Consider the following 226380-nt stretch of genomic DNA (forward strand, 5'->3'; position numbering starts at 1 on the left):
ATTGGATGTCCGACTGAGCTACCGGTGGCAGCGACTGCGGCGGATTCGGGGCCAGTATGGGAGGCGCTCGGCAGACTGAAAATGCACCTTCCACAGACAAAATTGTACTTTCCATGGCGCACACCGGACGGACACACCGTCGGCTGGCAGACCCGGTCATGTACCCCTGGCAGGCACAGTCAAGTCACCCGCGCGAGGCTGCGCTAGGGTGCGGCTTTGCCTCTTTGCACAGGTACATCCGACATGAGCATTTCCCTTCTGCCCGCCGTCCAGGCCTTCCTCCAGCGTGATCACGGCCAGTTCATCGACGGCCAGGCGCGGGTCGCCGGCAGCGGCCGCCACCTGGACGTGATCGACCCGGCCAGCGGCGAAGTCATCAGCCGCGTCGGCGAAGCCAGCCAGGCCGATATCGACGCCGCCGTGGCCTCGTCGCGCCAAGGCTTCGCTGCCTGGTCCAAGGCCGCCCCGGCGGTGCGCGGTGGCGTACTGCTGAAGCTGGCCGACCTGCTGGAACGCAACCGCGAGGAACTGGCGCAGATCGAGACCCTGCAGTCGGGCAAGCTGATTCAGATCGCGCGCAACTTCGAGGTCGATCAGGCCGCGCACTTCCTGCGCTACTACGCCGGCTGGGCAACCAAGATCAGCGGTGAAACCATCACCCCGTCGCTGCCCTCGTTCAATGGCGAGAAATACACCGCCTTCACCCTGCGCGAGCCGATCGGCGTGGTGGTGGGCATCGTGCCGTGGAACTTCTCCACCATGATCGCCATCTGGAAACTGGCCTCGGCGCTGGTCACCGGCTGCAGCGTGATCATCAAGCCGAGCGAATTCACCCCGCTGACCATCCTGCGCATTGCCGAACTGGCGGTGGAAGCCGGCCTGCCGGCGGGCGCGCTGAACGTGGTGACCGGTGCTGGTGGCGTCGGCAAGGCGCTGATCGAGCATCCGCACACCGACAAGGTGTCGTTCACCGGTTCGGTGCCCACTGGCCTGGCCGTGGGCCAGACCGCCATGGCCGCCAACCTGACCCGCGCCACCCTGGAACTGGGTGGCAAGAACGCCGCCGGCTTCCTGCCGGATGTGGACGTGGACAAGGCGGTGGCCGGAATCATCGAAGCAGGCTTCCTGCACTCCGGGCAGATCTGTGCCGCCGCCGAGCGGTTCTATGTGCACCGTTCACAGATCGAGGCGATCACCCAGCGCCTGTGCGAACGCCTGGCGCAACTGAAGATCGGCTCGCCGCTGGATGAAAGCGCCGAGTTCGGTCCGGTGACCAACAAGCAGCACCAGGCCAAGCTGGGCCAGCTGTTCGCCAAGGCCCGTGCCGAAAACTGCACCATCCTGCATGGCGGCCAGTTGATCGATGGTCCGGGCTGCTATGTCGAGCCGACGGTGATCCTCGCCAACTCGGCCAAGGACAGCCTGATGACCGAGGAAACCTTCGGCCCGGTGGCGACCTTCCTGCCGTATGACACCGAGGAAGAGCTGATCGAGCTGATGAACGACAGCCCGTACGGCCTCAGCGCCAGCCTGTGGACCAACGACCTGGGCAAGGCCATGCGCCTGATCCCGCAGATCCAGGCGGGGACCTTGTGGGTCAACATGCACACCCTGCTGGACCCGGCGGTGCCGTTTGGCGGGATCAAGGCCTCGGGCGTGGGCCGGGAGTTCGGAGGGGCGTTCATCGAGGACTACACCGAGCTGAAGTCGGTGATGATCCGCTACTGATTTGATGTTGTCAGGGAACTTGTGAGAGCGGGTTTACCCTCTCCCACAAGTTCCACGCCCACCTGAGATAGCTTTCGAGGCCCCCACAGGCCCGCGACAAAACCTCTAGAATGGCCCGCTCTCCCCTCCTCCAGGTTGCCCCATGGACATCGAGCTGGCCCGGACCTTCCTTGAAATCGTGCGCTGCGGCAGCCTGGTCGGTGCCGCCGAACGCCTGCACCTCACCCAGACCGCCATCAGCGCCCGCGTCCACAAGCTCGAACAGCAACTGGACAGCACCCTGTTCATCCGCAGCCGCGCCGGCGCCAGCCTGACGCCCAACGGCGAAGCCTTCATCCCCTACGCCACGCAACTGCTGCACACCTGGGAAGCCGCCCGCCGCGACCTGCCGCTGCCCGACGGGCGCAGCCAGGTGCTGCGCATCGGCGGCGAGGTCAGCCTGTGCAACCCGCTGATGCTGGACTGGGCACGAGTGCTCCACGAGCACCTGCCCGACCACGCCATCCGCAGCGAGGTCAGCGACAGCGAAACGCTGCTGCGCAAGCTGGAAGCCGGCACCCTCGACGCGGCACTGGTCTACCAGCCGATCTACAGCCCCGGCCTGCAGGTGGAACAGTTGCTGGAAGAAAAGCTGATCCGCATCGAACTGACGCGCCAGCCCGAACCCTACGTGTACATCGACTGGGGCGACGCCTTCCGCCGCCTGCACGACGAAGCCCTGCCGGAATGCGCGCGTCCGGCGCTGAGCTTCAATCTCGGCCCTTTGGCGCTGCAATACATCCTCGAACACGGCGGCAGTGGCTACTTCCGCACCCGGGTGGTGCAGAGCTACCTGGAGCGCGGAGTCCTGCAGCGGGTGCCGCAGGCACCAGAATTCCCCTACCCGACCTGGCTGGTCTATGCCCGCGAGCGGGATTCGCAGGTGCTGCGCCAGGCCTTCGACCTGCTGCGCCAGGTAGTGGCGCGCGACGCGGACTGGTCGCAACGCTGGGATCCGCTGATCTAAGCCGCCTTCGCCAGTCGATCCTGGGCCAGCAGATGCTGGCTCAGGGCGGCGATCAGGTCGGTCTGGGTGACCACACCGACCACCTTGCCCGCCTCCAGCACCGGCAGACAGTGCAGGCCGCGGTCGCACAGCAGCGGGATGAGTTCCACCGCCTGGCGATCGCTGTCCACGGTGATCACCGGCTCGCTCATGATCTGTTCCAGCGTCACTTTTTTCGCCCGGCCAAACAGGCTTCGCCAGCTGAAACGCGCCTGGTCCATGGCCGGGCCGACCAGGTCGCTGAGGCTGACGATACCCACCAGCTTGCCGCTGTCATCCAGCACCGGCAGGTTCTTCAGGTGATGGCTGGCGAGTTGTTTCCACGCTTGCGCCAGCGTGGTTTGCGGGGTGGCGAATTGTACGTCCCGGGACATCACCCTGGCCGCAGTGATACCGCCCAGGCTGCGCTGCACGGCATGGCGCTCGGTGGCGAGGATGATCCGCTCCAGCTCAGCACGGGTGACGTCAACGAAGCCGCCCAGTTCATCCAGGGCCTGGTCCAGGTCGTCGGCACTGACCCCTACCCGCTCGCTGGCGGGCTGGTCGACGGTACCGTGAGCGGCCTTGCGTGGCACGCCGATCTTCGGATAGAGCACGCCGGTCAGGCGGTTGTAGCCGATGGCGATAGCCAGCACGATCAGCGCGTTGAGTAGCACCGGTTCGATCACCCGCACGCCCATGACCGCCAGCGACGGATCGGCCAGGGCCAGGCTCACCGCCAGCGCCGCACCCGGCGGGTGCAGGCAACGCAGCAGGCACATGAGCAGGATCACCAGCAGCAGCGCCGCACTGGCCACCAGCAGGCCGGGACCAAACCAGTGGTGCAGAGTGATACCCACCGCAGCGGCGCAGACGTAGCTGGCGACGAACGGCCAAGGCTGCGACAAGGCCCCGGAATGCACGGCGAACAGCAGCACCGTCGAAGCCGCCAGTGGCGCCATCAGGTGCAGCGCGGCAGCGCTGCCGAACAGCCAGGTGCAGGCGCTGCCGGCAGCGACCAATGCGAGCACGGCACCGATGGCGGCGCGGAACCATTCATGAGGGGGGATATGCAGCGCGGCGGGGATGAAGCGATCGAACCAGTGACTCAAACCACGGCTAGACATGTGACGACCAGGCACCTGTTTTGAAGAAAAGAAGCCCGCTCGACAGCGAGCGGACTTGTATCGCGAGGGCAATACGCAAAGGGCTCCTTCCGTGGAGATGGAAAGACAGGACGGCAGTCTGAGGAAAACCGGCCCTTTGCTCAAACGCAAAAAAGTGCTGTTTTAGTGCAATTATTTTGCAGTGTCACAAATGAGGGCACGGCTACAGCACTTTGACCGCCCGCCCGATGAACTGCACCGGACCGGTCGGCTTGCCAGTCTGCGAACCGCCCGGACCTTCGAGGGTCAGTTCGAAAAGCTGGTTGTCCTGCAGCGGCGGTAGCGTATCCAGCGACACTTCGGCGGAGCTGCCGGGCTTGACCAGGCCAAGGGATACCGGCCCTTTCCAGTCGTCGGCCTTGGTCCAGAACTGCAAGACCTTGTCAGCCGGCACCTCGGCCACGGCCAAGGGCATCAGGCGCACATTGTGCGGATCGCTGGCCTGTACCACCCATCCCGGTGCCTTGTCCTGCGGGGCGACCAGCACCACCAGCCAGGTCGGCGCGACGGGTTCGGGCTGGCGCAGCAGCAGGATCGCCAGGAACAGGCTCGCCGCTACCCCGGCCAGCGTCGCCCAGCGCCAGGGTGCCGGGCGCTGCCAGAAGCGCGGATGCACCGGCAGCAAGCTATCGAGGCTGCGGTCGATACGCTGCCAGAGATGGGGCGACGGTGACTGAGGCGGTACCAGCGCCTGCATCGATTGCAGACGACGTTCCCAGGCATCGACGGCGGCGCGCAGTGCCGCGTCGTGGGGCAAACGCCGGGCCACGACCTGGCGTTCGTCGTGGGCCAAGGTGCCGAGCACGTACTCTGCGGCCAGGGCGTCGAGATCTTCGGCTTCGCTGCTCATCCCATGCACTCGCGCAAGGCAGCCAGGCTGCGTTTGATCCAGGCCTTCACCGTGCCCAGCGGCGTGTCCAGGCGCCGAGCGATCTGCGCATGCGACAGGCCGTCGACATAGGCGTGCAGCACACAGGCGCGCCGCTCGGGAGCCAGTTGTTCGAGGCAGGCATCCATGCGGCCGCTGTGCAAGGGGCCATCGCTGGTCACCTCGGGTTCGGCGGCCACGTCTTCATCGTCAAAGGGCAGGTCGCGCTCGCGGCGGCGCAGGAAATCCAGGGCCAGGTGCCGGGTGATGCTGAACATCCAGCCCCGTGCGCTGCCGCGTTGCGGATCGAAGGTCGCGGCGCGGGTCCAGATACGCACGAAGGCGTCGTGCACCACGTCTTCGGCCAGAGCATTGTCCTTGAGCAGTTGCCGGGCCACGCCCAGCAATTGCGCACCCTCCTCTTCGTACAAGCGCTGCAGGGCCTGGCGCTCGCCGCGAACGCAGGCGGCGAGGTGGGCTTCATGGTCGAAGGTCGCAGCGGATCTGATCACAGGCACGGCCGATGGCGGGTAGTGGCGGACCAATGGCAGCGTAGACCACCCCACCCGCAGCCGCGCTGCTTCAGCGGGCGGTCCAGAAAATATAATCGGCCTGGTACCCGACCACTTCGCGCTTGCCCTTGTCTGCCGTGGTGCAGGCCGTGGCCGGCGCCACGCCGCCCTTGAGCGCCACACGCTGGATGTAGGTCACGCCGCTCATGGCGCCCTTGCCTTCGGCGGGATTGGCCTTGACCAACTGATAAGGAAGGTTGCCCGGGCTGGACGGCGCCACCGCCACCTGGGTGCCGGTGACCTTGGAACCGTCCTTGGCCTGCCAGGTGGCGGGCGGACCGAAGTAGTCGCCGACGGCCTTGCCGCTACGGTCATTGAGCACGGCCTTGGGTCCGACGAAGACCCACTCGGTCTGGCCGGCCATGTCAGCCTTGTCGCGGCATTCGTAGGTGATCTCGCCGACGCCAGTGGTTTCCAGCGCCATCTTGTGCCCCTCAGGCACCTTGATGCTATCGGGGATGGCGCTGTTGGCCTGGGCCAGGCTGCCGAACAGCAGGCCAGAAGCGATCAGGGCGAAGCGGACGGAACGGTTCATGGGCAAGACTCCAGTCAGGAAGATCGGATAGGCAGCACGAGGCTGCTATCCGAACTACGCGGGGCGGACGCGACTGGATGCAGGCAGGTGAAAAAATTACAGGCCCAGTTCTTCCGGGGTCAGCATGTCCGACTCGAACGCGATCCAGCCGTATTCCAGCTCGGCGTGACCGTTGACGATCTCGCCGTAGTAGGTCAGGCCGTTTTCCAGGGTGACGCAGATATGAGTGGGCTTGTCCGGGGCCGCCAGGGTGCCGTTGAAGTGGACCTTCTTCAGGGTTTCCGACACCGCTTCCAGGGAGACCTGCACGCCGGTGTTCTCGATAGCCTCGACGTCGTCGCGCTGCTCGGCGCTGATGGTTACGGTGGCAGTGTACTTCTGCATGCTGGGGGCTCCGGGATGGGCAGGTTCAAAGGGGCGCTAGGATAAGCCAGATATGAGGCAAAAGCCCGCGTCAGCGAGCGGCAAGCTCGCGCTCGGCGATCATGCCCGCGGCCAGCATCCGCAGGATGAACGGGAGGTTATCGAGGCTGGTCTGCATGGCCTCGTCATTCCTGACCATTTCCTGCAGCTCGCTCAGGGTAACCTCCTCTCTCCCACGCAGGTCCGCACGCTTGAGCACGAAGAACGTCCAGTTGCCGATCTCCAGTACCGAGCGCACCACGGCGTCCTGGGCCGCCTTGTAGCGCTGTTTGTCGGCCTCCGTCGCCAGGTGCGGCGCCGGGTTCCATTGCTTGTGCAGCTTATCGAGCAGGTCACCGTGTGCCTTGTCCAGGGTCAGGTAGGCGAAGACGTAGAAGTCGGACCAGTGATCGACTTCCCTGATGATGCGGTTGGCCGCGGTATCGTAGCCCTGGGTCAGCGAGGTCTTGTAGATCTCGCTGGCGGTCAAGGAGTCCTTGGACTTGACCTGGATGGTGAACTTCTCGTCGTTGAGGAAGAACACCAGGTCATGCATGTCACCTTCCATCTTGGTGGAGAAATGCGACTCCGGAACCAGGAAAGTCCCGTCCTGTGCTTGCAGCAACTGCCGGTAGATCAGGTATTCGGCGAAGTAGCCCCGGAGAAAGGTGTTGTGCAGCGCCGAGAATCCCCAGCGCCAGAAATCCCTGACGAAAGCCGGCTGCTCCGGCACGCCGTTGCGTGTCAGTGCTTCGAGACCGGTCAACGGGTCCAGCAGGTTCATGATTGCCCCCTCGGTGCATGGCCAAACGCCGCACCCTAGCAGCCAGCCATCACGAAACCAAGCAAGGCGGAGCCCGCGCTGGTATCGTGCCGGGCTGAATCCGCACTAGCCGCAAAGGAGATGACCTTGAGTGCCGAAGCCAAACTGACCGGTGACCTGTTCGAAGTCGACAAGCGCCTGAGCCTGAAGCCCGTGGTGGACTTCAACACCTACCTGAGCAATGCCTTCGGTGATGGCCGTTGTGTTTGCGCGCGCTGCAAGGAAAGCGCGAACGACGAAAGCGCCTACGCCTTTGCCCACAGCTTCGAATTCAACGGAATTCCGCTGCACCGGCGCTTTGCCAGCACGACTGCCGGGGATGTGCTGACCAACCTGAAGAAGGCCTGGCTGTCGTACAACAAGGAAGAGATGCCGGGCAATGGTTCGCTGGACCTGGAGGCGATCAAGGCCTTTGTCGAGCCGAGCCTGCAGGTGCGGGTGAAGCCGCTGTTGCTGGCCAGCGGGCTGGTCAAGGAGCAGGACGATGGCAGCCTGCAACTGATGGCTGTTGGTGATTTCGTCTAAGGCTTGAGGGCCCTATCGCGGGTGAACCCGCTCCCACAGCGTCCGTGTGGGAGCAGGATCACCCGCGATGAGGCCCTCAAGGCCTACGCAACTACCCGATAACAGGGCACATAGGCCGCCCCACCCGGCAACTTCATCCGGTGCTGCTCGACGAACGCCTGCAGCAGCTTGTCCAGCGGCCCCATGATCTCGGCATCACCATGGATCTCGTACGGTCCGTGCTCCTCGATCAACCTGATCCCCTTGTCCTTCACGTTCCCCGCCACGATCCCGGAAAACGCCCGGCGCAAGTTCGCCGCCAGTTCATGGGGCGGCAACGACTTGCTCAGTTGCAGGCTGGCCATGTTGGCGTGGGTCGGGTCGAACGGCCGCTGGAAGCTTTCCTCGATCTTCAGCAGCCAGTTGAAATGGAAGGCGTCGTTGCGCTCGCGACGGAATTGCTTGACCTCCTTCAGCGCCTCGGTCATCACCCGCGCCACCTGCACCGGGTCGTCGACGATGATCTGGTACAGGCCCTGCGCCGCCTCGCCCAGGGTCGCGCCGATAAAGGCGTGCAACTGCTCGAAGTAAGGCTCGGCACTGCGTGGACCACTAAGGACAACCGGGAACTTGAGTTCGCGATTGTCCGGATGCATGAGGATGCCCAGCAGGTAGAGGAACTCCTCGGCGGTGCCGGCGCCGCCGGGGAAGATGATGATGCCGTGGCCGACACGGACGAAGGCTTCCAGGCGCTTCTCGATGTCCGGCAGGATCACCAGTTCGTTGACGATCGGGTTCGGCGCCTCGGCGGCGATGATCCCCGGTTCGGTGAGGCCCAGGTAGCGGCCGCTGCTCATGCGCTGCTTGGCATGGGCGATGGTGGCGCCCTTCATCGGCCCCTTCATCACGCCGGGGCCGCAGCCGGTGCAGATGTCCAGCTTGCGCAGGCCCAGCTCGTGGCCGACCTTCTTGGTGTACTGGTATTCCTCGCTGCTGATCGAGTGCCCGCCCCAGCACACCACCAGCTTCGGATCGACGCCGGAGCGCAGGGTGCGCGCGTTGCGCAGCAACTGGAAAACGTAGTCGGTGATGCCCTGGGAGCTGTCCAGGTCGATGTTCAGGCGGTCCAGTTCGCTTTCGGTGTAGACGATGTCACGCAGGGCGCTGAAGAGCATTTCCCGGGTGCTGGCGATCATTTCGCCGTCGACGAAGGCGTCGGCCGGGGCATTCAGCAGTTCCAGGCGCACGCCGCGATCCTGCTGGTGGAAACGGACCTCGAAGTCCTTGTAGGCGTCGAGGATGGTCTTGGCATTGTCGACATGGGCGCCGGTGTTGAGGATGGCCAGGGCGCACTGGCGGAAAAGGCTGTACATACTGCCCGAGCCAGCCTGGCTCAATTGCTGGACTTCACGTTGGGAAAGCGTCTCCAGGCTACCTTTGGGGGCGACCGAAGCATTGATTACCTGTCTTTGGGTCATTCTGGATTCCATGCTGTTCGGTGCCTGCGAACGTCTGTGGCACCGCTGTTGTGAACGCCGCACGCGCGGGTGTCGCATCTTTTGTAGTCGCACCTGTTTGTAACAGGTGCCCGGGCGTCAGGCAAACAGCCCGGGGCTCACTGAGTATGGACGCTGACAAAGACAAGCGATGGCGAATCAGACTGTCTGGCGGACGGACTGCAGGCGACTGCGCCGGGCGATCAGGCTGTAGCACAGCAGGCACCCCAAACCGGCGACCGCCAGGGTCAGGCACATCGGCCGCGGCGTGCCGTCGGCCAGAGCGCCGACGGCGGCGGAAAAACCAGCGCCAAGGGCGAACTGACAGGCTACCGCCAGCCCTGCGGCCGCCCCCGCCTGACGCGGGTAAAGCGCCAGCAGGCTGGCCACGCAGTTGGCGCCGAGCAGCCCGGTGACGCTGACATAAACCATCACCCAGACGACGATCAGCGCCAGCCCGCCCCACCCACTCGCCCCGACCGCCAGCAGACCGACGGCGGCGATCCCGGCCAGTCCGGCGCCCACCGCGAGCATGCGCAACGGCCCGACGCGGCTGACCAGGCGCGCGTTGACCAGGGTCATGACGATGATCCCGGCGATATTCAGGCCGAACAGCCAGGCGTAGCCACGGGCCGACACGCCGAAGTACTCCATGTAGACGAACGGCGAGGCGGTGATGAAGGCGAACATGCCGCCGAAGGCCAGGCCCATGCAGAGGATGTAGCCCAGCGCCAGCGGCTGTCGGGCGATCTGCCAATAGGCGAGGAAGACCTTGCTCAGGGAGTCGCCGCGTTGGTCCGGGGCGTGGGTCTCGCCGATCTTCCAGGCCGAAGCCAGCAGGCACAGCGCACAGAACACGAACAGGGCGAAGAACACCGTGCGCCAGCCGTTGAGGTCCATCAGCACGCTGCCCAGCAGCGGCGCCACCAGGGTCGCGAGCATGGTCACCAGGTGCATCAGCGACAGCACCTTCGCCGCCTCGCCGAGGGGAAACAGGTCCCGCACGATAGCCCGCGCCAGCACCGACGCCGCTGCCCCGCCAAGGGCCTGGAAGAAGCGCCAGGCCACCAGTTGCTCCACCGAACCGGACAGCATGCAGCCCACCGTCGCCACCAGGTACAGGCCCATGCCACCCAGCAGTAGCGGGCGACGGCCGTAGCGGTCGGACAGTGGCCCGTAGACCAGCATGCCCAGGCACAGCCCGGCGAGGAACAGGCTGATGGTCAGTTGCACATGGGCGGCGTCCGCACCGAGGTCGCTGGCAATGGCTGGCAGGCTGGGCAGGTAGGTGTCGATGGAGAGCGGCGCAAAGGCCACCAGTGCAGCGAGCAGGACGATCAGCCGCCCCGGGTTGGAAGAATGCGTCATCGGGGCTCCGTGAGCAAAGAAGAACAAGGCATAACGTTAATATCTTAAATTTATCCGCGCGCTTAGCAAAAGAGCTTCACGGAACAAAAGATAACATGTTAACTATAAGTCATGCTCGCGAGATGCGGGCTGGCCCTCAGTACGCCAGAACAAAAACAAAAGGTATGCCATCGATGTCTCTTTCTCCCCGTTATCGCGCGGCCGGTGTTGGCCTGTGCGTCACCCTCGCACCGCTGTTCGCCCAGGCCGACTTCATCAAGGACAGCAAGGGCAGCCTGGAAGCCCGCAACTTCTACTTCAGCCGTGATTTCCGCCAGGATAACGCGCCGCAGAGCCAGGCGCGGGAATGGGCCCAGGGCTTCATCCTGCGCCTGGAATCAGGGTTCACCGAAGGCACCGTCGGCTTCGGCGTCGATGCCCTCGGCGAGCTCGGGGTCAAGCTCGATTCCAGCCGTGATCGTCGCGGCACCGGTCTGCTACCCTTCGGCGCCAGCCACGAGCCGGTGGACGATTTCAGCGAGCTGGGCCTGACCGCCAAGGCGCGCATCAGCAAGACCACCCTCAAGCTCGGCACCCTGCAACCGGCCCTGCCGGTGGCGGCGATCAACGACGTGCGCCTGTTGCCTTCGACCTACAGCGGCGGCCTGCTCACCTCCCAGGACATCGACGGCCTGACCCTCAACATCGGGCGCCTGGACAAGCAGAACCTGCGCGACTCCTCGAGCAACGACGAGATGAGCTACGCCGGGGTGCAAAGCAGCCATCTCGACCTGGCCGGCGGCACCTACGCCCTGACCCCGCGCCTGGCCGTGAGCTACTACTACGCCGAGATGCAGGATATCTACCGCCAGCACTACGCCGGCCTGGTGCACGACCTGCCACTGGCCGACGGGGTCAGCCTGCGCAGCGACCTGCGCTACTTCGACACCCGCGAAACCGGCCACGACGCCCTGCGTTCGGCAGCGCGCGTCGATGGCGGCAAGATCGACAACCGCTTTTTCAACGGCATGCTGACCCTCGGTGTCGGCGCCCACAAGTTCGGCCTGGGCTACCAGAACCTCTCCGGCGATGGCGATTTTGCCTATCCGGGGCTGGACCCGTACTCGGTCAACCTGGTGACGGTGAACGTGTTTACCAAGGCCGAGACTGACGCCTGGCAAGCGCGCTACGACTACAACTTCGCCGGCTTCGGCCTGCCTGGCTTGAACTTCATGACCCGCTACGTCAACGGCAAGAACATCGAGACCGCGACGGTCAGCGGCGGCAAGGAGTGGGAACGGGACACCGATATCGCCTACGTGGTGCAAAGCGGGCCGTTGAAGAATTTCAGCGTGCGGCTGCGTAATGCGACGTTCCGGTCGAGTGGCGGGTTGACCACGGACATCGATGAAAACAGGCTGATTCTCGGGTACACCGTGGCGCTGTGGTGAGCGAAATAAAAACGTAAATACCGGTTTTATCTTCAAGGTTCGGGTCAGGCCGGGGCACAATGGTCGGCCGTCCTGGCCTCATCGCGGGCAACGCCCGCTCCCACAAGGTTCTGGGTTGTCCTCGATATCAAGGATCGACACAAGACCCTGTTGGAGCGGGCGTTGCCCGCGATGAGGCCAGGACGGCCACCACAAAAACCAACCCCGGACCGCCCCATGACCACTGCCCAGGTGCCTCCACCACAGACCACCTTCGACATCCGCCCCCTGCTCTTCGCCCACATGGCCTGCACCATCGCCATGATGGCCTTCGTCTCGCTGATCGGCCCCATCGCCCATGTCCTGCAGCTTGCCCCCTGGCAGGCCGGCGCGGCGATGACCGTGTCCGGAGTGATCTGGATGCTCCTCGCCCGCCCCTGGGGTCGCGCCAGTGATCGCTATGGCCGGCGTCGCATCCTCCTGCTCGGCGCCAGCGGCTTCACCGTCGCTTACTGGGCCCTGTGCCTGTTCATCGACGGCGCCCTGCGCTGGCTGCCTCCGGCCTCCATCGCCTTCGCCGGGATGATGCTCGGTCGCGGCGCCATCGGCGCCTTCTACGCCGCCCTGCCGGTGGGCAGCAACGCGCTGATCGCCGACAACGTCGAACCGCAGCACCGCGCCAAGGCCATGGCCTCGCTGGGTGCGGCCAACGCCGTCGGTCTGGTCCTCGGCCCGGCCCTGGCCGCGCTGCTGGCCCGCTTCAGCCTGAGCCTGCCGATGTACGCCCTGGCAATCCTGCCGCTGCTGGCGGTGCTGGTGTTGCGCAGCAAGCTGGAACGCCAGGAACTGCACCTGGCTCAGCCACCGCGCCCGGTGCGCCTGAATGACCCGCGCCTGCGCAGGCCGCTGATAGTGGCCTTCGTTGCCATGCTCTGCGTGTCCCTGGCGCAGATCACCGTGGGTTTCTTCGCACTCGACCGCCTCGCCCTGGAGCCGGGCGCGGCCGCCCAGGCCGCCGGCATGGCACTGACCATGGTCGGCGTGGCGCTGATCTGCTCCCAGTTGCTGGTGCGCAAGCTCAACTGGCCGCCGCTGCGGATGATCCGCGTCGGTGCCAGCGTGGGCGCACTGGGCTTCGTGGTCAGTGCACTTGCCGTGGACAGCGTGACGCTCTGCGCTGGTTTCTTCATCTGCGCCGGCGGCATGGGCTGGATATTCCCGGCCTTCACGGCACTGGCAGCGAACGCGGTCGACGCTTCGGAACAGGGGGCTACCGCTGGCTCGATCGGGGCGATGCAGGGGCTCGGGGTAGTGATCGGGCCGCTGGCGGGAACCCTGGTCTACAGCCTCGACCCCCGGCTGCCATGGCTGGTGGCGGCGGGCCTCTTGCTGCTGGTAGGGCTGTGGTCAACGGCCAGAACATAACCCTGTGGGAGCGAGCCTGCTCGCGAAGGGCCGCAAAGCGGCCCAATCCCACATACAGCCCGCCACGAGTGTGTTTTAATGCGTCGCCCATTATTTCTGACACACCAAGGCGGCTATGGACACGGGGACACGACTCAGACTGGTGCGTGAACGCAACAAGCTCTCCCAACGGGAACTGGCCCGACGCAGCGGCCTGACCAACTCGACGATCTCGCAGATCGAACAGAACCGCGTCAGCCCCTCGGTCAGTTCCCTGAAAAAGCTGCTCGAAGGCATTCCCATGTCCCTGGCGGAGTTCTTCAGCTTCGACGAACCCACCCGGGAAGAGCGCTTCGTCTTCCGCGCCGCCGAACAACCCGACCTCGGTCGCAGCGGTATGCGCATGCTGCTGGTCGGCGCCAGCGTCGAAGGCCGGCAGATGCGCATGCTTCGCGAACTCTACGCCCCCGGTGCCGACTCCGGCGAAGAGCCGATCGTCCACGCCGAAGGCGAGGAATGCGGCCTGGTCACCCGTGGCACCATCGAGCTGCGGGTCGATGGCCAGGTGAGCATCCTCAACTCGGGCGACGGCTACTACTTCCCCACCACCCTGCCCCACAGCTTCAAGAACATCGGCCAGGACGAGGCCGAGATCATCAGCGCCAACACCCCGGCGAACTTCTGATTCCCCTGGCGGCCCGCTCCCGCGAGGCCGCTGCCCCTCTCTCTCGATTCCCTGCCCCCGTCCGCCGACGCGGCATGCGGCTGCGCATCGACCGAAGGGTCATCCGAATGACCCGTAAGTCACTGAATAACCCGGAGAGCCTGTAGGAAAAGAATTTTGTAGTGATGATAAAAAATCACTACAAAACCTGTTGACGCCATTCGTCGCCCTCTTGCATGATGAGGCCGTCTCCCTGATCGGGAGCGCTGGCAAGGGTGTTCCAGACGGTTCGAGTGGTTTTCGGATCGTCCGTGGAGTGGGACTGTCCAAAAGGCAGAGTGAAGAAAGCCCCTGTTGCGATGCTGCTGTAGCAGCCTTGGTAGTGCGCTACACGTCGTAGCGCCGGAAGAGAAATCAATACTGAAGCGTCATGGGGGCTTTAATGATGAACCTGAACGAAAAACCGACCATCCAAGAACTGGCCAAACTGTTCGCTGCACGCAAGGACAGCCTCGACAGCCACATTCTATGGATCTGCGACGCGGGTGAAGTGCATATCGAAGGCATGGGTGCCTGCACCGCGGAAAGCGAGTTCGAACAACGCAAGCCGAACATGCGTGCCCGCCTGAAGATGTACCGCCGTGGCCAGGGCTACGTTGGCAAGAAGGCCGCCGCCGACACCCAATACATCGGCCGCGTGCTGGCGACCCTCGAGCAGGAGTGGCCAACGCTGCGTGAAGGCCGGGGCATCCAGGTCATCGAGCGTCTCTGCTGAGTCAAACTTATCCTTGAGCCCGGACCTATGGCCGGGCTTTTTCATGTCCGGGATCACGCTTCGTCAACGCCTTGCCGCTAAGATGCGGTTTTTCCCCGGAGCCCCTTCGCCATGACCCAACCCACCTACGGCACCGCCGATGCGTCCTATCAAGCCGCCGGGGGACTCGACGGGCTGCGGCGCCTGGTGGACGACTTCTACGCGATCATGGATCAGGACCCCGCCGCCGAACCGGTGCGCCGCATGCACGCCGCCGACCTGGCGCTGTCACGGGACAAGCTGACCTGCTTCCTCAGTGGCTGGCTTGGCGGACCGGCGTTGTTCGCCGAGCGCTACGGTCCGATCGGTATCCCGTCGTTCCACGCACAATGGCCGATGAGCGAGGAACACGCACGCCTCTGGCTCGACTGCATGGCACGCGCCATCGCTCGGCAGAACTACACAGCGGGCTTCGCCGAATACCTGCTGACCCAACTGCGCGTCCCGGCCCAGCGTATCGTTCAGGCCAGCCGCGCCCGTCACGGACACTGATCGACAGGCAAAGAAAAAGCCGGTGGGGCATTCATTGCCCCACCGGCCTTGTCGTCAGCGATTCGGTTATGCCCGCAGCGCCATCGGCTCCTCCGGCTGCAGCCCGGCCACCAGCGCCCTGGCCCGATCGACACCCCAGACCAGCGCCCGGCTCATGCTTTCGCTGGGACGCGTCGGGTAGTACTCCTCCAGCAGCGCCTTGCCCTGGCGGGCATAGACACCTAGGAACAACTGAGTCGCGCCGGTGCGCGAGAGCCTGACCTGAACATCGATGCTGGTCCCGTCACTCAGGACTTCATCATGGCTGCGGCTGTGCAACATGGCATCCGCCCATTCCCAGTATTTCTCTTCCCTGATACGCATTGCTGTCCTCCACTGGAATTTGCGCGTTGGCGGGGCGTAGTAAGGCACAGAATGCCGACTCTCTCCAGCACCGCCGGGCGGTGCAATGAGCGAGGTCAAGCAAAACGGCATCAATTGGCGCAAATAGCGTACCCGTCGACGCTTTGGGCAAACACCCGCGAATGTCCCGAAAGGGCATCGAATTCAGCGTTTCGGCAGGGCGGCGGGGAGGAAGCGGCGGTTTTCGGCGCGAGCCGGCATCCGAGGTTTGAAGGTGCCCTGGGCATCGTCCAGGGTCATATGGATGAAACCGAGGCGGACGGCGGACTGACCGCACCGCACCACGGAGTTGATCGGGAATTCATCGCCGAGGTCTTCGAGAAATTGATCCTTCATGTTCCTGCTCCCCTCTGAAAGCGACCGCTACCAATCCTCCAGCGGAGAACCTGAAAATAGCGATCTCGATATCTCAGAGACTAGCCGGACATTTGCAGACCGACCGGTCATCGGCAGAATCCCCGACCAATGGCACGTCGCTCACGCTTGCGCAGGTCGCAAGGCATCGCGCAAGCGCGGGCCGAAGACATTGATCAGCAACCCGACCATCACCAGCAAGCCGCCCCAGCACTGGATCGCGCTCAGGCGTTCGTCCAGCAACCAGGCCGATGAGGTCAGCCCCACCACCGGAACCAGAAGCGAAAAAGGTGCCACCTTGCCAGCCGGATAACGCGACAGCAGGCGACTCCACAGCCCGTAGCCGAGCATGGTGGCGATCGCCGCCAGGTAGATCAGCGAAAGGATCGAGTTCAAGCCGATATTGCGCAGCGAGGATTCGATCAGCGCCGGACCTTCCAGGTACCACGACAACGCCAGGAAAGGCAGCGGCGGAATCAGCGCCCCCCAGATCACCAGGGCAACCAGGTCGATCTTGCCGAAGCGTCGGGTGATGATGTTGCCCATGGCCCAGCAGGCGCCACCGCAGAGGGTCAGGAGCAGCGCCACCAAAGGCACGTGACTGCCGTTCTCACTGCCGATCAATGCCAGCCCGCCAGCCGCCACCAGCAGGCCCAGGACACTGGCCGCCCGCAGGCGCTCGCCGAGAAACACTGCGGCAAAGATCATGGTGAAGAACGCCTGGGACTGCAGCACCAGCGAGGCCAGGCCAGGCGGCATGCCGTTGTGCATGGCCTCGAAAAGGAAGGCGAACTGGCCAAGGGAGATGGTCGAGCCATAAGCGAGCAGCCAGCGCCACGGCAGTTGCGGGCGGCGTATGAAGAACACTGCGGGAATCGCCACCAGGATGAAGCGCAGGGCCCCCAGCAACATCGGCGGCAGACCGTCGAGACCGACCTTGATCACCACGAAGTTCAGGCCCCAGGCAACGATCACCACCAGCGCCAGCAACAGATCCTTGAGCGGCATTTTTCCCCCATCGCACGCGTAATAATTTGAAACATCATATCTTCATTGGCGTTGTGGCTGCCATGGCGGGTGCGTCTGGGTGGCGGATCGGGCTATGAGCAGGTCCTCGGAGTGCACCGAGATACATCGCCCGGCTCCGGAAGGGTGCACGAATCGGCGGCCAGCACGAAACACTGTGGGAGCGAGCTTGCTCCCCAGGATTCATGTCGCCTGTCGTCAGGCATGCACACTCCACTGCACCACGTCGGCTTCGATCCGGGAGTCATCCACGCTCTGGATCAACCCGCAGCGAATCGCCTCCTCCGGCGTCACGATGCGCGGATACGCCATCAGATACCGCGGGATATCCAGTACCTCCTCCGCCCCTCGCGTGCGTTCGGCAACGATCTGCGCATACAACTGCAAGTCATAGTCCAGGCTCATCGCATACTCGGCCATCCGTGCATGGTCCACCGAGCCGTGCAGGGTCCAGTGGAACGGGTGGAACAGGAACTTGCTCAAGGCACAGGCGGTGCGGTGCTCGCCGGCAAGGAAGATGATGTTGCCCATCGATTCCACCGTACCGAGGTTGTGGGTATCCACCCGCACCGGCAACGACCGCAGGAAGTTGTACAGACTGAAGCCGTAGCTGCACTCCCCGCCCATGGTCGCAAGATTGACCTGCAGGCGCTCGGCACCCTGTTGCAGGGCCTTGGAGCAGGTACTGATGAGATTGCCGCAGGTGGATGCGTTGATCGGTCCGGTGAAATGAATGATATGACTGGCCATGGTCACCTCGTGCGGTCAGGTCGGTTGCCGGTGGCGTCATGCACGCCGGCGTCTTTCCGTGAAGTCAGGCGTTGCCGTCTTTGCGTGGGGTGTTGTCCGCGCCCTTGTCGTCGGCGAGTTCGCCCAGGTGCTGGTAGCGCTTGCGCAACTCATGGAGCTGCTTCTCGTCCAGGTCGTCCAGACCGAGCAAGGCGTTGTGGGCCCGGCGCGTGGCCCGCAGCAGCTCGTCGACCTTGATGTGCAGCTCGTCGGTGTCGCGGTTCTGGGTGTTCTGGATGAGGAAGACCATGAGGAAGGTCACGATGGTGGTCGAGGTATTGATCACCAGTTGCCAGGTATCGCTGAAGTGGAACAGCGGCCCGCTGATCCCCCACGCCAGCACCAGCCCGAAGGCGATGGCGAAGGTCATGGGGCGACCGGTCCAGTTGGCCAGCTTCTGGGCGAAACGCGAGAACTTCATGGTGGCGACTTCCTTCCGCATGCCAGGAACACGGGACGGGCCGAGGGTGTCTGGCCCGACATTCGGTGGAGGCTGCGGGGCGGGCAAAGTTCAACTGCAACGAGCAGGATCGCCATTCGTCCGTCGCCCTGAACCGGCCATCCGCCCTTTCAGTCGCAGCCAATAAGACACTCGACAAAGGACAACGCGGTGAGCGATATCCGCATCGGCATTTCCGGCTGGCGCTACGCCCCGTGGCGCAAGGTGTTCTACCCCGAAGGCCTGGCGCAGAAGCATGAGCTGGCCTTTGCCTCGCGGGCGGTGAACAGCATCGAGATCAACGGTTCGTTCTACGCCCTGCAAACCCCGCAACGCTATGCGCAATGGCGCGACGACACGCCGGATGGCTTCGTCTTCGCGGTCAAGGCGCCGCGCTACATCACCCATGTCCGGCGGCTCAAGGACATCGACGAACCGCTGGCGAACTTCTTCGCGTCCGGACCACTGCAACTGGGCGACAAGCTGGGGCCGATCCTCTGGCAGTTTCCGCCGAGCCTGAAGTTCGACCCGCAGCGCTTCAGCGACTTCCTCGAACGCCTGCCCCATGACCGCCACGCCGCCAGCCTGTGTGCTCGTCAGTGTGCCGAACGCCTGAAGAAGGACGGCGCCTTCAAGGACAACGGCAAGGGTGCATTGCACCACGCCGTGGAAATCCGCAACGACAGTTTCAAGGACCCGGCCTTCATCGAGCTGCTGCGCAAGCACGAAGTGGCGCTGGTAGTGGCCGACACCGCAGGCAAATGGCCCTGCCTGGAAGACCTCACCGCCGACTTCGTCTACCTGCGCCTGCATGGCGACGCCGAACTCTATGCCAGTGGCTACACCGACGCGGCACTGCAGCATTGGGCCCGGCGCATCCGCACCTGGGGCCGTGGCCAGCAACCTGGCGATGCGCATCTGGTCGATTCGCGGGACGCGGCGACCAAGGGCAGCAAGGCGGTGTACTGCTACTTCGACAACGACCTGAAAGTCCGCGCGCCCTTTGATGCCCGCGAGCTGTTGCATCGCCTCAGGCTCGACGCCCACCTGCAAACCGAACCGGGCAAGGCCCCGGCCATACCCTTGTGACACCGCCACCGGAGGCGACCATGCGAACCCCTGCCCTGCTGTTGATCCTCGCCAGCCTTGCCAGCGGCCCTGTCCTGGCGGATGCCTGCCAGGTCAGCACGCGCTCGTCCAGCGAGGCGGTGCCGCCCGTGGAAGTGCAGACCTGCTACAGGCTCACCGGCATGCCCGACGACGCCATCGACTGGTCGTGCAGCAACGAGAACAAGGAAATGCTCAACACCGAAAAACGCCGGGTGGCGCGCTGCCCGGACAAGGAGACCGGGCAATGCAGCGCGCCCTTGACCCAGGAGAGCCTGGCCAATCCCAAGGCCACCAGCAATGACCCGGACGGCGCACGACCAACGATTCCCAAGGAGGCGCGTGTGGTCACCTACTACTACGACACACGCAACCAGGGCCAGTCGCGGATCGACTGCGAGAAGGCCGGGGGGACCTGGCGGCAGCCCTGATTGGCGCCTGGCTCGCGGGCCAATCGCCGGCACACACACCACCGGAGGACCTTCCCATGCCACGTGGAAGCAAAGACAAATACACCGAGGCACAGAAACGCAAGGCCGAACATATCGAGGACAGCTACGAAGCCAAGGGCGTGCCCAAGGACGAAGCCGAAGCCCGCGCCTGGGCCACGGTCAACAAGCAGTCCGGAGGCGGCGAGAAGGCGGGTGGTTCCGGGCAGAAGAAAAGCGCGGGCGCCAAGCACGAGTCGCGGCAGTCCTCGGCGCGACGCGCGGTAAAGACCAGGCATGGTGTGCCAAGGCCGGATCAACCCATGGAAGACCTGACCAAGGCCGAGCTGATGGACAAGGCACGCAAGCAGAACATCGCGGGACGCTCGACGATGCGCAAGGCCGAGTTGATCAAGGCACTGAGCCGGTAACCAACTCAGTAGTCGATGGACACGCAGCCATCGCTCCCCGGGCGGCCATCGGTGTGCGATGCGACACCCCCATCGCCGCCCATGCCGGCGCCCTTGCACAAGGTCGCGCGAGCGACATCTGCGGCACTGGCCGTCGCCTGCTCGCTGCGCTGGACCTTGAGCCCGCGCAGGATGGCGACGCGTCTTGCCGCCTCGTCGGGATTGGCTGCGGCGCCCTTGCCCGGGGTGTCGGCGCTGGCATCACGGCCGGCTAAGCCCTCGACCAGCACGCAATCCGGCGTGATCGAGCCCTTACCGCCGCGGCCAGCGTGCCCAGGCGAGCTGGACAGCCAGCGACTACGCCCATGGCCCCCGCCTTCGCCTCCGTAGGCGAAAAAGGTGAACGCCGAGATTGCGCCGCCCGGCTCACGAATGCGAATGCCACTCGCCCCACCCGCCGAGGCCACGCCTCCTGTACCGACGGTGACCAGCAGCGCAGAACCAGGCAACACCACCAGGGTGCAGATCAGCGTCGCCCCACCCCCGCCACCACCGCCTGCGGCAGGGCTGCCGTTGAAAAACGGCAGGTCACGGGCCACGGCGCCATGCCCGCCTCCGCCCCCGGCGCCGATCAGGGTGAAGGTGACCTTGCGGACCGAGGCTGGCAGTTCGAGAAGGTAGGTATCGGCGGGCCGGGTCCAGGTCTGGTTCCCAGCGTGGGTGAGCGGAATCGACGCCATGCCGAACAACAGTGCTGCGGCGATGTTCCGTCCTGACATGGCAAAACCTCGGGGCGCGGTTCATCCAGACCATAGCGCTGGAACGCGCGGCGCTCACCTGACAGAAATGCCAGTTGGCAAGAACGCTTGGCGATAGAGGTTATTGCGGACAGGAATTGCACACGAACCTTTTGGCCGTATTTTGGCCGTATGCAATCGCCGTATGTGCAATCCCGGTATACGCGATCGCGGCATACGCAGTCGCGGAACAGAGCATCAAGGCGAAATCGGATCACTCGCCGGGAACGTCTCCTCCAGCGCGTTATCCACATTCGACTCATCGGGCTGCTTGCCCTTGTCATCGCCGCAATGACAGTCGCTCATGCGGCACGGCTCGCCGTTCTCATGCCCGCTGGCGCAGGCTTCGCAGCAGTAGGCCTCACCGTTCTGCTTCAACGCGCTGGCATCCACTTCACAGGTACAGCCGGGACAGGCGCAGTGATCGGTCATGGTCGTCTCCTTCATGCTCAAGGTTCCTCGTCGCCTTCAGGCGGCGAGACACGGTCGGTCCAGGGTTTGCCATCAAGGGGCGCGGAGCGGGCCAGTTCGGCCTCGTCGAGGCCGATGCCGCCGCCGATCTCGTCCCCGTCGACCCGGCGCAACTGCCTGTCCGCCGGGCCGTCACCGCCCTGCTCGGACGGATCGCGGGCACCGCTCTGGTCAAACAGGGTGTCGGGGCTGAGGTCGTCGTAGGTAACGTTGTCTTCGTGCAGGCTTTCAGTGAGCGCTTCACCGCCGCTCATGCCACCGCGCTCCACCCGCTCCGGCGGAAACTCGCGGTTCACTTCCTGCTCCGGCCGGGCATCGCCGGCACGGCCCTGGCGCTCGTCGTGGCGCTCGCTGAAATCCAGTTCACGGACCTCGCCCATGCGGTCCTGGATATCGTCGATTTCCTGGGGAACATAGGGCGCGTTGGCCCCGGGCTTGTCGGTCTTGTCGATCATGGCTGCCTCGCTTTCGGGTGGGCTCTTCCTGAGTCGACTCCCCGTCGCGCGGAATGATTCAGTCTTTTCGCCCCCCGGTCGCGCCGCCCGGCACCACGCCAATGGAACTCCTGTCCCGCGCACCCTCTCCCACTTATCAAGACGCCGAAAACAGAGCATCCGCCATGGCCAAGCCCCTGCAGGAATACCAGCGCAAGCGCGACTTCGCCGCCACCCCGGAACCCAGCGGCAAACGCAACCGTGGCAAGGCCCATGCCCTGCAGTTCTGCATCCAGAAACACGACGCCAGCCACCTGCACTACGACTTCCGCCTGGAGCTGGACGGCACCCTGAAAAGCTGGGCGATTCCCAAGGGCCCGTCGCTGGACCCGAAGGTGAAACGCCTCGCGGTTCACGTCGAGGACCACCCGCTGGACTACGCCAGCTTCGAAGGGCATATCCCCGAAGGGCACTACGGCGCGGGCGATGTGATCGTCTGGGACCGTGGCGTGTGGATTCCCGAAGGCGACGCCGACCACGGCTACGCCAAGGGCCACCTGCGCTTCGAACTTCAGGGCGAAAAGCTCAACGGTCGCTGGAACCTGTTCCGCACCCGCCTGACCGGCAAGAAGGAACAGTGGATGCTGGTGAAGTCGAGCGACACCCACGCCCGCGAAGAAGGCGACTACGACATCCTCGAAGCCGAGCCGCACAGCGTGCTCAGCGAACGCAGCCTGCCAGGAACGAAGAAAGAAACCACCCGCGCCCGCACGCCGAAAAAAGCCGCGAAAGGCACCCTGCCGGACAGCCTCAAGCCGCAACTGGCGACCCTGGTGGACGCTGCGCCGGAAGGCGACTGGTGCTACGAGATCAAGTTCGACGGCTACCGCATCCTCGCCCGCATCGAAGGTAGCGACGTGCGCCTGTTCACCCGCAATGGCCATGACTGGACAGCGAAGCTGCCGCACCAGGTCGCGGCGCTGAAAAAGCTCAAGCTGAAATCCGCCTGGCTCGACGGCGAGATGGTGGTGGCCGACGACAATGGCGTGGCGGACTTCCAGGCCCTGCAGAACGCCTTCGATACCGAGCACGACGAACGGATCGTCTATTACCTGTTCGACCTGCCCTGGCTCGATGGCCACGACCTGCGCCAACTGCCCCTGGACGAACGCCGCGCCACCCTGGAAAAGATCCTCGCCGACCCGCCGCCGGCCCTGCGCTATTCCGCCAGCTTCGCCGAGCCGGTGCAGTCGCTGCTGGCCAGCGCCTGCCAGCTCAACCTGGAAGGCCTGATCGGCAAGCGCCGGGACAGTGTCTACGTGGAGCGGCGCAGCAGTGACTGGATCAAGCTCAAGTGCCAGCAGCGCCAGGAATTCGTGATCGTCGGCTACACCGATCCCAAGGGCAGCCGCAGCGCCTTCGGTGCCCTGCTGCTGGGCCTGCATGACGGCGAACAGCTGCGCTACGCGGGGAAGGTCGGGACCGGTTTCAGCACCGATACCCTGACCACCCTGCTCAGGCAGCTCAAGCCCCTGGAAATCCGCCGCCCGGCCCTGGACAAGCCCCCCACCGGTGCCGAAGCCCGCGGCGTGCACTGGCTCGAACCGCGCCTGCTGGCGGAGGTCAGCTTCGCCCAGATGACCCGCGACGGCATCGTCCGCCATGCGGTGTTCCACGGCCTGCGCCGCGACAAGCCGGCCCGCGCCATCCACCTGGAGCGTCCCATGCCCGCCAGCCTGCGCCTGACCCATCCCGAGCGGATCATCGATGCCAGCAGCGGTACCACCAAGCTGGCCATCGCCGAGTACTACGCCAAGGTCGGCACCCTGATCCTCCCCCACCTCAAGGACCGCCCGGTGGCCCTGGTGCGCGCGCCGGACGGCCTGGGCGGCGAGCTGTTCTTCCAGAAGAACGCCGCGCACCTCGACCTGCCCAAGGTGAAGACCTACGACAAGGACCAGGCTGGCCAGGCGGCGATGGTCATCAACCGCGAAGACACCCTGCTCGGCGCGGTGCAGATGAACATGCTCGAACTGCACACCTGGAACGCCACCGACAAGCAGTTCGAACGCCCCGACCGCTTCGTCCTCGACCTCGACCCGGATCCGGCGCTGCCGTGGAAGGCGATGGTCGAGGCGACCACCCTGACCCTGGCCCTGCTCGATGAAATCGGCCTGCGCTATTTCCTCAAGACCAGCGGCGGCAAAGGCATCCACGTGGTGGTGCCGTTGCAGCGCAGGGCCGGCTGGGACGAGGTGAAGGACTTCAGCCACGCCATCGTCAGCCACCTGGCCGGGCTGTTTCCCGATCGCCTGTCGGCAGTGTCCGGGCCGAAGAACCGGGTCGGGCGGATCTTCATCGACTACCTGCGCAACGGCAAGGGCGCCACCACCGTGTGCGCCTGGTCGCTGCGGGCCCGTGAGGGGCTGCCGGTATCGGTGCCGATCTGGCCACAGGAACTGGCCGAACTGAAAGGCGCCAACCAGTGGACCCTGGCCAACATCGACGAACGCCTGGCCGAGGGCAACGATCCGTGGCAGGACTACGCCGGCACCCGCCAGTCGATCAGCGCCACCATGCGCAAGCGCCTTGGCTTGCGCTGAGCGAGCCGCACAAGGAGACATCATGAGCATCATCCAGGACTTCGACCTCGGCAGCCTCGACACCCTGTTACGCAGCTTCACCCAGCGCCCCCAGGCGCTGCACCTGGACACCCAGTTGCCGCTGATCCTGCAGTCGCTGCAACAGGACCACCTCGACCTGCTGCCCCTGCCCGGCCAGGGCCACACCCTGCAACGCTGGCAGACCCTGGCCCGGGTGGCCGGCTGCGACCTGAGCCTGGCCAAGCTGTACGAAGGGCACACCGATGCGTTGGCGATCCTCTCCGAGTGCGCTGCCAGCCACCGCGTCGGCCAGGGCCTGTGGGGCGTGTGGGCGGCCGAGCCGCCGGATGCGCGCACGCGGATCGTCGAGCGTGACGGCGACCAGGTGATCCTCGAAGGACGCAAGGCCTGGTGCTCGGGAGCCCTGCAGATCGACAACGCACTGGTCACGGCCTGGGAACATGACGAGCCGCAACTGGTGGCCATCGAGCTGTCCCATCCGAGCCAGCGGATCCTGGCCGAGGACTGGCAGGCGGTGGGCATGGCCACCACCACCAGCGTGGTGATCGAGTTCGACCGCTCGCCGGCCCAGGCCATCGGGGCGCCGGGGCAGTACCTGGCGCGGCCGGGGTTCTGGCACGGCGGTGGCGGAATCGCCGCGTGCTGGTATGGCGCTGCGGAGGCGCTGGCGGATTATCTGCGCGAGCACTGCCGCAAGCCGCGTCCCGATCCCCATGCCGAAGCCCATCTCGGCGCCGTGGACGCCGCGCTGTGCGGCGCACGCACGACCCTGCGCGAATGCGCCGCGTGGATCGACGCCAACCCCGGCGGCGATGCCGAACTGCTGGTGCGAAGAACCCGGGCTCAGGTGGAACAGGCGGTGAACCAGGTGATGGCGCATGTCGGCCGCGCGCTCGGCGCCACGCCCTACTGTCACAACAGCCACTTCGCCCGCCTCGCCGCCGACCTGCCGGTGTACCTGCGCCAGAGCCATGCGGAACGGGACCTGGCCGTCCTTGGACAACAGCTGGCGCACGTGCCGGCGGGAGCCTGGCAACTATGAGCGAGGAACTGTTCGCAGGCCCGGCAACCCGCCCGGAACACTGGCAACAATCCGCCCACCTGGCCCGCGCGACCTGGATCGAGCCGCTGCAGCTGTGTCCGCCGGGCAGGCGCCTGGTGGTAGTGGCGCCGCACCCGGACGACGAGGTGCTCATGTGCGGTGGCCTGCTCGCCAGCCTGCGCGGGCGCGAGCAGGACCTTTTGCTGATCTCGGTCACCGATGGCGAGGCCAGCCATCCCGGCTCGACGCACTGGAGCGAGCATCGCCTGCGCCGCCAGCGTCCGCTGGAAAGCCGCCGTGCCCTGCACCACCTCGGCCTCGATGTGCAGGCCCTTGAATGGCAGCGCCTGTCGCTCAAGGACACGGCGGTGGCCCGTGACGAAGCGTTCCTGGTCAATCATCTGGGCCAGTTGCTGCAGCCGGACGACCTGTTGCTCTGTACTTGGCGCGGCGATGGCCATGCCGATCACGAAGCGGTCGGCCGCGCCTGCGCCCAGGCGGCGCAGGCCAGGAGCGTCGACCTGCTGGAGGTGCCGGTATGGGCCTGGTACTGGGCAGAACCCGAGGACCCGCGCCTGCCCTGGCAGCGCGCCTGCAAGGTGGCGCTGGACGCCGACGCGCTGCAACGCAAGCAGCAGGCCATCGCCGAGCATGTCAGCCAGATCGAAGCGGACGGCGAGCGCCCGCCGGTACTGCCGGCGGCGACGCTGGAATGCCTGCTGCAACCTTTCGAACTGGTGTTCCGATGAGCGTCGACGCGGGCTACTTCGCCGACCTGTTCGCCGCCAGCGACGACCCCTGGGCCTTCCGCACGCGCTGGTACGAGAAGCGCAAGCGCGAGCTGATCCTGGCCAGCCTGCCGCGGCAATTCCATGAGCGGGTGTTCGAGCCGGCCTGCGCCAATGGCGAACTGAGCGCGGCCCTGGCCGAGCGCTGCAGCGAACTGCTCTGCCACGACCTCGACGCCACGGCGGTGGCCCTGGCCCGGCAACGGCTGGCACATCTGCCCGGGGTGCGGGTCGAGCAGGGGCGCTTGCCGGGGGACTGGCCGGGCGGGGTCTTCGACCTGATCGTGCTTGGCGAAATCGGCTACTACCTCGATCCCGAGGCCTGGTTGCAGGTGATCGAACAGTCCGTGGCCAGCCTGGCCGGGGACGGCGGCCTGCTCGCCTGCCATTGGCTGCACCCCATCGAGGGCTGCCCGCAGGACGGGCGCCAGGTGCATGCCCTGCTGGAACAGCGCCTGCCGCTGTACCGGGTGCTGCGCCATGAGGAAGCGGATTTCCTGCTGGAATACTGGAGCTGCCAGCCCCGCGTGATCGACCTGGACGAGACCTGCCCATGATTGCCGTGATCATCCCTGCGCACGACGAAGCCGAGGCCCTGCCACGCTGCCTGACGGCCATGGGCGCGGCCGCCCGTGCAGCCGAGGCGGCCGGGTACCGGGTGGAAATCCTCGTGGTGCTGGACCGCTGTAGCGACGGCAGCGCCGGGATTGCCCGGCGCTTTGCCGTGGACATCCTGGAGGTGGATGTACGCAACGTCGGCCAGGCCCGTCGCGCCGGGGCCGCGCTGATGCTGGAGCGAGGCGCGCAGTGGCTGGCCTGCACCGACGCGGACAGCTGCGTGCCGGTGGACTGGCTGTTGTGCCAGCTGGCATTCGCCGCGGACGCGGTATGCGGCACGGTGCATGTGGAGCAGTGGTTGCCGGAGCAGGACGGGGCTTTGCAGGCGCGGTATCTGAGTCGCTACGAAATGCGCGAGGGGCACCGGCATATCCACGGGGCCAACCTGGGGATCTGTGCGCGGGCGTACCAGCGGGTCGGCGGATTCCAGCCACTGGCGTTGAACGAGGATGTGCGGCTGATCGAGGACCTGCAGGCGTGCGGGGCGACTATCGTGTGGACGGCGCGCAACAGCGTGTCCACCAGCCCGCGCCTGGATCCTCGGGCGCGGGGTGGGTTTGGGGATTATCTGAAGTCGTTGGCTTCAGCCTGACGCCGTCCATGTGGGAGTCCACCCAGACCGCAAGTGCGCCGCGATCGGCGTGGGAGCGGATTCACCGGAACGCCGGACCGCCGCGATCGGCGGCAAAGCCGTCGTAAAACCTGAGTCCCGAGTTCTCCTGACACAACGCGGACTCAGATTCTATGGCCGCTTCGCGCCCAATCGCGGATAAATCCGCTCCCACGCCGTCCCTGCTAAATCAATGAGTTATGTGTTGTCCTAGTCGCTCAGGAAGCCTTGCGCGGCGTCTTCTTCGCCGGCGCGGCCTTTTTCTTCGGCGCAGGCTTCGCGCCCTTGCCCCCCAGGCTGCGCTTGAGCAACTCGGTCAGGTCGATGATATCGGCCCCCTTGCCACCCGCCTCCTCGGCCTGCTCCACCACACTGATCTTGCCCTTGCTGGCCTTCTCCTCCACCAGGTCCATGATGGTGTGGCGAAACACGTTCTGGTACTCGTCCGGCGTCCACTTGCCACTCATGTCCTCGACCAGGCGCCGGGCCATCTCCTTCTCGCCCTTGGCGACCTTGGCCTGGGTCACGCTGCTGTCCAGTTCCAGGCTGTCGATCCCGCGCACTTCATCCGGCCAGCGCAGGGTGATCAGCACCAGCGCATCCTCCAGCGGCCGCAACAGCGCCAGGTGCTGCTGGGTATGCAACACCACCGTGGCCAGGGCCACCTTGCCGGTGCTTTCCAGGGTCTCGCGCAGCAAGGCGTACACCTTGCCGCCGCGCTTGTCGGGCGCCAGGTAATAGGGCGTGTCGAAGTGCTGGAGCGGAATCTCGTCGGCCGCGACGAAGGAAAAGATATCGATGGTCTGGGTCGCCTCGGGCCGTGCCTTGCGGATCTCTTCTTCGCTGATCACCACGTAGCGGCCCTTCTCGTACTCCACGCCCTTGACGATGTTTTCCTTGGTGACTTCCTTGCCGGTGACCTTGTTGATCCGCTTGTAGCCCACCGGGTCCATGCTGCGCTGGTCCAGCCAGTCGAAGTCGATGCGCTGGCTGCGCACCGCCGAGGCCAGGGCCACGGGGATATGCACCAGGCCGAAGCTGATGGCGCCTTTCCAGATTGCTCGTGCCATGGAGGACTCCGCTTGTCAGGAAAGGTGGTAGCGCAGGGCACCACAACGTTCACAACACTGACACGCCACGCCTTCGGACTCGCCGAATGACAGCGACCGCCACTGACATCCACGGAGCAGACAGTAAAAGGTCATTGGCCACCTCCTGGTACCCGTTGATCGGGCTCATGTAGTAGTGACCAACGGGAAGCACAGAAGGTTTGTTCGAGATGCGGGCAAGGCCGATCAGTTGTCGCTGTCCTTGCTCGGCGCCAGTTGCGAGGCAGGGTTTTCCGACTGAGGTTGCTGCATCTGCAGCGAAGGCTTGCTCGGATCGCTGTCCTTGCCGGGATGGTTGGAGTTGTCGAAACAGCCGCCCAAGACCAGCAGGCCGGACAGCAGGAACAGGGTTGCGCCGTTGTTCATGGCGATGTCCTCCACAAAAGCAAACGGCGCATCGAGGACATGCCGCGATGCGCCAGGCGGACGGAGCATCGATCATGCCCCGCCAGTTACAGCGTTACTGCGTGTCAGGAGCGACCACCTTTGCGGCCGGTGTCCTGGGTTTTCTGCCGGTCCTGATTCATGCCACCCGAATGTTGCCCGCCCTTGCGACCGGCTTCGGAGGCTTTTTCCCGATCATTGGCGAAGTTGCCCGGGTTGCCCCCTTGCTTGGAGCCAGTGCGGTTTTCATTGTTAGCCATGATCTTTCACCTCATAGAAAACGAAGAGTGCACGACGTTATGCCGTACATGACTTCGGAGTACATGCGGCTTGAAGGATTCGCTTTGATTGAGGGCGGCCGGACGGGTGGCGGGAAATGTTGGTGCGCAAACGGAAGGAAGGGGGATATCAACGCTGAACCTGCGGGAGCGAGCTTGCTCGCTCCCGCAAGGGATAGCAGTGCTTACTTGTGGCCCTGGCCGTGATGCATTTCATGCCCGCCGCTGGTCAGCGAGCGCACCGGGGCCTGGATCTCGAGGTTTTCCTTGTTGCCCTTGGCATCCTCGATCACCAGGGTCAGGGGCACCTGCTGGCCTTCCTTGAGCTGCTGGTTCAGGCCCATCAGCATCACGTGATAGCCATTGGCATCGAGAACCACCGGTTTGCCGGCCGGCAGGTCGAGACTCTGTACCGGGCCCATCTTCATCACGTCGCCGTTCATGCTCATCTCGTGGATCTGCACGTCCTTGGCCACTGGCGATTGCACGGCGACCAGCTTGCTGTCGCTGTCGGCAGTCAGGGTCATGAAGGCCCCGGAGGCCTGTTGGTTGGCAACGGTGGCGCGGACCCAGGGCTCGCCCACGGTGGTTTGCGCCAGGGCCGGCAGGGCCGCGCCGCACAGGGCCAGGATGGCCAGGGATTTGCGCAGGATTGGCATCAGCAGATCTCCATGAGGGTCAACAGGTCTTCGGCGCATTCTTTCGCCGTAAGCGAGTGGGACAGGCCCAGGTGCAGGCGGCCGCGGGAATCGAAGACGAAACTGGTGGACGAGTGCGAAACAGTGTAGCTGTCACCCAACGGCACCTTTTCGTAGAACACGCCGAACTCCTTGGCGGTGGCGGCGATCTGTTCGGGGGTGCCGGACAGCGCGGTGAAGGTCGGGTCGAAGGCCTTCACGTAGTCCTCCAGCACCTGGGGAGTGTCGCGCTCGGGATCGAGGGTGATGAACACCACTTTCAGGAAGTCGCCGTCGCGGCCCATGAGCTTCTTGATCTGCACCGCCCGCGCCAGGGTGGTCGGGCAAATGGCCGGGCACTGGGTGAAGCCGAAGAACACCATGGGCATGGAGCCGTAGAAGCTCGACAGCGCATAGGTGTCGCCGTGGACATCCTGGAGCTTGAAGGAGCGGCCGAGGATCTTGTTGCTCAGGTCCTTGCCGTACTTGAAATCGAGTTTCGGGGAACTGTCGCAGCCCGCCAGGGCACCGAGGCCCAGCACGCCGAGCCCGGCGAGAACGGAGCGCCGGGTCAGTAGATCGTTCATGTAACCATCCTTTCGGGAAGGTGCACGCTTCGCGTTGAAGCTGTTCATTTCTAGGTTTTTTGTGGGGCGGCATTTTGTCATGGGGGGGGACAGGGGTGCCAGCGCAGGGCGCCGTAAGGGTGCGGCGTGGTGTCGCAGAGCAGCGCAGTAAAGCGTAACAAGCCGTGAACAGCCCCCATCCTCGGCAAAAACCATTCCTTTTGAATAAAGATGAAATCTAATGAAACAATGAATTGAAACGATTTTGAAACATTGGCGATGGAACTGCCAATAGCCCGAGCCATACCGGACAAATCCGGCAATCCTGTCACAAATCGGCCCATTTCCTGCTGTCGACTCGCCGACGCATCGCCAAGATGCCCCGCCTACCGACACATAAGGACAAGTGCCGTGCTCAAACCCCTCGCCATCGCTGTAGCCCTCGGATCGTCCCTGTTGTCCGCCGAGGCTGATGCCTATGACTACGGCGGCTATGCCACAGAAACCCTTGACCGCCTGATCCACGACTACCCCGGACGCTACCGCGGCACCACCAACTTCGCCGGTGCTGCCGACTGGATGCAGTCGCGCCTGGACTTCGGCTACCAGACCCGCCGCCAGGACTTCACCTGGGCCGGCAACCGCAGCTCGCAGAACGTCATCGCCTCCGCCGCCGGAACCAGCAGCAACTACGTGGTGCTCGGCGCCCACTTCGATACCTACTTCGGACGTCCGACCCTGCAGGGCCTTGACGACAACGCCTCCGGCGCCGCGGTACTTACCGAGATCGCCCGCAACCTCGGTGGCGTGCAACTGGAGAACGGCCTGGAGGTGGTCGGTTTCGGTGCAGAGGAAGAAGGCTTGCGCGGCTCGCGGGCCTATGTAGCCGCCCTCAGCGATAGCCAGCGCGCCAACCTGCTGGGCATGATCAACCTCGACAGCCTGATCACCGGCGACAAGATGTACGCCCATGCCGGCAGCAACGCCGTGGCCAACCCGGCCCTCGGCGCCTACCGCGACCAGTTGCTGCGCATCGCCAGCGAACTGAAGATCGACCTGTTCACCAACCCCGGGCTCAACGCCGACTATCCTGCCGGTACCGGTTGCTGCAGCGATGGCGAAAGCTTCAATGCGCTGGGCGTGCCGGTGCTGTTCATTGAGGCCACCAACTGGGAACTGGGCGATCTTGATGGCTACGAGCAGACCGACAATCCGGCGATTCCCGGTGGTTCCACCTGGCACGATCCGGCGGAAGACAACGAGACCGTACTGACCAATGCCTTCGGCCAGGAACGTATCGACCAACGCCTGCGGGACTTCTCCCGGCTGCTGACGCGCCTGGTGCTGGAGCTGACCAATGCCGACCTGCTCGCCTCCACCGCCTCAGGTGGCGCCCTGGCGCGGCAGATGGAAGACCAGTTGCAACGCCAGCACCAGGCCATGACCCGCTTGCACGACCGGCGCTGGCTGACCCTGCTCGGCAGCGAGCGGGCGGTGGGCAGCTTCGACGGTGAAGTGGGGGTCGAGGGCGAGGTGTCGCCCGACAGTGGCTTCGATGCACCGGGCAATCCGGAGTCCAAGCGCATCGGCGTGCATCTGCTCGGTGACTATCGCCTGAATGAGATGGCCAGCATCGGCGCCAGCCTCAGCTTCGAGCGCAGCCGCGACAAGCTCGACCACGGTGGCCGGGTCGAAGGCGATACCTGGCAGGTCGGGGTCTTCGGGCTGTTGAACGATGGCGGTCCGACCTGGCTGGCCGGCGAACTGAGTGCCGGACATACCCGCTTCGATACCCACCGCTCGGTGTTCATCCAGGCCAATGGCGGACCGGTGCTGCTGGACCAGCGCCTGAGTGGCGACACCTCGGCGCTGTTCTGGGGGGCGCGGGTCGACGGCGGTCATGACTTCGAATTCGGCGAGCTGAAGACCGGTCCTGTGGCGGGGCTGGACTACGTCCACTACCGCATCGACGACTTCAGCGAGGACCAAGACCTGCGCACCGCCCTCGGCGTCGAGAAGCAGGACTATGACGCGCTGGAGGCCAGCCTTGGCTGGCGCCTGCATGGCCTGTTCGCTCTGGGCGGCGGTATGGCGGTCAAGCCCTATGCGAGTGTGCGCTGGGTGCGCGAGTTGGCGGACGGACGCCTGGACGACATTGACCTGACCAGCCGTGCCGATGGCCGGGTGCGGGTGGCAGAGCTGGGTGAGGCGGACAAGAGTTTCGGGCGTGCACAGTTGGGTGCGCAATGGATGGTCACCGAGCAGTTGGGAGTGTTCGCCGAGGCCAACAGCCGGTTTGCCCATGACGAGGGCAATCAGGCGGGGTATTCGCTTGGGGTGCAGTGGATGTTCTGAGCGCTGTCCTTCAGGGCCTCATCGCGGGCAACGCCCGCTCCCACTGTTTTTGCGGTGCCCGCCGTCCTTGTGGGAGCGGGCGTTGCCCGCGATGAGGCCCGAATGACCGACACAAATCCCAACTATCCTGAGACAACCACTCAAGCAGACCGCCCATCATGCACCGCCTCCTCTTCCTGGCCCTGGCCTTCTGTCTAGGCACCACCCAGGCCGCCGAGCCCTGGCACCTGGCCCATGAAGAGGCCGGCATCCAGGTCTACCTGCGCGACGTCCCCGGCTCCAAATACCAGAGCTTCCGCGGCGTCACCACGATCATGGCCGACGTGCGCACCCTGAGCGACCTCCAGGAAAACCTCCGGGTCGCTTGCAAGTGGCTGTACGCCTGCGCCGACATGCGCCTGCTCAAGGTCGAGGGCGACGATACCTGGGTCTACCTCACCACCGCCCTGCCCTGGCCCGCCGGTACCCGCGACATGGTGCTCAAGGTACACACCGAGCGCGCCGAGGATGGCAGCCTGGTCCGCCAACTGACCGCCGTGCCCGGCATGGTCCCGCGAGAACCGGACCAGATCCGCGTCACCCGGTTGCAGGGCCTGTGGCGGATGATCCCCAAGAGCGAACAGGAAACCGAAGTGATCTACGAAATGCAGGCCGACCCCGCCGGCGACATCCCTGGCTGGCTGGCCAACCAGTTCGTGATCGACGCACCGATGATCACCCTGAAGACCTTGCGGGCCGTGGCCGAGCGCCAAGGTATTCGCACCGGGGAACCCATTCAGTAATCGAATACCACGAATTCCAACATTTAATTTGTGGATGCACCACGATGCTCATACTGTAGAGCTGCAAGCCCCGGTAGCACCCTTACAGGCGGTCCCGGGGACACAACAACAAACACCTTTCGAGACTGTCCATGTCGAAATCCTACTTCGCCCCTCACGGCGGGCACCCGGCTCAGACCGAGCTGCTGACAGACCGTGCGATGTTCACCGAAGCCTATGCCGTCATCCCGAAAGGCGTGATGCGCGACATCGTCACCAGCCACCTGCCCTTCTGGGACAAGATGCGCATGTGGGTCATCGCCCGCCCGCTGTCCGGTTTCGCCGAAACCTTCTCCCAGTACATCGTCGAAGTGGCGCCGGAAGGCGGCAGCGAGCGTCCTGAGCTGGACAAGAACGCCGAAGCGGTGCTGTTCGTCGTCGAAGGTGAAGTCGACATCACCCTGCAGGGCAAGAACCACACCCTCAAGCCGGGTGGCTACGCCTTCATCCCGCCGGCTGCCGAGTGGAGCCTGCGCAACAACAGCAACGCCAACGTCACCTTCCACTGGATCCGCAAGCACTACGAAGCCGTCGAAGGCCTGCCGCATCCGGAAGCGTTCGTCACCAACGAACAGGACATCACCCCGATCCCGATGCCGGGCACCGATGGCGCCTGGGTCACCACCCGCTTCGTCGACATGGCCGACATGCGCCACGACATGCACGTCAACATCGTGACCTTCCAGCCGGGCGGCGTGATTCCGTTCGCCGAAACCCACGTCATGGAACACGGCCTGTACGTGCTGGAAGGCAAGGCGGTGTATCGCCTGAACCAGGACTGGGTCGAAGTGGAAGCCGGCGATTTCATGTGGCTGCGCGCCTTCTGCCCACAGGCCTGCTACTCCGGTGGCCCAGGCCCGTTCCGCTACCTGCTGTACAAGGATGTGAACCGCAACGTGCACCTGACGCTGAATCCGAAGCGTTGATGCCGACTGCGCCAGCAGCCTGAATGAAAAGCCCGCCTGTCGAAGGCGGGCTTTTTGTTTCCTGATGGTGGTTGCTTGTCTGGTAGAGGAAGACCAGAGTAACGACCAAATCTGAGGGCTTATCTATGCAAAACATTCTTGCCGACGTCGCGGTCAGCGTTTCTGAACTGAAGAAGAACCCTTCCGGGGTTCTGGCGGGCGCAGAAGGAATGCCGGTTGCGGTACTCGATCACAACCGGGTGATGGGCTATATGGTTCCCGCAGAATTGTACGAGGCCATTATGGAGCGTCTGGAAGACATGGAACTGGTCGAAACTGCAAAGTCTCGTGCCAATGAGGTATCCATCCCGGTGGGGCTGGATGACCTGTAAGCTCGCGATATCAGCGGGCAAGCGCTGACCGCAGCTTTATTGCTGATCCAGCACCTTCGCCAGCACCGCCCCCAGCTCCTTCACCATCGGTTCCGCCGTCCCCCGGTGCACCACCACGATCTCGTAGCTGTCCACCACCGGCAATCCATCCCCCTCCCCCAACACCCGATGCTCCCCGGTCACCGCCCGCGGCGGCAGCAGGCTGATGCCCATGCCATCGGCCACCGCCGCCTGGATCCCGCTCAGGCTGGAACTGGTGAACGCGATCCGCCAGCGTCGCCCCAGCGCCTCTACAGCATTGATGATCTCGTCGCGGTACAACCCACGGGGTGGAAAGGTCACGAGCGGGATCGGGTCCTGCTCCAGCGCCGGATGCTTCGCACTGTCGATCCAGGCCAGTTCCTCCGACCAGTTGGCCACCCCTTCCCGGCCGTTGCGCCGCTGCTTGAGCAGGACCAGGTCCAGCTCGCCGTTGTCGTAGCTCTGGGCGATATCGCGGCACAGGCCGCTGGTGACCTCCAGCTTGACCTGCGGGTGCTTGCGGTTGAACGCCGACAGCGCATTGGTGGTGCGACCACCGACGAAATCCTCCGGCACCCCCAGGCGCACGGTCATCCCCACCGTCGCCCCGGCCAGCGCTTCGAGCATCTGGTCGTTCAGCGCCAGCATGTGGCGGGCGTAGCCCAGCAGGGTCTGCCCGGCGTCGGTAGGCAGCACCTCGCGGTTGCCGCGCTCCAGCAGGCGATGACCGACCATGTCCTCCAGGCGGCGAACCTTCTGGCTGATGGTGGATTGGGTGGAATGCAGGCGGGAGGCGGCAGTGGTGAAGCTGCCGCAATCGGCGACCACGACGATGGCACGGAGCAGGTCGAGGTCGAACAGGGTTCTAGTGGGTTTCGGAATGGAAGTCATGGGCGGATTTGCGAATCGAATGCGGTACCGCGCTTGTAGCACGGCGATCCACCCAACGACAACAGCGCCTCAGGCCGGGACCTGGCCCGAGAGAAACACCTGCCGGTCGATATCCCGCCGCCGCATCATCGTCGCATTCGGCCGCCCGCCCAGCTGGTTCCACTTCGGAAACTCCGTGGCGGCCCGCTCGAAGTCACCGTTGTTGACATGACGCAGCAGCATCGAGCTACGGAAGCGCGCAAAGCCGAAGTCGAACACCAGCATGACCAGGGCATCCCACTGCCCCGGGTTCACCTGGACCTTGAGCAGGCCGGCCAGCAGCGGTTCGATACGATCGATTTCCTGTTCGAGCTTGGCCTGCGCCTCTTCCTCGGTAATCTCCATGCCATCATGCACATCGCCGTAATGCTGGTAACCGATGAACCAGGTGCCCTGGGGATCCTGGTGGGCCTTGAGGGTCAGTCCGGTACGGCGTTTGATCAGGTCCAGCGAAGACGGGGACAAGCGCATGATCCAGCTCCTTGCATGAAAAAGAGGAACAACGGTGACTCAGGCTAACCCAGACACCATGACGCGCGATAGCACAATGCCCCTGCTCAGAAGCGGATCTTCATCCCGACGTAGCCGGTGCGGCCAGGGGCGGGTTCGTAGTAACGGCCGCCGTTGTCGTTGATGCGCAGGTTGTCGTAGTAGCGACGGTCCGTCAGGTTATCCAGCCCCACGTAGGGCTCCACGTTCTCGGCCCAGCCCTTGAGCTGCATCCCCAGGCGCAGGTTGACCAGCGCGTAGCCGCCGACCCGCGCGGTATTGCCACTGTCGGCGTACTGGCGGTCGAATACCGAGGTGTTGAGCCGTGCGTACCAGTTGTCGCGGCTGTAGCTCAGCTCGCCGAACAGGCTCTGTACCGGGATTCCGGGCAGGCGATTACCGTCGGCATTGTCGAAGCTGCGGTAGCTGTAGTCGTTGAGGCTGTAGGCCGTGGTCAGTTGCCAATGTTCGTCGGGCTGCCAGCGAGCGCTGAGTTCCAGCCCGTCGCGGCGGGTGGAGCCGGCATTGCGGTAGAAGGTCCGGCCATCGACATAAGGCACCAGCTCGTCGCGGGTGTCGATGCGATAAACAACGGCTTCGTAACGCCAGTGGGCCGTCTCGCCCTTGAAGCCGATTTCCTGGTTGAGCGCTTCCGCCGGCTCCAGGCTGCTGTTGAAACCACCACCATTAGGGTTGGCCAGCTCGCTGACCGTGGGAGTCTCGAAGGAGGTCGCGACGCGGGCGTAGACGGTGTGGTACGGGTCCAGGCGATAGCTGAGGCCGACGCTGTAGTTGAGGTCGCGCAGGTTGCGTTTGCCGGAGTCGTCGCCGTCACGCAGGAAATGATCGTCGACACTCAGGCGCACCGTGTCGTGGCGCAGGCCGAGGCTGAGCAGCCAGTTCTCGGTCAGCTCGGTCTGGTTTTCGATGAACAGACCCAGGCTGCGGGCTTCCTCGCGCTGGCGGGACGTCAATGCACCCTTCTCGCCACCGATGACGTTGTTGTTGCGATCACGGTCGTCGCGCAGGGATTCGAGGTCGCCGCCGAAGGTGAGCTTGTGCTTGAGGCCGAACCAGTCGGCGACATGGGTGTAGTTGGCACCGACGCCGCCGAACAGGCGCTCGTAGCTGGTCTGGCCGTTGGCGGCCAGGGGCAGGCGGTTTTCGAAATCCCGTTGCCCGACATAGCTGCGGATCTGGTAGGTGTCTTCGCCCTGCGGCTGGCCATCCCACACCAGCGACAGGCGTTGCTGGGTGATGCGCTCATCCGAGTCGAACGACAGGCTTTGCGGCCGTGCCTGATCGCGATCGGCACGTGCCTGGCCAAGGGTCAATCCGCCCGGGTCTTCCGAGCGGTTGTCCAGCGCATGCATCGTCAGCGCCAGGCGCCCCGTCTCGCCCCACCAGCGCACCTTGCCGGTAAGGTTGTTGGCCTCACTGGTGGCGTGCTGGCGATAGCCCTCCGACTGGGTCGAACTCAGCGCCAGCAGCGCGCCGACATTGCCTTGCGTGCCACTGGCTTCGACGCTCTGCCGGCGAAAGCCGTAGCTGCCGAAGCTGACATCGCCGCCGACGCTCGGCTGCTCGCTCGGCTCCCGGGTATTGATCGCCAATACGCCACCCGCGCCGTTGCCATAGAGCACGGCCGCCGGACCGCGCAGCACTTCGATGCGCTCCACCAGGCCGAGGTCGAAGCCGTCCAGTTCGGTCTGGCCGTCGGGCATGGTCAGTGGCACGCCGTCCACCAGCACGCGAATACCGCGCACACCGAAGCTGGAACGCGAACCGAAGCCGCGAATCGCCGGGCGCAGGCCCTGGGCGGCGTTGTAGCGGCTCTGCACCACCACGCCCGGCACGCTGGATAGCAGGTTGCCGAGGGTCAGCGCCTGTTCGCCTCGGCTGTCGGCGGCGTCGACGACACTGGCGGACAGTGCGGCTTGGGCCCACTCATCACCGGTACGGGTGGCACTGACCACCACCGGCTCGACTTCGACGGGGCTGTCGGCCAGGGCGCCGGTGGAGGTCAGCAGCAATGCGCCGAGGGCTGCGCGGCGCTGTGCGGCGCGTTGCCGTTGGTTGTTTTTCATCAGGGGTGTTCCATCAGGTCCCGGGGGATTGGTCGGACCATACGCAAGAGGTGGGCACAAGGCTAGTAAGCGGGAGTAAGAAGCACGGGGTACTTAGGTGGGTCACTCTTTAGTAGGAACTCGGGGACCGCAAGGCGGCCCCGACAGTACCGACTCAATAGAAATACGCCACCCTGAATTGCAGCGAATTGTCGATCTTCACCCCCTCGCGCACCGAGGTGTCATGCATCACCTGCCCCAGCACCTGCAACTGCTTGCTGACCATGGTCGCCACGGTGAAACCGACGGTGCCGTTGTCGTGGCTGGTCGCCAGGGTCACGCCATCGAGGGTCTCGCGGGCACCCCAGTTGTGGCGATAGCTGATCGCCGCATAGGTCTCGGGGGTGAAGTTGTAGCGCAAGTGGTTGTGCAACTGGAACAGCGTGTCCTTCTTGGCATCAGTAGAGCGCTGCTTTTCATAGAACTCAGCCTCGGCGATCACATCCCAGGTGATCTTGTCGGTCAGGCCCTTGATGTAGCCGGCCTGAAGGTCCACCGCCCAGCGGTTGTTGCTGAGGGCGAAGCCTTCGTTCTTGTCGCTGCCGGTGGGTGCGGTGAAGAACACCGACCAGCCCAGGTGTTCGTTGCGCTCAAGGTCGGCGATGGTCCACAGGGTGCCGCCGAAGGTGATGTCGCCCAGCCCGGAATTCTTCGTGTGCGTGGCACCGATGTCCTGCTGGCCGAAGGGAATGACGATCTGCGGGTCCCAGGTGTACCCGGTGCCGAAGAAATCGGTGAAGTGAATCAGGCGCAGCACGCCGACGGTCATGTCCAGATCGAGATCATCGGCGACCTTCTTGCCGCCCGAGTAGACCTTGTCGCCCCGCGGGTTCTGTTGATAGAGCACGACCACGTCGGTGCCCTTGGGCAGCGCGGTGTAGTCGCCGGGATCAGGCTTGACGTCGGCCAGGGCTGCGAGGGAAACACCGAACAGGGCCAGGCCGGTGGCGAGGGTCGAAGGACGGATGATCTTCATGAGTGAGCTCTCGTTGTTGTTTTTGTTGGCATGCAGAGCCCCGGACGACCCCATTTTCAGGGGTCGCCTGGGTGATTTCGGACAAGTCGGTCTTAGTTGGCGGTGCTGGTCTTCAGTTCGGCCTGAAGGTCATGGGTGCGCTTGACCAGGTACTGGCGGATCAACTCCATGTCCTCGGGCTTGAGGATGTCGGAGAAGTTCGGCATACCGCGGTAGATCAGCGCGCCGCTGACGAAGGCCGGGAAGGCTTCGTGCTTTTCCTTGGTCAGGTAGCGCAGGTCCGGCACCACGCCGCCAGCCACCGCATTCAGGCCATGGCAGCCGGCGCAGAGGCCGTTGAACATGTTTCTCGCCTGCTTCAGTTGATCCGTGCTCGCTGTCAGCGGCAGGTCGACATTGGGGAATACCGGCGCCTGGCGCGGCGGCGGCAATTCACCCTTGGCGCCGAGCTTGAAGGCGATGATCCGCGACTCTGACTGGACCTTGGCCTTGTTGGTCAGAGAGCCCGTGAGCAATGGAAGAATCCCACCCCAGCCTACGGAAAACGCCACGTACTGGTCGTTACCCACGGTGTAGGTGATCGGCCCGGCCATCACGCCGGAGTTGGCGCGGTGCTCCCAGAGTTTCTCGCCCTTGTCGGCGCTGTAGGCCACCACACGGCCATCCGCAGTCCCCTGGAACACCAGGTTGCCCGCAGTGGCCAGGGTCCCGCCGTTGCCAGCGCTGGCATATTCCTGCTTCCAGGCCGGAGCCTGCTTGACCGGGTCCCAGGCGATCAGCTCACCCGTCCAGGCATCGCGGATCTGCTTGAAGGCCTTCGGATCTTCCGGCAGATCCGGTACGTCCAGGCCGAAGTTGAGGACCGATTTGTTGGGGAAGAACATCGGCTCTTTCGCAGCCTTCAGCTCGGCCAGGGTGTGCTGGGCAGGGATGTACACGTAACCCGTGTTCGGGCTGTAGGACATCGGGTGCCAGTTATGGCCACCGAGGAAGCTCGGCTGTACGACCTTGGGCTCCTTGGAGTAGTCCGCAGCACCGGTCAGCACCGGACGGCCAGTCTTCAGGTCGATCTCGCTGGCCCAGTTAACCGGCACGTAGTTCTTCGCTGACAGCAGCTTGCCGTTGGTGCGGTCGAGCACGTAGAAGAAGCCGTTCTTCGGCGCCTGCATCAGCACCTTGCGCACCTGGCCGTCGACCTTGATGTCGGCGAGGATGATGTGCTGGGTCGCGGTGTAGTCCCAGCGGTCCTGCGGCGTGACCTGGTAGTGCCAGACGTACTCGCCGGTGTCCGGGCGCAGGGCCAGGATCGACGAGACGAACAGGTTGTCACCCTTGCCCTGGCTGCGGAACTGGTAGTTCCACGGCGAACCGTTGCCGGTGCCGATGTACAGCAGGTCCAGGTCCGAGTCGTAGGCCATGGAGTCCCAGGCCGTGCCGCCACCGCCCCACTTCACCCAGCCGTCGCCGGTCCAGGTCTTCAGGGCCATGGCCATCGCCGGGTTTTCCGGCGGCAGCTTCGGGTCGCCCGGCACGGTGTAGAAGCGCCAGGCCTGCTTGCCGGTTTCGGCATCGTAGGCGGTGACATAGCCACGCACGCCGAACTCGGCGCCGCCGTTGCCGATCAGCACCTTGCCCTTGACGATGCGTGGCGCGCCGGTGATGGAGTAGCTCTTCTTGCGGTCGATGACCGTGTCCACCGACCAGACTTCCTTGCCGGTGGCCGCGTCGAGGGCGATCAGGCGCCCGTCGAAGCTGCCGACGTAGACCTTGCCCTCCCACACCGCGACACCGCGGTTGACCGGGCCGCAGCAACCCTGGCTGAGGTTTTCCGGCGGAACATGGGGATCGTACTTCCACAGCATCTCGCCGGTCGCCGCGTTCATCGCGTAGACGATGCTGAACGCGCCGGTGGTGTACATCACCCCGTCGACCACGATGGGCGTGGCTTCGGTGCCGCTGTCGATGTCCAGCCGGGTGGTCCAGGCCATGCCGAGCTGGCTGACGTTCTTGTCGTTCACGGCGTCCAGCGGGCTGTAGCGCTGTTCGTCGTAGGTACGACCGTGGCTCATCCAGTTGCCGGGTTCGAGGTTGGCGTTGGTCAGGCGTTTCGCATCGACCTGGGCAGGGTGGCTGCCGTCTGCCGCCGCAGCAGGCAGGGATGACAGCAACAACGGGAGACCCGCCAGCAGAAAGAGGGTTTTCATGTGTTTCGGACTCCAGCGACACATTATTGTTGTTATGCGCCCACGGCACAGGCTGAGGCCGTGGGTCTCGCACTAGGCTTTGTAGGGGTATTAGAAAATCTGCCGCAGGACTGCGCTTGACTGTGACCGCCAACGCAGTTGGCATTTTTCGCCAAGGCTCACACCTGGAAGGCGTGAGCCCGGTAATCGCGGGGGGAAACCTCGAACTGGCGCTTGAACGCCCGGCTGAAATGGGCGACATCGACAAAGCCCCACTTGAAGGCGATCTGGGTGATCGACTGGCTGCGCAGGGTGTGGCTGCACAGGTCGTGGGCCACTTTGGTCAGGCGAGTGCGCAGGATGTAACGCGAGACGCTTTCGCCCTGCTCCTCGAACAGCCGGTAAAGACTGCGCACCGAGGTGTGCAACTGGTCCGCCAGGTACGCCGGCCCCAGATCGATATCCTGCAGGGATTCCTCGATCAGCCGCAGCGCGGTGGCGAACAGGTTGTTGCTTTCCAGCAGATGCCCCTCCCCCTGCGTTTGCCCGGACATCGCCGGCAGCACCAGGGACACCAGCGCGCTCTGGATCGCCTGGCCGTCGTCACCATTGGCCGCGCCGTCGCCGAGCATGCCGATGGATTGCACCAGCGAGCGCACCATGCGGCTGGACACGTTGTTGCGTGACAGCTTGCCGAACAGGTTATCGCCCTTGAACTGGCGGGTGACGATGTCTCGCGAGAGGTGCACGGACACGTTTTCCACCAGGCCCAGGGGCTCGATCTCGAACAGTCGCGCCGAGTCCACCAAAGCTATGTCTTCAGGACCCAGCTCCACCTCCATACCGGCCTGGCGAATACGCTGGCGGCCGCTGCGCTGGTAGATGAGGAAGCAATGGCTGTCGTCGCTGTCGACGCCGATCAGTTCGCGGCTGATCAACCGCGCGTTGGTGCGAATATGGGCGGTGTCCAGGGCACCGATGGTCTGGCTGTGGATCTCGCCGATGAAGTGACGGGTCAGGCTGGAAGGCAGGGTGCTGAAATTGCCGCAGATGCTGCGCAAGGACTGGCACCAGCGTTCGAATCCGACCTGCTCGTTCGCTGACAGGAACATGGCGCCTCCGGGATTATTGTTTTAATTAACATATTATCTAATTTCGGGGAGAGCAAGCCGTTTAACGATACATAAAAATCGTCAAGTGTGAAATTAAAGTATCGGAAACCCCATTGCGGAGTGACGAGAAGCTGCGGGTCTATGTGGGAGTTCACCCAGCCCTGCGGGGCTGGGCGGACTCCCACAGGAATGCTGTGGTCAGCGGATATAGCTACCGCCATTGACGTCCAGCGTCGCACCGTTCAGGGAAACCTGGGACGGACGCAGGGCAAAGGCCACCAACTCGGCGATTTCCGCCGGGCTGGCCATACGCCCGACCGGAATATCGGCAACCGCCGCCGCCTCGCCGTGCTGGGCAACGAACTGCTCGGCCATGTCCGTGCGCACCCAGCCCGGGGCGATGGCGACCGACACGATGCCCTCCCCGGCAACGCTGCGCGCCAAGGACTTGCTCAGGTTGATCAGGGCCGCCTTGCTGGTGCCGTAGGGCAAGGCGTCTGCGGCATAGCCGCGCTGGGCCGCGCGACTGGCCATGGTGATGATGCGACCACCACCCTGGCTGCGGAAATGCAGGACCGCCTCGCGACTCAGGTCGGCGGCGGCGAAGAAGTTGACCTGGAACTCGCGGCGCCAGGCTGCACGCCATTCAGCGGCCGGCGCCTCCAGGGGGATCTCGGTGCGAATGCCGGCATTGTTGATCAACCCATGGATCCGTCCGCCCGACAGCGTCAAGGCGGCCTGCCACAGACGCTCCGGCCCGGCCTCGTCCGCCAGGTCGCCCTGCACGACCCACCCTGCTCCACCGACGCGATCGAGCAGGCGCTGTGCGCCCTGCTCATCCCGGCTGTAATGGATCAGCACCCGTGCGCCCTCGGCGACCAGTTGCTCGACGATCGCGGCACCGATACCACCGGAGGCGCCGGTTACCAGGACTGTCTGCCCATCGAGGGGACGCTTGGAATCAGCCATCTGTACTCACCTTTCTTTCCTGGAAATAGAGAAATGCCGCGTGCCGGATCCAGCACGCGGCATTGCGCAATGCAGCCTTACTTCACTTCGGCGTTGGCTTCGGTCGAGGCCTTGTCGACGAGTTTCTGGATCTCGCCCGTCTCGCGGCGCTGGCTCAGGTAGATATTGAGCACCTGGAGATCGGCGGGCGAAATGTCGCGGCGCACGCCGAACGATACCCCCTGCTTGGCCAGGGCCGGCTTGGGCAGGATCTCCCGGGTCCAGCCCGGGTTGGCCAGGGCGAACAGGTGGTTGGTGTCGCTGGCATCCACCAGCACGTCGGCGCGCTTGGACATCACCGCCAGGCGGGCTTCATCCATGCCTGGCAGGCGCATGATCCTGCCCTTGCTGATCACGGAGGAAATCGCCTTGTCCTGGGCGGTCCCCGACATCACCGCAAAGGTGAGCTCGGGCTTGTCCAGCGCAGAGATATCATCCTTGACGTCGGCCAGCTTGGGGTTGTCCTTGTTCACCAGGAGGGAGACCTGGTAGTCGGTCGCCGGCACGCTGAAGGCCACCGCCAGTGCCCGCTCGGGCGTCTGGTTGAGGGCCATGGCCAGGTCCCATTTGCTGCTTTGCAGCCCGGCCACCAGGTTGTCCCAGTTGGTGTCGACGAACTCCACCTTGACCTTCAGCACGCGCTCGCCGAAGTCCCGGCACAGGTCGACGAAATAGCCGCTGTAGGCACTGGTCTTGGCATCACGCATCACATAAGGCGCCGCGACGGCGGCACCGCAGCGCAGTACCCCGGCGCTCTGCACGTCCTTCCATAACGAGGTGTCGGCTGCCTGCGCAACGGACTGCCCAAGCAGGCCGGCAGAAAGACCGGCACAGACGACGAAAGCCTTCAGGGCTGAAGAGATTGAACGAACCATAGTGGACCTCACTGATATTGATTGTTTTTGGCAGGAAGGTACGGCGCATAGATGCATGCTATTTTGTGTGCATGACTGCACTCAAAATAAAAACTAAGATACGGCCTGTCAACAGGGTTTATTTGGCATTCCGATCGGCAGATATACGAAAGAAAAACAGCATATAAGCGCAAGAAGAAATGGATTTAACTCACCAAAGTTTTCCCATCACACTGGTCGGATCAGTGGGCCGGGCGCGGAATCACCTCCCACAACCATGACCTTCCCGGCCTTGCGAGCCCTGCTTGCCTGCGCCAACGGATCAGAACGCTCCAATAACAATCAACGAGTCTATCCATGTCCAATTCTTCACTCGCACCCGGGCTCAAGCAGCGCCACGTCACCATGTTGTCGATCGCCGGCGTGATCGGCGCCGGCCTGTTCGTCTTCTCCGGGCATGCCATCGCCAAGGCCGGCCCCGCCGTACTCCTGGCCTATGTCTTCACCGGTGCGCTGGTCGTGCTGGTGATGCGCATGCTGGGTGAGATGGCGGTGGCCTCGCCGGACACCGGGTCGTTTTCCACCTACGCCGACCGAGCCATCGGTCCCTGGGCCGGCTTCAGCATCGGCTGGCTGTACTGGTGGTTCTGGGTCCTGGCGATTCCCCTGGAAGCCATCGCCGCCGCAAACATCATCAACGCCTGGGTGCCGGCCGTGGACACCTGGGTCATCGCTTCGTCCCTGATCCTGCTGCTGACCTGCTCGAACTTCTTCAGCGTCGCCCGCTACGGTGAGTTCGAGTTCTGGTTCGGGCTGTTGAAGATCATCGCCATCATTGCCTTCATCGCACTCGCCACCGCCGCGCTCATGGGCCTGCTGCCCGAACGCGAAGTCAGCGGCCTGGGCCGGCTGCTCGCCGAGCATGGCGGCTTTGCGCCGAACGGTGCGGGGGCGATCGTCGGGGCGATGCTCACCACCATGTTCAGTTTCATCGGCGCCGAGGTGGTCACCATCGCCGCGGCCGAATCGAAGAATCCGGCCCGGCAGATCACCCGTGCGACCAACTCGGTGGTGTGGCGCATCTGCGTGTTCTACCTGCTGTCCATCGTGTTGATCCTGTCCATCGTGCCGTGGGACGACCCTCGCCTGCCGCAGGTCGGCTCCTTCCAGCGCGCGCTGGAGCTGATGCAGATCCCCAATGCCAAGCTGATCATCGATGTCGTGGTCCTGCTGGCGGTTGCCAGCTGCATGAACTCGCAGGTCTACACCGGTTCGCGGATGCTCTTTTCCCTGGCCCGTCGCGGCGACGCCCCGCGCTTCCTGCAGCGCGTCAACCGGGCCAAGGTGCCCTTTGCCGCCGTGGCCTGCACCACCGTGCTGGGTGTGGTGGCGACTTTCATCAACTATTTCGCCCCCGAGAACGTGTTCAAGTTCCTGCTCTCGACCTCGGGCGCGGTGGCGTTGCTGGTCTACCTGGTGATCGCGGTTTCCCAGCTCTGCCTGCGCAAGAAGATGCTGGCCGCCGGCGCCACCCTGGAGTTCCGCATGTGGCTGTTCCCGTGGCTGACCTGGATGGTGATCCTGTTCATCGGCGGGGCACTGGTGAGCATGTTCTTCATCCCGGCCTACCGCTCGGAAATCATCGCCACCGGGCTGCTGGCAACCCTGATCATCTGCCTGGGACTGCTGAATTCGCGCAAGGCGCCGCACCCTGCGCTGCACCCGTCCAAGGCGCTGCCGGAATGACCGGCAGGATGCACCTGTACCCGCAACACCTACCGGAGAGTCAAACGTGGTTGAGTATGTAGTGTCCCTCGATAAGCTCGGCGTCCATGATGTGGAGCATGTGGGGGGCAAGAACGCATCCCTGGGCGAGATGATCAGTAACCTCGCGGGCGCCGGCGTATCGGTCCCCGGCGGCTTTGCCACTACGGCTCAGGCGTACCGTGACTTCCTCGAACAGAGCGGCCTGAACGACAAGATCCACGCGGCCCTCGACGCCCTGGACGTGGACGACGTCAACGCCCTGGCCAAGACCGGCGCGCAGATCCGCCAGTGGGTCATGGAAGCCGAATTCCCGGCTCGCCTGGACGCCGAAATCCGCACCGCCTTCGCCGAAATGGCCAACGGCAACGACAACATGGCCGTGGCCGTGCGTTCCTCCGCCACCGCCGAAGACCTGCCGGACGCGTCCTTCGCCGGCCAGCAGGAAACCTTCCTCAATATCCGCGGCGTGGACAACGTGATCCGCGCTGCCAAGGAAGTCTTCGCCTCCCTCTTCAACGACCGCGCCATTTCCTACCGCGTGCACCAGGGCTTCGACCACAAGCTGGTGGCCCTGTCCGCCGGCGTGCAGCGCATGGTGCGTTCGGAAACCGGAACGGCGGGCGTGATGTTCACCCTCGATACCGAATCCGGCTTCCGCGACGTGGTCTTCATCACCGGTGCCTACGGCCTGGGTGAAACCGTCGTACAAGGCGCCGTGAACCCGGACGAGTTCTACGTCCACAAGAACACCCTCGAAGCCGGCCGCCCGGCCATCCTGCGCCGCAACCTGGGCAGCAAGGCGATCAAGATGGTCTACGGCGACGAAGCCAAGGCCGGTCGTTCGGTCAAGACCGTCGATGTCGACCGCGCCGACCGCGCACGCTTCTGCCTGTCCGACGCCGAAGTCAGCGAGCTGGCCAAGCAGGCGATGATCATCGAGAAGCACTACCAGCGTCCGATGGACATCGAGTGGGCAAAAGACGGCGACGACGGCCAGCTGTATATCGTCCAGGCCCGTCCCGAGACCGTGAAGAGCCGTTCCAGCGCCAACGTGATGGAACGCTACCTGCTGAAAGAGAAGGGCACCGTCCTCGTCGAAGGCCGCGCCATCGGCCAGCGCATCGGCGCCGGCAAGGTCCGCGTGATCCACGACGTTTCGGAAATGGACAAGGTCCAGCCAGGCGACGTGCTGGTCTCCGACATGACCGACCCGGACTGGGAACCGGTGATGAAGCGTGCCAGCGCCATCGTCACCAACCGCGGCGGCCGTACCTGCCACGCGGCGATCATCGCCCGTGAGCTGGGTATTCCGGCAGTCGTGGGTTGCGGCAACGCCACCCAGGTCCTGAAAGACGGCCAGGGCGTCACCGTGTCCTGCGCCGAAGGCGACACCGGCTTCATCTTCGAAGGCGAACTGGGCTTCGACGTGCGTCAGAACTCGGTCGACGCCATGCCCGACCTGCCATTCAAGATCATGATGAACGTCGGCAACCCGGACCGCGCCTTCGACTTCGCCCAGCTGCCGAACGCCGGCGTGGGCCTGGCCCGCCTGGAATTCATCATCAACCGCATGATCGGCGTGCACCCGAAGGCACTGCTGAACTACGCGGGCCTGCCGCAAGACCTGAAGGACAGCGTCGACAAGCGTATCGCCGGCTACAACGATCCGGTCGACTTCTATGTCGAGAAGCTGGTCGAGGGCATCAGCACCCTGGCCGCGGCCTTCTGGCCGAAAAAGGTCATCGTGCGTCTGTCGGACTTCAAGTCCAACGAATACGCCAACCTGATCGGCGGCAAGCTGTACGAGCCGGAAGAAGAGAACCCGATGCTGGGCTTCCGCGGTGCGTCGCGCTACATCAGCGAGTCGTTCCGTGACTGCTTCGAGCTGGAATGCCGCGCGCTGAAGCGTGTGCGCAACGAGATGGGCCTGACCAACGTCGAGATCATGGTGCCGTTCGTGCGTACCCTGGGCGAAGCCAGCCAGGTGGTCGACCTGCTGGCCGAGAACGGCCTGGGCCGTGGCGTCAACGGTCTGCGCGTGATCATGATGTGCGAACTGCCGTCCAACGCCATCCTGGCGGACGAGTTCCTGGAGTACTTCGACGGCTTCTCCATCGGCTCCAACGACCTGACCCAGCTGACCCTGGGCTTGGACCGCGACTCGGGGATCATCGCGCACTTGTTCGACGAGCGTAATCCTGCGGTGAAGAAGCTGCTGGCCAACGCCATCCAGGCGTGCAACAAGGCGGGCAAGTACATTGGTATCTGCGGCCAGGGTCCTTCGGACCATCCGGACCTGGCCAGGTGGCTGATGGAGCAAGGGATCGACAGTGTGTCGCTGAATCCGGACTCGGTGATCGAGACCTGGTTGTTCCTGGCTGAAGGACTCTAATCGAAAGAGCGTCGCAATTTGCCTGCGAAGGACCGCACAGCGGTCCTTCGCAGTGGTTCGTCACACGACAAGCCTCCTAAGTCCGGAACCGCCGCACCAACAGATCCAGCTCCCCCGACAGCACCGCCAGGCTCCGCGAATCCTCCTGCGCCGACGCCGCCAACCCCGCCACCAACTGCGCATCCCCATGAATCTGCCCGATATGCCGATGAATCTCCTCGGCCACCTGGTGCTGCTCTTCCGCAGCCGTGGCGATCTGCGTATTCATGTCGCGGATTACGTCGACCGACTCACGGATCTGCCCGAAACGCTCGCTCGCCTTGCCGATACGCCCCACCGACTCGCTGGAAACCTCAAGGCTGGCATGCATCTGCCCGGCCACCTGTGCCGTGCGGCTGGCCAGGTTGCCCAGCAAACCGTCGATTTCCGCCGTGGAATCGGCCGTGCGCTTGGCCAGCGCCCGCACTTCATCGGCCACCACCGCAAACCCGCGCCCCTGCTCACCCGCCCTCGCCGCCTCGATCGCCGCATTCAACGCCAGCAGATTGGTCTGCTCGGCAATCGAGCGGATGGTGCCGAGGATGGACTGGATGTCGTTGCTGTCGCGCTCCAGTTGCTGGATCGCCTGCGCCGACTGCTCGATCTCCTGGCTCAGGCGCAGGACGCTGTGCACCGCGGCATCGATCTCCTCCTGGCCCTCCCGTGCCTGTTGCTGGCCACTGTCCGCCGACTGCGCCGCCTGGCTGCAGGAGCGCGCTACCTCGTTGGCGGTGGCGACCATCTCGTGGAACGCGGTGGAGACCATGTCCACCGCTTCCCGCTGGCGGTTGGCGGCATCGGCCATGTCACCGGAAACCCGGGTACTGCTGGCCGAGGTGGTGAGGATTCGCCCGGCAGCACCAGCGATGCCCTGGATCAGGCTGCGGATCGCCTCAAGGAACTGGTTGAACCAGCTCGCCAGCTGCGCGGTTTCGTCACGGCCGCGGATACTCAGGCTGCGGGTCAGGTCGCCCTGCCCCTGGGCGATGTCTTCCAGGCCGCTGGAAACGCTGTTGATGGGCCGCACGATCAGCGTCGCAAAGGCAGCGCCTGCCACCGCGAAAATACCCGCGAGAACCAGCGCGATACCAACGATCAGCCAGGTCAGGCGGGTCGTCGCCTGCATCACCTCGTCTTGCGCAACCAGCCCGATGAAGGTCCAGCCCAGCCGCGGGTCGGGCTGCACGTTGGCCATGAACGGCTTGCCGTCGAGCATCACCTCGACCAGCCCCTCCCCGGCACTGGCCAGCTCGGCATAGCCCTGGCCGAACCCCTGCAACGGCTTGAAGTTATGCTCGGGATTGCGAGGGTCGACCATCACGTTGCCGCTTTTCTCCACCAACATCAGGTACCCGCTTTCGCCCAGGGTGATCTGCTTGATGATGCTGGTCAGCCCCTTGAGCGAGACGTCGATATTGATGACCCCGCCCATGCTGCCCAACTGGTTGCTGACCGTACGCACGGTGCTGACCAGCACGGCGTCGTCACCTGCCCAGTAATAAGGCGCCGTGCGCACCGTCTTGCCGGGATTGGCCATGGCCAGCTGGTACCAGGGGCGCTGGCGCGGATCGTAGTTGGACAGCACCTGCCCGGGTGGCCAGCTCACATGCCCGCCATCAGCGACACCATAGGACACGTAGGCATAGTCGGGATGGGAGCGGCCCAGGCGGTCGACCATGTCCATCACACGCTGGTCCTGCTCGCCCAGGGGGACACTTTCGGTATGGGCCGCCTGGTACTTGTTGAGGTTGGTCCCGGTCGTCGTCACCTCGGGCTGCAAGGCCAGCCCTTCGACGTTTTGCGTGATGCCCTGGAAAAACAGGTTCATCGCATTGCCGACCTGCTGGATCTCCCGGCTGCTGCTGTCAAGGAAGTGCTCCCTGGCCTCGTCCCGCAAGCTGAGGATGACCAGGACGCTGACCAGGGCGATGGGTAAGCCTGCAATCACAGCAAAGGCACACGTGAGTTTATGCTTGATATTCATCGATGCTCTCTGGGTTCTTGTTGTGGCCGGCAGAAAAGAAAAAGGCCGCCAGTGTGTGAGCGGCCAGGTCTGGAGCCGGAGCTTTCGACAAAGAGGAGGAGCCCGCCGCCCGAGGCGACAGCGGGCCGGGGTGAATCGATCAGCCCAGTACCGAGCCGATCACTTCATCGAGGATGGCGATGCCCGCCTCGACCTGCGCCGCCGAGACCACGCATGGCGGCACCACGTGGATGCGGTTCTCGGCGATGAAAGGCAGCAGGCCGCGTTCCATCAGCTTCGCCTTGATCTGCTGCATCTTGTCCGCAGCCAGCGGTGCGCGGGTGACCTGGTCGCTGACCAGCTCCAGTGCCCAGAACACGCCAGCACCGCGGACTTCGCCGATCGCCGGATGGCGCTGCTGCAACTCGCGCAGGCGCGGGCCGATCTGGGTGTTGCCGATATCCAGGGCGTTCTCGACCACGCCTTCCTTGCGCATCGCGTCGATGGCCGCGACGATCGACGCCATCGCCAGCGGATGCCCGGAATAGGTCAGGCCGCCGGGGAAGTAGCGGGTGTCGAAGTACGCGCAGATCTGCTCGGAAATGATCACGCCACCGACCGGTACATACCCGGAGTTGACGCCCTTGGCGAAGGTGATCAGGTCGGGCACCACACCGTAGTGCTCCAGGGCGAACCACTTGCCGGTACGACCGAAGCCGGACATCACTTCGTCGAGGATCAGCAGGATGCCGAACTCGGTGGCCAGCTCGCGCACGCCCTGCATGTAGGCGGCCGACGGCATCAGGATGCCGGCAGTACCCGGCAGGCTTTCCAGGAGGATGGCGGCGATGGAGGCCGAACCTTCGGCCTCGATGACGCGACGCAGGTGGCGCAGCGCGCGCTCGGTTTCCTCGGCCTCGGTCTGCGCACTGAACTCGCTGCGGTACAGGTAAGGAGTGAAGAAATGCACGTGACCACGGGCATATTCGTTCGGCACGCGACGCGGATCGCCGGTGGCGACGATCGCCGCGCCGGTGTTGCCGTGGTAGGAGCGGTAGGCCGACAGCACCTTGTCGCGACCGGTGAACAGACGGGCCATGCGGATGGCGTTTTCGTTGGCGTCAGCGCCGCCGTTGGTGAAGAAGACCTTCCTGAAGCCCGCGGGTGCCTGCTCGATGATGCGCTTGGCGGCTTCGCCACGCATCAGGTTGGCGGTGGCCGGGGCCACGGTGGCCAGGGTGGCGGCCTGTTCCTGGATGGCCGCGATCACGGCGGGATGCTGGTGCCCCAGGTTGGTGTTGACCAGTTGGCTGGAGAAGTCCAGGTAGCGCTTGCCTTCGTAGTCCCAGACCTCGCAGCCCTCCCCGCCAGCGATCACCAGGGGATTGAGCGCGCCTTGGACGGACCACGAGTGGAACACGTAGTCGCGATCAAGGCCTTTAACGTATTCGTTGCTGATTGGCATGGTGTAACGACCTCTTCGGTTGAATCGGATGAACAGGGACAAAGAAATGCCGCCAGCGTGGTGGCGGCGAGGTCTCCAGCCTGAGCCTTTGACAAAGTCGGTGAGAGTGAACCCGGCAGGTCCCGGGTTTTCCGTAGAAGCTCTACGGGTGCGGGCAACAGCGCCATCGGCGTTTCTCCGTCAGAACAGTCGACGGCGCTATTGCCCGAACAGGGTTTCCTTAGCTGTTGCTAGGGAATGCGAACTGCGCAGCCTCATGGCTGGTGCGTTTCGGCCAGCGTTGGGTGATGGCCTTCTTGCGGGTGTAGAAGCGCACGCCATCCGGGCCGTAGGCGTGCAGGTCGCCGAACAGCGAACGCTTCCAGCCGCCGAAGCTGTGGTAGCTCACCGGCACCGGCAGCGGTACGTTGACGCCGACCATGCCCACTTCGATCTCGTCGCAGAACAGGCGCGCCGACTCACCGTCACGGGTGAAGATGCAGGTGCCGTTGCCGTACTCGTGGTCGTTGATCAGTTGGATCGCCGCTTCCAGGCTGTCGACACGGACGATGCACAGCACCGGGCCGAAGATCTCTTCCTTGTAGATGCGCATTTGCGGGGAAACGCGATCGAACAGGGTGCCGCCGACGAAGAAGCCGTCTTCGTTGCCGGCGACCTTGAAGCCACGGCCATCGACCACCACCTCGGCGCCCGCCGCGACACCGTCGTCGATGTAGCCCAGGACCTTGTCACGGGCAGCGGCAGTGACCAGCGGGCCCATGTCCAGGCCGCACTGGGTGCCGGCACCGATCTTCAGGGCCTTGATCTGTGGAACCAGCTTGGCCACCAGCGCATCGGCCACCTGATCGCCGACGCACACGGCAACGGAGATGGCCATGCAGCGCTCGCCACAGGAACCGTAGGCCGCGCCCATCAGTGCGCTGACGGCGTTGTCCAGGTCGGCATCAGGCATCAGCACTGCGTGGTTCTTCGCGCCGCCCAGGGCCTGGACGCGCTTGCCGCGCCTGGTGCCTTCGGCATAGATGTATTCGGCGATCGGGGTCGAGCCGACGAAGCTCAACGCCTTCACTTCCGGCGCCTCGATCAGCGCGTCCACTGCTTCCTTGTCACCGTGCACCACGTTCAGCACGCCTTTCGGCAGGCCGGCTTCGTGCAGCAGCTCGGCGATCAGCAGGGTCGAGCTCGGGTCGCGCTCGGAGGGCTTGAGGATGAAGCAGTTGCCGCAGGCGATGGCCAGCGGGTACATCCACAGTGGGACCATGGCCGGGAAGTTGAACGGGGTGATGCCGGCGACCACGCCGATGGGCTGCAGGTCGCTCCAGGCATCGATGTTCGGGCCGACATTGCGGCTGTACTCGCCCTTGAGGATTTCCGGCGCGGCGGAGGCGAACTCGACGTTCTCGATACCACGCTTGAGCTCGCCGACGGCGTCTTCGAGGGTCTTGCCGTGCTCTTCGCTGATGAGTTGGGCGATGCGCTGCTCATTGGCTTCCAGCAACTGCTTGAAACGGAACATCACCTGGGCACGCTTGGCCGGCGGGGTGTTGCGCCAGGCCGGGAACGCCGCCTGGGCAGAGTCGATGGCCTTCTGCACGGTGGCACGGCTGGCCAGGCCGAGGGTGTGGATGGCCTGGCCGGTGGACGGGTTGAAGACCTCGGTGCTGCGAGCGGCGTCTGCGACGTACTCGCCGTGGATCAGGTGCTTGATGGTGCTCATCTTGGTTCCTCGGGGCTTGCTGGCAAGCGGGCTGTATAAAGGAAGGATCGGTCAGTCGACGCCGTGCAGGGCCTCGCCCACGGCATCGAACAGGCGATCCAGTTCCTGGGTTGTTGTGTTGAAGGTCGGACCGAACTGCAGGGTGTCGCCGCCAAAGCGCACGTAGAACCCGGCTTTCCACAAGGCCATGCCCGCCTCGAAAGGACGCACGATGGCGTCGCCATCACGCGGCGCGATCTGCAGGGCGCCAGCCAGGCCGCAATTGCGGATATCGACGACATGCTTCGCGCCTTTCAGGCCATGAAGGGCCTTCTCGAAATACGGCGCCAGTTCGGCGGATTGCTGGACCAGGTTGTCCTTCTCCAGCAGGTCCAGGGTGGCGAGCGCAGCGGCGCAGGCGACCGGGTGGGCGGAATAGGTGTAGCCATGGGCGAACTCCACGGCGTACTCGGGCGAGGCCTGGTACATGAAGGTTTCGTGGATCTTGCGGCTGGCGATCACCGCACCCATGGGGATGGCGCCGTTGGTGATCTGCTTGGCGACGTTCATCAGGTCCGGGGTCACGCCGAAATACTCGGCGCCGGTCATGCGGCCCATGCGCCCGAATGCGGTGATGACCTCGTCGAAGATCAGCAGGATGTCGTGCTGGTCGCAGATCTCGCGCAGCCGCTGCAAATAGCCTTGGGGAGGCACAAGGACACCGGCCGAGCCAGACATCGGCTCGACGATGACCGCAGCGATGTTCGAGGCGTCGTGCAACTCGATCAGCTTCAACAATTCGTTGGCCAGCGCCACGCCGCCGGTTTCAGCCGCGCCCTTGGTGAAGGCCAGCTCTGGCTGCAGGGTATGAGGCAAGTGATCGACATCCATCAGTTGCCCGAACATCTTGCGGTTGCCGCCGATTCCGCCCAAGGACGTGCCGGCAACGTTCACCCCGTGATAGCCACGGGCACGGCCGATCAGCTTGGTCTTTTGCGGCTGGCCTTGCAGACGCCAGTAGGCGCGGGCCATTTTTACCGCAGTATCGGCGCACTCGGAGCCGGAACCGGTGAAGAACACATGATTCAGGTCGCCCGGCGTCAGGCTGGCGATCTTTTCCGACAGCTTGAACGACAGCGGGTGGCCATACTGGAAAGCCGGGGAGTAGTCCAGGGTCACCAACTGCTTGGCCACCGCATCGGCAATCTCCTTGCGCGAGTGGCCTGCGCCGCAGGTCCACAGCCCCGACAGGCTGTCGAACACCTGCCGGCCCTGCTCGTCGACCAGCCAATTGCCCTGGGCACCGACGATAAAGCGTGGGTCCTTGTGGAAATTGCGGTTCGACGAGAACGGCATCCAGTGGGAGTCCAACTGAAGTCCGCTGGCCAGGGGAATTGTTGTTTGCAAGGCCTGATTCATGGCGGTAGCCCTAGGGTGGGTGGATGCCAGCTAGCTTGAATCGAAGCGTCATGTAAGTTAAATCTGTATTTTCTTTCACTCGGTTATTGGATTACTCACCCATGACAAAAAAAACGCCACTGCATCAGGTCAGCGATTTCGACCTGAGGTTGCTGCGGGTATTCAAGACCGTGGCCGAATGCGGGAGCTTCTCCGGGGCGGAGAGCGTGCTGGGCATCACCCGCTCGGCAATCAGCCTGCACATGGGCGACCTGGAGAAACGCCTGGGCATGCGCCTGTGCCAACGCGGCCGGGCCGGCTTCGCCCTGACCGACGAAGGCCGCGAGGTACTGCGCGCCAGCGAGACTGTGCTGGTGGCCATCGAGGGTTTTCGCAGTGAAGTGAACCAGATGCACCAGCAGTTGCGCGGCGACCTCAACGTGGCCATCGTCAACAACCTGGTGACCCAGCCGAAGATGCGCATCACCCACGCGCTCAAGGCCGTACGCGCCGAGGGCAGTGGCGTGCGCATCAACCTGAGCATGAGCACCCCGGGAGAAATCGAGCGCGGCCTGATCGACGGGCGCCTGCACGTCGGCGCAGTGCCGTTGATCACCCCCCTGTCCGGCCTGGACTACAGCCTGCTCTACGAGGAGCGTTCGTACCTGTACTGCAGCCACGAACACCCGCTGTTCGCCGAGGCCGCCACCGTCAGCGACGCGCAGCTGGCCCAGGCCGACGCGGTGATTCCCGCCTACCGCATGACTGCCGAGGCGATCGGCCTGCACCAGTTGCTCAGCTTCGCCGCCTCGGCCACCGACCGCGAAGGCATCGCCTTTCTGATCCTGACAGGCGCCTACATCGGCTTCCTGCCGGACCACTACGCCGCGACCTGGGTGGAGAAAGGACTGATGACTGCCCTGGATCCGCAGCGGCTGCATTTCGACTCGAAGATCGCCATCGCCATGCGCAAGGGACGCCGGCAGAACCTGATCCTTGAGCGGTTCCTCAGCGAGCTGGAGCTGACTGACACGCCCGCCTGAAAACCCTGTAACCCGCTTCATGGAACAACACATGACTCATTGATTTAGCGGGGACGGTGTGGGAGCGGATTCATCCGCGATTGGCCGCGAAGCGGCCATAAAACCTGAGTCCGCGGTGTGTCAGGAGAACCTGGGACTCAGGTTTTACGACGGCTGCGCCGCCGATCGCGGATGAATCCGCTCCCACACCGACCGCGCAGCCCCGCAGGGCTACGTGGACTCCCACGGGGTCACATATCGCCCTTCACATCAAGACGCCCTCATTCACCGACCACGGTGAGCGAGGGCGTTTTTGCTTCCAAAAATTCTTTCAGCCGTGTTGACAGCCTGAACAGATTCGAAATAACTTGAATGCATCGCTGCACACAACGCAGCACTCAAATAAGAACACAGCTTTTGCTCCTCCCTTGATCGTCTGTCTACAAGAACAACTCACCAGAGAGACTCGAAAACATGGCACGGTTCCTTTCTCGCAAACTCGGCGGCCGCGTGGCCTGCTTCACGGCGGCAGTGCTGCTGATGCACACCTCGGCCCAGGCCGAGACCCAAACCTGGCAAAACGTGCAGAAGGCCGGCGTGCTCCGTTGCGGCGCCGCGATCGCCGCGCCCTACGTGATGCGCGATCCGGCCAGCGGGCAGTACAGCGGCTACTTCGTCGACCTGTGTCGCGACTTCGCCGAGCACGTGCTGAAGGTCAAGGCCGAGTTCGTCGATACCAGCTGGGACAACCAGGTCGCCGGCATCCAGAGTGGCAAGTGGGACATGGCGATGGCCCTCAACAGCACTCCGGAGCGCGCCAAGGCCGTAGCGTTCTCGGTGCCCGCCACCGACTACCAGATCTCCCTGCTGGTCAACGGCAAGAACCCGAAGTTCGCTAGCGCCGGCTCCGACCTGGCCGACTATGACAAGCCCGGCGTCACCATCGCCGTGATCTCCGGCACCGCCGCCGACAAGGCCGTGTCCGGTGCGATCAAGCAGGCAAAACTGATGCGCCTGCCCGGCTCCGATGAAACCCGCATGGCGCTGATGTCCAAGCGCGCCGACATCCTCGCCGACGCCAACGACACCAACCACCTGTTCGCCATGGCCAACAGCTGGACGAAAGAAGTGCTGCCAGTGCCAGCCCTGGCCAAGCAGGGCGTGTCCTTCGCCCTCTCGCGCGAAACCCCCGCCGCCGACCTTGCCCAACTTGACGATTACATCACCGAGCGCCGCGCCTCGGGAGAGATCGACAAGCTGGTGGACAAGGCTTCCGCCGAGATCCTCGCGGGCCAGAAAGCCCAGTAACTCCCGCTGACCTATCGAGGGCCCCGGCCAGGAGCGCCCTCGTGGAGATAACTGTAATGACCACACCTCATTTGGTGGCTTCCCAGCCACAGGCTTCGCTCAACCCGAATTCAGGCCTGGGCGGCAATTTCATCCAGCTTCAGGGCGTGCGCAAAGCCTATTCCGAACAGCTGGTCGTGATGGACGGGATGAACCTGGACATGCGCGCCGACGACCGCCTGGTGATCATCGGGCCATCCGGCAGCGGCAAGAGTTCGCTGCTGCGGGTACTGATGGGCCTGGAAGGCATCCAGGGCGGCACCATCCGGTTCCAGGGCAAACCGTACATCGATGGCAGCCGCAAACAGGGCAAGCCACTGGACGAAGTCCTGCACAAGCAGATCGGCATGGTGTTCCAGCACTACACCCTGTTCCCGCACCTGTCGGTGCTGGGCAACCTGATCCTGGCGCCAGTCAAGGTGCATGGCCTGAGCAAGGCCGAGGCCACCGAGAAGGCCCGCGCCTACCTGGCCCGCCTGGGCCTGGAGAGCAAGCTCAACGCCTACCCCAGCCAGCTCTCCGGCGGCCAGAAGCAGCGCGTGGCGATCGCCCGCGCCCTGATGCTCGAACCGCGCCTGATGCTGTTCGATGAAGTCACCTCGGCCCTGGACCCGGAAATGGTCATCGAAGTGCAGAACGTGATGATGCAACTGGCCGAACAGAAGATGGCGATGATCATCGTCACCCACGACATGCACTTCGCCCGCCACATCGCCACCCGGGTGGTGTTCTGCGCCAACGGCAAGGTGGTCGAGCAAGGTCACCCCGAACAGATCTTCACCCAGCCTCGGGAAGCCCGCACCCGCGAGTTCCTCGAAAAGGTCGTGCAGTTCGACTGAGGGCAATGCCATGAACTACCAATTCGACTTCCACTTTCTCAACGGCAGCCTGCCGGCATTGCTCGACGGCCTCAAGGTGACGCTGGAACTGGCCCTGGTCTCGAACCTGATCGGCCTGACCTGCGGCTTCCTGCTGTGCCTGATGACCCTGAGCCGCTGGTTTTTCATCCGCTGGCCGGCGCAGCTGTTCATCGAGTTCTTCCGCTGCACCCCGGCGCTGCTGCAGATCGTCTGGTTCTTCTACTGCGTGCCGATGCTCTTCGACGTGTTCATCGACCCGATCGCCATGGGCTTCCTGGCCCTGGGCCTGAACCTGACCGCGTTCAACGCCGAGGCCTACCGCGCCGGCGTGCAGGCGGTACCACGGGAACACCTGGATGCGTGCATTGCCCTGGGCCTGCGTTCCTGGCAGCGAACCCTCTACGTGATCCTGCCGCAGTCGCTGCGCAGCGCCCTGCCGGTGCTGATCACCAACGGCATCGGCACCCTGCAGCAGAGCGCACTGGTGGCGATCGTCGCAGTCGCCGACCTGATGTACGTGGGCAAGAGCCTGGCCACCGAAGCCTACCGTCCGCTGGAAACCTACACCCTGATCGCCCTCGTCTACTTCGCCTTGTCGCTGCCGGTCGCGCAGTTGGTGCAGTGGTTCGAACGGCGCCAGGAACTGGCCGGCCAGCGCTGAGGAGAAATAACCATGCCACTCGATTTCTCGGTTGTTCTGCACTACTGGCCGGTCCTGCTCAAGGGCCTGGGCCTGACCCTGGCCTTCACCGCTGCCTGCGCGATCCTGGGCAGCCTGCTGGGCTTCACCGTCAGCCTGCTGCGCCAGTTGAAGACCCCACTGGTGCGCCTGCCACTGACCCTGTACGTGGAGTTCTTCCGCGGCACGCCGCTGCTGATCCAGCTGTTCTGGGTGTTCTTCTGCTTCCCGGTGGTGTTCGGCCTGGACATCCCGCCCTACGTGTCGGTGCTGATCGCCCTGACCCTGTTCATGGGCGCGATCACCAGCGAGACCTTCCGCGGCGCGCTGAAATCCATCGCCAGCGAACAGCACGACGCCTGCACCGCCCTGGGCCTGGGCCCGAAGGTCAAGGTGCTCTACGTGATCTTCCCGCAGGCATTGCTGCGGGCCGTGCCGCCGCTGCTGTCGAACGTGGTCAGCCTGTTCAAGGAGAGCGCGCTGATCTCCTCGGTGGGCGTCGCCGACCTGATGTTCGTCGGCCAGAACATTTCCAACAGCACCGCGCGCCCGGTCGAGTTCCTCTCGGCCGTGGCCGTCATCTACTTCCTCGTGGCCTTCCCGCTGACCCGTCTGGTCGGCGTGGTCGAAGGGCGCCTGCTGCGCCGCTACGCCTACTGACCTGACCCTAACCAACCCGGAGACTCACTGATGAAACTGAAAGGCATCCTGCCCGCACTGGTCACCCCGTTCGACGCCGCTGGCAAGGTCGATCACGACACGCTGGCCTCGATCATCGAGCACCAACTGGCCGCTGGCGTCAGCGGCTTCGTACCCCTGGGCTCGACCGGCGAGTACTACGCCCTGGCCAATGACGAACGTCGTCAGATCCTGGCTACCGTCAAGGAGGTGGTCGGCGACCGCGGCCTGCTGATTGCCGGCGCCAACGGCTCCTGCACCCGTGAAGTGCTGGAGCAGATCAAGCAGACCGTCGACGCCGGCTACACCAACCTGCTGATCGCACCGCCGTACTACGCGCTGCCATCCCAGGAAGAACTGCTGGCCCACTACAACACCATTCTCGAGACCTTCCCCGAAATCAACGTGGTGCTCTACAACTACCCGGTGCGTACCAACGTCGAAGTCGGCCTGGACGTGATCGCCGCGCTGCACCAGCACCCACGCGTGATCGGCATCAAGGAAAGCAGCGGCAACCTGCTGCGTGCCATCGAGATCGGCGAGAAGTACAAGGGCATCCAGCTGTCCTGCGGTTCCGACGACCAGGCCCTGGACTTCTACCTGTGGGGCGCCGACAGCTGGATCTGCGGCCCGGCCAACATCTTCCCGGAGAAGGTCGTGGCCTTCCACAAGGCCTTCACCGCCGGCGACATCCATGGCGCCCAGGAAGTCATGCGCAGCCTGTTCCCGGCCATGGCCAACCTGGAAAGCGGCAAGTTCGTGCAGAAGGTCAAGTACGGCACCGAGCTGGCCGGCTTCAAGGTCGGCCCGGCCCGCGCCCCGCTGCTGCCGCTGACCGATGAAGAAAAAACCGAGTTCCGCAAGGTATTCGAAGCGTCCCAGGCGTAACAGGCGCTACCGTGTGAAAACCTGCAGGAGCGAGCTTGCTCGCTCCTGCAATCCTCACTCCGTCTCTCTCTTTGAGCATTGCACTCATGAACAACCCGCAAACGTCATCGCAACAGGCAGTGGTCATCGGTGGCGGTATCGTCGGCGTGTGCTGCGCGCTGTACCTGCAGCGCGACGGCCACCGGGTGACCCTGATCGACCCCGCCGCCCCGGGCGACAGCACCGCCAAATGGAGCTGTGGCCAGATGGCGGTGAGTGAAGTCATCCCGCTGTCCAAGCCCGGCATCCTTATGAAGATCCCCGGCTGGCTGCTGGATCAGAAAGGCCCGCTGGCCCTGCGTCCGAGCGCACTGCCGGGGATCCTGCCGTGGTTCATGCGCTTTCTGGCCTGTGCCCGCCCCTCGAAAATCAACGAGATCGCGCAGGATATGGCCCGCCTGACCCAGCATGTCTACGAAGACTATGCCCCGCTGCTCGACGCGTGCCCGGACAAGACCCTGCTGGGCGACCGTCCGATCCTCGAAGTATTCGATTCCCCCGCCGGCCTCGCCCACGAGCGCCCGCACCTGGAGCTGCGCAAGCAACTGGGCTTCCGCTCCCGGGAACTGAACGGCGCGGAGATTTCCGACCTGGAGCCGGCACTGGCCGGCAAGTTCCAGCACGGCCTGATGTTCCCGGACTGGCGCGCGGTCAGCGACACCGAGGGCTTCATCGCCGCCCTCACCGAGAGCTTCATCGCCCAGGGCGGCGTACGCATCCGCCAGCGCGTGGTGAAGATCGACGAGCAGCACGACAAGGCCAGCGGCGTCACCCTGGATGACGGCATCCGCGTGCCGGCCGACCTGCTGGTGGTGGCTGCAGGTACCGGGGCCCGTCCGTTCTTCGACAGCCTGGGGGTCAATATTCCCCTTGCCGGCATCGCCGGCTACCAGGCCGTGCTGCCACAGCCCGGCGTGGAGATTCGCCACTCGGTGATCTACGCCGACGGCGGCTTCTGCTTCGCCCCGATGACCCGCGGCCTGCAGATCGGCGGCACCATCGAGTTCGCCGGCCCCAACGCCGAGCCCAATTTCAAGCGTGCCGAAATCATCATGGAAAAGGCCCGCCGCGTACTGCCGCAACTGAACACCCAGGGCATGGAATTCGGCGTCGGTTATCGCCCGTTCCTGCCCGACACCAAACCGGTGATCGATCGCTCGCCCCGCCTGAAGAACGCCATCCTGGCCTTCGGTCACGGCCAGCTCGGCCTCACTCTTGGCGCTACAACCGGCCGCCTGGTCAGCGACCTCGCTGCCGGACGCGCGCCCGCCCAGAATCTTTCCGCATTCAGTTCCCGACGCTTTGCCGTCCTTGGAGGAAACGCATGAACCGCTACGACCAGTTCTATATCAATGGCCAGTGGGTCAGCCCGATCAACGGTGGCAGCTTCGATTCGTTTGACCCGAGCGACGAAAGCCTGATCGCCAGCGTCGCTTCCGGTTGCGCCGCCGACGTCGACGTGGCGGTCAAGGCCGCCCGCGCCGCCTTCGACGAAGGCCCGTGGCCGCGCATGAGCGGCGCCGAGCGTGGCGAATACCTGCGCAAGATCGCCGATGGCATTCGCGCCCGCCAGGAAGAACTCGCCACCCTCGAAGTCCGTGACAACGGCAAGCCCTTCCCGGAAGCCATGTGGGACATCGGCGACACCGCCGGCTGCTTCGACTTCTATGCCAACCTGGCCGAAGAGCTCGATCGCAATCGCGAGAAAGACGTGAGCCTGTCCGACGACCGCTTCAGCGCGATCGCCCGCAAGGAGCCGATCGGCGTGGCCGGCGCCATCGTGCCGTGGAACTTCCCGATGCTGATGGCTTCGTGGAAGATCGCCCCGGCCCTGGCCGCCGGCTGCAGCATCATCCTCAAGCCCGCCGAGCAGACCTCGCTGACCGCCCTGGAGCTGGCCCGCATCGCCGATGAAGCCGGCCTGCCGGCGGGCGTGCTGAACATCGTCACCGGTCCCGGCTCCACCGTCGGCGCGGCCATCACCGCCCACCCCGGCGTCGACAAGCTGGCATTCACCGGCAGCGTGCCGGTGGGCAGCCGGATCATGCAGGCGGCTGCACAGGACATCAAGAACGTGACCCTTGAGCTGGGGGGCAAGTCGCCGTTCGTGATCTTCGCCGACAGCGATCTCGAACAGGCGGTAGAGTGGATCATGTTCGGCATCTTCTGGAACAAGGGCGAAGTCTGCTCCGCCACCTCCCGCGTGCTGGTTGAGCGCGCCGCCTACGAGCCACTGCTGGCGCGCCTGGCCGAGGAAACCCGCAAGATCAAGATCGGCAATGGCCTGGAAGAAGGCGTGCTGCTCGGCCCGCTGGTCAACCGCAACCAGTACGACAACACCCTCAAGGCCATCGCCAGCGGCCTGGAAGCCGGTGCTCGCCTGGTCTGTGGCGGCGAACGCCCGGCGCACCTGGACAAGGGCTTCTACCTGCAGCCCACGGTGTTCGCCGACGTACCGGAAGACAGCTGGATCTGGAACGAGGAGATCTTCGGCCCGGTGGTGTGCATCCGTCCCTTCGACAGCGAGGAAGAGGCGGTGAAATCGGCCAACAATTCGCGCTTCGGCCTTGGCGCTGCGGTGATGTCGAAGGACCTGGAGCGCTGCGAGCGCGTCGCCCGCAAGTTCCGCGCCGGTATCGTCTGGATCAACTGCTCCCAGCCGACCTTCACCGAAGCGCCGTGGGGCGGCTACAAGCAGAGCGGCATCGGCCGCGAGCTGGGCGAGTGGGGCCTGAACAACTACCTGGAAACCAAGCAGATCACCTCTTACAACACCGACCAGCCGTGGGGCTGGTACATCAAGTGAGGTAACACCCATGCGTTGGAAACAGACGCTTCAGCTCGCTGAAGTGCACTGCGAAGGCGAGATCGGCAAAGTCATCACCGGCGGCGTCCTGGGCATTCCGGGCGCCACCATGCTGGACAAGATGAACCACATCAACGAGGTCGACGACAGCCTGCGCCGCCTGGTGACCCTGGAGCCGCGGGGCTGCCTGCAGATGTCGGTGAACCTGCTGCTGCCGCCGACCCGCCCCGAAGCCCATGCCGGCTTCATCGTGCTGCAGGCGGACAAGGCCCACCCGATGTCGGGCAGCAACTGCATCTGCGTGGTCACCGCCCTGCTCGAACTGGGCATGGTGCCCATGCAGGAACCCGAGACCACGGTGGTGCTCGACACCCCCGCCGGCCTGGTGACCGCCCGCGCCCTGTGCGCGGACGGGCGCTGCGTCAGCGTGTCGCTGGACATGGTGCCGGCGTTCGTCGAGCACCTGGACCTGATGATCGAGACCGAGGCGTTCGGCACGCTCAAGATCGACGTGGCGTTCGGCGGGGTCTACTACGCGCTGATCGATGTGGAGCAGACCGGCCTGTCCATCGCCCCGGAAAATGCCCGGGCGCTGGCCGATGCCGGTGTCGCGTTGAAAGACGTGATCAACCGCCAGTTGAACATCCAGCACCCGTTGCTGCCGTCGGTCAACGAAGTGGCCTACGTGATGTTCCGCAACCGCCTGGACGAGCGTACCTACCAGACCTGCACCACCCTGCCGCCCGGCCGGGTCGACCGCTCGCCCTGCGGTACCGGCAGCTCGGCCAACCTCGCCACCCTGGCCGCCCGCGGCCTGGTGCAGGCGGGCGACCAGCTGGTGTCGCGCTCGACCATCGGTGGCCAGTTCCAGGTCACCCTGCTCGGGCACACCGAGGTCGCCGGACGGCCGGCGGTGCTGCCACGGGTGACCGGGCGCGCCTGGCTGTACGGCCTGCAACAGCTGGGGGTGGATCCGGACGATCCGCTCGCGGCAGGGTTCATGCTCAGCGATACCTGGGGAGTCGGCCCCGGCCAATAGTCCCCTCGGCATGGGCGAGGATTGACGCAGGAAGCGTCTTCCTCCCATGCTGCGGGACTGACAAGACAAGAAGGCTGGCCTGTATGATGCGGACCAGACCAACCGAGACCTGATGATGGCAAAAGATAATGACACCGAGAGCGGCCCTCGTCGCCATAGCGGGCGCTACATCTATGAAGAGCTGCGCAAGCAGATCCTCACCCTCAAGCTGAAGCCCGGGGTGCAGCTCGACGAGGTATCACTGGCGGCACAGTTCGGCTTGTCCCGCTCGCCGGTGCGTGATGCCCTGGCACGCCTGATCACCGAAGGCCTGGTGGTCATCCTGCCGAACCGCACCACCCTGGTCACGCCCTTCGAGATCGAAGAATTCCCCAACTACATTTCCGCCCTGGACCTGATCCAGCGGGCCGTGACGCGCCTGGCTGCCATCCAGCACCGCGCGGAAGACCTGGAGGCGATCCGCAACGCGGACGAGGCCTACCTCAACGCCGTCACCAGTGGCGACTTCCAGGCCATGTCCGAGCTCAACAAGGCCTTCCACATGGCCATTGCCCACGCCGGGCGCAACCCCTATTTCATCAACTACTACGAGCGGCTGCTGGGTGAAGGGCAGCGTTTGCTGCACCTGCACTTCGATCATGTGGTCAGTTCCGCCAGCGCCCATCGCCTGGGCCGTGACCATGATGAAATCATCGAAGCCATCGCCGCGCGGGACGCCGATGCCGCCGAAGCCGCTGCCCATGAACACACCATGCTGTTCCAGCGCCGCTTCCTCGACTACATGCAGCAGAACCTGACGGCGCGCATGTCGGTCGCCTGAGCCGACGCTCCTTTTTCAAATCCAGCACGGCCCCTGTGGGAGCAGGTTTACCCGCGATTGCGATAGTGAATTCACTGACGCAATCGCGGGTAAACCCGCTCCCACAGGGGCCGTTTCGTTGCCGCTGGCGAATCGATATTGACATCCCGACGAGCCCCCGATAGCTTGCATGCAGAGCTGCACACATAAATGAAAGTGACCTGCCATTCCCTCTTACAAGCAGAAAATCACGGGAGTCAACGATGCAAAGATTCGACAACAAGGTAGCGATCGTCACCGGCGCCGCCGGCGGTATCGGCTCGGCTATCGCGGCAAGGCTGGCGCGTGAAGGTGCTGCGGTGGTAGTCAGCGATGTCAACCTGGAAGCCGCCCAGGCGGTCGCCGAGGCGATCCGTGCCGAAGGTGGCAAGGCACAGGCGATCGCCGCCGACATCGCCCAGGGCGACGCCTGCCGGACATTGGTCCAGCAGACCGTCGAGCAACTCGGCAGCATCGATATCCTGGTGAACAACGCCGGCATCAACCGCCGCGGCAACCTGCTCGCCCTCAGCGAAGACGACTGGCACGCCAGCTTCACCGTCAACCTCGATTCAATGTTCCACCTGTGCCGGGCCGTATTGCCGCTGATGATCGAAGCCGGCGGCGGTGCCATCGTCAACACCGCCTCGCAGTGGGGCCTGTACCCCGCGCCCGGGCACATCGCCTACAACGTCACCAAGGCCGCCGTCGCCTCCTTCACCCAGAACCTGGCCCGGGACTATGCGCCGCACAAGGTGCGGGTGAACGGCGTATGCCCAGGGGAAATCCATACGCCGATGCTGGAAGCCGGGGTCAAGCGCTCCGGCCGGACCATCGCCGACCTGGACCGGATGGTGCCGTTCGGGCGTATCGGCAAGCCCGAGGAAGTGGCCGCGCTGGTGGCCTTCCTGGCCTCTGAAGAGGCCGCCTTCATGTGCGGTTCGCTGGTGGAGATCACCGGGGCACAGGCCGTCGCCTGACGTCGCCTCCAGGGTCGAGCGCTGCCAGGGCGGGGCTCACCTGAACGGGTAGCCCGGCGCCGGCTCACAGTAGATACGACCTCAACTTCGCTGCACCCGGTGTGGGCAAAGGCCGTCACCGGCTGTTCCGTTGCATCAGCCCTTGGACTGGCGCCCCTGCTGTTCGAGGGCCGACACGCCCGGACCCTGATCATCCGGTCGGCGCGCATAACGTTGTGCCAACGAGGCACAGACCATGAGCTGGATCTGGTGGAACAGCATCAGTGGAAGAATCAGCACACCGATAGTGCTTCCGGCGAACAGCACCTGCGCCATGGGCACGCCGGTCGCCAGGCTTTTCTTCGAGCCGCAGAACAGGATGGTGATGCGGTCTTCGAGACTGAAACCCAGCCATTTGCCAAGCACCGCAGTGATACCCAGTGCCAGGGCCAGCAGCAGGCAGCAACCCAGCACGATACCGAGCAGCACCAGGGGTGGCACTTGCTGCCACAAGCCACCGACCACGGCCGCACTGAACGCCGAGAACACCACCAGCAGAATGGAGCCCTGGTCAACGAACTTGAGCCATGCCTTGTTACGCCCTACCCATTCGCCAATCCAGCGCCGCGCAAGCTGACCGGCCACGAACGGCAGGAGCAGCTGGACACTGATCTTGCCGATCGCGTCGAGCGTCGAGCCGCCGTCGCCATGCACGCCCATCAACAAGGCCACCAGCACTGGCGTGATGAAGATACCAATCAGGCTTGAGGCAGCAGCGCTGCAGATCGCTGCAGGAATATTGCCCCTGGCCAGCGAGGTGAAGGCGATGGCCGATTGAACCGTTGCCGGCAAGGCGCACAGGTACAGGAAGCCCTTGTACAACTCGTTGCCCACCAGCGGCAACAGCAGCGGCTTCAGGGCAAGACCGAGCAACGGGAACAGTACGAAGGTGCAGAGGAACACCAATGAGTGAAGCCGCCAGTGACCGGCGCCCGCAACAATGGCTTGCCGGGACAGCTTGGCGCCATGAAGGAAGAACAACAGGGCGATGGCGAGGTCGGTGATCCAGTCGAATGCGACCGCGACCTGGCCCTGTGCCGGAAGGAAGGTTGCGGTAAGCACCACCGCAACCAGGGTAAGTGTGAAGTTATCGGGTAACAGCCGGGAACGAGCCATGACGAAGATCCTGACGCCAACATGTAGTTGCGGATCTTAAGGCTGCGGTCCCCATCCGGCTAACGCAACAAGGGCATAAGATAGCGATGAACGGACAACGGCTCCGCTTGCAGGCCTTTTCAGCCGGCCGGTCGCCAGATACTGCCGGTTTCCGGTGGTTCCCACTGGAACGAAAAAAGGGCCCTAAGGCCCTTTTTTCAACGACTTACAAAATTCCATGGAACTCTGCAGATCTACAACTGGAGCGGGAAACGAGACTCGAACTCGCGACCCCGACCTTGGCAAGGTCGTGCTCTACCAACTGAGCTATTCCCGCAAAACTGTTTCCGGTTGACTGCCTTCCAATGAAGGAAAGCCGCTCCCGGATAAAAAAATCCAGTCAGCAGACTGGATTTCCAGGGATTTTTGGTCGGGACGGAGTGATTCGAACACTCGACCCCTTGCACCCCATGCAAGTGCGCTACCGGGCTGCGCTACGCCCCGAACTCTATTCTCGATATTGCTGAGAACGTTGAAGAATCTACCTTAAGCTTTTGAATTTTGGAAGGATTATTTTCATAACCCTATCAAAACCCAGCGTGGGTCATTTCTTCAGGACCACCAACACATCTTCCAGCTCGGCAATCATCTGCCGGATCAGTTGCTTGTATTGGGTGGTGTCGTCCTTGGCCTCATCACTGGACAGGCGCAGACGCGCACCACCGATGGTGAAGCCTTGGTCGTACAGCAAGGCGCGGATCTGACGGATCATCAGCACGTCCTGGCGCTGATAATACCGACGGTTTCCGCGGCGCTTGACCGGGTTGAGCTGGGGAAACTCCTGCTCCCAGTAACGCAGCACGTGCGGTTTCACCGCACAGAGCTCACTCACTTCACCAATGGTGAAGTAGCGTTTTCCCGGGATAGGCGGGAGTTCATCGTTATGGCTTGGTTCCAGCATAAGCCTCAACCCGGGCCTTCAGTTTCTGCCCTGGACGAAAGGTGACGACGCGGCGTGCCGTGATCGGGATCTCTTCCCCGGTTTTCGGGTTACGCCCCGGACGCTGGCGTTTGTCGCGCAGGTCGAAATTGCCGAAACCGGACAATTTGACCTGCTCGTTGTCTTCAAGAGCGTGCCTGATTTCCTCAAAGAACAGTTCGACCAATTCCTTGGCCTCACGCTTGTTCAGGCCCAGCTCCTCGTACAGCCGTTCTGCCATCTCAGCTTTCGTCAGAGCACCCATACGCTATTTCCTTAACGTGGTGTTCAACCTTTGTTCGAGCGAGGTGAGGATGTTCTGGGTCGCGGCATTCACCTCATCGTCGTTAAGAGTGCGCGATGGATGCTGCCAGGTCAAGCCGACCGCCAGGCTTTTTCTATCAGGATCAATACCTTTACCCTGGTAGACGTCAAACAGCCTGAGGTCCGTGAGCCACTCGCCCGCATTCTCACGAATCACCTCAAGCACCGCGCTCGAAGCAACATCACGACCTGCAACCAAGGCCAGGTCACGACGCACTTCCGGGAACTTCGACAGTTCGTGGAACTTCGGCAGGCGCCCTTCGACCACTTCGCCCAATACCAGCTCGAAGAGGAATACGGTACGGTCCAGACCCAGTGTCTTGGCCAGTTCCGGGTGCAGTGCGCCGAGGAAACCGACTTCGCGACCGTCGCGTTCGATACGCGCGGTCTGACCCGGATGCAGCGCAGGGTGCTTGCCGGCCGCGAAGGTGAATTCGCCCAGCGAGCCGGACGCGTTCAGTACGGCCTCGACATCCGCTTTCACGTCGAAGAAGTCGATACCGTCACGGCCGTTCGCCCAGCCTTCGGGCAGGCGGCTGCCGCAGACCACGCCGGCGAGCATCGGCTGTTGTTGCAGGCCTTCGAGCTGACCGACGAAGCGCAGGCCGCTTTCGAACATGCGCACGCGGTCCTGCTGGCGGTTGAGGTTGTGCTGCAGCGCCTTGACCAGGCCCGGCCACAGGGAAGCACGCATCGCGGCCATGTCGCTGGAGATCGGGTTGGCCAGCAGCAGCGGCTCGACGCCGGGCGTGAACAGCTCGAACAGTTTCGGATCGATGAAGCTGTAGGTGATCGCTTCCTGGTAGCCACGGGCAACCAGCAGGCGACGCAGGGCTGGCAGCTCGCCACGAGCTTCGGCGCGGGCTTGTGGAGCCAGGCGCGCTTGCGGGTAACGGACCGGCAGGCGGTTGTAGCCATACAGGCGACCCAGCTCTTCGATCAGGTCGACTTCCAGGCTGATATCGAAGCGATGGCTTGGTACTTCGACCTGCCACTGCCCTTCCCCGGCGGTGGTTTTCAGGCCCAGGGCGTTGAGCAGTTGCTCGACGTCGGCACCGGCCATTTCCATGCCCAGCATCTGGCTGATGCGCTCGGCACGCAGGGTGATCGGTGCAACCTGCGGCAGGTGCTCTGCGCTCAGGGCCTCGATGACCGGACCGGCTTCGCCGCCGACGATCTCGAGGATCAGGCCGGTGGCCCGCTCCATGGCTTCACGGGCCAGTTGCGAGTCGACGCCACGCTCGTAGCGATGCGAGGCATCGGTGTGCAGGCCGTAGGAACGGGCCTTGCCGGCAACGGAAATCGGCTCGAAGAACGCGCTTTCCAGGAAGATGTCCTTGGTGGTCGCGGATACGCCACTGTGCTCGCCACCCATCACGCCAGCGATGGCCAGGGCGCGGCTGTGGTCGGCGATGACCAGGGTGTCGGCACGCAGGGTGACTTCCTGGCCGTCCAACAGGACCAGCTTCTCGCCCTCCTCGGCCATGCGCACACGAACGCCGCCGTTGATCTCGGCGAGGTCGAAGGCATGCAGCGGCTGGCCCAGTTCGAGCATCACGTAGTTGGTGATGTCGACCGCAGCGTCGATGCTGCGCACGTCAGCGCGACGCAGGCGCTCGACCATCCACAGCGGGGTCGGACGCGAAAGGTCGACATTGCGAATCACTCGGCCCAGGTAACGTGGGCAGGCAGCCGGGGCCAGCACTTCGACCGGACGCACTTCGTCGTGGGCCGGCGCAACGGCAGGCACCACCGGACGGATGACCGGGGCGGCGTACAGGGCGCCGACTTCGCGCGCCAGGCCGGCGAGGGACAGGCAGTCACCGCGGTTCGGGGTCAGGTCGACCTCGATGCTGGCGTCATCCAGGTCCAGATACTCACGGATATCCTGGCCAACCGGGGCATCGGCAGCCAGTTCCAGCAGGCCGTCGTTGTCGTCGCTGATCTGCAGCTCGGAGGCCGAGCACAGCATGCCGTTGGATTCAACACCGCGCAGCTTGGCCTTCTTGATCTTGAAGTCGCCTGGTAGCTCGGCGCCAATCATGGCGAAGGGGATTTTCAGGCGCGGGCGCACGTTCGGCGCACCGCAGACAACCTGGAAGGTCTCGCTGCCGTTGCTCACCTGGCACACGCGCAGCTTGTCGGCGTCGGGGTGCTGCTCGGTGCTCAGCACCTCGCCCACCACGATACCGCTGAATTGGCCGGCAGCCGGGGTCACGCTGTCGACTTCAAGACCTGCCATCGACAGACGGGCCACCAACTCGTCACGGGAAACCTGCGGGTTGACCCAACCGCGCAGCCACTTTTCACTGAATTTCATCCTGCTCTCCTGAAAGATTCGTTACGGGTGCGCGACCTAGCGAAATTGCGCAAGGAACCGCAAGTCGTTGTCGAAGAACAGACGCAAATCGTTGACGCCGTAGCGGAGCATGGCCAGGCGCTCCGCGCCCATGCCAAAGGCGAAGCCCGAGAATTCTTCGGGGTCGATGCCAGACATGCGCAGCACGTTCGGGTGCACCATGCCGCAGCCCATGACTTCCAGCCAGCCAGTCTGCTTGCACACGCGGCAGCCTTTGCCGCTGCACATCACGCATTGGATATCGACTTCAGCCGAAGGCTCGGTGAAGGGGAAGAACGAGGGACGGAAGCGTACCGCCAGCTCTTTCTCGAAGAACACCCGCAGGAACTCTTCGATGGTGCCCTTGAGGTCTGCGAAATTGATGTCGCGATCGACCAGCAGGCCTTCGACCTGGTGGAACATCGGCGAGTGGGTCAGGTCCGAGTCGCAGCGGTATACGCGCCCCGGGCAGACGATGCGGATGGGCGGCTGCGAGGACTCCATGGTCCGTACCTGCACCGGCGAGGTATGGGTACGCAGCAGCATGTTCGCATTGAAATAGAAGGTGTCGTGCATTGCCCGGGCCGGGTGATGGCCGGGAATGTTGAGCGCTTCGAAGTTGTGATAGTCGTCTTCGACCTCGGGGCCTTCGGCGATGCCATAGCCGATATGGGTGAAGAACTGCTCGATGCGCTCGAGGGTACGGGTGATTGGGTGCAAACCACCGGAAGTCTGGCCACGGCCCGGCAAGGTCACGTCAATGCATTCGGCCGCCAGGCGAGCGCTGAGCTCGGCTTCTTCGAAGGCGGTCTTGCGTGCATTGAGCACTTCGGTGACGCGTTCCTTGGCGTCGTTGATCAGCGCGCCGACTTTCGGGCGCTCGTCGGCAGGCAGGTTGCCCAGGGTCTTCATCACCTGGGTCAACTCGCCTTTCTTGCCAAGGAATTGAACCCGGATCTGCTCCAGGGCATTGATGTCTTCAGCGCGTTCCACAGCCTCCAGGGCTTGGGCTACCAGCGCATCCAGGTTTTCCATGTACAGACTCCAGATACGAAATAGGGGAAGAGCTTACAGGCTCTTCCCCTATTTATGACGTTTAACATTCGCCGCCGGAATCGACGGCGAATGATTGTCGTGGGTACTTAAGCCAGGACGGCTTTAGCTTTCTCGACAATCGCAGCAAACGCCGCTTTTTCGTTCACTGCCAGATCAGCCAGAACCTTACGGTCGATCTCGATGGACGCCTTTTTCAGACCGGCGATCAGACGGCTGTAGGACAGACCGTTGTTGCGAGCACCAGCGTTGATACGAGCGATCCACAGAGCGCGGAACTGACGTTTTTTCTGGCGACGGTCGCGGTAGGCGTATTGGCCTGCCTTGATGACCGCTTGCTTGGCAACACGGAATACGCGGGAACGCGCGCCGTAGTAGCCTTTAGCCAGTTTCAGAATTTTCTTGTGACGCTTACGAGCGATGACGCCACGCTTTACACGAGCCATGAGTTATATCCTCTATCTTTGACCGAAATTAACGTACGCGCAGCATGCGCTCGACTTTTGCAACGTCAGACGGGTGCAGCAGGCTGCTACCACGCAGTTGACGCTTACGCTTGGTCGACATTTTGGTCAGGATGTGGCTCTTGAAAGCGTGCTTGTGCTTGAAGCCGGAAGCAGTTTTCAGGAAACGCTTCGCTGCACCGCTCTTGGTTTTCATTTTTGGCATGTTCGGATACTCCGCATTCAGTGGATAAACATAACCGCAAGGCCTGCCGTGCCCTGGTGGTTATTTCTTTTTCTTGGGGGCGATGACCATCATAAGCTGGCGTCCTTCCATCTTCGGATGCTGCTCAACGGTGCCGTATTCGGCGAGGTCGGCTTCGACCCGCTTCAACAGCTCCATGCCCAGCTCCTGGTGAGCCATCTCACGACCACGGAATCTCAGAGAGATCTTGGCCTTGTCCCCATCACTAAGGAAACGTACCAGGTTGCGTAGTTTTACCTGGTAATCCCCTTCCTCCGTCCCTGGACGAAACTTGATTTCTTTGATCTGGATCTGCTTCTGGTTCTTCTTCGCCGCAGCCTGCTGCTTCTTCTTCTCGAAGAGGCTCTTGCCGTAGTCCATGACCCGGCACACAGGGGGTACAGCGTCAGCAGAAATTTCTACCAGGTCCAGCTTCGCTTCATCAGCGATACGAAGCGCTTCATCAATCGAGACGATGCCAATCTGCTCGCCGTCAGCGCCAATTAACCGAACCTCGCGTGCCGAGATATTCTCGTTGATCGGGGCCTTCGGTGCAGTTCGTTTATCCTGTCTCATATCACGCTTAATGGTAATTACTCCGAATCTTGGCGACCACGCCGGGAAACCGCTTGCGCAAGCAAGTCCGCGAACTGGGCGACGGGCATCGAGCCCAGGTCGGCACCTTCACGGGTACGCACAGCGACAGTTTGCGTTTCGACTTCCCGATCTCCAATAACCAAGAGATAGGGAACCTTGAGCAAGGTATGCTCGCGGATTTTAAAGCCGATCTTTTCATTTCTCAAGTCGGACTTGGCACGGAATCCGCTATTGGTCAGGGTTTTTTCTACCTGCTGGGCGAATTCGGCCTGTTTGTCGGTGATATTCATGATCACCGCCTGGGTCGGCGCCAGCCAGGCGGGGAACGCGCCTTCGTAGTGCTCGATCAGGATTCCGACGAAACGCTCAAACGAACCGAGGATCGCCCGGTGCAGCATTACCGGGTGCTTGCGGCCGTTGTCTTCGGAAACGTATTCGGCGCCGAGGCGGATCGGCAGGTTGAAGTCCAGCTGCAGAGTACCGCACTGCCAGACGCGACCCAGGCAGTCCTTGAGCGAGAACTCGATCTTCGGACCGTAGAAGGCGCCTTCACCCGGCTGCAGGTCATACGGCAGGCCGGCGTTGTCGAGGGCAGCGGCCAGCGCGGCCTCGGCACGATCCCACAACTCATCCGAGCCGACACGTTTTTCCGGACGAGTGGACAGCTTGAGCTGGATGTCCTGGAAGCCGAAGTCGGAGTAGACGTCCATGGTCAGCTTGATAAAGGCCGCCGATTCCGATTGCATCTGCTCTTCGGTGCAGAAGATGTGCGCGTCGTCCTGGGTGAAGCCACGCACGCGCATGATGCCGTGCAGCGCACCGGACGCCTCGTTGCGGTGGCAGGCACCGAACTCAGCCAGGCGCAGCGGCAGCTCGCGGTAGCTCTTCAGACCCTGGTTGAACACCTGAACGTGGCACGGGCAGTTCATCGGCTTGACCGCGTAGTCGCGGTTTTCCGACTGAGTAGTGAACATGTTGTCAGCGTAGTTGGCCCAGTGACCGGACTTTTCCCAAAGGGTACGGTCGACCACTTGCGGGGTCTTGATCTCCAGGTAGCCGTTCTCGCGCTGGATCTGGCGCATGTACTGCTCCAGGACCTGATACAGGGTCCAGCCGTTCGGGTGCCAGAACACCATGCCCGGAGCTTCTTCCTGGAGGTGAAACAGGCCCAGGCGCTTGCCGATCTTGCGGTGGTCGCGCTTCTCGGCTTCCTCGATGCGCTGGATGTAGGCAGCCAGCTGCTTCTTGTCGGCCCAGGCAGTGCCGTAGACACGCTGCAGTTGCTCGTTCTTGGCATCGCCACGCCAGTAGGCACCGGACAGCTTGGTCAGCTTGAACGACTTGAGGAAACGGGTATTCGGCACGTGCGGACCACGGCACATGTCGACATATTCTTCGTGGTAATACAGGCCCATGGCCTGTTCATCCGGCATGTCCTCGACCAGACGCAGCTTGTAGTCCTCGCCGCGGGCCTGGAACACCTCGATCACCTCGGCGCGCGGGGTGACCTTCTTGATGACGTCGTAATCCTTGTCGATCAGCTGCTGCATGCGCTGCTCGATCGCCGCCATGTCTTCCGGCGTGAAGGGACGCTCGTAGGCGATGTCGTAGTAGAAGCCTTCGTCGATGACCGGACCGATGACCATCTTCGCGGTCGGGTACAGCTGCTTGACCGCGTGACCGACCAGGTGCGCGCAGGAGTGACGAATGATTTCCAGCCCCTCTTCGTCCTTGGGTGTAATGATTTGCAGACGGGCGTCGTGTTCGATCAGGTCGCAGGCGTCGACCAGCTTGCCATCGACCTTGCCGGCCAGGGTGGCCTTGGCCAGGCCTGCGCCAATGGATGCGGCGACCTCGGCGACGGTAACCGCCTGGTCGAACGTGCGTTGACTGCCATCGGGAAGAGTAATTACGGGCATGGCGCCTCCTCTCCTAGTGGTGACCCCTACCAAAGGTCACGTGGGTTGGGATGAGCCAGTACGCGATTCGCCCCTGTCCCTCCTTGCGGAAGGCCTGCCTCACAGTGGCAGAAGTCGGATGCCTGCCAGGGAACGAACCAGAGTGACTGGAACAGAAATGGTACGAAAACGCGCGAAACAGAGGTTCGCCGAATCCGGGCCGAGCATGCTAGCACACGGATCGGCGCCTGCGAGGGGCTAGAGTACCGACAAATGGAAATATTTGGAAAAAGACCACGCCGGTGAACTCCTGCGGATTTTTTCCGCTCAGAGTTTCTGAAGCGTCCTACTCTTCCATGAGACCGACTACCAAGGAGTGCCTGGTTATGCGACTTCATTCCCTTCTCGCTCTGGCCGCCGCTGGAGCGCTGCTGATGCCTCTGGGCGCCAACGCTGGAAAGTTTCCTCCCGGCAAAGAGGGCACCTATATGGATCAATGCATTCAGGCCGCGACGAGCCAAGGCCTGGACGTCAAGACCGCCAACGGCCATTGCAAATGTGGCAAGGAGGCCATTGAGAAGAATTTTACCGATAAGGAAATTGCAGCCCTGGACAGCACCACTGGCGTTGACGCTGCGCTGATGCAACGCGCCCAGACTGCGGTCAAGACTGCATGCCCGCCCAAAAAATGAAGGTGATCAGGCACACCCTTGCGCCAGATCAGCATTCGCTGAAGCGAAAAGCCACCACGCGCGAATAATTCGACTATGATGTCCGAGTGCATCCTGTTGGCTCTCGGCGACACCGCACTACCGAAAATCAAGTTTTCCTGGAGATACACCCCATGTCCAATCGCCAAACCGGCACCGTCAAATGGTTCAACGATGAGAAAGGCTACGGCTTCATCACTCCTCAAGGTGGCGGCGACGACTTGTTCGTACACTTCAAGGCCATCGAATCGGACGGCTTCAAATCCCTGAAGGAAGGCCAGTCCGTTTCCTTCGTGGCCGAAAAAGGCCAAAAGGGCATGCAGGCTGCACAGGTTCGTCCAGAGTAACTTCTCTGCCGAATAAAAAACCCGTCGCTCGCGACGGGTTTTTTATTTCAGGATGACTCCAGCACCGCATTTCGCTGAACTACGCCACAGCCCGCTACAGCAGGTTTATCAAGGACTTAGGCGAGTTCAACATATGCCGGTGCTTTCTGAAACTTGACCCGGCTTCCCTTCTACTGGCTCCTACAAGGCTCCTGGGAAACGGGTCTTTCCGAGGAGTCATCATGGCTAAGATCAAGCTCACCAAGTCCGCAGTAGATGCGGCACGACCTCAGGCGCAAGCCATCGAGTTGCGCGACACCCTCGTTCCCGGCTTCCTCTGCAAGATTACGCCGGCAGGTCGCAAGGTGTTCATGCTCCAGTACCGAACGAACGCCGGCGAGCGCCGCAAGCCGGCCTTGGGGCTGTTCGGCGAGCTGACCGTCGAACAGGCCCGCTCGCTGGCGCAGGAATGGCTGGCCCAGGTTCGCCGAGGCGGCGATCCGGCAGCGGACAAGGCCGAGGCGCGCCAGGCGCCCAGCGTTGAGGAGTTGTGCAAGAAGTTCATGGAGGACTACTCCAAAAAGCGCAACAAACCCAGCACCCGAGTCGGCTATCAAGGCGTCATCGACCGCTGCATCATCCCGCTGCTGGGCCGCAAGAAAGTTCACGACGTGAAGCGGCCGGACGTTGCCGGGCTGATGGAGAAGCTTTCATACAAGCAGACCGAAGCGAACAAGGCGTTCAGCATCCTTCGTAAGATGTTCAACATGGCGGAGGTGTGGGGCTATCGGCCAGACGGCACCAATCCTTGCCGCCACGTCCCGATGTTTCCTGCCGGCAAGTCCACCCACCTCATCAGCGACGAGGACATGGGCAAGTTGTTCCGGCAGCTCGACATGATCGAAGCCGAAGGGCTTGAAAACTACGTCATCCCGCTGGCGATTCGCCTGCAATTCGAGTTCGCCGCACGCCGCTCCGAAATCGTCACGCTCGAATGGGAATGGGTCGATCTGGAGCATCGGCGCGTCGTCTGGCCAGACAGCAAGACCGGTGGCATGTCAAAGCCCATGAGCGAGGAAGCCTATCGGCTGCTTTCAACGGCACCGAGGCGGGAAGGCAATCCCTATGTGCTGCCGTCGCCACGCCATCCGGGGCAGCACCTAACCACGGGCGAGTATTACGGTGGCTGGTGCCGCGCTCTCAAGGCAGCGGGAGCGACGCACGTAGGGACGCATGGCATCCGCCATCGCTCTGCGACCGACATTGCCAATTCAGGTATCCCGGTCAAGGTCGGTATGGCGCTGACGGCGCACAAGACCGTCGTGATGTTCATGCGCTATGTCCATACCGAGGACGATCCAGTGCGCGAGGCTGCCGAACTGGTGGCGAAACGGCGCAAGACGATCACCTGTGGCAAGCAACCTCTAGTCGAGGCGACAGCATGACCAGCCGCAAGGTATCCGTACCTTCGCCCGCAGCCCCGGTGGTGCTGTTGGGCGACATTCGCGTGCTCATCAATGCGGCGCGGCAGCGCGCCGCATCGGCAGTGAATAGCGAACTGACGATGCTCTATTGGCGCATCGGTCAGCGTATCCACACGCAGGTCTTGGAGGGCCGGCGGGCCGATTACGGTGAGGAGGTTGTGTTGACGTTGGCGGCGCAGTTGGTGAAGGAGTATGGCAGCAGCTTTGCGGTCAAGAACCTGCGCCGCATGATGCAGTTCGCCACCACCTTCCCGGACGAGCAGATTGTCGTATCACTGAAACGACAATTGAGCTGGACGCACTTCATTGCCTTGATCCCACTGAAAGATCCGCTCCAGCGGGACTACTACACGCAGATGGCGAGTGCCGAACACTGGAGCGTGCGCACATTGCGCGAGCGCATCGACTCGATGCTGTACGAGCGCACGGCGCTGTCGCAAAAGCCGGGCGAGACGATCGCGCAGGAACTGGCGACGATGCGCGAGGAGCAGCGAATGTCGCCCGCCCTAGTCATGCGTGACCCGTACATCCTCGACTTCCTGGGCCTGCGGGACACTTGGCAGGAAGGCGACTTGGAGGCAGCGATCATCCGCGAAATGGAGTCGTTCTTGTTGGAGCTTGGCGCGGGTTTCAGCTTCGTAGCCCGCCAGAAGCGCATCCAAATTGACGGCGACGACTTCCACCTCGACCTGCTGTTTTACAACCGCAAGCTGCGGCGGTTGGTGGCGGTAGAGCTGAAGGTCGGCGAGTTCAAGGCGGCCTATAAAGGACAGATGGAGCTTTATCTTCGGTGGCTCGATAAGCACGAACGGGAGCCGGAGGAAGCCTCGCCGTTGGGGATCATCCTTTGCACTGGCAAGAAGCGCGAACAGATCGAATTGCTGGAACTGGACAAATCCGGCATCCACGTCGCCGAGTACCTGACCGCCTTGCCGCCGAGGGGCTTGCTGGTAGAGCGATTGCAACAGGCAACGCAGCGGGCGCAGTCGAAGATCGAGCAGCGCAAAGCGGACAAGGAGTAGTCCTGTCCCAATCAGTCGGGTGTCCCGGCGGCCGCCGTCGCGATATCGTGCTGCGCACTGAGCCTCGCTGCGCGAGTCTCGCCCCATGCGGGCTTCCATCGCTGACGCCTCCGGCCCGGCTCGCCGCCCCGTGCCTGCGCGCTTCGCTTGCCCAAAGGCGGGCTGTGTGTTGGGCGGATGTGGGCGGTCTTGCTGTTCCCTTCACCGTATCACGACGTTCTCGCCGTCAATGACTTCGCGTGCTCGCACGCTTGCGGCCTATCGGCCGTCTTCGATCTGTGACTGCTTGCGCTGCGCCGTGCTGGCCACGGTTCCGGGCAATTCCGCCCGAGCAACCGGAGCACGATCATGTCGCAACTGTCCTTTTCCTCGTTCGATTCCTCGCTGCTGGCGCACGACGCGCACGGGCGCTATCTGCCGGCATTAGCCGATGACGCTCTGGAAGCTGCGCGCCAGGTCATCGACCAGAAGATGCAGCGCGGGGCCGAGTTCACATCGCTGGCGGCGGTCAAGGCGTACATGCACGCCAAGCCGGCCGGCTTCGAGAGGAGGTATTCGCGGTGCTGTTCATGGACACGCGCCATCGGCTGATCGAATACCGGGAGATGTTCCACGGCACCATCGACGGTGCTTCGGTGTATTCGCGCGAAGTGGTCAAGGAGGCGCTGCGGCTCAATGCGGCGGCGGTCATCATTTCGCACAACCATCCGAGCGGGAACCCCGAGCCGAGCGCGGCTGACCGGGCGATGACTCAGCGGCTCAGGGAGGCGCTGGGGCTTGTGGTCGTGCGCGTGGTTGATCACATCATCGTTGCCGGCAACGAACCGGCATCGTTCGCCGAGCGTGGGCTGATCTAGCCTAAGGGGCTTCGACTCCGTTTTGCTTCGACAAATGGAGGTGAAGGAAGGGGCCCCACTGAGTGTGTGGATGCACAAGCCACCGAAGTGACTTGTGCACCGCTCAAGCACCGTCCCATATTTCCTGTCATTGCTGACCATACGCACGAGTCGATACTGAATGGCCCTCTTGCGAGCACCGGCTTCAGCCACTGGCGAACCAGCAGAAGATGAGGGGACACCCTTCCTTCGCAGGCGATTGTAACCTAATACGCCTGCTTCAGCTCCTTCTTCTCTAAAGAGTTGAGGAGATCAATATCCTTCCAATCCACCTGCGCATGGCTTGTATTAATGCTCGTTAAAAAATTCTGCAAATCCACTCTGCTGGGCTGTGCAAATTGAAGCATTCTAAAGAGATTTTTTATCCAAGCGATCTTTTGCTTATCGGGTACATAGGGACACGAAAGTAGGTCGAGTAAGAGATGAGCCTTTTCACTATTCATCAAGACATCAGAGAGATCAGATAATTTCCCTACCGCCGCACCCAAAAGCCTAGCCCTCAACTCTTGATACACTACAGCATCTCGCACATAGAACAGAGAGGCAACAATGGTGAAGTAGGTTAACTTTCCCGCACTGACAAAGAGCTCATCAATAATCTCTGGCGGCAACAAATGATTATCACCCAGCTCGCGCGTTGCTAATGCGATATTGAAAGACTCAAGGTGAACAAATCCATCAATATCGCCGGCGTGTTTCATGCCACACTGGTCATGCAGCAATGAACAGGTCAGATCAAAAATCTTTTGATGTACGCTTGGATATCCAGCAGGCAAATGCTTCTTGCTGAATCGTGCGGCCAAAATTAAGGATGTACTAAGTTTGTACGACGCACCAACAGAGGGTGCGACACTGTAAAGAAAGAACAATACGTCGAGCAACACAATAAATGCATCAACATATTCGCTATCTCGTATGATGCTCGAAGAGTCCTCGTGATTAACCAGTCTCTTGACTCGCTCAGTAATCACTGAAATTAAGAAGGACGCAATCTCATCATAGGTCGATTCGTTTGAATGACATAAAGCCTTCACTGAGTCAATGTAGCTCTTGGTTAATTTCCATTTGCTATGAATACATTTGGGGCTGAGCACGCCCGTTCCAGTTTGCTCAAGGAATTTGTCAAAAAATGAATTGGCTTGTTGTCCCGCCTCATAGACAAGTCTTGCCTTGGATGAGGAAAATGGCCTTCCTATGCATGTGGACTTCGCTGTGTTTGTGTGAAGATTGAAGTCAATTAGAACGTCTGCATACTTGTCATGAACTCTATTGGCAATATAGTCATTTCGAGCAAATATAAAAACATCATCTACGTAACGTCGAAACTCGTAGTCTTGATGATATTTCAAGTCTGCTAATTCTTGTATTACCCGTCGATCAATTTCTTGAAATATTATTTCGGCAAATATCCGGCTTACCTCCGGGCCTATCGGGATCCCGTTAGTCTCATTATGATTGCCGTGGCGGATGACGGAATCAAACTCCTGAGCGAAGGTCGAGGAGACAGCAACATGCGATTTTGTAAAGGGCTTATCCTTAACTGCCCAGGAAAGACAGTGTGTATAGATGCTGTCAAAGCATTTCGTAACATCAAGCGTCTTTAGAAAAGAGAACCTTTTTTCCAGTGCAAGATAATCCCTTGAATTGAAAAATTTATACAGGCGATCATATCCTCTATACGAAAAAAAAGAGGGTGCATGCTTGACATACCTGTCGAGCCCATCGAGAGCAATGGATCCGGTCTTATACTTGTTAATGTTCTCCCAAGAGCTTTTTGAATAAAAGCTACTTGCGACTGTTTTGGGTGCGCGGATAGATGCTGGGCTTATCGAGCAATAATGAATTATTAGCTGTTCATATTTTTCATAGAAAACCCTTGTTTTCCATTGAGAGGCCGGGTGCAATAGAGCAAGACGTCGAAAACTTTTTGAATCTTTCTTGATTTTGTAGGTATATGGTATGGTCGAGTTCGGTGGCTTGCTTATTCCGATATGCAAGACCAGAGATTTGATTACGGTACTTTGCACATGACCAGCACTATCTAGGGCAGCAATCTGATCATATAGCCCATCATTCGAGAAGATAATTGGGGTTTCGAACGGAGTGGTCTCTGTAATGAGAACTCTATTGTAGTCGCTGCGGCGAATCCGGTTTTTCTTCATTTTATCGCCCTAGTAAATCCAGCAACTCTGGATCTCAGATATTCGTTTTGCAGAGAAGTGGATAAAGCTACGGTTGCCGTGCCCTCTCACAAAGCTGTACGCGAGTAATTGGCGCTTCTGATGGGCAGAAATTATTGTGTTTGTTACCGAAAAAACCCGGCCTTTTTTCGATAGCACAGCATTTCTAAGAAATCTATCCAACTCCTTTAGGCCGGTAGCGCCTTCTGAAAGTAATGGGTAGCTATGATATATACCGGCGACTTTCTTACCGCCTGCTTTCGGGTTATACACACTGAAGTTTTGCGTCAAGAATGCGATGCGATCACGGAGTAATCCCCAGTCATTCGACTTGGTGTAGCTCAGGAATGATCGAGCAATTCTTGTTTTCATTCGCTTGATTTTTTTTCTTGCAATATCCACCTGGACTTTCCGGTATAACTCTCCGTCCTTGGTTTGTCTTGCCTCCAGCTTTGTAGGGTTTTTGACTAAAAATTGATAGCCAAGATAGTCAAACTGAAGCAGGTTTGGTGCAACTGTAGAGCCTTCTTTTGCCACCCTACTGTTCGCTGCGACAATGTTTTTCTTGTCAGGGTTTAATTCAAGTCCAGGAGGAAGGACAGAGCATAATTCACGGAGAAAATCTTTTTCATCTTCTCTTGCCGACGAGATAATAATGATGTCATCGACATACCGAGAATAGTAAAATATATCGCTCCCCCAACGCATCTTCTGATCGAAGTCCTGCATTAGAATTTCTGATAGCGTAGCACTAATGGACAGCCCCCTTGGTACGCCGCTACCTCCAATTGCAGCATGGGCATCAAGCAGTGCCTCGATTAACTTCCTGCTATGCGGACTCAAGTTTTTGATGCTGGAAACGATATCAAAAATATGATTTCTCTGGAAAGACTCGAAAAATGATCGAATATCCAAACGATAAATTCGATAAGGCACTCCTTCTTCTAGTAGGAGCTTGAGATTTTTTACGATCTGAGATCGCCCATCTGCCGACAGTGAAGTGCACCTTTTTAAGTTTAGTCGAAGTTTTCGCTCCACCAGCTCGTCTTGATGTCTAGCCAAACGGTAAACAGTTTTTCCCTTAAGAGGGAATCCTACTAGGGGTATGGATGGAGGGTCGAAATGGGAAATGGCTGATGCAAGAGCTTGACTGAGGAGTTGCTCTCGCAGGGCCGCTTGACCAGCAGCAGGGACTCTGAGGAAATCTCTCTTCCATAGCACGCGCTCAAGAGTCTTTGCACAAAAAGACTGATCGAATGAAGATGCCTGCGACATTAGTTCCCTCTCTTGCCTTAAATTGCCCACTCAGAGAATTTAGAAAACTTCGTGTGCATGCGTCCCATAAGCTGGCATCACTTCTTCGTGAAATCCAAATAGCACATACACGTAGATAATAATCGAAACATCTGCTTGCGTCTCCGCTTCGCGGACCACGCTGCTTCAGGTTCGCTATTCGCTCATCCCTGACGGGACTGGCATTCGCCAGCCTTCCACATCCCTGACGCCTACGGCCCGGCTTCCAGCTTCGGGCCTGCGCGCTTCGCTTGCGTGCGGTCGGCACATCGCGGCGGCTGTTGCCATGTCCAGCCGTCTCTCCTGACTTCATCACCTTGCTCGCGACTGTAGCCCGTGGCCGCGTGCCATCAAGGCGCGCCAGGCCGTGTCCTCGGCTGCGCCTGCGGGCCGCACCTACCTGACGCTTCTCTCCTTGACGGCCCACGTCCGTGGGCTCCTGGCCGTCGCGGGCGATGAACTCAGGAAAGACGGTGGCAACAGGGCCAACCGGGTTCTTCGTGCCAACCGCACCGAATAGCCGAAAGGCTGGGCTCCGAATCTAGGAATCCGGTGTGCGGTTTGAACAGCAAACCCTTTTCGTCAGGAGAAAGACCATGCTTGCATCCCGCTTCGCTTCCCGTTCTCCGGTACTTCGCAGCGATTCCCCGCTGTCCGATGACCAGATTCACCGCGTGGCCCCGTCCATCTTTGCGGAAGCACCCCACGAGAGCCGCTCCCAGCGTTACGCCTATATCCCCACTGCCACGGTGCTGACAGAACTGCGCAAGGAAGGGTTTCAGCCCTTCATGGTGACGCAGACCCGCACCCGCCACGAAGACCGGCGCGACTACACCAAGCACATGATCCGGCTGCGCCATGCCAGTCAGATCAACGCCCGAGGCGAAGCCAACGAAATCATCCTGCTGAACTCACACGACGGCACCAGTAGCTACCAGATGCTGGCCGGGATGTTCCGTTTCGTGTGCAGCAACGGCCTTGTTTGCGGCGACACCGTGGCCGATGTGCGCGTGCCGCATAAGGGCGACGTGGCCGGGCAAGTGATCGAAGGTGCCTATCAGGTGCTGCACGGCTTCGACCGTGCGCTGGAATCCCGCGAATCCATGCAGGCCATCACGCTGGACGAAGCCGAGGCCGAAGTGTTCGCCCGCGCCGCGCTGTCGCTCAAGTACGACGACCCGGATAAGCCCGCCCCCATCACCGAATCGCAAATCCTGATGCCGCGCAGGTTCGACGACCGCCGCCCGGACTTGTGGAGCGTGTTCAACCGCACCCAAGAGAACCTAACCAAAGGCGGATTGCATGGGCGCAGCGCCAACGGACGCCGCCAGCAGACCCGCCCGGTGCAGGGCATTGATTCCGATATTCGCCTAAATCGTGCCCTGTGGCTGCTGGCCGACGGCCTGCGCCAATTGAAAGCCTGATTCCCCTGCGCGGCAGGGGCAGGCAGCAACCCTTGCCGCGTCATTCGCTGCTGCATTCCATCATCGCAAGGAGTTTTCACCATGAACGCCATCAACCACACCGAAGCCCAAGCCATCCACGCTGAAGCCTGCGCCGCGCCTGCCGTGCTGCTGGAAGCCGCCGACCCGAGCAAGAACCTGATTCTTGTGCCGCTGTCACGGCTGGTGTCGCGCCCCACGGGTCGCAACGTGCGCAAGACCCCACGCATGTCGATTCCTGAACTCGCCGCCAGCATCCAGCGTGTCGGTCTGTTGCAAAACCTGATCGTCACCGCGACCGCTGACGGCGAGCATTACGAAGTCGTGGCCGGTGGCCGTCGCTTTGCCGCCCTCAAGTTGCTGGCGAAGAAGCGCCGCATCGACAAGGAATGGGAGGTACCTTGCCTGATGGTGGCCGATGGCACCGCCCGCACCGCCAGCCTGACCGAGAACGTGCAGCGCGAAGCCATGCATCCCGCTGACCAGTTCGAGGCATTTACCGCGCTGGTGGCCGAGGGCCGCCCCATCGAGGACATTGCCGCAGATTTCAGCGTCACGCCGCTGGTGGTGCAGCGTCGTCTGAAACTCGCCAACGTGTCGCCCCGCCTGCTGGCCGACTATCGGGCCGAGGCCGTGAGCCTTGACCAGTTGATGGCCCTTGCCATCACCGACGACCACGCCGCGCAGGAAGCCGCGTTCTACGATGCGCCGACATGGCAGCGCAGCTCGCATAACCTGCGCGACCGCCTGACCGAGCGCGAGATTGATGCCCACCGGCATCCGCTGGTGCGCTTCGTTGGGCTGGATGCTTACGAGGCCGCAGGCGGTGGCGCCCGCCGCGATCTGTTCGCTGAGGCCGATAGCGGCGTGTATCTGACCGATGCCACGCTGCTGGAACGATTGGCGCAGGACAAGTTGGCCAGCCTTGCCGCCGAGGTGAAGGCCGAAGGCTGGGCATGGGTGGATGCCACCCCCGGCACGACCCATGCCGACCTGCAAGCCTTCCAGCGCGCCCCGAGGCAGCGCCGTAAACCGAAGAACCGCGAAGCCCAACGCATCGAGAAGCTGCAAACCAAGATGCAAGCGCTGGCCGAGGCCGTGGATGCCGCCCTGGACGCCAACGATGAAGGAAAGGCCGACGCCTTGCAGAAGGAAGGCGAACACCTGGGCGAACAGTTGCAGGCGCTGGAAGATGGCTTGCAGGACTACGGGGAAGCCGTCAAAGCTGCCGCCGGTGCCATCGTTACCATCGACCGCAATGGCGAGGCCGTTATTCATCGTGGCCTGCTGCGCGAAGCCGAGGCCAAGGCACTGCGCACGCTTGAACGGCTGCGGCAAGGTTTCGGCAGCGAGGTCGACGCCGGGAACGATGACACCGGCGAGGAGGCCGACGACGCCCCGAAGCCCGCCGCCATGTCCGACCGGCTGGCGCAACGCTTGAGTGTCCACCGTACCGCCGCGCTGCAAATCGAAGTGGCCCGGCATCCGCAGGTGGCGCTGGCCGCACTGGTGCATGGCATGGTGCAGACCATCTTGCATGGCAGCCACTACGGCCACGATCTGCCGCTGGATGTGAAACTGACCCAGCAAGATCGGCTGGAAAGCATGGCCCCGGACTGGCCGGAATCGCCCGCCGCCGTGGCGTTGGGCGAGTTGCAGCAGATGGCAGGCGAATCCTTACCGCAGGACAGCTCCGCACTGTTCGCCACATTGTTGGCGAAGTCGCAGGATGAACTGGTGCGGCTGCTGGCAATGTGCGTGGCGTCTACGGTGGATGTGGTGACGCCCCGCACCACGCAGCACCAGCCCGGTGCCGAACTGGCGCAGGCCGTGGGGCTGGATATGGCGGTGTGGTGGCAGCCGACCGCAGACAGCTATTTCCAGCATGTCCCGAAGGCCGCGATTCTGGAAGCCGTGCGCGCGTTCGCACCGGAGCACGTCACCCGGCTGGCGAAACTCAAGAAGACCGACATTGCCAGCGAAGCCGAACGGCTGGCCGATGGTACCGGCTGGATGCCTGCGGTATTGATAGCCGAAGCCCCACTGGACGTGGCAAAGGAAACGGAAGCCAACACTCCGGACACCGCCGCCGTGACCGATGAACCGGCCGAGACACTGGCCGCGTGACCCTGCGCCAATAAGCGCCCCGGCTCCGACCGGGGCGCTTCGCTGTTCTATCATCATCAGCACCAAGCCGTACCGCCTTGGTGCTGATGGTCAAAAATCCGGGCGCGGCGGTGGCCGCGCCCGGTTGCAATGCCACAACGCCGCCTTCGCGGTCGGCGGAGTGGGCACACGCGCACGGCATAAAGGACTCCCAACTCAAGCATTTCGGTCGTAAGATTTTGCATCTTTCCTGGAATGCTATGGCGTATGAGATATTCAAAACCGTTTCCCCTATACAACTTCGATCATGGTTTCGACAAGCCCGCAACCATTCGATTAAACCCATTTGAGATAAAAATATCGCAGGCGAATATCAATGCAGTCACCAAGTTGTCGCGGCGGGCCATCACTAACTTTACGTGGAGCCCACAAGGCAAGCCCGTTGTTTCAAAAACTCCAGCGAAAGTTGGAAGGGTATTAAAAACGGCAACTGTTCGTCGCATCTACTCGAAGTCCGAGAATATTGACGCTCCGGGCAATCCTCTTGTTGCCGACGAGCTTAGCGATCTTTGTCTTTTATTGTCGTTTCTAACGGGGCGTCGAGTCTTTCAGAAAGCGGAGATAAGTGGTCTTGAAGGAGGGCACTATGGTGAAGCTGTTGTCGGCAGGAACTACTTTCTCACCATTGGCCCCAATTGGCCTGATGTGAGTTCACTCCATCGAGAAGGCATGTTTTCCGTGTTATGGGCGATGGTTAATTCCAATTCAACAAACGACATGATTGGAAAAATATGCTATGCCAGTGCTTCGCTGGATACTATCTCTACGAAATGGTTTAAGAGCGAGGGGCAGGCCTACAGAGAGGATGAGCAAGTTGCGATACGTGAAACCCGGAAGAAAATCGAAGCCGTTATTCGTGATGGCCTTAAAGATTCTTCTATTGCAAATGATGTTTTGCCGCGGATATCAGGAGTTTTTGCTCCATCAGCATTGATGAAGCTTCGCTCTTTCCTAATTTCTCAAGGCTTGCTTTCGCAAGAGCCGGACAAAGGAGAAATGGATAGGCTGAAGCTATTGAACTCCATAAGAAATCGCGTCGTTCACTCTGCTGACATTCCTTCCGAACTACATGAAAACTTCAATCGCCGAGGCGAAATTGCGGCAAGCGTGCTCGCAATCACATACGATGTGTGCGCTATATACATATCCAAAGTCGCTGGGATAAACGACTTTCAGATAGAAAGGTCACAGAAGGATGTTGTGAAATTTTTTAAATCAGGGATCTTTAGAGGTCACAAGGTTTTTGATGAGAACTATGAGGAATTCTCAGCCAGGCTAGAAGAGGATTGGCTTAACAGCTAAGTTTAATCTAGTACTTACCTAATTTTCCAACTGCTAATGCGTGTCGGCGTGTCGCCGCCGGGCTTTCGGGCTACGCCCCATGCCGCCAATGGCGTCATGTCCATCCGGCTTCAATCCCTCACGCCTTCGCACCTACGGCGCTGCGCGCTCCGCTTGCTTCCGCAGGAGCAGCTGCGTTATGGCGCTGCCCTTTTAATTGTTGATTCGATGTATGGCCTGAGATTCTGCATGAATAGGCGAATCCATTCGTCTTTCAAATCAGGGGGCACTTCTTCCGCCGACGGGGCCAAACCTAGTGCTTTCAACGCACCCTCATTGGCCCTCGATATCGCCAGCTTTCTGACTCGATCATTGTTAAGAGCCTGAACAACATTGCCAGTATTCTGAAAAGCCTCAAGGTACATCTTTGGTGGCTCGCTCGCTATTTTTGGCAAGTCACTCAAGCGACCCACAACGCTGAAATCAACAGACAAATCCAACGTTTTCCCCTCGACGGGATCAATGGCATAAGTCTTTTGAAAATCCGGGCCGTTGTATTCATCAGCGATAAGGATGAGGAGCCTTGCAAAATTGAATAGCTCTACATATCCGAGGATTCGGCCCTCTTGCTGCTGACCAACCACTGAGACACAGTGGAAAAGGTGATTCTGCGGTCGGTTCTCGACCAGATCGGCATCAAAGAAGAAGTAAAAGGGGCTTGGGGCATCCAGGCTCGGATCTAATAGGTAAGCCAGTGCCCGAGCGCAGTTGCTCGTTTCAATATGGTCAACCTCTGACAAGAGGGCCAGGCACGACTTGACCATAGACCTTCCGGCTGCTGGGCCACCGTAGCAGAATTTCATGCAGAGCGGTTCGTCCAAGTAGCTATCTACTTGTTCAGAGCGGGTAGTGGCGTTTATGAAATCGAATTCCGGGTGATCGACAGCAATCTTTTTGAGTAAATTCTTTATAGTTCTTGGATCATTTGCGCGAATGGAAACTTCTATCTTGCTGCCTGACTCTTCGGCAGATATATCGTGCCCATCAGGCACCAATACAGAGTCAGCCCTAAGCCTTAGCTTTTCTCCCGATGCTGTTTCCACTTTGAAGTCTGGATGTGTGCCGCCTCGCCCGCGTTTGACTCCGGCTGCACTCGAGAACCACAGAAACTGCCTTGCGAGTTCAGCCTCCCATGCGTCGCCCCGTGAGCTATTGCAAATCCTACAGATGAAGTCGTGAACTTCCTTGCGCCCACCTATTGCACTAGGAATGATGTGCTCACCCGTTCGGTGTTTTCCCTCCAATGGATTGGGGCAAAGCCAACATTTTTTCATGAACACTCCCGATCAAAAAGCAGCGCTTCGGCGACTACGCCCTGACAACTCCCAGTAACTCTTCTGTCGTACTCATCAGCACGGCCGAGCTGCATTCAAGCGCACCGGCGATCTTGAAGATGAGCGACAGAGTGGGCTGGTGCTCGCCACGCTCGACCTTACCCATATGCGAGCGCTCAATGCCGGCCAGGTTGGCCAGCGTTTCCTGGGCGATGCCGCGTTCCATGCGCAGCGCACGCACCGCCGCGCCGAAGGCCTGGGCCAGCTCGGCGTCGAAGGTAGTGGAGCCGGCCGGTCGGCCGCGCTGGACGGTTCGCTTCTGCATATGAAGAAGCGTCGACTCGCAGCACAATTAAAACCACGTTATATTTAACTCATTTATCCAATTTCATCTGTTTTTGTGCTTTTACTGAAAGCCGCATCGGCGGCTTTCAGTAAAAGCGGAGAGCCTGATCCGTGTCCTTCCTCACTTCCGTACATATGCCTTCGTGCTTCTACGCTTCTGCGGATACATGGGCTTGCTCATTTGTGCTTCTAAGGGAAGGCGTGAAAGCGCCTCTGCTGCTCTGCAAGTCCGTGGACGTACAGTCATGACCTCGCATCACCGCCGACGAGCGCACGCGCCTGCTGTCCAACGGCCAGGCCCGCGCTGCCGGGCAGGACACCGATCCGCTGCCCGTGGTGCGCCTGTTCACCCCGGATGCGCATGCCACTTGGCTGCTGGCTTCGCTTGACCCAGCCGATGGCGATACTGCCCACGGCCTGATCGACTTAGGGATTGGCATGCCTGCACTGGGAACGGTGAAGCTGTCCGACCTGGCCGCCATTGTCGGGCCGCGCCAGCAGCCCGTGATGCGGGATCGCTACTTCAAGCCGGTGCGGCGGCTGTCGGAATACTTGCGACTGGCCGAAGACAACGGCGCGATCACCGATTGAGCGCCACCGCCAAGCGAGTCGCTCTAAGTCTATTTCGGTCTGATCTGTGACCCGTTCGGTCTGAATCGGCAGTGTTGCACCGAAGCGGTGCGTGCCAGATCCAAACGGTCATGATGCCTGGCGCGGGCTGCGGCAAGCTGACCGACGCGGCATGCCATTGGAGTGCGTTGCCGCCGTCGCAATCGGACGATTTCAGCAACGCATCGGAGCTTATCGGTCTTGACACTGCCAGTTTACGCTTCACCCATGACGTTTTGACGATGGCCTCGTAGCACGCCGTTTCGCCGTGGCGACGCATCCCCAGCACAGGGAGGTTGTCGCATGGCTGATCGCAGTGCCGAGCCGTGGTATGCCACGGCGGCCTATCTCTACGTTCTGCACCTGGATGGCCCGGCGCTAGCCTGGGAGTACCTGCGTCGCCATCCCGACTACCGGCGCGACTGGTTGCGCCGTCGTCGCCAACCGGATGCTGCCGAAAGTTGGGGGCTGCGCCTGCTGGAAGATCCCGCCCTGGATGCGCGGGACGCGCACCCGGCCTGGTTCCCCGATCACGATGCAGTGGTGCAGCTCTACCCGGATGCCGATCCGCCGCCTGATGCCCTGCGCTTTGAGTTCTGGAAGCTGCCGGGCCACAAACACCTGACCCATGACGGCAAGCGCTTGGTGTTGGTGGCGCGCTGGCCCGGCTGCTGCCTGCGCTTCGTGCTCGCGCCAGGCTTGGCCGATGGCATGGCTTACGCCTATGCCATCCGGGCCTGCGCCGGGCCTTTCGAACGCTATGCAACCTTGGCGAGCGAATTGAACAAGATCGCTGTAGCCGCCGGTGCCGCACCTGCGACGTTCGTCAGGCCACGTCCGCCGCTGTCCGCATTGCAGGAACTGCACACGCTTCAGGCGCTGGACGCGACCCTGGCGGGTGCGTCCTTGCGGGAGGTGGCCGAAGGGTTGTTTGGTGTGGATGTCGTTGCCGCCGACTGGCACGCCGACAGCGCTTTGCGCGCCCGCGTGCGGCGACTGGTACGCAGAGGCGATGGACTGATGCGCGGCGGTTATCGCCGTCTGGCACATCTTCCGGCTGTCACTTCGCATGAGGGGGGACGTTTCGCATCGGCAACAGAACGTCCCTGAGCAAGAGCCCCAAGTTTCTTGAGACTGCCTCCATCCGGCTGCGCTGTGTGGCCGGGCTTGATGGAGGTACATCCCATGCGACCCGCTCCCTTGCGGCCTGCCGCTGCTCCCGTTGCCACAGCCGCACAACCCCAGCGCTATCTCACCAACGATGAGGCTGCTGACTATCTGCGCCTGTCACCGCGCACGCTGGAGAAACAGCGCGTCATCGGTGGTGGCCCGAAGTTTCGCAAGTTCGGTCGCCGAGTCATGTACGCCGTGGTCGACCTCGATGCCTGGGCGGAAACGCGCAGCTTCGAGAGCACTTCCGATCCTGAATATGCCGAGCACCACTCGGCTGACAGCCGTGCGCGCTGATCGGCGCATCGCCGGTGGCCATCGCCATGTCCCGCCCATCAGGGCACGCCTTGCAGCAGCGCGAACAGCTCGACCTGTTCCGCGCTCTGCCGGGCGAGGACATGGCACCGCGCGATGCCCAGGACTTGATGGCCTATCCGTTTTTCTCGCTGGCGAAGTCGCGGCGCACCGCGCCGATCGACTTTCGCAGCGGCAACATCACCATCCGCGTGGAAGGCACGCAAGAGCATGGCATCGCCACCATCTGGGACGCCGACATCCTGATCTGGGCCGCCAGCCAGATCGTCGAAGCCAAGGACGCGGGCATCCAGCCGTCCCGGCGGATGCAGGCCACGCCCTACGAGATCCTGCGCTTCATCGGGCGCGGCAAGTCGCTGCGCGACTACCAGCGCCTCAAGGCCGCGCTCGACCGACTGCAATCGACCACGGTGGCCACGTCCATCCGCGAAACGACGGGAAGGCGCTTGCACCGCTTTTCGTGGATCAACGAATGGAAGGAACTGGCCGATGCCAACGGCACGCCGCTGGGCATCGAGCTGATCCTGCCGGACTGGTTCTATGCGGGCGTGCTGGACGCCGCCCTGGTGCTGACCATCGACCCGACGTACTTCCGACTTACGGGCGGCATCGAGCGCTGGCTGTACCGCCTGGTGCGCAAACATGGCGGCAGGCAGGAATACGGCTGGCAGTTCGACTTCCGGCATCTGCACCGCAAGTCGGGCAGCAGCACGCGGTTTTCGGATTTCGCCTACGACCTGCGGGCGCTGGTCGCCCGGCAATCGCTGCCGGGATACGAGCTGGGCATCGTGCGGATTCCCGAGGACGACATGGAATTGCTGACATTCCGGCCCGTGCCGCAGACGGCACGGGGATAACAGCGGGACAAGCTGTGGATGGGGTCGTGCTATCAGGAGTAATAGATGTCGTGCTATCAGGAGTACGCCTATCGTGCTATCAGGAGTACGAAAACGCCGGAAAGCTAGTATCGGCGCGGGTTTGCGATCCCTCTAACATTACTAACTTAAATTCTCTAACTATTGGTAGAGAAACAGCATTGCGGTGGACAACTACCGCAGGCCGAAAAGCCAGCCAGGAAAAGCCGCAAAAATCACCCCGTTCGGCACGGCAAAGACAGTCCGGTCTTCCAAGCTGGAGGGCCGCGCCATGATCGTCGCCTTGCTCAACCAGAAAGGCGGCGTCGGCAAGACCACGCTCGCCACGCACATCGCTGGCGAACTGGCACTGCGCGGCCAGCACGTCATCCTGCTGGATGCCGACCCGCAGGGTTCCTCACTGGACTGGACACAGCGCAGAAGCCAGCAGGGCTTGCCCCGGCTGTTCAGCGCCGTGGGCCTGGCGCGCGAAACACTGCACCAGGAAGCCCCAGAACTCGCCAGGCGAGCCGATCACGTCATCATCGACGGGCCACCCAGGATCGCCGCTTTGGCGCGCTCCGCGCTGCTGGCGGCCGAACGGGTGCTGATCCCGGTACAACCCAGCCCCTACGACCTGTGGGCCAGCGCCGAGATGGTGGCGCTGATCCGTGAGGCCCAGGTGTTCCGGCCTGCGCTACGCGCGGCCTTCGTCATCAACCGGCGCGTCAGCACCACGGTGATCGGGCGCGAAGCGCGGCAAGCCTTGGCCGAACAGCCGTTGCCAGCGCTGCGCAGCGAGGTGCGTCAGCGCATCGTCTTTGCCGACAGCGTGGCTGCGGGTCGATTGGCGCGGGAGACAGCCCCCGATAGCGCAGCGGCGCAGGAAATCACCGCGCTGGTCGATGAGCTGCTGCGGTGGCCGTCATGAGCGACAACAGCAACCCACCCAACGGCAAACGCCCAGCCAAGCGGGTCGGCATCGGCGCGCGTCCGCCCGCCAATCCGCACGCCGAGGCGTGGATTCGCCAAGGCGACTCCGATGTGCTCAACAAAGGCGACCTCTACACCGCTCGCCTGACCCTCGACATCACGCCTGCCTTGCGGGCGCGCATCAAGGTGTCGGCCTTCACGCGAGGCGTGACCGTGGCCGAACTGCTGCGCGGCCTGCTGGAGCGGGAGTTCCCCCCGGAGACCACGGCATGAACGCATCCGCTTCGACCGCCCACACCCCCAACGCAAGCGCGCCCATGGCAGCGCCGCGGCCTGCGCTTTCGACACTCGCCGGCCAGGCCGGCAACGTGCCGCTGACGCGCGTGGCGCTAGCCTACATAGAACCGCGCTTCAAGCTCTACCTGCGCTTCGGCGAACCGGCGCGCACGCTCCAGCTCGACCGCTGGCGGCGCTGCGCCGTGTTCCTGCCGAACGCGGTTCTGTGCCGCATCCGTTGGCAGGCCAACGACTACGGCACGATCCGTTGGCAGCTCATGGTTATGCAGTCCGCCACGCCGCTGGACGCCGTGCAGCGCATCCCCGGCGTGCAGCCGGGCGCGCGTCTGCTGCTGCACGCCGAAGGCGATGCCAACGTGCGGGCCGTTCTGGAACGCATCGACGGCATCGAGGCGCTGGGCATCGCAGCCGCAGACACATCGCCCGCGTACTGGCGCACGCTCGCCAACCGGCTCGCCGCGCGCTCGCTGCTACCTACATACACCGCAGAACGGCACGCCGCCTGGCTGGCCGGGAGGGCATTGCCATGACCACGATTTCCACAACCGGCCCCGTGTCGCATCCTCGATCTCGCCTGCGCGCTCGCCTCGTGCTGGCAGGCTTCGCCACCGTTGGCCTCGCTGGGCTGGCCTGGGCGGCCTACGTGCCGCCGCTGCCGCGTCTGACCTACAACCCGTCTGACAGCGTGGCAGTCGGCTGGTATCGCATCCAAACGCTCGCCCCGCGTACTACCTCGCTGCCACATCTGTTGTCCGTGAACAGCACCGTGCTGGTGCCGCTGCCCGACAGGGCCGCCATGCTGGCTGCGCAGCGCGGCTACCTGCCGACCCGCGTTCCGCTGCTCAAACGTGTGGGTGCAGTCGCGCCACAACACGTTTGCATCGTCGCCGGCGAGGTTCGCATCGACGGCGTGCCGGTGGCCGCCGCGCTACGAGCAGACCGGCTGGGCCGGCCGCTGCCATCCTTGCAGCTTTGCCGCCGTCTCGAACCGGGCGAGTTGTTCCTGTTGAGCGTGACCAACCCGGCGTCGTTCGACAGCCGCTATTTCGGCCCGGTCAGCGAATCCGCCGTGATCGGCATCGCGCATCCCGTTTGGCTGGAGACACGCCCATGATGGCCGCCGATTCGCTGCACGTTGCCGTGCATCTCATCGTGCCATCTGGCATGTCGTTCCGGCTGCTGTTGCCGTGTTGTCGCGCGTGCAGTGCGAGCGCGTGCGAGTCGCACTTCGCGCCGTCTCCAGCGCAGCCGTCCAGTGTGCAGGCGCCTTGCCTCGAACGTTCCTGGCCTGCGGCCATCGGTTCGTTTGCCGGCCGGCTGGTTGCAAGCAGCACAGCGCCGCCGGGCCGCCGACGCTCGGAGCGACAACGAGGGAAAAAGGCGGAAGGCAAGACAAAAGGACGCGGCACCGGGCCGTGTCGAAAGCCTGTCTGCACATGGGGGGAACGCGGCACGGAGCGGCTTCGCCACCGTGCCGCTTTCAGCGCGAGGGTCGCGCCAATGCAGGCATGTCCGCGTGCTTCGCACGACCGGACACGCCCGAGGTTGCATGGAGCGCAGCCATGACCGACCGCCGCGACGACGATTTCCGAGTGCGTCCCAGCGCCCCGAAGAACCGGGGCAAGGGACAGGGCCAGAGCTTCGTTTCCAAGGTGCTCAAGCAGGCTGGCAAGGCCAGCGGCGGCAAATCCTCAATACGCCATTCTGCAGCCGGTAGCAGCGGTGCACGCGCCGGCCAGCGGCCCGGCTCGCGCTTGGGGCGCGGCCATACGGCGGCGCGCTTCGCAGGCGCGAATCTCACCCCCATGTCGCGGCGCGTGACCATCAAGACGCTGCTGGTCAATCAGCGCAACGCCAGCCCGCAATCGCTCGCCAAGCACCTGCGCTACATCGTGCGTGATGGTGCGGGCCGCGATGGCGAACCGGGCCGTGCCTACGGGCCACAGACCGACGAAGCCGACCTTGAGGCTTTCAAAGAACGGGCCGCCGACGACCGGCACCATTTCCGGTTCATTGTTTCGCCCGAGGACGGTGCGGAGTTGGACGACCTGCGCACCTACACACGGCATCTGGCAAATCGCATGGAAGCCGACCTGGGAACGCGGCTGGATTGGGTGGCGGTCGATCACTGGAACACCGACAACCCGCACACGCACCTGATCGTGCGCGGGCGCGACGACGCCGGCAAAGACCTCATCATTGCGGGCGACTACATCGCGCACGGCTTTCGCCATCGCGCGGCAGAGCTGGCAACCGAATGGCTGGGGCCGCGCACCGAACTGGAGATTCAGCAGACCTTAGGGCGCGAGGTGGAACAGGAGCGGTGGACGAGCCTCGACCGCACGCTGCAACGCGAGGCCGGCGACGATGGCCGGGTGCGGATCGACAGGTTCAACGAGCCGACCTTGCAACGCCAGCGCCTGCTGCTGATCGGTCGCCTGCAACGCTTGCAGCGTCTGGGCCTGGCGGACGAGGTGCAGCCCGGCACCTGGGCCGTCCATGAAGATGCAGAGAAGACCTTGCGCGCCATGGGTGAACGTGGCGACATCATCCGCACCATGCAGAGGGCCATGAGCGGCCATCCGCGTGAGCTGGCGGTGTTCGAGCCAGGCGACGACGGCCGCACAGTCATCGGCCGCGTGGCCGCTAAGGGGCTCGCCGACGAACTGCATGATCGTAGCTATCTAGTCATCGACGGCACCGACGGCAAGGCCCACTACGTCGCGTTGAATGCCCGCGATGAACTGTCGAACTATCCCACCGGCGCCGTGGTGGAGGTGCGCGGTTCCACCGGGGTGCGCGCCGCCGACAAGAACGTCGCCACACTGGCAAGCGATGGCCTGTACCGCACCGATCACCACCTTGCCATTGAGCAGGGCCGGGCCAAGCCCGGTCGCGATCCGCAGGAAGTTGTCGCGTCGCATGTCCGCCGCTTGGAAGCCCTGCGCCGGGCCGGCATCGTGGAGCGCGTGGTCGAAGGGCTATGGAAGGTGCCGGACAATCTAGTCGAGCGTGGCCGCCAGTACGACGCGCAGCGCCTGGGCGGCGTCGCCGTGGAACTGAAATCGCATCTACCCATCGAGCGGCAGACCCGCGTTATCGGGGCCACCTGGCTCGACCAGCAACTGATCGGTGGCGGCCGTGGGCTGGGCGACCTCGGCTTTGGCAGCGACGCCAAGCAGGCTATGCAGCAGCGCGCCGACTTCCTCGAAGAACAGGGACTGGCCCAACGGCGCGGCCAGCGCGTTATTTTCGCCCGGAACCTGCTGGAGACGATGCGCGATCGGGAGGTGGCGCAGGCAGCCGGGGAGATTGCGACCGAAACAGGCCTAGAGCACCGCCCAACGGTAGACGGACAGCGCATGGCTGGCATCTACCGACGCTCGGTCACGCTCGCCAGCGGGCGCTACGCGTTGCTTGACGACGGCAAAGGTTTCAGCCTAGTGCCGTGGCGGTCAATAATAGAAAAGAGACTCGGGCAGCACCTTGCAGCCACAGTGCGGGGCATGGATGTTTCCTGGCAGGTACGTAGGCAACAAGGACTGGGGATTTGACATGCTTTGCCCATCTCAAATTCGCGGCCCGTAAACCCGCCCACTTTAAAGAGTGGCGGCTACAGTATCGAGTTACGCCATCCGCCTCTTCTCTTGCCAACGTTTGTAGTTCATGGGAGACATGCCCATCTGCTGGGAAAATGCACGCCTGAATGATGCCTCGTCAGCGTAGCCACACTGAGAGGCCACCTGTTTGACGCTCGCTCCCGGTATGTCCAAGAGCATGCACGCTGTCTCTATGCGAACGCGCGTTATGAAGGACTTAGGCGACTCACCCACCAAATCCTTTAAGCGGCGATGGAGTGTGCGCTCGCTCAGATTTAAGGCTACAGCAAGTTCCTCTGCTGTAATTTCAGGTTTTACGTGCCGTACGATTTGCTCCGCTTGCAGCAGGATGGGTTCGGAAGTGTTCACGAAGCCCCTGGGAGCGAAGACGGCTTGAGGCAATGACTGCGTATCTGCTACAGCAATATCGGCGGCCAACTTGGCGATTTCCTTACCAGCCAATCGTCGGATCATGTGCAACGCAATGTCAATCCATGACAGGGGCCCTCCTGTTGTGACAATACGATCCTCTTCCTCAATCGCCGCACCCCATGCAATGTTTGCCTTTGGGAACCGTCGCTTAAAAGAATGGTGCAACCACCAAGTTGTGGTGCAGCGCCTGCCGTCGAGTAAGCCTGCTTCGCCAAGAACAAAAGTTCCTGCACAAGCCCCTGCGATCCAAGCACCGCTGTCGTGACACTGCTTTAGCCACTTAGCGGTCTCACGGACTGACTGGGTAAGAGGCGGCAAGCCGTCTTCGCCGAGAGCCATTCCCGCAATAAGTACGGCATCGTAGATGTCAGTGCCCTGGAACGCAGCGTCTACCTGAATCAGCTTGCCGGTCGGATCGCGCACAGGGAGACCATCCACGCTGACAACCCGAGTGTCTAGCGCGAAGCCCGGAGGAGCAACGATCCCTTGACTTGGCCCTTCTGGAGCAGAGCGGAGGGCTTGGCCTGTCATCCAAAACATGTCAGACAGCCCCGCGACTGCTGACAACATGCTGCCCTCAAGCGCAACGATGGCAATTCGCATAGTTCACCCCCTTTGGTGGCGAATTTTGCACGAATATTGGCTAGTTCGCCACCTGTACTGTAGCACGGTGCCTGCATAGAATCTTGATGGAAAGGTGTTTTGGGCTGATATATGGACTGGCGAAAAGCGAAGCAGTGGACAAAATCTGCCGTGACCAAAAAGTTAGTCACGATTTTGGGGTTAATCATGATCAGTGCAAGCTCTCATTCTCAAGAAAAAAATGTTGAGCCGAGGGTTGATGCAATCGTGCTAGTGCATGGAGCATTTGCAGATGGATCAGTTTGGATGCCTGTTATCGAAAAGCTGCAAGCGAAAGGCTATGAGGTGACGTCTGTCCAAATCCCATTAACTTCCCTTGCTGCTGATGTTGCAAGTACCGAGAGGGCTATTCGGCGGAAAAATAAAGATGTTTTGCTCGTAGGTCATTCTTGGGGCGGAGCGGTAATTTCCCAGGCGGGCAATCTTCCGAATGTTGCAGGCTTGCTTTACTTGTCGGCGTTGGCACCCGACACAAAAGAGTCCGTTAATTCCATGCTTCAGGTTTTGGGTGCCCCATTGCCGGCATTTAAGACGGACGAGGCTGGTTTTGCATGGCTCGATGATGCGCTCGCTTATAGAGCTGTAATGGCGGGGGATGTTCCCCAAAGTCGCGTTGATCAGTTGGCTGCTGTACAAAAGCCTTTCAATACACACAGCTTTTCTCAGCCAGTCGATAACGCTGCATGGCGAAAGAAGCCGAGTTGGTATTTGGCCACCAACAACGATCATGCTTTACCAATTTTTGTTCAGGAGGCCATAGCGCATCGGATAAATGCCAAGCTCACACATGTCACTACCAGTCATCTTTCGATGATTGCACGCCCAGACGATGTCGTTGAATGGATTGATAACGCTGCGAAAGAGTCAGCGCGCCATTAGGTGCGAGATCACGAATGCGCGAATGATGTCTGTGTTTTAGAGAAGTGATGCTGCTCAAATCGATGCATAAATAATGTGCTTTGCTTTACGAAAATTCAGCAGTGCCTCCGAGAGCGGCGCGATATGCATTGCGATCTCGCGGATTACACTGGTTTTTAATTTCCCAATGAGAGAAAGGGATTCGATATGAAACGCCGCAACGTTCTTAAGGTGATTTCGTCTATTTTGGCGTTGTCCATGACGCCTGCATTGCCCGCCCTTGCGCAATCTGCTCCGAGTTTCGGGTTGCCCGCGCTCCCACAAGAGCGTGTGCACCGCGTTAAAATGGGCGATGTCGAAATCATAGCTCTGTACGATGGTGCAACACGCCTGCCATTGCACGAGCGGTATGTGTCAAATGCCCCCTTCGGCGAAGTAAAGAAATTGGCTTCAGCTCAGGGCCTCAGCACCGAGTATGTCGAACTGACATTCACGGCTTACCTGATTGTTTCCGGCTCGCGCCACATTCTTCTCGATACTGGCCTAGGTGAGTTCGGATCACCAAAGGAGACCACCGGAAAGTTACTCGAAAGCCTCCGGCTTGCCGGTTATAAGCCGGAGGATATTGACACTATCTTGATATCGCACTTCCATGCGGATCACATTAGCGGGCTGAGAGATTCAGCCGGTAAATTTGTCTATCCCAACGCGAAGGTTTGGGTTCCCACACCCGAGTATGACTACTGGATGAGTGATGCCAACATGCAGGCAGCCCCCCAACAACGAAAGGGTGCGTTCGATATCGCCCGACGCGTCTTTGTTGGCATGCCTGAAAGCATGCTGAATAAATTCGAGCCAGGCAAAGAGGTTGCCCCTGGAATAATTTCTAAAGCGGCTTATGGCCATACTCCGGGGCACACAGCCTTCGAGGTTACGTCCGGCGGGAATTCGTTCTACTACATCGCCGACATGATTAATGTTCCTGCGTTCTTCGCAACCCATCCTGAGTGGATGGTGGCGAGTGACATTGATCCGAATAGCGCACTTAAAGTTCGGCAGGAGTTTCTGGAAATCGTTGATAAATCTAACCCATTGGTTGGCGGCTTCCATTTCCCCTTCCCAGGCGTGGGGCACCTGAAAGCCCAGTCCGTTGGCTACAAGTTTTATCCCGTGAACTGATTTCATGCAGCCACTCTTACGGCATCTAACGCGATAGTCGATGCCGTAAGTTTTGGCCAAGATGTTCTAAGTGACTCCGCGACGGACGAGTCTGGCGAAATACGGCGAATATCTACATCACTATTCGCGGTTTGCAGACTCGACTCAATATTTCCGAGCTGCAGGTTAAGACTCGCCAGGATCTGCTGTCGACGGTCAGTCTACTTAATGCTTACAGGCTAGGCAGTAACGAACTAAGGCTTGTGATGCTGGCGTTCCCCGAGGTACGCATCGAAGCGAACTGGGGACAGCCGCGCCGATTCCCGCGACGCCGAACATCGCCAGCATAGGTCTCCGGCCGACTTGCTCCAGCGTTGCCCCAATCTCATCGTAGCCGAACATCAGCGGTGGCAACGAACGTCAAGTTTTTCGCTAAGCGGCGCTGAGAAGCGCCACCGCGATTCCGAAAGGCAATCTGATCAGCAGCAGGGGGCCAGGCCGCTCGTTCTGTGCTGCCGAGGATATTGAAAACGCCTTTCAGCGTTTGTCAATCGAGCGGAACTTGCTACGACGCTAACACGAGGCGAGTCATCGCTTTCCCTGCGCGGCAATCCTCTTTAACGGCATATGAACATGGAGTGACGAGCCGAATTAACGTGCTGCACGCGGTTGAACACCTTGTGAAGCGAAGGGAGCAGACCGAATCGATGCGTGCTGCTACTGCGGTGTTCAGAACGCTCCGAGGCGGTTGGCAACCTCTGTCCTCAGAAGTCATAGAGGCCCGGTGATGCGCTAGCGATCCACGTTACTCGCGTCAATGGGCACGCTAAGACGAGGCACTGCGATCTAAAAGGGGACTATATGGAATTACGACATCTGCGTTGCTTCGTCGCCGTTGCGGAAGAACTCCACTTCGCTCGCGCAGCGGAAAGGCTGCACATCGAGCAATCACCTTTATCTCGCACAATAAAGGAACTGGAGGAAGATCTGGGGGAGCAGTTATTTATCCGCTCCAGCCGAAGCACTCGCCTGACACGGGCGGGCAAGCTGTTTCTAGAACATGTGCCGCGCGTGTTCACCGCCTTGCAACAAGCCCGCGACAGTGTGCAAGCGGCATCCAACGGCTTCCACGGCCAGTTGCGCATTGCGCTATCGGATGGAATCACTCCGTCGCGCCTGTCGGCTTTGCTGGCAACGTGTAGACAGGAGGAGCCCGAAGTGGATATTCGGCTATTCCAGGTGACGCTGTCCCAGCAACTCAAGGGTCTGCAAGACGATCTGTACGACGTTGGGTTTGCTCAATCCGATGAAGTGGGTGAAGGCATATCGGCCGAGGAAGTATGGAGTGATCCGCTCATGGTGGCTGTGCCCGCGCGGCATCACCTACTCAAGCACAAGCGAATCCCATTGGATGAATTGTTGCAATTTCCGCTCGTGCTCTGCGATCCACTGGCGTGCGAAGGCCATGCTCGCCAAGTGGAACGCATGCTGCGTCGATCCGACCGTGAGCCGCTGATCGCTGAACGTGTCGCTTCGTTTGAGCTGATGATGGTGGTCGTTTCCGCTGGCTTCGCCTTGGGTCTAGCTGGCTTGCCGCATATCGTGGCGGGCCGGGACTGCGGCGTCGTGGCCCGGCCGTTGGCGGGGCGCTCCCCTATGTTGACCACCTACCTTCTGCGGCGCGAAGGAGAAGAGTCCGAGGTGCTGACCCGATTCGTCGAACGGGTACAGGCAATCGACTTGCCCGAAGGCGCAAGGCACGTGCCGCCGGCCGAATCTGAACCTCAGGAGGAGATCGAGCTATGAAGCGAACGATCCCATTGCTTCTGGCTGGCGTGCTCACGGCCTGCGGCCCACCTGAGACGCCCAAGCAGGCCAACATCCCGACCGTCGAGGAGCTGGCTGCCGATCCCGCTCGTTTGAAGGAGTTGCGTCAACGGTGCAAGACCGACCGCGTGACGCTTGGCGACATGCTCTGCAACCGCGCGGCAGAAGCCACGCGCAAGCGGTTCTATGGGGACGGCACCACTCCCTATACCCAACCCGAGGCGTCACCGAAGTTCTGATCACTAGTCCTTCGCGAATTTTTTCCCGTCTTAACTCAACACGCCGCAGCGCGCCCGCGCCTGCGGCGTTTCTATTGGATTCGCTCCAGCCTGGAACGATGCATTTCGCATCATCTTGCTTCCGATAACGGTCTTTGACCGGCACTCACCCGGCACCGATCCTCCCTCCATGCGGCACGTCCCAGTGCCGCTTTTTGAACGAGGAATCAGCGCAGGGAAATCGGAGGCCAGTCAATGCAAGCTCAGGGCGTACTGTTCGGCCAGATCGCCGCCGTATTCGGCATCGTGATCGCCGGTGTGTGGAGTGCAACGCAATGGACAGCCGCCGCCCTTGGCTATCAACTACGCCTTGGCTCGCCGTGGTTCGACTTCTTTGGAACCCCGGTCTATCACCCTTGGCGGCTTTTCGAGTGGTGGTTCTTCTTTGATGCCTACGCGCCGCACATCTTCGATATCGGCGGGGCTATCGCAGGTAGCAGCGGCTTGGTGGCTGTGGCGGTTGCCATCGCTATGTCGGTTTGGCGCTCGCGACAAGCGCGCCTCGTCACCACCTACGGTTCGGCACGCTGGGCCGATGCGGACGACATACGCAAAGCTGGATTGATCCAGCCCGACGGGGTTTTCCTCGGGCTGCATCGCGGCCAATACCTTCGCCACGAAGGGCCCGAACACGTCCTGACCTTCGCGCCCACGCGTTCAGGCAAGGGTGTGGGCCTGGTCGTTCCCACATTGTTGAGTTGGCCCGCGTCCGTCGTCGTTCACGACATTAAAGGCGAGAACTGGACGCTCACCGCAGGCTGGCGTTCGCGGTTTAGCCACTGCCTCCTGTTCAACCCCACGGATGCGCAGTCGGCGGCCTACAACCCGCTGCTGGAAGTAAGGCGCGGCGCACACGAAGTGCGCGATGTGCAGAACGTCGCCGACATTCTTGTCGATCCCGATGGCGCACTCGAACGCCGGAACCATTGGGAAAAGACCAGCCACGCGCTGCTGGTTGGTGCCATCCTGCATGTGCTGTACGCGGGCGAGGACAAGACGCTGCGCGGCGTTGCGAACTTCCTCAGCGACCCGGCGTGTCCGTTCGAGCTGACGCTGCAACGGATGATGACAACGAAGCACTTGGGGGATGCGCCGCACCCGGTTGTTGCATCCGCTGCGCGCGAAGTGCTCAACAAGTCGGACAACGAGCGGTCGGGCGTGCTCTCCACCGCCATGTCGTTTCTCGGCCTGTACCGCGACCCGACCGTGGCCGAAGTCACGTCGCGCTGTGATTGGCGCATCGCCGACCTCATTTCCGCCGAGCACCCGGTGTCGCTCTATCTGGTGGTGCCCCCTTCCGACATCAGCCGCACCAAGCCGTTGATCCGGCTCATCTTGAACCAGATCGGGCGGCGGCTGACCGAATCGCTCGACGGCAGCGATGGCATCGCGCGTCGGCACAAGCTGCTGCTGATGCTGGACGAGTTTCCGGCGCTGGGACGCCTGGACTTCTTCGAGTCCGCGCTTGCCTTCATGGCCGGCTACGGCATCCGAAGCTTTCTCATCGCTCAGAGCCTGAACCAGATCGACAAGGCGTATGGGCAAAACCATTCCATCCTCGACAACTGCCATGTCCGGGTGACTTTCGCGACCAACGACGAAAGGACGGCGAAAAGAATTTCCGAAACACTCGGTACTGCTACCGAGCTTCGCGCACAGCGCAACTACGCCGGCCACCGGCTTGCTCCGTGGCTGGGGCACCTGATGGTGTCGCGTCAGGAAACCGCGCGTCCGCTGCTGACGCCCGGCGAGGTGATGCAACTTCCACCTGATGACGCCGTGGTCATGGTGTCCAGCGTCGCCCCGATCCGCGCAAAGAAGCTGCGTTACTACGCCGACGCCAATTTCAAGAATCGCCTCCTGCCACCGCCCGCGCTCGCCGTCGGGAGGTACGCCGACGTGCCGCCAGCCCGTCTCGACGACTGGAGCGGCTTGGCGATCCCGGCCGTACCTGCGGCGCAAGCCTCGGTATTCGCCGATGGCCTGGGCGGCACCGATGACGGCGGCCCGAGCCGCCAGCCCGAACTCTTCGAAATCGTCGCCTACGACCCCGAGCCGGATGCACGTGCAAACGACCTGGCGCTGCTCGATGACGACGACCTAGCGCTGCCACTTCCCGGCCAGCTCGACCCGGCCATGCAGCGCACGGCCCGGCTGGCTTCCCTCGACCCCAACGACGGAATCGACCTATGAGCCAATACCGACTCAACCTGTTCATCCAGCCCGAGCACGCCAAGCGCTTGGACGAACTGGCCGCCAAAAAGGGCGTGTCCAAGTCCTCCATCGTCGCAGCGGCCTTGGCGTCCTGGCTGTCGCCCGATGCTGGCGACCAGCGCGAGGCCGCCATCTCCAAGCGGCTGGATCGGCTGTCGCGGCAAACCGAACGGCTGGAGCGCGACCAGAACATCCAGATCGAAACATTGGCGCTCTTCATTCGATATTTCCTGACCGTCAGCACGCCGGTGCCCGAGGCCCATCAAGACGCGGCTCGCGCCCAGGGCAAGGCGCGCTTTGAGCAATTCGTCGACCAGTTGGGCCGCCACCTGTTGCGTGGCCGCAGCCTGGTGCGCGACGTGGTGGAGGAACTGCACCCCGACCCGATGCGGATGGATGACGCAGCCGCGATGGCGTCCGCCCATGAAGGAACTGCCGAGCGTGCGTCATGAGTGCCGTTCCACAGATCCCGCCGGAACCTCACTCATCCGTAGCAGCGTCCCAGGATCGCCGCATCCAGATGCTGCGCACGGCAATGGGGCCGCTGATCGCCGCTGCGCTCGAAGACCCGGATGTAGTGGAAATCATGCTCAACCCCGATCGCACCCTTTGGGTGGATCGGTTGTCGTCGGGTCGCTCGCCGCTGGGCGTGGAGCTGCCCGAGGCCGATGGTGAACGCATCATCCGCCTGGTCGCCGCGCATGTCGGCGCGGAGGTGCATCGCGGCCAGCCGCTCTTGACCGCCGAGTTGCCGGAAACCGGAGAGCGTTTCGAGGGCATCCTACCTCCGGCCGCCCCGGGGCCAGCCTTCGCGCTGCGCAAGCGGGCCGTGAGCATCATCGGCCTGGATCGCTACGTGGCCGACGGCATCCTGACCGCTGGGCAGGCCGAGTTCCTGCGCCGCGCCGTGCGGGAGCGGCAGAACATCCTGATCGCCGGCGGCACCAGCACCGGCAAGACCACGCTGGCGAACGCGCTGCTGGCCGAGATCGCCGCCACAGGCGACCGCGTGCTGGTGCTCGAAGACACCATCGAACTGCAATGCGCGGCCCGCGACCATGTGCCGCTGCGCACCCGCGCCGGCGTCGTCACCATGACCGAGCTGGTGAGGGCCACGATGCGCCTGCGGCCTGACCGCGTGATCGTCGGCGAGGTGCGCGGCGGCGAAGCCCTCGACCTCATCAAAGTGTGGGGCACCGGCCACCCCGGCGGCATTGCCACTATCCATGCCGGCTCCGCGCTGGGCGCGTTGCTGCGCCTCGAACAGTTGATTCTCGAAGTCGCTGTGAATCCGCCGCGGGCGCTGATCGCCGAGGCGGTCAACGTCGTCATCAACATCGCCGGACGCGGCCGCAAACGCCACGTCGAAACCATCGCCCGTGTCGTCGGCTTCGATGGCACCGGCTATCGCTTGGCGGACGCATTGGAAACGCCGTTTCCCGAGCTGAGGCCGATTCCTCTCGCAGCCGACGCCGCTGCACATCCCCGTCCCCCAACCAACTTGGAGAACTGTCATGACACACGTTGATTCTTTCCGCTTTTTCGTAAATCCGCTTCCTCTCCTATCCGGCCTGGCGCGGCTGCCCAACCTCGTCCGCCCTGCGGGGCAGGGATTGCTGCTGGCCGCGCTGCTGCTGTTGTTGGCGGGCACGGCGCAAGCCGCCGGTTCCTCCATGCCGTGGGAGGGGCCGTTGCAGTCGATTCTGGAGTCGATTCAGGGGCCGGTGGCACGCATCGTTGCGGTCATCATCATCATTGCCACGGGTCTGGCATTGGCTTTCGGTGACACGTCGGGCGGCTTCCGCAAGCTGATCCAGATCGTGTTCGGTCTGTCCATCGCCTTCGCCGCGTCCTCGTTCTTCCTGTCGTTCTTCAGCTTCTCCGGCGGGGCCGTCATATGAGCGCGGGCAACGATCTCCCAGGCTTCGAGGTGCCGCTGCACCGCTCGCTGACCGAGCCAATCCTGCTGGGAGGAGCGCCGCGCACCGTGGCAATCGCCAACGGCACATTGGCGGCCGCCGTCGGCCTGGGCCTGCAACTGTGGATTCCCGGCGTGGTGCTCTGGATTGTCGGCCACTCGCTGGCCGTATGGGGGGCGCGTGTCGATCCTCAGTTCATGCAGGTCTTCGCGCGGCACATCAAACACCGCCCGCTTCTGGACGTGTGAGGGAGAACGCCATGCTGAACCTTGCCGAATATCGTCAGCGCCCGGCCTTGCTTGCCGACTGGCTGCCCTGGGCCGGGCTGGTCGCGCCGGGCGTCGTCTTGAACAAAGACGGCAGTTTCCAGCGCACGGCGCGCTTTCGTGGCCCCGACTTGGATAGCGCCACGCAAGGCGAGTTGATCGCCGCATCAGCGCGACTCAACAACGCGCTGCGCCGGCTGGGTGCGGGCTGGGCGCTGTTCATCGAGGCCGAACGCCGGCCAGCGGCGGACTACCCGCACTCCGACTTTCCCGAACCATTGTCCTGGCTGGTGGACGAGGAGCGCCGCGCCGCCTTCGAGGAATCGGGCCACCACTTTGAGAGCGGCTATCACCTGACGCTGGCGTTTCTGCCGCCCGAGGAATCCCGCGCCCGCGCCGCCAAGCTGCTGTACGAGAACGCACCCGGCGACGGCGTGGACTGGCGCGGCCGCCTCGATGCCTTCGCGGCGGAAACCGATCGCGTGTTCGACCTGCTTGATGGCGTGATGCCGGAAATCGCCTGGCTCGATGATGCCAAGACGCTGACCTACCTGCATGCGACCGTCTCGACACGGCGCTACCGCATTGGCGTGCCCGAGGTGCCTTTCCATCTGGACGCGCTGCTGGCCGATTCCGCTCTGGTCGGCGGCCTGGCGCCCATGCTGGGCGACTTGCACCTGCGCGTGGCATCGGTGCGCGGCTTTCCCAACTCGACCTGGCCGGGCTTGCTGGATGACCTCAACCGCCTGGGCTTTGGCTACCGCTGGAGCACGCGCTTTGTCTGCATGGACAAATCTGAGGCGGAAAAAGAACTCGGTCGTCTGCGCCGCCAGTGGTTCGCCAAGCGCAAGAACGTGGTGGCACTTCTGCGAGAAACGATCTTCCAGCAGGAATCGCCATTGGTGGACACCGACGCCAGCAACAAGGCCGCCGATGCCGACGCGGCCTTGCAGGAGCTTGGCAGCGATCAAGTGGCCTTCGGCTACCTCACCGCCACGGTGACGGTACTTGACGCCGACCCGGCTGTGGCTGATGAGAGGCTGCGCATGGTGGAGCGCGTCATTCAGGGGCGCGGGTTCGTCACCATCCCAGAAACGCTCAACGCCGTGGATGCGTGGCTTTCGTCCATTCCGGGCAACGCCTACGCCAACGTGCGCCAGCCCATCGTTTCCACGCTGAACCTGGCGCACATGATGCCGCTGTCGGCAGTGTGGGCCGGGCCGGAGAAGAACGACCACCTCGACGGCCCGCCGCTGATCGTCACCCGCACCGATGGCGCTACGCCTTTTCGTTTGGTCACGCACATCGGCGACGTGGGGCACACGCTGGTCGCCGGGCCGACTGGCATGGGCAAGTCGGTGCTGCTCGCCATCTTGGCCATGCAGTTCCGGCGCTATTTCGGCTCGCGGATCTTCGCCTTCGACATGGGCCGCTCGATGCGCGCCACCATCCTGGGCCTGGGTGGCGAGCACTACGACTTGGGCGCGGATAGCGGCATCGCGTTCCAGCCGCTCGCCCGCATCGACGGCGAGGGCTACCGTTCATGGGCCGCCGAATGGGTGGAAGGTCGCCTGCTGCATGAAGGCGTGACAGTTGGCCCGGACGAGAAGGCGGCCATCTGGTCGGCGCTCGGCAGCCTCGCCGGTACTCCACCGGAACAGCGCACGATGACCGGGCTTTCCGTGCTGCTGCAATCGAACGCGCTACGCCAGGCGCTGTCGCCCTATTTGCTCGGCGGCGCGCACGGCAAGCTGCTGGATGCCGACCGCGACCGTCTAGGCATGGCAGACGTGCAGGGCTTCGAGATGGAAGAACTGATGCACAGCCCCGCCGCCGTGCAAGCGGTGCTGCGCTACCTGTTCGCCCGCTTCGATGCGCGTTTCGACGGTGCGCCCACGCTGCTGATCCTCGATGAAGCGTGGTTGTTCCTCGATGAACCGTCCTTCGCGGCGCGCATCCGGCAATGGCTCAAGACGCTGCGCAAGAAAAACGTGTCGGTGATCTTCGCCACGCAGAGCCTTGCGGACATCAAGGATTCGACCATCGCGCCCGCGATCATCGAAAGCTGCGCGAGCCGGATCTTTCTCCCCAATCCGCAGGCCACCGAGCCGCAGATTCGCACGATCTACGAAGGCTTCGGCCTCAACAGCCGGCAAATAGAAATCGTCGCCACCGCGCAGCCCAAGCGTGACTACTACTACCAATCGCGCCTGGGAAATCGCCTGTTCGACCTCGACCTGGGGCCGGCCGCGCTCGCCTTCGCGGGCGCATCCACACCGCACGATCAACGCGACATTGACCGCGTGCTGATGCAGGCCGGCGCTCCCGGCTTCGCCGGTGCGTGGCTGCGCCATCGCGGCCTCGATTGGGCCGCCGACCTGCTGCCGTCCTCACCGGCGGCGGTTTCTTTCATTTCCCAGCCACGACAGGAGAACCTGCCATGAAGCCCCGTGTGCTTTCCGTTTCGCTCGCCGCCGCGCTGGCCGGCTCGCTGATGCTCGCCCAGCCAGCGGCGGCACTTACCTTCGTTGATCCCGTCAACTTGGTGCAGAACACGCTGACTGCCATCCGCACGCTGGAACAGATCAACAACCAGATCAACCAGCTTCAGAACGAAGCGCAGATGTTGATGAACCAGGCGCGCAACCTGGCGAATCTCGACTTCAACATCGTCAACCGGCTGCGCTCGACGCTCGCCACGACCGAACGCCTGATTGCCGAGGCGCAAGGACTGGCCTACGACGTGCAGAACATGGATCGGGAATTTGCCCGTCTGTACCCACAGCAGTACGCGGCCACTGTCAGCGGCGACCAGATGCTGCGCGATGCCCGCGAGCGGTGGACGAACACGCTTGACGGCCTGCACACCGCGATGCAGATGCAGGCGCAGGTGTCGCAAAACCTGGCGCAAGACGAAAGCGCGCTGTCCGACCTCGTGAGCCAGAGCCAGTCGGCCACAGGTGCCTTGCAGGCCATGCAGGCGACCAATCAGCTTCTCGCCTTGCAGGCGAAGCAGTCGATCCAGGCCCAGCAGCTCCAGATCACGCAAGATCGCGCGGCCTCGCTGGAACTGGCGCGGCAGGCGGCGGCCACCGAGCGCGCTCGAGAAGTGCGGCGGCGATTTGTCGGCACCGGCACTCCGTACACGCCGCAGCGCGTGGATTTTTATTCCAACTGACGGGAGACGGCCATGCGATGCGCTCCTGTCCTGCTGGCCGTGCTGCTGATCGCGTGCGGCCAGCAGCCGGCCGAAGACCTGCCCGCCACCCTGGCCGCCGATCCGGTTCGGCTCAAGGCGCTACGGGCGCAATGCGCGGCCGACCGGCCAACTGTGGGCGAAGACGCCTGCCGCGCCGCCGCTGAAGCGTTCCGGCGGCGCTTCTTCGCCGGCCACACCGGGCCGGACGAATACCGGATGCTGGCAGAACTGCCGCCGATCCCGGCGAGCTTCGACACGCCCGACGACGACGCGCCGGAAGGCGAGGCGCCGCGCGCCGCTACGGAGGACACCCCATGAACGACGTGACCATCATAGACCGCTTCCTCGATACGTTTTCGCGCTACATCGACTCCGGCTTCGGACTACTACAAGGCGAAGTGGCGTTCCTGACAGCCACGCTCATCGTCATCGACATGACCATCGCCGGGCTGTATTGGGCCATGAGCCACGCCACAGGCCAGGGCGAGGACGTGATTGCGAAGCTGCTGCGCAAGGTGCTCTACGTCGGCGCATTCGCTTACATCATCGGCAACTTCAACTGGCTGGCGAGCATCGTGTTCCGTTCGTTCGCTGGCTTGGGGATCACCGCTACCGGCTCGGCTATCACGATGGAGAACTTCCTTCAGCCGGGCCGGCTGGCGAAGACCGGCATCGACGCTGCCGCGCCGATTCTGGAACAGATCGGGGAGATGGCTGGGTTCCCCGAGGTGTTCGTGAACCTCGACCCCATCGTGGTGCTGTTCATCGCCTGGTTGGTGGTGATCCTCTGCTTCTTCGTGCTGGCGGTACAGCTTTTCATCACATTGATCGAGTTCAAGCTGACCACGCTCGCCGGCTTCGTCTTGGTTCCGTTCGCTCTCTGGAACAAGACGAGTTTCCTGGCGGAAAAGGTGCTCGGCAACGTGGTGTCGTCGGGCATCAAGGTCTTGGTACTGGCCGTCATCGTCGGCATCGGCTCGGGCCTGTTCGCGGAGTTCCAAGTTCATCCCGACGAGCCTTCCATCGACCATGCGCTGGTCGTAATGCTGGCCTCGCTCGCGCTGCTGGCGCTGGGCATCTTCGGCCCTGGTATCGCCACGGGTCTCGTATCCGGTGCCCCGCAGCTCGGCGCGGGCGCGATGGCGGGGGCTGCGGTCGGCGCGGTTGGCACCGGCGTTGCCATTGGTGCAGCCGCAACCGGCGTGGGCGGTGCGGTCATGGCCGGGGCGCGCATGGCACCGACCGCCGCGAAGCTGGCCGGCGCGGGTGCCCGTGCCGCCACGTCGGCGGCCGGCAGCGCCCGATCGGCGTTCCAGGCCGGTTCCGCTGCGGCCGGCGGCGGTGCCAAGGGCGCGGCCGCTGGCCTCGGCAATGTCGCCAAGACTGGCGCACAAGCCGCAGGCCGCCGCGTCGTCTCTGGTGCTTCCACTGTTGGGCAGAAAGTGGCCGATTCCTTCCGCGCTGATAGGAACGGCACAGAAGCCGGCAGCGACGGTGCTGGCCCCGGCCAGACCGCAGACGGCACCGCAGGCTCGCAGAAGCAAGAGCAACCGGCCTGGGCCAAGCGGATGCACCGCCGCCAGCAGGCCACCCATGCCGCGACCACTGTCGCCCACACGCTGCGCGGCGGCGACGGCGGCGGCTCCGGGCAAGGCCCGAGCCTACGGGAATCCGATACCTGACCTTCAAGGAGAACACCCATGCGATTCAAACGACCGCAGGTGCGCTACGCCGATACGCCGCAGCCTGCCACCCCGTATCAAGCCGCCGCCCAGGTGTGGGACGACCGTATCGGCTCCGCTCGCGTGCAGGCGAAAAATTGGCGTCTGATGGCCTTCGGCTGCCTGGTGCTCGCGCTGTTGATGGCCGGCGGCCTGGTGTGGCGCTCGGCGCAGTCCATCGTGACGCCCTATGTCATCGAGGTCGATCAGTCCGGGCAGGTGCGCGCCGTGGGAGAGGCCGCCACGCCGTACCGGCCCGGCGACGCGCAGATCGCGCACCACCTGGCGCGCTTCGTGACGTTGGTTCGCTCGCTGTCTATCGACCCCATCGTGGTGCGGCAGAACTGGCTCGATGCCTACGACTACACCACCGACAAGGGCGCGGCGGTGCTCAACGACTACGCCCGCACCAATGACCCATTCGCCCGCATCGGCAAGGAATCGGTGACGGTGCAGATAACCAGCGTGGTTCGCGCCAGCGATACGTCTTTCAACGTGCGCTGGACAGAGCAGCGCTATGTCAACGGTGCGCCCGCCGGCACCGAACGCTGGAACGCCGTGCTTTCGACTGTCCTGCAAACCCCGCGTACCGAACAGCGCCTGCGCAAGAACCCATTGGGTATTTACGTCAATGGCCTGTCATGGAGCCGCGAACTGGATTCTTCCGAAGGAGCCAAACCATGAAACTTCGTTTCCGCCTTTATGTTTTTCCTCTGATTTTGCTGGCCCTCGCGGGCTGCGCCTCGCAGGGCAAGCCGCCGCCGTCCATCTCGCTCGATGAGCCGGTGCTGGCCCAGCCGTTGCCCGAACCGCCCAAGCCCGTCGAGGTCGTCGCTGTTCCTGAACCGCTGGCGCTACCGGCGCAGTTGAAGCCGCTACCGGAACTCGATGAGGCCTCCGTTGGGCCGGAGCCGACCGATGAAAAGGTGCGCGTTTCCCGTGCCAATGCAGAAGCGCGAATCGCGCCCACGCGCGAGGGCTACGTCAACGCGATTCAGGTATGGCCGTTCACCGATGGGGCGCTTTATCAGGTCTATGCGTCGCCGGGGCGCGTGACGGTGGTCTCGCTACAACCGGGCGAGGAACTGGTGACGGTCGCCGCCGGCGATACCGTGCGCTGGATCGTGGGCGACACGTCCAGCGGCGGCGGGGCCGATCTGCGCGTGAATGTGCTGGTCAAGCCCATCCGCTCGGGCCTGAAAACCAATCTCGTCATCACCACCAGTCGGCGTACCTACCTGCTGGAGCTGACCTCGACCGAGAAGGCATGGATGGCGTCAGTGTCCTGGGACTACCCGAAAGACCGGATGCTCGCTTTGCAGCGCCAGGCGCAGGTAGCGCAGGCAACAACGCCTGTCGATACGGGCCTGTCACTGGACAAGATCCGCTTCCGCTACGCGGTATCGGGCAGCAACCCGCCTTGGAAGCCACTGCGCGCCTTCGATGATGGAGAGAAGGTCTATATCCAGTTCCCGCCGGGCATCGCCCAGGGCGAGCTGCCGCCGCTGTTTGTCATCGGCGCGCAGGGCGACGGGCAACTGGTGAACTACCGTTTCCGCTCGCCGTACTACGTCGTCGATCGCCTGTTCGGCGCGGCCGAACTGCGGCTGGGCGGCGATGGCGGCGACGTAGTGCGGATCGAGCGCACCGATGGCGTGGCTCGGAGGAACTGACCATGAGCCAGGATGACACCTCCGACCTTGCCGCCCCTCAGGCGGACAAAGTAGCGCCGGAGGCAGTAGCGCTACGCGCCCAGCCGCGTCCAGTTACACGCCTGAACCGGCGCACGCTGGCCGTCCTTGCGGGCATTCTGGCGGTAGCCGTGCTCGGCGCGCTGATGTGGTCGCTGCAACCGCAGCGGCGCGCCGCAGGCGAGCAGACCGAACTTTACAACGTCGATCGCGTGTCGAAGTCGGAGGGACTTGATGCGCTGCCGACGGACTACTCCAAGTTGCCGTCTGCTGTCCCCGAACTAGGGCCACCGCTACCGGGAGACCTTGGCCCGGCCATCGTCAAGTCGCAGCAGCCGGCGACGGCCGCTTATGCGGCCCCAGGCCACGACCCGAACGATGCCCTGCGCAAAGAAGCCGAGGCGGCTGCGGCCTCGTCTGTGTTCTTCCGTTCGGGTGGGGAGAATGTGGCGCCGGTAGGCCAGACACAGGTGGCCGCCGCGCCGGGTTTCGCCGCCAATTCGGCGTTCGACCCGCTGGCGGCCGGGCCGGCTTCGACGGCGGCTCAGCCCGCCGACCCGACGGCCGTGCAGAACAGGCAAGACCAGAAGGAGGCGTTCCAGCAAGCCGGAACCACGGAAACCCGTAATTCCGGCAACCTGCAAATGCCCGCATCGCCTTATCAGTTGATGGCCGGAACGGTGGTCGCCGGCGCGCTGGTCACGGGCATCAAGTCGGACTTGCCCGGCGACGTGATCGCCACGGTGACGGAGCCGGTCTATGACACAGCCAGCGGGCGCTACCTGCTGATCCCGCAAGGTTCCCGCATCCTGGGCAAATACAACAGCCAGGTTAGCTACGGGCAGAGTCGCGTTCAAGTCGTGTGGAGCCGGATCATTCTGCCGGACACGTCTTCGCTCACGCTCGACAATCTGGCCGGCACCGATCCGGCCGGCTATGCCGGGCTGGAGGACGGTGTGGACTATCACTGGGGCCGCATCTTCGCCGGTGCGGCACTGACCACGCTTTTGGGCGTCGGTGCCGAGCTGGCCGCGCCGGAGAACCGGCAGGATGGTGATCGCGTAATCATCGCTGGGCGCGACAGCGCGCAGGACAGCATCAATCAGGTCGGCCAGGAGATGACCCGGCGCAATCTCAATATCCAGCCGACCTTGACCCAACGGCCGGGCCTGCCGGTTCGCATCATCGTCAACCGGGATTTGGTGCTACGACCGTACCAGCCGCTGTTCTTCAACCGGGGGACTTCACAATGAGCACGACCAAGAAACTGCGACTCGGCCCGCTGCCGAAGACCGAGAGCACCAAGCTGACTTTCGTTTGCCCGACCAGCTTGAAAGCCGACCTCGACCGCTACGCCGCACTACACGCGCAGGCGTATGGCGAGGCTGTCGATGCGGCGACGCTAATCCCGCATATGCTGGAAGCGTTCATGGCTGGAGATCGGGGATTCAGGAAGGGGAGCACGAGCAAGACTGAGCCTCCGAAATCGAGTTGATGATGTCGGCGCAGCCACCACTGCCCAGAATGAAAGCGCAGCCTGCGGGCTGCGCTTTCGCTTTTGAGGAAGTCTTGTGGCAACTCAAGGCGTGATATCGATGCGATCTTGCACGCTGCGGCGCTCTTACGCTTTCTATCGCGAAGCGCCTATACGACACCTAGCTTGAAAAACGGCAACGACACGGAGAAGCCAGAAATTGGCCTAACCTGTTGTCCCACAAGCCCTATCGCCGCGCTGCATCACTCACCTAGGAGCTTGACAGCGGACATTTTTTATGCCTGCGTGCCGGTCAGCCGCAGTTGACCCGACTGACCACGCCCTTGCCGTCGACGTGCATGTTCAAGCGTTCGGAGCGGTACTCCAAGGTGATCACGTCGGTCGGCTTGAGGATGCGGGCCAATTGCGAGCCGCTGGCCTTGCGTGCCTGCTCCAGCAGATCGGCGGAAGCCGGCTTGCCCACGGCGAAGTCAGCGCCGCTGGCATCGCAACGACCATCGGTGGTCGCGGCCGCTTCGGGCTCAGGCGCTTTCGAGGCGCTGCCGCCGCCGCTGCTGCAACCTGCCAGGATCGCGGCGGCCAGCAGGGTTACCAGTGATGCACGCATGGGAAACATGAATTCTCCTTAGGGATACGGATGCCGTCTTGTCCGACAGCACTTGATGCCGATTGTTGCAAAAGCGGGTGAGTCTGCCTGACTCCCCAGCCCAGGGGAAATGGTAATCGTGTCCGGATTTTGCATCCGCGCACCGTATCAATACAGATCAATATAGTCGCTGACAGGCTTTGGCCAATTCTTCTGCAAGGCCTTGAACACCTGTTGGACCCAGCGCTCGTCCTCGGCGGCAACAGGCCCGACGCAGCCGGAACCAGCCGCCCAGGTTTCCAGACGAAACAGCAGCCCCTCGAGCTGGGCACCGCCGACCACCTCTGACAACCAGGCCTGCCCGCCGCAACTGACCCGCAACTGGTTGTGTCTTGCGCCGTTACCACTGGCGATCAACTGGCGCACCTGTTCAAGGGTGAATTGCTGCGGATCGTTGAGATCAATGTTCATACTAGGGTCCTGCAGGGCAAAAATACCGATAGTTTGCCACGCCAACGCCCTTATGCCTAAGTCGCAGAGCCCCCGGCCGACAGGGCTGGTTAAACTGAAGTCATCGCGGTGATACTTGGCCCACAGCCGCCGAAGCGCCACTGACCCGGCGTTAATCCCCTCCCGTACGGGCCGCTCCGAGACCACCATGACCAGCCACAGCATCGATGCCGACATCAAGGTGAAATGGCCCGAAGGCCAAAGTGCCTACAGCCCGGGAACAGCCGAAGAACTTACTCTTATCGCGATCGATCTGCTGGTCAAGGAAATGGGCAGCGATGCTGCACGCGCCTTCATCAATCAGGTCTTCGAGCGCTACCGACACGAGCCGGTGGCCGCGCCGTCACAAGCCCTCACACCCCGAGCTCAGCCAGCTCCGGAATCGACGGTTGAGCCCCTGCGCGAGTGACCGAGATCGCCGCAGCACGCTGACCAAACAGAATCGCGTCGCGCTCACTACATCCCCGAGCCAGCGCGGCAGCGAAACCTCCGACGAAGGTATCCCCTGCTGCCGTGGTGTCCACCGCCTGAACCTCGGATGCGGCGAAGTGCTCGCTACCTTCCGCGCCCACCCGCAACACCCCTTCGGCGCCGAGCGTCACGATCACCCGGTCGACACCCAGGTCGCGCAGGTGCACGCCCACCGCCTCGGCCGATGGAAGATCCGTCACCGGAAGGCCCGTCAGGGCGGCCGCCTCGCTCTCGTTGGGAATCAGGTAGTCGATATTGGCCAGCCACTCCAGCGGTAGCGGACCGGTGGCCGGCGCCGGATTGAGAATCACCGTCTTGCCCAGGGCACGCCCCCGCGCCAAGGTGTGGGCCACTGTCTGATGCGGGACCTCCATCTGGCAGACGATGACATCAGCCCCCTGAAGCAAAGCGTCGAAACGCGCGATCGAGGGAGGCAACAAGCGACCATTGCTGCCGGCGATGATGACGATTGCATTCTGACTGGCTGCATCCACCACGATCAGCGCCACACCACTGGAGACGCCGGGCACCACTTCCACAGCCTGGCTATCGATACCCTCGGCCAACAGCCCATCGCGCAATAGCTGGCCATAGGCGTCATCGCCGACACAACCAATCATCGCCACCGACGCCCCGAGACGGGCAGCCGCGACCGCCTGGTTGGCACCCTTGCCACCGGGAACCGTGGTGAAGCTTTCCCCGGCCAGGGTCTCACCCGCCCGCGGCAGACGCTCGGCGCGGGTCACCAGGTCCATATTGAGACTGCCCACCACCACTACCCTGCCTTGCATGTCATACCTTCAACGCTGGTCGCTGAACAGATCCGGGCTAGGCCCGGTGGATTCGCGCAGGACGATCTTCGGCGCAACGATACGCTGCTCCACCGCCACAGGCCCCGGCCCGGTGATACGCCGCAAGAGCACCGACGCGGCCATTTCCCCCAGATCGCGGATGGACTGCCCGACGGTGGTCAGTGCCGGGTAGACGTACTGGCACATCTGGATATCGTCGAAACCGATCACCGAGAGCTCGTTCGGCACGCTGATGCCATGCTCAGCCGCAGCACGCAGCACACCCATGCCGATCATGTCGTTGCCGGCGAATATCGCCGTGGGCCGGTTGCCACTTAGCAGGTGAGCCGCCGCGTCATAGCCGCCGAGGCTGGTGAAGTCACTGTTCACCACCCTCCCTACCTTCATCGTCACCCCTGCCTCGCCCAAGGCACGCTGGAAGCCGGCCAGACGCAGGGTCGCCACGCTGGTGTCGGCTGGCCCGTTGATACAGGCGATGTCCGTGTGCCCCAGGTCGAGAAGGTGTCGGGTCGCCAGGTAGGCGCCTTGTTCATGATCGATGCGCACCAGGTCGGCATCCACGCCTTCCAGCGCCCGATCGAGGATGACCATGGGCGTGCGCACGCAGGAAAGACTGGCGAGCAGGTCACGGTCCTCGCCCACCGAAGCGACGATCAGGCCGTCGATGCGCTTTTCCAGTAGCACCCGCAGGTAGCTGCGCTGCTTCTGCGGGTTGTCGTCGGAGTTGCACAGGATCACGCAGTAGCCATTGCGCTCGCAGGCATCCTCGATACCCCTGGCCAGCTCGGCGAAATACGGGTTGACGCTGTTCGGCACCAGCAGGCCGATGGTCGCCGTGCTGCGCGCCTTGAGCGAACGGGCCACAGCGCTGGGCACGTAGTCGAGTTCGGCGATGGCCGCTTCCACCTTGAGCCGCACCGGCTCGCTGACAGGACGGGTCTTGTTCAGCACGTGGGACACGGTGGTGTAGGAAATGCCGGCCAGTGCGGCGACGTCTTTTATGGTTGCCATGCTTTCAGTTCCGCCGGCCTGCACGCCGACTGCGGTAGGTGTCGAGGATCACGGCGATCACGATGACCGCCCCGGTGATGATGCGCTTGCTCGGTTCGGAGGCGCCGATCTGTGCCAGCCCCGCCGCCAGTACCGATATGATGAGTACGCCGAAGAAGGTGCTGATGACCGAGCCGCGCCCGCCCATCAGGCTGGTTCCGCCGATGACGACTGCGGCGATGACCTGCAGTTCCAGTCCTGATCCGGCATTGGGATCAGCCGCTTCAAGGCGCGAAATCTGAAACAGTGCGGCGAGCCCGGCGAGCAATCCCATGAGGGCGAAGACCAGGATCTTGTACGGGCGCGGGTCGACCCCGGCCAGACGCACGGCCTCCTCGTTGGTGCCTATGCCGATCAGGTAGCGGCCAAACACCGTACGCGCCAGTACCAGCTGCGCCAGTGCGATCACCGCCAAGGCGATCAAGAAGGACGGCGAAATGCCAAAGGCGATAGGCTCCGACAACCAGGCCAGCGCGTCGCCGATATAGGCCGTCCTTGAGTCGGTCAGTTGGTAGGCCGCGCCCCGGGCGATTTCCAGCACACCAAGGGACACGATGAAAGAGGGAATCCGCCACGCCACCGTGATCGAACCGGTCAACGCACCGACCAGCGCGGCACAAACCATGCCGAGCAGTGCGGCGGGCAGTACACCCCAACCCCAACCGAGCATTGCCACGCTGACTACCGAGGCGCCCAGGGCCAGCACCGAGCCCACCGAGAGGTCGATGCCGCCGACGATCAGCACAAAGGTCATGCCCACCGCCAGCACCATCAGGTCGGGGATCTGGTTGGCCAGGGTACTGAAGGTGGCGTACGACAGAAAATGGCTGCTAAGCAGGGAAAACAGGACCATCAGGCAGAGCAGGGCTCCCGCCAGACCAAGGTAGGTGTCCAGCGCCAGGCGGCTGCCGGAACGCTTGCCGTTGGCGGAAGAGGCAACTGAAGAGCTTTTCATGGCGATACCCCGGGCGCTGCGTCGGACAACAGAGCATTACGTTTCTGATAACCGGAGAACGCCGCAGCCAGCAGTTGATCCTGACTCCAACTGGAGCGCTCGAAGGTGTCCACCAGGCCCCCGGCGGACAGTACGCCTATGCGATCGCAGATCAGCATCAGCTCGCGCAGGTCGCTGGACACAACCACCAGCGCCTTGCCCTGCCGCGCCAGTTCGGCGAGCAACGCGTAGATATCCAGCTTGGCGCCGACATCGATGCCGCGGGTCGGCTCATCGAACAGCAGCACCTGACAATCACGCTCCAGCCAGCGTCCGATCACCACCTTTTGCTGGTTGCCGCCGGACAGCTCGCACACCGCCTGCTGCACCCCGGCAGTGCGGATGCGCAGGGTCTCGACCAGACGCTCGGCCAATTGGCGTTCACCGTCGTTGTCCAGCAGGCCGCCACGGGAGACCGCCTTGAGATTGCCCAGCACAAGGTTGGCGCTGACCGATTCGCTCAGGAGCAACCCCTCGCCCTTGCGGTCCTCGCTGACCAGGGCAATGCCATGCCGTACCGCCGCCATCGGCGAGTCGATCCGTTGCACCCGCAACGGATCACCCAGCGCGACCGTACCGCGATCGGCCCGGTCGGCACCGTAGATCAGGCGAAGCAATTCGGTTCGCCCGGCGCCCACCAGGCCACACAGGCCGAAGACCTCCCCGGCGTGCACTTCGAACGAGACATCGTTGACCTTGTCACCGCGTCCCAGTCCGCTTACCCGCAACAACGGCACACCGATGTGACGGTCCTGGGCCTCGATGTGCTCGCCCAGTTCGCGCCCCACCATCAGGCTGACCAGTTGCTCGCTGCTGTAGCGCTGGATCGGTTCGATACAGACCAGTTTCCCGTCGCGCAACACGGCGACACGCTGGGCGACACGCTTCAGCTCTTCGAGCCGGTGAGAGATGTAGATGATCGCCACCCCCTGCTGACGCAGCGCCTCGATCCGGGCGAACAGCAACTCGACTTCGCGCTCGGTGAGCATGGCGGTGGGTTCGTCGAGAATCAGCACGTGGCAATCGCCGATCAGGCTGCGGGCGATTTCCACCATCTGCTGGTGACCGACGCCCAGTTCGCCCACCGGCGTCTGCGGGTCGATCGCGTCCAGCCCCATCCGCGCCATGGCCTCCACGGCCTGCTGGCGCAGGCGCTTGCGATCGATCCAGCCCAGGCGTCCGGGCAGGTCATGCAGGAACAGGTTCTCCGCCACGCTCAAGGTCGGCACCAGGTTCAGCTCCTGCATGACCATGCGCACACCGAGGCGTTCGGCGGCGGCACGGCTGGCCGGGCGATAGGGCTCGTCGCGAAAGCGCATCTGCCCGGTGGTCGCAGGCTCAAGGCCACCGATGATCTTCGACAGGGTGCTCTTGCCCGCGCCGTTTTCGCCGGTGAGCGCCAGCACCTCGCCGCGCTGCAGGGTCAGGTCGATCCCTTCGAGCACCGGCTGGGCGTAGGTCTTGCCGACCCCGCTGACGGTCAACACCGCTTGCCCGCTCATTGCTGGCGCGTGATCAGGTCGACCGGTGTCTGGATGACATTGTCGGCATCCACCTCGGCTTTCTCGCCCTTGAGCATCTTCAGCGCGGCCTCGATACCGAACACGGCCTGGCGCGCGGCATACTGGTCGGCCGTGGCGAGCAGGCGACCATCGGCCAGCATCGGCGCGACCGCCTTGAGGTTGTCATAGCCCACCACCTGCACCTGCCCGGTGCGCCCGGCGGAACGCACCGCCGCAACCGCGCCCAGGGCCATGCTGTCGTTGCCGGCGAGCAACGCCTTGAGGTTCGGGTATTCGTTGAGCATCGCCGAGGCCACGGCATTGCCCTTGTTGATTTCCCAGTTGCCGGATTGCACCGCGACGATCTTCATCTGCGCCGCGTCCATCGCGTCCTTGAAGCCGGCGGTGCGCTGCTGGGCGTTGGTGGTGGTCGGCACGCCCTCGATGATGCCGACCTCGTCGCCCGCCTTCAGCCGCACAGCCAGGTAGTCACCCACCAGGCGCGCGCCCTTGCGGTTGTCGGGGCCCACGAACGGCACGCTCATGCCCTTGCCTTTCAGCACATCGGGGTCGAGGCGGTTGTCGATGTTGACCACGGTGATGCCGGCGTCCATGGCGCGCTTGATCACCGGGACCAGTGCCTTGGAATCCGCCGGGGCGATCACCAGGGCGTCGACTCCGGAAACGATCATCTGCTCGACGATGCGAATCTGGTTGCCGGTATCGGATTCATCCTTGATGCCGTTGGACACCAGGTCGAATTCATTGGCGTGTTCTTTCTGGTAGGCCTTGGCGCCATCTTCCATGGTGAGGAAAAACTCGTTGGCGAGTGATTTCATCACCAGTGCGACCTTGGGACGCTCGTCGGCGCGGACGGTTGACAGGGGAAAGGCAGCACAGAGGACAAGGAAGGTGGCAGCCAATATCCGTCCGGTGGAAGGCAAGTGCATGAAGTTTACTCCGCATTTTATGCTTTTTATCGGATCGCAAACGTTTGCGTTACCCCACTATGCGAACGGAACCGGGCTTTGTCAAATGTCCATAGAGGGACCGGCCGAGTACCGGAGCGGGGGAATTGTCGCTCAAACGCGCGGAAAACCGAACTTTTCATTGGAAATCATCCAGATTTCCGACAGCGAAATTGCCCTTCAAAGTCTAGGCAAAGGGCCATTTTTTGCGCCGCCCTACCGTCGATGGTCAAAACCTTGCAGATTTATTTTTGACGTCGTGCAGCAAAAGCACGGCGAAGCGGTCTCATTCGCTCTTTGAACCGACGATCTGTTGCGAAAACTCCTACAGTTAAATACTGTATGCGCATACAGCAAAAACAAGGAAACACTTTCGTGGCCACCTCCTCCGCTTCCGCGCCCGTCAGCAGCTATGAGCAACTGGGCATCCGCATACAGAAAATCATCAATGCCCCGACCGCCCAGCGCTCCCGGGCAGCACTGATCTTCCGGCTCGAACACGAATCCCCGGACGACTGGGAAACCCTGCTCGAGGAAATCGCCGAGAACGACAACGTCACCCTCGCCCATCGCGACGATGGCGGTGTGCAGATTTTCTGGACGGTGCCGAAGGAAGACTGACGCGGATGAGATTCACGGTATTGGCAGCCTCCTGCCTGTTGTTCAGCTTCACCGCCCACGCCGACGCCCCGCGCACCTTTACCGAAGCCAAGAAGATTGCCTGGCGCCTCTACGCACCGCAGTCAACAGAGTTCTATTGCGGCTGCAAGTACAAAGGCAATCATGTCGACCTGGCCGGTTGCGGTTACGTCCCGCGCAAGAATGCCAACCGTGCGGCGCGGATCGAGTGGGAACATATCGTTCCGGCCTGGCAGATCGGCCATCAGCGCCAGTGCTGGCAGAACGGTGGGCGCAAGAACTGCTCGCGCAACGACGCAACCTACGCCCGCGCCGAAGCCGACCTGCACAACCTGGTGCCGAGCATCGGCGAAGTGAATGGCGACCGCAGCAACTTCAGCTACGGCTGGCTACCCGAGCAACACGGACAATACGGCTCGTGTCTGACCCAGGTCGACTTCAAGGCCAGGAAAGTCATGCCGAGACCGTCCATCCGCGGGATGATCGCGCGCACCTACTTCTACATGAGCAAGCAGTACAACCTGAACCTGTCCAGACAAGACCGGCAGTTGTACGAGGCATGGAACAAGACCTATCCGGCCGAAGCCTGGGAGCGCCAGCGCAACCAGCGCGTGGCCTGCGTAATGGGTCACGGCAACGAATTCGTCGGACCGGTGGACCTCAAGGCCTGCAGTTGAGTGTCAGGGCAGTGCCTGCAAGTAGGCGCTGGCCTGCTGGCAGCGCTGCAGGTGAGCGATGTCGGCGGGACCGGGAATGACGATGCGAGTCAGGTCGCTTTCGTCAGCCAGGTCTGCCAGCTTGACCACCCGGGCCAGCGGGTCGCTGCCGACCCGCACGACGAATTCCTCGTCGCTCTCGCCGCACCGCGGACTGAGAGCCTGTACCGCGGCGAGAATCTTCAGGGTGAAGCCCTCGCGCGCCAGATCCGAGAGCGTCATCGGCGACTCTCGCAGCACTTCGTGGAGGACCGCGACGATACGCTGTTCAGTGGTGGAAACCCGCAGCATCACCCGCAGGGGATGCAGGATGTACGCTGCACCCACCTTGTCCCGGTACCCCTCGTGGGCCCGGGCTGCAACCGCAATGGCTCGCTCCAGCGTGGACATGGCCACCTCCTCACCGTTGCTGCACTCATCGATGGAACTGCGTCCTTCTGAGCATAGCCCGACAAACGCGGGAGCACCTGCTGCAGAGCGCCGCGCAGGCGATCAGCGCGGGGCGTCGTGCTGGATCACCACCGAATCGGTACCCAGTCGAGCCATGACATCGGCCTTGCTGGCCTCAGCCTCGGCCTTCTCCTGGTAAGGACCGAGCAGGACCACCGGCTTGCCGTCGCGATAGACCACGGAAGACGGGATGCCCTTCTCGATCAGCCTCGCGGTCATGTCGCTCACCGCGCCCATGTTCGGCCCCTGGACAATCTCCACGTCCCAGCCTTGCGGCGCCGGCTCGGCAGCGATGGCATCGGCACGGCGCTGCAGGTCGGCACCACCGCAGACCTCACGAATGCGCAGGCTGTTGCTGCCGTCGTCGATGATGATGTCGTAGTCCGTGCCCTGCTTGATGGCCACGTAGCTGCGATACGGCAGGTAGTTGCCAGCGTCGTCCTTGCCGCGGAACTGGCCGCAGATATCGCCCTGGGTGCTGAATCGCACGTTGGCAAACTTGGCCGTTTTCGGGTTCTGCAGGCTCTCGGCGACCTGCTTGTGCACCCGCTCCGCATCGTTGTCACAACCGGCCAGGGCCAGCAACGCCATTACCACCGCCACTTTGCGCACGCATGTACCTCCTGAATTCAAGCGGCGAATTCTAGCACCAGGCCACCAGCCGGGTCCGCTACTCCTTGACGCAGTCCACGGTGTAGACACGCTGCCCATCTATTTCCTCATGTTGCAGGCCATGCACATCGGCGACGAAACCGGGGAAGCCGCTGTCGAAGGCACGGGCGAAGGCGAGGTAATCGATGATCGAGCGGGTCGCCTCGGTAAAGCGCTCCCCAGGCATGATCAGCGGGATGCCCGGCGGGTATGGCACCAGCATCACTGCGGCGATACGCCCGAGCAACTGCTCGATGGGCACCGCCTCCACCTCGCCACGCACCAGCTTGTCGTACGCGTCGGCAGGCTTCATCACCACCTCCGGCAGGCGGGTGTAGAGGCGCTTGAGCTGCTTGGCGGTGGCATTGCTGCGGTAGCAGGCATGCAACTGGTCACACAGGTCGCGCAACCCCATACCGCGATAGCGCTGCGGGTCCTGGCTGGCGATGCAGGACAGGCTCCGACTCAGTTCGGTATTGGCGTCGTAGTTGCGCTTGAATTCCAGCAGCTCTGTGAGCAGGGTGCTCCACTTGCCCTTGGTGATGCCCATCGAGAACAGCACCAGGAACGAATACAGCCCGGTCTTCTCCACCACCAGCCCGCGCTCCCATAGGAACTTGCTCACCACTGCCGCTGGAATGCCGTGCCTATCAAGACTACCCCCGGCATCCAGACCGGGCATGACCAGGGTCACCTTGATCGGATCGAGCAGCACGTAGTCCTCGCTGACATCGCCGAAGCCATGCCATTGCGCCTGGGGCTCCAGCAGCCAGTCCTCGGTCGCGACACGATGGATGCCTTCGACCCGCGGCGGCTGCCAGACACTGAACCACCAGTCCTCGGCGGGCAGGTGCGCGCGCAGATTGGCCAGAGCACGGCGAAAACTCAGGGCTTCGTCGAACATTTCCTGGAGCAGCGAACGCCCCGCCGGCCCCTCCATCATCGCCGAGGACACATCCAACGAGGCAAGGATGCTGTATTGCGGCGAGGTGGAGATATGCATCATGAACGCTTCGTTGAAGCGGTCACGGTCCAGTTGCCGGCGCCCGCCATCCTGCACATGGATCATCGAGGCCTGGCTGAAAGCAGCGAGCAACTTGTGGGTGGAGTGGGTACTGAACACCAATGGGCTGTCGGCGCTGCGCGAGGTGCCCATGGCGTAGCGCCCGGCGAAAAACTCGTGGAAGGCAGCGTAGGCGTACCAAGCCTCGTCGAAGTGCAGCACCTCGACGCTGTTTCCAAGGGTCTGCTTGATCAGTTCGGCGTTGTAGCACAGGCCGTCGTAGGTAGAGTTTGTCACGACAGCCATCTTCACCCGTGGCTTGCGATCCTTGGTCAGAGAATTGGCGAACACTTTGGCCTGAATGGACTCGGGACTGAACTCGCTGAGCGGAATCGGCCCGATGATCCCCAGTTCGTTGCGCTCCGGACACAGGTAGAGCGGAATCGCGCCGGTCATGATGATCGCGTGCAGAACCGACTTGTGGCAGTTGCGATCCACCAGCACCAGATCGTCGCGACCGACCATGGAGTGCCAGACGATCTTGTTCGCCGTCGAAGTGCCATTGATCACGAAGAAGGTATGGTCGGCGCCAAAGTTACGTGCGGCACGGGCCTCGGCCTCCGCCAGCGGGCCTGTGTGGTCGAGCAGTGAGCCCAGCTCAGGCACCGAGACCGACAGGTCGGAGCGCAGCGTGTTCTCGCCGAAGAACTGGTGGAAGGCCTGCCCCACCGGGCTCTTGCGGTAAGCCACGCCGCCGCCGTGCCCGGGGGTGTGCCAGGAATAGTTGGACTGCGCGGTGTGCTGCACCAACGCCTTGAAGAACGGCGGCAGCAGCCCGTCCAGGTAGTTGTGCGCGGCACGGGCAACCTGGCGGGCGAGAAAAGGCACGGTGTCTTCGAACAAATAGAGGATGCCGCGCAACTGGTTCAGTTCGCTCATGGCATCGGCAGGGGCATTTTCCAGCGTGACCTGCTCGCCCAAGGCGAAGATCGGCAGGTGCGGTGCTCGGGAACGGGCGAGGCGGATCAGCTCGACCATGTTCTGCAACAGGTGGGTGTTTTCGCCCGCGCCTTCGGCGGCGATCAGCATGCACGCCAGCCCGTGATGGGTCGCGGCGACCAGGCGGCCTTCGGCATAGTCGATGGCGCTGAGGATGGTGAAACCGTCCTGAGCCAGCTCCTCGGCAATGCCACGCACGCGGTCGCCAGCTACGGTGTCGGACTTGATGTCACGGTGAACGATGAGAACGGGAAACTTGAGGTCCTTGTACATGGACGGCGCTACCTTCTTCCTGCGGGAGGCCACATGGGCCATTCATCTCAGGGTAGAAGGTCGCCGCCATGACGCGCGGCAAATGCCTCAGTTGGCCTCTGCCAGTTGTTGCCAGAGGGCCGGCGCACCGGCGGACTTGGCAACGGCTTCGAGGCGGGCGACATGAGCCTCCAGCTCCTCGGGAGTCGCGCGGATGATCCGGCCTGGCTGGCGGCTTGCCGGCAGCCGGCGGATCTCGCTGCCTTGAGCCCCGCCCCCCTCGCCTTCACCGTCATGACCCGCCAACGACAAGCTGGTCTGGCCACCGGTCATGGCCAGGAAGACATCCGCCAGCAACTCGGAGTCGAGCAACGCGCCGTGCAACTCACGGCCGGAGTTGTCGATGCCGTAACGCTTGCACAGGGCGTCGAGGCTGTTGCGCTGGCCTGGGTGGCGCTCGCGCGCCATCATCAGGGTGTCGAGAATATCGCAGTGTTGCGAAATGTCGGCGCGATCGTGCTGGCCGAGCAAGGCGAATTCGTTGTTGATGAAGCCAACGTCGAACGTCGCATTATGGATGATCAGGCGTGCGCCCTGGATGAACTCGAAGAACTCTTCGGCGACGTCGGCAAAGCGTGGCTTGTCGACCAGGAAGGCGTCGGTGATGCCGTGGACGCCGATGGCGCCCTCGTCACTCGGGCGGTCCGGCTGCAGGTAGACGTGAAAGTGGCGCCCGGTCATGCGGCGTCCGACCAGCTCGATGCAACCGATTTCGATGATCCGGTGACCATCAGTGACCGGCATACCGGTGGTTTCGGTATCGAGAACTACCGACCTGTTGTCATGCAAATCCACGTCGGTGATCTCCTGCCGTGTTGCTGAAAGCGGCGAATCTTAACCCAGCTTCGCCGCCGCGTCCCGGAGATTCATCAGCGCAGGCCACGAACTTCGTCGACCCCGCGATTGGCCAACTGGTCAGCGCGCTCGTTGCCATGGTGACCGATATGCCCCCGCACCCATTTCCAGGTGACCTTGTGCCGGTTGACCTGCTCGTCGAGCAACTGCCAGAGGTCGGCATTCTTCACCGGCTCCTTGGCCGCGGTCTTCCAGCCGCGCTTCTTCCAGTTGGTCATCCACTCGGTGATGCCCTTCATGACGTACTGCGAGTCGGTGACCAGCAACACCTCGCACTCGCGCTTCAGCGACGCCAGGCCCTGGATCGCCGCCATCAGTTCCATGCGGTTGTTGGTGGTCTCGCGCTCGCCACCCCAGAGTTCCTTTTCCACACCCTTGTAGACCATCAGCACGCCCCAGCCGCCCGGGCCAGGATTGCCCTTGCAGGCGCCATCGGTGTAGATCTCCACGCTATCGCTCATGTACAACCTTACTCATCATTGAAGGGTCTGCCTTCGGGGTGGGGTGTCTGACGATTGACCTTCGCCAGCGGCAACGGAATGAGCTTGCCCATCGGTTCGCGGCGCTCCTGGCGCAGCGGACGCAGGCCGACCACCATCTTGCGTGCCACCAGCAGGTAGACACCTCCGCCGGAGCCTTGCCAACGTCCGGCGAGACGCTCCCACCCCGCCAGCCGGGCCTGCCAGGCCGGGGAGGCAAGCGGCGGACGATAACACCCGAACCGGCGTTTCTCCAGCGCGAAGCCGAGCAGGTTGAGCCAGTCACCAACCCGCGAGGGCGAGATGCAGCGGGCCTTGCGCAAGGCATCGTGGGCGAACGCCCGGCGAACGCCCCAACTGCTCCAGGGGTTGATCCCGACAATCAGCAGGTGCCCGCCCGGACGCACACTGCTGGCCGCTTCGCGCAACAATCCATGGGGCGATAGCGAGAAGTCCAGGCCATGCTGCAGCACCACCACGTCAGCAGCGTGCTCGCTCAACGGCCAGGCCTGTTCTTCGCAGACGATCTCGACGCCGGGCAATGGCGCACCAAGGCGCACGTTGCGCTGTACCTGCGGCGCAGTGGGCGGCGCTTCGGCGCACGGACCGTAATGCACCAGATAACCGCCGAAGTAACGACCCAGCTCCTCTTCCAGCAAGCGCTGTTCCTCGGCGAGCATCAACTGCCCCAACGGACCGGCGAACCAGTCACGAGCCATGCTGATCAGTTCGAGCCACTGCGGATCGGCCTGGGCGAAGGCTTGGTCGGTCATTGCGTTCTCCCTGGAAGGTTCTCGACGGCGCACATAGCTACTAAGATGCACCCTTGTCCCACGTTTGGCGAATCGCTCGATGATACAAGTAGAAGCCTTGCCCGCTTTCAATGACAACTACATCTGGTTGTTGCAGGACCCCGCCAACCGTCGCTGCGCGGTGGTCGACCCGGGCGACGCGGCGCCGGTGCTGGCCTGGCTGGAACGGCACGCGGACTGGCAGCTGGAAGACATCCTCATCACCCACCACCACCACGACCATGTCGGCGGTGTCGAAGCCTTGAAAAGCGCCACCGGCGCACGGGTCAGCGGGCCGGCCAACGAGCGCATCCCGGCGCGGGACGTGGCACTGGAGGACAACGCGGTGGTACGAGTGCTGGATGTGGATTTCCAGGTGTTCGCGGTGCCTGGCCACACCCTGGGACATATCGCCTACTTCAGCGATCAACCGATGACGCCCCTGCTGTTCAGTGGCGACACCCTGTTCGCCGCCGGCTGCGGGCGACTGTTCGAAGGCACCCCGGCGCAGATGTACGCCTCCTTGCAACGCCTGGCGGCCCTGCCCGAGACCACGCAGGTGTATTGCGCCCATGAGTACACCCTGAGCAACCTGCGCTTTGCCTGTGCCGTCGAGCCGAAAAATCCGCACGTTAACGCACGATTCGAGGAAGTTACCCGTTTGCGTGCTGAAAATCGCATCACGTTGCCATCAACTATCGGCCTGGAACGTCTGACCAACCCTTTCCTGAGGGTAGGCGAAACATCCGTTAAAGAAAAAGCAGACGAACGGAGCGGGGCTTTAAACCTTACGCCAAGTGCTGTTTTTGCTGGGTTGCGGGCGTGGAAAGATACCTTCTGAAGATGGCCGCTTGATGACTGCACAGTTCTGAAAGGTTGACCCGGTTGGGGGCGCTTTCTAGAATCGCCCGACATTTTCGCCCGGAACTCTGTCCCAGCCAATGTCGTCCAATAGCCGCAGAACCTTCGCCCCCGCCGCTCTGACGCGCCTCGCACAGGCCGTTGCGCTCGGTCTGACAGCCACCCTCGTGGGCTGCCAGAGCACCAGCCATATGGGCGACAACGACAGCGTTCGCATGCAGGTCCAGCACCGGCCCAAGCCAAAGCCCGTGTTCGTCCAGGCCAAGCCGGCGGAGCAGGTACCGCAAGACGTCTGGGAACGTATTCGCCAGGGCTTCCAGCTGCAGGACGACATCGGCGTCAACCCGCGTATCGAGCAACAGCGCCTGTGGTTCGCCAGCAACCCGACCTTCCTCGAAACCGCCGGCGACCGCGGCAGCCTGTACATCCACTACATCGTCGAGCGCCTCGAAGAACGCGATATGCCGCTGGAGCTGGCCCTGCTGCCGGCCATCGAGAGCGCCTACAACCCGATGGCCTACTCCCGCGCCCATGCGGTCGGCCTGTGGCAGTTCATCCCGTCCACCGGACGTCACTACAACCTGCGCCAGACCCGTTTCTACGATGGCCGCCGCGATATCACCGCATCGACCAACGCCGCGCTGGACTACCTGACCCGCCTGCACGACATGTTCAACGGCGACTGGCTGCTGGCCCTGGCCGCTTACAACGCCGGCGAAGGCACGGTGAGCCGGGCCATCGAGCGCAACGATCGCCTCGGCCTGCCCACCGACTACTGGAACCTGCCGCTGCCCCAGGAAACCCGCGACTACGTGCCGAAGCTGCTGGCCCTGTCCCAGGTGGTCATGACCCCGGAAGCCTACGGGGTGAACCTCAACCCGATCGCCAACGAACCCTACTTCGAAGCGGTCGCGATCAAGGATCGTCTCGACCTGTCGCGGGTTGCCGCCCTGGCCGAGATCGACGAGGACGAGCTGTTCCAGCTCAACCCGGCCTTCAAGAAACGCATGACCGTGGACGGTCCTCAACAACTGCTGGTACCGACTGCCAAGGCACAACTGCTGACCAGCAGCCTGTCGAGCATGAAACCCGAGGAACTGCTGGCCCTGCAGCCGAAGGCCGCGGTGTTCGAGGCGGCGCTGGCTGAAGCCAGTGCCCCGGCGGCGCGCAGCGTGCGCTACCGGGTAAAGCGCGGCGACAGCCTGGGCAGCATCGCCAAGGCCAACCGGGTCAGCGTCAAGGACCTGCAACGCTGGAACAAGATCAGCGGCAACCGCGTGAAAGCCGGCCAGACGCTGGTCCTGCAGAGCAAACAGCCGATCACCGTGGCGTCCGCCAGCAAGCCCACCTCCACGACCGCCAACGCCAAGCAACGCGCTACACAGTACAAGGTCCAGAAAGGCGATTCGCTGTACCTGGTCGCAAAACGCTTCAACGTGGAAATGCAACACCTCAAACGCTGGAATCCGCGCAGTGGTCAGGCACTGAAGCCAGGCCAGACCCTGACCGTCTACCTGCCGCACTGATACCGCCTCCGGGCAGTGCATGGACGCCACGGGCGCGCTCTTTTTCCTGCTGATACAAGCTGTTACTGTAGGAACCATAAAGCCCAAGCCGCCTGGATCGGATCGCCGACTTGATACGTCCCCTCCTGCTGACATTCAGCCTGGTCTTGAGCTTTCCTGCGGGCGCGACCATCACCGAAAGCCACGGTTACGCCCAGTTCGGCACGCTCAAGTACCCCGCCAAGTTCACCCACTTCGACTGGGTCAATCCGCAAGCGCCCAAGGGCGGCACCTTGCGCGCCATGGCATTCGGCACCTTCGATACCCTCAACCCCTACACCTTCAAGGGCAGCAGTCCGGTGACCACACCGAACTTTCTGCAGTATGGGGTCAGCGAGCTCAATGAAACCCTGATGGTCGGCACCGGCCAGTACGATCCGTCCGGCGACGAGGCCACCTCCAGCTACGGACTGATCGCCCGCTCCGTGGAGTACAGCGAGGACCGTAGCTGGGTGGTGTTCAACCTGCGTCCGGAAGCGCGCTTCCACGATGGCCATCCCATCACGGCCGCCGACGTGGCGTTCTCCTACCGCACCCTGCTCAAGGAAGGTCATCCGATCTACCGCACCAACCTGCAGGAGGTGGAACGGGTCGACGTGCTCAATCCGCAGCGCATCCGCTTCGTCTTCAAGCGTGCCGGCAATCCCCTGCTGATCCTGCGCTTGGGCGAGATGCCGGTGCTGCCCCAGCACTACTGGAAAGGCCGGGACTTCAAGGCCACCACCTTCGAACCACCGCTGGGCAGCGGCCCCTATCGTATCAGCGAGGTGCAGCCGGGCCGGCGCCTGGTGTTCGAGCGGGTCAAGAACTGGTGGGGCAAGGACCTGGCGGCCAACCGCGGCAAGTACAACTTCGACCGCATCGAATACGAGTTCTACCGCGACAGCGACGTGGCCTTCGAAGCCTTCAAGGCCGGCGAGTTCGACATCTATATCGAGCACCAGGCGAAGAACTGGGCCAATGGCTACAACTTCCCGGCTGTACGGCGCGGCGACGTGATCAAGGCGCAGATCAAGCACCAGATCCCGACCCAGACCCAGGGCCTGTTCATGAACAGCCGTCGTGCGGCCTTCGCCGATCGCCGGGTGCGTCAGGCCCTGGGCCTGATGTTCGATTTCGAATGGACCAACCGCACCCTGTTCAGCAGCGCCTATCGCCGGGCCACCAGTTTCTACCCCAACAGCGAATTCACTGCTGACGGTCTGCCGGTGGGCAAGGAGTGGCTATTGCTGGCGCCATGGCGCGACGAATTGCCGCCGGGCTTGTTCACCCAACCGTTCAAGGTCAGCCAGACCGATGGCCGCGGTATCGGCCGGGATAACCTGCGCCAGGCTCTGGACCTGCTCGGCAAGGCCGGCTGGAAACTCAGCGGCCAGCGCCTGCTGAACAGCAACGGCCAGCCTCTCAAACTGGAAATCCTTCTGGTCAACCCGAACCTTGAACGAATTCTCCAGCCTTATGTCGAGAACCTCGCCAGCATCGGTATCGATGCGCGCCTGCGCACTGTCGACCGGGCGCAGTACAAGCAGCGCCTCGATCAATTCGACTTCGACATGATCCTGATGACCCTGACCCAGACCCTCAGTCCCGGCCTGGAACAATGGCAATATTTCCATTCCAGCCAGGCCGCCACCAAGGGCAGCAAGAACTACGCTGGGGTCAACAGCCTGGTGGTCGACCACCTGCTCGATGCTCTGCTCGCCGCGCAGACCCGCGATGACCAGGTGGCCGCGACCCGCGCCCTGGACCGCGTGCTGCTGTGGCAGCACTACATGATTCCCAACTGGTATCTCGACTATCACCGCCTGGCCTACCGCAACCGGTTCGCCTTCGTCACCACGCCGCCCTACACCCTGGGGCTGAATACCTGGTGGCTCAAGCCTTCGGAGAACGCCCAATGATGCCAATGCCCCGTCTGCGCCAGTTGCTCGGCGGCCTGCTGCTGGCTGGCCTGAGCCTGCCGACCCTGGCCGCGCCGCAACATGCGCTGACCCTGTACAACGAAGCGCCAAAGTACCCGGCCGACTTCAAGCATTTCGACTACGTGAACCCCGACGCGCCCAAGGGCGGCACCTTCCGCGAAAACGGCTTCGGCAGTTTCGACAGCCTCAACCCCTTCATCAGCAAGGGCGTGCCGGCGGACAACATCGACCTGGTCTACGACACCCTGGCCCGCGCCAGCCTCGACGAGCCGTTCACCGAGTACGGCCTGCTGGCGAAGCAGATCGAGAAAGCTCCGGACAATAGCTGGGTGCGCTTCTACCTGCGCCCCGAAGCACGCTTCCAGGACGGTCAGCCGGTACGCGCCGAAGACGTGGTGTTCACCTTCAACACCCTGATGAAAAGCGGCGCCCCGCTGTTCCGCGGCTACTACGCCGACGTCTCCGAGGTGGTCGCCGAAGACCCGCTGCGGGTGCTGTTCAAGTTCAAGCACGGCAACAACCGCGAGCTACCGCTGATCCTCGGGCAGATCGCGGTGCTACCCAAACACGTCTGGGAAGGTCGTGACTTCGCCAAGGGCGGCCTGGAAATCCCCGTGGGCAGCGGGCCGTACAAGGTCGCCGAGGTCAAGCCGGGGCGCTCGATCCGCCTGGAACGAGACAAGAACTACTGGGGCAAGGACCTGCCGATCAACCGCGGCTTCTACAACTTCGATACCATCACCGTCGATTACTACCGTGACAACACCGTGGCTCTGGAAGCGCTCAAGGCCGGGCAGTTCGACTACTGGTTCGAAACCAGCGCGAAGAACTGGGCCACCGCCTACAACATCCCCGCGGTACGGGAAAAGCGCCTGATCCGCGAGGAAATCCCCAATGGCACGCCCACCGGCATGCAGGGATTCGTCTTCAACCTGCGCCGCCCGGTGTTCCAGGACGTGCGGGTACGCCAGGCACTGAGCCTGCTGCTGGACTTCGAGTGGACCAACAAGCAACTGTTCAACGGCGCCTACACCCGCACCGGCAGCTACTTCGAGAACTCCGAGATGGCGGCCAAGGGCCTGCCCGGCGAGGATGAGCTGAAACTTCTCGAACCGCTACGCGGCAAGATCCCCGAGCAAGTGTTCACCGAAGCCTTCAAGAACCCGGTCACCGATGCCAGCGGCATGATCCGCGAGCAGCAGCGCCAAGCCTATAAGCTGCTGCAGGAAGCCGGCTGGCGCATCGAGAACGACAAGATGGTGGATGCCCAGGGCAAGCCGCTGACCATCGAGTTCCTGCTCGCCCAGACCGAGTTCGAGCGCATCCTCCTGCCCTACAAGCGCAACCTCGCCGACCTCGGCATCACCCTCAACATCCGCCGGGTCGACGTCGCCGAGTACATCAACCGACTGCGCTCGCGGGACTTCGACATGATCGTAGGCGGCTTCCCGCAGTCCAACTCGCCGGGCAACGAGCAACGCGAGTTCTGGCAAAGCGGCAGCGCCGACAATCCCGGTAGCCGCAACTATATGGGCCTCAAGGACCCGGCCGTGGACAGCCTGGTGGAATCGCTGATCAACGCCGACTCGCGGCAGAGCCTGATCGCCCACACCCGCGCCCTCGACCGCGTGCTGCAGTGGGGCTTCTACGTGGTGCCCAACTGGCATATCAAGACCTGGCGCGTGGCCTACTGGAACCATATCGGCCACCCCGCCACGCCGCCCAAGTACGACATCGGCGTGAATACCTGGTGGGTCAAGCCCGACGTGACCCCGGCCGCCCCGGTGACCGCCGCGGAAGACGCCGCCGCCGCGCACGGAGAGCAGTGACATGCTGGCCTATATCCTGCGGCGCCTGCTGCTGATCATCCCGACCCTGTTCGGCATCCTGATCATCAACTTCGTCATCATCCAGGCCGCGCCCGGCGGCCCGGTGGAGCAGATGATCGCCAAGCTCGAAGGCTTCGAGGGCGCTACCAGCCGGATTGCCGGTGGCGGCGCCGAAGTCTCGGTGGCCGGCTCCAACTACCGTGGCGCGCAAGGCCTCGATCCGGCATTGATCAAGGAAATCGAGCACATGTACGGCTTCGACAAGTCGGCGCCGGAACGCCTGTGGATCATGGTCAAGAACTACGCCAGCCTGGACTTCGGCGACAGCTTCTTCCGCGATGCCAAGGTGGTCGATCTGATCGCCGAGAAGCTGCCGGTGTCGATCTCCCTCGGCCTGTGGAGCACGCTGATCATGTACCTGGTGTCGATTCCCCTGGGGATCGCCAAGGCCACCCGTCACGGCAGTCATTTCGACGTGTGGACCAGTTCAGCGATCATCATCGGCTACGCCATCCCCGCCTTCCTCTTCGCCATCCTGCTGATCGTGGTCTTCGCCGGCGGCAGCTATCTGGACTGGTTCCCGCTCCGAGGGCTGACATCGAGCAACTTCGACGAGCTGAGCACCTGGGGCAAGATCGGCGACTATTTCTGGCACCTGGCCCTACCCATCACCGCACTGGTGATCGGCAACTTCGCCACCATGACCCTGCTGACCAAGAACAGCTTCCTCGACGAGATCAACAAGCAGTACGTGGTCACCGCCAAGGCCAAGGGCCTGACCCCGAACCGCGTGCTCTACGGCCACGTGTTCCGCAACGCCATGCTGCTGGTGATCGCCGGCTTCCCCTCGGCGTTCATCGGCATCTTCTTCACCGGCTCGCTGCTGGTGGAGGTGATCTTCTCCCTCGACGGCCTCGGCCTGATGAGCTTCGAGGCAGCGATCAACCGCGACTACCCGGTGGTCTTCGGCACCCTGTTCATCTTCACCCTGCTGGGGCTGGTGGTGAAACTGATCGGCGACCTGACCTACACCCTGGTCGATCCGCGTATCGACTTCGAAAGCCGGGAGCACTGAGATGAACCTGTCCCCTCTCAATCGCCGCCGCTTCGAGCGTTTCAAGGCCAACCGCCGTGGCTGGTGGTCACTGTGGCTGTTCCTGGTCCTGTTCGGCCTGAGCCTGGGTGCCGAGCTGATCGCCAACGACAAGCCGCTGGTCGTACGCTACGACGGCGAGTTCTATTTCCCGGCGTTCAAGCGCTACCCGGAAACCACCTTCGGCGGTGAATTCCCCCTGGAAGCCAACTACAAGAGCCCCTACATCCGCGACCTGCTGGAGAAGAAGCAGAGCTGGGTGCTGTGGGCGCCGATCCCGTTCAGCTACCAGAGCATCAACTACGATCTCAAGGTCCCCGCCCCTGCCCCGCCCTCGGCGCAGAACTGGCTGGGCACCGACGACCAGGGACGCGACGTGCTGGCACGGGTGATCTACGGCTTTCGCATCTCGGTGCTGTTCGCCCTGACCCTGACCGTGCTCAGTTCCATCATCGGCGTGATCGCCGGCGCGCTGCAGGGCTTCTATGGTGGCTGGGTCGACCTGGCCGGCCAGCGCTTCCTGGAAATCTGGTCGGGCCTGCCGGTGCTGTACCTGCTGATCATCCTCGCCAGCTTCGTGCAGCCGAACTTCTGGTGGCTGCTGGGGATCATGCTGCTGTTCTCCTGGATGAGCCTGGTGGACGTGGTCCGCGCCGAATTCCTGCGCGGACGCAACCTGGAGTACGTGCGCGCCGCGCGGGCCCTGGGCATGCAGAACGCGGCGATCATGTACCGGCACATCCTGCCCAACGCCATGGTCTCGACCATGACCTTCCTGCCGTTCATCCTCACCGGCGCCATCGGCACCCTGACCGCCCTGGACTTCCTCGGCTTCGGCCTGCCGCCCGGCGCGCCGTCCCTCGGTGAACTGGTCGCCCAGGGCAAATCCAACCTGCAGGCCCCGTGGCTGGGCATCAGTGCCTTCGCCGTGCTGGCGCTGATGCTCAGCCTGCTGGTGTTCATCGGCGAATCCGCCCGCGATGCCTTCGACCCGAGGAAATGACATGAACAAGGACACCTTGATCGAAGTACGCGACCTTGCCGTCGAATTCGTCAGTGGCGCCCAGCAGCAGCGCGTGGTGGAGAGCGTCAGCTTCGATATCCGCCGTGGCGAGACCCTGGCCCTGGTCGGCGAGAGCGGCTCGGGCAAGTCGGTCACGGCCCACTCGATCCTGCGCCTGCTGCCCTACCCGCTGGCGCGGCACCCGACCGGGAGCATCCGCTACGACAACCAGGACCTGCTGCACCTGGACGAGAAGAAGATGCGCCACATCCGTGGCAACCGCATCGCGATGATCTTCCAGGAACCGATGACCTCGCTGAACCCGCTGCACAACATCGAGAAGCAGATCAACGAAGTGCTGATGCTGCACAAGGGCCTGCGTGGCAAGGAGGCGACGGCGCGAACCCTGGAGTTGCTGGAGCTGGTGGGCATCCCCGATCCGGTCAAGCGCCTCAAGGCCCTGCCCCACGAGCTGTCCGGCGGCCAGCGGCAACGAGTGATGATCGCCATGGCCCTGGCCAACGAGCCGGAACTGCTGATCGCCGACGAGCCGACCACCGCCCTCGACGTGACCGTCCAGCTCAAGATCCTCGAATTGTTGAAGCGTTTGCAGGCCAAGCTGGGCATGGCGTTGCTACTGATCAGTCACGATCTGAATCTGGTGAAAAGAATTGCACACCGCGTATGTGTCATGCAGCGCGGTTGCATCGTCGAACAGGCGTCGTGTGAAGAACTGTTCCGCGCTCCGCAGCACCCGTACACGAAAATGCTGCTCGGCGCCGAGCCCAGCGGCAAGCCCGCCGCCAACCCGGAGGGTGCGCCGCTGCTGGAAGTCGAGGACCTGCGTGTCTGGTTCCCGATCAAGAAAGGCCTGCTGCGCCGTACCGTCGACCACGTCAAGGCGGTGGACGGCATCAACTTCAGCCTGCCCCAGGGCCAGACCCTGGGCATCGTTGGAGAAAGCGGCTCGGGCAAGTCTACGCTGGGTCTGGCGATCCTTAGGCTGATCTCCAGCCAGGGTGCCATCCGCTTCGAGAACCAGCGGCTGGACGGCATGAGCCAGCAGCAGGTGCGCCCGCTGCGGCGGGAGATGCAGGTGGTCTTCCAGGACCCCTTCGGCAGTCTAAGCCCGCGCATGTGCGTGAGCGACATCGTCGGGGAAGGCCTGCGCATTCATCGGATAGGCACGGAGGCGGAACAGGAACAGGCCATCATGGAAGCGCTCAGGGAAGTAGGTCTGGACCCGGAAACCCGGCACCGCTACCCTCACGAGTTTTCCGGAGGCCAACGACAACGGATTGCCATTGCCCGGGCACTGGTATTGAAACCGGCGCTGATCCTGCTGGACGAGCCCACTTCGGCGCTCGACCGAACGGTTCAGCGCCAGGTGGTGGAACTGCTGCGTGCGCTGCAGACCAAGTACAACCTGACCTACCTGTTCATCAGCCACGACCTGGCGGTGGTCAAGGCGCTCAGCCACCAGTTGATGGTGGTCAAGCAGGGCCAGGTGGTGGAACAAGGTCCGGCCGCGGAGATTTTCGCCGCACCACAACATACTTATACACAGCAGCTGCTGGAGGCCGCTTTCCTGGCTCCCACGGCTGTCGATATAACCTGAAGAGGAACAACACATGGGTTTTCTCGCCGGTAAGCGCGTACTGATCGTCGGTGTCGCCAGCAAACTGTCCATCGCATCCGGCATCGCTGCCGCCATGCATCGCGAGGGTGCGGAGCTTGCCTTCACCTATCAGAACGAAAAGCTCAAGGGCCGCGTCGAAGAATTCGCCGCAGGCTGGGGCTCCAACCCTGAGCTGTGCTTCCCTTGCGACGTTGCCAACGATGACGACATCGCCAAGGTCTTCGAGGAGCTGAGCAAGAAGTGGGACGGCCTGGACTGCATCGTGCACTCCGTGGGCTTCGCCCCGGGTGACCAGCTGGACGGCGACTTCACCGAAGTCACCACCCGCGAAGGCTTCCGCATTGCCCACGACATCAGCGCCTACAGCTTCGTCGCCCTGGCCAAGGCCGGTCGCGAAATGATGAAAGGCCGCAATGGCAGCCTGCTGACCCTGTCGTACCTGGGCGCCGAGCGCACCATGCCGAACTACAACGTCATGGGCATGGCCAAGGCCAGCCTGGAAGCCGGCGTTCGCTACCTGGCCGGCAGCCTCGGCCCGGAAGGCACCCGCGTCAACGCCATTTCCGCCGGCCCGATCCGCACCCTGGCCGCTTCCGGCATCAAGAGCTTCCGCAAGATGCTGGCCGCCAACGAAGCGCAGACCCCGCTGCGCCGCAACGTCACCATCGAAGAAGTCGGCAACGCCGGCGCCTTCCTCTGCTCCGACCTGGCGTCGGGTGTCAGCGGTGAAATCATGTACGTGGACGGTGGTTTCAACACCACTGCCATGGGTGATATCTCGGAGTAAGACTTCGGGAAAGGGAAAAGGCCGCGAATGCGGCCTTTTCTTTTTTGGGGAGCTGCAAGCCTCAGGCTACAAGTGGCAAGAAGGAGCAATTCGCGTCGCAACCTCTCTTTTTTGCAGCTTGAGGCTTGAGACTCGAAATGAAAAAGCCCGCATCGCTGCGGGCTTTTTCATCTCTGCGGTACCACTCAGTAACGAGTGATCTCCGCCTTGGCTTCCAACTGCTTGCGGTACGCCGCGAAGTCCTGCTGGCCGGCACGGGAAGCGAGGTAGCGACGGTATTCGCCCTTCTCTTCCGCGCTGGCGGCGCTGCCTTCGTTGACGCCGTTCAGGCGCAGCACGACCACACTGCCATCGGCCAGGGTCACGGTGGAGTACACCGGCTTGTCCTTGGCTTCAGGCTTGCTCATGCGGAACAGCGCTTGCAGCTCCACCGGATCGACGCCTTCCTGCATGCGGGTCGCCGCTTCCTGGACTTTCCAGGCCTGGCCATCCTGCTCCGGCTGATAGGCGATCTTGCCATCGCGCAGACCGGCGACCAGGGCCTCGGTCTTGCTCTTCACGGCAGCGGTAGCCTGCTCCTGGGCCAGGTGGTCATGGATCGGACCGGCAACGGCTTCCAGCGGCAGTTGCGCAGGCTTGCGGTGCTCCTTGGCACGGATGACCACGACGGTCTCCGGGTCCAGCTCGATGGCCGAGCTGTTGGCACCCTCATCCAGCACTTCAGGGCTGAACGCGGCCTGGATCACCTGGCGGTTGGCAGTGACGCCTTCGCCACCTTCACGACCGAACGGTGCCGAGGTCTGCACCTTCAGGCCCAGGTCCTGGGCCGGCTGGGCCAGGTCGGACGCCTCGAAGGCCGAGTCTTCCAGCTGCTTGCTGGCTTCGACGAAGCGCTGCTCGACCTGCTGGGTCTTCAGTTCGCGGGTGAGCTTGTCCTTCAGGCTGGCGAAGGTCGGCACCTCGGGTGCCTGCACGCCCAGCAGCTTGATCAGGTGATAGCCGAACTCGGTACGCACCGGGGCAGACACCTGGTCCTTGTTCAGCGCGTACAGCGCGTCCTCGAAGGCCGGGTCGTAGACACCCTTGCCAGCGTAGCCGAGGTCGCCGCCGTTGTTGGCAGAACCCGGATCCTGGGAGAACTCCTTGGCCAGCGCGGCGAAGTCCTCGCCCTTGGCCAGACGTTGCTGGACATCGGCGATGCGGGCCTTGGCCTGGGCATCGTCCTGCTTGTCGTTGACTTCGACGAGGATGTGCGCGGCGTGGCGCTGCTCGGCGAGATTGGCGATTTCTTTCTGGTAAAGCGCCTGCAACTCGTCGTCGCTGACCTGGACCTGGTCGAAGAACGCAGCTTTCTTCAGCTCGACGTAGTCGATGACAACCTGGTCAGGGCTCATGAACTCCTTGGCATGCTGGTCATAGTGGGCCTTGACCTGCTCGTCGGTAACCTTGACGGCGGCCGGGTCGGCCTTGAAGGTCAGCGAGGCGAAATCACGGGTCTGTTTTTCCAGGCGGGCGAATGCATCAACCTGAGCGTCGGTAACGAAACCGCTGCCGGCGAGACCAGCACGCAGTTGGCCGATCAGCATTTCCTGGGCCAGCATCTCGCGGAATTGCATACGGCCATAGCCCAACTGGCGAATGACCTGGTCGAAGCGCTCGGCACTGAACTTGCCGTCAACCTGGAACTCAGGAGTCTGCAGGATCACCTGGTCGAGGGCGGCTTCGGAGAAGGAGAACTTGGCGTCATGGGCGCCCTGAAGCAGCAGTTGACGCTCGATCAGCCCTTTCAGTGCGGCTTCGCGGAGCATCTTGTCATCCAGCAGGGAGGGGTCGAAGTCCTTGCCCAATCGTTGCATCAGTTGCCGGCGTTGCGTGTCGACAGCCTGGCTCAGCTCGTTCTGGCTGATGGTGTCGCCGTTGACCTTGGCAGCATCCTTGTTGTGGCTGACGGCCTGGAAGATGGCGTCGAAACCGGTCAGTGCCATCAGTACCACAATGACACCGATGATGGTCTTGGCAATCCAACCTTGTGAATTGTCCCTGATATTTTGCAGCATGCGTCCCCCAGAAACGGCTGTGGCGGCTGCACAACCGCGGAGCGTGGGTAGAATCCTGATAGAAGAAAGGCGCATCCGGGGATGCGCCTTCTCGTAACGGCGAAACGGACGAATTCGGTATCGTTTCCGCTTCGCGCCCGGACCCGCTGCGGGAGCGGTCCGGTTAGGCGAAAGCCTGAAAAGAACGTCTTAGTTGACGGCTTCTTTCAGTGCCTTGCCGGCCTTGAAGCCTGGCTTGCGGGCAGCCGGGATTTCCAGGGTCTTGCCGGTTTGCGGGTTGCGACCGACGCGAGCCGGGCGATCCTGTACCGAGAAGGTACCGAAGCCAACCAGGACCACGGAGTCGCCTTCCTTCAGGGCACCGCTTACGGAGTCAATGAATGCGTCCAGGACACGGCCAGCGACAGCTTTTGGAACATCACTTTGTGCAGCGATAGCGTCAACCAATTCCGACTTGTTCACTCTAAGTCCCCTTATCTCTATTTGAGTTTGTTTCTAACTATGTAAAAGCAAAGCTGGGATCAACGCCAAGTGGCCAATGACACTTAAGTGCCTTTTACGGCAAGGACCTGGAAAACGGTCGAAAGGCCACCTGGCTAAATACTGATTAATGCGTGCTTATCCGTTCCTTGGAATCACCGTCGCGCTTTTCATCCTTGGCGACAATCTCGGGAGCCACATCCGGCAAGGGCTCCGGGGCGTATTGCAGCGCAATTTGGAGGACTTCGTCAATCCATTTGACCGGCTTAATCTGAAGATCCTGCTTAATATTGTCAGGAATTTCTTTCAGATCACGCACGTTTTCTTCTGGAATGATCACTGTCTTGATTCCACCACGGTGGGCTGCCAGCAATTTCTCCTTCAAACCACCAATCGCCAGCACCTGACCACGCAGGGTGATTTCGCCAGTCATAGCCACATCGGCGCGCACCGGGATCTGGGTCAGCGCGGACACCAGCGCGGTGCACATGCCGATACCTGCACTCGGACCATCCTTCGGCGTAGCACCTTCAGGCATGTGGATATGGGTGTCGCGCTTCTCGTGGAAGTCGGCCGGGATGCCCAGGCTCTGCGCGCGGCTGCGGACTACGGTCTGCGCAGCGGTGATCGACTCGACCATGACGTCGCCCAGCGAACCGGTCTTGATCAGTTGCCCCTTGCCTGGGATGACGGCAGCCTCGATAGTCAGCAACTCGCCGCCGACCTGGGTCCAGGCCAGACCGGTCACCTGCCCCACCTGGTCCTGCTGCTCGGCCAGGCCATAACGGAACTTGCGCACGCCCAGGAAGTGCTCCAGACGCTCGCTGTCGACCTTGACCACCACCTGCTTCTGCCCGATGTATTCCTTGACCACCTTGCGGCAGACCTTGGCGATCTGGCGCTCCAGGCCACGCACACCAGCTTCGCGGGTGTAGTAGCGGATGATGTCGCGAATCGCCGACTCGTCGACCTCCAACTCGGTCTTCTTCAAGCCGTTGGCCTTGACCTGCTTCGGCACCAGGTACTTGACCGCGATGTTGATCTTCTCGTCCTCGGTGTAGCCCGGCAGACGGATGACTTCCATCCGGTCCAGCAGCGCAGGCGGAATGTTCATCGAGTTGGAGGTGCAGAGGAACATCACGTCGGAGAGGTCGTAGTCGACTTCCAGGTAGTGATCGTTGAAGTTGTGGTTCTGCTCGGGGTCGAGCACTTCCAGCAGCGCCGAGGCAGGATCGCCACGCATGTCGCTGCCCATCTTGTCGATCTCGTCGAGCAGGAACAGCGGGTTGCGTACACCAACCTTGGTCATTTTCTGAATCAGCCGACCCGGCATCGAGCCGATATAGGTACGACGGTGGCCACGGATCTCGGCTTCGTCACGCACACCGCCGAGGGCCATGCGCACGAACTTGCGGTTGGTCGCGCTCGCGATGGACTCGGCCAACGAAGTCTTGCCTACGCCGGGCGGACCGACCAGGCAAAGTACCGGACCGCGAATTTTCTTCACGCGCTTCTGTACCGCGAGGTATTCGAGAATACGCTCCTTGACCTCTTCCAGGCCGTAGTGGTCGGCGTCGAGGATTTCCTCGGCCTTGGCCAGGTCCATGCGTACCTTGCTCTGCGCCTTCCACGGCACTTGCACCAACCAGTCAAGATAGGAACGCACCACCGTAGCCTCGGCGGACATCGGCGACATCTGCTTGAGCTTGTTCAGCTCTGCCTGGGCCTTGGCATAGGCATCCTTGGGCAGACCGGCAGCTTCGAGGCGCTTCTTCAGCTCCTCGACTTCATTGTGACCTTCATCGCTGTCGCCGAGCTCTTTCTGAATAGCCTTCATCTGCTCATTCAGGTAGTACTCGCGCTGACTGCGCTCCATCTGCTTCTTGACCCGACCACGAATGCGCTTCTCGACCTGCAGCAGGTCGATTTCCGCATCCAGCAGCGCAAGCACATGCTCGACGCGGGTGGCCAGGTCGATGATCTCGAGGATTTCCTGCTTCTGCTCGATCTTCAGGGCCATGTGTGCGGCCATGGTGTCAACCAGGCGGCCCGGCTCCTCGATGCTGTTGAGAGACGACAGGACCTCGGCCGGCACCTTTTTGCCCAGTTGCACATACTGCTCGAACTGGGACAGCAGGCTACGCACGAAAACTTCGGACTCGCGGTCGGCAGCGTCGGTTTCTTCGATCAGGGTGACTTCAGCACGGATATGCCCTTCCACCTCGACGAAACGCTCGACAGCGCCACGCTGCTCACCCTCGACCAGCACCTTGACGGTGCCATCGGGCAGTTTCAGCAGTTGGAGAACGGTAGCGATGGTGCCGACCCGATACAGGGCGTCTTCGCCCGGATCGTCATCGGCAGGATTCTTCTGAGCCAGCAAAAGGATTTGCTTCTCACCGGTCATCGCGGCCTCAAGGGCTTCGATAGACTTTTCACGCCCCACGAACAGCGGGATGACCATGTGCGGGTAAACAACGACGTCGCGCAATGGCAAAAGAGGCAAGTCGAGGGTTGTCTTCATGATTTCGCCTCTACAGCGGCCCTGTGGCCGTAATCCGATGGAAATTTGAGCTTGGAGACAATGTGGGGGCAGCCTCGGAAAAAAACAAGCTCCGCGACAGGAAAAGCAAAGGGGCCCGTAGGCCCCTTGCTGGTTTCACTGCCTTGCAGACTCAGGCGTCTGGCGCGGCCTTGGCTGGCGGCTCGCTGTTCTCGTAGATAAGCAACGGCTGCGAAGTGCCATCGATGACGCTCTCGTCGATCACCACCTTGCTGACGTCCTTCTGCGAAGGAATCTCGTACATGGTGTCGAGCAGGATGCCCTCGAGGATCGAACGCAGGCCCCGGGCGCCGGTCTTGCGCTCCAGCGCCTTGCGAGCGACGGATTTCAGCGCATCGCTGCGGAACTCCAGATCAACACCTTCCATTTCGAACAGCTTGCCGTACTGCTTGGTCAAGGCGTTCTTCGGCTCGGTAAGGATCTGCATGAGTGCGGCTTCGTCCAGCTCGTCCAGGGTCGCCAGGACCGGCAAGCGGCCGACGAACTCAGGGATCAGGCCGAACTTGACCAGATCGTCCGGCTCGACTTCACGCAGCGACTCGCCCACCTTCTTGCCTTCCTCCTTGCTGCGGACTTCGGCACCAAAGCCGATGCCACCGCGAGTGGAACGCTGCTGGATGACCTTCTCCAGACCGGAGAACGCACCACCACAGATGAACAGGATGTTGCGCGTATCGACCTGCAGGAACTCCTGCTGGGGATGCTTGCGGCCACCTTGCGGCGGAACCGAGGCAACGGTGCCCTCGATCAGCTTGAGCAGTGCCTGTTGCACCCCCTCGCCCGAGACGTCGCGGGTGATCGACGGGTTGTCGGACTTGCGCGAGATCTTGTCGATTTCATCGATGTAGACAATGCCCATCTGGGCCTTTTCCACATCGTAGTCACACTTCTGCAACAGCTTCTGAATGATGTTCTCGACGTCCTCACCCACGTAACCGGCTTCGGTCAGGGTGGTTGCGTCGGCGATGGTGAACGGTACATTCAGCAGGCGAGCAAGGGTCTCCGCGAGCAGGGTCTTGCCAGAGCCGGTAGGGCCGATGAGCAGGATGTTGCTCTTGCCCAGTTCGACGTCGTCGGCTTTCTTGTCGCGTTGGTTCAGGCGCTTGTAGTGGTTGTACACCGCTACGGCCAGAACCTTTTTCGCGCGTTCCTGACCAATGACGTACTGGTCCAGGATGGCGCTGATTTCTTTCGGCGAAGGCAATTTATGCGCGCTGCTCTCGGCCTGGGCTTCCTGCACCTCCTCACGGATGATGTCATTGCACAGGTCGACGCACTCGTCGCAGATAAATACCGAGGGGCCGGCAATCAACTTGCGCACTTCATGCTGGCTTTTGCCGCAGAAGGAGCAATAGAGCAATTTGCCGTTGTCCTCGCCGTTACGGGTGTCAGTCATTCGATCGATCCAATCCGGTAGGCTTGCAACACAAGATGAAGGCAATTGCGGGCTTTTTCAAGTCCGCAGGTAGGCGCTTTCCGCGCCCACCCGCTCTGGCATCCTGGATCAGGACGCCAGTTGCCGCTTGTCGTAGACCGAGTCGATCAGGCCGTACTCGGCCGCGCGCTGGGCGCTCATGAAGTTGTCACGTTCGGTGTCGCGCTTGATGGTTTCGAGGTCCTGGCCGGTGTGATGAGCCAGCAACTCGTTCAGACGCGACTTGATGTTGAGGATTTCCTGGGCATGGATCTCGATATCGGTCGCCTGGCCCTGGAAGCCGCCCAGCGGCTGGTGGATCATCACCCGCGAGTTCGGCAGGCAGTGACGTTTGCCAGCGGCACCGGCGGCGAGCAGGAACGCCCCCATGCTGCAGGCCTGGCCGATGCAGATGGTGGAAACGTCCGGCTTGATGAACTGCATGGTGTCGTAGATCGACATGCCGGCAGTTACCGAACCACCCGGGGAGTTGATGTACAGATGGATATCCTTGTCCGGGTTTTCCGCTTCAAGGAACAGCAGTTGCGCCACTACCAGGTTGGCCATGTAGTCCTCTACAGGACCCACCAGGAAGATCACACGCTCCTTCAACAGGCGCGAGTAGATGTCATAGGCGCGTTCGCCACGGGCGGACTGCTCGATAACCATCGGGACCAGGCCGCCGGCGGCCTGGATGTCAGAGCTCTGCTGAATATAAGAATTGCGGGACATGTCCTGCACTCACTCCCAAATAGTCGTGGCTTGAATACGCACAAGCCAGCGCGAAGGCTGGCTTGTGGGGTTTTCCTACGAAGGAGGAAATCACTCAGCGGCGGCAGGTGCCTGTGCTGGCTTGACAGCTTCTTCGTACGAGACCGACTTGTCGGTCACAGTCGCTTTCTGCAGGACAGTATCTACAACTTGCTCTTCCAGCACAACCGAACGGACTTCGTTCATTTGCTGGTCGTTCTTGTAGTACCAGGCAACGACCTGCTCTGGCTCCTGGTAGGCCGAAGCCATTTCCTGGATCAGTTCGCGAACGCGGTCTTCGTCCGGCTTCAGTTCGTTCTGCTTGACCACTTCGGCGACGATCAGGCCCAGCACGACGCGACGCTTGGCTTGCTCTTCGAACAGCTCGGCCGGCAGTTGCTCAGGCTTGATGTTGCCACCGAACTGTTGAACGGCCTGCACGCGCAGACGGTTCACTTCGTTTTCCAGCAGGGCCTTCGGCACTTCGATCGGGTTGGCAGCCAGAAGGCCGTCCATTACCTGGTTCTTGACCTTGGTCTTGATGGCCTGGCGCAACTCACGCTCCATGTTCTTGCGAACTTCGGTGCGGAAGCCGTCGATGCCGGTTTCCTTGATGCCGAACTGGGCGAAGAACTCTTCGTTCAACTCAGGCAGCTTCGGTTCGGAAACGCTGTTGACGGTAACGGTGAACTCGGCGGCTTTGCCAGCCAGGTCGAGGTTCTGGTAGTCCTCTGGGAAGTTCAGGGTCAGAACACGCTCTTCACCCGCCTTGGCGCCGACCAGGCCTTCTTCGAAGCCCGGGATCATGCGGCCGGAACCCAGCACCAGTTGAGTGCCCTTGGCGGAACCGCCAGCGAAGGCTTCGCCATCGATCTTGCCGACGAAGTCGATGTTCAGTTGGTCTTCGTTCTGGGCAGCACGGTCAGTGGCTTCGAAGCGGGTGTTCTGCTTGCGCAGGACTTCCAGCATGTTGTCCAGGTCGGCGTCGGCGACATCGGCGCTCAGGCGCTCGACGGCGATCGAGTCGAAACCGGCAACGGTGAACTCAGGGAACACTTCGAAGATGGCGACGAATTCCAGGTCCTTGCCCTTTTCGAACGACTTTGGCTCGACGGCAGGGGCGCCAGCCGGGTTCAGCTTCTGCTCGACCACGGCTTCGTAGAAGGAAGCCTGAACCAGATCACCGAACGCCTCCTGACGGGCAGCATCTTCATAACGCTGACGGATCACGCTCATAGGCACTTTGCCAGGACGGAAGCCCGGAACCTTGGCGCGACGGGCAGTCTGTTGCAGACGCTTGTTGACTTCGGTCTCGACGCGCTCTGCCGGAACGGCGATGGTCATACGACGCTCGAGAGCGGAAGTATTTTCAACAGAAACTTGCATGAATATTCCTCGTTGCACAGACGTTAGCCGGCGATACCCGACTCCAGAATCAAGGGCAAGCATTCTAGTAGCTCAGCCACCAGAAGTCACCCTGTTCGGCCCGGAGGCGAATGGCGCCGGCTTTCATTGATTTCGCTAATTGTCCGGACGACAAAAACAGGCATTGAACCACCCGGAACGATAGATGAACGACACACTCAGGAAGCGGGACCGTCGATCTCGTTGAAGCCGCAGTATTCTTCCCAGCTCATCCCCAGCGCTTGCGCCACTTCACGGTGAACCTCCAGGCGCATGGCCTGCAGTTCTTCGGGCGATTCGGCGATCAGGCGCAAGGTCAGCTCCCAAGGCTCGACACCCTGTTCGTGGGCCTCATCTTCGAACGCCCACTGAATCTGTTGCTGCTGCTCGGCTTCGCTCAGCGCCGCGATTTCCGCAACCAGCTGCGGATTGGCCTGGACGAAACGCTCCAGGGCGGCCGCTTGGCGGAATTCTTTTGCAATCATCTTTATACCTGTTCGCCGGAGTGCCGGCATTTTCGTTCAACCGGCTGAAATCTATCAGTTTTCATTTGCGGCTTACTAGATGCCTCAGGCGGCAAAAGCACCGTACGCCACAGATACCCGGACAACCCCAAACGAAAAAGGCGCCTGGTTTTCACCAGGCGCCTTTCAGAATATGGGGTGGACGAAGGGAATCGAACCCTCGACCACAGGAATCACAATCCTGCGCTCTACCAACTGAGCTACGTCCACCATCTGTTGCTGACTTGCTGCTTTCTCGCACCTCACTCGCAGGCGCTGAAAGCTTGAATGGTGCGGACGAAGAGACTCGAACTCTTACAGCTTGCGCCGCTGGAACCTAAATCCAGTGTGTCTACCAATTTCACCACGTCCGCGTGAAGCATCTAAAGCAAAGGCGCCAGACTTTCATCAGGCGCCTTTCAGAATATGGGGTGGACGAAGGGAATCGAACCCTCGACCACAGGAATCACAATCCTGCGCTCTACCAACTGAGCTACGTCCACCATATCGCATCTGCTACTTGTGCCAAAGCTGCCTTGATTGGCGCACCCGGCAGGACTCGAACCTGCGACCATCCGCTTAGAAGGCGGATGCTCTATCCAGCTGAGCTACGGGCGCATATTTAATCTGCTTTCGCTTGCGATTACAAATTAACGTTAGCCGTACCGAACAAGCCAGAATTCGCTTATTCTTCCCGACCTTGCTAACCAGTGCTAGGCCCTGCCCGACAAGTGAGGCGCATCTTATAGACGGCCTGTAACACCGTCAACATATTTCTCGAAAAATTTCATTTTATTGAAGGGCTTAGGGTATTTGCCGGACCAAGCGCCTTTGCCCTTCGCCTTGCTCATGAGAGAATGCGCGCTCTTTTTTCTCTCGATGGTTAATCACCCGTCATGACTGCACAACTTATCGACGGCAAGGCGATCGCCGCCAGCCTGCGCCAGCAGATCGCCCAACGTGTCGTTGAACGCCGCCAGCAGGGTCTGCGCACCCCGGGCCTGGCGGTGATCCTGGTTGGCACCGACCCCGCCTCCCAGGTGTATGTATCGCACAAACGCAAGGACTGCGAGGAAGTCGGCTTCATTTCGCAAGCCTTCGACCTGCCGAGCACGACCTCCCAGCAGGAACTGACCGACCTGATCGATCGCCTCAACGATGACGCGAACATCGACGGCATCCTGCTGCAACTGCCGCTGCCGGCGCACCTCGACGCCTCCCTGCTGCTGGAGCGCATTCGCCCGGACAAGGACGTCGACGGTTTCCACCCGTACAACATCGGCCGGCTGGCCCAGCGTATCCCGCTGCTGCGCCCGTGCACCCCGAAAGGCATCATGACCCTGCTGGAAAGCACCGGCCAGGACCTCTACGGCATGAACGCCGTGGTCGTCGGCGCCTCCAACATCGTCGGTCGCCCGATGGCCATGGAACTGCTGCTGGCCGGCTGCACCGTCACCGTCACCCACCGCTTCACCAAGGACCTCGCCGGCCACGTCAACCGTGCCGACCTGGTGGTGGTCGCCGCCGGCAAGCCGGGCCTGGTCAAGGGTGAGTGGATCAAGGAAGGCGCCATCGTCATCGACGTCGGCATCAACCGCCAGGAAGACGGCAAGCTGGTCGGCGACGTGGTCTACGAGACCGCCCTGCCCCGCGCCGGCTGGATCACCCCGGTGCCAGGCGGCGTCGGCCCGATGACCCGCGCCTGCCTGCTGGAAAACACCCTGTACGCCGCGGAAGAACTGCACCAGTAATCCCGCACGGCGCTACAAACAGAACGGCACCTTCGGGTGCCGTTTTTGTGTCCGCGTTTTACCAAGCCCCCTCCTTCAGGTTGACGAACGGTCATCCCGATGGTCAGATGCCGCCCGTTTTCAGGTGTCTGCTGCCGCCGTGCAGCAGGTGAAACGGGAAGCCGGTGCGTCTTCAACGACAAGTCCGGCGCTGCCCCCGCAACGGTAAGCGAGTGAAGCACTCAACAGGCCACTGTGCGCATGACGCATGGGAAGGCGAATGGCTTCCATCCTCGCAAGCCCGGAGACCGGCCTGAAGCATCACGACTGGAGAAAGGACTCGTCAGTCATTTGGCAAACCTGCGGTGGGCGGGCACGAGCCGGTAGTCTGGCGCGCGTTCGCCAGTACCCTCCTGTGCGCTTCCCGAAATTTACTTTCGAGAAGTCAATGAGCAACACATCCTTCACTCCAATCGCGCGCGCGGTTCTCGGTTGCCTGCTTGGCAGCCCTGCGGCACTCCACGCCGCCGACGCACTCACCCTCGCCCAGCAGATCGTCTCGGCGCCGCCGGTGGAATCCAACACCATCGGGCAGATGGCCCGCTACGGCAGCAAGGTGGAGGTGGTGGAGCGCGAGCAGATCGAGCGCGCCGGCCCCAGCGCCGACATCACCCGTGTCCTGCAGATGTTCGTCCCCGGCCTGTACGTCGCGCCCAAGCAGGGCCCGTTCGACTACGGCACCTATTCGCTGCTGGGCGGGCGCAACGACGACACCCTGATCCTCCTCGACGGCGTACGCCTGAACAACCGCCTCTACGGCGGCATCTACATCGACACCCTCCCCGCCGCAGCGATCGAGCGCATCGAAGTGCTCAAGGGCGGCCAGAGCCTGCTGTTCGGCACCCAGGCGGTGTCCGGAGTGATCAATATCGTCACCCGCAACGCCCAGTCCCGCGATGCCTCCGGCCAGGTCAACCTGGGGGTCGACAGCTTCGCCGGGCGCAATGGCGATGCACGCATCGAACGGATCTTCAGCAACAGCTTCGGCGACCTCGGCCTGCTCGCCTATGTCAGCCACAACATTTCCGAGGGCTACCAGCCGTACCGCAGCAGCGACATCGCCGCGACGGTGAGCGACCGCAAGCGCAGCTACGAGGTCAACACCTTCGGCGCCAAGGCCGCGCAGAGCTTCGGCGATACCAGCCGCCTGGAACTGTTCTACCAGTACAGCGCCGCCAGCCTCGACTTCCTGCGCCCGACCTCCAACCGCAACACCACCAACGACCGGGTCCAGCAGATCGCCACGGCGACCTTCCAGCAGCACCTGAACGAAGACTTCAGCTACTTCGTCAAGGGCCACATGAACGACTGGGACACCAACTACAACCGGGTCTACAACAACACCGACGGCAGCACCCGGGTGGTCAACCACAACGACTACTGGGGCTTCAGCGACTGGGGCGTGCAGGCCGAAGGCACGGCGGTGCTGCCCGGCAACCACACCCTGGTGTTCGGTACCGACAACCAGTTCTACAAGGGCAAGGACGATGTCCTGAAGATCGACCAGAACCAGGCCGAAGCCCACGCCCTGTATGTGCAACTGCGCCCCGAGATCACCGCCCTGCCCGACTGGCACCCGAGCATCGGCGTACGCCGCGAGCACCTGAGCGGCGGCGACAGTGCCACCGTGGGCATGTTCACCTCGCTCTACGACCTCACCGACAACCTCAAGCTGCGCGGCCAGTTCGGTTCGGCCTACAAGCTGCCGAACGCCGAGCAACTGTACGTCAACGAGCCGGGCGACGAGATGGGCAACCCGAACCTCAAGGCCGAGAAAAGCCGCAATGCGGAGCTGGGCCTGGACTACAGCAACCTGGCCAACGGCCAGCCGTACAGCGTCAGCGGCACGCTCTTCCATCGGCGCATCGAAGACCTGATCACCCTCGTCGACAGCCAGTGGGTCAACGGCGACGGCGAGATCACCGTGCGCGGCTTCGAACTCAACGGCCAGGTGCAGCTCAGCGACCGCTGGCAGGTGCAGGCGGACATGACCCGCAACCTCACCGAGTCGCGCAACGGCGCGACCATCAACAACATCCCGCATTACTTCGCCCGCAGCCGGGTCGGCTACGAGTCCGCCGACCGCATGTGGGGTGCCGGTGCCGCGGTGCGCTACATCGGCAGCGTGATCAGCCCGCGGGATATCGACTATGGCCACTACACCGTGGTCGATGCTGATGCCTACCGCTACCTGGACGGCCAGCGCCAGCACCGCCTGAGCCTGCTGCTGGAGAACCTGCTGGACCGTGACTACACCACCAGCATGGATTCCAGCTCGCCGCGGGTGAGCAACCTGGGGCGGCCGTTCACAGCAGAAGCGCGGTACACCTACAGCTTCTAGGCCGCTGTGTGACCGACACGGACCCGCTCCAAGGTCCGCGTCGGGTCGACGGATTTCGAAGGACAGTCCATGAACGAACAAGACATCCCCTGCAACCCCGAGTGGTCGCACATCCCCGACCACGCCCGCCACGTCATGCTCTGCACCGGCCCGCGCTGTACCCTGCGCGGCGCCCTGAAAGTCTGGAAGACGGTGCGCAGCGAACTGCTGACCGCACAACGCATGGAAACCGCCAACGGCGTCCTGTTGACCCGTACCCACTGCCAGTTCCCCTGCAACCTCGGCCCGGTGGCGACGGTCTACCCGGACCGTTGCTGGTACCGCATCGCCAGTCACGACGATGCCCGACGCCTGGTCCGTGAACACCTGGTGGACGGTCGCCCGGTCCAGGACCTGCTGCTCAACGGAGACCGCCAATGAAGCACCTGACGTGGCTGTTGCTGCTGGCCTGCTCCTGCGCCCAGGCCTTCGACTACCCGAATTGCGGCGAAACCTGGACGCTCAAGACCCCGGCGCCACAACGCATCCTGGCCCTCAACCAGCACGCCGCCGACCTGTTGCTGGCCCTGGGGGCAGGCCCCGCCCTGGCCGCCGTCAGCTATATAGATGACGACGCCGACGCCCTGAAGGAAAACCGCTACCGCGGCGTCCCCCTGCTATCGCGCAAATACCCCTCTCAGGAAGTCTTCTACGCCGGACGCTTCGACCTGGTGGTCGGCGGCTTCGCCAGCGCCTTTCGTGACGGCGTCGGTTCGCGCCACGACCTGAGTCGCCTGGGCATCGCCAGCTACCTGCTGGAAGACGCCTGCGCCATCCCGCCCGCCTCCGGCTTCGCCGCCATCGAACACGACCTGCGCACCCTCGGCGCCCTGCTCGGCCGCCAGGCCCGCGCCGAAGCACTGATCGCCCGCCAGCGCGAGGACCTGCAACAGACCCGAGCTCTCGCCTCCAGGCACAAGCCGCTGCAGGTCTTCTACCTGGACAACCAGACCCAGGGCCTGGACAGCGAAGGCAGCCGCGGCTTCGTCACCGAACTGATCGCAGTGGCCGGCGGACGCAACCTCTTCGCCGATATCGCCCTGCACCGGGTCACGGTGGACGCCGAAACCCTGCTCCGCCAGGACCCGGACGTACTCCTTCTGGCCGACGCAGTCTGGTCCCCGGCCAGCGCCAAGCGTGACTACCTGCGCGAGCACCCGGCCCTGTCGCACCTGCGCGCGGTGCGCGAGAACCGCATGATCGACATTCCCTTCACCCACCTGGTCGCCGGCGAACACAGCGCCCGCACTGCCCTGCAACTGGCCCGGGAGCTGGCACGAATCAGCGATTGAAGGCGCGCAGCCGATTCGGCTGTTAAATCACCGGTTTCAGCTTTCCCGGCTGGGCGCCCCATGTGCTTCAGCCGGGATTGCGCCGGCATCGGGAGGACAATGAACGCATCGCCAACCCCGGATGCGTGCCCCGATGCAAACAACAAATACGGTCCTGATGATCCGCCCGGCGCGGTTCGCCTTCAACCCGGACACCGCCCTCAACAACCGCTTCCAGAAGCCCGTGCTGGATGCCGAAACCGCGCAGCAGAAAGCGCTGGAGGAGTTCGACGGCTACGTCGACACCCTGCGCCAGCACGGCGTCGAAGTCCTGGTGGTGCAGGACACCCCGGCACCCCACACCCCCGACTCGATCTTCCCCAACAACTGGTGGAGCAGCCACGCTGACGGCAGTCTGGTGCTGTATCCGATGGAAGGCCAGAACCGCCGTCTGGAGCGGGACAAGGGCGTGTTGCGGGTACTCGACGAGCGCTTCGCCATCCGCGACACCATCGACCTCAGCCCGCTGGAGCAACAGGAAATCTTCCTCGAAGGCACCGGCAGCATGGTCCTCGACCGCGAGCACCGCATCAGCTATGCCTGCCATTCCGGACGCACCCACGGCGAGGCCCTGCGCGCCTTCGCCGAGCGCCTGGACTACCGCCTCTGCGTGTTCCACGCCGTGGACCGCCACCAGGCACCGATCTACCACAGCAACGTGATGATGAGCGTCGGCCGCGAGCTTTCCGTGGTCTGCCTCGACGCCCTGCCCAACGCCGCCGAGCGCTACACCCTGGAACGCAGCCTGCGCGACACCGGCAAGGACATCCTCGCCCTGGACTTCGACCAGCTCGAAGGCTTCGCCGGCAACATGCTCGAAGTCCATGACAAGCAAGGCCAGCCGCTGCTGGTGATGTCACGCAGCGCCTGGACCTCGCTCAGCCCTGAGCAACGTCGCCAGGCCGAGCGCCACAGCCACCCGGTGGTGGTGAACATCGACCATATCGAACGCATTGGCGGAGGCAGCGCGCGCTGCATGCTCGCCGAAGTGCACCTGCCCGCTCGCAACTGAAACCGAAGAAGGAAGCCATCATGACCCGCTATATCGACGTGACCGACCTCAGCCACCTGGTCGCCCGCAAAGGCCTGACCACTTGCCTGGAAGAAATGGCCGAGTACATCCGCCAGGACTACCTGCGCTGGCACGACTTCGAGAAATGCGCACGGGTGGCCAACCACTCGCCGGATGGTGTGATCGAGCTTATGCCGGCATCCGACGCCAACCTCTACGCCTTCAAGTACGTCAACGGCCACCCGAAGAACACCCGCCACGGCATGCTCACCGTGATGGCCTTCGGCGCCCTGGGTGATGTCGACACCGGCAAGCCGCTGCTGCTCAGCGAAATGACCCTGACCACTGCGATCCGCACCGCCGCCACCTCCGCCCTGGCCGCGCGCTACCTGGCACGCCCGGACAGCCGCAGCATGGCGCTGATCGGCAACGGCTCGCAGAGCGAGTTCCAGGCCATCGCCTTCCATGCACTGCTCGGCATCGAGGAGATCCGCCTGTACGACCTCGACCCGCAAGCTACCGCCAAGCTGGCCGCCAACCTCGCCAGCTACCCGGGCATCCGTCTGGTCAAAGCCGTGTCGGTGGCGGACGCGGTGCGCGGCGCCGATATCGTCACCACGGTCACCGCCGACAAGGCCAATGCCACCATCCTCACCCCGGAAATGATCGAACCGGGCATGCACCTCAATGCCGTGGGCGGCGACTGCCCGGGCAAGACCGAACTGCACCGCGACATCGTCGAGCGCGCACGGGTGATCGTCGAGTACGAACCGCAGAGCCGCATCGAAGGCGAGATCCAGCAGATGCCGGCCGACTCGCCGGTGACCGAGTTCTGGCAACTGGTGAACGGCGAGATCGAAGGTCGCGAATCCGCCGAGCAGGTCACTCTGTTCGACTCCGTCGGCTTCGCCATCGAGGACTACTCGGCGCTGCGCTATGTGCTGGACGTGGCCAAGACCCTGGAGGTCGGCAGCGAGATCGCCCTGGTACCGGACCTGGACGACCCGAAAGACCTCTACGCCCTGCTTCGACCAGCGGTTTGCGCAGTCGAAAAGAAGCGAGCCTGACCCGACCGAATCCGTCGCGGCAAGCCCGCGGCGGATCGGAAAACGCTGTTGCAAAGCCAAAACAGGAGGTGCCCCAGCCGAATCGGCTGCCAAGGCTCTGGGAACAGCATATTCCGGTAGCCGGCAGCAGCCCGAACGACACAAAAAAACCACCGTCATCGCGCATCCTGAGCCCCGACCGAAGAGTCACCAGAAGCTCACAAGGCTCAAATCCACGAAGCGTTTCACTGCCCTATTTCCAACTACAAAACACAGGGACCTTATCTATGACTTCGCTGCGAAAACTGCTCGGCGTCCTGCTCCTGCCCCTCTGCGCCAGCGCGGCCCAGGCCCAGGAATGGAAAGAAATCCGCTTTGGCGTCTTCCCCGAATATCCCCCCTTCGAATCCGTCGCCGCCGATGGCAGCCTGCAAGGCTTCGACATCGAACTGGGCAACGCTATCTGCGCCAAGCTGGAAGTCAAATGCACCTGGGTGCACAACGAATTCGACGGCATGATCCCGGCCCTGCGGGCGCGCAAGTTCGACGCCATCATGTCGTCCATGGCCGTCACTCCGGCACGCCTGAAGCAGATCGACTTCAGTGACCGCCTGTTCCTCAGCCCGACCTCGGTGATCGTGCGCAAGGGCGCCGACTTCGGCGAGACCCCCGAATCCCTCAAGGGCAAGACCGTCGGCGTGCTGCAGGGCTCGCTGCAGGAAGCCTACGCCCGCGCCAAGCTGGCGCCGCTGGGCGCCCAGGTAAAGGCCTACCAGGCCCAGGACCAGAACTACGCCGACCTGATGAACGGCCGCCTCGACGCCACCGTCACCGACAAGCTCGAAGCCCAGCTCAACTTCCTCACCAAGCCCGAAGGCGCCGACTTCCAGAGCGGCCCGGCGATCAAGGACCCGACCCTGCCGCTGGACATCGCCATGGGTGTGCGCAAGAACGATGAGGAACTCAAGGCCCTGCTGAACAAGGGCATCGCGGCGGTGCTGGCCGATGGCACCTTCCAGAAGATCCAGCAGAAATATGTCGGCGACCTGGATATCTACAACGAGTAACCCCGCCGCGCGCCGGCCGGGCCCTTGGCCTGGTCGGTGAGCCCGCGCGCACCCATCGAGATTTTCCCGTGAACGACTTCCTTCACTCTGTCGGCTTGCAGGCCCTCAGCCTGCAGGGCTTCGGCCCGTTGTTGGCGCAAGGCGCCTGGATGACCGTGAAGCTGGCGCTGCTGTCCCTGGCCTTGAGCCTGCTGCTGGGCCTGATCGGCGCCAGCGCCAAGCTCTCGCCGGTCCGCCTGCTGCGACTGCCCGCCACCCTCTACACCACACTGATCCGCAGCGTCCCCGACCTGGTACTGATCCTGCTGATCTTCTACACCTTCCAGATCTGGCTCAACGACTTCACCGAGTGGGTGGGCTGGGGCTACTTCGAGATCGATCCGTTCGCCGCCGGCGTGCTGACCCTCGGCTTCATCTACGGCGCCTACTTCACCGAGAACTTCCGCGGTGCCATCCTCAGCGTGCCCGCCGGGCAACTGGAAGCGGCCACCGCCTATGGCCTGAGCCGCCTGCAGCGCTTTCGCCTGGTGCTGTTCCCGCAACTCATGCGCTTCGCCCTCCCGGGGCTGGGCAACAACTGGCTGGTGCTGCTCAAGTCCACCGCGCTGGTATCGATCATCGGTCTCGCCGATCTGGTGAAAGCCGCGCAGAACGCCGGCAAGAGCACCAACAACGTCCTGTACTTCCTGATTATCGCCGGGCTGGTCTATCTGCTCATCACGACCCTGTCCAACCGCCTGTTCAAGCGTCTTGAGCGGCGCTTCAACACCGGCATCAAGGGGCTGACATCATGATCGAACTGATCCAGGAATACGGCCTGGCCTACCTCTACCACGACGGCGCCGGCCTGTCCGGGCTGGCCATGACCCTGTGGCTGTTCGTGGTGACCATGGTGGTCGGGTTCTTCCTTTCGCTGCCCCTGGCCTTGGCGCGGGTATCGCGCAAGCCCTGGCTGCGCTGGCCGGTGGAGTTCTACACCTATCTGTTCCGCGGCACGCCGCTCTATATCCAGTTGCTGATCTGCTACACCGGCCTCTACGGCCTGGAAGTGGTGCGCGATCACGAGATGCTCGACCGCTTCTTCCGCAACGCGCTGAACTGCACCCTGCTGGCCTTCGTGCTCAACACCTGCGCCTACACCGTGGAGATCTTCGCCGGGGCGATCCGCAACATTCCCCATGGCGAGGTCGAGGCGGCCCAGGCCTATGGCCTGCATGGCTGGAAGCTGAATCTGTTCGTGATCCTGCCGGCGGCGCTGCGCCGTTCGCTGCCGGCCTACAGCAACGAACTGATCCTGATGCTGCACGCCACCTCGCTGGCCTTCACCGCGACCATCGCCGATGTGCTCAAGGTGGCCCGCGACGCCAACGCCGCGACCTTCCTGACCTTCCAGGCCTTCGGTATCGCCGCACTCCTGTACATGCTGCTGTCCTTCGCGCTGGTCGGGCTGTTCCGCCTGGCCGAACGACGCTGGATGCGTTTTCTCGTTCCTTCCCGAGGCTGACCCATGACCACTTCCGCACACGCCTTGTCGATCCAACCAACCTTCTCCGCGCAGCCGCAGGCCGCAGTCAACAGCGCCGCGATCAAGCTGACGGTGGACTCCCTGCACAAGCGCTACGGCGACCACGAGGTGCTCAAGGGCGTCTCGCTACAGGCGCGCAAGGGCGACGTGATCAGCCTGATCGGCGCCAGCGGCTCGGGCAAGAGCACCTTCCTGCGCTGCATCAACTTCCTCGAGCAGCCGGAGGCCGGCACCATCACCCTCGACGACCAGACCATCGAACTGCGCCAAGGCCGCGGCCCGCACCCCGCGCAGTTGCAGAACCTGCGCACGCGGCTGTCCATGGTGTTCCAGCACTTCAACCTGTGGAGCCACATGACCGTGCTCGAGAACATCACACTGGCGCCGCGCCGGGTGCTCGGCGTGAGCCAGCAGGAAGCCGAGGCGCGGGCGCGCACCTATCTGGACAAGGTCGGCCTGCCGGCTCGGGCCGCGGACCAATACCCGGCGTTCCTCTCCGGCGGCCAGCAGCAGCGGGTGGCCATCGCCCGGGCCCTGGCGATGGAGCCGGAGATCATCCTGTTCGATGAGCCGACGTCGGCGCTTGACCCAGAGCTTGTAGGAGAAGTCCTCAAGGTCATACAGACGCTGGCCGAGGAAGGTCGTACCATGCTCATGGTCACCCACGAGATGGGCTTTGCCCGCAAGGTGTCCAGCCAGGTGCTGTTCCTGCATCAGGGACTGGTCGAGGAACAAGGAAGCGCGAGCATTCTCGACCAGCCGCAGAGCGAGCGCCTGCAGCAATTCCTTTCCAACCGCTTGAAGTGAAACATCGCCACCATGGATACCAAGGCCAACTCCTCCCACGCCACGCCGCCGCTGGACCGCATCGACGAAGCGATCATCGACGTGCTGCGGCATAACGGGCGCATCACCTACGAGAAGCTCTCGTCACTGGTGCACCTGACCCCCAGGCCGTGCCTGGAGCGGGTGCGCAAACTGGAGCGACGCGGGGTGATCCGCGGCTACGGGGCGATCATCGATGTGCAGATGGTCTCGCCGGGGTTGTCGCTGCTGGTCCTGGTGGCGTTGTCGAACCAGAGCGGCAGATCGGCGCAGAAGGCCTTCGAGGCTTGTGTACGGGCGTGTCCGCAGGTGTTCGAGTGCCAGTTGATCAGCGGGCATTTCGACTACAGCCTGCGCATGCGCTGCCGCGACATGGAGCACTACCGGGTGCTCACCGAGACCTGGATGAACAATGACGAGCTGCATATCGACAAGCTGGTGGCGCATCCGGAACTGGCGGTGGTAAAGAATACTGCGCCACAGCTCTAGATTTTGTGGTGTCTGTACCGGCCCTATCGCTGGCTTGCCAGCGATAGGGCCATCAGCATCACAACACCCCTAGAGCCTTCACCCGCCATTCCCTGGGTTGCTGGAACTGCTCCACCCACTCCACCACCTGCCCCGCCGGCATCGGCCGCGAGATGCCGTAGCCCTGGGCGACATCGCAACCCAACTCCATCAGCAGCTCGCCATGGGCCACGGTCTCCACGCCCTCGGCGATCACCTGGCGGTCGAACGCCTGGGCCAGACCGATCACCGCACGGGTCAGGGCAAGGTCATCCTGGTCATGCAGAATGTCCTGAATAAACGACTTGTCGATCTTCATGGTTTGCGTCGGCAGCCGCTTGAGGTAGCTCAGCGATGAATACCCGGTGCCGAAATCATCCAGCGAAAAGCGCACGCCAAGGCGCTGGCAGGCTTCCAGACAATCGCTGACCCGCTGGATATTCTCGATGGCCACCGACTCGACGATCTCCAGATCGAGCATCTCCGGCGCCACCGACTCATGCCTGGCCAGCAGGCGTTGCAGGCGGTTGACGAAGTCGGAGCGCTGGAAATGCCGCGCAGCGATATTCACGCTCACCGGCCAGCGGCAACCGATGGCCTGCCACTGCTCCATTTGTGCCAGGGCGCGGTCGATCACCCATTCGCCGATATCGACGATCAGGTCGGTGCGCTCCACCAGCGGCAGGAAATCCCCCGGCGGCACCACGCCGCGGACCGGGTGGTTCCAGCGCAGCAGCGCCTCGAAACCCACCACCGCGCCGCTGCGCATGTTGACCTTGGGCTGGTAGTACAGCGACAGATCACCATGGTGCAGGGCATGGCGCACCTGCTCGACGGTCTGGTGGGTGGCCTTGACCTCCTTGTCCAGCGACACGTCGAACAGGTGATAGCGATTGCGCCCACGCTGCTTGGCCAGGTACATGGCCTGGTCGGCATGGCGCAGCAGGGTGTCGGCATCGTCGTTGTCGCTGGGAAACTGGGTCACGCCAATACTGGCACTGACGCTGATGGAGCGTCCGCGGATGACGTAGGGCACGGCGATCGCCCGCAGCACCCGTTCAAGGGTGTCCTGCAGGCAGGGTGGCCCCTGGAGGTCGCCGAGGATCATCACGAACTCGTCGCCGGACAGCCTCGCCACCGCATCGCCGGCACCGAGGAAGCGCTTCAGGCGCCGCGCCACCTCTACCAGCAGCAGGTCGCCGCTGTCATGCCCGTAGCCATCGTTGACCGCCTTGAAGCCGTCCAGGTCGAGCATGCACACCGCCAGCCGGGTCTTTGTCGCGCGGGCGCGTTGCAGCACCTCGTCGAGCAGCTCGCCAAGGCAGGAGCGATTGGGCAGGCCGGTGAGCATGTCATGACCGACCCGCCATTGCAGGGTGTGCAGCAACTGGCGCTTGTGGGTCACGTCGAAGCGGATCGAAGCGTATTTGCGCACCCGGCCTGTGTCACGGTCGAACAGCGGCACGATGGTGCTGTCGACCCAATACAGCGAACCGTCCTTTGCTCGATTACACAGCTCACCCTTCCATACCTGGCCGGACGTCAGGGCGTGCCACATTTCACGGAACACCTGCGGCTCGTGCTGGCCTGAGTTGAGCATGCGATGGTCGGCCCCGAGCAACTCCTCGCGGCTGTAGCCGGAGATCGCACAGAACTGGTCGTTCACGTAAGTGATGCGGCCGTCGAGGTCGGTCTCGGAAAAGATCGCAGCGGCATCCACCGCCGTGCGGTAGGTTTCATCCATGGTGCCGCCTCGGAAATGTCTGATCCACGGCAGTAATTGGCAAGTCGAGACGCACGATAAAGCTCCATGAGCCGCAGGAAAAACTCGGGTTGTTCTCTGCGAGACCCGCTGCGGGAAAACCTGTCCAGGCTGCAAATTCTACGAAATGCATCACCTTTTGCAATGCAAGGTGATGGCATGCGAGGTTGTCCTTTAAAATATTTTGTCGTTAAGTTCTTGATTCTAAAAGGGAATTGAGCGATGGAAATTTCAAGTTTGGGGTCAGCCATCCGACGCTATCGCAAGGTCGCCGGGCTCACCCAGGCTGAGCTGGGGGAGAAAGCCGGATTCGACCCCAAGACGATCAGCCGCTTTGAGACCGGCACCTATACCCCCAGCGTCGAAGCCCTGTTCGTTTTTGCCCGCATCCTGGGCGTCCAGCTCACCGCCTTTTTCACCGACCTCGACAGCGAAGACCAGCAACGCGCCTACCTGTTCGGCGTCATCCACAAAGCCCCCCGCAAAGACTTGAGCAAACTGATCGCCGCAGTCGATCAGGCCTTGTCGGAGCCATAGCAAATACGCGACAAAATGGTTCGCGCACTTGGTAATACGCCCGCACTGCATTACAACTGGTCAGACCGGTAAAACCAATTGTTGCCCACCCCCTTGCGAACCGGGAAAAGCCGGGCGTATATTGATCCGGCACTGGACATACCGGTAAGACCACAATAATTAAGTCCGACGCGCCCTCCGCGGCAGCCGGACACCGATCAGAGATCCCTCCCATGCTCAAATGGTGCTCGCGTTCGATCTTCCTCCAAGTAGTGCTCGGCCTGGTGCTCGGCATTGTCTGCGGTCTGAGCTTCCCCGACCTCTCCCTGCAACTCAAACCCCTCGGTGACGGTTTCATCAAGCTGATCAAGATGTTGATCGGCCTGATCGTGTTCTGCGTGGTAGTCAGCGGCATCTCCGGTGCCGGCGACCTGAAGAAAGTCGGGCGCATCGGCCTGAAATCGGTGATCTACTTCGAAATCCTGACCACCATCGCCCTGGTCCTGGGCCTGGTGTTCGCCTTCACCAGTGGCATCGGCAGTGGTGCCAACATCCATCTGGACCAGCTCTCGACCAGCGACGCCGGCGCCCTTGCCGAACGCGGCCAACATATCCACAGCACCACCCAGTTCCTCATGGACCTGATCCCGACCTCGGTGATCGGCGCTTTCGCTGATAACAACATCCTCCAGGTGCTGCTGTTCTCCGTGCTGTTCGGCAGTGCGCTGAACCTGGTGGGCGAGTCCGCCTCGGGCATCTCGCGGCTGATCAACGAGCTGAGTCACGTGATCTTCCGCATCATGGGCATGATCGTGCGCCTGGCGCCGATCGGGGTGTTCGGCGCCATCGCCTTCACCACCAGCAAGTACGGCCTCGATTCGCTGCAGCACCTGGGTGGCCTGGTGGCGCTGTTCTACCTGACCTGCGCCGGCTTCGTTCTGATCATCCTGGGCGTGGTGATGCGCGTGTCGGGCCTGAAGATGCTGCCCTTCCTCAAGTACCTGCGCGAAGAACTGACCATCGTCCTCGGCACCGCCTCGTCCGACGCCGTTTTGCCGCAGATCATGCGCAAGCTGGAGCATCTGGGCATCGGCAGTTCTACCGTGGGCCTGGTGATCCCCACCGGCTACTCCTTCAACCTCGATGGCTTCTCCATCTACCTGACTCTGGCTATCGTGTTCATCGCCAACGCCACTGGTACGCCGCTGGCCATGACCGACCTGCTGACCATCCTCCTGGTGTCGCTGGTGACCTCCAAGGGGGCCCACGGCATCCCTGGCTCTGCGCTGGTGATCCTCGCCGCCACCCTAACCGCGATCCCGGCGATCCCGGTGGTCGGGCTGGTGCTGGTACTGGCGGTGGACTGGTTCATGGGCATTGGCCGCGCCCTGACCAACCTCATCGGCAACTGCGTGGCCACCGTGGCCATCGCCCGCTGGGAAAAGGACATCGACATGGAGCGCGCCAACAACGTGCTCAGCGGCAAGCAGGGCTACGGCTTCCAGCCACGCAAGACGGCCCATCAACAAGAGTTCTGAAACATGACTGATATCTCGTGGAGCGTCCCGTGATCACTTCATCGACCGTCGTCAACGCAGTCGTCGACAAACTGCGCCAGGCCCTGGCCCGTGGACAATGGCGCTCCGGCGAGATGCTCCCGGGGCAGCGCGAGCTGGCCGAGCAACTGGGTATCAGCCGGCCGAGCCTGCGCGAAGCGGTGACCGTGCTGGAAACCCTCGGCCTGGTCCGCTCTATGCCCGGCAAGGGCGTGCTGGTGCTAGACGCCGACAGTGCCGAGCCGGTGCTGGTACCCGCTACGGTGGCCGAGGCAAGCCTGGAGGATGTACTGCAACTGCGCTACACCCTCGAACCCTTCATCGTCGGGCTGGTGGCGCAATCCATCAGCAGCCAGGAAACCGGGCAGTTGCGCCTGACCCTGATGGACATGCGCGAAGCCCTCGACGCCGACGACGCCCAGGCCGGGGTCAATGCCTATATCGCCTTCCACGAGGCGCTGTTCGCCCTGACCTCCAACCCGATCTTCCAAAGCGTGGTGCAGCAGACCAGCAACGCCCTCAAGCAGAGCGCCCAGGTGCTGCGCAAGTCACCCGAGCACCTGGCTGCGCGGCTGGAAGAGAACGAAGCCGTGGTGCGCGCCATCCGCAACAAGGACAGCGCCCAGGCCAGCGCGCAGATGCGCCGGCACATCCTGCAGGAAGGCCGACGCATGGGCATCGAACTGAAGATTCCGGACGAGCAGCCGGGTCACTGACTCCAGGAGCGCGAAGATGAACACCTCCCTGCCCTTCCTCACGGCCGGAGGCGGACGCCGGATGTCCGCCGAAGAGATTTATCCGCAGTTGTTCGACGCCATCCTCGAACAGCGCCTGACCCCAGGTACGCCACTGACCGAACTGGCCCTCGGCGAGGCATTCGGCGTGAGCCGCACGGTCATCCGCCGGGTGCTGGGACGCCTGTCGGACCAGCAGGTGATCGTCCAGCGCCCGGCCCACACCGCGCGCCTGGCGGCGCCGGACCCGGAGCAGGCGCGGCAGGTCTTGAGCGCACGGCGGCTGGCAGAAACCACTTTGATCGAACTGGCTGCGCAGCGCTCGCGGCCGGGACAACTGCGCCAACTGCGCGAGCTGATCGCCCGCGAGCGCCTGAGCCACGAACAGGGCCAGCGCTGCACGGCGATCCGCCTCGGCGGCGAGTTCCACCTCAAGCTTGCGGAAATCGCCGACAACGCGCCGTTGACGCGCTTTCTCAATGGCCTGGTGCCAATGACTTCACTGATCATCGCCAAGTACGAGCAGCACGGCTGCGAGCATTGCGCCTGGGAGGAGCATGCGGCGCTGGTGGATGCGCTTGAGGAGGGTGACAGCGAGGCTGCACTGCGCTTGATGCACGTGCATCTGGACCGCATCGAGGCCAAGCTGGATCTGGAGTAAAGGCTGTACCTTGGGGCCGCTTTGTGGCCCCAACGCTGTTCAGGCCTGTTTCGCCGGATTGTTGTGATTCGACCAGTCCACCAATAGGCTGTAGCCCACCGCCAGCAGGGTCGGGCCGATAAAGAGGCCGATGAAGCCAAAGGCCAGCAACCCGCCGAACACCCCAAGCAGCACGATCACCAGTGGCAGGTCGCCGCCACGACTGATCAGGTACGGCTTCAGCACGTTGTCCACGCCACTGATGATGAACGTGCCCCAGATCCCCAGGAAGATCGCCATGCCGTACTCGCCCTTCCAGGCCAGCCAGGCGGTGGCGGGAATCCAGGCCAGCGGCGGGCCCATGGGGATCAGGCTGAGCATGAAGGTGACCAGGCCTAGCACCAGCGCCCCGGGAATGCCGGCGATCAGGAAGCCGATCAGCGCCAGCAGGGCCTGAGCGGCTGCGGTGCCGATCACACCATTGACCACCCGCTGTACCGTGCCCGCTACCAGCCCCAGGTAGTAAGGGCCGCGATCCCCGGCCAGGCGCTCCAGCAAGCGCAGCACGAAAGCAGACAGGCGCGGCCCGTCACGGTAGAAGAAGAACACGAAGACCAGGCTCAGGATCAGTTCGACGATGCCGCTGCCGATCTGCGCGCTGCGTGCCAGCAACCAGTTGCCGACCTGGCCGAGGTAGGGCTTGACCGTGGTCAGCAAGGCGGCACCCTGCTGGTCGATGGTGTTCCAATAGCCCACCAGGCGCTCGCCCACCAGGGGGATGCCGGGTAGCCACGCGGGCGGGTCCGGCAGGCCGTCGACCTGCACGTCACGGATGAAGGCGGTGGCATCACGCACATGGTCGGCGAGGTTGAAGCCGAGCCACACCAGGGGCAAGGCGACGAGGATCAGCCAGAGGGTGGTCAGGAAGCTGGCGGCGAGGGTTTCGCGACCGCCACACAGACGGGTTACCAGGCGCATCAGCGGCCAACTGGCATAGGCCAGGATAGCCCCCCAGAGCAGCGCGGAAATGAACGGGGCCATGACCCACAGGGCAGCGCCCAGCAGTGCCAGCAGGAGGATCTGCACCAGCAGGCGATCGTTGTTGAGCATGGAGGCCCTCTCTCAAAAAAACACATTGCTCGGGCTTATCGAAGGCCCTGTGGGAGCTGGCTTGCCAGCGATGAGGACAGACCTGGCAAAGATGTTGTCAGGTCTGCCGCAATCGCTGGCAAGCCGGCTCCCACAGGGTACGCGGTGAATCTAGCGGATCAGTTCCACATGCAGACCGGCAGCCGGCTTGTCGCCGGTCTCCAGCCGTGCCGCGCGCACACCCGCCGCACTCAACTGCTCACTCCACACCGCCGCCTTCGCCCCGGTCAGGCCCACCCGCAGGCTGCTGTCCAGGTTCAAGCTGCGCGCCAGCAGTGACACCCAGGTCTGCGGCGGCTCGCCATTCAGGTCCGGATAATCCAGCTTGCCAGTGCTGCGCAGTTCGCGCAGCACCGTGGCCGGGGTCGGCAGCAGCTCACCGAGCGGCTGATTGGCCTCGAACTGCTCCACATGCAAGTACGCGCGCTTGTTGCCACGGGTAATGGCATACAGCGCGACCAGGGTGTCATGGTCATCACCACTGCGGCGCAGCAGGATGAACGCCTGGTCCTCGTCCGAACCATACAGCCGCGCATTGGAGAAGATTTCGTTGGCCCACAGGCTGCTTTCGCCGCAGTCGCGCTTCTCGCACCAGAACAGCGGATAACCGCCATCGACCTGCAAGGCCTCGCGGGCGGCGGTGAAAGCATCGGCGGCACTGCGCTCGGGCGGCAACAGCCAGGTAGTGGAGCTCACCTGACCACGGCCCTCGACCTTGCCTTCCATGCGCAACTGACCGCTGATCTTGCGCAGCGGACCCAAGGGATAGACACGTTCCTGCTCCTTCGCCGGCTGCTGGTCAAAAACCTTGGCATCCTGGGGAATCGGTAGCTCAGCGGCGGCATGGGCCACGCTGGAGCTCAGCAGAAGAACGCAAAACAGAGACCGAACGGCGTTCATCGGCGAACCCCGCCGGCAAGTCCGGCGTGGCCAAGGGAAAGGGGGCGGCTGTCGTGCTGGGTCATGATTGTCTCCCTGATCAAAACCCGCCAAGCCTCGGCAGTTGCCCGCCGCAAGTCAAGGAATGGCAAAGAAGCGATTGAAACAGTCTGCAACAAGCATTGCACCGGCTTCGTCGTTCAGGTGCAGATGATGGCCGCCGGGCAAATGCTCCAAGGTGAAGGGTAGCTGCTCCAGCAGTGTCGTGTTGCGCGCCAGCATGCCATCGTCGGCCACCACCAGGGTGGTCGGGCAGGCGACGCGGCGGACGAAGCTCAGCGCCTGCTCTTCGCTCATGCGCAGCGGCGACGGCAGGGTCAGGCGGCTGTCACTGCGCCAGCTGAAACCGCCGGGCACTGGTACCAGACCGCGCTGAGCCAGCAACTCGGCGGCCTCGCGAGTGACCGCGACCATACCTTTCATCCGCGCTTCCACGGCCTGTTGCAGTTCGGGGTAGACCGATTTGCGCTTGTTGTCGTGACGCAATTGCGCCTCCAGGGCCATGCCCATGCGCTCCGCGGCATCCTGGGCCGCCGCACCCGGCGGGATCACTCCGTCGATCAAGGCCAGGCGTACGATACGTTCGGGCAGGCTGCCGGCGAGGATCACCGAGACGATCGCCCCCAGCGAATGCCCAAGCAGGGAAAAACGCTCCCAGCCCAGTTGCGCGGCCACCCGCAGCACGTCATGGGCATAGTCGGCCAGGGCATAGCCGGCGCCCGGCGGGCGGTGGCCTGAATAACCATGACCGGCGAAATCCAGTGCGCAGATGCGCAAGCCGTGCAGCCTGGGGGCCAGCCGGGCGAAGCTGTTGGCGTTGTCCAGCCAGCCGTGCAGGGCGATCACCGGACGCCCGTCGGCGGGGCCGTAGAGGTGTGCGGCCAGTTCGATATGGCCCAGGTCCAGGCGGACCTCTTCGACGCCAGGGTTCATGCCGGGTTCTCCTGCCAGCGCTGGAACAGCTGGCGAATCAGTTGCGCCGTGTCCTGCGGGCGCTCCAGGGGGAACATGTGGCTGCCCGCGACACTGTGGTTTTCCCCCAGCGGCATGCGCCGCACCGCTTGGGCGTGGTGGGCACGGACGATGCGGCTGTCGCGGCCGCGGACCATCGCCAGCGGTACCTTGAGCCGGCCCGGATGAGCCGGTCGGGTGTGCGGGATGCTGCGGTAGATCTGCATCTCGATGGCCGGATCGAAGCGCAGACGCCAGCCCTCGCCTTCCGGCTTCAGGCCGTGTTGCAGGTAGGCCTCCAGGCACTCCGGATCGAAAGCGCGAAACAGCGACTTACCAGAGAAATAGTCCCGGGCCTGGTCGAGGTCATCAAAAGCCTCGCGCCGCCCTTCGGTACGCCCGGCCGGGGTGATGCGATCGATGAAACCCAGGCGCTTGGCCAGTCGGATCAGCCATTGGTCGGCGAGGGTCAGCACCGGCGAGTCGAGCATCACCACCCCGCGGTACAGGTGCGGGCAACGCAGCGCCGCGTGCAGGTGCAACACACCACCCAGGGAATGGCCGACGCCCCAGACCGGTTGCGGCTGCCGCTCGAGGTGGTGGATCAGCTCGTCGACCAGCAGCAGCCAGTTGTCCCCCACCGGAAAGCGCGGATCATGGGCGTGCAGGGGCAGGTGATCGACCTGATAGTCCGGCGCCAGCGCGGCGAACAGCTTGCCGTAGGTGGCCGAGGGAAAGCCGTTGGCGTGAGCGAAGAAGATCGGTTGCGACATGGCGGACGGCCTGATGCGGAAAAAACTGACAATGATTGTCCGCAACCACCGGTACCTCGGCAATGCCTGTAACAGCCATCGGGGATGGCACTCCGGTCAGGGGGGACGGTACGCACTGCGGCAATACCGGCTCCCTGCCGTTCAGAAACCCTCGAACGAACGGTGCATGCAGGCCTGGATATAGGCCACCTGGTACTCGTAGGCCTCGCGCACCTGATGCCGGTCCTGCTCGCAGAGCTGGGCCCGCTGCATGGCCAGGCAAGACACCTGGAGCATCTTCGCCATCTGCTCGCAAGCCTGCTGAAACTGTTGCAGAGACTCGGACTCGCGGCGATGCCCATAACGCCGGACCAGAGCATCGAAGCGCGCGTCGGCAGCGTCATGAAGTACCTGGAACTCGGCAAAATCCAGTTGATAGCTGAAGTTGCACTCGTCCAGTACCTGACGCAGATCCATCGAACGGGTATGCAGCCCCTCATATCCGGCCATGACTTCCTCCTCGCAAAGAGTGCGGCTTGTACAACTTCACGCTAGCAAGTCACCAAGCACGCAACAACTGACAAAAATATCAGGTGACCTGCGCCATCCGCAGGTCGCAGGCGAGCGTGCCAGCAGAGCGCCGCCTGATATTTTTGTCAGGTTTCAAGCAGAGCAAACGGCGATATAAGTGTCCCCGTACCGTCCCGGTCGCATCGATATCCGAAGGATGCCAATTCCAAGCAAAATCCAGGAGCTCTCCATGTTCGCATCTCCAATGCTGGGAACTACACGCACCCGCGCCTCCAGCGAAAGTGCGCAACTCATTCCGCAAGACCTGATCAAGCTGACTCTCCGGGAAAAGGTGGTTCTGCAGTGGAGCGCAGAAGGCAAGACGTCCTGGGAGATCGCTCACATCCTTCAATGCAGCGAGTCGGCAGTGAATTTCCATTTCTGCAACATCCGCCGAAAGTTCGGCGTGAACTCACGCAGCGCAGCGATGCTCAAGGCCCTGGCCTTGGGCCTTATCAAGCTGCGCTGAGACAACCACGGGAGCTGCGAACGGCACCGGCCCTGCGCAACCTCAGGACGTCAGCCGTGGCGTCAGCGTCGGGAAATTGGGGGCTACGTCCAGTGGCCAGGTTTCCCCAAGGTCGAAGCTTACATACACCTTCACACTGAACACCTGATTGAGCATGAGCTGGGTCAGGAACGACCTCGCAATCACCACGCGGCCGTCCGCGCCGATGCCACTGCTCAGTTCCGCTTCGGTGACCCGGTGATCGTGCAGCGCTTCATGACGGATACTGCCGCCTGTGGCTGCCACCCCGGTGACGACGATGCGCACCATCTGCTGAGTGGCGATCAGCTTCCAGCGTTGCAGGGTCAGTGTTGCACCGCCGGCGGGTACCGAGGCCAGGCTCAGGGTGCCATCACCCATATGCCCATAGCATTGCACCGTAGGCATATCGCTCACCGGAAAGGTCAGTACCCTCACCCATTGTGGCGTGGAAAACAGCAACTGTTCGGCGCTGCTCACTTCGTAGTACAGCGCCGCAGTCTTGCCGATGGCAATGGCGATGTTGGCCTTGGGGATCAGGCAGGCACGTGGATTGCTATCGGTGTTCAACTGACCACGAAAGGCCCCGAAGCTACCGGGCTCGCCCCACTGTACCCAGACCGCCTCACCGGGATGAATCACCGTGGCCGGATCGAGGGACACCAGGATGTCGCCGCGCACGGCCTTTTCCGGGTCGAGCACCAGTTGCTCGCCGACACCGTTGGCGGCGTCTACCACCAGCCACGGTAGCACCCGAGGGACCGGCGTGGCATTTACCTGAAGCGTCACCGGGCGCGACGCAGCGGGCGAGTTACCAGCACGATCCTGCACCTCGTAGTGGACGTAGCGGGCCCCATCGCCGCGCTCGCGGATCATCTCCCCGGAAAATGTCAGATACAGCGGCTTGCCGATATCCTCTTCGTACAAGGTGCACGAGGCCACCCGGTTGAACTCGAAGGGTTGCCTGTCCCAGTACCAGGTGACCACATCGCCAACCCGCGATTCGCGGTAATCGGGCACCTGCGCGTGCACCTCATCGTTATTGTCCTCCAGGTAATCCACCGTCACGCCATCGGCCACGATTTCCGCCGGGAACAGCAGCGCCCCCTGGTCCGGGCCCAGCACCGGCGCGGTCTTGTCGATGGTGATCAGCAACGGTTGGCCATAGGCGCCCTCGCCGTTGTAGATCTGTACCCAGTACTCAAGGCGTTGCACCCCCTCCGCCAGGTACTCGCTGGCGATGCGGAGAAACAGGTCGCCCGGTTGCACCGGAGTGGTCCAGTTGCGCCTCTCGACTTCGTTGCCGTTCCAAAGCAGGATCAGTGTTTCAGGGGTGTCCGCCGAAGGGTCCGAGTTGCCCCACATCGGAATTTCCACGCGCAACGGCGCCAAGGTGGCCTCGAAGGGCAGCAGGTTGGGCTGGCCACCGTCTATATCGTCCAGCAGGGCTTCGACAATGGCAGGCGCGAGCACGAGGGGCTCGGCGTTGAAAGAACTCGACATCGGTGGCTCTCCTCGAGAAAGCGAATCGGTTCCCGCACGAACGGGTGTCGTACTCCATTTTCCGGTAAGAACAGTGGGGGCATAACTGGCAGAAATATCAGGTCCGCAGAAACAAGAAACCTGCCGCGCACCTGAGGGCTCGCGGCAGGTCGAGAGGTCGCCTTGCGCGACCGCGGACAAGGCTTACCAGCTATAGCGCAACCCGACGCTGGCACCCCACGGCTGCTCGATGTACTCGCCTTTGCTGTAGTCGAAATCGGCGTGCAATTGCAGGTTCGGCGCCAGCGCCACCGACACCCCGGCACCCAGCTCGCCGCGGGCCCCGGACAGGTCGTTATTGAAACGGTTGTCGTTGATCTTCACCCGGTTGTTGGTGGCGAACTCATGAGCATAAGCGACCCGCAGGTACGGCTGCACAAAGCGGCCTTCGCCAAGGTCGAAGTTGCGGCCCACGGTGGTACCGACCTTGCCCAGCAGGGAGTGAGTACGCTCGCCATCGGCGCGCATGTCGTTATCCAGGCTGTAGTTCTTGCCCTGGATGACCACACCGGACAGCTGGGTATACGGTTCGACGTACCAGCCCTCGTCCAGGGTGATGTGGCGACCGAACTCCAGCGAGGTGCCCAAGGCGTGGTTGTCGTAGTCGCCCTTGGCGCGAGAATTGTCACTGAGGTTGACCTTCGACTCGTTCTGCAAGCGATTGAGCTTCAGCACCGCATCGAAGTAGTAGCCACTGCTCTGGTCCAGCCAGGTGGTGTAGCCACCGAGGTAGTAGCTGTTGACCTGGCCAGTGGAGCCACGGGCCAGGTTCAGGCCCGAATCGCTGTAGCCGGCCAACAGGCCCACCAGCCACTGGCCGTCACCGAACGGCAGCGGCGCGTCGGCACCGAAGGACAAGCCTTGCTGCACCTGCTTGTAAGCGGTGCCGGACGACGCGGAGACATCGTACTTATTGCTGTAGCTGCGCATCCAGGCACCGGCCTTGCCGCCGTTCATGCGCAGCTCACCCATACGGCTGCGCAGGGTGCTCAGTTCGCCGTACCAGACGGTCGGAGCGGCATTGAACAGGCCCAGCACGGTCTGGGTGCCAGGACTGATGGTCTTCATCGAGGCATCCAGGTACCAGTCGTCGCCGTGCTGGATCAGGTCGTAGGAGAAGGTGCCAAGGTCGACCTGGCCATTGACCAGGGAAAAGTGCGCATCACCTGAGGCGCTATGGATGAGATGGATCTGCACGCCCTGGGCAGGATCGGCGCCGCTGCTGCCCACGAGCAGTTGATGGTTGCCAGTGGCCTCGCCGGTGATGTCGAGAAAGTCGGTCTGCCCCGTGGAGAAATCGGTGTCCATGATGAAGGTGCCATTGCCGGAGAGGTTCTCCACGGTCAGGCGGAAGTAGGCGTCGGTCTCGCCGAACTTGACCATGCCCCCGTCCATCACCAGTTTGCCGACCTCGTCGTTCTCGATCATGTTCCACTGACCCTGGCTGGCCAGGGTAAGGCTGGCGACCTTGTCCAATGAGCCCGTCAAGGTGGCGTGATTCTGCAGGGTCAGGTTGGCGGTCGCGCCCTCCTCGGCAACCACATTGCCCACCAGGTGGCTGTTGTCCACGGCCATGTTGGCGGTGGAGCCGCTGATTACCTTGAGCACGTTGCCGTCGGCGCCTGTCAGGGTCGAGCCGTTGCCGACGAAAATGTCAGCCGTGGCCGCCTGGGTGGGAACGGTACCGACCACGATGGCCGCGCCCGCCTCGCCCTCGACGTGGGTAGCGCTCAGGTTCAAAGTGGCGCTGCCGGCCAACGCCGGGTCGAAACGGATACGAATGCCGCTATCGCCACCGGTGATCGTACTGCCAACGGCATCGACGCGGCCGCCGAAGAGTTCGATCCCGTAGCCGGTCGCGCCGGTGGCGGTGACCGTGGTGTTTTCCAGATGCAGTGTGCTGTTGGTGGACACTGCAATGCCGCGAGTCCCTCCGGTGATCGTGCTGTTGATCACGCTCGCACTCGACCCATCCGGCCCGGTACGCCCCACGGACAAGCCAACGGTATCACTGCTGATGGTGCTGCCGGAGAGGGTCCCCGTCGCATTGACCAGGGACACGCCGGGCGCACCGGTGGCGGTCACGGTAGTGCCATTCAGCGCCAAGGTGCCGCGTGGCTCTACCCGGATATCCCGAGTGGTAGCGTTATTGGCCGTCAGGCTCGATCCCGGGCTCACAACATAATTGTCGACAGGGTCACTGCCATCGATGATTTCGTCGCCAATCACCAGCCCGGCGAACACCTGTTCGCTGGCCAACACGAGCGGCGCAAAGACCGCGAATTTCAGAACCCGAACCAGCGGGCGGGGTTTGAACGGGAAAGTCACAGGCATCGGTAATAAATCTCGCAGGGCATTTGGCAACAGCGATAAACCAAGCCGACAAGCAACCGGGTCCACTCGCAAAGGCCCGCGAGACTACAGACGACAACCCAAAACTTATGTAGGAATATTCTCCAATATATAGCAGTTAATTCAACGCACCTTGAGCCCGCGAAGCGCCTGGGCTCAAGGCAGACTCACCTTACTTTTTTTGCGGAGTTGGAGGAATCGGGCACGAAGCTCCTGGGATATGCATCGAAACCACTTCGTCAACCTCCAGCGAAGTAACAGTGTCTCCTTCATAAGTGAAAGAGTACTTCGTCACCCCACGGCCATCACGACTGACACCTGGCTGGTAAATGGGAAGGATGTATTCATCGTAAGGCTGCACTCGCCAGATAAAGCCAGTAGCGGGATTCTGGCCGCCCAGGGTGATGGTCTCCTCGAATACAGCGTCGGCGATGACCTGCCCCTCTCCCGGCTGACGGCGATCCCACGGCGTCCAGGTCAAGGTCACGCTGTCACCGTCCTTGAGCCATGTGCTCAGATCAGGCACCTGGACGCGGATACAAGGCTCCAGCGGGTGCGGATTGAGCGGGTCTTCATACAGTGAAACACAGGTCAGCCAGCCATTGGCCGGGTTGCGCCCCAGGTATTCAGGTGCCGGCGGTGTAAGGACGACGGCCTCGACATGGACGTGGTAGGTCTTCGAGTGCTGCTTGTTGTTGGAGGTCGGAGAGCCGATTCGATAATGCACGGGAACTGCCGGACCATTGCCTTTCCTTTCGATGATCTCCCAAGGAATCTGCACGCCGATTTCCCCCTCGGGCAACTCGAAACTCTGGATCGTGTGGGTATACGCCAGTTCGTCCCCCCAATAAAACTCGATGGTGTCGCCTGACTGCGCACCGACGAAGGCATAGGTGACCTGCTTTGCCGGCAGCCCGGTATCCGCCGTGGTCAAGTGGTTGAACGCGTTGTCGACGGCGCCATAGGTGTCGAGTTGCGTCAGGCTTTCGTTGACCGGATCCGGCCAGGTCAGATCGGGCTCAGGTCGTGGCGGACCGATCAGGGAAAAGTCCACATCCACCAGCGTGAAAGGCGCATCGAACGCCACGGTGCCGCGCAGGATCCGGTAGCTGACGCGGGTTTCCTTCAACCCGGTGGCATCGCCGTACTCGGCCTTCAACGTAGCCGCAGGCACCCTCACCTGGATCTCCGTACCCGGTTGCGAACCGACATCCTCAGCATAGAGATCGGTCGCGCCCCACTTGACCTCGACCCGGTCGGTCGCCTTCCAGCCCGAATAGAGCGGGACATGCACCACCACGCCCAGGTAGGCATCCATCAGGTTGATCAGCCCGTCGCTGGCCAGTGGCACCTCTGGCGCTGCCAGGTCGGTGGGCAAGGGCCCGAGCGCCACCGCAACCGGTGTCGGAAAGGAAATTCGGCTACGGTTGAACGCCTTGTCGATCAAGGCATAAGCGAGGTAGCACCCGCCGTCCCCCGCCTCACGGACGATGCCAGGATCGACGGTGATCCGGGCGGGCGTACCGGTCACTTCGTGAATGCCGGCAATCGGGATCTGGGTGATGTCGTCGGGAATGGGGTCCTTCAACCACCAGTACACCACGGTGTCCCTGGGTTGGCGGTCGGGATAATCGGGAATGGTCCCCACCACGCCGGCCGGGTTGTCCACCAGGTATTGATCGGTGATCGGCACACCGGGCATCAGCATCGCCGGCGGTTCGTCGTCCACCTCGCCCCAGGGCGGGGTACTGTCGCAAATGACACCCAGGACGGGCGATATCGCCGTTTCGAAGTTGTATTGAAAAATCCTGTAACGCAGCTCGTAGGGACCATCCCTTTCCATCTCCCGCTTCGGAAGAACCAGGTTGAGCGGAAACAGGCCCTCGACAGGCGGAGTGACCTCCATGCTGTCGAACACTTCGAATGCACCACTGCCGGCCTCTGCCCACTCCAGATACACGGTGTCGACATCACCGGGCAGCAGGTCGGCCGTGCTGTCGTAGACCGGGATGGTGACCGCAAGGTCATTGAGCAAAGCGTTCTTGTGCAAGGTATTGTCCGCGGGATCAACGATCACTCCAGCATCCAGGAGGGGCGGCGCCAGGTCTTGCACCTTGCGATGGCGTTGCACCTGGGCCTTGCGGAACTCGCGGCGGGACTGCTCGGCCAGGCGTTGCTGTTCTGACTCTGACATTGTGGTCACCCTCTCCATGTGTTCGGCCCGTCGAGAAAACGGCGACTACCGTTCCGGATCGAACAGCCGTGGAGTCATTTAATACTCCCGGGGGGAAGGGCGTAACTGGCAGAAATGACAGGTCGGAGGGACCCGGCCTCAAAGAAAACCGCCTCCTGTTCAAGGAGGCGGCAACAGGGGCGTAACGTCTTCCGGACTCATCAAGACCGGATGCTTGAAGTCTCCTCCGGAATGTCACTGAGTCGCCTTTTCTTGTTACCAGCCATTTTCGGCACGGGCTTGCGGACGCCCTCCGGAAGCAGGAGGGGGATGCCCCCCAATACACTGCTGCGAAGACTATTTTGGTCCACCGGCAGCGTCACCAAATACGATTCTCTGGTTGACGAGGACTGGAATTTGTATTCATCCAATCCTCTGCCGATCTCACGAGCCTCGCTTGCTTCGCCTTTTCCTTGAGCCTTGACGGCCACCCCAGACGAGTTCTTTCCATCGTCTGAAACGCTTTGACCCGTGCGAAGTTTCGGCTCTTTCCGACTGCTGCTCATGAAGTCCCTGCTCTTGTTGCCACCCTTTTTCAGACCGACGGAAATCCCGAAGCCCACGGCCAGAACCCCGGCGACCGCCGCCACGCCGATCCAGTTGTTGCGTTTTTCGCCCTCAGACACAATGGCAATGACACTGGCAACGCCCGCGACTATCCCGAACACCCCAGCGAAAAGGAGCGGCCAGGGGGACGCATGCCCGCTCGGATCACTCAGATTCTGCGGATCCCCATTGCAGTACGCGTACGCATTCAATCCACCCACGTCGAACGGGCTGAGATCGTCCGGCCCGTTGAACCTCATCAGGACCGGGCTGTAGCGTCGGTATCCTTTCCCAGCAGTTGCCCCCCCGCCTCCCGCTCCTCAAGTTCGCCATTGAAGCCGAGCCGTGCCTGAACCGTGGCACTGCGATAGCCATGGGCGGTGTAGGCCAGGTTGACACCCTGCCCCGCCACGCTCTCGCGCAGCACGGTGTTCTTCTGGTCGCAGCCCAGCAGCAGGTTGACCTCCCCGGACTGCCGCTCGGCCAGCAGGTTGCCGGCACCGCGCACGAAGGTGCTGCCACCATCGCCTTGCAGCACGTTGGCCAGCTCTTCCTCGCGGTAGAAGCGCTGCTCGGCCTCGGCGCCGCCGGCAAGGCTGGCGAGACGGTCCAGCGGGTCGTAGCGGTAGCTGCCGGCCAGCACGCCATCGCCTTCGCCGACACTGAGCAGACGGCCAAGGGCATCGTAGTCCAGTTGCCGCCCCTGCTCGTCGCTCACCAGGTTGCCGTCGGCGTCGTAGCGCAGGAGGATTTCCTGCGGATAGGCCTCGTGATCATTGCTCACGCGGGTCAACTGGGTCGGGTCGTCGTCATTGTCGTAGTAGTAGTCGGCGCGGTTCTGTCCACCGGGGAACGTAGTCAGCACCCGGGTGATGTTGTCCATGGCATCGAAGCGGAACTGCTGCGCCTGCACCGGTTGCCCGTAGGCATCCAGCGGCGGTACGCCGGCGCATGTGTAGCCGGTCAGGCGGTAGCGCTCGTCGTACTCATAGTCCTCGTCGCGCAGCAGCACGCCATCCTCCAGCAGGGTGCGCTTGCTCAGGCGGTCCACGGCCGTCCATTCCTGGCTCAGGTCCTGGCTCCCCGTGCCAAAGTCGAAGTGGCGCAGGGTCTCCCGGGCGAAATCGTCGTACGTCAGGGTCACGTGCACCTGCTCGTCGTTGTCCCTGGTCTGAATGGTGGACATGCGCCCCAGGGCATCGTAGGTGAAGGACGAGACAATGCTGTCCAGCCCGGTGGCGACCAGGCGCCCGGCACTGTCGTACTCGTAGGTCTGGGTCTGGCCGAGGACATCGGTGTAGCTCAGCAGGCGGCCGCGCAGGCTGTACTGGTACTCCATCTCGTAGACCTGACCATCCTCGTGGCGGCGTTCGATGTGCAGGTCGCCGGTACTGAAGTATTCCCGCTCCAGAATCTGCCCCTGCTCCTCGCAACTGACCAGGCGGGCATTCTTGGGGTCGTAGACATAGCTGGCCGCGACCCCGGGCGCCAGCTCCCGACTCATCGGCTCCTCGCCGAGCTGCGGCTGGTACTGATAAGTGATCAACGCCCCCGCCGGCGTGGTCACGGTCTGCGGCTGCATGCGCCCAGGCTCGTAGCTGAACATCCGGTGGCGGCCACCGGTGATGCTGCCGACCATGCGCGACAGGCCATCGAAATGCTGCTGGCCCAGCTCCCGTCCGTCGACGCTGATATGGGTCGGCAGGTCTTCGTCGCTGTGCTCGACAAAACGCCGGCTGACCACCGCACCACCCGGCAGCACATTCTCGACCAGGCGATCGAAGGCGTCGTAGGCGTATGTGGTGACATGGTCGAGGGCATCTACCTCGCGCCGGGTGCGCCCCAGGCCGTCATAGAAATACTCGTGCAGGCTGACCTGCGTGCCCTGGTTGTCGAGACGCTCGCTGCGTACCGGCTTGCCGAACAGGTTGACCCAGGTCACCGTCTCGCCGCTGCGCGAGCCGCCATTGACGCTCTGCTGCCAGGCCCGGGTAATCGGCCCTTGAGAGGCCGGGGTACCGATCGGATCGGTCTCCTCGACACTGACCACGTCATCGGGGCCCCGGACGGCGCGCTGCTGGCCCCAGTCGTCGTAGTCGTAGTGGTTCCTCAACGTCAGCGAGCGCTCTGCCAGCCAGTCGAACTCGCAGCTCTCGCGCAGTTGCCCCAGGCCGTCATAACGCGCGCTGGACGTATCGCGCCAGGTACCGTCGCCATCGACATCCTGGCGCTGTTCGAGGACCTGGCGGTTGAGCCCGTCGACCCAACTGCGGGTCTGCACGCCCTTGACATCGGTAGCCACCTGCACGGCCTTCTGCCCATCCAGGCTGGTGAGGGTGTAGGCGTAGGTGCGGGTAGCCTCGAACTCGGTGTCGGGGGCCACGGTTTCCGCGGTGACCCGCCGCAAGCGGTCGTAGCCGTAGCGGATAACCACGTCGCTGTCGTCATGAGTCTGCACCGGCTCGCCAATCAGCAGGGCATGCTGCAGAACCAGGGTCTTGATGGTGTCATCGAAGCCGGTCAGGGTTTCGTGGGTCTGTAACACGCCCTCGGCCGGCAGGACCTCGTAGCGGTAGTCGGTGAAGGTGCTCAGGCCATTCAAGGTGGCGCTCTGGCTGTTCATGCGGCCATGCAGGAGTGCATCGCCAGGTCGGTCGAAGTACTCGTGAAAGGCTTGCTGCAGCGGCGTTCCACGGTCCGACAGGTCCTCGTTGCTCAACACCAGCCAGGGGTTCTTGGCAATACCGGCCAGAGGTGGCAGCGCCTGGTAGCGGTAGCGCGTGGTCAGCACTGGCGCGTCGCCCTCGCCGCCGGTGGCCGGGGTCACCGTCTGCTCTTTGAGATGGCGGACAAAGCCGTCTGGATCTGGCGGGCAGCCATCCTCGCCAGCCGCTGCGTAGTACAGGCTGGCCGTACGCACGCCGTTGGTCTGGATTTCCAGGGTCGGGTTGCCATGGATGTCGAAATCGGTTTCGACGGTTTCCAGCCTCGTTTTTGTCGCATCCCCCACCACTTCCCAGCGGGTATCGATCCGACGAGGCAGCTGGAAGATCGGTGGCTGCTGGTCAAAGGGCACGTCGCGCTGGTGATACTCGGTGCCGACACGCTTGAGGCACGTGCCCTGAAGGGTGGCTTCCTCGGTCATCAGATGGAAGCGGTTGAAGGTGCGCTTGACCTCGCGCGTTGACTGCCCGTCGAGCAGATGGGTGGCCGTGCTGGTGTATTCGTAGGTATGGGTGACCTTGTACAACTGGTCCAGGCCATCGTCTTCCCAGGAAATATTGGCGCCATTGCCGAGGAAGTTTTCGTTCGAGTAGCCGTATCGCGTGGTCAGCACGTCCTGGCCCGAGCCCGGGTCGATGCGGTGCTCTGTCACCCGCGGCAGATTGGGCCGGTCGGTACTGCCCGGATAGGCATGGCCGGCGTCGTTGTAGTCGATGTATTCACGGCCGCCCAGTGGCGTGCCGACCTCACGCACACAGGTGATGCCGCGGATCGTCTCGTAACGCAGGCGCCAGGAGGCCTGCTCGGGCACCGGCAGGACGATTTCCACGACCAGGCTGTCGGTCAGCTTCATCTCGAAGCGGCTCAACGGCTGGTCATCAAACGGCGGCAGCAGCAGCTTGACGCTGGTGTCGGTCCGGGTGATACGCAGCAATTCGCCGCTAATATCGGCGATACTGGCCAGGCGCTGGATGCCGTTGAAACTGGCATAGGTCAGTTCGACAGCGTGGCCAAAGGGCCCATGGATCCAGCGCGGCAAGGCGACCCGGTTGAGCCCCGTACCCATGGCCTTGAGCGTTTCCACCAGGCCCGACTTGTGCACCACCCGGAAGGTGTCGTCGTCATCCTTGAAAAAACGGAAGCTGTCGAGCTTCTTCTCTTTGATCGGCGGTTCGTTGCCGCTGGTGCCGGTGACCTTGAAGCTCTCCCCGGTGGACAGCGAGAGCATCTGGTCGTTGGGTGTGAACTGGCTCAGGCGCAGGTTCCAGCCCAGGCCAAAGCCGCTGTCCACGGTATTGAGCGGATTGAAGTCGAGCCGCAGCGGCATGTCCGGACCGGCCAGGGCATTGGCCTTGAGCTCGGGCAGATCGATGGACAGGGTGTACTGACCGGTCCGCGGATCGACACTGTTGTTCATGTAGCTCATGAAGTTGAAGGCGTTGGAGCGCACAACGGAAGAAGTGGTCATGGCGAGGTCCCTGACAAAGAAAACAGCGGGCGATAGGGCCCGGCGGACTGCCGCCGGGCCTCGGCCGGGAACGGGTGCTACTGAATGTTGAGCACCAGGGAGTTGCGACTGTCGATCAAGGTCGACGAGGGGAAACCCACCTGCAGACGGTGACGGTTGCCCTCCACGTCGCGCAGGACGAAGACCACCGGCCCGTCGAGCATCTTGCGATACATGCGGCGCTCGTCGCCCTCTGCCATCTCGTCGTACCAGTACGTCATGTCCATCTCCCGGTGCAGGCTGATCATCAGCTCCCCGGGCGAGGGTCGATGGCTTTCCTCGAAAGCCTCGCGAATCGGCGTCCCTGCGGCGAACCGGCTGAACGAGAGGAAGTAAGGATCGAAGCCCAGCCGGGTCGGCGGCTTATCGTCGCCCGGGGTCGGGTACGGGTAGAAGCCATAGCCGGTGAAGCTGAAGAACGTCTCGTTGATCTGCTCGCTTTCCCACTGTATGGTCGAGACGTTGCCCTCGATCTCCAGGGTGGAGAACGGCACCGTGTAGATTCCGGTGCGTTTGTAGATCACGTCCCAATAGTCCACCGAGGTCAGGCGGTAGTTGAACGGGTCATCGCCATTCGGCCCGTCCGTGCCCGGGCCGTTGAAGACCCGGGTGCGGATGATGTCGAAATCGCGGTTGGGCCCGACGACCGGGTCCACGGCCGGGATCTGCTCGCCGGTGATCTCGACCTGGTGCCCCTCGCCCACCAAGTCCTTTGAACTGTGAACACCACCGAAGTCATCCGTGAAGCGCACGTAGAAGGTCCGCGAGCCCTCCACCCGGGCATGCAGGAACAACTCGCGAAAACGCTGCCCGGCGTTGCGTGCAGGTGGCAGCGGCTGGTACGGGTTGAGCCCGGCCACGGTCGGCGAGTACAAGTGGAAGCGGTTCTTGCGCGTATGCACGGCGTAGGGGATCGGACTGTCGTGCGCAATACCGTCCTGAGCGATGTCCAGGAAGGCGATCTCGCCGCTGCTGTTGTCCACCAGGCGCATCGAGGCCAGCTCGGTCTCGCTCAAGGGAATGTAGATATCGATGCCGCCGATGTTGACCGGCTTGGTGATGACCTCGATCGTCAGCGGGATCTGCTGCATGCCATTGATGTAGCACTGGCTCAACCCGCCAGGCGCGGTCACGGAGAACTTGTCCAGCTCCTGCCAGTGCACCTGCTCCCGTGCTTCGGAAAGCTGCACCACGGCGTACCCAGTGATCAACACCGGCCCGTCCGGGGCAGGTTTCATTTCGCAGAGCACCAGGCTGACCAGCGAGGTGACATTATCCGGCGGCATGAACAGGCCCTTGTCGTCGATCGAGCCCTCGCCGATAACGCGCCAGTGCGCCACTTCGTCGGGGATGTTGGTGCTGTGGAACGGCACGCTGCTGCCACGGCGGATCGACGGTACGAACGGTGGCTCGACCCCCCCGGCAGGCGCAGTACGCAGTACCACCATGGCCGACTCGATGGTCTCGCCGGTGGCCTTGTCGGTGCAGCGGATCTTCTGCAAGGTGATCAGCGCTTCCACGGCGGAGGGTGGGGTGTAAACGGCATGGCCGTTGCCCTTCACCTCCAGCGTGCCCAGCTTCGGTGCCAGCAGTTCCCACTGCAGGTCGCCACCGCTCAGGGTCGAGACATGGATGTCCACCGGGCCGTCCATTAGCCCCAAGGTGCTGACCCGAGGCACCACGCTCATCAGCTCGGCACGCCCCGTAATCATTGCCGTAGAGCGTTGCAAGCGGTTGTCGAGCATGTATTCGGCAACCACCAGAGCAGGCACGCTGTCGCGACTCAGCAGCGTGGCTGCGGGAGCGGTATACAGTCCGCCAGCGCTGATGCTGCCCACCGCCAGCGGACTGTCCAGGCTGCGCGTGCTCCACAAGGCACCGCTGATCTCGCTGCCATCGCCGCGACGCAGGCGGAACTGGCGCTGCCCGCCAGCCTTGACGCTGCTGTAGAGAGGTTCGATCGTCGCGCTTTGCGCCTTTTCCGGGACGTTGCCGAGGATCAGCAGGTCATGCGGCTCGTGACGCCCCCCCGTCGCCTCGACGAAGGCCTGCTGGCCAGGGAAGACCATGCGCTTGATCACGTCGAGCTGTTGCTCGTCGACCCACTCGAGCAGTTCGCTATTGAGCACCAGCGCAGCCGAGTACAGCGGCTTTCCGCCTGAGCGGTCACCGGGAATCAGGTACGGGAAGTCGCCCTCGTTGGCCGGCAGGGTGCCGTTCTGGTCGATGCCCTTGAGGCGGGTGAACACCATCAGCGCACCGTCGCCATCTTCGGTACCTGGCGCGCGCTGGGCGCAGAGGTGGAAGGACACCGGGCTCAACGGGTGGTAGCCGTTGAAGTCCAGGCCGCCCAGCTCGAAGGTACGGTTGTTGGCCGGCTGGTCCTTGAAATAGTCGGCGATGGCCGTGCCGAGGGCCTCCTGTGCCGGCCACTCCTCGACCAGGTTGCAGCTCCATTTCTCACCCTTGGCCAGGTCGAGGGCGAAACGTCCGCTACGGTCCACCTCGGCGACGATGGTCGACAGGTCCAGTTCCATGGAAAAACGGAAGCCGCTGTGTTCGCTGAAATCGAAACTGTGTGCCAGGCGCCGCGGCAACCCGGTGGCCTCACCGATCAAACTGAAGGTGCCGGCAACGACGTCGAGGGTCAGGGTGACATCGGACCCTGGCAGCGAGGACGACACGAACGACACCTGCGGCGGACCGAACACCAGGTCGGTCAGGGTAGCCATTGCCACCCCGTCGGGGTCCAGCGACACGCGTGCGCTGAACGGTTTGTTCAGGCGGAAATCGCTATTGCCCTCCACGTGTTGCTGGCGCAGAAAGTCATTCAGGCGGTCACGACCAAAGGCAGCTACCGCCCCCCAGCCCAGGGTAATCGGCTTGTCGCGCATATGCGCCAGCAGTTGCTCCAGGGTTTGCTCGGACATGATCGATCCTCCCTCAAGCGTCGGTTGCGTCGTTGGACAGGCACAGGCGCTGGAGCCGCAGCCCTTCCTGCACATCGACCAGGGGCATGGGCAACAGTATCCAGCCGGTGAAAAAGGTGCCAAACAGGTCCATGACGCATTTGATCACGCAAAACTTGTGTTGCCCGCTGGCATCTATGGTCAGTACACCCTGGGCATCGACGCTTCCGGAACCGTGGAGGATCGTCCACGTCCTCGGCGCGCCCGGCATCTCGTTGTCTTCCATGGTGGCTTTCAACTGCACCTTGTTTGGATCGCCGGTTTCCTCGTAATGGATTTTCACGATAGGTGTGCCGTGAACCACCACGACATAGCTGGACTGCTTCGTCCTGGTGGCCAGGTTCTCCACCACCACCTCTTCGATGGTGATGCCGGTCTCGCCTTGGGGTCCCGGGAAGAACAGATGATCGCCGTGTTCCTCGGGGTCAAGCTCGACCCTCGCACCATTGCTCGGGTCGGCGATGGTCCACTTCAGCTCGCTGCCGTTCAGCCCGCTGGCCGATAGCGGCCGCCCATTCGGATCGCCGGCCGGGCAGATCTGGATCACCGGGTTGAGATTGAGGTCACGGGACACCACGGTGACCAGTGCACTCTGGCGAAACTCGCCGGCGGTGGCGGTGATCCGCACCCGGGTGAAGGCACCTTGCATGTCCTCCAGCTTTGGCGCGGTATACACCCCGCTGGCACTGATGCTGCCGGTGGGTCCGGTGGCGCCCGGCACGGCCACGACGTTCCACACCACGTCCTTGCGCTCCGGCACGGTCTTGAACACCTGCTGGGTTCCGGGGCCGATGATCGGCTCCAGCGGTTCGATGGCGAACTGGGTCAGGGTCGGCGATACCTGGCCGAGCAGCGCCATGTCACCCGGCAGGTGCACGCTATCGAGAACCACCGCGTTGTCTCCCCTGAACAGCAGGCTGTTGAGGCGGAACACGTCGATTTCGCTGGCTGGCTCACCGAACACCTCCAAGGTGTTCCACAACTGCTCCATCAGCATCGGCTCGATGAGGTCGGTGATCAGGGAAAACTTCTCGGCGATTTCCTTGATCTCGCCATTGGCGCCGGGCGCCACCTTGATGATCTTCAGGTCGGTTTCGTCCAGTGGCACCAGGCTGACCGTACCCTTGGCCTGGTCGAAGACCACGCCGAACGAGCGGATCACATGCCAGGACACATCGATCGGCAGGTCCGACTTGACGCCGGTGAAGGTCTCAAGGTACGACTCGGCCTCGGCATGACCTTTCCACTCGACATGAATGCGATCGTTCTTGAAGGTGCAGGTCATCTGCGACTGGTCCGAAGCCAGAGGGAATGTCGGCAAGACCCTGATGGCGCTGTACCACTCGCGCTGTGTGCTGATCTGCTCGCCGGTGCGCCGCCCCTTGAGCACCTTGAGCTGATCGACGAAGTCCAGCTCCGGCCCCTCCAGCACGTAGTCGAAATCGCTGTTGGCGTCGGCAATGGCCCGGCAGCCTTCGGAGAAGATCTTGTGCATGAGGAACGAGTGGGCGAGCAGCATGGTGGCCGAGGCACCATCCGGCAGGAGGTAGGTCATGTCCTCGTCACGTACCGGAATGGTGCCGTTTTTCCCGTCTTCCGTTGTGATGAACAGGTACACCGCGCCCGAGCCATGGAATTCCGACTTGGGATCCCGTGCGCCCGGCGCGGCGTGGGTGCGAACGTTGAAGTACCTGGGGCTGATGTACTGGCCAGGGTCACGCTGGACTTCGTTGAGTACCAGAATCTGCTGCTCCGGCGGCAGTTTCTTGAAGTGCTCGATCAGGTACTTGCCACCCGCCACCCGCTCCTCTTTATAGCGAGCGAAGGTCAACTCGACGTTATAGGCATCCAGCAGGTTCATCCACACCCGCCCGCTGTCGCTGATGTCACCCTCGACGTCGAGCAGGTTGATGTCCATGATCAACGAAGGCCCGTCCAGGGCATCGATAGCGCTGATCCGCGCCACCTGCTTGATCAGACTGCCCGGCGCGCTTTCCAGCGACACCTGTGCGCCGCTGACGATGCGCAGGGTCAGGTGAGCCCTGGAAAAGGCGATGTTGGAGTTCACGAACGACAGGCGACCGGCGTCGAGGATGTAGTCGTAGATGATCTCGCTGGTGAGGGTGGAGGTGGAGATGTCGCCAGAGATGGGCTCCAGGTAGTCGCCGCTGTCGAAACGTTCGATGTACTCCTGACGCAGCACCCTGTTGGTCTTGGCCCGGTCGTAGGCGACGATGCAGTCCCAGCCAAAGGTCTGTGGCTTCTCGCGCAGCCAGTTCAGGAATTGCTCCTTGGGTATCTTGTATTCCATGGTGTTCGTCCTCTCTGGTTAGCTGGCCTTCACAAATGCAACTGCGCCCGCCATCAGGTCGTCAGCTTGAGGTTGGTGTCCTGGAACAGGACCTGGCTTTCGCCGCCGTCGTAGCTCACCCGGGCCGTGAGGGTGAAGTTCTGGTCGATCCACAGGGAAGAAAGGAAGGCCTTGATCAGCTTCGCCTCGATGCGCCGCGCGGCGAACTCGGCTGCGGTGACAGGCTGCGCGTTGCGCACCACCTGGGTGACCGGCTGGCCGGCAGCCGTGACGCCCTTGGCTTCGAGGGTCAGCAAGTGCCCCTCGGCCATGAAGTACCACTCGGCCAGGCTCAGGTCGGCGCCAGCCGCCGGCACGCGGGCCAGAGAGAGGACACCAGCGCCGGCCTGGGCGCATTGCGGGCTCGGATAGCGCTGCCGGTCCGCCGGCTCGATGCGCAGGTTGAACGGCTGTGAATCGACAGCCGGCTTCTCATCTTCCAGCACGCGGTAGAACACTTCGAAGCGCTTGCTGTCGCCTTCGGCGATATTGGCCGCAATGGCACTGGCAGGGATCTGGAAGCGCCGCCCCTCACCGCCGACCGGACTGGTGGCCACGTGCTTGCCGCCGGCCGGGTGGCCGTCCCAGTGCACTTCCAGGCTCACATCCGGGGGCAGCACGACACTGGCCGGGACATCGACATAGGTGCCCGTCAACGCGTTCTGCGCCAACAGGACGCCCTTGTTCTCGCCGTTGCCACCTTCGGCGGTGGCCTTGTCGACGATCGGCGGCTGCAGGTCCAGCGGCTGACGGATGGGCAGGGTCAAAGCCTCACCGCTATGGGCCGCACCTTCGCGTGCGTACTGATAGAACATGTGAACCTCGCCGCCGAGGCTGGCTTGCAACCATTCGGGCTCGATGCGCAGCAGGATGATGCCGCTGTCGACCATCGACGGGTCGATGCGCAATTCCTTGGTCACGTTGCCTGCCTCACGTTCACCCAACCAGTGCAGGAGCAAACGGTCACCGTCACGCATGTCCGCCCAGGGGGCGACATGCACCACCAGGCCATCGGGGAAATACCCGGGGTCGAGGTCTTCGCCAGGCGCGTAGCCCTCGATCCAGGGTGCAATCAGTCGGGACGACTCCTCGGTACGGATCTGGAAGGTCTGCAACGGCGATTCGCTGCTGCCCTCCCCGCCGGCGTAGTCGACGCGGTAACCGACTTCGGCGTAACCGTCCTCGATCCAGCTCAACTGGCCCTTGGGCACCTGCCATACCAACGGTTTGCCGAGGTCGGCGGCGACCAGTGTCTTGGCCTGGCTCCATTCATCGTCGAGTTCACCGTCGTAGTAGCCAGCGAAGGTCAGGGTCACCTTGTCCTGTACGCGCATCGCCAGGTAAGGCGGCACCACGGCGGCAGTGCTGCTGCCAACGACCAGGTCGGGATCCAGGGTCAGGTCATGGGAATCGCGCAGTTGCGCCACCGGCAGCAAGGCCGCCAGGCCAGAACGCACGCCGACATAACAGAACTGGCGCAACGACTCGGGCCCGATGGCACCGCCCTGGAGCGCCACGGTATAGGAGTACATGACCCAGCCCTGGTCCAGGCCGATGAGCACAGTGGCCGGGATAGGTACCGGCAGACCAAGGGTGGCATCGTAGCCCGCGTCCTCGGACACCTCGATGGAAAACCCGGCCATGTCGTAGGCCTGCTTGTCCGCCCCGCATCCGCGCCAGTTGGGGTACACCTTGTCGCCCAGCGCCATGCCCGGGTACTTGATCCAGGTCTGCAACTGCGGGCCAACGTCGCCCAGATCAATGGTGTTGTATTCATCCATCAGGGGGATGGAAGGTTCTGGGAATTCACTCATGGTTCGGTCCTGTAGCCATGCCGGAGAACATGCGAAGGCATGTACGTGATGAAATTTTTTACACCTCGGGCAGCTACCGCGGTACTGGCAGAACTGTCAGGTTGCCAAATCCGGAAAGGGGTTTACGCTGGATGGCAACAGGCCCCGGCGGTGGCTTTCACACGGGACCGGGCAGAATCTCGGAGGGCGGCTCCCACGCTGGCAGTTCCACGTAGGGCAGCGGCAAGAGAATGAACCCGTTGAACGCGAACTCCCATTCCGTGTGCAGCTTCACGGTGACAATCGCAAAGCGATGTGCCGAGGCGCCCGGCGTGAATACCCCCGACTCCCGGTCGACACTGCCGCCGCCGAGCATCACAGCCCATTCGCGCACCATCTCCGGGTGATCGTTGCCCTGCATGGACGCTTGCAACTGCACCGTGTCGCCACTGCCACGACGCGCGGTGACCGTCACCACAACGTCCTTGTGCAACAGCAGCACATAGGCCGTCTGCACCCGTAAGGTGGCCGGGTTGGTCACCCGAACTTCGTCGATCGAATAGACCAGGTCAGGGTTTACCGGACCAGGGAAATAGGTGTGGTCACCGTCCGCCTCGCTGCTGGGCACAAGGCGCCCGCCGGAATGGCCGGCGGCCAGCGCCCAGCTCAACTGCCCGCCGCCGCGGGTGCCCGCAGTCATTTCCCGGCCCTCGTTCAGCTTTCCGGCGGTGTGCACCATCACCATGGGGTTGACCGTGATGTTGCCGGGCAACACCGTGACCAGGGCGCTGCTGCTGTAGCCATCGAGGGTGGCGGTGACCTTCACCCGCAGGAACGCCCCCGGCAACTGCGCGGCGCTTGGGGCCGTGTAGAAACCCAGGGCATCGATGCGGCCGACCGGGCCGTCCTCGCCGGGCAGGTTGTCCACACGCCAGGACACCAGGCGTGGCGGCCAGGTGGTGAACAGCTGAGTCTGCGACGGCCCCATCACCGTTTCCACCGGTCGCACGGAAAATGTCGTGAGCGACGGCGCGAGATGGCCGAACAGCACCAGGTCGCGGGGGAAGCTGATCTTCTCGAAGACCAGGTCTTCACGTCGCTGGAACAGCAAGCCGGTCATCTGGTCGAGGGGGATCTCACCCAGCTCGCTACGAAAACGTGCGAACGCGACATCGACTCTCTGGATGAGATCTTGCTGCAGTGCGCTGCTGGCCTCGGCCCTGAACTTGTCCTTGGCGCCGGGTATGTTGCCGTCGCTGGTGAGACTGAAATGGCAGTTGTTCAGGGTTTCGCCGCCCACCCAGAACGTCACCCGCCCATCGCTTCTGTCCAAGGAAAAGCGCAGTTTGCGCTTGAACTCGAACTCGATCCGTCCCTCGACCGATGCCTTCTGGTCGTCCCACGTTTGCAGAAAGACCGGCACATGATGAACGCCACGCCAGTGCAACTGGATATCCGCGCCCGTGAAGCTCAGCTCGAAACTGCATTCGGCAGACTTCAAAGGCAAGGCGACCCGCAGGAGGCTCACCGTGAGGAAAAAGGCCGTCTCCACGTTAGCCCCATAGGTTTGGAACTGGCCCTGCGCGGCGCGCAGGTAATGCGTGGCGCCCGGTGGCAGGTCCTCGGCCGCAGGCTCGAAGTGCGAGCCATCGCCCCCGAAGCGACTGCAGGCCGGGACGAACAACCGGTGTATCAGGAAATGCCGCCCCAGCAACAGGGTGAAGGAATAGCCGCCTTCCAGCAGGTAACGCAGGTCTTCGTCGGTGGCCGGCACATGGCCATGGGCATCGCCGTTCATCCTGATCAGCATGAGCACGGCGCCCTTGTCTGGCTCGCCCGCCTTGCCGTGGGTGGTGATCACAAAGTCCTGCGGTTTCAGCGATTGCCCGTCAGGCACCCCCAGTTCGCCAAGCACCAGGACTTTCTGACTGTCATCCAGTTGCTCGAACTGCTTGCGAAAGTACTCGCCACCCAGCCAGCGTTCCTGCGCAGTGCGGGCAAAGGTCAGGTCGAAGTCAGCGCCCTTGGACAAGTCCAGCACCACCTGACCCGCCGAACCGGTGGTCGCAGAGGTCTGCATCAGCGCCAGGTTCATGTACAGCGAGCGGCCGTCGAGGACGTCCACCGCAGCGATCTGGTAGACCCGCGCGCTGTCGCCAGTGAGTTGCTGCAGCGACAACTGCAAGCCACCGACCACCTGCATGCGCAGGCGTGCCTTGGGGTCGCGGATGGTCGCGTTCTCGAACGACAGCCGCGGACAGTCCAGGGTGTAGTCGTAGATGTACTCGGCGGTCAGCGTCGACGTGTAGATCAGGTCGGTGAACCTGGGCAGGTAGTGGCCGTTGTCGAAGCCGGCGATGTATTGCTGCAGCAATACGCTGTTGACCCGGGTGCGGTCCCAGGCCAGCAGGCCGCCCCAGCCCAACGTGCGCGGCGCCTGTTGCAGCCACTCGTTCAGTTCTTCGAAGGCATCGGACATGAGCGGGCTCCGTGATCACGTGTTCAGCTCAGTACAGCCGTGCCCGATGGGCATCGCAACCTAGCAGTTCTGCCAAGTAGGCAAAGCCCCCGGACGGGTATCTACTGCGATGAAACAGTCTCCGCACCACCGGACCGCAAGGAGCCCGACATGAAACTGCATTACTCCCCCCGCCCATTGCTCGGCGGATTTTCCGCGTTGCTGATCGCCGCCCTGTTGTCAGTCTGCGCCCAGGCACAGACATCCCAGACGCCGCGGGCACCGGCCACGGTGACCCTGAAGGATTGGTCGGCGGAGATGCCTGAAGATGCGCACGACTACAAATGCGCCACCGACCAGGCGCTGGTAGGCCGATGGCACTGGGGGGCCGAAGACAAGGACAGCAAGTACCGCTGCGGCAGCATCTTCCAGTTCAAGGACATACCGATCACGGATGTCCGTGAATTCATAAGGGTCAAGGAAAGCGCTGGCATCTGGGTCGTATGCCCTGAAAATGAAGTCATGGTCGGTCGCGGCCATCTTGGCGATGAAAACGGCGATACCTGGTACTACTGCGGCAAGATTCATGACTACTGGGACAACCCGATGAATGTCGTGCCAGGCACCTGGCAACGCATCGACGACGAGGAAGAAACGAACTTCCAGTGCGCCTCCAACCAGGTCCTGGTCGGTCGATATCACCGGGGCGATGAAACGAAACAGACCCAGTACCTGTGCGCCACGCTGTATTGATCACGAGCGCACCTGCCACCTCCCCCGCGTGCCAACCACAAGGCCACTCCAGCATGAACACCACATTCATCGGCAGTCTGTTGCTCGGCATCGTCGCGCCCGCCTTCGCCCAAGGTCCGGCACCCGACCCAACCAACGACAACCAGGGCTATATCAGCGTACGCGACGTGAACGAACGTCACTGCAGCATCCCGGTCGGTGCCGCCGGCAGCGGCCTGGACGCCCAGTACGAATTCGCCGCCGACCTGTCACCGTGCGGGGACATGAACAACACCGCACGGAAAATCGCCCTCTACAACCTCCCTTCGGCAACGCAACTGATCTTCACCGATAGCGACACCTGCGAGACATCGAAAGAGCCGGGAAAGAGCACGTTCTGGTTCAAGTTGAAGACCATCAAGAAAATCACCCAGCCCGGCGAATTCACCATGGCCTTCCCGTTCCTGCACGCTAACGGCGAGATCATCACGGAAGGCGTGTTGCTGGTGGACAAGCATCTCGAAGGCGACAGCGTCGATGCCCTGGACAAACTGTCCTGCATCCGTGTGATCAACTCTCGTGCCACCCTGCCCAAGCCCGTCGCGCCGGTTACCACCGCACCCAGGGCATGGGAGGACGCAGGCAACGAACACAACTCGAAGTTTCATTGCCAAGGCAACTACATCCTGATCGGCCGGGCCCATGATGGAGATGAAGAGGAGCCAACCCAATACCGCTGTGCGAGCGCCAGCCAGGGAAGTGGGGCGGTCTCTCTGAAGAACCACCGCCAAGCCCCAGGCCAGCACGAGGCCACCAGCTACTTCGTTTGCCCAAAGGACATGGTGATGACCGGCCGCGAACACGATGGCGACGAACGCGGCGAAACCCGCTACACCTGCGCCGAAGCCTACCTCTCCGACGACACTCGCCTGCTGGTGCGCCCGGACCCCTGGAGCGACGAGATGAAGGAAAGCGCACATCTGTTCGAATGCCCAAGCAACAAGGTGCTGATCGGCCGCACCCACGAAGGCGACGAGAACGATCCCACCCGCTACCGCTGCGGCACCCTGTACCTGCAGCCCCCCCCCTGACCCGGACCCGGCCCACACCCGCAGTGCCAGTCTTTTCACGTTCAAGAGGGGTCCTCGACATGACCACCAACAGCACAGTCAACTCCAACGCTTTCCACTACCCCGTCAAGGGCCACGTCGACGCACGCACCGGCCAGTACGTCGTGTCCATCGATCTGCCCGAGCTACGGGCCAATGCCCTGAACGGCCCCGATCTGCCGATCAAGCTCGACTTCAGCCCGCTCAATCCCGACGACAGCGGCTACGGCATCGGCTGGACCCTGCGCCTGAGCCAATACCGCGTCGCCAACAGCATGCTCTCGCTGCTCAGCGGCGAGTCGTTCAAGGTCACCGGCAGCGACGTCGGTGGCGAGCCGCCGATCAAGGAGAAGAAGATCGACAGCTTTCGCTTCTTCGACGACGGCAACGACACCTGGCGCATCGTCCACCGCAGTGGCGTGGTCGAGGTGCTCAAGGCCGGTGGTATCGAGGACCAGCGCATCGCCGTGCCTCACCGCATCTACACCCCCTCCGGGCACAGCATCGAACTGACCTGGGCGGCGTTCAACGGCGGTCAGCGCCTGACCAGCATCCGCGATGCCAGTGGTGAACTGCTGCGTATCCAGCGCAGCGACCACGAAGTCAAGCTGCTGCTGCCGCCCTTCGACGACAAACCGCTGACCCGCTACCTGATGAAGCTCACGGGTAGCCGGGTGATGGAGATCGTCCTGCCAGTAGAAGAGCAGGCGTCCTGGCGCTTCACCTACGAACCGATCCGCGAACGCACCTGCATCACTTCGGTGAAGACGCCGCAGGGTGCCCACGAGACCATCGAGTACCGTGACGAGGGGCACCCGTTCCCGGGCCAGCAACCACCGCCGAACCTGCCACGGGTCACCCGCCACTTGGTCAGCCCGGGGCACGACAAGGCGACCCTGGAAACCCGGTACGAGTACTCGAACACCAATTTCCTCGGCAATGGCGCCAACGTCAGTTGGGAGAACGACGGCCTCGACCAGTTGTACAAAGTCACCCACACCTACGTATACGACAGCACCGCCAAGCACCTGCTCGACGGCCAGGTGCTGCGCACCGTCAAGCGCATCTACAACCGCTTCCACCTGCTCACCGACGAGGTCATCACCCAGGGCCAGTGCGTCAAGAAAGTGATCAACACCTATCACGCCAAGGACGTGCCGTTCGACCAGCAACCGACCAACTTCCAGTTGCCGCATACCGTGGAAAACCGCTGGGAAATGGCCAATGATCCGACCAAGGTGCACAGCGAAACGGCCACCACCGAATTCGACGAGCACGGCAATATCGTGCTGGAGATCAAGAGCAACGGGATCACCAAGCGCACCACCTACTACGACAAGGATGGCGAGGACGGCTGCCCGCCGAACCCCAACGGCTTCGTCCACAGCATCAAGGAAACCGTGATCACCCCGCCGGCCGGCGCCCGCGGCGATGCACCGGTGGTCATCAACCGCTACCGCTACCAGGTCCTGCAACCCTTGGCAGGCACGCCGTTGCCCGGGACGCTGACGCTGTGCGAAGACTTCCTCTACGAGCAGCGCGGCGCCGAAGAGATCCTGGTGCAACATAACCTCCACCAGCGTTACGACACCCCGGACAACGCGCATCTGCACGGCCGCCTCATGCAATCGGTCAGCTCGTTCAATGGCACCTGCTCGACCACCGACTACCGCTATGGCACCGCGCGCCACACGCTGCTCGACCAGGACAGCCTGCAGTGCGAGGAAACCTTCACCGGCTTCGACGGCACGAGCAAGACCATGGTCCAGGAGCTGTCGCTGGTCCACGGCGCGCCCCTGTTGGGCCATGACGACAACGGCGTACAGGTCCGCTACGACTACGACAGCCTGCACCGGCGGGTTCAGGAAACCGTGGCGCCGGACACCGAGTTCGTCGCCAGCCGTCAGGTCGCCCACCAACTGGTCGCCAGCGATGGCCAGCACGCCAGCCAGACCCTGACCACGGTCAAGGGTGTGCAGACCCGCAACCACTACGATGGCGTCGGCCATCTGGTCCTGACCGAGTGCAAGCAGGGCAACGAGTGGCGCAAGATCTACAGCGCGGTGTACGACGGCATGGCTCGGCTGAGCGAGGACAGCCGCCATGACTGGATCGGCACGCGGGAAATCACCCAGACCACCACCTACGAGTACGACGACTGGGGCCAGCGCTGCCGCGCCACCAGGCCGGACGGCGTCAGCTTGGCCTCCGAGTTCACGCCCTTCGGTGACGGCGGTGCGCTGCGCCGCAGTTGGCGGGAAAACGCCACGCAACCGCCCGCCATCAGCCAGATGACCGTCACCCAGTTCAACCGTTTCGACAAGCCCGACTGGATCGAACGCCACGACGAGGACCGAGTGGTCGGCCGCTACGACTTCACCTACGACGGCCAGGGCCGCTGCATCCGCGAAGACGAGGAAATCGCCACCGAATACGAAGAGCGCGCCACGGAAACCCGCAGCACCCATTTCGGGTACGACATCCGCGGCCGTGTCCAGTCCACCCGCCTGCCCGACGAAACCCTGGTGAGCCGCACCTTCGCCGCGCACAGCACGGGCGACCTGGCCACCACCATCAAGGTCGTCCCCGGCGACGATCCGGACACCGAGCTACTGGTCGGCGAGCGTACCTTCGATGGCCTGCACCGCCTCACCAGCCTTACCGTCGGGCCGCGGGTGGAACGCTACGAATACGAAGACCAGAAAACCCGGGTGAGCAAGCGCATCACCCCGGCGCAGAAGAGCATCGAGTACTTCTACGAATCCAACCTCAGCGATCAGCCGAAAGAGATCGTCGCGCCCGACAGCACCTCTACGTTCAGTTTCGACAAGGCCGACGCGGGCATCAGCAGCGCTACCAACGACGCTGGCGCCCGCGAATACACCTACACCGCCCTCGGCCACCTGGAACTGGAGCGCTGGGTCGATGCAGATGGCAGCACCCATGAAACCCGCCACGAGTGCTCGCTGCTCGGCCTGGCCACGCTGCGCGTCGACGATGGCCTGCAGACCCATTACACCTACGACGACCTCGGCCGCCTCACCTCCATGAGCCAGGGCCAGTTGCAGGCCGACTTCGAATACGACGCCGATGGCCGCCAGCACCTCATCACCACCCGTGACCTGAACAACGGTGACGAACTGGTCAGCGAGAACCAGTACGACAGCCTCGACCGCATCGTGCTACGCACCCTGAAACTCAACGACAGCCCACCGCGCACCCTGACCCAAGTCTGGCGCGACGACGACGAGCTGTTCAGCCGCCACCTGGAAATGGACGGGCGAAGCCTGTTGTTCGAGACATTCATCTACGACGTGCGCGGTCGCCTGGAGGAGTATCACTGCTCCGGCGAACGCCTGCCCACCGATCGCTACGGCAACGCCATCACTGCGCAACTGTTCCGCATCGATGCTCTGAACAATATCGAGCGCTGTCAGACCACCTTCGCCAATGGCGAAACCGACCTCGCTCGCTACACCTACGCCGACGACGACAGTTGCCAGTTGACCAGGGTCACCCATACCTATACCGAAGGTGGCTACCCAGGCAGCCAGGACTTCCACTACGACGCGGACGGCAACCAGCTCAACGACGAACAGGGCCAGGCCCTGGAATACGACAGCCAGGGGCGCCTGCTGACAGTGACCAGTGCCGATGGCAGCCGCACCACCGCTGCTTATCGCTATGACGGTCACCAGCACCTGGTGGGCGTGCGGGAAGGCGACGAGACGGAAACCCTGCGCTTCTACAAGGACTTCGAAGTCAGCTATACCGTGCGCGACGGCGTGCAGGTGCATTACTTCAGTCACGCCGGCCAGCCACTCGGCCAGCAGGAACTGAACGACCATGAGCGCACCCTGCTCCTGCTCACCGACGCCAGCCCCAGCGTGATCGGCGAAAGCCTTGCCGCCGGGCTGCGCGAAGCGGTCTACAGCGCCTATGGCGAGCAGGCCGAGGAGCAGCGCCTGGAATGCCTGATGGCCTTCAACGGCGAACTGCGGGAAGCGGCCACCGGCTGGTACCTGCTGGGCCGCGGCTACCGTGCCTACAACCCGGCGCTGATGCGTTTCCACAGTCCGGATTCGCTGAGCCCGTTCGGTGAAGGCGGACTCAACCCCTACATGTACTGCCTGGGCAATCCGGTGCGCTTGCGTGACCCCAGCGGACACAACCCCGTACAGGCGCGGAGCTGGGACCCGGACTACATCGATCCGCCGGAGGAACTGGCCAGGAAGAAAAGCTGGATGGACTGGATGCCGGTGATCGCCGCGGTGGTCGTGTTGGTAGCCACGGTGGGGACGGCCTTGCCGGTACTTGCTGCTCCCGCCCTGACCGTCGGTTTCGTCCTCGCCACAGCATCGGTCGCGGCCGCAGTGGCAGCCGTAGGTGTTGCGGTGGCCGGCGTGCTCATGGAGAGCGAGGGACTGATAAATGCCAGTTACCTTTTGGCTGGCGTTTCCGGCGCTCTAGGCACCGCCGGGTATCTCGCAAACAAAAGAAACCAAAACAAGACACCTCAAGAGGCGGAACAGGCGGACACGGGTCAGCAGAAGATCAATGGGCTTGACGGTGCTCCAGTAGCACCTCCCAGGGATTTCGACGAAGCGCCCCGGGGATTGAATCAGGAAGTGGCACAAAGGTCCGTTGGTACTCAGATGAGTCCCGATCAGGTCCGAAAAAACCATCCGCTCCAGTCCAACCCTGAACAAAGAGACTCTGTTGCATCGGGAAGCTCCAGTTACGACGCGCCGATATCACCTGTCTCTGAACGAAAGGGGCCTGCGCCAGTACCACCACCGAAACCCGGCTCCAAGAAACCTCACTCGAATCCGGGTCAGCGTGCGGGTAAAGGCATAGCGAATTTCATCTTCGGAAACCCTTATGTCAAGCGGTACGGAAAATGGATAAAGGACCCTACCCGTGGCGTAACCCCTCAAATAATCTAATAAAAAATACCCACAATCCGGGACCGACCATCTCTGTTCGGTCCCGGCCTCCCTTAGCCCACGAAAATCCCTCTCACGTCCAAACATCCTCATTCAATCAATAACAGTCAACTTTTCCTACATACCCCTCAAAAACTCCTCCATAAGATTCCCACCCTGTAGGGCGATCCTTTATCCAAAAAGGAATATTCCTACTGCATGTAACAAACTTCAAAACATCCCCCGAAGTTCAACTTCGGACATTTCCCATTCGTTCAGGTAAATACATGAAACGCACGCTACTGACACTTTCCCTCCTCCTCACCGGTACTTCCGCATTCGCCAACACCGGCACCATCAACTTCAACGGCAAGATCAACGGCGCCACCTGCCCCATCGAGATCGTCAACCCGGACAGCGGCACCATCGGCAACCTGGTGCAGATGGGCGCGCCGCTGACCACCGACTTCACCGCGGTGGGCAGCCAGTCCGGCGGGCGCAGCTTCGCCATGCGCGTGGCCGGTGGCGCGGCGTGCGGCCTGGATCCGGAAAATCCGAACAACGCGACTGTGACCTTCAATGGCGTGCAGGGCGGGGCCGGCGCTGACGGCTCGTTGTACGCGATCAAGTCCATCGGCGGCGCCGCTACCGGTGTCGCCGTGGCGATCAAGGACCGCAGCGGTGCCCTGGTGAAGAACGGCGAGGCTTCCGTCGCGTATCCACTGAATAACACCGGCAGCACCGAGCTGTACTTCACTGCGGTGTACCAGTCCACCGCCGCCAACGTCACCGCCGGCGCGGCGGATGCCGACGTCGCCTTCGTCGTCGCCATCAACTGACGCCCGCGCCCGCGAGCGTTCCCCCTGCGCTCGCGGGCCACCACCCGCACAGGTAGTACCCCGATGCCTCTCTTTTCCTCGCCTTCCTGGCCACTCGCCACCGCTGCGCTGGCGCTGCTGGGCTGGCTGCCGGCCAGCCAGGCCGCGTTGAGCCTGAACAGCACCCGCGTGGTGTTCGACAGCGACAAGCGCAATGTCTCGCTGGTGGTCAACAACCCCAGCACCAGCACCTTCGCCGTTCAGACCTGGGTCAATACCGAGGTCGACGACACCACCACCGCCGTGCCGCTGATCGCGTCGCCACCGTTGTTCCGCCTGGACCCGGGCACAGAGCAACTGGTGCAGATCAATGCCCTGCCTGCCACCCTGCCGGACGACCGCGAGTCGCTGTTCTTCTTCAACGTCCAGGAAATCCCCGAGGCCGGAGCCCGTGACGGCAACGTGCTGAACATCGCCTTGCGCACGCGCATCAAGCTGTTCTACCGACCGGTCCAGCTCCGTGACGATCCGATGACCCGCCTGGCCGACCTGCGCTGGTCCATCGAACACGACGCCGGGGGGCCGCGCCTGGTGGTGAACAACCCGACGCCCTTCCACTTTTCCTTCAGCCGCCTTGAACTGCGCGACGGCGACCAGGCGATCCGCCCCCAGGATGCCCCCATGGTGGCGCCGCTCTCGCGCCAGAGCTACCCGCTGACCACCCAGCGGCTCAGCACAAACCTCCAGGTGACCTTCGCTGCCATCAACGATTACGGCGGCTACAGCAAACCGCTTACGGTCGCCGTCCAGTCGGACCTTTGACCACCTCTCCTTTCAGCGCCAGGAGCCTAACCATGCCTTCCTCTCCACGGCGATGGAGCCTGATCTCCCGCCCTCCCTTGCTCCGCCTGCTGATCGCCAGCGGCGGCCTCACCCTGCCCACCATGCAGTCGGCCCTGGCCAGTGCCGTGCCGGGCTTCGAGGCGAGCTTCATGCACCAGGCCCCCGGCCATGATCCCGATGCCGGTAGCCTGGCCTTGCAACACCTGGCCAGCAGCCGCCTGCTGGCGCCGGGCGATTACTCGGTAGAGGTGGTGCTCAATGCCCACAGCCTTGGCCAGCACAGGCTCGCGTTCATCAAGGGCGCCAAGGGCGGGCTGGTCCCCTGCCTGCCCGCAGAGCTGGTCCGGCAGTTCGGCATCCGGCTCGACAGCCTGGAGCAACCCGAGCGCGTGCTGGACGGCTGCCCGGCTCTTCCCGACATGCTCGACGGTGCCTGGGTGGACTTCGATGGCAGCCGTCTGCAACTGACGATTTCGATTCCCCAGTACTACCTGCGCCGTGATGCCTCCGCCGGCATCTCCGAGGAGGACTGGGACGCCGGTATCGATGCGGCCTTCATCAACTATCAGGTCTCGGCGCAGCAAGGCCACAACCGCCACGACGGGCGCAGCGACAGCCAGGACGTAAACCTTAGCGGCGGCCTCAATCTCGGCGCCTGGCGCCTGCGCAGCAATCAGTCGCTGCGCGAGGACGAGCAAGGCGAACGGCGCTGGAGCAGCGCCTACACCTACCTGCAGCGCGACCTGCCCGGCACCCACGCCAACCTCACCCTCGGCGAAACCTTCACCAGTGGCGATGTATTCCGCAGCGTGCCGATCACCGGCGCGCTGGTCGCCAGCGACCTGGGCATGCTCTCCGACCGTCAGCAGGGCTATGCGCCGATCGTGCGCGGCGTCGCCTACACCCGCGCACGCCTGGAAATCCGCCAGAACGGCTATCCGATCTACACCACCTACGTCAGCCCGGGCCCCTACCAGATCGACGACCTCAGCACCGTCGCCGGCAGCGGCGAACTGGAGATCATCCTCACCGAGGCCGATGGCCAGGTGCGGCGTTTCACCCAGCCCTACGCGACCCTGAGCAACCTGTTGCGCGAGGGTGTCTGGCGCTACAGCCTGGCGGCCGGACGCTACAACACCAATGGCAACCTCGACAGTCCGTTGCTCTGGCAAGGCACCCTGGCCATCGGTGGTGCCTGGGATTCGACCCTGTATGGCGGGCTCATGGCCAGCGACTTCTATCGCGCCGGCAATCTCGGCGTGGCCCGCGACCTCGGCGCCTTCGGTGCACTGGCCCTGGACCTCACCCACTCCCGGGCCGACGTCGATACCCTCGAGGGACATCAGGTGAGCGGCATGAGCTACGCGTTGAAGTACGGCAAATCCTTTGCCAGCCGCACCAACCTGCGCTTCGCCGGCTACCGCTACTCCACCGAAGGCTATCGCGACTTCGACGAAGCCGTGCGCGAGCGCAGCCGCAGCAACAGCTACCACGGCAGCCGGCGTAGCCGCCTGGAAGCATCGCTGTACCAGAACCTCGGCGCCCACAGCGCCGTCAACCTGACCTTGTCGCAACAGGACTACTGGAACAGCGACTACCAACAGCGTCAGTTCCAGTTCAACTTCAATACCCAGTACAAGGGCGTGAGCTACAACCTGTACGCCTCCCAGTCGCTGAGTGACACACGCAACGACTCGGACCGCCAGTTCGGCCTCAGCGTGACCCTGCCCCTGAACTTCGGTCGCAGCGCCAGCGCCTCCTTCGATCTGTTGAACGATGGTCATCACTACAGTCAGCGCGCCAGCCTCAATGGCAACCTGGAGGACGCCCGGGTGAACTACCGCGCCTCCGTTGCCCGCGACGGACGACAGCAGCGTTCAGGTGCTCTGGCCCTGGGCTATCAGGGTGCGTATGGCAGCATCGGCGGCGGCCTGACCCAGGGCAACGACTACCGCTCGCTGTCGGTGAACGCCAGCGGGGCGCTGCTGCTGCATGACCGTGGCCTGGTCTTGGGCCCGTACCTGGGCGAAACCATGGCCCTGGTGGAAGTGCCGCAGACCGCCGATGTCGGCATCCAGAACAGCTACGGGCTGCGCACCAATGCCAGTGGCTATGCCCTGATGCCGCACCTGCGCCCTTACCGGATCAACCGTATCGCCCTGGAAACCGACCTGCTGGGCCCGGAGGTTGAGATCGCCAACGGTACCACCCAGCTGGTGCCGCGGCGCGGCGCCGTGGTCAAGGCCAGGTTCGAGGTGCGCAGCACCAACCGTGTGCTGCTGACCCTGCGCGGCAGCGATGACCGACCACTCCCCTTCGGCACCCAGGTTCGCAACACCGACGGCGAGGTGCTCGGCCTGGTGGCCCAGGCCGGCCAGGTGATGCTGAGCAGCGACAGCGCCAGCCAGGAGCTGGACATTCGCTGGGGCAGCAACCCCATCAACCAGTGCCGGCTGCCCATCGACACCCGGAGCATGCCTAACCGCCAGGGCTATCACCTGCAGTCCCTGACCTGCCAATGATCCTTACGCTCTTCTTCGAGAACACCATGACGACAACGACCCGCGCCGTGCTGGCTTGCGCCGCACTGACACTGTTCATCCACCCCCATGTCCAGGCAAGGGAGGTGCCGGATGACCAGGAAATCTGCATGTGGCGTGCGGACCGCCCACCGGGCCCGTCCACCTACACCATCGACATCGGTACCTACCACGTCCCGCGGGATGCCCCCATTGGCACACCCATCAATCCGGTGGACGCGGTGTGGTATGGCGGCAACGATGTCGGTGCCATCCTGTCGTGCTATCGCGCCGACGGCCCGCACCTACTGCACCTGAATGCCCGGGCCACGGTCAAGGTGTTTGCGGGTCCGCTACCACCGCTCAACGGCGAAGACCTCACTGGCAAGGTCCTGGAGACGAACGTGCCAGGCGTCGGCGTGCGCCTCAAGCAGGAGCGCCCGTTCAATGGTGAGTACCTCAATGACTGGAGGCCGGTCGGCGAGCCGATCGTGCCCTTCGATGCCTATATCGACCACAACACCCAGTTCTTCGCGGACGTGGCCGGGTTTCGCACCTCCATCACCCTGATCAAGACCGGTCCCATCCCACCTGGCATCAACGTCATCGACGGTAGGGAATTGTGGAATGCCACCGCCAGCACCGTGGGAAGGGCCTTTGGCTGGCGCTTGCATGGCGCGGTGATCCAGTCGCAGTGCAGCCTGCCGACCAACCCGGTCAGCGCCGATCCGGTGCAACTCGGTGAATGGGACAGCCGAGACTTCACCGGCCCCGGCTTCGCTACGCCGGCCGTCCCCTTCAGCATCACCCTCAGCGACTGCCTGGATGACCCGGAGGGCGGCGTCGCCACCGCGCATATCCGCCTGGAAGGCACCAAGGGCTCGCAACCGATCGATGCCGCACGCGGCATCTTCGACTTGAGCGACGATTCGTCGGCCGAGGGCGTGGCGATCCAGATGTTGATGGGCGATGGCGTTACCCCGGTGCGGCTCAACGAGAACGTACCATTGCAGGCGATCTCGCCCAGTGGCGAGACGGTGCTGCCATTCACAGCGCGCTATTACCAGACGGAGGCGAGTGCGGCGGTGAAACCGGGGGCGGCCAAGGGGGCTTTGAATTTCACCATCAGTTATCACTAGACAAACAGCGGGCCTGCGCAATGCAGGCCCGCTGTCGTTGCATCAGGCGTGGTGCAGACTGCGCAGGGTCATCAGGCCCGCCAGCGGCGCCTCTCCTTCCAGCCCGGCCAGGCTGGCGGTGCTCATCGGCTCACCCGACTGGCGGTTGCCATGCCCGAGCAGGCCCAGCAGCGTACTCACCAGCGGCTGGTGGCTGACCACCAGGACATGTTCCAGGCCAAGGGCGTCGAGCTCGGCGATGGCCCGGTCGGGATCGCTGTCCGGGGTCAGCCAGGGCACGGTGACTACCGGCTTGTCGAAACCCAGTGCCTGGTACACCAGTGCCGCCGTCTGCTGCGCCCGCACGTAGGGGCTCGCGACGATGGCATCCAGCGGCTGGCCCATCAGGTGCGCCGCACTGCGCAACACCTGCTTGCGACCATGCTCGGTGAGGTTGCGCTGGTCGTCGCTGCGCGCATGGGCCTCAGCCTCGCCGTGGCGCAGGATCCAGAGCTTCACAGCTTCGGCTCTTCGTCGCGCACCGGATGCGCCGCCGGCGGCACAGTGTGCGGCGCTTCACCATCGGCCGGACGCGGCGCCGGCCAGTCGGCGAACGGCCAGGGTTTCTGCTCGGTATGGAAGGTACCGAAGCGGCCGATCTGGGCAAGGAACTGACTGAGGCTGTCGCCGAAATTCATCATGCTGGCACTTGGTGCGCCATACACCAGGCGGTAGACCAGTTGCACCAGCACCAGGGCGCCGAGCAGGGTAACGGCGACCTGCCAGACCAGCAGGAACAACAGCATCCACAGCACCCGCAGGACGATGGACTCGCGTTGCATCTGATTCGGGGATTCGTTCACGTTGTGCTCCTGTCTGGCTCAGTTGAAACCACTGGTGGAAATGAAATCGACGTCGGTCTTCGGCTCGCCACGCATCAGCAGCTCGATGACCTGGTTCAGCGTGCGGCCCTCGAACAGGATCGCGTGCAGCCCGGCCACCAGCGGCATGTACACCTGGACTTCCTGGGCCTTGGCCTTGAGCACCTTGAGGGTGTTGACCCCTTCAGCCACCTCGCCGAGGCGATTGACCGCCTCCTCCAGGCTCAGGCCCTGGCCGAGGGCATGGCCGACCTGGTAGTTGCGGCTCTTGGGCGAGGAACAGGTGACGATCAGATCGCCGACCCCCGCCAGGCCCAGGAAAGTCATCGGGTTGGCCCCCTGGCTGACAGCAAAGCGGGTCATCTCGGCCAGCGCACGGGTGATCAGCATGCTCTTGGTGTTCTCGCCCATGCCCAACGCCACCGCCATGCCGGCGATGATCGCGTAGACGTTCTTCAGCGCCCCGCCCAGCTCGACGCCAAAGCGGTCGTTGCTGGCGTAGACGCGGAAGGTGCGGCCGTGCAGCACGGCCTGGACGCGCTGGCAGAGTTCCTCGTCCTCGCTGGCGACCACGGTGGCGGTCAGCGCATGCTCGGCGATCTCCCGCGCCAGGTTCGGCCCGGACAGCACGCCGATGCGCGCCTTGGGCGCGATGTCTTCGAGGATCTGGCTCATCAGCTTGAAGGAGTGCGCCTCGATGCCCTTGGTCAGGCTGACCAGCAGCTTGCCTTCGAGCAGCTCGGCATGGGGCGCCAGCACCGCGCGCAGGGCGCTGGACGGCAGGGCCACGAAGATCAGCTCGCTGCCCTGCAAGACCGGCAGCAGGTCACTGACCGGGTCGACGCCCGGGTGGACCTTGATGCCCTTGAGATAGCGCGGATTCTCCCGGGTGGTGCGCATGGCCTCGGCCTGTTCCGGGTCGCGCATCCATTGCCGTACCCCGACGCCATTCTCGGCCAGCAGGTTCGCCACGGCGGTGCCGAAACTTCCGCCTCCCAGAACCGCAACAGGTTGCTGTTCAGTCATATCCAATCCGTTCAAACCATAAATAAGTGGCGAAGCCGGCATTATACGGAGCGCCGGTGTCACCACCAGCGCCAGATCACTGGAAAATGCCGGCTACTCGGTTAACATGCCGGTTTGTCTACTCGATCAAGGCCGCCTCGTGCTCCCTGGCCCACGCCCTTCACACCCTGTCCTGCTGCTGGCCGCACTGCTCGGCGGGCCGGTCTGCGCCGACGATCTGTTCGTCGACAGCCAGGCCCTGCCCGAAGTATTGACCGCCACCCGCCTGAAACAATCCCCCGCCGCCGTACCTGGCAGCATGACCGTGCTCGATGCCGAACTGATCCGCGCCAGCGGCGCCCGCGACATCCCCGAACTGCTGCGCCTGGTGCCAGGGATGATGATCGGCTATGGCGCCGGCAACCAACCGACGGTCAACTACCACGGCAGCAACGTCAACGACGCGCGGCGCATGCAGGTGCTGATCGACGGCCGCTCGGTGTACCGCGCAGGCCTTGCCACGGTGGACTGGAGCGACATTCCCTTGGCCATGGAAGACATCGAGCGCATCGAAGTGTTCCGCGGACCGAATACCGTCAGCTACGGTGCCAATGCGCTGATGGCGGTGGTCAACATCCTGACCCGTACCCCGGCAGACAGCCACGGCACGCGCCTCAAGGTGACCCGCGGGCAGCGCGGCATCGACGACTTCTACGCCAGCCAGGGCATGGGCTGGGACGGCGGCGACCTGCGCCTGTCGCTGTCCGGGATGCAGGACGACGGCTTCGACAAGAACCGCTTCGGCGACGATTACCGCGACAGCCGGCGCCTGACCCGCTTCAACATCAGCGCCAGCCACACCCTGGACCCAAGCCAGAGCATCGACTGGCAACTGTCGGCCAAGGAAGGGACCAACCAGCGACCCTATACCTACCAGCCGGTCTTCCCCTACGTCACCGAGCGCGGCGACAACGCCGACGTCAAGGCCAAGGACTACGCCGGCTCGGTGCGCTGGAACATCGATTTCGATCCGAGCCACAGCCTCTACGTGCAGGGCTCGGCGCAGCATTGGGACCGCCAGCAGGTGTGGCGTGCCTGCGATGCGCAGATTGCCTTCAGCCCGGAACTGACCCGCTTGTGGCAGCTCAACCCGGACTACGCCGAGAAGGTGGCGCGAAATATCAACAAGGACCGACCGCCAGGAACCAGCGAGGAAGAACACCTTGCCGATCGGGTCAAGGAGCAATGGCTCAAGTTTAGAAAGGAAGGCAACGACGTAGTCTGCGGCGACGTCGATCAAAGCACCCGGGAAACCCGCTACGACCTGGAAATCCAGGACACCCTGAGCCTGGCCGACAACCTGCGCCTGCTCAGCGGCGCCAATTACCGCTACGATCGCGCCGACTCCGAGACCTACTTCAACGGCAGCCTCGATGACCAGACCTGGCGCCTGTTCGGCCAGCTGGAATGGCGCGTCGACGAACACTGGATCGTCCAGGGCGGGGCCATGTACGAGAACTCGCGGCTGGCCCGCGACTCGCTGACCCCACGGGTGGCGGTGAACTACCTGATCACCCCGCGCCATGGCCTGCGCGCGGTGTATTCCGAGGCAGTGCGCTCGCCGGACATGTTCGAGAACAACGTCAACTGGAGTTACCGGGTCAGCAACCTGTCGCCACCAGCGTTCGGCCAGAGCACGGCCGAGTACTTCGTCAAAACCCGAGGCCCGGGCAACCTCGACCAGGAGCTGATGCGCTCGCGAGAGCTGGGCTACAACGGCTATTTCGCCGACCTCGACCTGAGCGTCGACCTCAAGCTGTTCTATGACGAGATCAACCGGATGATCAGCGAACCGCTGAAGAACAACCAGTACATCGCCAGCAACAGCAACAAGGCCCGGTTCCAGGGTAGCGAGGCGCAACTGGACTGGCGCCTGACACCCGCCGACCGTCTGCGCCTGACCTACGCTTACGTCGACGCCGCGGCCAGCAACCCCGACGACCAGCGCCTCAGCGCGCGCAACAGCGGCTCCGCCGGCTGGATGCGTGACTGGGGCAAGGGCTGGTCCAGCGCCCTCTTCTATTACGGAGACGACGCCCTGAACCAGTATCGTTTCGAACGTGTGGACCTGCGCGTCGCCAAGCGCTTCACCCTGGACGGCGGTAGCCTGGAACTGGCCGGTACCGTTCAGCAACGCCTCGACAACCAGCCGACCACCACCCTCGACAACCGCTACGACAGTCGCCACCTGCTGTTCTTCAGCGCGGAGCTGGAATTCTGATGCGCCTGTGGCGGCGCTGCCTGTTCCTGGTCCTGCTCTGGCCCCTGGCAGCGCTCGCGGCTGGCGAGATTCTGCTCACCGGCGCGCAGGACAGCAGCGGCGTTCGCGATTTCGTCGAGGCCCTGGGCGCCCGCCGCCCGGCGGACAAGGTGCACTTCGTGCCCCTGGCGCAATTGCCCTCGCCCGCCCATCTGAAAAGCGACACACGCCTGATCCTGCTCGACCCCGAAGCCCTCGACTGGCGCCTGCGCGAGCCCGCCGGGCCGCCGGCGCTGGTGCTGCGCATCAGCCGGGTCCAGGCTCAGCAACGACTCGGCAGCCTGCGTCCTCCCTACCTCAGCCTGTTGTGGAGCGACCCACCGCTGGAGCGGCAATTGCGCCTGATCCACTACCTGCTGCCGCAGGCGCGCCGGGTCGGCGTGCTGTACAGCGAGCAAAGCCGCTTCCTGCTCGATGAACTGCGTCATGCCGCACGGCCGCTGGGCCTGGAAATCGACGCCCAGCCCTGGCCCGACCTGCGCGACAATCGGCCGTTGCAGACCCTGCTCAAGGACACCGATGTGCTGCTGGGCCTCGACGACCCTCAGTTGTACAACCCGAAGACCGCGAAGAACGTGCTGCTCAGCGCCTACTCGCGGCAGATGGCGCTGATCGGACCGAACGCCGGCTTCGTCCGCGCCGGCGCCCTGGCCAGCACCCTCAGCGACCAGAACGCCTGGTTGGCGGTGCTAGATCGTCTGCTCGACCAGCCCGCGGAGAAATGGCCACGCGCCCATTACCCCGAACATTTCAGCGTTTCCGGCAACCAGCAGGTGGCCCGCGCCCTGGGAATCGAATCGATCGATCCCGACGCGGCCGGCCAGGCCGTGTCCGCAGGAGAATCCGCCCGATGAAAAGCTGGGATATCAGTACCCGTACCCAGATCATCAGCCTCGGCCCGGCGCTGGTGCTGACCCTGCTGTTGATCAGTTTCTTCACCTTCGTGCGGATCCAGGACCAGCGCCAGGAACTGAACCACACCGGGCAATTGATCGCCAACCAGTTGGCCCCAGCCTCGGAGTACGGGGTGATCTCCGGCAACGATGAAGTGCTGGAAGGCCTGATGCGCGCCACCCTGAGCATTCCCCATGTGCGCTTCCTGGAAGTCCAGGACAACGCCAACCACATCCTGGTCTACGTCGAGCAGCCCGACGAGCACGTCAACCGTGCGCAACAAGTGGAAGTGTTCCAGGCGCCGATCCGCCTGCAGCGCATCAGCCTCGACAGCGATTTCATCAGTAACGGCCAGGCAGCGCCGAGCATCACCGCCGACGACTATCTGGGCCGGGTGATCGTCGGCATGTCCGATGACGCCTTCAGCCAGCGCCAGCAGGAAATCGTGATCAAGGCCGGGATCCTCGCCCTGTTCGCCCTGCTCTTCACCTTTCTTCTCGCCCGGCGCCTGGCGCGCAGCCTGTCGACGCCGATCGCCGACATGGGCCACGCGGTCAAGGCGATCCAGAAAGGTGACTTCGACACGCCGCTGCCGGTGGTGGACGACAGCGAGCTGGGGCACCTGGCGCGACATATCAACAACCTCGCCACTGGCCTGGCCCTTGCCTCCCATGAACAGCAGCAGGCAATGGCACAGATGGCCCAAGCCCGCGAGGAGGCCGAACAGGCGAACAAGGCCAAATCGGAATTCCTGGCGATGATGAGCCACGAACTGCGCACTCCGATGAACGGCGTGCTGGGCATGCTGCAACTGTTGCAGACCACCGAACTGAGCGACGAACAGGCGGAATACAGCGCGGTGGCTACTGAATCCACCGGGCACCTGCTCAAGGTCATCAACGATATTCTCGACTTCTCGCGCATCGAACGCACGGCGCTGCAACTGGAACAGATCGACTTCAATCTGGCCGAATTGATCGGAAATTGTGTGCAATCATTTCTGCATGCCGCGCAACAGCGCCAACTGGCCCTGGCGCTGGACATGCCGGAAGGCATGGAGCAACTGCAGGTCTGCGGTGACCCGACGCGGATCCGCCAGGTGCTGGTGAACCTGATCGGCAACGCGCTGAAGTTCACCGAACATGGCAGCGTGCGGATAATGCCGCGCTGGCAGGTGCTCGACCGACAGTTGATCTGGTTCACCTGTGCCGTGCGCGACACCGGCATCGGCATCGACAACGCCCGCCTGGAAACCATGTTCGTCGCCTTCCAGCAAGCCGACAGCTCGATTTCCCGGCGCTATGGCGGCACCGGCCTGGGCCTGTCCATCGCACGTAACCTGGCCGAGCGCATGGGCGGCAGCCTGCGTGCCGAAAGCCGCGAAGGCGAAGGCTCCACCTTTACCTTGGAGATGCCTCTGACGCTGCGCCCGCGCGAGCGCCCGGCCGCCCTGCCGGGCGATACCGCGACAGATAGCGGTGTCAGAGGTCGTTCGGTACTGCTGGTGGAGGACAATCCGGTCAACCAGGCGGTGATCCAGGCCATGCTGCGCAGCCTGGGTTTCGAGGTCTGCGTTGCCGCCGATGGCGCCCAGGCCATCAGCCTGGTGGCCCGCCAGCGCTTCGCCGCAGTGCTGATGGATTGCCGCCTGCCGGTCGTCGATGGCTACGAGGCGACCCGACGCCTGCGGCAAATGCCCCAGGGCCGTGAGGTGCCGATCATCGCCCTGACCGCCAACGCGTTGCAGGGCGACCGCGAACGCTGCATGGCGGCCGGAATGAACGATTACCTGGCCAAGCCCTTCAAACGGACCGATTTGCAGCAGATTCTGCACCGTTGGCTACCCGATCAAGCAGTCGCGACTGGCGAATAATGCTAAATTGCGGCAGTCTTAGAGGCCGGAACTGACCTAAGAAAGGTCTGTCGGAAAAATTTCAGTGCACAAGTGTACATCTTCGTCCGCTGTGCTGTGACTTTCACTACAACGCAATAGTCTATGAGTAGGCTGCCGCCTCAGGCCAAGGGCTCTGGGACGGATCGGGAAGAACTGCCCCGTGCCGCACGAGGATTATTGAGGAGCTCGCATGACCAAACAAAACGCCTTTACCCGGGAAGACCTGCTGCGCTGCAGTCGCGGTGAGCTGTTCGGCCCAGGTAACGCGCAACTGCCCGCCCCCAACATGCTGATGGTGGATCGCATCACCCACATCAGTGCCGAGGGTGGCAAGTACGGCAAAGGTGAATTGGTCGCCGAGCTGGATATCAATCCGGACCTGTGGTTCTTCGCCTGCCACTTCGAAGGCGACCCGGTAATGCCGGGATGCCTGGGCCTCGACGCCATGTGGCAGCTGGTTGGTTTCTTCCTCGGTTGGCAAGGCCTGCCGGGCCGCGGCCGCGCCCTGGGTTCGGGCGAAGTGAAGTTCTTCGGCCAGGTACTGCCGTCGGCCAAGAAGGTTACGTACAACATCCATATCAAGCGCGTCCTGAAGGGCAAGCTGAACATGGCCATCGCCGATGGCTCGGTCAGCGTCGACGGTCGCGAGATCTACACCGCCGAAGGTCTTCGCGTCGGTGTCTTCACCTCCACTGACAATTTCTAAGGGTTATTCGCATGCGCCGCGTCGTAATCACCGGTCTGGGCATCGTTTCCTGCCTGGGCAATGACAAAGAGACCGTCTCCGAAAACCTGCGTAAAAGCCGTCCGGGCATCCGTTTCAACCCGGAATACAAGGAAATGGGGCTGCGCAGCCAGGTTTCCGGCTCCATCGACCTTAACCTCGAAGAACTGATCGACCGCAAGGTCTACCGCTTCGTCGGCCATGCCGCAGCCTATGCCTACCTGGCGATGCAGGACGCGATCAAGGATTCCGGCCTGACCGAAGAGCAGATTTCCAACCCGCGTACCGGCCTCGTTGCCGGCTCCGGCGGCGCCTCGACCCTGAACCAGATGGAAGCGCTGGACACCCTGCGCGAGAAAGGCGTCAAGCGCGTTGGTCCGTACCGCGTGACCCGCACCATGGGCAGCACCGTCTCCGCGTGCCTGGCCACCCCGTTCAAGATCAAGGGCATCAACTACTCGATCTCCTCTGCCTGTGCCACTTCCGCACATTGCATCGGCACAGCGATGGAGCAGATTCAGTGGGGCAAGCAGGACATCGTGTTCGCCGGCGGCGGTGAAGAAGAGCACTGGAGCCAGTCGTTCCTCTTCGATGCCATGGGCGCCCTGTCGACCAAGCGCAACGAAGACCCGAGCAAGGCCTCCCGCGCCTACGACGCCGACCGTGACGGCTTCGTCATCGCTGGCGGTGGCGGCATGGTGGTGGTCGAGGAGCTGGAACACGCCCTGGCTCGTGGTGCCAAGATCTACGCGGAAATCGTCGGCTACGGCGCCACTTCCGACGGCTACGACATGGTTGCCCCGAGCGGCGAAGGCGCGATCCGCTGCATGCAGCAAGCGCTGTCCACCGTCGACACCCCGATCGACTACCTGAACACCCACGGCACCTCGACCCCGGTCGGCGACGTCGCGGAAATGAAAGGCGTGCGTGAAGTGTTCGGCGACAAGGCTCCGGCCATCAGCTCGACCAAGAGCCTGTCCGGCCACTCCCTGGGCGCCGCTGGCGTGCACGAAGCGATCTACTGCCTGCTGATGATGGAAGGCAACTTCATCGCCGGCTCGGCCAACATCGACGAGCTGGATCCGGAAGTCGCCGACCTGCCGGTCCTGCGCGAAACCCGCGAAAACGCCAAGATCGACACCGTAATGAGCAACAGCTTCGGTTTCGGCGGCACCAACGCCACCCTGGTGCTGAAGCGCTGGGAAGGCAAGTAAGGGGTCATCCCTTACCGATAAAAACGCCCCGACTGGTTCGGGGCGTTTTTGTTTTTGGACCTCGAAGCCTGCGATGAGCCCCTCAAGCCTTACACCGAAAAACGCCGCACCAACGTGTTCAGATCTACCGCCAACTGCGACAACGCCTGACTCGCCTCCACCGTCTGGCTAGCCCCCGCCGAACTTTGCAAGGCCAGGTCGCGGATATTGGTCAGGTTGCGATCCACCTCGCGCGCCACCTGCGCCTGCTGCTCCGAGGCACTGGCGATCACCAGGTTGCGCTCGTTGATCCGGCTGATCGCCGCAGCAATTTCCTCCAATGCCGCCCCAGCCGCATGAGCACCATCCAGGGTATTGCGCGCCCGCTCGCGGGTCTGCTGCATGCCACCCACGGCGCGATCAGTGCCTTGCTGGATACCCTCGATCATCTGCTCGATTTCCCGGGTCGACTGCTGAGTGCGATGAGCCAGGGCCCGCACCTCGTCCGCCACTACGGCGAAGCCTCGCCCTGCATCCCCGGCCCGCGCCGCTTCGATCGCGGCATTGAGTGCCAGCAGGTTGGTCTGCTCGGCGATCGAACCGATCACATCGAGCACCTTGGAAATCCCGTGCACTTGCTCCGCCAACTGCCCTACCTCGTCGACGTTGGTACTTACCCCTGCCGCCAGCGCTTCGATGGACACCACGGTCTGCTGCACCCGGACCTGGCCCTCGCGGGCGATGCGATCGGATTCGCGGGACGCTTCCGAAGTGGCCACGGCATTGCTGGCCACCTCCTCCACTGCTGCGGTCATCTGATTCACCGCAGTGGCCGCCTGTTCGATTTCCTGGGTCTGCTGCTGCAAGCCACGGGTTGCATCCTCGGTCACCGCGCTGAGTTCTTCCGAGGCAGAGGCCAGTTGGTTCGACGAGTCGGAAATGCGCCCGATGGTATCGCGCAGGCTCTGCTGCATTTTCTTCAACGCCACCAGCAGGCGCGCGGGCTCATCGCGCCCCTGGATACTGATCTGCGGGGTCAGATCGCCGGTAGCGACCACTTCGGCCACCTGCAGCGACTGCGCCAGCGGGTTGACGATGCTGCGCGTCAGCACATAAGCAAGGATGACCGTCAGCACCAGCGCTCCCGAGAGAAGGACGATAACCCACAGCCGCGCGCTGACATACACTGTCTGCGCCTTGTCGGTAGCCATGTGGGCATGCTGGTTGTTGAGGTCGATCAACTGGTTAAGGGTGGCGGTAAGGGTGTCGGCCAACTGGTTCATTTCACCGTTGACTACCTTCGCTGCCTCATCGACCTGAGCACTGGTCGCCAGTTCCATCACCTGCCGCTGCATGTCGAGGTACTGCTTCTGCAGCTCGAGATAACGGGCGAAAAGGGTTCGCTCTTCGGGTAGCACGATCAGCACGCTGTAGTCGTTCTGCGCCTTGTTCAGACCTTGCTTGAGGGATTCGATGCGCTCCATGTTCTGCCGCTGCGCCACCGGATCGCGGTTGACCAGCAGGCGCAGGGTCAGGGCGCGGATGCGGAGCATGTCCTGACTCATCTGTCCGACGTTGATCACGCTGGGCAGCCAGTTGCTCTCCACCTGGTCGGACTGTTCGCGCATGCTGGCCATCTGCGCCAACGCGAACAATCCCAGTGTCACCACCAACAGCGCCAGCAAGCCGAACCCCAAACCCGCCCGCGGCGCTATGTTCAAGCTTCTAAGACTCATCGATCGGTTCCTTCCGGAAAAGCACTGCACAGGTCGGCAGCTGACAAATCCTTTTAGAAGGTATCGGACCGTAGAGTTTTTGCGTAAGAAGAAATAGTGATATCAAATCGCCTTATGATTGCGACAGTAAAGTCACCGCGAGGTTTCAGCGCATAGTGAAACGTTTCTCTGCCAGCAGGCGATCACCCTGGAACACCATGAAGTGCCACTCGCCCGGTACGGCTTCGTGATGCTCGGTGAGCTCATAGGCCAGGCTAGCGATGCATATCAGCCCGACCAGGGCGCTAAAACGGCTCATCAACATATTGCGCTTCTTTTGTTGTGGATCGCGGCAGACTTTGACTCGAGCATGACAGGCTGATGACAACCCCGCTCAACGCGGCTTCGGCAGCACCATGAGGAAATTGTCGCGGGCCACCTTGCGCGCGATGTCCTCGGGCAAGGCGTCGAGGAATGGCTCGAAGCCGTGCAACTGCTCGCCAAGACTGCCGAAACGCCCGACCACGTCAGAACCGAGCATGAACCGCTCGGGAAAACGCTTGACCAAGGCAAGCCACTGATCCTGTGGCTTGCCTTGGTCATCGAGCAGGTAAGGTTGCAGCATGCTCCAGGAGAGGTCCACATAGAGGTTCGGATAGTCTTCCAGCAGACGTTCCAGCGTCGGGAGGAGAAAGTCCATCTGCGTCTGGTGCCGATGGATCTCCATGCTGCTGCCAGCATGGGCCCAGATGAACCGGGTGTGCGGGTGGTTGCGCAGCGGCTCCTCGATCTCCGCCAGGTACAGCGGGTTGCGCTCGCGCTTGGAGGTGATGTTGGAATGCAGCAGCACCGGCAAGTCCCGCTCGGCAGCCAGATGGTAGATCAGTGTCATCGCCTCGTTGTTGGCCCTGGGCGTATCACCGCTGGTGAGCGCGGTGAGGTCATCATGACGGGTGAAGACCTCGCCGATGCCCTGCCACAACCCGGGATACAGTTCCAGCATGCGCTCGATGTGAGTCACAGCGTTCTTGTCCACCGGGTTGAAGCCGGTGAGGAACGGGTGAAAGCGATTGCGTTGCTCTGGCGGCAGCTTTTCCAGTGCCGCAGCGACATAGGTGTCGGTCGCGCTGTACCAGTAGGCGTCGGCGTCGTCACCAGCGTAGTAGCGCGGGCGCTTGGGTTCGTCCTCGTGCCATTTCTTCGCCACGGGGATGCCGCTGATCATCGACTGCTCGATGCCCGCCTTGTCCATGGCCTCCAGAAGCGCCGGCATGCCCTCACTTTCCTGGAAGAAATCGACGTAGTGCAGATGCGCGTCGCTGTAGCGATAGTCCCGCGCCTGGGCATCGATCATCAGCACACCGGCGAACAGCATTCCGCCAAAGGTCCTACCTAACATTCCTACCCTCCTTCGCCATGCTTCGGACAGGGTAGACCGCGCGCCGCCTACGGCGGTTCGCTATGCTAGGGCCACGTTGTCCTTGCTGGAGCCGCACCATGACCTCGCCACTGATCATCCGTCCCCGCGCCGAATCGGTGGAGGGCCAACCGATCCTGCGGCCGCTACCGTCGGCGAAATGCCGCAGTGTCGGCCCGTTCGTATTCTTCGACCATATGCTGGAAACCGACTACGCGCCCGGGCACGGCATGGATATCCGCCAGCATCCCCATATCGGCCTGTCGACCCTGACCTATCTGTTCGAAGGGGAATTGCTGCACAAGGACAGCCTCGGCTCGGAGCAGCGGGTGCGGCCCGGCGAGGTGAGCTGGATGACCGCCGGGGCGGCTATCGCACATGTGGAGCGCACGCCAGCAGACCTGCTGGAACGAGGTTCGCGACTGCATGGCCTGCAGGTGTGGCTGGCCTCACCAAAGGAGTGGGAGCAAGGGAATGGGCACTACAGCCATCACAGCGCAACCGCCCTACCGGTGAGCGAGGCACTGGGGGTGCAGATCCGCATGATCGCCGGCAGCGGCTTCTGCCTGGAATCGCCGGTGCCGGTGCTTTCCCCTACCCTGTATGCAGAGGTGTTCATGGAGGCGGCGACGACACTGTGCGTGCCGACCGAGCATCGCGAGCGGGCGGTATATCTGTTGTCCGGCGAGGCGAGCCTGGATGGCGAGGCGCTGGAGGCGCAGACTCTGGTGGTGCTGGCAGAGGGCGAGGAAGCGAGCCTGTACGCCGATGGCGAGTGCCATCTGGCGATCATCGGCGGCGCGCCGCTGGATGGGCCACGGCGGATGAACTGGAATTTCGTGGCGAGCGATCCGGGGTTGATCGAGAAGGCCCGGGAGATGTGGGCGGCCGGGGATTGGCCGGTGGTTCCGGGTGAGTCCGGAAGAATCGAGTTGCCCTGAAATCAGTCATCGCGGGCAACGCCCGCTCCCACAGTGTCCGTCGTACGCCGATCCATTGTGGGAGCGGGCGTTGCCCGCGATGAGGCCCTCAGGCCTTGAACACTTCGTCCAGCAGATCATGCATCGCCGCGAATGCCCGCTTGGCGGTCCGCGCGTCGTACATCATCTTGCCCGGCACATTCGCCCCAGGATCGGTGAACGAGTGCACCGCGCCGCCGTAGCTGGTCAGTTGCCAGTCCACCCCGGCAGCATCCATCTCGGCCTCGAACGCCGGCAGTTGCTCCTTCGGCACCAGTGGATCGGCCGCACCGTGCAACACCAGCACCGAGCCCTTGATGTTCTTCGCATCCGCCGGGTTCGGCGTATCCAGGGTGCCATGGAACGACACCGCCGCTTGCAGCGGCGCTCCATCGCGGGCCAGCTCGAGGGCACAGCAACCACCGAAGCAGAAACCGAACGCCGCCAGCTTGCCCGGGCTCAGCACCGCCTTCGACTGCCCAAGCAATTGCGCCACCGCCGCCTGCATGCGCTTGCGCAATTCGGCACGGTCGTTCTTCAGCGGCATCATCGCCGCACCCGCCTCCTCAGCGTTCTGCGGACGCACCGACTGGCCATAGAGGTCGGCGATCAGCACCACGTAGCCTTTCTCGGCCACCGCGCGAGCGATGCGCTCGGCGCCTTCGCTGATGCCCATCCAGTTCGGCGCCATCACCAGCGCCGGCTGCTGCGCACCGTGGGTGTACAGCAGGCGGCTTTCATACGCCTGGCCGTCGACGTGGTAAACCAGCGATTCGATCGTGACATTGCTCATCGATTTCTTCTCCTTGCACCATGAAAAAAGCCCGCCGAAGCGGGCTTTCCTGCAACTACATCAAACCGACAACTCGACCAGCAGCTTGTTCAGCCGGCGCACGTAAGCGGCCGGGTCCTTCAGGCTGTCGCCGGCGGCCAGCGCCGCCTGGTCGAAGAGGATGTGCGAGAAGTCGGCGAAACGGTCTTCGCTCTGCTCGTTGTCCAGCTTCTCGATCAGCGGGTGGCTCGGGTTGAATTCGAAGATCGGCTTGGAGTCCGGGACCTTCTGTCCGCTGGCTTCGAGGATCTGGCGCATCTGCAGGCCTAGGTCCTGTTCACCGATGGCGAGGATCGCCGGCGAGTCGGTCAGGCGGTGCGACACGCGCACTTCGCTGACGCTGTCGCCCAGCGCGGCCTTGAGGCGCTCCACCAGGCCTTCCTTGTCCTTGGCGATCTCTTCCTGGGCCTTCTTGTCCTCTTCCGAGTCCAGCTTGCCCAGGTCCAGGTCGCCACGGGCGACGTCGACGAAGCTCTTGCCGTCGAACTCGTTGAGGTAGCTCATCAGCCACTCGTCGATACGGTCGGTCAGCAGCAGCACTTCGATGCCTTTCTTGCGGAAGACTTCCAGGTGCGGACTGTTCTTCACCTGCGCGTAGGACTCGCCGGTGAGGAAGTAGATCTTGTCCTGGCCTTCCTTGGCGCGCGCCAGGTAGTCAGCCAGAGAGACGTTCTGCTCGCCGCCCTCTTCATGAGTGGAAGAGAAGCGCAGCAGGCCGGCGATCTTCTCCTTGTTGGCGAAGTCTTCCGCCGGGCCTTCCTTGAGGACCTGACCGAAGTTCTTCCAGAACGCCTTGTACTGCTCGGGCTCGTTCTTCGCCAGCTTCTCCAGCATGTCCAGCACGCGCTTGGTCAGCGCCGACTTCATCGAATCGATGATCGGGTCTTTCTGCAGGATCTCGCGGGAGACGTTCAGCGACAGGTCGTTGGAATCGACCACGCCCTTGATGAAGCGCAGGTACAGCGGCAGGAAGGATTCCGCCTGGTCCATGATGAACACGCGCTGCACGTACAGCTTCAGGCCGCGTGGCGCTTCGCGCTGGTACAGGTCGAACGGTGCGCGGGCCGGGACGTACAGCAGCGAGTTGTACTCCAGCTTGCCTTCGACCTTGTTGTGGCTCCAGGCCAGCGGGTTCTCGAAGTCATGGCCGATGTGCTTGTAGAACTCCTGGTATTCCTCGTCCTTGATCTCGGTACGCGGACGGGTCCACAGGGCGCTGGCGCGGTTGACGGTTTCCCATTCCTCGGCCGGCTTCTCTTCGCCTTCGGCGGCTTCGGCCTGCTTCGGCAGTTCGATCGGCAGGGCGATATGGTCGGAGTACTTCTTGACGATATTGCGCAGGCGCCAGCCGTCGGCGAACTCTTCCTCGCCCTTCTTCAGGTGCAGGACGATACGGGTGCCGCGCTCGGCTTTCTCGACGGTGGCGACTTCGAAGTCGCCCTCGCCTTTCGACGACCAGTGCACGCCCTCGGCGGCCGGCGCACCGGCACGGCGGCTGAACACGTCGACCTGGTCAGCGACGATGAATGCAGAATAGAAGCCTACGCCGAACTGACCGATCAGGTGCGAGTCCTTCTTCTGGTCGCCGGTGAGGTTCTTCATGAAGTCGGCGGTGCCGGACTTGGCGATGGTACCGAGGTGCGCGATCACTTCGTCGCGGCTCATGCCGATGCCGTTGTCTTCGAGGGTGACGGTGTTGGCGTCCTTGTCGAAGCTGACGCGAATCTTCAGCTCGGCGCCACCTTCGAGCAGCTCTGGCTTGGCCAGCGCTTCGAAACGCAGCTTGTCGACGGCGTCGGAGGCGTTGGAAATCAGCTCGCGGAGGAAGATTTCCTTGTTCGAGTACAGCGAATGGATCATGAGGTGCAGCAGTTGCTTCACCTCGGTCTGGAAGCCCAGGGTTTCTTTTTGAGTCTCCACACTCATGGTCTTCAAAACTCCGATCTGATGGCATTGGTCACGCTGGCAGGCGGCCTTCCGGGCTCGCACGACGCCAGTCGCGGCGGGATGAACAGCAGATGGGGCCGCCACGGACTATTTCAAGGGCGCGGCCAGCTCTTTGATCTTGAAATGCGCGCGGGCCGTGGCGATGGGCTCATTGACATCGCCTTGCCAGGCGGTTATCGCCACGTTGGTCACCCGACGACCCTGGCGCCATAGCTGGCAACGGGCCCAGGTGTCGCGGAAGTGACCGGCGCGCAGGTAGTCGATGGAGAAGTCGATGATCTTCGGAATGCTCGCGCTCTCGCTGAAGATCAGCAGGTACAGCGCCGCCGACAGCTCCATGAAGCCGGCGATCACGCCACCATGGATGGCCGGCAGCAGCGGGTTGCCGATGTTGTCCGGGTTGGCTGGCAGACGGAACAGCAGGTCGTCGCCGTCGCGGCTGCATTCGATGCCGATCAGGCCGGCATAGGGGATCAGTTGCAGCAAGGCGGAGTAATCGCCGCGACTGTGTGCCTCGCGCAGTTGCTGGTGGATGTCGGCGGGGATCATTGCGCATCTCCCTTGAGCTTGCGGGCGAAGTTGAGGCCGCCCTTGATGTCCTTACCCAGGCGCATATAGGTGCCGACCACTTGGGCGATGGGCTGCTCGGGGTCGTCCTGATAGGCGGTGCCGCGGATGAAGATCACGTCGCGGCTGACCCGGTAGCACTGGGCATGGCCAAACACGTCCTGGTCGGCGACGCCGGGACTCATGTAGTCGATGCGCAGGTCGAGGGTCGGGCACACCTCGAACTCGGGCAGCGAACAGAGGGTGGCCATGCCCAGGGCAGTGTCCATCAGGGTGGTGATGGCACCGCCGTGGATGGCTCCAGTCTGCGGGTTACCGACGATCGAGGGCGAGTACGGCAAGCGCAGGACAATACCTTCGGCATCGGCGGAATGAACTTGCATGTTCAATTTCTGACAATGACGCAAAGCGGAAAGGAAGCGTATGGCGCGGTGCAGCAACGGCGTTTCATTCATTTCCTAACTTTTCTCCATCATTGTGCGGACCTGCATAAGGCCAGCAAAAAGTCTATATGGATCCGTAACTTATATATCTGTATCGTGCGCGGAACTTAAACCACAAGGGACAACTCAAACGGTTTAAGTAATGCTATTCCACAAGGAGAAACACCCCATGCGTAAACCTTTTGCTTATGCCGTCATGCTCGCCGCTGCCCTGGGTCTCGCCGCTTGCGACAAAGCCAGCGAGAACAAGGCTCAAGATGCTCAGAAACATGCCGAGCAAGCCCAGCAGAAGATGGACGAAGCTCAGGATAAAGTGAACGAGGCCGCTAAAGAAAACGCCGAAGCCGCCAAAGATTCCGCCGAAGCTGAACAAAAAGCCGCTGAAGAAGCCGCTCCAGCTACTCCGGCTCCAGAAGCAGCACCGGCTACCCCGGCACCAGCCGCTCCGGCTGAGCCAGCCAAGCAGTAATTACTGCTGGAATAGAAAAACCCGACTCAGGTCGGGTTTTTTTATGGCTGGTTTTCGTGACGGTCAGGTATTTGCCTCATTAATCGTTTCAGCTGTCGTCGCTTCGGTCGGCGTAAACACCATCACGTCCAGAACATCCGAGTGGAACTCACGGCGGTAGAGAATCAATACCACTCCCGTACTCATCGCCACGAACGCCCAGGGACTGACAAACCAGCTTAATAACGCCATGCCGAAATAATACGAGCGCAAACCGAAGTTGAACTGGTTCGCCGCCAACGAGATGACACGTGCCGCCCGTGCGGCGAAGGCCTTGCGCTCCTGCTCGCTGACCTGGCGCTCGCCGATCATGGGCGCCGAGCCCACCAGCACGGCGGCAAAGTTGTACTGGCGCATACACCAGCTGAAAGTGAAGAAGGCGTAGACGAACACGACCGCCAGGCATAACAGTTTGATTTCCGACATGCTCTGCGAGGTCTGTTGTACCAGTGGCAGGTCGGCCAGCAGCGACAACGCGCGGTCCGAGGCACCGAGCACAGTGAGGATACCGGCGAGGATGATCAGCGTGCTGGAAGCGAAGAACGAGGCGTTGCGCTCCAGGTTGCCGATCACGCTGGCGTCGGCGATGCGGTTATCGCGCAGGAGCATGCGGCGCATCCAGTCTTCCCGGTAGAGGTGCATCACGCTGGCCAGGCACGCGGTGTCGCGGCCCTTCCAGATGGCGTAGCGGGTGTAGCCACCCCAGCAGACGATGAACCAGAGCGCAGCCAGCAGGTTGGTCAGGTTGGTTTCGATGAAGCTCATGGACGGTCCTGATCGGGAGAGACGGCCATTCGACGCCCACCAACAAGAAAAGACACACCGCTTCTAGGAGCTGGCTTGCCTGCGAAGGACCGCGCGTGCATGAAAAAGCCCCACCTTCTTGGTAGAAGGCGGGGCTTCGCGCAATCACCTCTGGCGGACGTTCATGGCTTGTGGCCTCGTCCGCCTGCAGGCATCACGTCAGGCGATCACTTCGCGCGGCTTGCCGAGCATGCGGTCGCACACCACGGCAACCACCAGGGTCACCACGCACGGCACCAGCCAGGCCATGCCCTGCTCGCTCAGCGGCAGGTGGGCGAAGGATTCCGGCATGTTGAAGCCGGCACCCTTCAGTGCATCGATGGTACCAATGATCAGCGACACCGCCATGACCGGAGCCATGATGCGGGTCTGCGAATGCCACATGCCTTTGCAGAAGCTCAGGCCGACCAGCACGATGCACGGCGGATAGATGGCGGTGAGTACCGGCACCGAGAACATGATCAGCTTGGTCAGGCCCAGGTTCGACACCAGCAACGAGAACCCTGCCAGCAGCACCACCAACGCCCGATAGGACAGCGGCAGCAGGCGGCTGAAGTACTCGGCGCAGGCGCAAGTCAGGCCGACCGCGGTGACCAGGCAGGCCAGGGCGATCAGTACAGCCAGGAAGCCGCTGCCCAGGGAGCCGAAGGTGTGCTGGACGTAGGCATGCAGCACTACCGCGCCATTGGTGGCGGTAGCGGCGATGTCATGGCTGCCGGCACCGAGGCGGAACAGGCTGACGTAGACCAGGGTCAGCCCGACACCGGCGATCAGGCCGGCGATCACCGCGTAACGGGTGATCAGCCGCGGCGACTCGACGCCACGGGAGCGGATCGCATTGACGATGACGATGCCGAACACCAGCGCGCCCAGGGTATCCATGGTCAAGTAACCCTGGATAAAGCCTTGGGAGAACGGCGCGGCGACGTAGGCCGGCTGTGCATCACCGATGGTACCGGCTGGCAGGGCGAAAGCAGCGATGCCGAGCACGGCCAGGGCGATGATCTTCAGCGGGGCGAGGAAGCGGCCGACGGTATCGAGCAGCTTGCCCGGGTACATGGACACGGCCAGCACCACGGTGAAGTACACCAGGCTGTAGATGAACAGCGCCAGCGGGCTCTCACCGGTCAGCGGTGCAACACCCACCTCGAAGGACACGGTAGCAGTACGCGGCGTGGCGAACAGCGGACCGACCGCGAGGTACGCTGCAGCAGCAAGCAGGCCACCGGCGATCTTGCCGATCGGGCTGCTCAGTTCGTCCATGCCGCCGCCGACCTTGGCCAGGGCGATCACGGTGACCACTGGCAGGCCGACGGCGGTCACCAGGAAGCCGATGGCCGCCATCCAGACATGCGGTCCGGATTGCAAGCCGACGATTGGCGGGAAAATGATGTTGCCGGCCCCGACGAACAACGCGAACGTCATGAAGCCAAGCGCCAGGATGTCCTGGCCTTTCAAAACTTTCATTTAAGGAAATACCACACTGCGTAAATCGGAATTTAGAGAGGGATTTCCCCTTGGGTTAGGGAAATGTTTTTTCCACCCTGATTGAGGCGGACTTTTATAGCGTGGCGCGGCCTTTTGGGCAGCGGACACGAATGAACGCGCATGGTACTCAATTTGCCGCTCTGGCGCACGGTTTCGGGTCGGTTTGTCCGATGAGTGAACCTGAATGTCGCAAACGGTTGCGCCACATCAAGCGGCACGGGCCCTTATGTAGGAGCTGGCTTGCCTGCGAAGGTCCGCGTCGGGAAACGAAAAAGGCCACCCGAAGGTGGCCTCTTTCTGCTGGTCAGCGAAGAATTACTTCTTCGCTTCCCAACCGGTCAGCTCGGCCAGGGCCTTGCCGATGTCAGCCAGCGAACGCACGGTTTTCACGCCAGCGTCCTGCAGGGCTGCGAATTTCTCGTCCGCAGTGCCCTTGCCGCCAGAGATGATGGCGCCAGCATGGCCCATGCGCTTGCCCGCTGGGGCAGTCACACCGGCGATGTAGGAAACCACTGGCTTGGTCACGTTGGCCTTGATGTAGGCAGCCGCTTCTTCTTCAGCCGAACCACCGATTTCGCCGATCATGACGATGGCTTCGGTTTTCGGGTCTTCCTGGAACAGCTTCAGGATGTCGATGAAGTTCGAGCCCGGGATCGGGTCGCCACCGATACCGACGCAGGTGGACTGACCGAAACCGGCGTCAGTGGTCTGCTTGACCGCTTCGTAGGTCAGGGTGCCGGAACGGGAAACGATACCGACCTTGCCTGGCAAGTGGATGTGACCTGGCATGATGCCGATCTTGCACTCGCCCGGAGTGATGACGCCTGGGCAGTTAGGGCCGATCAGGGTAACACCCAGCTCGTCGCACTTGACCTTGGCATCCAGCATGTCGAGGGTAGGGATACCCTCGGTGATGCAGACGATCAGCTTGATGCCGCCGAAAGCCGCTTCCAGGATCGAGTCCTTGCAGAAAGGAGCCGGAACGTAGATCACCGAAGCGTCGGCGCCGGTAGCCTCCACGGCTTCCTTGACGGTGTTGAACACCGGCAGGCCCAGGTGGGTGGTGCCACCCTTGCCTGGAGTGACGCCGCCGACCATCTTGGTGCCGTAGGCGATGGCTTGTTCGGAGTGGAAAGTACCCTGCGAGCCGGTGAAGCCCTGGCAGATGACTTTGGTGTCTTTATTGATCAGGACGCTCATTACTTGCCCTCCGCAGCTTTGACAACTTGTTGAGCAGCGTCGGTCAGGCTGGTGGCCGCAATGATGTTCAAACCGCTTTCTGCCAGTACTTTAGCACCCAGTTCGGCGTTGTTGCCTTCGAGGCGAACGACGACCGGGACCTTGACGCCGACTTCCTTCACTGCACCGATGATGCCTTCGGCAATCATGTCGCAGCGAACGATGCCGCCGAAGATGTTGACCAGAACGGCCGCGACATTGCTGTCGGACAGGATGATCTTGAAGGCTTCGGTAACGCGCTCTTTGGTAGCACCACCACCTACGTCGAGGAAGTTGGCTGGCTTGCCGCCGTGCAGGTTGACGATGTCCATGGTACCCATGGCCAGGCCGGCACCGTTGACCATGCAGCCGATGTTGCCTTCGAGGGCAACGTAGTTCAGTTCGAACTTGGCAGCGTGGGCTTCACGGGCGTCGTCCTGCGACGGGTCGTGGAAGGTCTTCAGCTTAGGCTGACGGTACATGGCGTTGGCGTCGATGTTGATCTTGGCATCGAGGCAGTGCAGATCGCCGTCGGCCTTGATCACCAGCGGGTTCACTTCCAGCAGGGCCAGGTCGTGATCCTTGAACAGCTTGGCCAGGCCTACGAAGATCTTGGCGAACTGTTGTACTTGCTTGCCTTCCAGACCCAGCTGGAATGCGAGCTCGCGACCCTGGAACGGCTGAGCGCCGACCAGTGGATCGATGGTTGCCTTGAGAATCTTCTCAGGAGTGTCGTGCGCGACTTTCTCGATGTCCACGCCACCTTCGGTGGAAGCCATGAACACGATACGGCGGCTCGAACGATCGACCACAGCGCCCAGGTACAGCTCTTTGGCGATGTCGGTGCAGGATTCGACCAGGATCTTGGAGACTGGTTGACCGTTGGCGTCAGTCTGGTAGGTCACCAGATTCTTGCCCAACCATTGTGCAGCGAACGCCTTGGCGTCTTCCTTGCTGCGAACCAGCTTGACGCCGCCCGCTTTACCGCGACCACCTGCGTGAACCTGGGCTTTTACAACCCACTCGGAACCGCCGATCTTGTCGCAGGCTTCTGCTGCAGCTTCAGGGGTGTCGACTGCGAAACCCTTGGAAACTGGCAGGCCGTATTCAGCGAACAGCTGCTTACCCTGATACTCGTGAAGATTCATGCTTTTTACCGTCTTCGTTAGGTACTGCGCTTCGGCGCTGCGCCCGTGAGGGGTGCCGCGCCACCTGTGACCGCTTGCCCCCGGTATGCTCCGGGGGTTCGAGTCCGGCGGACTTTCCGCGGTGAGTCATGCACGCAAGACTCACGACGGGCAGACCGCCGTGGTTTTCTTATAGTTAACGCTTCTTACGGTTGGCTACGTGGATGGCACCGCCATTCACGGCCAGCGCGGCTTCATGCAGCGCTTCGGACAGGGTCGGATGGGAGAAGACCATCATGCCCAGGTCTTCGGCACTGGTGCCGAATTCCATTGCGATTGCACCCTGCTGCACCAGTTCGGCAGCGCTTGGGCCAATCACGTGTACGCCCAGGACGCGGTCGGTCTTGGCATCGGCAATGACTTTGACGAAGCCACCGGTGTCGTTGGCAGCCATTGCACGGCCGCTCGCCGCGAACGGGAAGGTGCCAACGTTAACCTCAACGCCCTCGGCCTTCAAGGCTTGCTCGGTCTTGCCGACCCACGCGATTTCCGGGTGGGTGTAGATGACCGACGGGATGAGGTCGTAGTTCATCTGGGCCTTGTGGCCCTTGATGCGCTCGACAACCATGATGCCCTCTTCCGAGGCCTTGTGTGCCAGCATCATGCCGCGAACCACGTCACCGATGGCGAAGACGCCAGGAACACTGGTGGCGCAGTGATCGTCAACGAACACGAAGCCGCGCTCGTCGATGGTCACGCCGCTGTCGGCAGCCAGCAGGTCGGTGGTGACCGGACGACGGCCGACCGCAACGATCAGCTTGTCGAAGACGATCTTCTGTTCGCCGTTGGCGTCGGTGTAGGTCACTTCGACTTCTTCGCCGCTGACCTTGGAACCGGTGACGCGAGCGCCCAGCTTGATGTCCAGACCTTGCTTGGTCAGGGTCTTCAGGGCTTCCTTGGAGACCGCGGTGTCAGCGGCCATCAGGAAGGTATCCAGGGCTTCCAGGACGGTGACTTCGGCACCCAGGCGAGCCCAGACCGAACCCAGTTCCA

Annotated in this window: 205 protein-coding genes, 6 tRNA genes, 4 pseudogenes and 1 riboswitch (1 of these 216 running past the window's edge); of the genes and pseudogenes, 109 read left to right on the forward strand and 106 right to left on the reverse strand. The window is 62.8% G+C overall.

Going from position 1 to position 226380, the window contains the following annotated elements; translation table 11 throughout:
- The first annotated feature begins 243 nt into the window (after positions 1–243).
- Together AC5QPF_RS20820 and AC5QPF_RS20825 are read left to right on the forward strand one after the other, a co-directional pair.
- Positions 244–1728 (forward strand): aldehyde dehydrogenase family protein, encoded by a 1485-nt coding sequence (locus AC5QPF_RS20820; protein ID WP_494959683.1) that lies wholly within the window; start codon positions 244–246, stop codon positions 1726–1728.
- A gap of 142 nt (positions 1729–1870) precedes the next feature.
- Entirely contained in the window at positions 1871–2734 is an 864-nt protein-coding gene (locus AC5QPF_RS20825; RefSeq protein ID WP_494959684.1) for a LysR substrate-binding domain-containing protein, read from the forward strand.
- On the opposite strand, the gene AC5QPF_RS20830 is transcribed toward AC5QPF_RS20825, so the two are convergent.
- The 6 genes from AC5QPF_RS20830 to AC5QPF_RS20855 all read right to left on the reverse strand — a co-directional run bounded on the left by AC5QPF_RS20830 (position 2731) and on the right by AC5QPF_RS20855 (position 7079).
- Positions 2731–3879, reverse strand: coding sequence for an HPP family protein (locus AC5QPF_RS20830; RefSeq protein ID WP_494959685.1), 1149 nt, complete (start codon positions 3877–3879; stop codon positions 2731–2733). The genes AC5QPF_RS20825 and AC5QPF_RS20830 overlap by 4 nt on opposite strands.
- A 202-nt stretch (positions 3880–4081) precedes the next feature.
- The gene (locus tag AC5QPF_RS20835) at positions 4082–4768 is read right to left on the reverse strand and encodes an anti-sigma factor domain-containing protein (protein ID WP_494959686.1); all 687 of its coding nucleotides are present in this window, start codon (positions 4766–4768) and stop codon (positions 4082–4084) included.
- Positions 4765–5304: a sigma-70 family RNA polymerase sigma factor gene (locus AC5QPF_RS20840; RefSeq protein ID WP_494959687.1), complete on the reverse strand. Its 540-nt coding sequence runs from the start codon at positions 5302–5304 to the stop codon at positions 4765–4767. The genes AC5QPF_RS20835 and AC5QPF_RS20840 overlap by 4 nt, the downstream gene beginning before the upstream one ends.
- Before the next feature lie 64 nt (positions 5305–5368).
- On the reverse strand, positions 5369–5893 hold the full coding sequence (locus AC5QPF_RS20845) for a DUF3455 domain-containing protein (protein ID WP_494959688.1): 525 nt from the start codon (positions 5891–5893) through the stop codon (positions 5369–5371).
- Between the two features lie 96 nt (positions 5894–5989).
- Positions 5990–6277: a hypothetical protein gene (locus tag AC5QPF_RS20850; protein WP_494959689.1), complete on the reverse strand. Its 288-nt coding sequence runs from the start codon at positions 6275–6277 to the stop codon at positions 5990–5992.
- 70 nt (positions 6278–6347) lie between these two features.
- Entirely contained in the window at positions 6348–7079 is a 732-nt protein-coding gene (locus AC5QPF_RS20855) for a hypothetical protein (protein WP_494959690.1), read from the reverse strand.
- Positions 7080–7205: 126 nt separating this feature from the next.
- On the opposite strand from AC5QPF_RS20855, the gene AC5QPF_RS20860 reads away from it, so the two are divergent.
- The gene (locus AC5QPF_RS20860; protein WP_494959691.1) at positions 7206–7643 is read left to right on the forward strand and encodes a hypothetical protein; all 438 of its coding nucleotides are present in this window, start codon (positions 7206–7208) and stop codon (positions 7641–7643) included.
- 83 nt (positions 7644–7726) lie between these two features.
- On the opposite strand, the gene ppnN is transcribed toward AC5QPF_RS20860, so the two are convergent.
- Entirely contained in the window at positions 7727–9100 is a 1374-nt protein-coding gene (gene ppnN / locus AC5QPF_RS20865) for a nucleotide 5'-monophosphate nucleosidase PpnN (RefSeq protein WP_494959692.1), read from the reverse strand.
- Positions 9101–9277: 177 nt separating this feature from the next.
- The gene (locus tag AC5QPF_RS20870) at positions 9278–10486 is read right to left on the reverse strand and encodes a Bcr/CflA family multidrug efflux MFS transporter (protein WP_494959693.1); all 1209 of its coding nucleotides are present in this window, start codon (positions 10484–10486) and stop codon (positions 9278–9280) included.
- A 173-nt stretch (positions 10487–10659) separates the two neighbouring features.
- Between AC5QPF_RS20870 and AC5QPF_RS20875 the strand changes: the two genes are divergently transcribed.
- From AC5QPF_RS20875 to AC5QPF_RS20895, 5 genes are all read left to right on the forward strand, one after another.
- Positions 10660–11916, forward strand: a complete 1257-nt coding sequence (locus AC5QPF_RS20875) for an OprD family outer membrane porin (protein WP_494959694.1) — start codon at positions 10660–10662, stop codon at positions 11914–11916.
- A gap of 216 nt (positions 11917–12132) precedes the next feature.
- Entirely contained in the window at positions 12133–13320 is a 1188-nt protein-coding gene (locus AC5QPF_RS20880; protein ID WP_494959695.1) for an MFS transporter, read from the forward strand.
- Between the two features lie 115 nt (positions 13321–13435).
- On the forward strand, positions 13436–13984 hold the full coding sequence (locus AC5QPF_RS20885; RefSeq protein WP_458978092.1) for a cupin domain-containing protein: 549 nt from the start codon (positions 13436–13438) through the stop codon (positions 13982–13984).
- Between the two features lie 421 nt (positions 13985–14405).
- Positions 14406–14738, forward strand: coding sequence for a hypothetical protein (locus AC5QPF_RS20890; protein WP_494959696.1), 333 nt, complete (start codon positions 14406–14408; stop codon positions 14736–14738).
- Between the two features lie 111 nt (positions 14739–14849).
- The gene (locus AC5QPF_RS20895) at positions 14850–15269 is read left to right on the forward strand and encodes a globin domain-containing protein (RefSeq protein ID WP_494959697.1); all 420 of its coding nucleotides are present in this window, start codon (positions 14850–14852) and stop codon (positions 15267–15269) included.
- A gap of 66 nt (positions 15270–15335) precedes the next feature.
- Here AC5QPF_RS20895 and AC5QPF_RS20900 read toward each other — a convergent pair whose 3' ends face one another.
- The 5 genes from AC5QPF_RS20900 to AC5QPF_RS20920 all read right to left on the reverse strand — a co-directional run bounded on the left by AC5QPF_RS20900 (position 15336) and on the right by AC5QPF_RS20920 (position 18261).
- Positions 15336–15632, reverse strand: a complete 297-nt coding sequence (locus AC5QPF_RS20900) for a hypothetical protein (protein WP_330075412.1) — start codon at positions 15630–15632, stop codon at positions 15336–15338.
- Positions 15633–15815: 183 nt separating this feature from the next.
- Positions 15816–16007 (reverse strand): hypothetical protein, encoded by a 192-nt coding sequence (locus tag AC5QPF_RS20905; protein WP_494959698.1) that lies wholly within the window; start codon positions 16005–16007, stop codon positions 15816–15818.
- A 141-nt stretch (positions 16008–16148) separates the two neighbouring features.
- Positions 16149–17033, reverse strand: coding sequence for an EamA family transporter (locus AC5QPF_RS20910; protein WP_494959699.1), 885 nt, complete (start codon positions 17031–17033; stop codon positions 16149–16151).
- Positions 17034–17249: 216 nt separating this feature from the next.
- Complete coding sequence (locus AC5QPF_RS20915; RefSeq protein ID WP_494959700.1) at positions 17250–17801, reverse strand: ATP-dependent Clp protease proteolytic subunit; 552 nt, start codon at positions 17799–17801, stop codon at positions 17250–17252.
- A gap of 64 nt (positions 17802–17865) precedes the next feature.
- Entirely contained in the window at positions 17866–18261 is a 396-nt protein-coding gene (locus tag AC5QPF_RS20920; RefSeq protein ID WP_494959701.1) for a low affinity iron permease family protein, read from the reverse strand.
- A gap of 189 nt (positions 18262–18450) precedes the next feature.
- Here AC5QPF_RS20920 and AC5QPF_RS20925 point away from each other — a divergent pair, with 189 nt between their 5' ends.
- The 3 genes from AC5QPF_RS20925 to AC5QPF_RS20935 are packed head-to-tail and all read left to right on the forward strand — an operon-like array spanning position 18451 to position 20245.
- Positions 18451–19368 carry a DUF72 domain-containing protein gene (locus AC5QPF_RS20925; protein WP_494959702.1) on the forward strand — a complete coding sequence of 306 codons (918 nt, stop codon included), beginning with the start codon at positions 18451–18453 and terminating at the stop codon, positions 19366–19368.
- Positions 19369–19388: 20 nt separating this feature from the next.
- Positions 19389–19817 (forward strand): hypothetical protein, encoded by a 429-nt coding sequence (locus AC5QPF_RS20930; protein ID WP_494959703.1) that lies wholly within the window; start codon positions 19389–19391, stop codon positions 19815–19817.
- 56 nt (positions 19818–19873) lie between these two features.
- Positions 19874–20245 (forward strand): termination factor Rho, encoded by a 372-nt coding sequence (locus AC5QPF_RS20935; protein ID WP_494959704.1) that lies wholly within the window; start codon positions 19874–19876, stop codon positions 20243–20245.
- 5 nt (positions 20246–20250) lie between these two features.
- On the opposite strand, the gene AC5QPF_RS20940 is transcribed toward AC5QPF_RS20935, so the two are convergent.
- The 3 genes from AC5QPF_RS20940 to AC5QPF_RS20950 form a co-directional block, all read right to left on the reverse strand.
- Complete coding sequence (locus tag AC5QPF_RS20940; protein WP_494959705.1) at positions 20251–21003, reverse strand: glycine-rich domain-containing protein; 753 nt, start codon at positions 21001–21003, stop codon at positions 20251–20253.
- Positions 21004–21219: 216 nt separating this feature from the next.
- On the reverse strand, positions 21220–21453 hold the full coding sequence (locus AC5QPF_RS20945) for a metallothionein (protein WP_494959706.1): 234 nt from the start codon (positions 21451–21453) through the stop codon (positions 21220–21222).
- 17 nt (positions 21454–21470) lie between these two features.
- Positions 21471–21947: a phosphotransferase system, HPr-related protein gene (locus AC5QPF_RS20950; RefSeq protein WP_494959707.1), complete on the reverse strand. Its 477-nt coding sequence runs from the start codon at positions 21945–21947 to the stop codon at positions 21471–21473.
- 164 nt (positions 21948–22111) lie between these two features.
- Here AC5QPF_RS20950 and ligD point away from each other — a divergent pair, with 164 nt between their 5' ends.
- Genes ligD through AC5QPF_RS20975 form a run of 5 tightly spaced genes read left to right on the forward strand, consistent with a single transcriptional unit; the run spans position 22112 to position 27590 of the window.
- Complete coding sequence (gene ligD / locus AC5QPF_RS20955; RefSeq protein ID WP_494959708.1) at positions 22112–24529, forward strand: DNA ligase D; 2418 nt, start codon at positions 22112–22114, stop codon at positions 24527–24529.
- Positions 24530–24551: 22 nt separating this feature from the next.
- Positions 24552–25592, forward strand: coding sequence for an acyl-CoA dehydrogenase family protein (locus AC5QPF_RS20960; RefSeq protein WP_494959709.1), 1041 nt, complete (start codon positions 24552–24554; stop codon positions 25590–25592).
- Entirely contained in the window at positions 25589–26341 is a 753-nt protein-coding gene (locus AC5QPF_RS20965) for a PIG-L family deacetylase (protein ID WP_494959710.1), read from the forward strand. Before AC5QPF_RS20960 ends, AC5QPF_RS20965 begins: the two co-directional genes overlap by 4 nt.
- Positions 26338–26937 carry an SAM-dependent methyltransferase gene (locus AC5QPF_RS20970; protein WP_494959711.1) on the forward strand — a complete coding sequence of 200 codons (600 nt, stop codon included), beginning with the start codon at positions 26338–26340 and terminating at the stop codon, positions 26935–26937. Before AC5QPF_RS20965 ends, AC5QPF_RS20970 begins: the two co-directional genes overlap by 4 nt.
- A complete protein-coding gene (locus AC5QPF_RS20975; RefSeq protein ID WP_494959712.1) occupies positions 26934–27590 on the forward strand; it encodes a glycosyltransferase in 657 nt (218 codons plus the stop codon). The genes AC5QPF_RS20970 and AC5QPF_RS20975 overlap by 4 nt, the downstream gene beginning before the upstream one ends.
- A 236-nt stretch (positions 27591–27826) precedes the next feature.
- Here AC5QPF_RS20975 and ku read toward each other — a convergent pair whose 3' ends face one another.
- The 6 genes from ku to AC5QPF_RS21005 form a co-directional block, all read right to left on the reverse strand.
- A complete protein-coding gene (gene ku / locus AC5QPF_RS20980; RefSeq protein WP_494959713.1) occupies positions 27827–28678 on the reverse strand; it encodes a non-homologous end joining protein Ku in 852 nt (283 codons plus the stop codon).
- Positions 28679–28693: 15 nt separating this feature from the next.
- Positions 28694–28813, reverse strand: coding sequence for a PSPA7_2676 family Cys-rich small protein (locus AC5QPF_RS20985; RefSeq protein WP_494959714.1), 120 nt, complete (start codon positions 28811–28813; stop codon positions 28694–28696).
- Positions 28814–28903: 90 nt separating this feature from the next.
- Positions 28904–29083: a hypothetical protein gene (locus AC5QPF_RS20990; RefSeq protein WP_494959715.1), complete on the reverse strand. Its 180-nt coding sequence runs from the start codon at positions 29081–29083 to the stop codon at positions 28904–28906.
- Between the two features lie 104 nt (positions 29084–29187).
- Complete coding sequence (locus AC5QPF_RS20995; RefSeq protein WP_330075391.1) at positions 29188–29361, reverse strand: con-10 family general stress protein; 174 nt, start codon at positions 29359–29361, stop codon at positions 29188–29190.
- A gap of 203 nt (positions 29362–29564) precedes the next feature.
- On the reverse strand, positions 29565–30044 hold the full coding sequence (locus AC5QPF_RS21000; RefSeq protein WP_494964222.1) for a copper chaperone PCu(A)C domain-containing protein: 480 nt from the start codon (positions 30042–30044) through the stop codon (positions 29565–29567).
- A complete protein-coding gene (locus tag AC5QPF_RS21005) occupies positions 30038–30643 on the reverse strand; it encodes an SCO family protein (protein ID WP_494959716.1) in 606 nt (201 codons plus the stop codon). Before AC5QPF_RS21005 ends, AC5QPF_RS21000 begins: the two co-directional genes overlap by 7 nt.
- A 390-nt stretch (positions 30644–31033) precedes the next feature.
- Between AC5QPF_RS21005 and AC5QPF_RS21010 the strand changes: the two genes are divergently transcribed.
- The 4 genes from AC5QPF_RS21010 to AC5QPF_RS21025 all read left to right on the forward strand — a co-directional run bounded on the left by AC5QPF_RS21010 (position 31034) and on the right by AC5QPF_RS21025 (position 35095).
- A complete protein-coding gene (locus AC5QPF_RS21010; protein ID WP_494959717.1) occupies positions 31034–32977 on the forward strand; it encodes an autotransporter domain-containing protein in 1944 nt (647 codons plus the stop codon).
- 158 nt (positions 32978–33135) lie between these two features.
- Positions 33136–33759 carry an START domain-containing protein gene (locus AC5QPF_RS21015; RefSeq protein ID WP_494959718.1) on the forward strand — a complete coding sequence of 208 codons (624 nt, stop codon included), beginning with the start codon at positions 33136–33138 and terminating at the stop codon, positions 33757–33759.
- 131 nt (positions 33760–33890) lie between these two features.
- Positions 33891–34724 (forward strand): bifunctional allantoicase/(S)-ureidoglycine aminohydrolase, encoded by an 834-nt coding sequence (locus tag AC5QPF_RS21020; protein WP_330075384.1) that lies wholly within the window; start codon positions 33891–33893, stop codon positions 34722–34724.
- 125 nt (positions 34725–34849) lie between these two features.
- Positions 34850–35095 (forward strand): type II toxin-antitoxin system Phd/YefM family antitoxin, encoded by a 246-nt coding sequence (locus tag AC5QPF_RS21025; protein WP_494959719.1) that lies wholly within the window; start codon positions 34850–34852, stop codon positions 35093–35095.
- A gap of 36 nt (positions 35096–35131) precedes the next feature.
- Here AC5QPF_RS21025 and AC5QPF_RS21030 read toward each other — a convergent pair whose 3' ends face one another.
- The 8 genes from AC5QPF_RS21030 to AC5QPF_RS21065 form a co-directional block, all read right to left on the reverse strand.
- Positions 35132–36007, reverse strand: coding sequence for a LysR substrate-binding domain-containing protein (locus AC5QPF_RS21030; protein ID WP_494959720.1), 876 nt, complete (start codon positions 36005–36007; stop codon positions 35132–35134).
- Between the two features lie 69 nt (positions 36008–36076).
- Positions 36077–36517 (reverse strand): glycoside hydrolase family protein, encoded by a 441-nt coding sequence (locus AC5QPF_RS21035; protein WP_494959721.1) that lies wholly within the window; start codon positions 36515–36517, stop codon positions 36077–36079.
- A gap of 86 nt (positions 36518–36603) precedes the next feature.
- The gene (locus AC5QPF_RS21040) at positions 36604–38622 is read right to left on the reverse strand and encodes a TonB-dependent siderophore receptor (RefSeq protein ID WP_494959722.1); all 2019 of its coding nucleotides are present in this window, start codon (positions 38620–38622) and stop codon (positions 36604–36606) included.
- A 154-nt stretch (positions 38623–38776) separates the two neighbouring features.
- Positions 38777–39637: a transporter gene (locus AC5QPF_RS21045; protein ID WP_494959723.1), complete on the reverse strand. Its 861-nt coding sequence runs from the start codon at positions 39635–39637 to the stop codon at positions 38777–38779.
- A 92-nt stretch (positions 39638–39729) separates the two neighbouring features.
- Positions 39730–41841 carry a PQQ-dependent dehydrogenase, methanol/ethanol family gene (locus tag AC5QPF_RS21050; RefSeq protein WP_494959724.1) on the reverse strand — a complete coding sequence of 704 codons (2112 nt, stop codon included), beginning with the start codon at positions 41839–41841 and terminating at the stop codon, positions 39730–39732.
- Positions 41842–41999: 158 nt separating this feature from the next.
- On the reverse strand, positions 42000–42932 hold the full coding sequence (gene feaR / locus AC5QPF_RS21055) for a transcriptional regulator FeaR (protein ID WP_494959725.1): 933 nt from the start codon (positions 42930–42932) through the stop codon (positions 42000–42002).
- 198 nt (positions 42933–43130) lie between these two features.
- The gene (locus tag AC5QPF_RS21060) at positions 43131–43901 is read right to left on the reverse strand and encodes an SDR family oxidoreductase (protein WP_494959726.1); all 771 of its coding nucleotides are present in this window, start codon (positions 43899–43901) and stop codon (positions 43131–43133) included.
- A 77-nt stretch (positions 43902–43978) separates the two neighbouring features.
- On the reverse strand, positions 43979–44815 hold the full coding sequence (locus AC5QPF_RS21065) for a transporter substrate-binding domain-containing protein (protein ID WP_494959727.1): 837 nt from the start codon (positions 44813–44815) through the stop codon (positions 43979–43981).
- A 336-nt stretch (positions 44816–45151) separates the two neighbouring features.
- On the opposite strand from AC5QPF_RS21065, the gene gabP reads away from it, so the two are divergent.
- Together gabP and ppsA are read left to right on the forward strand one after the other, a co-directional pair.
- A complete protein-coding gene (gene gabP, locus AC5QPF_RS21070) occupies positions 45152–46540 on the forward strand; it encodes a GABA permease (RefSeq protein ID WP_494959728.1) in 1389 nt (462 codons plus the stop codon).
- A 46-nt stretch (positions 46541–46586) separates the two neighbouring features.
- Positions 46587–48953, forward strand: coding sequence for a phosphoenolpyruvate synthase (ppsA, locus tag AC5QPF_RS21075; protein ID WP_494959729.1), 2367 nt, complete (start codon positions 46587–46589; stop codon positions 48951–48953).
- Between the two features lie 76 nt (positions 48954–49029).
- Here the strand turns inward: ppsA and AC5QPF_RS21080 are convergent, their stop codons facing one another.
- The 5 genes and pseudogenes from AC5QPF_RS21080 to aptA all read right to left on the reverse strand — a co-directional run bounded on the left by AC5QPF_RS21080 (position 49030) and on the right by aptA (position 55535).
- Positions 49030–49797 (reverse strand): methyl-accepting chemotaxis protein, encoded by a 768-nt coding sequence (locus AC5QPF_RS21080; RefSeq protein WP_494964223.1) that lies wholly within the window; start codon positions 49795–49797, stop codon positions 49030–49032.
- 138 nt (positions 49798–49935) lie between these two features.
- Positions 49936–50976 (reverse strand): annotated as a pseudogene (locus tag AC5QPF_RS21085) (cache domain-containing protein); the annotation flags it as partial.
- A gap of 139 nt (positions 50977–51115) precedes the next feature.
- Positions 51116–52420, reverse strand: a complete 1305-nt coding sequence (locus tag AC5QPF_RS21090) for an aminotransferase class III-fold pyridoxal phosphate-dependent enzyme (protein WP_494959730.1) — start codon at positions 52418–52420, stop codon at positions 51116–51118.
- Positions 52421–52640: 220 nt separating this feature from the next.
- Positions 52641–54137 (reverse strand): CoA-acylating methylmalonate-semialdehyde dehydrogenase, encoded by a 1497-nt coding sequence (locus tag AC5QPF_RS21095; RefSeq protein WP_494959731.1) that lies wholly within the window; start codon positions 54135–54137, stop codon positions 52641–52643.
- A 51-nt stretch (positions 54138–54188) separates the two neighbouring features.
- Positions 54189–55535: an omega-aminotransferase AptA gene (gene aptA, locus AC5QPF_RS21100; RefSeq protein WP_494959732.1), complete on the reverse strand. Its 1347-nt coding sequence runs from the start codon at positions 55533–55535 to the stop codon at positions 54189–54191.
- A 101-nt stretch (positions 55536–55636) separates the two neighbouring features.
- Between aptA and AC5QPF_RS21105 the strand changes: the two genes are divergently transcribed.
- The 11 genes from AC5QPF_RS21105 to AC5QPF_RS21155 all read left to right on the forward strand — a co-directional run bounded on the left by AC5QPF_RS21105 (position 55637) and on the right by AC5QPF_RS21155 (position 66690).
- Positions 55637–56557, forward strand: coding sequence for a LysR substrate-binding domain-containing protein (locus AC5QPF_RS21105; RefSeq protein ID WP_494959733.1), 921 nt, complete (start codon positions 55637–55639; stop codon positions 56555–56557).
- Between the two features lie 453 nt (positions 56558–57010).
- The gene (locus AC5QPF_RS21110; RefSeq protein WP_494959734.1) at positions 57011–57844 is read left to right on the forward strand and encodes a transporter substrate-binding domain-containing protein; all 834 of its coding nucleotides are present in this window, start codon (positions 57011–57013) and stop codon (positions 57842–57844) included.
- A gap of 56 nt (positions 57845–57900) precedes the next feature.
- Positions 57901–58722 carry an ATP-binding cassette domain-containing protein gene (locus AC5QPF_RS21115; protein WP_494959735.1) on the forward strand — a complete coding sequence of 274 codons (822 nt, stop codon included), beginning with the start codon at positions 57901–57903 and terminating at the stop codon, positions 58720–58722.
- Between the two features lie 10 nt (positions 58723–58732).
- On the forward strand, positions 58733–59404 hold the full coding sequence (locus tag AC5QPF_RS21120) for an ABC transporter permease subunit (protein WP_494959736.1): 672 nt from the start codon (positions 58733–58735) through the stop codon (positions 59402–59404).
- A 12-nt stretch (positions 59405–59416) separates the two neighbouring features.
- Positions 59417–60082 (forward strand): ABC transporter permease subunit, encoded by a 666-nt coding sequence (locus tag AC5QPF_RS21125; RefSeq protein WP_494959737.1) that lies wholly within the window; start codon positions 59417–59419, stop codon positions 60080–60082.
- Positions 60083–60112: 30 nt separating this feature from the next.
- Positions 60113–60988, forward strand: a complete 876-nt coding sequence (locus AC5QPF_RS21130) for a dihydrodipicolinate synthase family protein (RefSeq protein WP_494959738.1) — start codon at positions 60113–60115, stop codon at positions 60986–60988.
- Positions 60989–61074: 86 nt separating this feature from the next.
- A complete protein-coding gene (locus AC5QPF_RS21135) occupies positions 61075–62355 on the forward strand; it encodes an FAD-dependent oxidoreductase (RefSeq protein WP_494959739.1) in 1281 nt (426 codons plus the stop codon).
- The gene (locus AC5QPF_RS21140; protein ID WP_494959740.1) at positions 62352–63833 is read left to right on the forward strand and encodes an aldehyde dehydrogenase family protein; all 1482 of its coding nucleotides are present in this window, start codon (positions 62352–62354) and stop codon (positions 63831–63833) included. Before AC5QPF_RS21135 ends, AC5QPF_RS21140 begins: the two co-directional genes overlap by 4 nt.
- A 10-nt stretch (positions 63834–63843) precedes the next feature.
- Complete coding sequence (locus tag AC5QPF_RS21145; protein ID WP_494959741.1) at positions 63844–64872, forward strand: proline racemase family protein; 1029 nt, start codon at positions 63844–63846, stop codon at positions 64870–64872.
- Between the two features lie 112 nt (positions 64873–64984).
- Complete coding sequence (locus AC5QPF_RS21150) at positions 64985–65692, forward strand: FCD domain-containing protein (protein WP_494959742.1); 708 nt, start codon at positions 64985–64987, stop codon at positions 65690–65692.
- A 242-nt stretch (positions 65693–65934) separates the two neighbouring features.
- The gene (locus AC5QPF_RS21155) at positions 65935–66690 is read left to right on the forward strand and encodes a glucose 1-dehydrogenase (protein WP_494959743.1); all 756 of its coding nucleotides are present in this window, start codon (positions 65935–65937) and stop codon (positions 66688–66690) included.
- Positions 66691–66825: 135 nt separating this feature from the next.
- On the opposite strand, the gene AC5QPF_RS21160 is transcribed toward AC5QPF_RS21155, so the two are convergent.
- The 11 genes from AC5QPF_RS21160 to thrS all read right to left on the reverse strand — a co-directional run bounded on the left by AC5QPF_RS21160 (position 66826) and on the right by thrS (position 75721).
- Complete coding sequence (locus AC5QPF_RS21160; protein WP_494959744.1) at positions 66826–67845, reverse strand: bile acid:sodium symporter; 1020 nt, start codon at positions 67843–67845, stop codon at positions 66826–66828.
- Positions 67846–68085: 240 nt separating this feature from the next.
- Positions 68086–68161, reverse strand: a tRNA-Gly gene (locus AC5QPF_RS21165).
- 90 nt (positions 68162–68251) lie between these two features.
- Positions 68252–68328 (reverse strand) — tRNA-Pro (locus tag AC5QPF_RS21170).
- A gap of 100 nt (positions 68329–68428) precedes the next feature.
- Positions 68429–68785: a MerR family transcriptional regulator gene (locus AC5QPF_RS21175; RefSeq protein WP_043213594.1), complete on the reverse strand. Its 357-nt coding sequence runs from the start codon at positions 68783–68785 to the stop codon at positions 68429–68431.
- Positions 68766–69068 carry an integration host factor subunit alpha gene (gene ihfA, locus AC5QPF_RS21180; protein ID WP_009394049.1) on the reverse strand — a complete coding sequence of 101 codons (303 nt, stop codon included), beginning with the start codon at positions 69066–69068 and terminating at the stop codon, positions 68766–68768. The genes AC5QPF_RS21175 and ihfA overlap by 20 nt, the downstream gene beginning before the upstream one ends.
- Positions 69069–69071: 3 nt before the next feature.
- Positions 69072–71447, reverse strand: a complete 2376-nt coding sequence (gene pheT, locus AC5QPF_RS21185) for a phenylalanine--tRNA ligase subunit beta (RefSeq protein ID WP_494959745.1) — start codon at positions 71445–71447, stop codon at positions 69072–69074.
- Between the two features lie 36 nt (positions 71448–71483).
- Positions 71484–72500: a phenylalanine--tRNA ligase subunit alpha gene (gene pheS, locus AC5QPF_RS21190; protein WP_494959746.1), complete on the reverse strand. Its 1017-nt coding sequence runs from the start codon at positions 72498–72500 to the stop codon at positions 71484–71486.
- 107 nt (positions 72501–72607) lie between these two features.
- Entirely contained in the window at positions 72608–72964 is a 357-nt protein-coding gene (rplT, locus tag AC5QPF_RS21195) for a 50S ribosomal protein L20 (RefSeq protein ID WP_009394046.1), read from the reverse strand.
- A gap of 28 nt (positions 72965–72992) precedes the next feature.
- Positions 72993–73187 (reverse strand): 50S ribosomal protein L35, encoded by a 195-nt coding sequence (gene rpmI, locus AC5QPF_RS21200; protein WP_009394045.1) that lies wholly within the window; start codon positions 73185–73187, stop codon positions 72993–72995.
- A 60-nt stretch (positions 73188–73247) separates the two neighbouring features.
- A complete protein-coding gene (infC, locus tag AC5QPF_RS21205) occupies positions 73248–73799 on the reverse strand; it encodes a translation initiation factor IF-3 (protein ID WP_330075444.1) in 552 nt (183 codons plus the stop codon).
- Positions 73799–75721: a threonine--tRNA ligase gene (gene thrS / locus AC5QPF_RS21210; protein WP_494959747.1), complete on the reverse strand. Its 1923-nt coding sequence runs from the start codon at positions 75719–75721 to the stop codon at positions 73799–73801. The genes infC and thrS overlap by 1 nt, the downstream gene beginning before the upstream one ends.
- A 365-nt stretch (positions 75722–76086) precedes the next feature.
- Here thrS and AC5QPF_RS21215 point away from each other — a divergent pair, with 365 nt between their 5' ends.
- The 5 genes and pseudogenes from AC5QPF_RS21215 to AC5QPF_RS21235 all read left to right on the forward strand — a co-directional run bounded on the left by AC5QPF_RS21215 (position 76087) and on the right by AC5QPF_RS21235 (position 80099).
- Positions 76087–76392: a hypothetical protein gene (locus AC5QPF_RS21215; RefSeq protein ID WP_494959748.1), complete on the forward strand. Its 306-nt coding sequence runs from the start codon at positions 76087–76089 to the stop codon at positions 76390–76392.
- Positions 76393–76544: 152 nt separating this feature from the next.
- A complete protein-coding gene (locus AC5QPF_RS21220) occupies positions 76545–76757 on the forward strand; it encodes a cold-shock protein (RefSeq protein WP_316918960.1) in 213 nt (70 codons plus the stop codon).
- 221 nt (positions 76758–76978) lie between these two features.
- Positions 76979–78181, forward strand: a complete 1203-nt coding sequence (locus AC5QPF_RS21225) for a tyrosine-type recombinase/integrase (RefSeq protein ID WP_494959749.1) — start codon at positions 76979–76981, stop codon at positions 78179–78181.
- A complete protein-coding gene (locus tag AC5QPF_RS21230) occupies positions 78178–79242 on the forward strand; it encodes a PDDEXK nuclease domain-containing protein (RefSeq protein WP_494959750.1) in 1065 nt (354 codons plus the stop codon). The genes AC5QPF_RS21225 and AC5QPF_RS21230 overlap by 4 nt, the downstream gene beginning before the upstream one ends.
- A gap of 348 nt (positions 79243–79590) precedes the next feature.
- Positions 79591–80099, forward strand: a pseudogene (locus tag AC5QPF_RS21235) (JAB domain-containing protein).
- 245 nt (positions 80100–80344) lie between these two features.
- Here AC5QPF_RS21235 and drt3b read toward each other — a convergent pair.
- Both drt3b and drt3a read right to left on the reverse strand, forming a co-directional pair.
- Positions 80345–82300: an antiviral reverse transcriptase Drt3b gene (drt3b, locus tag AC5QPF_RS21240; RefSeq protein WP_494959751.1), complete on the reverse strand. Its 1956-nt coding sequence runs from the start codon at positions 82298–82300 to the stop codon at positions 80345–80347.
- A gap of 9 nt (positions 82301–82309) precedes the next feature.
- Positions 82310–83593, reverse strand: coding sequence for an antiviral reverse transcriptase Drt3a (drt3a, locus tag AC5QPF_RS21245; protein ID WP_494959752.1), 1284 nt, complete (start codon positions 83591–83593; stop codon positions 82310–82312).
- A gap of 614 nt (positions 83594–84207) precedes the next feature.
- On the opposite strand from drt3a, the gene AC5QPF_RS21250 reads away from it, so the two are divergent.
- The 3 genes from AC5QPF_RS21250 (at position 84208) to AC5QPF_RS21260 (ending at position 88521) form a co-directional block, all read left to right on the forward strand.
- Positions 84208–85035 carry a DUF932 domain-containing protein gene (locus tag AC5QPF_RS21250; RefSeq protein ID WP_494959753.1) on the forward strand — a complete coding sequence of 276 codons (828 nt, stop codon included), beginning with the start codon at positions 84208–84210 and terminating at the stop codon, positions 85033–85035.
- 81 nt (positions 85036–85116) lie between these two features.
- Complete coding sequence (locus AC5QPF_RS21255) at positions 85117–87180, forward strand: ParB N-terminal domain-containing protein (RefSeq protein ID WP_494959754.1); 2064 nt, start codon at positions 85117–85119, stop codon at positions 87178–87180.
- A gap of 246 nt (positions 87181–87426) precedes the next feature.
- Positions 87427–88521: a hypothetical protein gene (locus tag AC5QPF_RS21260; protein WP_494959755.1), complete on the forward strand. Its 1095-nt coding sequence runs from the start codon at positions 87427–87429 to the stop codon at positions 88519–88521.
- A 176-nt stretch (positions 88522–88697) separates the two neighbouring features.
- Here AC5QPF_RS21260 and AC5QPF_RS21265 read toward each other — a convergent pair whose 3' ends face one another.
- Positions 88698–89834 (reverse strand): HNH endonuclease, encoded by a 1137-nt coding sequence (locus AC5QPF_RS21265; protein ID WP_494959756.1) that lies wholly within the window; start codon positions 89832–89834, stop codon positions 88698–88700.
- Between the two features lie 34 nt (positions 89835–89868).
- Positions 89869–90159 carry a helix-turn-helix domain-containing protein gene (locus tag AC5QPF_RS21270; protein WP_494959757.1) on the reverse strand — a complete coding sequence of 97 codons (291 nt, stop codon included), beginning with the start codon at positions 90157–90159 and terminating at the stop codon, positions 89869–89871.
- 275 nt (positions 90160–90434) lie between these two features.
- Between AC5QPF_RS21270 and AC5QPF_RS21275 the strand changes: the two genes are divergently transcribed.
- The 9 genes from AC5QPF_RS21275 (at position 90435) to AC5QPF_RS21315 (ending at position 97911) form a co-directional block, all read left to right on the forward strand.
- Positions 90435–90770: a DUF2958 domain-containing protein gene (locus AC5QPF_RS21275; protein ID WP_494964224.1), complete on the forward strand. Its 336-nt coding sequence runs from the start codon at positions 90435–90437 to the stop codon at positions 90768–90770.
- Between the two features lie 321 nt (positions 90771–91091).
- Positions 91092–91898 carry a DUF2285 domain-containing protein gene (locus AC5QPF_RS21280; RefSeq protein ID WP_122372061.1) on the forward strand — a complete coding sequence of 269 codons (807 nt, stop codon included), beginning with the start codon at positions 91092–91094 and terminating at the stop codon, positions 91896–91898.
- 90 nt (positions 91899–91988) lie between these two features.
- Positions 91989–92255 (forward strand): helix-turn-helix domain-containing protein, encoded by a 267-nt coding sequence (locus tag AC5QPF_RS21285; protein WP_494964225.1) that lies wholly within the window; start codon positions 91989–91991, stop codon positions 92253–92255.
- Positions 92256–92281: 26 nt separating this feature from the next.
- The gene (locus tag AC5QPF_RS21290) at positions 92282–93130 is read left to right on the forward strand and encodes a replication initiator protein A (RefSeq protein WP_221033453.1); all 849 of its coding nucleotides are present in this window, start codon (positions 92282–92284) and stop codon (positions 93128–93130) included.
- Between the two features lie 289 nt (positions 93131–93419).
- Positions 93420–94058 (forward strand): ParA family partition ATPase, encoded by a 639-nt coding sequence (gene parA / locus AC5QPF_RS21295; RefSeq protein ID WP_122372065.1) that lies wholly within the window; start codon positions 93420–93422, stop codon positions 94056–94058.
- Positions 94055–94333, forward strand: a complete 279-nt coding sequence (locus AC5QPF_RS21300; protein WP_494959758.1) for a chromosome partitioning protein ParB — start codon at positions 94055–94057, stop codon at positions 94331–94333. The genes parA and AC5QPF_RS21300 overlap by 4 nt, the downstream gene beginning before the upstream one ends.
- A 44-nt stretch (positions 94334–94377) precedes the next feature.
- Positions 94378–94887 (forward strand): DUF2840 domain-containing protein, encoded by a 510-nt coding sequence (locus AC5QPF_RS21305; RefSeq protein ID WP_494964226.1) that lies wholly within the window; start codon positions 94378–94380, stop codon positions 94885–94887.
- Positions 94884–95471 carry a S26 family signal peptidase gene (locus AC5QPF_RS21310; RefSeq protein WP_494959759.1) on the forward strand — a complete coding sequence of 196 codons (588 nt, stop codon included), beginning with the start codon at positions 94884–94886 and terminating at the stop codon, positions 95469–95471. The genes AC5QPF_RS21305 and AC5QPF_RS21310 overlap by 4 nt, the downstream gene beginning before the upstream one ends.
- A gap of 448 nt (positions 95472–95919) precedes the next feature.
- Complete coding sequence (locus AC5QPF_RS21315) at positions 95920–97911, forward strand: DUF3363 domain-containing protein (RefSeq protein ID WP_494959760.1); 1992 nt, start codon at positions 95920–95922, stop codon at positions 97909–97911.
- A 72-nt stretch (positions 97912–97983) separates the two neighbouring features.
- Here AC5QPF_RS21315 and AC5QPF_RS21320 read toward each other — a convergent pair whose 3' ends face one another.
- Complete coding sequence (locus tag AC5QPF_RS21320; RefSeq protein WP_494959761.1) at positions 97984–98991, reverse strand: helix-turn-helix domain-containing protein; 1008 nt, start codon at positions 98989–98991, stop codon at positions 97984–97986.
- Between the two features lie 111 nt (positions 98992–99102).
- On the opposite strand from AC5QPF_RS21320, the gene AC5QPF_RS21325 reads away from it, so the two are divergent.
- From AC5QPF_RS21325 to AC5QPF_RS21405, 17 genes are all read left to right on the forward strand, one after another.
- Entirely contained in the window at positions 99103–99909 is an 807-nt protein-coding gene (locus AC5QPF_RS21325; protein WP_494959762.1) for an alpha/beta fold hydrolase, read from the forward strand.
- 186 nt (positions 99910–100095) lie between these two features.
- Positions 100096–101067 carry an MBL fold metallo-hydrolase gene (locus AC5QPF_RS21330; RefSeq protein WP_494959763.1) on the forward strand — a complete coding sequence of 324 codons (972 nt, stop codon included), beginning with the start codon at positions 100096–100098 and terminating at the stop codon, positions 101065–101067.
- Positions 101068–101907: 840 nt separating this feature from the next.
- Positions 101908–102852 carry a LysR substrate-binding domain-containing protein gene (locus AC5QPF_RS21335; protein ID WP_494959764.1) on the forward strand — a complete coding sequence of 315 codons (945 nt, stop codon included), beginning with the start codon at positions 101908–101910 and terminating at the stop codon, positions 102850–102852.
- Positions 102849–103112, forward strand: a complete 264-nt coding sequence (locus AC5QPF_RS21340) for an EexN family lipoprotein (RefSeq protein ID WP_494959765.1) — start codon at positions 102849–102851, stop codon at positions 103110–103112. Before AC5QPF_RS21335 ends, AC5QPF_RS21340 begins: the two co-directional genes overlap by 4 nt.
- 234 nt (positions 103113–103346) lie before the next feature.
- Positions 103347–105344 carry an IncP-type conjugal transfer protein TraG gene (locus AC5QPF_RS21345; protein WP_494959766.1) on the forward strand — a complete coding sequence of 666 codons (1998 nt, stop codon included), beginning with the start codon at positions 103347–103349 and terminating at the stop codon, positions 105342–105344.
- Positions 105341–105817: a CopG family transcriptional regulator gene (locus AC5QPF_RS21350; protein WP_494959767.1), complete on the forward strand. Its 477-nt coding sequence runs from the start codon at positions 105341–105343 to the stop codon at positions 105815–105817. Before AC5QPF_RS21345 ends, AC5QPF_RS21350 begins: the two co-directional genes overlap by 4 nt.
- The gene (trbB, locus tag AC5QPF_RS21355) at positions 105814–106893 is read left to right on the forward strand and encodes a P-type conjugative transfer ATPase TrbB (RefSeq protein ID WP_494959768.1); all 1080 of its coding nucleotides are present in this window, start codon (positions 105814–105816) and stop codon (positions 106891–106893) included. Before AC5QPF_RS21350 ends, trbB begins: the two co-directional genes overlap by 4 nt.
- Entirely contained in the window at positions 106880–107266 is a 387-nt protein-coding gene (locus tag AC5QPF_RS21360; protein ID WP_494959769.1) for a TrbC/VirB2 family protein, read from the forward strand. The genes trbB and AC5QPF_RS21360 overlap by 14 nt, the downstream gene beginning before the upstream one ends.
- Positions 107263–107532 (forward strand): VirB3 family type IV secretion system protein, encoded by a 270-nt coding sequence (locus tag AC5QPF_RS21365; RefSeq protein ID WP_494959770.1) that lies wholly within the window; start codon positions 107263–107265, stop codon positions 107530–107532. The genes AC5QPF_RS21360 and AC5QPF_RS21365 overlap by 4 nt, the downstream gene beginning before the upstream one ends.
- Before the next feature lie 11 nt (positions 107533–107543).
- Complete coding sequence (gene trbE / locus AC5QPF_RS21370; protein WP_494959771.1) at positions 107544–109994, forward strand: conjugal transfer protein TrbE; 2451 nt, start codon at positions 107544–107546, stop codon at positions 109992–109994.
- The gene (gene trbJ / locus AC5QPF_RS21375; RefSeq protein ID WP_494959772.1) at positions 109991–110728 is read left to right on the forward strand and encodes a P-type conjugative transfer protein TrbJ; all 738 of its coding nucleotides are present in this window, start codon (positions 109991–109993) and stop codon (positions 110726–110728) included. The genes trbE and trbJ overlap by 4 nt, the downstream gene beginning before the upstream one ends.
- Before the next feature lie 12 nt (positions 110729–110740).
- The gene (locus AC5QPF_RS21380) at positions 110741–111067 is read left to right on the forward strand and encodes a hypothetical protein (RefSeq protein ID WP_494959773.1); all 327 of its coding nucleotides are present in this window, start codon (positions 110741–110743) and stop codon (positions 111065–111067) included.
- A complete protein-coding gene (gene trbL / locus AC5QPF_RS21385) occupies positions 111064–112431 on the forward strand; it encodes a P-type conjugative transfer protein TrbL (RefSeq protein WP_494959774.1) in 1368 nt (455 codons plus the stop codon). Before AC5QPF_RS21380 ends, trbL begins: the two co-directional genes overlap by 4 nt.
- Positions 112432–112449: 18 nt before the next feature.
- Positions 112450–113154 carry a conjugal transfer protein TrbF gene (gene trbF, locus AC5QPF_RS21390; protein ID WP_494959775.1) on the forward strand — a complete coding sequence of 235 codons (705 nt, stop codon included), beginning with the start codon at positions 112450–112452 and terminating at the stop codon, positions 113152–113154.
- Complete coding sequence (gene trbG / locus AC5QPF_RS21395) at positions 113151–114143, forward strand: P-type conjugative transfer protein TrbG (RefSeq protein WP_494959776.1); 993 nt, start codon at positions 113151–113153, stop codon at positions 114141–114143. Before trbF ends, trbG begins: the two co-directional genes overlap by 4 nt.
- A gap of 2 nt (positions 114144–114145) precedes the next feature.
- Positions 114146–115414, forward strand: coding sequence for a TrbI/VirB10 family protein (locus tag AC5QPF_RS21400; protein WP_494959777.1), 1269 nt, complete (start codon positions 114146–114148; stop codon positions 115412–115414).
- Positions 115411–115656: a DUF2274 domain-containing protein gene (locus AC5QPF_RS21405; RefSeq protein WP_494959778.1), complete on the forward strand. Its 246-nt coding sequence runs from the start codon at positions 115411–115413 to the stop codon at positions 115654–115656. The genes AC5QPF_RS21400 and AC5QPF_RS21405 overlap by 4 nt, the downstream gene beginning before the upstream one ends.
- Positions 115657–115948: 292 nt before the next feature.
- Here the strand turns inward: AC5QPF_RS21405 and AC5QPF_RS21410 are convergent, their stop codons facing one another.
- Positions 115949–116272 (reverse strand): I78 family peptidase inhibitor, encoded by a 324-nt coding sequence (locus AC5QPF_RS21410; protein WP_494959779.1) that lies wholly within the window; start codon positions 116270–116272, stop codon positions 115949–115951.
- 138 nt (positions 116273–116410) lie between these two features.
- A complete protein-coding gene (locus tag AC5QPF_RS21415) occupies positions 116411–116713 on the reverse strand; it encodes a hypothetical protein (RefSeq protein ID WP_494959780.1) in 303 nt (100 codons plus the stop codon).
- Positions 116714–116900: 187 nt separating this feature from the next.
- Here AC5QPF_RS21415 and AC5QPF_RS21420 point away from each other — a divergent pair, with 187 nt between their 5' ends.
- Positions 116901–117161 (forward strand): hypothetical protein, encoded by a 261-nt coding sequence (locus tag AC5QPF_RS21420; RefSeq protein WP_494959781.1) that lies wholly within the window; start codon positions 116901–116903, stop codon positions 117159–117161.
- Here the strand turns inward: AC5QPF_RS21420 and rbsK are convergent.
- Genes rbsK through AC5QPF_RS21445 form a run of 5 tightly spaced genes read right to left on the reverse strand, consistent with a single transcriptional unit; the run spans position 117106 to position 122531 of the window.
- Positions 117106–118014, reverse strand: a complete 909-nt coding sequence (gene rbsK / locus AC5QPF_RS21425) for a ribokinase (RefSeq protein WP_494959782.1) — start codon at positions 118012–118014, stop codon at positions 117106–117108. The genes AC5QPF_RS21420 and rbsK overlap by 56 nt on opposite strands.
- A gap of 9 nt (positions 118015–118023) precedes the next feature.
- Positions 118024–119046 carry a substrate-binding domain-containing protein gene (locus AC5QPF_RS21430; protein WP_494959783.1) on the reverse strand — a complete coding sequence of 341 codons (1023 nt, stop codon included), beginning with the start codon at positions 119044–119046 and terminating at the stop codon, positions 118024–118026.
- Between the two features lie 4 nt (positions 119047–119050).
- Positions 119051–120040: an ABC transporter permease subunit gene (locus AC5QPF_RS21435; protein ID WP_494959784.1), complete on the reverse strand. Its 990-nt coding sequence runs from the start codon at positions 120038–120040 to the stop codon at positions 119051–119053.
- Positions 120037–121581, reverse strand: coding sequence for an ATP-binding cassette domain-containing protein (locus AC5QPF_RS21440; RefSeq protein ID WP_494959785.1), 1545 nt, complete (start codon positions 121579–121581; stop codon positions 120037–120039). The genes AC5QPF_RS21435 and AC5QPF_RS21440 overlap by 4 nt, the downstream gene beginning before the upstream one ends.
- Positions 121578–122531, reverse strand: coding sequence for a substrate-binding domain-containing protein (locus AC5QPF_RS21445; protein WP_494959786.1), 954 nt, complete (start codon positions 122529–122531; stop codon positions 121578–121580). The genes AC5QPF_RS21440 and AC5QPF_RS21445 overlap by 4 nt, the downstream gene beginning before the upstream one ends.
- Here AC5QPF_RS21445 and AC5QPF_RS21450 point away from each other — a divergent pair.
- Genes AC5QPF_RS21450 through AC5QPF_RS21460 form a run of 3 tightly spaced genes read left to right on the forward strand, consistent with a single transcriptional unit; the run spans position 122494 to position 123865 of the window.
- Entirely contained in the window at positions 122494–122850 is a 357-nt protein-coding gene (locus AC5QPF_RS21450) for a hypothetical protein (RefSeq protein WP_494964292.1), read from the forward strand. The genes AC5QPF_RS21445 and AC5QPF_RS21450 overlap by 38 nt on opposite strands.
- Before the next feature lie 41 nt (positions 122851–122891).
- The gene (locus tag AC5QPF_RS21455) at positions 122892–123170 is read left to right on the forward strand and encodes a DUF1654 domain-containing protein (protein WP_494959787.1); all 279 of its coding nucleotides are present in this window, start codon (positions 122892–122894) and stop codon (positions 123168–123170) included.
- Between the two features lie 5 nt (positions 123171–123175).
- Positions 123176–123865 (forward strand): endonuclease, encoded by a 690-nt coding sequence (locus AC5QPF_RS21460; RefSeq protein WP_494959788.1) that lies wholly within the window; start codon positions 123176–123178, stop codon positions 123863–123865.
- A 3-nt stretch (positions 123866–123868) separates the two neighbouring features.
- Here AC5QPF_RS21460 and AC5QPF_RS21465 read toward each other — a convergent pair whose 3' ends face one another.
- The 6 genes from AC5QPF_RS21465 to AC5QPF_RS21490 all read right to left on the reverse strand — a co-directional run bounded on the left by AC5QPF_RS21465 (position 123869) and on the right by AC5QPF_RS21490 (position 129426).
- On the reverse strand, positions 123869–124294 hold the full coding sequence (locus AC5QPF_RS21465) for a GTP pyrophosphokinase (RefSeq protein WP_494959789.1): 426 nt from the start codon (positions 124292–124294) through the stop codon (positions 123869–123871).
- A gap of 102 nt (positions 124295–124396) precedes the next feature.
- Positions 124397–124966 (reverse strand): SPOR domain-containing protein, encoded by a 570-nt coding sequence (locus AC5QPF_RS21470; RefSeq protein ID WP_494959790.1) that lies wholly within the window; start codon positions 124964–124966, stop codon positions 124397–124399.
- A gap of 58 nt (positions 124967–125024) precedes the next feature.
- A complete protein-coding gene (locus AC5QPF_RS21475) occupies positions 125025–127280 on the reverse strand; it encodes an Orn/Lys/Arg family decarboxylase (RefSeq protein WP_494959791.1) in 2256 nt (751 codons plus the stop codon).
- 87 nt (positions 127281–127367) lie between these two features.
- Complete coding sequence (dnaQ, locus tag AC5QPF_RS21480) at positions 127368–128063, reverse strand: DNA polymerase III subunit epsilon (RefSeq protein ID WP_494964227.1); 696 nt, start codon at positions 128061–128063, stop codon at positions 127368–127370.
- A 125-nt stretch (positions 128064–128188) separates the two neighbouring features.
- Entirely contained in the window at positions 128189–128635 is a 447-nt protein-coding gene (gene rnhA, locus AC5QPF_RS21485) for a ribonuclease HI (protein ID WP_494959792.1), read from the reverse strand.
- An 8-nt stretch (positions 128636–128643) separates the two neighbouring features.
- Positions 128644–129426 carry a methyltransferase domain-containing protein gene (locus AC5QPF_RS21490; RefSeq protein WP_494959793.1) on the reverse strand — a complete coding sequence of 261 codons (783 nt, stop codon included), beginning with the start codon at positions 129424–129426 and terminating at the stop codon, positions 128644–128646.
- A 79-nt stretch (positions 129427–129505) separates the two neighbouring features.
- Here AC5QPF_RS21490 and gloB point away from each other — a divergent pair, with 79 nt between their 5' ends.
- From gloB to fabI, 8 genes are all read left to right on the forward strand, one after another.
- Positions 129506–130285, forward strand: coding sequence for a hydroxyacylglutathione hydrolase (gene gloB, locus AC5QPF_RS21495; RefSeq protein ID WP_494959794.1), 780 nt, complete (start codon positions 129506–129508; stop codon positions 130283–130285).
- Positions 130286–130385: 100 nt separating this feature from the next.
- Complete coding sequence (locus AC5QPF_RS21500) at positions 130386–131831, forward strand: transglycosylase SLT domain-containing protein (protein WP_494959795.1); 1446 nt, start codon at positions 130386–130388, stop codon at positions 131829–131831.
- Between the two features lie 110 nt (positions 131832–131941).
- Positions 131942–133771 (forward strand): ABC transporter substrate-binding protein, encoded by a 1830-nt coding sequence (locus tag AC5QPF_RS21505; protein ID WP_494959796.1) that lies wholly within the window; start codon positions 131942–131944, stop codon positions 133769–133771.
- On the forward strand, positions 133768–135621 hold the full coding sequence (locus tag AC5QPF_RS21510) for an ABC transporter substrate-binding protein (protein ID WP_494959797.1): 1854 nt from the start codon (positions 133768–133770) through the stop codon (positions 135619–135621). Before AC5QPF_RS21505 ends, AC5QPF_RS21510 begins: the two co-directional genes overlap by 4 nt.
- A 1-nt stretch (position 135622) precedes the next feature.
- Positions 135623–136696 (forward strand): microcin C ABC transporter permease YejB, encoded by a 1074-nt coding sequence (locus AC5QPF_RS21515; protein WP_494959798.1) that lies wholly within the window; start codon positions 135623–135625, stop codon positions 136694–136696.
- A 1-nt stretch (position 136697) separates the two neighbouring features.
- Positions 136698–137717, forward strand: a complete 1020-nt coding sequence (locus AC5QPF_RS21520; protein WP_458978158.1) for an ABC transporter permease — start codon at positions 136698–136700, stop codon at positions 137715–137717.
- Position 137718: 1 nt separating this feature from the next.
- The gene (locus AC5QPF_RS21525) at positions 137719–139335 is read left to right on the forward strand and encodes a dipeptide ABC transporter ATP-binding protein (RefSeq protein ID WP_494959799.1); all 1617 of its coding nucleotides are present in this window, start codon (positions 137719–137721) and stop codon (positions 139333–139335) included.
- Between the two features lie 13 nt (positions 139336–139348).
- The gene (gene fabI, locus AC5QPF_RS21530; RefSeq protein ID WP_042126258.1) at positions 139349–140143 is read left to right on the forward strand and encodes an enoyl-ACP reductase FabI; all 795 of its coding nucleotides are present in this window, start codon (positions 139349–139351) and stop codon (positions 140141–140143) included.
- Between the two features lie 185 nt (positions 140144–140328).
- On the opposite strand, the gene AC5QPF_RS21535 is transcribed toward fabI, so the two are convergent.
- From AC5QPF_RS21535 to AC5QPF_RS21585, 11 genes are all read right to left on the reverse strand, one after another.
- Positions 140329–142200 carry a SurA N-terminal domain-containing protein gene (locus AC5QPF_RS21535; RefSeq protein WP_494959800.1) on the reverse strand — a complete coding sequence of 624 codons (1872 nt, stop codon included), beginning with the start codon at positions 142198–142200 and terminating at the stop codon, positions 140329–140331.
- Positions 142201–142389: 189 nt separating this feature from the next.
- On the reverse strand, positions 142390–142662 hold the full coding sequence (locus AC5QPF_RS21540) for an HU family DNA-binding protein (protein ID WP_494959801.1): 273 nt from the start codon (positions 142660–142662) through the stop codon (positions 142390–142392).
- Positions 142663–142807: 145 nt separating this feature from the next.
- Positions 142808–145204 (reverse strand): endopeptidase La, encoded by a 2397-nt coding sequence (gene lon, locus AC5QPF_RS21545; RefSeq protein WP_494959802.1) that lies wholly within the window; start codon positions 145202–145204, stop codon positions 142808–142810.
- Positions 145205–145355: 151 nt separating this feature from the next.
- Entirely contained in the window at positions 145356–146639 is a 1284-nt protein-coding gene (clpX, locus tag AC5QPF_RS21550; RefSeq protein ID WP_330075345.1) for an ATP-dependent Clp protease ATP-binding subunit ClpX, read from the reverse strand.
- A 108-nt stretch (positions 146640–146747) separates the two neighbouring features.
- Entirely contained in the window at positions 146748–147389 is a 642-nt protein-coding gene (clpP, locus tag AC5QPF_RS21555; RefSeq protein WP_009400269.1) for an ATP-dependent Clp endopeptidase proteolytic subunit ClpP, read from the reverse strand.
- A gap of 90 nt (positions 147390–147479) precedes the next feature.
- On the reverse strand, positions 147480–148793 hold the full coding sequence (tig, locus tag AC5QPF_RS21560) for a trigger factor (RefSeq protein WP_494959803.1): 1314 nt from the start codon (positions 148791–148793) through the stop codon (positions 147480–147482).
- 197 nt (positions 148794–148990) lie between these two features.
- Complete coding sequence (locus AC5QPF_RS21565; protein WP_494959804.1) at positions 148991–149296, reverse strand: DUF6388 family protein; 306 nt, start codon at positions 149294–149296, stop codon at positions 148991–148993.
- Between the two features lie 173 nt (positions 149297–149469).
- Positions 149470–149545: transfer RNA gene (locus AC5QPF_RS21570), tRNA-His, on the reverse strand.
- 58 nt (positions 149546–149603) lie between these two features.
- A tRNA-Leu gene (locus AC5QPF_RS21575) sits at positions 149604–149688 on the reverse strand.
- 53 nt (positions 149689–149741) lie between these two features.
- A tRNA-His gene (locus AC5QPF_RS21580) sits at positions 149742–149817 on the reverse strand.
- 38 nt (positions 149818–149855) lie between these two features.
- Positions 149856–149932 (reverse strand) — tRNA-Arg (locus AC5QPF_RS21585).
- Between the two features lie 278 nt (positions 149933–150210).
- Between AC5QPF_RS21585 and folD the strand changes: the two genes are divergently transcribed.
- From folD to AC5QPF_RS21640, 11 genes are all read left to right on the forward strand, one after another.
- Positions 150211–151065, forward strand: coding sequence for a bifunctional methylenetetrahydrofolate dehydrogenase/methenyltetrahydrofolate cyclohydrolase FolD (gene folD / locus AC5QPF_RS21590; RefSeq protein ID WP_494959805.1), 855 nt, complete (start codon positions 150211–150213; stop codon positions 151063–151065).
- A 105-nt stretch (positions 151066–151170) separates the two neighbouring features.
- A riboswitch (cobalamin riboswitch) is annotated at positions 151171–151375 on the forward strand.
- Positions 151376–151492: 117 nt separating this feature from the next.
- Positions 151493–153445 (forward strand): TonB-dependent receptor domain-containing protein, encoded by a 1953-nt coding sequence (locus AC5QPF_RS21595; RefSeq protein WP_494959806.1) that lies wholly within the window; start codon positions 151493–151495, stop codon positions 153443–153445.
- Positions 153446–153514: 69 nt separating this feature from the next.
- Entirely contained in the window at positions 153515–153865 is a 351-nt protein-coding gene (locus tag AC5QPF_RS21600; protein WP_494959807.1) for an NAD(P)H-dependent oxidoreductase subunit E, read from the forward strand.
- On the forward strand, positions 153862–154776 hold the full coding sequence (locus AC5QPF_RS21605) for an ABC transporter substrate-binding protein (RefSeq protein WP_494959808.1): 915 nt from the start codon (positions 153862–153864) through the stop codon (positions 154774–154776). The genes AC5QPF_RS21600 and AC5QPF_RS21605 overlap by 4 nt, the downstream gene beginning before the upstream one ends.
- Positions 154777–154909: 133 nt before the next feature.
- Entirely contained in the window at positions 154910–155827 is a 918-nt protein-coding gene (gene ctlX / locus AC5QPF_RS21610; protein WP_494959809.1) for a citrulline utilization hydrolase CtlX, read from the forward strand.
- A gap of 20 nt (positions 155828–155847) precedes the next feature.
- A complete protein-coding gene (gene ocd, locus AC5QPF_RS21615) occupies positions 155848–156894 on the forward strand; it encodes an ornithine cyclodeaminase (RefSeq protein WP_494959810.1) in 1047 nt (348 codons plus the stop codon).
- Positions 156895–157160: 266 nt separating this feature from the next.
- Complete coding sequence (locus tag AC5QPF_RS21620; protein WP_494959811.1) at positions 157161–157940, forward strand: transporter substrate-binding domain-containing protein; 780 nt, start codon at positions 157161–157163, stop codon at positions 157938–157940.
- A gap of 68 nt (positions 157941–158008) precedes the next feature.
- On the forward strand, positions 158009–158734 hold the full coding sequence (locus AC5QPF_RS21625; protein ID WP_494959812.1) for an ABC transporter permease subunit: 726 nt from the start codon (positions 158009–158011) through the stop codon (positions 158732–158734).
- Entirely contained in the window at positions 158731–159444 is a 714-nt protein-coding gene (locus AC5QPF_RS21630; protein WP_494959813.1) for a histidine ABC transporter permease HisM, read from the forward strand. The genes AC5QPF_RS21625 and AC5QPF_RS21630 overlap by 4 nt, the downstream gene beginning before the upstream one ends.
- Positions 159445–159447: 3 nt before the next feature.
- Positions 159448–160272, forward strand: a complete 825-nt coding sequence (locus AC5QPF_RS21635) for an ATP-binding cassette domain-containing protein (protein ID WP_494959814.1) — start codon at positions 159448–159450, stop codon at positions 160270–160272.
- Positions 160273–160284: 12 nt separating this feature from the next.
- Positions 160285–160779: an Lrp/AsnC family transcriptional regulator gene (locus AC5QPF_RS21640; protein ID WP_330074281.1), complete on the forward strand. Its 495-nt coding sequence runs from the start codon at positions 160285–160287 to the stop codon at positions 160777–160779.
- A 58-nt stretch (positions 160780–160837) separates the two neighbouring features.
- On the opposite strand, the gene AC5QPF_RS21645 is transcribed toward AC5QPF_RS21640, so the two are convergent.
- Positions 160838–162541: an EAL domain-containing protein gene (locus AC5QPF_RS21645; protein WP_494959815.1), complete on the reverse strand. Its 1704-nt coding sequence runs from the start codon at positions 162539–162541 to the stop codon at positions 160838–160840.
- A 240-nt stretch (positions 162542–162781) separates the two neighbouring features.
- On the opposite strand from AC5QPF_RS21645, the gene AC5QPF_RS21650 reads away from it, so the two are divergent.
- The 4 genes from AC5QPF_RS21650 to AC5QPF_RS21665 all read left to right on the forward strand — a co-directional run bounded on the left by AC5QPF_RS21650 (position 162782) and on the right by AC5QPF_RS21665 (position 166026).
- A complete protein-coding gene (locus AC5QPF_RS21650; protein ID WP_330074279.1) occupies positions 162782–163096 on the forward strand; it encodes a helix-turn-helix domain-containing protein in 315 nt (104 codons plus the stop codon).
- A gap of 212 nt (positions 163097–163308) precedes the next feature.
- A complete protein-coding gene (locus AC5QPF_RS21655; protein WP_494959816.1) occupies positions 163309–164613 on the forward strand; it encodes a C4-dicarboxylate transporter DctA in 1305 nt (434 codons plus the stop codon).
- A 29-nt stretch (positions 164614–164642) separates the two neighbouring features.
- Positions 164643–165347, forward strand: a complete 705-nt coding sequence (locus AC5QPF_RS21660; protein WP_494959817.1) for an FCD domain-containing protein — start codon at positions 164643–164645, stop codon at positions 165345–165347.
- A gap of 16 nt (positions 165348–165363) precedes the next feature.
- The gene (locus tag AC5QPF_RS21665) at positions 165364–166026 is read left to right on the forward strand and encodes an FCD domain-containing protein (RefSeq protein WP_494959818.1); all 663 of its coding nucleotides are present in this window, start codon (positions 165364–165366) and stop codon (positions 166024–166026) included.
- A 39-nt stretch (positions 166027–166065) separates the two neighbouring features.
- Here AC5QPF_RS21665 and AC5QPF_RS21670 read toward each other — a convergent pair whose 3' ends face one another.
- The 5 genes from AC5QPF_RS21670 to AC5QPF_RS21690 all read right to left on the reverse strand — a co-directional run bounded on the left by AC5QPF_RS21670 (position 166066) and on the right by AC5QPF_RS21690 (position 170306).
- Complete coding sequence (locus AC5QPF_RS21670; protein WP_494959819.1) at positions 166066–167115, reverse strand: AI-2E family transporter; 1050 nt, start codon at positions 167113–167115, stop codon at positions 166066–166068.
- A 150-nt stretch (positions 167116–167265) separates the two neighbouring features.
- Entirely contained in the window at positions 167266–168054 is a 789-nt protein-coding gene (locus AC5QPF_RS21675; protein WP_494959820.1) for a DUF4892 domain-containing protein, read from the reverse strand.
- Between the two features lie 117 nt (positions 168055–168171).
- Entirely contained in the window at positions 168172–169026 is an 855-nt protein-coding gene (locus AC5QPF_RS21680; RefSeq protein ID WP_494959821.1) for an alpha/beta fold hydrolase, read from the reverse strand.
- The gene (locus AC5QPF_RS21685; protein WP_494959822.1) at positions 169023–169817 is read right to left on the reverse strand and encodes an alpha/beta fold hydrolase; all 795 of its coding nucleotides are present in this window, start codon (positions 169815–169817) and stop codon (positions 169023–169025) included. Before AC5QPF_RS21685 ends, AC5QPF_RS21680 begins: the two co-directional genes overlap by 4 nt.
- Before the next feature lie 141 nt (positions 169818–169958).
- Positions 169959–170306 (reverse strand): hypothetical protein, encoded by a 348-nt coding sequence (locus tag AC5QPF_RS21690; RefSeq protein ID WP_494959823.1) that lies wholly within the window; start codon positions 170304–170306, stop codon positions 169959–169961.
- Positions 170307–170556: 250 nt separating this feature from the next.
- On the opposite strand from AC5QPF_RS21690, the gene AC5QPF_RS21695 reads away from it, so the two are divergent.
- Positions 170557–170835, forward strand: coding sequence for a LuxR C-terminal-related transcriptional regulator (locus AC5QPF_RS21695; protein WP_494959824.1), 279 nt, complete (start codon positions 170557–170559; stop codon positions 170833–170835).
- 42 nt (positions 170836–170877) lie between these two features.
- Here the strand turns inward: AC5QPF_RS21695 and AC5QPF_RS21700 are convergent, their stop codons facing one another.
- The 9 genes from AC5QPF_RS21700 to AC5QPF_RS21740 form a co-directional block, all read right to left on the reverse strand.
- Positions 170878–172356 (reverse strand): hypothetical protein, encoded by a 1479-nt coding sequence (locus AC5QPF_RS21700; RefSeq protein WP_494959825.1) that lies wholly within the window; start codon positions 172354–172356, stop codon positions 170878–170880.
- A 183-nt stretch (positions 172357–172539) separates the two neighbouring features.
- Positions 172540–174729 (reverse strand): autotransporter outer membrane beta-barrel domain-containing protein, encoded by a 2190-nt coding sequence (locus AC5QPF_RS21705; RefSeq protein ID WP_494959826.1) that lies wholly within the window; start codon positions 174727–174729, stop codon positions 172540–172542.
- Positions 174730–174919: 190 nt separating this feature from the next.
- Positions 174920–176941, reverse strand: coding sequence for a hypothetical protein (locus AC5QPF_RS21710; protein ID WP_494959827.1), 2022 nt, complete (start codon positions 176939–176941; stop codon positions 174920–174922).
- A gap of 200 nt (positions 176942–177141) precedes the next feature.
- Positions 177142–177786 carry an RHS repeat-associated core domain-containing protein gene (locus AC5QPF_RS21715; RefSeq protein WP_494959828.1) on the reverse strand — a complete coding sequence of 215 codons (645 nt, stop codon included), beginning with the start codon at positions 177784–177786 and terminating at the stop codon, positions 177142–177144.
- Complete coding sequence (locus AC5QPF_RS21720) at positions 177786–181718, reverse strand: RHS repeat domain-containing protein (protein WP_494959829.1); 3933 nt, start codon at positions 181716–181718, stop codon at positions 177786–177788. Before AC5QPF_RS21720 ends, AC5QPF_RS21715 begins: the two co-directional genes overlap by 1 nt.
- A gap of 77 nt (positions 181719–181795) precedes the next feature.
- A complete protein-coding gene (locus AC5QPF_RS21725) occupies positions 181796–184687 on the reverse strand; it encodes a hypothetical protein (RefSeq protein ID WP_494959830.1) in 2892 nt (963 codons plus the stop codon).
- Positions 184688–184700: 13 nt separating this feature from the next.
- Positions 184701–187037 (reverse strand): hypothetical protein, encoded by a 2337-nt coding sequence (locus AC5QPF_RS21730; RefSeq protein WP_494959831.1) that lies wholly within the window; start codon positions 187035–187037, stop codon positions 184701–184703.
- A 53-nt stretch (positions 187038–187090) separates the two neighbouring features.
- The gene (locus tag AC5QPF_RS21735; RefSeq protein ID WP_494959832.1) at positions 187091–188890 is read right to left on the reverse strand and encodes a hypothetical protein; all 1800 of its coding nucleotides are present in this window, start codon (positions 188888–188890) and stop codon (positions 187091–187093) included.
- 157 nt (positions 188891–189047) lie between these two features.
- Complete coding sequence (locus tag AC5QPF_RS21740) at positions 189048–191348, reverse strand: hypothetical protein (protein ID WP_494959833.1); 2301 nt, start codon at positions 191346–191348, stop codon at positions 189048–189050.
- A 150-nt stretch (positions 191349–191498) separates the two neighbouring features.
- Between AC5QPF_RS21740 and AC5QPF_RS21745 the strand changes: the two genes are divergently transcribed.
- The 7 genes from AC5QPF_RS21745 (at position 191499) to AC5QPF_RS21775 (ending at position 203412) form a co-directional block, all read left to right on the forward strand.
- Positions 191499–192080, forward strand: a complete 582-nt coding sequence (locus AC5QPF_RS21745) for a hypothetical protein (RefSeq protein WP_494959834.1) — start codon at positions 191499–191501, stop codon at positions 192078–192080.
- A gap of 53 nt (positions 192081–192133) precedes the next feature.
- On the forward strand, positions 192134–193150 hold the full coding sequence (locus AC5QPF_RS21750; protein ID WP_494959835.1) for a hypothetical protein: 1017 nt from the start codon (positions 192134–192136) through the stop codon (positions 193148–193150).
- A 59-nt stretch (positions 193151–193209) separates the two neighbouring features.
- Positions 193210–198114 (forward strand): RHS repeat-associated core domain-containing protein, encoded by a 4905-nt coding sequence (locus AC5QPF_RS21755; RefSeq protein ID WP_494959836.1) that lies wholly within the window; start codon positions 193210–193212, stop codon positions 198112–198114.
- 266 nt (positions 198115–198380) lie between these two features.
- A complete protein-coding gene (locus tag AC5QPF_RS21760) occupies positions 198381–198932 on the forward strand; it encodes a fimbrial protein (RefSeq protein ID WP_494959837.1) in 552 nt (183 codons plus the stop codon).
- 63 nt (positions 198933–198995) lie between these two features.
- Positions 198996–199733 carry a fimbria/pilus periplasmic chaperone gene (locus tag AC5QPF_RS21765; RefSeq protein ID WP_494959838.1) on the forward strand — a complete coding sequence of 246 codons (738 nt, stop codon included), beginning with the start codon at positions 198996–198998 and terminating at the stop codon, positions 199731–199733.
- A 32-nt stretch (positions 199734–199765) separates the two neighbouring features.
- Positions 199766–202276: a fimbria/pilus outer membrane usher protein gene (locus AC5QPF_RS21770; protein WP_494959839.1), complete on the forward strand. Its 2511-nt coding sequence runs from the start codon at positions 199766–199768 to the stop codon at positions 202274–202276.
- 26 nt (positions 202277–202302) lie between these two features.
- Positions 202303–203412: a fimbrial protein gene (locus AC5QPF_RS21775; RefSeq protein WP_494959840.1), complete on the forward strand. Its 1110-nt coding sequence runs from the start codon at positions 202303–202305 to the stop codon at positions 203410–203412.
- 42 nt (positions 203413–203454) lie between these two features.
- Here the strand turns inward: AC5QPF_RS21775 and sixA are convergent, their stop codons facing one another.
- Genes sixA through AC5QPF_RS21790 form a run of 3 tightly spaced genes read right to left on the reverse strand, consistent with a single transcriptional unit; the run spans position 203455 to position 205298 of the window.
- On the reverse strand, positions 203455–203910 hold the full coding sequence (gene sixA / locus AC5QPF_RS21780) for a phosphohistidine phosphatase SixA (RefSeq protein WP_494959841.1): 456 nt from the start codon (positions 203908–203910) through the stop codon (positions 203455–203457).
- Positions 203907–204233 carry a DUF4389 domain-containing protein gene (locus tag AC5QPF_RS21785; RefSeq protein WP_494964228.1) on the reverse strand — a complete coding sequence of 109 codons (327 nt, stop codon included), beginning with the start codon at positions 204231–204233 and terminating at the stop codon, positions 203907–203909. The genes sixA and AC5QPF_RS21785 overlap by 4 nt, the downstream gene beginning before the upstream one ends.
- Positions 204234–204272: 39 nt before the next feature.
- Entirely contained in the window at positions 204273–205298 is a 1026-nt protein-coding gene (locus tag AC5QPF_RS21790; protein ID WP_494959842.1) for an NAD(P)H-dependent glycerol-3-phosphate dehydrogenase, read from the reverse strand.
- Between the two features lie 106 nt (positions 205299–205404).
- Between AC5QPF_RS21790 and AC5QPF_RS21795 the strand changes: the two genes are divergently transcribed.
- The 5 genes from AC5QPF_RS21795 to fabB all read left to right on the forward strand — a co-directional run bounded on the left by AC5QPF_RS21795 (position 205405) and on the right by fabB (position 212323).
- On the forward strand, positions 205405–207558 hold the full coding sequence (locus AC5QPF_RS21795; protein ID WP_494959843.1) for a TonB-dependent receptor domain-containing protein: 2154 nt from the start codon (positions 205405–205407) through the stop codon (positions 207556–207558).
- Positions 207558–208451, forward strand: a complete 894-nt coding sequence (locus AC5QPF_RS21800; RefSeq protein ID WP_494959844.1) for an ABC transporter substrate-binding protein — start codon at positions 207558–207560, stop codon at positions 208449–208451. The genes AC5QPF_RS21795 and AC5QPF_RS21800 overlap by 1 nt, the downstream gene beginning before the upstream one ends.
- Positions 208448–210364, forward strand: coding sequence for a response regulator (locus tag AC5QPF_RS21805; RefSeq protein ID WP_494959845.1), 1917 nt, complete (start codon positions 208448–208450; stop codon positions 210362–210364). Before AC5QPF_RS21800 ends, AC5QPF_RS21805 begins: the two co-directional genes overlap by 4 nt.
- A gap of 211 nt (positions 210365–210575) precedes the next feature.
- Positions 210576–211091, forward strand: a complete 516-nt coding sequence (gene fabA / locus AC5QPF_RS21810; protein ID WP_330074247.1) for a 3-hydroxyacyl-[acyl-carrier-protein] dehydratase FabA — start codon at positions 210576–210578, stop codon at positions 211089–211091.
- An 11-nt stretch (positions 211092–211102) separates the two neighbouring features.
- Complete coding sequence (gene fabB / locus AC5QPF_RS21815; RefSeq protein WP_494959846.1) at positions 211103–212323, forward strand: beta-ketoacyl-ACP synthase I; 1221 nt, start codon at positions 211103–211105, stop codon at positions 212321–212323.
- Between the two features lie 89 nt (positions 212324–212412).
- Here fabB and AC5QPF_RS21820 read toward each other — a convergent pair whose 3' ends face one another.
- The 4 genes and pseudogenes from AC5QPF_RS21820 to AC5QPF_RS21835 all read right to left on the reverse strand — a co-directional run bounded on the left by AC5QPF_RS21820 (position 212413) and on the right by AC5QPF_RS21835 (position 215416).
- Complete coding sequence (locus tag AC5QPF_RS21820; protein WP_494964229.1) at positions 212413–213276, reverse strand: methyl-accepting chemotaxis protein; 864 nt, start codon at positions 213274–213276, stop codon at positions 212413–212415.
- A 39-nt stretch (positions 213277–213315) separates the two neighbouring features.
- Positions 213316–214038, reverse strand: a pseudogene (locus AC5QPF_RS21825) (MCP four helix bundle domain-containing protein); the annotation flags it as partial.
- 145 nt (positions 214039–214183) lie between these two features.
- Positions 214184–214291, reverse strand: a pseudogene (locus tag AC5QPF_RS21830) (DUF3859 domain-containing protein); the annotation flags it as partial.
- Between the two features lie 120 nt (positions 214292–214411).
- Complete coding sequence (locus AC5QPF_RS21835; protein WP_494959847.1) at positions 214412–215416, reverse strand: amidohydrolase family protein; 1005 nt, start codon at positions 215414–215416, stop codon at positions 214412–214414.
- Positions 215417–215514: 98 nt separating this feature from the next.
- Here AC5QPF_RS21835 and AC5QPF_RS21840 point away from each other — a divergent pair, with 98 nt between their 5' ends.
- Positions 215515–216375: a pirin family protein gene (locus AC5QPF_RS21840; protein ID WP_494959848.1), complete on the forward strand. Its 861-nt coding sequence runs from the start codon at positions 215515–215517 to the stop codon at positions 216373–216375.
- Between the two features lie 88 nt (positions 216376–216463).
- On the opposite strand, the gene AC5QPF_RS21845 is transcribed toward AC5QPF_RS21840, so the two are convergent.
- The 4 genes from AC5QPF_RS21845 to AC5QPF_RS21860 form a co-directional block, all read right to left on the reverse strand.
- Complete coding sequence (locus tag AC5QPF_RS21845; protein WP_494959849.1) at positions 216464–217186, reverse strand: dienelactone hydrolase family protein; 723 nt, start codon at positions 217184–217186, stop codon at positions 216464–216466.
- 60 nt (positions 217187–217246) lie between these two features.
- On the reverse strand, positions 217247–219151 hold the full coding sequence (gene htpG, locus AC5QPF_RS21850; protein WP_494959850.1) for a molecular chaperone HtpG: 1905 nt from the start codon (positions 219149–219151) through the stop codon (positions 217247–217249).
- A 108-nt stretch (positions 219152–219259) separates the two neighbouring features.
- The gene (locus AC5QPF_RS21855) at positions 219260–219721 is read right to left on the reverse strand and encodes a hotdog domain-containing protein (protein WP_494959851.1); all 462 of its coding nucleotides are present in this window, start codon (positions 219719–219721) and stop codon (positions 219260–219262) included.
- Positions 219718–220194 carry a hotdog domain-containing protein gene (locus tag AC5QPF_RS21860; protein ID WP_494959852.1) on the reverse strand — a complete coding sequence of 159 codons (477 nt, stop codon included), beginning with the start codon at positions 220192–220194 and terminating at the stop codon, positions 219718–219720. Before AC5QPF_RS21860 ends, AC5QPF_RS21855 begins: the two co-directional genes overlap by 4 nt.
- A 157-nt stretch (positions 220195–220351) precedes the next feature.
- On the opposite strand from AC5QPF_RS21860, the gene AC5QPF_RS21865 reads away from it, so the two are divergent.
- A complete protein-coding gene (locus AC5QPF_RS21865) occupies positions 220352–220651 on the forward strand; it encodes a hypothetical protein (RefSeq protein ID WP_458978210.1) in 300 nt (99 codons plus the stop codon).
- A gap of 63 nt (positions 220652–220714) precedes the next feature.
- On the opposite strand, the gene AC5QPF_RS21870 is transcribed toward AC5QPF_RS21865, so the two are convergent.
- The 5 genes from AC5QPF_RS21870 to lpdA form a co-directional block, all read right to left on the reverse strand.
- Positions 220715–221455: a DUF599 family protein gene (locus AC5QPF_RS21870; protein WP_494959853.1), complete on the reverse strand. Its 741-nt coding sequence runs from the start codon at positions 221453–221455 to the stop codon at positions 220715–220717.
- Positions 221456–221653: 198 nt separating this feature from the next.
- Positions 221654–222961, reverse strand: a complete 1308-nt coding sequence (gene brnQ / locus AC5QPF_RS21875; RefSeq protein ID WP_494959854.1) for a branched-chain amino acid transport system II carrier protein — start codon at positions 222959–222961, stop codon at positions 221654–221656.
- Between the two features lie 336 nt (positions 222962–223297).
- Positions 223298–224182, reverse strand: a complete 885-nt coding sequence (sucD, locus tag AC5QPF_RS21880) for a succinate--CoA ligase subunit alpha (protein WP_016393102.1) — start codon at positions 224180–224182, stop codon at positions 223298–223300.
- Positions 224182–225348, reverse strand: coding sequence for an ADP-forming succinate--CoA ligase subunit beta (gene sucC / locus AC5QPF_RS21885; RefSeq protein WP_023629628.1), 1167 nt, complete (start codon positions 225346–225348; stop codon positions 224182–224184). Before sucC ends, sucD begins: the two co-directional genes overlap by 1 nt.
- 175 nt (positions 225349–225523) lie before the next feature.
- A protein-coding gene (gene lpdA / locus AC5QPF_RS21890; RefSeq protein ID WP_494959855.1) for a dihydrolipoyl dehydrogenase crosses the window boundary here: on the reverse strand, positions 225524–226380 show its 3' portion. Its footprint extends 580 nt past the window's final position; 857 of the gene's 1437 nt are visible here — the last part of the coding sequence; its start codon lies off the right edge, out of view; the stop codon is at positions 225524–225526.

The organism is Pseudomonas sp. Con_6 (assembly GCF_059379395.1).

What these genes read in the sequence shown, in the direction of transcription:
- AC5QPF_RS20820 (WP_494959683.1), top strand. Translation starts at nt 244, where the DNA reads ATGAGCATTTCCCTTCTGCCCGCCGTCCAGGCCTTCCTCCAGCGTGAT.
- AC5QPF_RS20825 (WP_494959684.1), top strand. Translation starts at nt 1,871, where the DNA reads ATGGACATCGAGCTGGCCCGGACCTTCCTTGAAATCGTGCGCTGCGGC.
- AC5QPF_RS20830 (WP_494959685.1), bottom strand. Translation starts at nt 3,879, where the DNA reads ATGTCTAGCCGTGGTTTGAGTCACTGGTTCGATCGCTTCATCCCCGCC.
- AC5QPF_RS20835 (WP_494959686.1), bottom strand. Translation starts at nt 4,768, where the DNA reads ATGAGCAGCGAAGCCGAAGATCTCGACGCCCTGGCCGCAGAGTACGTG.
- AC5QPF_RS20845 (WP_494959688.1), bottom strand. Translation starts at nt 5,893, where the DNA reads ATGAACCGTTCCGTCCGCTTCGCCCTGATCGCTTCTGGCCTGCTGTTC.
- AC5QPF_RS20850 (WP_494959689.1), bottom strand. Translation starts at nt 6,277, where the DNA reads ATGCAGAAGTACACTGCCACCGTAACCATCAGCGCCGAGCAGCGCGAC.
- AC5QPF_RS20855 (WP_494959690.1), bottom strand. Translation starts at nt 7,079, where the DNA reads ATGAACCTGCTGGACCCGTTGACCGGTCTCGAAGCACTGACACGCAAC.
- ppnN (WP_494959692.1), bottom strand. Translation starts at nt 9,100, where the DNA reads ATGACCCAAAGACAGGTAATCAATGCTTCGGTCGCCCCCAAAGGTAGC.
- AC5QPF_RS20870 (WP_494959693.1), bottom strand. Translation starts at nt 10,486, where the DNA reads ATGACGCATTCTTCCAACCCGGGGCGGCTGATCGTCCTGCTCGCTGCA.
- AC5QPF_RS20875 (WP_494959694.1), top strand. Translation starts at nt 10,660, where the DNA reads ATGTCTCTTTCTCCCCGTTATCGCGCGGCCGGTGTTGGCCTGTGCGTC.
- AC5QPF_RS20880 (WP_494959695.1), top strand. Translation starts at nt 12,133, where the DNA reads ATGACCACTGCCCAGGTGCCTCCACCACAGACCACCTTCGACATCCGC.
- AC5QPF_RS20885 (WP_458978092.1), top strand. Translation starts at nt 13,436, where the DNA reads ATGGACACGGGGACACGACTCAGACTGGTGCGTGAACGCAACAAGCTC.
- AC5QPF_RS20890 (WP_494959696.1), top strand. Translation starts at nt 14,406, where the DNA reads ATGATGAACCTGAACGAAAAACCGACCATCCAAGAACTGGCCAAACTG.
- AC5QPF_RS20895 (WP_494959697.1), top strand. Translation starts at nt 14,850, where the DNA reads ATGACCCAACCCACCTACGGCACCGCCGATGCGTCCTATCAAGCCGCC.
- AC5QPF_RS20900 (WP_330075412.1), bottom strand. Translation starts at nt 15,632, where the DNA reads ATGCGTATCAGGGAAGAGAAATACTGGGAATGGGCGGATGCCATGTTG.
- AC5QPF_RS20905 (WP_494959698.1), bottom strand. Translation starts at nt 16,007, where the DNA reads ATGAAGGATCAATTTCTCGAAGACCTCGGCGATGAATTCCCGATCAAC.
- AC5QPF_RS20910 (WP_494959699.1), bottom strand. Translation starts at nt 17,033, where the DNA reads ATGCCGCTCAAGGATCTGTTGCTGGCGCTGGTGGTGATCGTTGCCTGG.
- AC5QPF_RS20915 (WP_494959700.1), bottom strand. Translation starts at nt 17,801, where the DNA reads ATGGCCAGTCATATCATTCATTTCACCGGACCGATCAACGCATCCACC.
- AC5QPF_RS20920 (WP_494959701.1), bottom strand. Translation starts at nt 18,261, where the DNA reads ATGAAGTTCTCGCGTTTCGCCCAGAAGCTGGCCAACTGGACCGGTCGC.
- AC5QPF_RS20930 (WP_494959703.1), top strand. Translation starts at nt 19,389, where the DNA reads ATGCGAACCCCTGCCCTGCTGTTGATCCTCGCCAGCCTTGCCAGCGGC.
- AC5QPF_RS20935 (WP_494959704.1), top strand. Translation starts at nt 19,874, where the DNA reads ATGCCACGTGGAAGCAAAGACAAATACACCGAGGCACAGAAACGCAAG.
- AC5QPF_RS20940 (WP_494959705.1), bottom strand. Translation starts at nt 21,003, where the DNA reads ATGTCAGGACGGAACATCGCCGCAGCACTGTTGTTCGGCATGGCGTCG.
- AC5QPF_RS20945 (WP_494959706.1), bottom strand. Translation starts at nt 21,453, where the DNA reads ATGACCGATCACTGCGCCTGTCCCGGCTGTACCTGTGAAGTGGATGCC.
- AC5QPF_RS20950 (WP_494959707.1), bottom strand. Translation starts at nt 21,947, where the DNA reads ATGATCGACAAGACCGACAAGCCCGGGGCCAACGCGCCCTATGTTCCC.
- ligD (WP_494959708.1), top strand. Translation starts at nt 22,112, where the DNA reads ATGGCCAAGCCCCTGCAGGAATACCAGCGCAAGCGCGACTTCGCCGCC.
- AC5QPF_RS20960 (WP_494959709.1), top strand. Translation starts at nt 24,552, where the DNA reads ATGAGCATCATCCAGGACTTCGACCTCGGCAGCCTCGACACCCTGTTA.
- AC5QPF_RS20965 (WP_494959710.1), top strand. Translation starts at nt 25,589, where the DNA reads ATGAGCGAGGAACTGTTCGCAGGCCCGGCAACCCGCCCGGAACACTGG.
- AC5QPF_RS20970 (WP_494959711.1), top strand. Translation starts at nt 26,338, where the DNA reads ATGAGCGTCGACGCGGGCTACTTCGCCGACCTGTTCGCCGCCAGCGAC.
- AC5QPF_RS20975 (WP_494959712.1), top strand. Translation starts at nt 26,934, where the DNA reads ATGATTGCCGTGATCATCCCTGCGCACGACGAAGCCGAGGCCCTGCCA.
- ku (WP_494959713.1), bottom strand. Translation starts at nt 28,678, where the DNA reads ATGGCACGAGCAATCTGGAAAGGCGCCATCAGCTTCGGCCTGGTGCAT.
- AC5QPF_RS20985 (WP_494959714.1), bottom strand. Translation starts at nt 28,813, where the DNA reads ATGACCTTTTACTGTCTGCTCCGTGGATGTCAGTGGCGGTCGCTGTCA.
- AC5QPF_RS20990 (WP_494959715.1), bottom strand. Translation starts at nt 29,083, where the DNA reads ATGAACAACGGCGCAACCCTGTTCCTGCTGTCCGGCCTGCTGGTCTTG.
- AC5QPF_RS20995 (WP_330075391.1), bottom strand. Translation starts at nt 29,361, where the DNA reads ATGGCTAACAATGAAAACCGCACTGGCTCCAAGCAAGGGGGCAACCCG.
- AC5QPF_RS21005 (WP_494959716.1), bottom strand. Translation starts at nt 30,643, where the DNA reads ATGAACGATCTACTGACCCGGCGCTCCGTTCTCGCCGGGCTCGGCGTG.
- AC5QPF_RS21015 (WP_494959718.1), top strand. Translation starts at nt 33,136, where the DNA reads ATGCACCGCCTCCTCTTCCTGGCCCTGGCCTTCTGTCTAGGCACCACC.
- AC5QPF_RS21020 (WP_330075384.1), top strand. Translation starts at nt 33,891, where the DNA reads ATGTCGAAATCCTACTTCGCCCCTCACGGCGGGCACCCGGCTCAGACC.
- AC5QPF_RS21025 (WP_494959719.1), top strand. Translation starts at nt 34,850, where the DNA reads ATGCAAAACATTCTTGCCGACGTCGCGGTCAGCGTTTCTGAACTGAAG.
- AC5QPF_RS21030 (WP_494959720.1), bottom strand. Translation starts at nt 36,007, where the DNA reads ATGACTTCCATTCCGAAACCCACTAGAACCCTGTTCGACCTCGACCTG.
- AC5QPF_RS21035 (WP_494959721.1), bottom strand. Translation starts at nt 36,517, where the DNA reads ATGCGCTTGTCCCCGTCTTCGCTGGACCTGATCAAACGCCGTACCGGA.
- AC5QPF_RS21040 (WP_494959722.1), bottom strand. Translation starts at nt 38,622, where the DNA reads ATGAAAAACAACCAACGGCAACGCGCCGCACAGCGCCGCGCAGCCCTC.
- AC5QPF_RS21045 (WP_494959723.1), bottom strand. Translation starts at nt 39,637, where the DNA reads ATGAAGATCATCCGTCCTTCGACCCTCGCCACCGGCCTGGCCCTGTTC.
- AC5QPF_RS21050 (WP_494959724.1), bottom strand. Translation starts at nt 41,841, where the DNA reads ATGAAAACCCTCTTTCTGCTGGCGGGTCTCCCGTTGTTGCTGTCATCC.
- feaR (WP_494959725.1), bottom strand. Translation starts at nt 42,932, where the DNA reads ATGTTCCTGTCAGCGAACGAGCAGGTCGGATTCGAACGCTGGTGCCAG.
- AC5QPF_RS21060 (WP_494959726.1), bottom strand. Translation starts at nt 43,901, where the DNA reads ATGGCTGATTCCAAGCGTCCCCTCGATGGGCAGACAGTCCTGGTAACC.
- AC5QPF_RS21065 (WP_494959727.1), bottom strand. Translation starts at nt 44,815, where the DNA reads ATGGTTCGTTCAATCTCTTCAGCCCTGAAGGCTTTCGTCGTCTGTGCC.
- gabP (WP_494959728.1), top strand. Translation starts at nt 45,152, where the DNA reads ATGTCCAATTCTTCACTCGCACCCGGGCTCAAGCAGCGCCACGTCACC.
- AC5QPF_RS21080 (WP_494964223.1), bottom strand. Translation starts at nt 49,797, where the DNA reads ATGGCCGATGCCGCCAACCGCCAGCGGGAAGCGGTGGACATGGTCTCC.
- AC5QPF_RS21090 (WP_494959730.1), bottom strand. Translation starts at nt 52,420, where the DNA reads ATGCCAATCAGCAACGAATACGTTAAAGGCCTTGATCGCGACTACGTG.
- AC5QPF_RS21095 (WP_494959731.1), bottom strand. Translation starts at nt 54,137, where the DNA reads ATGAGCACCATCAAGCACCTGATCCACGGCGAGTACGTCGCAGACGCC.
- aptA (WP_494959732.1), bottom strand. Translation starts at nt 55,535, where the DNA reads ATGAATCAGGCCTTGCAAACAACAATTCCCCTGGCCAGCGGACTTCAG.
- AC5QPF_RS21105 (WP_494959733.1), top strand. Translation starts at nt 55,637, where the DNA reads ATGACAAAAAAAACGCCACTGCATCAGGTCAGCGATTTCGACCTGAGG.
- AC5QPF_RS21110 (WP_494959734.1), top strand. Translation starts at nt 57,011, where the DNA reads ATGGCACGGTTCCTTTCTCGCAAACTCGGCGGCCGCGTGGCCTGCTTC.
- AC5QPF_RS21115 (WP_494959735.1), top strand. Translation starts at nt 57,901, where the DNA reads ATGACCACACCTCATTTGGTGGCTTCCCAGCCACAGGCTTCGCTCAAC.
- AC5QPF_RS21120 (WP_494959736.1), top strand. Translation starts at nt 58,733, where the DNA reads ATGAACTACCAATTCGACTTCCACTTTCTCAACGGCAGCCTGCCGGCA.
- AC5QPF_RS21125 (WP_494959737.1), top strand. Translation starts at nt 59,417, where the DNA reads ATGCCACTCGATTTCTCGGTTGTTCTGCACTACTGGCCGGTCCTGCTC.
- AC5QPF_RS21130 (WP_494959738.1), top strand. Translation starts at nt 60,113, where the DNA reads ATGAAACTGAAAGGCATCCTGCCCGCACTGGTCACCCCGTTCGACGCC.
- AC5QPF_RS21135 (WP_494959739.1), top strand. Translation starts at nt 61,075, where the DNA reads ATGAACAACCCGCAAACGTCATCGCAACAGGCAGTGGTCATCGGTGGC.
- AC5QPF_RS21140 (WP_494959740.1), top strand. Translation starts at nt 62,352, where the DNA reads ATGAACCGCTACGACCAGTTCTATATCAATGGCCAGTGGGTCAGCCCG.
- AC5QPF_RS21145 (WP_494959741.1), top strand. Translation starts at nt 63,844, where the DNA reads ATGCGTTGGAAACAGACGCTTCAGCTCGCTGAAGTGCACTGCGAAGGC.
- AC5QPF_RS21150 (WP_494959742.1), top strand. Translation starts at nt 64,985, where the DNA reads ATGATGGCAAAAGATAATGACACCGAGAGCGGCCCTCGTCGCCATAGC.
- AC5QPF_RS21155 (WP_494959743.1), top strand. Translation starts at nt 65,935, where the DNA reads ATGCAAAGATTCGACAACAAGGTAGCGATCGTCACCGGCGCCGCCGGC.
- AC5QPF_RS21160 (WP_494959744.1), bottom strand. Translation starts at nt 67,845, where the DNA reads ATGGCTCGTTCCCGGCTGTTACCCGATAACTTCACACTTACCCTGGTT.
- AC5QPF_RS21175 (WP_043213594.1), bottom strand. Translation starts at nt 68,785, where the DNA reads ATGCTGGAACCAAGCCATAACGATGAACTCCCGCCTATCCCGGGAAAA.
- ihfA (WP_009394049.1), bottom strand. Translation starts at nt 69,068, where the DNA reads ATGGGTGCTCTGACGAAAGCTGAGATGGCAGAACGGCTGTACGAGGAG.
- pheT (WP_494959745.1), bottom strand. Translation starts at nt 71,447, where the DNA reads ATGAAATTCAGTGAAAAGTGGCTGCGCGGTTGGGTCAACCCGCAGGTT.
- pheS (WP_494959746.1), bottom strand. Translation starts at nt 72,500, where the DNA reads ATGGAAAACCTGGATGCGCTGGTAGCCCAAGCCCTGGAGGCTGTGGAA.
- rplT (WP_009394046.1), bottom strand. Translation starts at nt 72,964, where the DNA reads ATGGCTCGTGTAAAGCGTGGCGTCATCGCTCGTAAGCGTCACAAGAAA.
- rpmI (WP_009394045.1), bottom strand. Translation starts at nt 73,187, where the DNA reads ATGCCAAAAATGAAAACCAAGAGCGGTGCAGCGAAGCGTTTCCTGAAA.
- thrS (WP_494959747.1), bottom strand. Translation starts at nt 75,721, where the DNA reads ATGCCCGTAATTACTCTTCCCGATGGCAGTCAACGCACGTTCGACCAG.
- AC5QPF_RS21215 (WP_494959748.1), top strand. Translation starts at nt 76,087, where the DNA reads ATGCGACTTCATTCCCTTCTCGCTCTGGCCGCCGCTGGAGCGCTGCTG.
- AC5QPF_RS21220 (WP_316918960.1), top strand. Translation starts at nt 76,545, where the DNA reads ATGTCCAATCGCCAAACCGGCACCGTCAAATGGTTCAACGATGAGAAA.
- AC5QPF_RS21225 (WP_494959749.1), top strand. Translation starts at nt 76,979, where the DNA reads ATGGCTAAGATCAAGCTCACCAAGTCCGCAGTAGATGCGGCACGACCT.
- AC5QPF_RS21230 (WP_494959750.1), top strand. Translation starts at nt 78,178, where the DNA reads ATGACCAGCCGCAAGGTATCCGTACCTTCGCCCGCAGCCCCGGTGGTG.
- drt3b (WP_494959751.1), bottom strand. Translation starts at nt 82,300, where the DNA reads ATGAAGAAAAACCGGATTCGCCGCAGCGACTACAATAGAGTTCTCATT.
- drt3a (WP_494959752.1), bottom strand. Translation starts at nt 83,593, where the DNA reads ATGTCGCAGGCATCTTCATTCGATCAGTCTTTTTGTGCAAAGACTCTT.
- AC5QPF_RS21250 (WP_494959753.1), top strand. Translation starts at nt 84,208, where the DNA reads ATGCTTGCATCCCGCTTCGCTTCCCGTTCTCCGGTACTTCGCAGCGAT.
- AC5QPF_RS21255 (WP_494959754.1), top strand. Translation starts at nt 85,117, where the DNA reads ATGAACGCCATCAACCACACCGAAGCCCAAGCCATCCACGCTGAAGCC.
- AC5QPF_RS21260 (WP_494959755.1), top strand. Translation starts at nt 87,427, where the DNA reads ATGAGATATTCAAAACCGTTTCCCCTATACAACTTCGATCATGGTTTC.
- AC5QPF_RS21265 (WP_494959756.1), bottom strand. Translation starts at nt 89,834, where the DNA reads ATGAAAAAATGTTGGCTTTGCCCCAATCCATTGGAGGGAAAACACCGA.
- AC5QPF_RS21270 (WP_494959757.1), bottom strand. Translation starts at nt 90,159, where the DNA reads ATGCAGAAGCGAACCGTCCAGCGCGGCCGACCGGCCGGCTCCACTACC.
- AC5QPF_RS21280 (WP_122372061.1), top strand. Translation starts at nt 91,092, where the DNA reads ATGGCTGATCGCAGTGCCGAGCCGTGGTATGCCACGGCGGCCTATCTC.
- AC5QPF_RS21290 (WP_221033453.1), top strand. Translation starts at nt 92,282, where the DNA reads ATGTCCCGCCCATCAGGGCACGCCTTGCAGCAGCGCGAACAGCTCGAC.
- parA (WP_122372065.1), top strand. Translation starts at nt 93,420, where the DNA reads ATGATCGTCGCCTTGCTCAACCAGAAAGGCGGCGTCGGCAAGACCACG.
- AC5QPF_RS21300 (WP_494959758.1), top strand. Translation starts at nt 94,055, where the DNA reads ATGAGCGACAACAGCAACCCACCCAACGGCAAACGCCCAGCCAAGCGG.
- AC5QPF_RS21305 (WP_494964226.1), top strand. Translation starts at nt 94,378, where the DNA reads ATGGCAGCGCCGCGGCCTGCGCTTTCGACACTCGCCGGCCAGGCCGGC.
- AC5QPF_RS21310 (WP_494959759.1), top strand. Translation starts at nt 94,884, where the DNA reads ATGACCACGATTTCCACAACCGGCCCCGTGTCGCATCCTCGATCTCGC.
- AC5QPF_RS21315 (WP_494959760.1), top strand. Translation starts at nt 95,920, where the DNA reads ATGACCGACCGCCGCGACGACGATTTCCGAGTGCGTCCCAGCGCCCCG.
- AC5QPF_RS21320 (WP_494959761.1), bottom strand. Translation starts at nt 98,991, where the DNA reads ATGCGAATTGCCATCGTTGCGCTTGAGGGCAGCATGTTGTCAGCAGTC.
- AC5QPF_RS21325 (WP_494959762.1), top strand. Translation starts at nt 99,103, where the DNA reads ATGGACTGGCGAAAAGCGAAGCAGTGGACAAAATCTGCCGTGACCAAA.
- AC5QPF_RS21330 (WP_494959763.1), top strand. Translation starts at nt 100,096, where the DNA reads ATGAAACGCCGCAACGTTCTTAAGGTGATTTCGTCTATTTTGGCGTTG.
- AC5QPF_RS21335 (WP_494959764.1), top strand. Translation starts at nt 101,908, where the DNA reads ATGGAATTACGACATCTGCGTTGCTTCGTCGCCGTTGCGGAAGAACTC.
- AC5QPF_RS21340 (WP_494959765.1), top strand. Translation starts at nt 102,849, where the DNA reads ATGAAGCGAACGATCCCATTGCTTCTGGCTGGCGTGCTCACGGCCTGC.
- AC5QPF_RS21345 (WP_494959766.1), top strand. Translation starts at nt 103,347, where the DNA reads ATGCAAGCTCAGGGCGTACTGTTCGGCCAGATCGCCGCCGTATTCGGC.
- AC5QPF_RS21350 (WP_494959767.1), top strand. Translation starts at nt 105,341, where the DNA reads ATGAGCCAATACCGACTCAACCTGTTCATCCAGCCCGAGCACGCCAAG.
- trbB (WP_494959768.1), top strand. Translation starts at nt 105,814, where the DNA reads ATGAGTGCCGTTCCACAGATCCCGCCGGAACCTCACTCATCCGTAGCA.
- AC5QPF_RS21360 (WP_494959769.1), top strand. Translation starts at nt 106,880, where the DNA reads ATGACACACGTTGATTCTTTCCGCTTTTTCGTAAATCCGCTTCCTCTC.
- AC5QPF_RS21365 (WP_494959770.1), top strand. Translation starts at nt 107,263, where the DNA reads ATGAGCGCGGGCAACGATCTCCCAGGCTTCGAGGTGCCGCTGCACCGC.
- trbE (WP_494959771.1), top strand. Translation starts at nt 107,544, where the DNA reads ATGCTGAACCTTGCCGAATATCGTCAGCGCCCGGCCTTGCTTGCCGAC.
- trbJ (WP_494959772.1), top strand. Translation starts at nt 109,991, where the DNA reads ATGAAGCCCCGTGTGCTTTCCGTTTCGCTCGCCGCCGCGCTGGCCGGC.
- AC5QPF_RS21380 (WP_494959773.1), top strand. Translation starts at nt 110,741, where the DNA reads ATGCGATGCGCTCCTGTCCTGCTGGCCGTGCTGCTGATCGCGTGCGGC.
- trbL (WP_494959774.1), top strand. Translation starts at nt 111,064, where the DNA reads ATGAACGACGTGACCATCATAGACCGCTTCCTCGATACGTTTTCGCGC.
- trbF (WP_494959775.1), top strand. Translation starts at nt 112,450, where the DNA reads ATGCGATTCAAACGACCGCAGGTGCGCTACGCCGATACGCCGCAGCCT.
- trbG (WP_494959776.1), top strand. Translation starts at nt 113,151, where the DNA reads ATGAAACTTCGTTTCCGCCTTTATGTTTTTCCTCTGATTTTGCTGGCC.
- AC5QPF_RS21400 (WP_494959777.1), top strand. Translation starts at nt 114,146, where the DNA reads ATGAGCCAGGATGACACCTCCGACCTTGCCGCCCCTCAGGCGGACAAA.
- AC5QPF_RS21405 (WP_494959778.1), top strand. Translation starts at nt 115,411, where the DNA reads ATGAGCACGACCAAGAAACTGCGACTCGGCCCGCTGCCGAAGACCGAG.
- AC5QPF_RS21410 (WP_494959779.1), bottom strand. Translation starts at nt 116,272, where the DNA reads ATGTTTCCCATGCGTGCATCACTGGTAACCCTGCTGGCCGCCGCGATC.
- AC5QPF_RS21415 (WP_494959780.1), bottom strand. Translation starts at nt 116,713, where the DNA reads ATGAACATTGATCTCAACGATCCGCAGCAATTCACCCTTGAACAGGTG.
- AC5QPF_RS21420 (WP_494959781.1), top strand. Translation starts at nt 116,901, where the DNA reads ATGACCAGCCACAGCATCGATGCCGACATCAAGGTGAAATGGCCCGAA.
- rbsK (WP_494959782.1), bottom strand. Translation starts at nt 118,014, where the DNA reads ATGCAAGGCAGGGTAGTGGTGGTGGGCAGTCTCAATATGGACCTGGTG.
- AC5QPF_RS21430 (WP_494959783.1), bottom strand. Translation starts at nt 119,046, where the DNA reads ATGGCAACCATAAAAGACGTCGCCGCACTGGCCGGCATTTCCTACACC.
- AC5QPF_RS21435 (WP_494959784.1), bottom strand. Translation starts at nt 120,040, where the DNA reads ATGAAAAGCTCTTCAGTTGCCTCTTCCGCCAACGGCAAGCGTTCCGGC.
- AC5QPF_RS21440 (WP_494959785.1), bottom strand. Translation starts at nt 121,581, where the DNA reads ATGAGCGGGCAAGCGGTGTTGACCGTCAGCGGGGTCGGCAAGACCTAC.
- AC5QPF_RS21445 (WP_494959786.1), bottom strand. Translation starts at nt 122,531, where the DNA reads ATGCACTTGCCTTCCACCGGACGGATATTGGCTGCCACCTTCCTTGTC.
- AC5QPF_RS21455 (WP_494959787.1), top strand. Translation starts at nt 122,892, where the DNA reads ATGCGCATACAGCAAAAACAAGGAAACACTTTCGTGGCCACCTCCTCC.
- AC5QPF_RS21460 (WP_494959788.1), top strand. Translation starts at nt 123,176, where the DNA reads ATGAGATTCACGGTATTGGCAGCCTCCTGCCTGTTGTTCAGCTTCACC.
- AC5QPF_RS21465 (WP_494959789.1), bottom strand. Translation starts at nt 124,294, where the DNA reads ATGTCCACGCTGGAGCGAGCCATTGCGGTTGCAGCCCGGGCCCACGAG.
- AC5QPF_RS21475 (WP_494959791.1), bottom strand. Translation starts at nt 127,280, where the DNA reads ATGTACAAGGACCTCAAGTTTCCCGTTCTCATCGTTCACCGTGACATC.
- dnaQ (WP_494964227.1), bottom strand. Translation starts at nt 128,063, where the DNA reads ATGCCGGTCACTGATGGTCACCGGATCATCGAAATCGGTTGCATCGAG.
- rnhA (WP_494959792.1), bottom strand. Translation starts at nt 128,635, where the DNA reads ATGAGCGATAGCGTGGAGATCTACACCGATGGCGCCTGCAAGGGCAAT.
- AC5QPF_RS21490 (WP_494959793.1), bottom strand. Translation starts at nt 129,426, where the DNA reads ATGACCGACCAAGCCTTCGCCCAGGCCGATCCGCAGTGGCTCGAACTG.
- gloB (WP_494959794.1), top strand. Translation starts at nt 129,506, where the DNA reads ATGATACAAGTAGAAGCCTTGCCCGCTTTCAATGACAACTACATCTGG.
- AC5QPF_RS21500 (WP_494959795.1), top strand. Translation starts at nt 130,386, where the DNA reads ATGTCGTCCAATAGCCGCAGAACCTTCGCCCCCGCCGCTCTGACGCGC.
- AC5QPF_RS21510 (WP_494959797.1), top strand. Translation starts at nt 133,768, where the DNA reads ATGATGCCAATGCCCCGTCTGCGCCAGTTGCTCGGCGGCCTGCTGCTG.
- AC5QPF_RS21515 (WP_494959798.1), top strand. Translation starts at nt 135,623, where the DNA reads ATGCTGGCCTATATCCTGCGGCGCCTGCTGCTGATCATCCCGACCCTG.
- AC5QPF_RS21520 (WP_458978158.1), top strand. Translation starts at nt 136,698, where the DNA reads ATGAACCTGTCCCCTCTCAATCGCCGCCGCTTCGAGCGTTTCAAGGCC.
- AC5QPF_RS21525 (WP_494959799.1), top strand. Translation starts at nt 137,719, where the DNA reads ATGAACAAGGACACCTTGATCGAAGTACGCGACCTTGCCGTCGAATTC.
- fabI (WP_042126258.1), top strand. Translation starts at nt 139,349, where the DNA reads ATGGGTTTTCTCGCCGGTAAGCGCGTACTGATCGTCGGTGTCGCCAGC.
- AC5QPF_RS21535 (WP_494959800.1), bottom strand. Translation starts at nt 142,200, where the DNA reads ATGCTGCAAAATATCAGGGACAATTCACAAGGTTGGATTGCCAAGACC.
- lon (WP_494959802.1), bottom strand. Translation starts at nt 145,204, where the DNA reads ATGAAGACAACCCTCGACTTGCCTCTTTTGCCATTGCGCGACGTCGTT.
- clpX (WP_330075345.1), bottom strand. Translation starts at nt 146,639, where the DNA reads ATGACTGACACCCGTAACGGCGAGGACAACGGCAAATTGCTCTATTGC.
- clpP (WP_009400269.1), bottom strand. Translation starts at nt 147,389, where the DNA reads ATGTCCCGCAATTCTTATATTCAGCAGAGCTCTGACATCCAGGCCGCC.
- tig (WP_494959803.1), bottom strand. Translation starts at nt 148,793, where the DNA reads ATGCAAGTTTCTGTTGAAAATACTTCCGCTCTCGAGCGTCGTATGACC.
- AC5QPF_RS21565 (WP_494959804.1), bottom strand. Translation starts at nt 149,296, where the DNA reads ATGATTGCAAAAGAATTCCGCCAAGCGGCCGCCCTGGAGCGTTTCGTC.
- folD (WP_494959805.1), top strand. Translation starts at nt 150,211, where the DNA reads ATGACTGCACAACTTATCGACGGCAAGGCGATCGCCGCCAGCCTGCGC.
- AC5QPF_RS21595 (WP_494959806.1), top strand. Translation starts at nt 151,493, where the DNA reads ATGAGCAACACATCCTTCACTCCAATCGCGCGCGCGGTTCTCGGTTGC.
- AC5QPF_RS21600 (WP_494959807.1), top strand. Translation starts at nt 153,515, where the DNA reads ATGAACGAACAAGACATCCCCTGCAACCCCGAGTGGTCGCACATCCCC.
- AC5QPF_RS21605 (WP_494959808.1), top strand. Translation starts at nt 153,862, where the DNA reads ATGAAGCACCTGACGTGGCTGTTGCTGCTGGCCTGCTCCTGCGCCCAG.
- ctlX (WP_494959809.1), top strand. Translation starts at nt 154,910, where the DNA reads ATGCAAACAACAAATACGGTCCTGATGATCCGCCCGGCGCGGTTCGCC.
- ocd (WP_494959810.1), top strand. Translation starts at nt 155,848, where the DNA reads ATGACCCGCTATATCGACGTGACCGACCTCAGCCACCTGGTCGCCCGC.
- AC5QPF_RS21620 (WP_494959811.1), top strand. Translation starts at nt 157,161, where the DNA reads ATGACTTCGCTGCGAAAACTGCTCGGCGTCCTGCTCCTGCCCCTCTGC.
- AC5QPF_RS21630 (WP_494959813.1), top strand. Translation starts at nt 158,731, where the DNA reads ATGATCGAACTGATCCAGGAATACGGCCTGGCCTACCTCTACCACGAC.
- AC5QPF_RS21635 (WP_494959814.1), top strand. Translation starts at nt 159,448, where the DNA reads ATGACCACTTCCGCACACGCCTTGTCGATCCAACCAACCTTCTCCGCG.
- AC5QPF_RS21640 (WP_330074281.1), top strand. Translation starts at nt 160,285, where the DNA reads ATGGATACCAAGGCCAACTCCTCCCACGCCACGCCGCCGCTGGACCGC.
- AC5QPF_RS21645 (WP_494959815.1), bottom strand. Translation starts at nt 162,541, where the DNA reads ATGGATGAAACCTACCGCACGGCGGTGGATGCCGCTGCGATCTTTTCC.
- AC5QPF_RS21650 (WP_330074279.1), top strand. Translation starts at nt 162,782, where the DNA reads ATGGAAATTTCAAGTTTGGGGTCAGCCATCCGACGCTATCGCAAGGTC.
- AC5QPF_RS21655 (WP_494959816.1), top strand. Translation starts at nt 163,309, where the DNA reads ATGCTCAAATGGTGCTCGCGTTCGATCTTCCTCCAAGTAGTGCTCGGC.
- AC5QPF_RS21665 (WP_494959818.1), top strand. Translation starts at nt 165,364, where the DNA reads ATGAACACCTCCCTGCCCTTCCTCACGGCCGGAGGCGGACGCCGGATG.
- AC5QPF_RS21670 (WP_494959819.1), bottom strand. Translation starts at nt 167,115, where the DNA reads ATGCTCAACAACGATCGCCTGCTGGTGCAGATCCTCCTGCTGGCACTG.
- AC5QPF_RS21675 (WP_494959820.1), bottom strand. Translation starts at nt 168,054, where the DNA reads ATGAACGCCGTTCGGTCTCTGTTTTGCGTTCTTCTGCTGAGCTCCAGC.
- AC5QPF_RS21680 (WP_494959821.1), bottom strand. Translation starts at nt 169,026, where the DNA reads ATGAACCCTGGCGTCGAAGAGGTCCGCCTGGACCTGGGCCATATCGAA.
- AC5QPF_RS21685 (WP_494959822.1), bottom strand. Translation starts at nt 169,817, where the DNA reads ATGTCGCAACCGATCTTCTTCGCTCACGCCAACGGCTTTCCCTCGGCC.
- AC5QPF_RS21690 (WP_494959823.1), bottom strand. Translation starts at nt 170,306, where the DNA reads ATGGCCGGATATGAGGGGCTGCATACCCGTTCGATGGATCTGCGTCAG.
- AC5QPF_RS21695 (WP_494959824.1), top strand. Translation starts at nt 170,557, where the DNA reads ATGTTCGCATCTCCAATGCTGGGAACTACACGCACCCGCGCCTCCAGC.
- AC5QPF_RS21700 (WP_494959825.1), bottom strand. Translation starts at nt 172,356, where the DNA reads ATGTCGAGTTCTTTCAACGCCGAGCCCCTCGTGCTCGCGCCTGCCATT.
- AC5QPF_RS21705 (WP_494959826.1), bottom strand. Translation starts at nt 174,729, where the DNA reads ATGCCTGTGACTTTCCCGTTCAAACCCCGCCCGCTGGTTCGGGTTCTG.
- AC5QPF_RS21710 (WP_494959827.1), bottom strand. Translation starts at nt 176,941, where the DNA reads ATGTCAGAGTCAGAACAGCAACGCCTGGCCGAGCAGTCCCGCCGCGAG.
- AC5QPF_RS21715 (WP_494959828.1), bottom strand. Translation starts at nt 177,786, where the DNA reads ATGAGGTTCAACGGGCCGGACGATCTCAGCCCGTTCGACGTGGGTGGA.
- AC5QPF_RS21720 (WP_494959829.1), bottom strand. Translation starts at nt 181,718, where the DNA reads ATGACCACTTCTTCCGTTGTGCGCTCCAACGCCTTCAACTTCATGAGC.
- AC5QPF_RS21725 (WP_494959830.1), bottom strand. Translation starts at nt 184,687, where the DNA reads ATGTCCGAGCAAACCCTGGAGCAACTGCTGGCGCATATGCGCGACAAG.
- AC5QPF_RS21730 (WP_494959831.1), bottom strand. Translation starts at nt 187,037, where the DNA reads ATGGAATACAAGATACCCAAGGAGCAATTCCTGAACTGGCTGCGCGAG.
- AC5QPF_RS21735 (WP_494959832.1), bottom strand. Translation starts at nt 188,890, where the DNA reads ATGAGTGAATTCCCAGAACCTTCCATCCCCCTGATGGATGAATACAAC.
- AC5QPF_RS21740 (WP_494959833.1), bottom strand. Translation starts at nt 191,348, where the DNA reads ATGTCCGATGCCTTCGAAGAACTGAACGAGTGGCTGCAACAGGCGCCG.
- AC5QPF_RS21745 (WP_494959834.1), top strand. Translation starts at nt 191,499, where the DNA reads ATGAAACTGCATTACTCCCCCCGCCCATTGCTCGGCGGATTTTCCGCG.
- AC5QPF_RS21750 (WP_494959835.1), top strand. Translation starts at nt 192,134, where the DNA reads ATGAACACCACATTCATCGGCAGTCTGTTGCTCGGCATCGTCGCGCCC.
- AC5QPF_RS21755 (WP_494959836.1), top strand. Translation starts at nt 193,210, where the DNA reads ATGACCACCAACAGCACAGTCAACTCCAACGCTTTCCACTACCCCGTC.
- AC5QPF_RS21760 (WP_494959837.1), top strand. Translation starts at nt 198,381, where the DNA reads ATGAAACGCACGCTACTGACACTTTCCCTCCTCCTCACCGGTACTTCC.
- AC5QPF_RS21765 (WP_494959838.1), top strand. Translation starts at nt 198,996, where the DNA reads ATGCCTCTCTTTTCCTCGCCTTCCTGGCCACTCGCCACCGCTGCGCTG.
- AC5QPF_RS21770 (WP_494959839.1), top strand. Translation starts at nt 199,766, where the DNA reads ATGCCTTCCTCTCCACGGCGATGGAGCCTGATCTCCCGCCCTCCCTTG.
- AC5QPF_RS21775 (WP_494959840.1), top strand. Translation starts at nt 202,303, where the DNA reads ATGACGACAACGACCCGCGCCGTGCTGGCTTGCGCCGCACTGACACTG.
- AC5QPF_RS21785 (WP_494964228.1), bottom strand. Translation starts at nt 204,233, where the DNA reads ATGCAACGCGAGTCCATCGTCCTGCGGGTGCTGTGGATGCTGTTGTTC.
- AC5QPF_RS21790 (WP_494959842.1), bottom strand. Translation starts at nt 205,298, where the DNA reads ATGACTGAACAGCAACCTGTTGCGGTTCTGGGAGGCGGAAGTTTCGGC.
- AC5QPF_RS21795 (WP_494959843.1), top strand. Translation starts at nt 205,405, where the DNA reads ATGCCGGTTTGTCTACTCGATCAAGGCCGCCTCGTGCTCCCTGGCCCA.
- AC5QPF_RS21800 (WP_494959844.1), top strand. Translation starts at nt 207,558, where the DNA reads ATGCGCCTGTGGCGGCGCTGCCTGTTCCTGGTCCTGCTCTGGCCCCTG.
- AC5QPF_RS21805 (WP_494959845.1), top strand. Translation starts at nt 208,448, where the DNA reads ATGAAAAGCTGGGATATCAGTACCCGTACCCAGATCATCAGCCTCGGC.
- fabA (WP_330074247.1), top strand. Translation starts at nt 210,576, where the DNA reads ATGACCAAACAAAACGCCTTTACCCGGGAAGACCTGCTGCGCTGCAGT.
- fabB (WP_494959846.1), top strand. Translation starts at nt 211,103, where the DNA reads ATGCGCCGCGTCGTAATCACCGGTCTGGGCATCGTTTCCTGCCTGGGC.
- AC5QPF_RS21820 (WP_494964229.1), bottom strand. Translation starts at nt 213,276, where the DNA reads ATGCAGCAGAGCCTGCGCGATACCATCGGGCGCATTTCCGACTCGTCG.
- AC5QPF_RS21835 (WP_494959847.1), bottom strand. Translation starts at nt 215,416, where the DNA reads ATGTTAGGTAGGACCTTTGGCGGAATGCTGTTCGCCGGTGTGCTGATG.
- AC5QPF_RS21840 (WP_494959848.1), top strand. Translation starts at nt 215,515, where the DNA reads ATGACCTCGCCACTGATCATCCGTCCCCGCGCCGAATCGGTGGAGGGC.
- AC5QPF_RS21845 (WP_494959849.1), bottom strand. Translation starts at nt 217,186, where the DNA reads ATGAGCAATGTCACGATCGAATCGCTGGTTTACCACGTCGACGGCCAG.
- htpG (WP_494959850.1), bottom strand. Translation starts at nt 219,151, where the DNA reads ATGAGTGTGGAGACTCAAAAAGAAACCCTGGGCTTCCAGACCGAGGTG.
- AC5QPF_RS21855 (WP_494959851.1), bottom strand. Translation starts at nt 219,721, where the DNA reads ATGATCCCCGCCGACATCCACCAGCAACTGCGCGAGGCACACAGTCGC.
- AC5QPF_RS21860 (WP_494959852.1), bottom strand. Translation starts at nt 220,194, where the DNA reads ATGAATGAAACGCCGTTGCTGCACCGCGCCATACGCTTCCTTTCCGCT.
- AC5QPF_RS21865 (WP_458978210.1), top strand. Translation starts at nt 220,352, where the DNA reads ATGCGTAAACCTTTTGCTTATGCCGTCATGCTCGCCGCTGCCCTGGGT.
- AC5QPF_RS21870 (WP_494959853.1), bottom strand. Translation starts at nt 221,455, where the DNA reads ATGAGCTTCATCGAAACCAACCTGACCAACCTGCTGGCTGCGCTCTGG.
- brnQ (WP_494959854.1), bottom strand. Translation starts at nt 222,961, where the DNA reads ATGAAAGTTTTGAAAGGCCAGGACATCCTGGCGCTTGGCTTCATGACG.
- sucD (WP_016393102.1), bottom strand. Translation starts at nt 224,182, where the DNA reads ATGAGCGTCCTGATCAATAAAGACACCAAAGTCATCTGCCAGGGCTTC.
- sucC (WP_023629628.1), bottom strand. Translation starts at nt 225,348, where the DNA reads ATGAATCTTCACGAGTATCAGGGTAAGCAGCTGTTCGCTGAATACGGC.